This window comes from Halotia branconii CENA392 (genome assembly GCF_029953635.1).
GTDB lineage: Bacteria > Cyanobacteriota > Cyanobacteriia > Cyanobacteriales > Nostocaceae > Halotia > Halotia branconii.
In genome coordinates, this window is sequence record NZ_CP124543.1 from 5,594,137 (window position 1) to 5,824,822 (window position 230,686).

Here is a 230,686-nt window from a genome sequence, read left to right on the forward strand (position 1 = left end):
TACCTAATTGTCCAAAATCCGAAATCTAAAATCTAAAATCCAAAATTAAATTATGGGTCGTTCTCTAAAAAAAGGTCCTTTCGTTGCTGACCATCTGCTTAGCAAAATTGAAAAGCTGAATGCCAAAAATGAAAAACAAGTTATTAAAACTTGGTCGAGAGCCTCGACAATTTTGCCATTGATGGTAGGTCATACGATCGCAGTTCATAATGGACGACAACACGTTCCTGTTTTTGTCAATGAGCAGATGGTAGGACATAAGTTGGGTGAATTTGCCCCAACACGTACTTATAGGGGTCATGGCAAAAGCGACAAAAAATCAGGTAGGTAAGTAGTTAGTGGTCAGTGGTCAGTGGCAACTATGTTTGGTAAGACTACGACATTTGCAAGATTGGGATACTAAACCAGATTAAAAACAACTAACAACTAACAACTGACAACTGACAACTGACAAAAGGAGAAAAATATGGCTGTTGATACGACTGAAGTCAAAGCGATCGCTCGTTACATACGCATGTCTCCCTTTAAAGTACGTCGAGTCCTCGATCAAATTCGCGGGCGATCGTACCGAGAAGCGTTAATTGTTCTGGAATTTATGCCTTATCGCGCCACTGAACCAGTATTAAAACTGCTCAGAAGCGCTGCGGCTAATGCCGAGCATAATGCTGGATTAGATCGCACTCAATTGGTGATTACCCAGGCTTATGCAGACCAAGGGCCAGTCCTAAAACGGTTCCAACCTAGGGCGCAGGGACGAGCTTACCAGATTCGCAAACCGACGTGTCACATTACTTTAGCTGTTGGTGCTGATCCTAATAGCTGAGTAGGTAAATAAACACAAAAAATTGCGTAAAGTAAGAAATTTTAGAGGAAGTATTTGTGGGACAAAAAATACATCCAGTCGGTTTCCGTCTGGGTATTACACAAGAACATCAATCTCGTTGGTTTGCCGTTCCTGAACGCTATCCAGAACTTCTCCAAGAAGATCACAAACTCCGTAAATACATAGAACAAAAGCTCGGTAGACTCGCTCAAAACAACGCCGGAATTTCCGAAGTGCGAATTGAGCGTAAGGCAGATCAAATCGACCTAGAAATCCGCACAGCTCGACCAGGTGTGGTTGTAGGTCGTGGTGGACAAGGCATAGAAGCATTGCGTACCGGACTCCAAGATCTATTGGGCGGCAATCGCCAAATTCGGATTAACGTAGTTGAGGTACAACGAGTTGATGCTGATGCTTACCTAATTGGTGAATATATTGCTCAACAATTAGAACGCCGAGTTTCTTTTAGACGAGTGGTACGCCAAGCAATTCAGCGCGCCCAAAGAGCTGGTATTCAAGGTATTAAAATTCAAGTCAGCGGACGGCTCAACGGTGCAGAAATTGCCCGGACAGAGTGGACTCGTGAAGGTAGAGTGCCTTTACATACCCTCAGGGCAGATATTGATTATGCTTACTGCACAGCCAAAACAGTTTACGGCATTCTGGGTATCAAAGTGTGGGTGTTTAAAGGAGAAGTTATTCCTGGACAAGAAGAAACTCCATCTCAACCAACCACACGCGATCGCGAACCTCGTCGTCGTCAACAACAACAACGCCGTCGCCAGCAATTTGAAGACCGTTCTAATGAAGGATAGGGGCTAGAGGCTAGAGGCTAGAGGCTAGAAAAATACTAGATTCAAGTCCTTAATTCCTAATTCCCAATCTCTAATTCTTAAATCCCTAGTACCTAGTCATGTTAAGTCCTAGAAGAACTAAATTCCGCAAACAACAACGCGGACGGATGGAAGGTTTAGCCAGCCGTGGTAGCACCATTAATTTTGGTGATTTTGCCCTCCAAGCTCAAGAACCCGCTTGGATCACCTCTCGCCAAATCGAGGCTTCACGACGAGCCATGACCCGTTATATTCGTCGGGGTGGACAAATCTGGATTCGGATTTTCCCTGATAAGCCTGTAACCATGCGTCCAGCTGAAACCCGGATGGGTTCTGGTAAAGGTTCGCCAGAATTTTGGGTAGCAGTAGTCAAGCCAGGGCGAATTATGTTTGAAATCGCTGGCGTTTCCGAAGAAGTAGCCCGTGAAGCTATGCGTTTAGCTGCATACAAATTGCCCATAAAAACTAAATTTATTGTGCGCTCTCAACCACAGGAGTAGGAGTAGGTCATGCCTCTTCCCAAAATTTCAGAAGCTAGAGAATTAAGTGACGAGAAACTGGCTCAAGAAATTCTCGCTATTAAAAGACAACTATTTCAGTTGCGCTTGCAAAAAGCCACAAGACAACTCGAAAAACCTCACCAGTTTCGACATGCAAGGCATCGTCTAGCTCAATTGCTAACTGTAGAAACAGAACGCAAACGAGCAGCAAGTCAATCGCCTCAAGAAGAAAAGTAGGAAATTATGGCAATCAAAGAACGAGTTGGCTTGGTAGTGAGCGACAAAATGCAAAAAACGGTGGTAGTTGCTGTAGAAAACCGCGCTCCCCATCCTAAGTACGGCAAGATTGTAGTTCAAACCCGGCGCTATAAAGCTCACGATGAAGACAATAACTGCAAAGTGGGCGATCGCGTGCGGATTCAGGAAACTAGACCTCTGAGCAAAACCAAGCGCTGGCAAGTTAAAGAAGTCCTGAATACTAAAGCTACAACTTAATAGTTGTTATTTAACTAACAACTTAAACAAGGGAGACCTATTGTGATTCAACCCCAAACTTATCTTAATGTCGCAGACAATAGCGGTGCTCGTAAACTAATGTGCATCCGCATCTTAGGTGGAGGCAACCGCCGTTATGGTTTCATCGGCGACAAGATTATTGCTGTTGTCAAAGATGCTATCCCCAACATGGCAGTCAAAAAATCTGATGTCGTAGAAGCAGTGATCGTCCGCACCCGCCATCATATTAGTCGGGACAGCGGCATGACCATTCGCTTTGACGATAACGCCGCAGTCATCATCAACAAAGATGGTAATCCTAGAGGCACACGGGTTTTTGGCCCTGTAGCACGGGAATTACGCGATAAAAGCTTCACCAAAATTGTTTCTCTGGCTCCGGAGGTGCTGTAATGGCAACCAAACACAATAAGCCCAAAGTATTCTACAAAATGCACGTCAAAACTGGTGATACTGTACAAGTAATTGCCGGTAAAGACAAAGGCAAAGTTGGTGAAGTTATTAAAGCACTTCCTCAACTCAGCAAGGTTTTAATCAAAGGCGTAAATATTAAAACCAAGCACGTTAAACCCCAACAAGAAGGTGAATCAGGGCGCATTGTCACCCAAGAATTTCCCATCCATAGCTCCAATGTGATGCTTTATTCTAATAAGCAAAACGTTGCAAGTCGTGTTTGTTACACCTTTACACCAGAAGGTAAAAAGGTGAGAAAACTCAAGAAAACTGGCGAGATTCTAGATAAATAGTTAGGAGTTAAAAGTAAAGAGTTAGGAATTTAATTTAATTCATAACTAAATAACTCATAACTTTATTCCCTGACCAAGCCCAGGGATAATCAGGATAAAAATTATGGCAACAACAAGACTCAAAAACTTATACCAAGAGACAATCGTCCCTAAACTAACTAATCAGTTTCAATACACCAACATACATCAAGTACCCAAATTGGTGAAGGTGACTATTAACAGAGGTTTAGGGGAAGCAGCGCAAAATGCTAAAGCCTTAGAAGCATCTTTAAGCGAAATTGCCTTAATTACTGGTCAAAAGCCAGTAGTAACAAGGGCGAAAAAAGCGATCGCTGGCTTCAAAATTCGTCAAGGGATGCCTGTTGGCATCATGGTGACACTCCGGGGCGAACGGATGTACGCATTTGTCGATCGACTCATCAGCTTGGCATTGCCCAGGATTAGAGACTTTCGCGGCGTTAGTCCTAAAAGTTTTGATGGTCGTGGTAACTATACTCTGGGTGTGAGAGAACAACTCATTTTTCCAGAAGTAGAATATGACAGCATCGATCAAATCCGTGGTATGGATATCTCCATCATCACAAGTGCGAAAAACGACGAAGAGGGCCGCGCCTTACTTAAGGAAATGGGAATGCCCTTTCGCGATCAATAAGTTCATCTAAAGAGGGAACGATGGCGGCTAACGACACAATTGCAGATATGCTGACGCGCATCCGCAATGCCAATATGGCGCGGCATCAAACTACACAAGTGCCAGCGACAAAAATGACCCGGAGTATTGCTAAAGTACTACAGGAGGAAGGATTTATTGGTGAGTTTGCAGAAGCAGAAGAAGGAGTAAAGCGTAATCTGGTGATTTCCTTAAAATACAAGGGTAAGAGTCGCCAGCCGCTAATTACTGCCTTAAAGCGTGTAAGTAAACCAGGTTTGCGTGTTTATTCCAACCAAAAAGACTTACCAAGAGTATTAGGTGGTATTGGCATTGCCATTATTTCTACATCTAGTGGGATCATGACCGACCGGGAAGCACGCCGTCAAAACGTGGGTGGTGAAGTACTTTGCTACATTTGGTAGCTAAAAGTCAAAAGTCAAAAGTCAATGGTCAATTTTCATTGACAACTGACAACTGACCCTTCGGGTGACGCTCCTAACGTCGCTCTAAGCGAAGCCATGCCGTAGGCTTTACGCTAGCGTCAGTTGCTCATGGGAGAAACCCCCATCGCTTTTAGCGTCTCCCCTGGGGAGAAGACCGCACTGACTGACAACTGACAAAGGACAAAAAGCTATGTCTCGTATTGGTAAACGTCCAATTACTATTCCCGCCAAAGTACAAGTAACGATTGATGGCGCAAGGGTTGTAGTTAAAGGCCCGAAAGGGGAACTTTCTCGCGATCTGCCTACCAACGTCATAGTCTCTCAAGAAGGGGAAATTTTACAAGTAACCCGCCGGGACGAATCTCGTACCTCTAGGCAAATGCACGGCTTAAGCCGCACTTTAGTTGCCAACATGGTTGAGGGAGTTTCCCAAGGTTTTCAGCGCCGATTGGAGATCCAAGGTGTTGGTTATCGCGCCCAACTTCAAGGGCGTAACTTAGTTTTGAATATGGGTTACAGCCATCAAGTACAAATTGTTCCGCCAGAAGGAATCCAATTTACAGTCGAAGGTAACACTAACGTCATTGTTAGCGGCTACGACAAAGAGATTGTAGGCAACACAGCAGCTAAAATTCGTGACGTTCGTCCACCGGAACCTTACAAAGGTAAAGGTATTCGTTATGCCGGCGAAGTAGTCAGACGCAAAGCTGGTAAGACTGGTAAGAGTGGTAAGAAGTAAAAATGAAACTTACTCGTAGAGAATCAAAACAACGTCGCCATCGACGTGTCCGTGGTAAAGTGAATGGCTCCTCAGAACGGCCGCGTTTATCTGTGTTTCGTTCCCGTGAGCATATTTACGCCCAGGTAATTGATGATACACAACATCAAACCATCGTAGCAGCCTCAACTGTAGAACCAGAATTAAAATCTAGTTTAGCTTCAGGCTCTAATTGTGAAGCATCAGTGCAAGTCGGCAAATTAATCGCAGCGCGATCGCTAGAAAAAGGCATCACCCAAGTAGTCTTTGATCGTGGTGGCAACCTATATCATGGTCGAATCAAAGCACTAGCTGATGCAGCACGCGAGGCTGGTTTAGATTTCTAAATCGGTCAGTGGTCAATGATCAGTAGCAACTAACAACTGACAACTGACTAAAAGAAAGCATTTGATTATAGCAACTGATCGTCGGTCAATAGTCAGTAGCAACTGACAACTGACAACACTTCGACAAACGGTAGTTGAATCTCGACTTCGCTCGATTACCGCGCAGTCGAAACTCAGTGCATCGCTGACAACTGATACCGTTTCACTTTAAAGTTGATACATTTGGGCAAGCAGGGGAAGCAGGGGAGGCAGGGGGAGTAAGAAAAGTAATTTGATATCAATAATTTCGTGAAATGGTATGACAACTGACTAAAAGAGAGCATTTGATTATGGCAACTGGTCGTCGTAAAGCTAATCGCACAAAGAAAGAAGAAACCAACTGGCAAGAACGAGTTATTCAGATCCGGCGCGTGAGCAAGGTCGTCAAAGGAGGTAAAAAACTTAGCTTCCGAGCGATTGTAGTCGTCGGCAACGAACGTGGCCAAGTTGGTGTAGGAGTAGGCAAAGCCTCAGATGTCATTGGTGCTGTTAAAAAAGGCGTAGCTGATGGTAAAAAACACTTGATTGACATTCCCATCACCAAATCTAACTCGATTCCCCATCCTATTGATGGTGTCGGTGGTGGCGCTAAAGTAATTATGCGCCCAGCTGCACCCGGTACTGGGGTAATTGCTGGTGGTGCTGTCCGGACTGTGCTGGAATTGGCAGGAGTTCGTAACGTGCTAGCTAAGCAACTAGGCTCCAATAATCCACTCAACAACGCTAGAGCCGCAGTTAATGCCTTATCTACACTGCGTACCTTAGCTGAAGTTGCTGAAGATCGGGGCATTGCTATTGAAAAACTCTACATATCGTAGAGCTACCCTGACAAAGTTTTTGTGTAAACAAATACTAATAAAAAATGAGACTCAACGATGCTAAGCCTCAAAAAGGCTCAAAAAAACGCCGCCGCCGCGTAGGTAGAGGTATTTCTGCCGGTCAAGGTGCTAGTGCTGGTCTAGGTATGAGAGGTCAAAAATCTCGATCTGGTAGCAGTACCCGACCAGGTTTTGAAGGAGGTCAACAGCCGTTGTACCGCCGTTTACCGAAGCTAAAAGGCTTTCCGATTGTGAATCGGAAGAATTACACTACGATTAATGTAGAGAAGCTAGCCTCTCTTCCTGCCAATACAGAAGTAACTTTGGATTCCTTAAAAGCCGCAGGTATTATCACTGCTGTTAAAGGCCCATTGAAAATTTTGGGTAATGGGGAATTGGGCGTAGCGCTCAATGTCAAAGCGGCAGCTTTTACAGGTCAAGCTCAAAGCAAAATTGAGGCAGCTGGCGGGAGTTGTGAAATTTTATAGTGAGAGCAACAGCGCACTTAAATAGCACCCCACCCTTTTCCAGTGCCTGATTCACTAAAAAGGTAGCACTCTATGATCAGTCGAGATAAAGCCCCAACGGCTCAAGAAACTTTTATGCAGATGGCGCAAGCAGCCGGACTCAGAGGTAGGCTGCTTGTTACCGTTGGTATTTTAATTTTGGTGCGCCTGGGCATCTTTTTACCCATACCAGGAATTGATAGAGCTAGATTTGGCGAAGCCATTTCGGGTAATAATTCCGTATTCGGTTTATTGGATATATTTTCTGGACGAGGACTTTCGACTTTAGGAATCTTCGCTTTAGGGATTTTACCCTTCATTAATGCGTCTATTATTATCCAATTGCTCACCGCAGCAATTCCATCTTTAGAAAATTTACAAAAAAATGAAGGTGAAGCAGGGCGGCGAAAAATCTCACAAATTACCCGCTATGTGACTGTAGTTTGGGCAATTATTCAAAGTACAGCTTTTTCGGCATTATTTTTACAGCAATTTGCCATAACCCCAGGGCCGATATTTGTAGCTGAAACTGCGATCGCTCTAACTGCTGGTTCCATGTTTGTCATGTGGGCATCAGAACTAATTACAGAACGCGGTATTGGTAACGGTGCATCATTGTTGATTTTTGTCAATATTGTGGCTTCATTACCAAAATCCTTGGGCGATACCATTGACTTGGTACAAGTCGGTGGTAGAGAAATAGTCGGCCGGGTAATTGTGCTGATTTTAGTATTCCTAGCAACTATTGTGGGGATTGTATTTGTTCAAGAAGGAATCCGCCGCATCCCCATTATTTCAGCCCGTCGCCAAGTAGGTAGACGAGTTTTGGCAGAGCAACGTAGCTATTTGCCTTTGCGTTTAAATTCTGGTGGCGTAATGCCGATCATTTTTGCGGCTGCTATTTTGAGTCTGCCACTTTTAATTGCCAACTTTACCAAAAACCCAGACATAGCAAACATTGTCAGTACTTATTTAAGTCCTAGTGGTTCTCAACCTTGGGTCTACGCACTTGTCTACTTAACTTCGATTGTTTTCTTTAGTTACTTCTATTCTTCATTGATTGTTAACCCGGTTGATGTGGCACAGAACTTGAAGAAAATGGGTTCTAGTATTCCCGGTATTCGTCCTGGAAAATCTACAAGTGAGTATATCGAGCGCGTAATCAATCGACTAACTTTTTTAGGTGCGATCTTTTTGGGCTTTGTGGCTATTATCCCCACCGCTGTTGAAAGTGCTTTAGGTGTACCAACTTTTAGGGGTTTAGGTGCTACTTCGCTATTAATTTTAGTGGGTGTGGCGATTGATACAGCAAAACAAGTTCAAACTTATGTCATCTCTCAGCGTTATGAAGGAATGGTGAAACAATAGTGACGCGATTAATTTTCTTGGGACCACCTGGAGCTGGTAAAGGAACTCAAGCTCAAACCTTGGCTGCACACTTAAATATTCCTCATATTTCTACGGGGGAAATATTAAGACAAGCCATGAAAGAGCAAACCCCTTTGGGAATTAAAGCTCAAAGTTATGTCAATAGCGGCGAGTTAGTTCCTGACCAGCTAGTACAGGATTTGGTACAAGAGCGCCTTAATCAATCAGATGCTAAATCCGGTTGGATTCTAGATGGTTTTCCCCGCAAGGTCACACAAGCGGCTTTTCTAGAAGAATTGCTAGAAAAGATCTATCAAAGTGGTGAAAGGGTAGTTAATCTAGATGCGCCTGATGAAGTTGTGGTAGCACGTTTACTAGCTAGAGGACGAAAAGATGATAGTGAAGAAGTAATTCGTCGTCGCCTAGAAGTATACCGGGCTGAAACTGCACCTTTAATTGATTATTACCGCGATCGCCAGAGACTTTTGAATGTCAACGGCAATCAATCCCAAGAAGAAGTCACTAGCGAACTCCACCAAGTAATTGCCTCATAACCTGAGTATAGGGAGTAGAAAATTCACCACTCAGCTACTCCCCTTAACATAATCTAGGCAAGAAACAAGTCAAATTTAGCTAAGATATATTAATAAACTGTTGATATATTTCTCAAAATATGTTCTTTTGCAGGTAAATTGCTGCAACTGGACAGAAAATTATTGAGTTGAGGAAAAAACAAATTGTCTAAGCAAGATCTAATTGAAATGGAAGGAACGGTAACAGAGTCCTTACCTAATGCGATGTTTCGTGTTGACTTGGACAATGGCTTTAACGTCCTAGCACACATTTCTGGTAAGATTCGCCGCAATTACATCAAGATTCTACCTGGCGATCGCGTCAAAGTAGAATTAACACCCTATGACCTCAGCAAAGGCAGAATTACTTATCGGCTCCGGAAAAAGTAAGTCTATGCAGAAAAGTTTACCATAAAAACATTTTTTTGGCTGTTACGTTGGTTAATTAACTGAATTAATTTCCCTAAAAATGCTATAATCTACTATTTGGAGTCAGTTACAAAAGGCATGAAAGTTAGAGCCTCAGTCAAGAAAATTTGTGAAAAATGTAACGTGATCAAACGTCGTGGTCGCGTCATGGTGATTTGTGTAAATCCCAAGCACAAACAACGTCAAGGATAGTACTCTCAAATTTTGAGAGTTGGGTGCAACACACATAACCGCCTAAACAAAGTGTAAACGCGATTAGTCGTGTTTTTCCAAAAGCAACTGCGAGAACAATAGGGAGATATTGATTGTGGCACGTATTTCCGGAGTAGACCTTCCACGCGATAAGCGAATTGAGATTGGTCTAACTTACGTCTACGGAATTGGAGTATCCAGATCGCTAGAAATTTTAGCGACCACAGGTGTAAACCCAGACACCCGCGTTAAAGACTTGAGTGATGCTGATGTCGCCGCCCTCAGAGCAGAAATAGAAAGTAACTATCAAGTCGAAGGAGACTTGCGGCGCTGGGAGGCAATGAATATCAAGCGTTTGGTGGACATTGGAGCCTACAGAGGTCGTCGTCATCGTATGGGCTTGCCAGTTAGAGGTCAAAGAACTCGTACCAATGCTAGAACCCGTCGTGGGAGAAGGCAGACAGTTGCTGGGAAGAAAAAGGCTCCAGGTAAATAAATTTCATTGCTTGTTCATCAGAACAAGTTTCACCTTTAGATTAACCAAACAAACATGGCGAGACAACCAACAAAAAAAGGCGGGAGCAAAAAGCAAAAACGGAACGTTCCCAACGGAATGGCCTACATCCAGTCTACTTTCAACAATAGCATCGTCACCATTACCGATCAAAACGGAGATGTTATTTCCTGGGCTAGTGCTGGTTCTAGCGGTTTTAAAGGTGCAAAAAAAGGAACTCCTTTTGCTGCCCAAACCGCCGCTGAAAGCGCAGCACGCCGAGCTATAGACCAAGGAATGCGCCAAATTGAGGTGATGGTCAGTGGCCCAGGAGCAGGTAGAGAAACTGCTATCCGCGCCCTTCAAGGTGCAGGACTGGAAATTACACTTATTCGGGATATTACCCCAATTCCTCACAATGGTTGCCGTCCGCCCAAGCGCCGCCGAGTTTAAATTCAACTTAATTAGGCGGTTTGAGGGCGAAAGGTTTAAGCAAAGAGAAGTCACCTGCAATGACTGCTTAAAGATTTGGTATCAAACTTACTAAGCAGGGTGAGTGCTAAAGAACTTCTGACGGCTTGGGCGATTAGAAGCATAGCAGATCTTTACTTTATGAAAGGCTACTAAACTTCGAGATCACCCAAATTATGATAATTGTCTACAGGCTGAAAAAGGCTTCAAACTCTATTGCTACAACATGTTGGCAGTTTGATACAGCTAAATTAAGTTTCAGGACAATAAAGTAAATTTTGAGAGGCAATAGATTTGCCTGCTAGCAGCACCTCAAAGCAAGGGAGGCTACTCCGTGGCGCAATTTCAAATTGAATGTGTAGAGTCTAATACAGAAGAAAGTCGGAGCCATTACAGTAAATTTGTTCTGGAACCTCTAGAGCGTGGTCAAGGGACAACAGTTGGCAACGCGCTACGGCGGGTATTACTGTCTAATCTAGAGGGGACAGCAGTTACAGCAGTAAGGATTGCAGGCGTTTCACACGAGTTTGCTACAGTTCCGGGTGTGCGAGAAGATGTACTAGAAATCCTCATGAAAATGAAGGAAGTCATCCTCAAAAGTTATTCTTCGCAAGCCCAGATTGGTAGATTACTCGTAAATGGCCCAGCAACAGTTACTGTGGCCCACTTTGATTTACCAAGTGAAGTCGAAGTCATAGATCCCACCCAGTATGTAGCTACCCTAGCCGAAGGGGGCAAACTGGAAATGGAATTTCGCATCGAAAAAGGTAAAGGATATCGCACCGTAGAAAGAGGGCGTGAAGAAGCTACCTCTTTGGACTTTCTCCAAATTGACTCGGTATTTATGCCGGTGCGGAAGGTCAACTATAGTGTTGAAGAAGCCCGTGGGGAAGGCTCGATTACCAAAGACAGACTACTTTTGGAAGTTTGGACAAATGGCAGTGTTTCACCCCAAGAAGCACTATCCTCAGCCGCTGCGATTCTAGTAGATTTATTCAACCCCTTGAAAGATATCTCACTAGAACCAACAGATACAGGGGCTGATATCCCAGATGATCCCACAGCTCAGATTCCCATTGAGGAATTACAACTTTCGGTGCGGGCTTATAACTGTCTCAAACGAGCGCAAGTGAACTCTGTAGCCGACTTGTTGGACTATACCCAAGAAGACCTATTAGAAATTAAAAATTTCGGTCAAAAGTCAGCGGAAGAGGTAGTTGAAGCTTTACAGCGACGCTTAGGCATTACCCTACCGCAAGAAAGAGGATCTAAACACGCCTAAGCTAAAACTTTTAATAATACATAGTTGATTATTATGCGTCACCGTTGTCGAGTTAAAAAACTCAGTAAACCAGCTGACCAGCGCCGCGCCCTGTTGCGATCGCTTGCGACCGAATTGATCCGTCATGGTCGAATCACCACCACTTTAATCCGTGCAAAAGTAGTACGAAGTGAAGTAGACAAAATGATTACCCTAGCTAAAGACGGCTCCTTGGCAGCACGTCGTGAAGCTTTAGGCTACATCTTTGACAAACAACTAGTTCACGCTTTGTTTGAGCAAGCTCCTACGCGGTATGGTAATCGTCAAGGAGGTTACACCCGCATCCTGCATACTGTGCCTCGTCGGGGTGACAATGCTCAAATGGCCATAATTGAACTGGTTTAAAAAGGATGAAGTTTTCGGACTTCAGCCTTGATTGAGATTCTATGTTAGAAAGCCACCAGCCTACACCAACTGATCGAGTAGCCCTAGTAATTCAATACTTGGGTACTCATTTTCATGGCTGGCAACGGCAAAAACAACACCGTACAGTCCAAGAAGAGATAGAAATAGCGATCGCTAAAATTCTTGGCCATCATGTGACCTTACATGGTGCTGGGCGAACCGATGCCGGGGTTCACGCTGCTGCTCAAGTAGCCCATTTCGAGGCTACAAGTTTAATTCCGGCTCACAAATGGGCAACAGTTCTTAACAGCTATCTGCCACCAGATATATTAATAAGAGCTTCAGCTAGTGTAGATAAACGTTGGCACGCTCGTTTTAGTGCAGCCTATCGACGTTATCGCTACACAATATACACTGAAGATCGGCCGAACTTGTTCGTGAAATCCTTCAGTTGGCATTATTATTATGCACCCCTAGACGAATCCTTAATCGCAGCTGCTCTGAAACCTTTGTTGGGAAAGCATCATTTAGCTGCATTTCACCGTGCAGGATCAAAGCGATCGCATTCCTGGGTAGAGGTACAGGCAGTAGAGTGTATTCGTAGTGGGTCATTTCTCCATATTGAAATACAAGCAGATGGATTTTTATATGGCATGGTAAGGCTGTTGGTAGGGATGTTGGCACAAGTTGGTTCTGGGCAGCGGACACTTGCTAGCTTCACCGAACTCTGGAAAGAAGAACGTCGGCAAGAAGTGAAACACGCCGCACCTCCACAAGGTTTGTGCTTGTTGAGAGTCGGATATCCAGATTTTCCTTTTCCTAACGAGATTTGGTACGACACCCTACCAAAGCTAGTTCTAAATCAGTAGTCATGGGTTAGACCCAAACAACTGAACTGACAACACTTCGACTACGCTCAGTGCATCGCTGACAACTAACAACTGACAAAAATGACTAAAACATACCTTCCTCCTCAAAAAACTATGGAGCGTGATTGGTACGTAGTAGATGCTACTAACCAACGCCTTGGTCGCCTTGCCAGTGAAGTCGCTCAAATCCTCAGAGGCAAAAACAAAGCTATATTCACTCCTCACTTAGACACAGGTGACTTTGTAATCATCGTTAATGCTGAGAAAGTAGCAGTTACAGGCAAAAAACGCACCCAAAAAGTTTACCATCGTCATTCCGGTCGTCCTGGCGGGATGAAAACTGAAACTTTTGCCAAGCTACAACAACGCTTACCAGAACGAATTATAGAAAAGGCTGTTAAAGGTATGCTGCCTAAAAATAGCTTGGGTAAGCAATTGTTTACTAAACTAAAAGTCTACGCTGGGCCTACTCATCCCCATGATGCTCAAAAACCTCAAGAACTAAAAATTAGTACAATTCCTGGAGAAGAAAATTAATGCAAGCAGTAGATACTAATAGCGGTCGCGCTGTGTACTGGGGTACTGGCCGCCGTAAGTCCGCAGTAGCACGGGTACGTCTAGTTCCTGGTGAAGGTAAGCTAATTGTGAATGGCAAGCCTGGAGACTTGTACTTTCAATTTAATGCCAATTACTTGGGAGTTATTAAAGGGCCTCTAGAAACTCTAGGACTAGAAAACGAATATGACATTTTAGTGAAAGCAGAAGGCGGCGGCTTAACCGGACAAGCTGATTCTGTTCGGTTGGGTGTTGCTCGTGCTTTGTGTCAATTAGACCCAGACAATCGCCCACCTTTAAAAACTGAAGGTTATCTAACACGCGATCCCCGTGCAAAAGAACGGAAAAAATATGGCTTGCACAAAGCTCGCAAAGCGCCTCAGTATTCTAAGCGTTAGGAAATGGGGCATTGAGCATTGAGCATGGGGGAGGCAGTGCGGTCTTGGGGTTTTTCAAAGTGGAGTAACTGCCGTCATAGGGCATGGCTAATAACCAATAGTTATTCTTTTCTTCTCTTAATCCCTAGTCTCTAGCCCCTAATCCCTAGTCTCTCTTGGCATCTGCAAAGTTATAATTGATATAGATTCACTACACAAAGAACAATGGCTAAAGCTGATATTCATCCTCAGTGGTATCCAGACGCTAAAGTTTACTGTAACGGTCAAGTAGTAATGACTGTTGGCTCTACCAAGCCAGAATTACACGTAGATGTTTGGTCGGGAAATCACCCTTTTTACACAGGTACTCAGAAAATTATTGACACCGAAGGTCGAGTTGAGCGCTTCCTCCGCAAATATGGTATGTCCAGCACTCAAGCCTCTGGCGACGACCAAAACAAAAAGTAGCGGGTTGGCTCTGCTGTTAACGACGACCCTGCGTCTGCTGGGTCGATTGTCATTTTTTGCCGAGCCAATTTGTTATTTTAAGGAGCGATCGCATTTGTCATGGCTGAATCATACCTGTTAGAAAAACTCAAATCCGTTGAACAAACTTTTAATGAATTAACTCGTCGCTTGGCTGACCCTGATACTGCTAACAATCCTGATGAGTATCAAGAAATTGCCAAGTCGCGTTCTTCCTTGGAAGAAGTAGTAACTACTTATGATACTTGGAAAGTAGCCCAAGAAGACTTAACAGGAGCGCGTCAGGTTTATAAAGAATCTGCGAGTGACCCAGAGTTGCAAGAAATGGCAGCACTGGAAGTAAAAGAATTAGAAGAAAAAATAGAATATTTAGAAGATCGCTTGAAAGTCTTACTGCTACCCCGCGACCCCAACGATGAGAAAAATATCATGTTGGAAATTCGCGCTGGTACTGGTGGCGATGAAGCGAGTATTTGGGCTGGCGATTTGATGCGGATGTATACGCGTTATGCTCAAACTCAAGGCTGGAAAGTTTCGTTGGTGAGCGAATCTCTCGGTGAAATGGGCGGCTGGAAAGAAGTCATTTTAGAAATTAAAGGTGACAACGTTTACAGTCAGCTGAAGTTTGAAGCTGGGGTGCATCGTGTGCAGCGTGTGCCAACAACTGAAGCTGGGGGAAGGGTTCACACCTCTACTGCGACAGTAGCGATTATGCCAGAAGTGGATGACGTAGAAATCCACATTGACCCGAAAGATATTGAAATGAGTACGGCTCGTTCTGGTGGTGCTGGTGGACAAAACGTCAACAAAGTAGAAACAGCTGCTGACTTGTTCCACAAACCAACAGGAATACGGATTTTCTGTACAGAAGAACGTAGCCAGTTGCAAAACAAAGAACGGGCGATGCAAATTCTGCGGGCAAAACTGTACGAAATGAAGTTACACGAACAACAAGAAGAGGTAACTTCGATGCGGCGATCGCAGGTTGGGACAGGATCGCGATCGGAAAAAATTCGCACCTACAACTATAAAGATAACCGCGTTACCGACCACCGTTTAGGTCAAAACTATTCTCTTAATCCTGTTCTGGAAGGCGATTTAGAGACGGTTGTTCAATCTTGTATCTCTCAAGACCAGCAGGAACGTTTAGCAGAATTGGCAGCTTCTAGTAGTAACTAATATTTAGCTATTCAATAATGTAGAAAACCGCTTATGCTGTTATTTTTAAAGCATACAGGCGGTTTTTTAGTCTACTTAGATTGGGCTGATGTTAGGACAATCAACGTTTTGGAGGCACTGCGAGATCCCCGACTTTTTCAAGAAGTCGGGGATCTGACCGCCATTATTTATGTGCGTTAATTTGCTTGATGTTTTTCACCATTTTTGTTAATTAATTCATAACATAGGAATTGCTAAAAGTACTTAGGCTAATTCCCAATTCAAAATGCCAGCAACACCTGAAAGTCTCAATAAGTTTGTTAGTTTTTGTCAGCAGCACATTAATGGACACGAAAAGAGAGAAGCACAAACGTTTTTAGACCGCTTTTTTCAGGCTTTTGGGCATGAAGGGGCGCTAGAAGTTGGAGCAAGTTTCGAGGAAGCGATAAAAAAAGGCAGTAAGACGGGTAAGACTGGTTTTGCTGATTTGGTATGGAAACCCCGCGTTTTAATTGAGATGAAAAAACGTGGTGAGGATTTAAGCAAGCATTATTCTCAGGCGTTTGATTATTGGACGAGGTTAGTACCAGATCGTCCGCGTTATGTTTTGCTGTGCAATTTTGACGAATTTTGGATTTTTGACTTTGATATTCAATTAGATACACCCGTTGATAAAATATCTCTGGAGCAACTGCCAGAAAGGGCGGGAGCCTTTGCGTTTATGGAGTTTGGCAACAAAACTCCTGTTTTCAATAATAATCAGGTGGAAGTTACAGAACGGGCTGCCCGTCGTATGGGTGAGTTGCTGCTGGAACTGGAGAAGCGCGGGATTGAGAAGTTGACAGCGCAGCGTTTTATTTTGCAGTGTGTCTTAGCAATGTTTGCGGAAGATAGGCAACTTTTACCCCGTGATATGTTTATTTCCTGTGTTCAGGATTGCATGAGTGGAGGAAGTTCTTATGATGTTTTGGGTGGATTATTTCGGGAAATGAATTTGCCGGGAATTACGCCAGCGGGACGTTATAAAGGCGTAGATTATTTCAATGGTGGGTTGTTTTCCCAGATTCACGCGATTGAATTGACAAGGGAAGAATTGAATTTTTTGGATGTATCAGCGAAGGAGAATTGGAGTAAGGTACGTCCTGCTATTTTTGGTAATTTGTTTGAAGGAACGGTAGATAAAAAAGAGCGTCATGCACGGGGTATTCACTTTACCTCAGAAGCGGACATTATGAAAATTGTGCGCCCGACGATTAGCCGCTACTGGGAAGAAAGAATTGAATCAGCTAATACAATTGGTGAATTATCGACGTTGCAATTAGAATTACAAAGTTATCGCGTACTTGATCCAGCTTGTGGTTCGGGTAATTTTCTCTATATAGCGTATCAAGAACTTAAAAGAATCGAAATTTTACTATTAGAGAAGATGCAACAGCGCCGTAGATCAGAAGATAAACAAATGCAAATGGGTTTTGTCACACCATTAAATTTTTTTGGTATGGATACTAACCCTTTTGCTGTAGAATTGGCTAGAGTTACGCTGATGATTGCGCGGAAGATTGCAATTGATAATTTGCAATTAACTGAGCCGGCGTTACCTCTAGATTCTTTGGATAATAATATTGTTTGTCAGGATGCGTTATTTAGTGAATGGCCAAAGGCTAATGCAATTATTGGTAATCCGCCATTTTTAGGTGGCAAGCATATCAGAATAGCTTTAGGTGACGAATATATAGATAAAGTTTTTAAATGTTTTCCTAATGTCAAAGATTCAGTAGATTTTTGTGCTTATTGGTTTAGGTTAGCTCATGAACATATTGATGAAAAAGGTAGAGCAGGATTAGTTGCTACTAACTCTATTAGTCAAGGTAAAAGTAGAGTTGCAGCATTAGATTACATTAATCAAAATGGTGGTTATATTCATGAAGCGGTTTCTACTCAAACGTGGTCAGGTGAAGCTAAGGTTCATGTAAGCATTGTTAATTGGAGTAAAACTAACCCACATAAGTATTATTTGGATAACCAAATAGTTTCACAAATAAATTCTTCTTTAGCATCAACAATTGATGTTTCTCAGGCTGTCCGCTTGAAAGTCAACCTTAATAAATGCTTTCAGGGTATAACTCCTCGTGGTGCAGGTTTTATTGTTACTGAAAAGCAAATCATAGAGTGGCTTGCTTTTGATTCAAAATATCACAATATTTTTAAGAAATTTTCAGATGCTACAAGTTTAACTAAGAGTATTAACTGTATTCCTAAACGCTGGATTATTGATTTTAATAATATGAGTATCGAGGAAGCAAATATTTATGTTTCTATTATTGAATACGTTAAGATTAATGTAAAACCACAACGTGAGTATACACAAGATATTGAAGCTATTAAATACTGGTGGAAATTTTGGCGATTACGGCCAGAACTGAGAGAAGCAATTGAACCTTTATCATATTACTTTAATATTCCCAGACATTCCAAATGGTTTATTTTTGTTCCTGCTCAATCTGATTGGCTTCCTGGTGACTCAACCACTGTTGTTGCATCAGACGACTTTTACATTTTGGGAATCCTCACATCTAAAGTTCATCGCGTTTGGGTTAAAGCTCAAAGTTCAACTTTAAAGAGTGATACTCGCTACACTCATAACAGCTGCTTTGAAACCTTCCCTTTTCCCCAAACCCCCGACACTAAATTAGTGCGACAAATTCGCGCCAAGGCCGAAGAACTCCATGAATACCGGACACAACAAATGGAGTCTAAATATTGAGGAATTACCACCCTATACAACAAACTTTTTAACGAACCCACCAGCCAACTTTATAAATTGCATGAACAGTTAGATAAATTGGTAATGCAAGCCTATAACTTTCAACCTAACGACGATATTTTAGAAAAGCTGTTGATATTGAATTTAGAATTAGCAGATAAAGAGAAACAGGGTAAACCCGTCATTGGACCTTGGTCGCCAATTTAAAATATGAATGAGTATCACGCAAAGGCGCAAAGTATAAGATTTAGTATTTTTAACTAAATTTAGCAACGCCTAAATTTAGTTATCACCTCTGAGATACTCTGCGCTTACCTTAGCGCCCCTCTGCGTTAAAATCTCTAATAGTATCAGTATCTTTTATCGCCTATTTCAAGACTTCCCTAACATCTTTTTTGAACTCATTGGCAATTATCCTGAACAAGCGAATATATACCAATTTTCATCAGTCGAAGTTAAACAAACAGCCTTCAGAATTGATGGTGTATTTTTACCTATACAAACTACTGAAAACCCAATTTACTTTGTCGAAGTACAATTTCAACCAGATAACGAAATTTACTCACGATTGTTTGCAGAAATATGTTTATATCTCCGGCAAAATAAACCTCAAAATGACTGGAATGCTGTAGTTTTATACCCTACTAGGAGTATAGATACAGGAAATATCAAACATTATCGTGAGTTCTTCACTAGTCAGCGAGTTAGACGAATTTATCTAGACGAATTAGGTGAATCTTAATCTCTACCAATTGGTATCGCCACCATTAAATTAATAATTGCCACTGAAGATACTGCGGATAAACAGAACCAAACAAGAAATCAACTCACAACTGCAACAGCAGCAATTACTACAATTAATAGAGACAATCTTGGTTTATAAATTGCCCCAAATGGGTAGAAAGGAGATAGAGGCAATGTTTGGATTAAGCGAGTTAAAGCAAACGCGAGTTTATCAAGAAGCCTTTCAGGAAGGACAAGAAGAAGGCGAACGTCTAGGTAAATTAAAAGCAGTCCTACCAATGTTATCAGCTGGGTTGAGCGTAGAGCAGATAGCGGAATCTTTAGATTTGAGTGTAGAGCAAGTAAGACAAGCTGCACAACACCTGCCTTCTAGTGAAGGGTAATAGTGCAAAAAAGCAGAATCTTGAGTTAATTTTTGTTAATATTGGAAGCGGTGTTAGTATTTCGTCTTTAACTACCCATCCCTACCTGAGAGAAACTTGATGCTGCGACTCGAACATATCAGTAAAATTTATCCTACAGGCGAGGTTCTCAAAGATATCAACTGGGAAGTCAAACCAGGCGATCGCATTGGCTTAGTCGGTGTTAATGGTGCGGGAAAATCTACTCAGTTAAAGATTATCACTGGAGAAATTGAACCCACAGCCGGCGAAATCATTCGTCCCGCCAGTTTGCACATAGCCTACCTCAACCAAGAGTTTGAAGTTGATCCCAGTCGCACTGTTAGAGAAGAATTTTGGACAGTTTTTAAAGAAGCTAACCAAGTACAAATGTCTCTAACCCAGGTGCAGCGCGAGATGGAAACAGCTACACCAGAACAACTAGATAAACTAATTGATAAATTAGATCGCTTGCAGCGTCAGTTTGAAGCTTTGGATGGCTATGGTTTAGACGCACGTATTGGAAAAATCTTACCAGAAATGGGGTTTGACCCTGAAGATGGCGATCGCCTCGTCAGTGCTTTCTCTGGTGGTTGGCAAATGCGGATGAGTTTGGGTAAAATCCTTCTGCAAAAGCCCGATGTTTTGCTGCTGGATGAACCAACAAACCACCTGGACTTAGAAACCATTGAGTGGTTAGAAAATTACCTCAAAGGGTTGACTACGCCAATGGTTATAGTCTCCCATGACCGAGAATTTCTTGACCGCCTCTGCACCCAAATTGTAGAAACTGAACGTGGGGTTTCTACTACTTACCTTGGTAACTACTCGGCGTACTTACAACAAAAAGCTGAAAGTCAAGCAGCACAACTTAGCGCCTACGAACGCCAGCAAAAAGAGTTAGATAAACAACAAGCATTTGTCGATAGATTCCGCGCCAGTGCGACTCGCAGCACCCAAGCAAAAAGCCGGGAAAAGCAGCTAGATAAAGTTGAGCGCATTGAAGCACCGATTGCTGGAGTTAAAACTCTGCACTTTCGTTTTCCTCCTGCACCTCGTAGTGGTAGGGAAGTAGTAGATATTAAGGATTTAACTCATATCTACGATGATAAAATTTTATTTTTGGGAACGAGCCTTTTAATTGAAAGAGGCGATCGCATTGCTTTTCTAGGCCCCAACGGTGCTGGAAAATCTACGCTTTTGCGTGTGATTATGGGTATGGAACCACCCACAGAAGGCAGCGTGCAATTAGGCGATCACAACGTCATTCCTGGCTATTTTGAGCAAAATCAAGCCGAAGCTTTGGATTTGAAGAAAACAGTTATGGAAACAATCCATGACGAAGTTCCAGATTGGGATAATCAAGAAGTCCGCACGCTTTTAGGACGATTTTTATTTACTGGCGACACTGTATTTAAATCGGTGGGAGCATTGAGTGGTGGAGAAAAAGCCCGTCTGGCATTAGCTAAAATGCTTTTACGTCCAGCAAATTTGCTGATTTTGGATGAGCCGACAAATCATCTAGATATTCCGGCAAAAGAAATGTTGGAAGAATCTCTGCAAAATTATGATGGTACAGCGATCGTCGTTTCTCACGACCGATATTTTATTTCTCAAGTAGCCAACAAAATTGTCGAAATTCGTGATGGTGAATTTCGTGTCTATTTAGGCGATTATCATTACTATCAAGAAAAGATTGCTGAAGAAAAAGAACAAGCTAAATTAGCAGCGATCGCTGCTGAAAAAGCCGCTAAAAAGGCTGCTAAAGCTGCCAAATCTTCTGCAAAAAAAAAGTAACCAACTTAGTTAGTAGTAGTGTTTTAGAGCTACTACTAATAAATCAATAATTCAAATATCATATAAATACACATAAAAATTTACTAAGATTAAGAAAAGACTAAGAAAACTATAAAGTAATTAATAAAATTAAGTTAACAGGCATAAATTCACTTGCAGCGGTGATTAGCAGTGGTATCATTCGGGTATTACAAAAAGTAAAGGGCAATTTTACTATGACCAAAGCACCTGTTGCTCCTGTGGTGCTAGTCATTTTAGACGGATGGGGCTACTGCGAGGACAAGCGAGGAAACGCCATTATTGCTGCTAAGACTCCAATCATGGAGAGCTTATGGGCAGCTTATCCTCATACTCTCATCCGCACATCAGGAAAAGCCGTAGGGTTGCCAGAGGGTCAGATGGGTAACTCAGAAGTTGGTCATTTGAACATTGGCGCTGGGCGAGTAGTACCGCAAGAATTAGTCCGCATTTCAGATGCAGTTGAAGATGGTTCTATTTTGCAAAACCCAGCACTGGTCAAAATTTGCCAGGAAGTACGCTCTCGAAATAGCAAGTTACATCTTGTAGGGCTTTGTTCTCAAGGAGGCGTACACTCGCATATTACCCATCTATTCGGATTACTGGACTTAGCCAAAGAACAGCAAATTTCAGAAGTTTGTATCCATGCGATTACCGATGGTCGCGACACCGCACCCACTGAGGGCATAAAAGCTATTCAATTCCTGCAAAACCATATAGATAAGATCGGAATTGGACGTATTGCCACTCTCAGTGGCCGTTACTACGCGATGGATCGCGATCGCCGCTGGGATCGGATCAAACGTGCTTATGACGTGATTACACAAGATGGGGCAGTCGATCATCGCCAAGCTGTAGAAATCTTAGAAGCGTCTTACGCCGAAGGAGTGAAAGATGAATTTATTCCCCCAGTCCGAATTGCTCCTGGTGCGGTAGAACCAGGTGATGGGGTAATATTTTTCAACTTCCGCCCAGATCGCGCAAGACAGCTAACTCAAGCTTTTGTGAGTTCTAACTTTACAGGCTTTGAAAGACAGCAAATTACTCCGCTATCGTTTGCTACCTTTACTCAATATGATCCAGACTTACCTGTAGCTGTAGCTTTTGAACCACAGAATTTGAATAATATTCTGGGACAAGTAATTGCTAATCACGGTCTGAAGCAGTTTCGCACCGCCGAAACCGAAAAATATGCCCACGTTACCTATTTTTTTAACGGTGGTCTGGAAGAACCTTTTGCTGGAGAAGATCGAGAACTCGTAAGTAGTCCAATGGTAGCGACTTACGATAAAGCTCCAGCCATGTCAGCAGAAGCAGTCACAGATGTAGCGATCGCAGCTATTCAAAAAGGCATCTATTCTCTGGTAGTAATTAACTATGCTAATCCAGATATGGTAGGGCATACTGGTCAAATAGAAGCCACTGTTACAGGAATTGAAACAGTTGATCGCTGTTTAGGTCGCCTACTTACCAGCATTACCAAAGCCGGAGGTACAACAATAATTACTGCCGATCACGGCAACGCTGAGTATATGCTAGATAAAGAGGGTAATCCCTGGACGGCACATACTACTAATCCAGTTCCCTTGATTTTAGTGGAAGGAGAAAAACTAAAAATTCCCGGACATGGTACAAATGTCGAACTACGAAGCGATGGTAAGCTAGCTGATATTGCTCCCACGCTTTTGGATATTTTACAATTGCCCAAACCGCCAGAAATGACCGGGCGATCGCTCCTCAATTCAGCAGCTTATGATGTGCAACGCACTCGGACTCCAGTGCAAGCTGGGATGTAAATGAAAAACTCCATCCCAAGAAGATGAAGTTTTAGGGCATAGGGAACTTGTACTGAGCGTAGCCGAAGTATGGGGAATAGGGCATGGGGAAAAATTACCAATGTCCATTTCCCCTTCTTGATCAAAAATTTAGGAGTTAAAAAATTAAAAGTTTTCTAACTTCTATACAAACGCTTTGTTTTGAAACTTTTTATAAATGAGATTGCTACCATGACAGTTACTAATATTGTGCAAGCTACTTGGGCACTTTCCGCCGTTGGTTTGATTATCTTAGTGTTGCTACATAGTCCTAAAGGTGACGGTATTGGAGCCATTGGGGGACAAGCCCAGTTATTTAGCAGCACCAAGAGCGCAGAAAATACCTTAAATCGAGTCACCTGGGCGCTGACAGTCATTTTTATGGGTTTAACAGTAGTTTTGAGTGCCGATTGGCTACCTAAGTAAGAATAGGAAATTAGGAAGATGGGGAACAAAATTCGATACCCAAAACCTAACACCCGCAGAAATTTAAATATACGACAGTTATTAGCAGTTCTGACCTTAATTATTAGTACAGGACTGCTAATTGCTTTTACTAACTTCCAATCAATTGCTATTTTCACTAATAAGCCAGAACATAATCTAGACCTCAACAAGTCCCTAGCTTCCCCAAAACCTCACCCTCTACCACCAAAATTAGTGCATTGGCAAGACAGCACAAACGATGGTGATTACTTTTCTCAAATCGCAACTACCAAAGTTGGTTATTTAGTCTGGTCGCAATTTCCTATTCGAGTATACGTAGAAACACCACAAGCATTTAATAATAAACAAGCTCAAGGTTGGATTAACAGCGTTTTACAAGCTGTACAGGAATGGAATGTTTACTTGCCCTTAATAATAGTCGAACAGCCAGAGGTTGCTGATATTACAATTGTGCGGAAAGCGCCACCTTTACAGACTATCCCAGGTAGCAAAATCACCCGCGCCCGTTCTGCACTAACCACTTACGAGTTATATACCAACAGCAATCAAATTTTATGCCACAGATTTATAATTTTGCTGAGTCCTAGTCAAACCAATGCATATCTACAAGCAGCCGCCCGCCACGAACTCGGTCATGCTTTGGGAATTTGGGGTCATAGTCCACTAAAAACCGATGCTTTATATTTTTCCCAGGTTCGCAATTCGCCACCTATTTCTCCTAGAGATATAAATACTCTCAAGCGAGTTTATCAACAGCCAACCAGTTTAGGGTGGTCTTTATATTTAAATTGATATATCAAGACCATAAAAGTTGTGATTTATATAAATAGACTGGGGTCAACTCGAAAAAATTCTCCCAAAGCCTTAGCTTGAGCTTTGCTTATTTTTCGTTTGCCATTCACCACCTCTGAAACAACCCCTTTAGAACCGATAATACCCACTAAATCTAATTGTTTAATATCCCTTTGTTTCATTAGAAAAAGCAGTGTAGAATGAGGCTCAGAGGATTTCCCTGGTGAATAATATTCTTGTTCAAACTTTTCAATTAAAATAATTAGTAACTCATAAAGTTCATTTTGTTCAAGGCTGCGGTTATGGAGATGCATCAATTCTTCTACAATAGCTAAAGCTTTTACATTTTCTTCCTCATTTCTAATTCGTTTTGGCTGATACTGTAATAATAATTCCTTGTATTTATCTGAATTAAAAGTAAGGGTCATTTTTACAATCCTCCTTGTCATATTCAGCGTGGGTAAGTATATATTTGATATAAATCAATTGCTTTTCATAATCTATACTCACAATTAAACGATATTTATTACCCCTAACATTAAAGACAGTAAAGTTCCCAACTGCTTCTGCTTTTGGAAAAACTGATTGCACAGCAACCAAATTAGACCAATTAGCCTTGCTGGCAACTTTGTACCAATTATCAATAGAATTACGGCAATCAGCGTGGTTTTCAGCGTATTCTTTTAAACTTCGGTAGCTGATGACGTGCATTGATCATAATTTATCTGCAATTGATTTAGTTCTCATTACGAGAACTAAACTCCAAAAAATAATATCACGAGAAAGGCTGATAAGGTTGTTGAGCGATCGCATTCGTTAGCGCCTATTTCTCCCAGAGATATAAAAACTATTGGTGTTTTTTTGTACCTATCTAGTTCTACGATCTTATAAATTTAGCGCCTTGCTCTAGCAGTTTTGACTCTAAAAGAAATGCTACAACCTGATATAAATGCTAAAATCCCCATATTCTCGATAGAGAATATGATGTTTTGTGTTTGTAACTAAAATACTTGCAACTATCCAGTAATATAAATACATATCACTGTATTCCCATCAACTAACCGTGGATTTAGAGGAGGAAAAGTATGGCTTTGTGGCAACGCTTACTGAGAAGATTACAAGCAAAGCGATTCAGCGTAAATTCGCTTCAAGGCTTCGTATCACTATTTTTAATAGGAACCGCCTTGAGTGTAGCCTTAGCTGCTTGCTCTGGTGGGAATGTGAGTAATTCTAATTCTGCCGCCCAAACCCCAGGAGCTAGTCCTGTGTCGGCTAACAAGCAGAATGTGGAATTAACCTTAGTTTCTTTTGCCGTTACCAAAGCAGCCCACGAAGCCATAATTCCCAAGTTTGTAGAAAAGTGGAAGCAAGAACACAACCAAACCGTCACCTTTAACCCAAGCTATGGTGGTTCTGGTTCTCAAACTCGTGCTGTCATTGATGGCTTGGAAGCAGACGTTGTTCACTTGGCACTAGCATTAGACACCCAAAAAATTGAAAAAGCTGGACTGATTCAGCCAGGATGGCAGAAAGAAGTACCTAACGATGGCATCGTTTCCAAGTCGGTTGCAGCAATAGTTACACGACCAGGAAATCCCAAAGGTGTAAAAACCTGGGCAGACTTAGAAAAAGATCAAGTAAAACTGATTACCGCCGACCCCAAAACATCAGGCATTGCTCGTTGGAATTTCTTAGCTCTCTGGAACTCCGTGATTAAAACTGGAGGTAATGAGGCTAAAGCTACCGAATTTGTCACTAAAATCTATAACAATGTACCTCTTTTAACAAAAGATGCTCGTGAAGCAACTGATGCGTTTTTCAAACAGGGTCAAGGGGATGTCTTGATTAACTATGAAAACGAAATTATCTTTGCTCAACAAAAAGGCCAGAAAATTGATTATGTTATTCCTGATGTCAACATCTCTATCGATAACCCAATCGCAGTAGTAGATAAGAATGTTGATAAGCATGGTACACGCGAAGTTGCTGAAGCTTTTGTGAAATACCTCTACACTCCAGAAGCACAACAAGAATTTGTCAAGTGGGGATTCCGCCCAGTAAATGAGACAGTAATCCAAACAAAAGAAGTTGCCGATAAATATCCCAAAGTTAAAACCTTAAGCACCGTTCAAAACTACGGTGGATGGGATGCAGTTCAAAATAAATTCTTCGCTGATGGCGCTCTTTTTGACCAAATTCAAGCTCAAAAGCAACGGTAATCAGTCAACAGTAAATGGTGAGCCAGAGTGCAGTATTCTCACACGACTGGCTCCTAAATTTGGGCATTAATTTTGAATTTTAAATCGGAGCGAAGCGACGTGACTTTATCATCTCCTGTAGAAGTTAACAATAAAACTCCTGCCTGGAAGACTTTTCTCAATCAATTACGGCGGATTCCTTGGACGTGGCGAATTACCTGGGGATATCTGACAGTAATGTTATTTCTTCCTATTGCTGCTATGTTCTTGAAAGCCAGTACAGAACCCCCGGCAAGGTTTTGGGAAATTGCCACCAGTGATATTGCTCTGGCAACATACAATGTCACTTTTTTAACATCGTTGGGTGCTGCCTTTCTCAACGGTATTTTTGGGACTCTAATTGCTTGGGTTTTAGTTCGCTACGACTTTCCACTGAAACGCTTGATTGATGCCACCGTAGATTTACCTTTCGCGCTACCAACTTCAGTTGCAGGGTTAACATTGGCAACAGTTTACAGTAATAACGGCTGGATTGGTTCGTTATTAGAGCCACTGGGAATTAAAGTATCTTTTACTCGTTTGGGGGTAGGGGTGGCAATGATATTTATTTCACTACCTTTTGTGGTGAGAACTGTACAACCCGTGCTGCAAGAAATGGAACATGAAATAGAAGAAGCAGCTTGGAGTTTGGGTGCTTCCCAATGGCAGACCTTTTGGAAGGTGATTTTGCCGCCTTTATTTCCCACAATTTTGACTGGTGTGGCTTTGGGCTTTTCTCGTGCAGTGGGTGAATATGGCTCAACTGTAATTATCTCTTCTAATACACCTTTTCAAGATTTGATCGCACCTGTATTAATTTTTCAACGCTTAGAGCAGTATGACTACTCTGGTGCAACTGTAATCGGCATAGTTCTACTGACAATTTCGTTAGTGTTACTTCTCGCTATTAATTTCTTACAAGCATGGGCTAGAAGATATGACAGTCAATGAGCCAAAATTTCATTCATCTGGATCTAATACAGGTAAAGCCAGCCCAAAACAGCAAAAAAGCTGGGTTCCCACAGTTTTAATTGGTATAGCGATCGCTTATTTAGTTCTGGTTCAATATATACCTGCACTCAATGTTTTTTTTCAAGCTTTCAGCAGAGGAATTGGCCCGTTTTTTTCCAACCTCAGCCGCCCCGCTTTTCTTCATGCAGCTTGGTTGACACTGTTACTAGCATTGATTGCTGTGCCTTTAAATACAGTATTTGGCTTATGTGCAGCTTGGGCGATCGCTCGTCATAAATTTCCTGGACGCGCAGTAGTTCTGAGTATTATTGATTTACCTTTTTCTATTTCACCCGTAGTTGCAGGATTAATGCTGGTATTGCTCTACGGTAGGCAAGGATGGTTTGGCCCTTGGCTGCAAGCATACGACATCGAGGTGATCTTTGCCTTTCCGGGTATGGTACTGGCTACAGCATTTGTCAGTATGCCCTTTGTCGCGCGAGAAGTGATTCCAGTTTTAGAAGAATTTGGCAAAGATCAAGAAGAAGCGGCTAGAACCCTAGGTGCTAACGATTGGCAAATATTTTGGCGCGTCACTTTACCCAGTATCCGCTGGGGCTTGCTTTATGGCTTAATTTTGACTAACGCCAGAGCAATGGGTGAATTTGGGGCAGTTTCAGTAGTAGCAGGTAATATTGCTGGCAAAACCCAGAGTTTACCACTGTTCGTAGAGGATGCTTACAAACAATATGAAACTGAAGCCGCCTTTTCTGCGGCTGTACTCTTGGCAATGCTAGCAGTAGTTACATTAGTGTTGAAGGAGATTCTGGAACGGAAAACCCGTATTAAAGATGTTGAATAAATTAGGGCATGGGGCATAAGAAGCAGAGGGGCAGGGTGCAGGGCGCAGAGGTGAATTAATAAAATGCCTTGAATTTGTTGTAGTTGTACTTAATATTTAATCTTTCTCCCTGCCCTTCTGCTCCCTTGCTAGCCCCTAGTTCCTAGCTCCTTTTCCTTAACTTAGAAGCGCTATATTTAACTATCCGTTTCAAAGCGTTGTTAATTCGTATTACAATTCAACGCCATAGACACCTATTTTTTTGTTAGTATGCAAAAAAACCCATGTATACAGTTACGGTTCAATTGTTGTTTGTCAGTAACTGTAAAAAACTGTAACAAAAGGGATAAAGCACCTGAGGTTGAATGTCTGATTTTTTCCAAGGAAATTTCCCATTAAAATCTGTCTCAGTGATTAAGAGTGCGCTCAAAAGCCCAGAGGCTGAAACCGAGGTGAGTGGAAATTTAGCTATAACCATAGCCGAAGCTGCATCAGACCGCAAAGCAGGCGAAATTCTAGTGCTAAAGGTAGCTGACGTATCTTACCTTGCAGATTACTTTGTAATGATGACTGGCTATTCTAAAGCGCAAATCAGGGCGATCGCTGAAGCAATTGAAGCAAAAGTAGAGAATGAGTGGCATCGTCGTCCTTTACGAATAGAAGGAAAGTCCGAAGGGAGTTGGGTGCTACAAGACTATGGCGACGTGATCGTTCACATCATGATGCCAAAAGAACGGGAGTTCTATAATTTAGAAGCGTTCTGGATTCATGCAGAACGTATTTCCCTTCCAGAACCTGATGAGGGTGGGGGTAAACCAACATGATTAGGTCTTCGGTTTCTAATTGCCCAGTTCCCATAGACCAACAACCACTTAATGAATATGAAGAATTAAAAGCCTCCTGGCTGTTTCGTGATTGCACCTTAAATTTGCAGGAGTATATCACAACAATAGCTTGGATTTGGGGTTTGTCATGGCTGGTGGCTGGTCCAGTAGCAGCAGCAAGTTTTCCCCCAAATAAATATCTAGCTCATTTTATTCTCTGCGGTGCAGCGGGAGCGAGTGTAGGGGTGGTACTGGGTCTGACACGGTTGTATTTAGGCTGGCATTATGTACGCGATCGCCTTTACAGTACAACTGTATTTTATGAAGAATCAGGCTGGTACGACGGTCAAACCTGGATGAAACCGCCAGAAATATTAACCCGCGATCGCTTAATTGTGACATACGATATCAAACCAATTTTACAGCGACTACAATTGACCTTTGCTAGCTTGGCTGGATTGTTGGTTATTGGTACTATAGTTTGGCATTTGTTTTAAATAGTTAGTCGTCAGTTGCCAGTTGCCAGTAGTACAAACGACTGACCACTGACCACTGACCACACTTCGACTACGCTCAGTGCATTACTGACAACTGACAATTCATAAATAAAGAGATAAATATTAACCCATGACAATGGGAAAACGAACTCAAGCCACAGCACTGGAAGTCCGGTTGCTGCGAGAAGGGATTATTGAATCGAGGCATATAGTCCACGCTGTTGTATGCGACGAACGAGGGCGGGTGCTTACCGTTGCCGGTAACTCTGAAACTGCTGCATTTGCCCGTTCTGCACTCAAACCATTTCAGGCACTCGCAGTTACTACTACAGGTACTCTAGAACGCTACAACCTCAGCGATCGCGATTTAGCAATTATCACAGGTTCCCATAAAGCTACAATCGAGCAAGTACGACAAGTCTTTAACATCCTTTGGCGCGCCGACCTTGACCCGACTGTACTTCAATGTCCCATTCCTGAAGAAAAGCGGAGTCCTTTAGAATACAATTGCTCTGGTAAACACGCAGGGATGTTAGCTGTTTGTCAACAGCGTCGTTGGCCTTTAAATAACTACTTAGATCGCAAGCATCCAATTCAGCAATTGATTTTGGGGAAAGTAGCAGAACTGCTGCGAATGCCAGCAGAAGAATTTATCAGCGCTCATGACGACTGCGGTGCGCCCACTTATTTGATGCAAATTGGGCAGATGGCTTCTTTATATGCCCTCTTAGCCTCTAGCACTAACTTAGATATGGAGCGCATTGTCCGGGCAATGACTCATCACCCGGCTATGGTAGCAGGAGAAGGAGAATTTGATACAGAACTAATGCGCTTAACTCCAGGGGAACTGGTAAGCAAAGCTGGTGCTGAAGGAGTGCAATGTATTGGCAGACTCGGCGAAGGTATGGGATTAGCTATTAAAGTCATGGATGGGGCAAAAAGAGCAAAGTATGCCGTAGCGATTCACTTGCTTCAGCAGATGGGTTGGATTAGTCCCAGCACCGCAGAAAGCTTATCAGAAAAGTTTATGGCTTTGGGTAAATACAAGCGTCTAGAAGTAGTTGGAGAATTATCGTTTTTATAGTTGCCAAACTTATAAACTTGGGCTATACTTGAAAAGTCAAGAACGACGCGGGATAGAGCAGCCTGGTAGCTCGTCGGGCTCATAACCCGAAGGTCAGTGGTTCAAATCCACTTCCCGCCACCAAATAGATAAAACAGACCCCCGCAATCCTTAAAGATAGTGGGGTTTGTTTTATTTTGATCTATTCTGGAATAGAAACCTTCCAAAAAGTGCGGAGAATCATGGTTGTGAAGTTGCAGCGACCGATTTTGGTGGGAGGATTGGGACTATCCTTTTCCCTGTGGATCTTACAAAGTTGGCATCATTCAATAGTGCAGGTAAGTGAATTTGGTTTATTTAGTGCTTTAGCTGTTGGTGGTGGTTTGTGGTTATTTCGGCAAAATCGCCCCAAAAATCATCTAGAGCAGCTAGATGGTATGGTTGTAGATCGGGTAACAGCAGAAACTGCGATCGCTAAAACTGAAGCCGTAATTAACCAATTAGCACAAGAAACCGAAAATCATCCAGCCTTAGAAAATTTGCGATCGCAAGTTGCCCAACTGCTATTAGAATTAGACAGACAAGAAATTAAAATCGGTGTTACTGGTGGTAAATCTGTTGGTAAAAGCACCTTAATTCAAGTCTTAAAGTCTAGCTGTGACAAAGAAATACTGCAAAAAGTTAGTTTTCAAGAAACAGCACCTCTATTTAGAGAAGCGGGTGAGAAGTCAGATGCAGCTACTTTGGCAGAAGTAAACAAAACTGATTTTGTCTTGTTTCTTACCAACGGCGATTTAACAGACTCAGAATTTCAAACTTTACAGCAGCTAAAGGCAGTAAATCAGCCGACAACTTTGGTTTTCAACAAACACGATCAATATTTAGCAGATGAACGTGCTAGTGTTTTGCTGTCCTTAAAACAGCGGATGTCAGGAAATGTAGTTGCAACTGCGGCTTCTCCCATTCCGATGAAAGTGCGGAAGCATGAAGCTGATGGTGCAGTGCAAGAATGGATGGAACAGCCAGCGCCAGATATCCAGCAATTGACTCAGCAATTAAGTACAGTTTTGGCACAGCAAGAAAAGCAGCTAGTTTGGACGACTACAATGAGGAAGACCCTAGCGCTAAAAGCTGAAGCAAAAAACTGGCTAAATGGCATTAGACGCGATCGCGCCACCCCAGTTATAGAACAATATCAATGGATAGCTGCGGCTGCTGCCTTTGCTAACCCAGTACCAGCACTTGATATTTTGGCGACTGCGGCAATTAACGCTCAAATGGTGATGGATTTAGGTAATGTTTATCAGCAGAAGTTTTCCTGGGAACAGGCGCAAACCGTAGCCGGGACAATGGGAAGTCTGATGCTAAAGTTGGGTTTAGTCGAACTTTCCACAAAAGCTGTTAGTACTGTCTTAAAAAGTAACGCCATTACCTTTGTTGCTGGTGGTGTTGTGCAGGGAGTTAGTGCTGCTTATCTCACCAGAGTTGCAGGGTTGAGTTTAGTCGAGTATTTTGAACAGCAAGAAGTAGCCATAGATTCTGGTACTAATTTGAATTTGGACAAGTTGCGCCAAACTTTGCAAAATGTCTTTCAGCAAAATCAGCAGATGGCTTTTCTGCAAGGTTTTGTTAAGCAAAGTGTGAAGCGCTTATTGCCAGAAACACAGCAGGTGGAAGTTGTAAAATAATTTCGCGCAAAGGCGCAAAGGCGCTAAGAAAAACTTTGCGTCTTTGCATCAAAAATGAGTTTGCTAGAAAACTATGGTGATGACTATAACTCCTGCGGAACAGCGGGTGATTCTTCACAATATTAGTTGGGAAACTTTCAACACTATTCTTCAAGAATTAGGTGAAAATCGATCTGAACGTCTGGCATATAACGAAGGCTATTTAGAAATTATGACTCCCCTGGGGGAACATGAGAACACTAACAGATTTATTGATGATTTGATGCGGATTTTGGCAGATGAATTAAACCTAAATCTGAAAAAGTTTGGTTCTCTAACTCTCAAGCGAGATGATATACGGCGGGGTATAGAACCGGATTCTTGTTATTACATTCAAAATGAGCCTGTTGTCAGAGGAAAAAAAGATATAGATTTAAAATATGATCCACCACCAGACTTAGTTGTTGAAATTGATATCACCAATAGTTCTTTAAACAAGCGCTCAATTTATGCAGCCTTGGGTGTGCCAGAAATTTGGCTGTACGATGGGCAAAATTTAAAATTTTTTGTTTTATCTGAGCAGGTTCAGACTTACAAACAAGTAAAGCAAAGCCCAACATTTCCTGTTTTAACGAAAAATGTTGTTCTTCAGTTGATTGAACAAAGTTTAACTGATGGAGAAACTGCAACTTTGCGCTCTTTTCGAGCTTGGCTGAAACAGAGGTTAGAACATTAAAATAGTTGAAATATCAAAATATTTGTTTGATAAATTCATCACAGCTTTAAAGCCTACATTAAACCGAACAGCTTGTTAACCAATCAAACGCAAAATGAGGTATTTCCGAGTTTGGGGAGTTGTTCCCAAGACAGTGATCGCCTGTTATGCAAACAGCGGTGCGATCGCTTCACAGGAAAGGTGAAAATTCAATGGAACCAACACCAAAGCAGTTAAAAGCACTTTATCAAAGATGCGTAAGAGCAAGTAATTTGCTTCAACCAATCAAAATAGTAAGGCTTGATAATCGCACCAACCGAATAGTTATGCTGATTGGAGAGACAATACAAATAGAAATTCTTCCAAATGGGGAGGTACTAATCGAGTGACTAAGCCAAATTATGAATCAATGACAGAACCAGAATTGCGTGACTATATTAGACGCAATCCTCAAGATGAAGATGCTTTTCAGCACTACCTAAGCATTATTCGCTCTCGCCCTGGCGTGCTTCGCACTACAGATGAAGAAGCAGATGCAGAAATGGAAAAGAGGGTCAATCAAGGTCAGAGATAGCGATAAACTTCCTGAACAATTTTTCATTGTTCTTAGTTATTGAGTTAGAATATATAATTTGTTTAAATTCAGTCTTGAAACACTATTATAAATGAGCGATCGCCCTTGTATTTTTTCTTTTTTTGCTGGTTCTGGTTTTTTAGATTTAGGTTTTGAAACTAGCGGTTTTAACATTGTTTATGTCAATGAAATCTTCTCTCCATTCCTGGCAGCATACCGCTATTCGCGGCATATTCTCAACTTACCATTAACAGAATATGGATATTGTGATAGAGAAACAGCAGATATTACTCAACTTATCGATGGAAAACAAGCACAACGCTTAAAAGAATTAGTTAAAGATTGTCGTAAATCTCATAATATTGTGGGCTTTATTGGCGGGCCTCCCTGTCCTGATTTTTCTATTGGGGGCAAAAATAAAGGACGATTGGGAGATCACGGTAAACTTTCGGCTTCTTATGTGGAATTAATTTGCCGTAATTTACCAGATTTTTTTGTATTTGAGAATGTAAAAGGTTTATACAAAACAATAAAACATCGTTTATTTTTTGAAAATCTGAAACAACAATTACAACAAACAGGATATACATTAACAAAACGATTAATTAATTCTATTGAATACGGTGTGCCACAGGATAGAGAAAGAATCATTCTGATAGGTTTCAGAAATAATTTTTTAAAAGAAATAGGAATCAACCATCAATTTAGTTTTCCTTGGAAAAAACATGTTTTATATCCTCAAGAGAAAGTGTTTGCTTTTCCTTGGCGTAAGTGTGAACCGTTTAAAGAAGAATCTATAACTATTTGTCCTGACGATATACCTCAAGAACTAACAGTTGAATATTGGTTTAGAAAAAATAATGTGTTGAAACATCCTAATGCTGAACATTGTTTTCAACCAAGAGCAGGTATCACCAGATTTGCTACTGTTGATGAAGGAGATGATTCTAAAAAATCTTTCAAACGTCTGCATAGATGGCGTTACTCTCCGACAGCTTGCTACGGAAATAATGAAGTGCATTTACACCCTTATAAAGTTCGCCGAATATCTGTAGCGGAAGCTTTAGCTATACAATCTTTACCTGCAAATTTTATACTTCCAGAAAATATGTCACTCACCAATATGTTTAAAACTATTGGTAATGGCGTACCATATTTAGCATCAAAGGCATTAGCTGAGACTATTGTTGACTTTTTAAGAATTAACGTTCATCTTTCTCATGTCACAACAGCCTAATGTCAACTTAAATACCTAAAAAATTCTGGTATGCTTGCAAGCTTGATGTGTAATACCAGTTCAGCGGCTTGTTTTCAGGATAAACTCGTAATAAATATGCTTTAATATATATATAAGAAATGTTTTGATTTTTTATAAAGATTAATAATCAACTTACTGGCAAAGGCACGATGGCAGCAGACTATCCAGACATTGATATTGCGCCATTCATTGATCACGCCCTGTTAACACCCACAGCTACCCCAGAGCAGGTTGAGCAATGGTGTGAAGAAGCAGACAGATTTCATTTTGCAGCGGTTTGTCTTCATCCTGTTTATGTCAAACAAGCAACGGAACTCCTCCACGGCAAAAACCCAAAAGTTTGTACGGTGATTGGCTTTCCGACTGGTGCGACAACTTCGGCCGTCAAACTTTATGAGGCTCAAGAAGCAGTAGAAAATGGTGCTACTGAGTTAGATGTTGTGATCAACTTGGGTTGGTTGAAAGCTGGCAAAACTGAAGAAGTGCATCGGGAAATTGCCGAAATTTGTGAAGAGACTGGGCAAACTGTCAAGGTAATTTTGGAAACAAACTTACTGACAGATGCTGAGAAAAATCTGGCGGCAGAAATATGTATGGAAGCCGGAGCAGCATTTTTAAAAACCAGTACAGGCTGGAATGGTGGTGCTACGGTGGCAGATGTGCAACTTTTGAAAGAAGTAGCTAAAGAAAGAGTAGGAATTAAGGCTTCAGGGGGTATTCGTACTGTAAATCAAGCCCTAGACTTAATTCTAGCGGGTGCTACTAGATTAGGCACATCTGGCGGTGTCGATTTGATCCGCCAGCGCGATAACCTGGAAAAGGGTCGATAGTCATTCGTTTTTTGATATTTGTCATTTGTCCAATGATTAATGAGTAGAACCTATAAAGTAACTGGGATTAATCTTAAAACCCAGGCACTGGGAGAATCTGACAGAATAGTGACAATTTTGACACGGGAATTTGGTTTGATTCGAGCAGTTGCCCCTGGCGCACGCAAGCACAACTCTAGCCTTGGTGGCAGGAGTGGAATGTTTGTAGTGAATGAACTATTAATTGCTAAAGGGCGATCGCTCGATAAAATTACTCAAGCACAAACGTTAAAAACTTATCCTGGTCTGGCTCAAGATCTGGGAAAATTATCTGCTAGTCAATATTTAGCAGAAATAGTCTTATGTCAAGCTTTAAGCGAGCAACCCCAAGAAGAAATTTATGAATTATTTAATGAACATCTTCAGCGGTTAGAAGCTTTACCAAAGTCAGAAGCAACTGCTGTTGTTGCACATCTAGCTCAAGGAGTATTTCATCTTTTAGCTTTGGGAGGACTGACACCCCAGGTACAAGTATGTTGTTTAACTCAACGTCCCTTAACACCAGACTTTACAAATCCCAATTGGCAAGTAGGATTTAGCATTACTGCGGGGGGAACAGTTTGCTTAGAGGCTTGGGAAGGCTTGCGATCGCAAAGTAAAAAACAAGCTCCCCTCCTACCATCGCCCCATTTTACCTCCATAGCATCTTCCCCAAAATCTAGTTATCAAACTGTTGCCCATCGGCAAGAAATACCAGTAATTTCCAGTCGCCTAAATGCTACAGAACTGGCCATGTTTCAACAGTTGTCACAACCAGAGATAATGCAAGTAAACCCAGTCAAAGATTATGGCTGGTTATCTGTTGAGCAAATTTTGCGCCAGTATGCTCAATATCATTTAGGTCGCCCGATTCGCTCTGCTTCTTTGATTGACTCTTATTTTGCTGCAAACTCATGATGCAACCGTCTGATTTGGATTCAAAAATCCTACCCCTATCACCAAGCTACGCCAAAAAACAGAACAAGGCATCAGTTCCTAAAGTTCCGAATCATCTGAGTGCAGTTCCTAAATCTACACCCAGTCACATGAATCGCGAAGAAATGTCCTCACAAGACATTTCCATAAATAATAAACATGAAACATCGGAAATACCAAAAAACGATATTTCTCAGCAATCTGAAAAACCAACTCAAGCATTAAATACAGACCAGACAGATAAAAATAGCGATCGCAATGGACAAAACTCACCAGTAGCTAATGTCCCACAAACAGAATTAAATGACTCTGGTTCAGGTAATTTACCCCAGCAGGGATTTTTACCAGTATTAAAAAATCCTAATTTTCTCGCCCTTTGGGGTGGTCAAGTTTTTTGCCAATTGGCAGATAAAGTGTATTTAGTATTAATGATTGCTTTGATTAATACTCAGTTTCAATCAAGTGATCAAAGCATTAGTGGCTGGGTGTCTGCTTTAATGATGGCTTTTACCATTCCAGCGGTACTGTTTGGTTCAATCGCTGGTGTGTTTGTGGATCGCTGGTCTAAAAAGGCCGTGCTAGTGTCCACAAATGTTTGGCGTGGCATTCTGGTTTTAGCAATACCCGTGCTGCTGTGGTTAACTCATGATTGGCAACCTATAGGAGTGATACCAGTAGGTTTTGCAATTATTTTGGGCGTAACTTTTTTAGTTTCCACACTGACACAGTTTTTTGCCCCAGCAGAACAAGCTGCAATTCCTTTAGTTGTGGAAGAACAGCACTTACTTTCGGCTAATTCCCTATATACAACAACCATGATGGCATCGGTAATTGTCGGGTTTGCCATTGGAGAACCATTATTAGCGATCGCTGATGCTATTTGGCTAAAACTTGGTGGTGGTGAAGAACTCGGCAAAGAACTGTTGGTAGGTGGTAGTTATGCGATCGCTGGGATAATTTTGTTTCTGTTAGCGACTAAAGAAAAACCCCACGCACCCGAAACCGCATTTCCTCATGTTTTCTCTGACTTACGTGATGGTTTTAGCTACCTTAATGCTAATTATCGCGTCCGCAATGCCTTACTACAATTGATTATTTTATTTTCTGTCTTTGCGGCATTAACTGTTTTAGCTGTGCGGATGGCAGAAATAATTCCTAACTTAAAAGCTTCCCAGTTTGGCTTTTTACTAGCATCTGGGGGTGTGGGGATTGCGATCGGGGCAACACTCCTGGGTCAGTTTGGTCAACGTTTCTCTTATCCTCAATTGAGTTTTTGCGGTTGTGCCGGGATGGCAGCATCTTTAATTGGTCTTTCAATATTCACAACCCAACTATGGATAGTTCTATTGTTAGTGGCTCTATTGGGTATCTTTGGGGCGCTAGTAGGTATCCCAATGCAAACAGCAATCCAGACAGAAACCCCGGCAGAAATGCGGGGCAAAGTATTCGGCTTACAAAATAATGTGATTAATATTGCCCTTTCTTTACCTCTAGCGTTGGCAGGTGTAGCAGAAACCTTTGTCGGATTACATGCAGTTTTTTTGGGATTAGCTGCGATCGTCTTTTCAGGAGCTATCTTAACTTGGTATAACTCCCATGAATAATTATCGAAATCATCACTTTGATAATTTATAGCAGTTCCCAATTACATGAGGTACAGTCTAGCTTCTAATTACTAGCCCCTAGCCCCTAGTCTCTAGTCCCTAATCTTAACGAAATATACCTCACTAAAACGAGAAATGCTATATAACTTTGATGTCATTATTAACTTCATGAAAATTTAGCTTTCATGCTAAACTAAGTCCAGTGAAAATTTATCAAAGATTTGCTGGGTATCATTTGGATATTAACCAGAGAAAGTTGTCATCAATATATGTTGATAAACAACTTATAAGTTAAAGTCAATAAGCGATAAATACACTAAATTTAATAATTGTCAAAATTGGGTTAGGTGGAGTTTTATGGTCAACAAAAAGCCAGGAACTGCAACGGGATAAAAGGCAGATTATCAAGGATAACAAATTAATATATTAAACCCGTTTTTCTGATAGTTAAATAAAGAATGCGTATAGCCTGGATTGGAAAAAAATCACCCTTTTGTGGCAACGTCACCTACAGCCGGGAAATTACAAATGCCTTGTTAGACCGGGGACACCAAGTTAGCTTTCTTCACTTTGCCCAAGAAGAATCTGAACCTGATAATTGGCCAAACTGTCAAGATGTGCCTTTACCCTTCATTTATAAGTCTCAGGTTTACACAATTCCTACTTTCAAAGCGACCAAGGTTTTAACTCAGTCGCTACGTCGTATTAAGCCCGACGTAGTTCATGCTTCTTTGACTTTATCTCCCCTTGATTTTGTTTTACCAGAGATCTGTGAAGAACTAAATTTGCCTCTGGTTGCCACTTTTCACACACCATTTGCAGGTAAAGGAGCAAAACTCATATCGGGAACACAGCTTTTAGCTTATCAACTCTACGCGCCTTTTTTGGGTAACTATAATCGCGTCATTGTATTTTCTCAAATTCAGCGAGAGTTGCTGGCGAAGATGGGTGTACGGGAAGAAAATATTGCTGTGATTCCCAACGGTGTCGATACTACAAAATACTCTCCTGGATCTTCTACAATTAAAGCAGAGTTCAAAGCCGAACGCTTATTTGTATACCAAGGTCGGATAGCCCCAGAAAAAAATGTTGAACCCCTCCTCCGCGCTTGGAAACAGTCGGAAATGGGAACTGATAGCAAGTTACTAATTGTCGGCGATGGCCCTTTAAAGTCTTCTTTAGAACCTTTTTATAATTGGGAATACGGGATTACTTGGTTAGGTTTTGTAGCTGATGAAAACCGCCGCATCGAAATTTTACGGGGTGCAGATGTATTTATTTTGCCTTCATTAGTAGAGGGTTTATCTCTATCGTTATTAGAAGCTATGGCTTGTGGATTGGCTTGTTTAGCTACTGATGTCGGTGCAGATGGAGAAGTGATGGAGAAAGGGGCAGGGGTAGTTTTGAATACAAAGACAGTGCGATCGCAACTAAGAACGCTTTTACCTCTATTCCAAGATCATCCTGAATTGACAACTCTACTAGGGCAAAAAGCCAGACAGCGTATATTAGACCGCTATACCCTCAGCAAGAATATTAGTTTATTGGAAGAATTATATCAGGAAGTTTTAGTACAACGACCTGTACCTCTTAGCAGGGGAGCATAGGTTTTTAGTAGTTCTGAATGTATCTGGTAATTATCTCAGCGATAAGTGGCGATCGCTGAGAAATTTTGCTTTTTTAACGTGAGTCTCCAAGGAAGGCGCACCAGTAAGAAGGGCAAAGAACCTCTTCCCAATCCTTATTTGACGCAAAACTAATGACAAGTGTTTAGTTAGACATGATATAAGACAATACGGTTCAGTTAAGAACAGAACGTACCCAAAAGTAAGAAAAAACGTAGACCGAAGGGCTTGCCGTAGGCTACCACAAAGGCAAGGCAGCGCGGTCTTGGGGAGCCAGTCCGTTGGGCGGGTTTCCCGACTTGAAGGAACTGGCGTGGTTTCCCCCATGAGCGACTGCCGTACAAAGAACACGTAGACACGAAGTGGCTTCCCGAAGGGTAGTAATAAGAGTTTTAGAGAATCTTTCGCAAGTCCTGACAGGTTTTTGGCACTAACTGAACTGTATTGTGATATAAGAAGAGAAAGCGTAGGCGTAGGCATCGCCTCGCACTGTTAATGCATCGCCTCGTATTGTTAATGTATCGTCCCGCATTGCTAATGCATCGCCTCGTATTGTTAATGTATCGCCTCGCATTGTGAATGCATCGTCCCGCATTGTGAATGCATCGTTTCGTATTGTTAATGTATCGACTGGTACTGTTGATGCATCGCCTCGCATTGTTAATACATCGCTTTGTAAAAATTAATTCGCCTGAGTGCGTGGTTACTCTCAAAGACTTATGTGTACACGCTAGCCTTGAAGGAGAAGGGTTTGGGGTGAGGTCAAAACATGACTATCGAACTCACCTAATTTTACTATTGTGACTTGAGAGAGTCGCGCAAAGATGCTAAATTTTTACGACAAGTCACAGTATGAGGATGATTTGCTCCTAATTGTCGCTCTAAAATATCTAATGCTTGGAAATACAAAGGTTCGGCTTGGTCGTAGCGTCCTTGGGAATCATAAAGTAATGCCAAGTTGTTGAGGCTGGTGGCGACATCGGGATGATTGTCTCCCAGTAGGCGTTGTCTTAGTTCTAAAGCTTGGAGATACAAAGGTTCGGCTTGGTCGTAGCGTCCTTGGGATTTGTAGAGTAATGCCAAGTTGTTGAGGCTGTTGGCGATATCGGGATGATTGTCTCCCAGCAGGCGTTTTCTTAGTTCTAAAGCTTGGAGATACAAAGGTTCGGCTTGGTCGTAGCGTCCTTGGGAGTAGTACAGATTTGCCAAGTTGTTAAGGCTGGAGGCGACATCGGGATGATTGTCTCCCAGCAGGCGTTTCAAGAGTTCTAAAGCTTGGAGATACAAAGGTTCGGCTTGGTCGTAGCGTCCTTGGGAACGGTAGAGTCCAGCCAAGTTGTTGAGGCTGTTGGCGACAGCAGGATGATTGTCTCCCAGCAGGCGTTTTCTTAGTTCTAAAGCTTGGAGATACAAAAGTTCGGCTTGGTCGTAGCGTCCTTGGGAATAGTATAGTAATGCCAAGTTGTTGAGGCTGGTGGCGACATCGGGATGATTGTCTCCCAGTAGGCGTTGTCTTAGTTCTAAAGCTTGGAGATACAAAGGTTCGGCTTGGTCGTAGCGTCCTTGGGAATAGTATAGTAATGCCAAGTTGTTGAGGCTGGTGGCGACATCGGGATGATTGTCTCCCAGTAGGCGTTGTCTTAGTTCTAAAGCTTGGAGATACAAAGGTTCGGCTTGGTCGTAGCGTCCTTGGGAATAGTATAGTAATGCCAAGTTGTTGAGGCTGGTGGCGACATCGGGATGATTGTCTCCCAGTAGGCGTTGTCTTAGTTCTAAAGCTTGGAGATACAAAGGTTCGGCTTGGTCGTAGCGTCCTTGGGATTTGTAGAGTAATGCCAAGTTGTTGAGGCTTTGGGCGACATCGGGATGATTATCTCCCAGCAGGCGTTGTCTTAGTTCTAAAGCTTGGAGATACAAAGGTTCGGCTTGGTCGTAGCGTCCTTGGGATTTGTAGAGTAATGCCAAGTTGTTGAGGTTATTAGCTAAGTCAGTTTCTAAACCCAATTGTGTTTGCAAATTAATTGCTTGCAAATAATATTTAATTGCTAGATTCTCTTCTTGTTGATAATGTTGTGTTTCTCCTTTTTCTACTCGTCTACTATAAATATTTCCTAACTGCGAATACAAGCTACTTAGTAATTTTGGGTCTTGGTGATTATCTTTAGTTTCTATCTGTTCAACCAATCTCTCTAAATCTGCTATTGGTAATCCCGAATATCTACTATCATTTAAATTTACTAATTCATCATTGTTTAATATATTTCTAATTGGTTCAATATCTTGAATAGGAACAATATTTTTGGGTTTGCAGGCAAAATGAAATACCCCATTGCGCCAACTCCAAAAATCGGGAGCTTTTTTGATTAAATTAACTAAAACTTGATTTGTCACCCACAACACGATCGCAAAAGGAAATTCTCGTAGTGCTTCCCTTGTCCATTGCAAATAACCAAAAAACTTTTCTTGTTCAGATTGTGATTCGACTAGCTTCAAAAAATAAAGCTGTTCTACACCTGTAACTGTAATCATTGCGGCTTGATGTTGCTGTAAATATGCTTCGCTTTCAACTAATTGTTGAATCGCAGCTTTCAAGCTTGGTTCTGCTTTCGCTAAAGCGACATGATAACAACGGATATCTGGTTGCAGTTCTGCTTGATAACGAGCAATAATTTCTTGGCGAAAATTTTCATAATCACAAACTGCAATTAGTAAATTTAAACGCCCAATTCCTGCTTCAATGGAAACAATTAAATCATCGTAAGCATCTTGATTTTGTTCATCTAAATTATTTGATGCTGGATTCGTCATCATATCAAATCCTCATCGCGCAACAGTTCCACTACTATAGGATGTACATCGTACCAATTTTTATTATTGCGATATTCTAGAACATACAACCCGTGTAATAAATCCAGAAATTCTTGTGCTTTAGGATCTTCGGGTTTAAAGTTTTGGTAAGTGGTTTGTAAGATTTTATATTCTGCACTGCCCAAAGGTAGAGCAAAATCGTTACGGATGTGATTAATCGCTTGGTCTAAAATATCTGCATTAATCATCACAGCTTCATCTGGTTGGCGGCGAATTAACCGCAAACAAATTCGACAGCATTCGTTAGCAATCCGAATTAATTCCCGCAGCACTCCACCGCTATTTAAAGCAATCTTTTGAGCTGTTTGCGGTTCTATTAACTCTTGTTGAATGCGTTTTTGCAGAATTTCACAGAGAATATCAAACGTTTCTTGACGTGGTTGGGCATTTGGCTGGCGACTCTCACCTTTAGGAAATAACTTCAAAACAGGCATAACCACAACTTGGTCATTAGTTTCGTTTTCGATAATTGGCTTGAGTGCAGTTTCTCGCAGTGCCGCAATCGGAATTGTGTAAATAATCCGAAATCCTGGTAAGCACAGGGCTTTAATATTATCTTTATAAATAGTATTAACAACACTCAAATCAAGCTTATCTAAATCATCAATAATCACCAAGACATCTTTTTTATATGCTATTTGAATCGCTGCGGCAATAATATTTAATTGGGCAACTAATTCTGATACTTTACGTTCAAACTCCTGTTTAATTTCGTAGCGAATTGTCGAATCTACTTTTAATTTAGTGCTAATTGATTTAAATATACTATTTTCGTTAGTTGCTTCAGCTTGAATACTTTTTTCTTCAGTGCGAGTGCGGGTAGCAAACCATTTTTCTAAAGCATCTTTTGTAGATTGGGGAATATTGACTTGGCGTGCTTCTGCCTCCAGCATTAAATTAAGCCCAATGGCAAACAAAATATTGATGTGATTAACATCAGACATTTCGATAGTTTCGGCAATGGAGAAAAACACCACAAAATATCTATCGTGAATGTTGCGGCTAAATTCTGCTAGCAAGGTTGACTTACCACAGCCACGATGTCCGGTAAAAATAATTTTGCCATCATTGCTAGGACTATCTTCCACGAGTTGTTCTAATTCATCAATCGTATCCCCGCCATACTCAACTCGGAACTGCTTTAAGTCTTTTTCTTGTGACAAAGGCAGTAATTCTAAGTTGCGGTAGGCTTCTTGAAAGGACTTTAACAAATCTTTAGACATCGAGATACATCTGCTAAAATGGCGAACTCTATCATATTATGAAAGATTGAACTATCATTTTTACACTTGTAAGTAAATATTGTATTAGTTCTAACTAAATTATCTTCTGGCAAATTGACTCATTTTATTTGTAATTAAAATATAGTTTGTATTTAATGTAACTTCTAATTTAGGAAGTTGATTATTTTGGCTTTAATTAATTTTTTCACAAATATTTTAATACTTAATATAGTAGTAAAAGTTTCTCTGTAAATCTATAAACAGGCTCTAGATTTTACAACCTTATTCCCTATGACGGCAGTTGCTCCACTTGCCCTGAGCGAAGCCGAAGGGATGCCCCATGCCCCATACCCCAAAATCTATTTAACACTGAAGACAAACAAATAAACTTACACAACCAACTAGTGACTTATCCTGTTATTTGGTATGATTTTTATCAATTAATAATTGTTAAATAAATTAAGAAAAAATTAGGCAAATTATTCAAATAATTATCGCTGTTCAGAGAAAATTAAGTTAACCTGGGAATTTAGTAATTGTGAAGAACATATTGTTGTTACTGGGTGGCAACATTAGAGATTCGCTTTAATCTCTATGTAATCGAACCAGCAAGTAAAATGATTAACATAGAATATGCAAGAAGGAAGCTTTATTTGGAGTCATCTAGAAAAACAGCATCGCGCAGTTGACAAATGGGTTGATTGGGTGTGGCTGATAGGGTTGCTGTTGGCGGCAGTTTTACTATTTAGTATTAACCTTGGGGGGCTACCGCTGCGAGATTGGGATGAAGGGACTATGGCACATGTCGCCAGAGAAATTTGGAGTGCGCCCTCAGGTTCTATGCATTGGCTTTACCCAACTCTAGGAGGCAAACCATATCACAACAAGCCGCCTTTGATGCACTTGCTGATTGCCTGGGCTTATTCCTTGGGAGGCGTAAACGAGTGGACAACACGCTTACCAGGGGCGATTTTAACAGCATTTTCCGTACCTTTGCTGTATTGCATTGGTCGAGAAATATTTCGCCAACGTTGGGCAGCGATTTATAGCGCCTTGATTTATCTGACAATGCTACCCGTTGTGCGTCATGGCAGATTAGCAATGTTAGATGGCGCGGTAGTCAGTTTTTTGATGGTGATGATGTTGTGCGTGTTGCGATCGCGCCGAGATTTACGTTACTGTCTGGGTGTTGGCTTGGGTTTTGGGTTGATTTGTTTGACTCAAGGCTTGTTAGGTGCGTTATTAGGTGCGATCGCGATCGTATTTTTATTTTGGGATACACCGAGATTACTCACCAGTTACTATTTTTGGACAGCTATTTTACTTGGCAGTTTACCTGTAGCTTGTTGGTATAGCGCTCAACTATGGCATTATGGTTATACTTTTGCTCAAGTTGGGTTATTCAATCAATCCCTCAGCCGAATTGGTGCAGTTGGTAAAGCAGATACTGAACCAGTTTGGTACTATGTTATCGAACTTTTGAAATGGACATGGCCTTGGTTAATATTTTTACCACAAGCAGCCCGCTTAGTTTGGGAAAATCGTAACCTGAGTTGGGCAAAACTGATACTGGTATGGAGTGGTGTTTTTCTGCTGATAATTTCCCTACTAGGGACAAAACTGCCTTGGTATGTATTCCCTATTTATCCTAGTTTAGCTTTAGCTTTAGGTTCCCAGTTGGCTGAAACAGAAAACTCCCCCTTACTTGAGTCTTATCCTCGTAGCTGGGTAACTGGTTTTTCGATTTTGGCTGTGGTGGCTTCTGCTAGTAGTATTTATTTTAGTGGAGGTACAACGCCAAAAACCGACCTCCAGTTAATTTTTGCAGCAGTAGCGGTGACTATGACTTTGGCAGCGATTTTGGCAGAACGAGGCGATGGGCAATTTCTGAAGATTTTGTTTTGGGGAAGTTATATTTCCCTGCTGCTATTGATGAAATCTAACTACTGGGTTTGGGAATTATGGCAAGCTTATCCAGTCAAACCAGTGGCAGCGATGATAGCACAGGCAAACCCATCTGTAAGTCAGATTTATACATCTTTTCCCCGTCATCGTCCCTCCTTGGATTTTTATAGTGATCGCACCATTATTCCCGCTTCAATTGGTGAATTGCAATATTATTGGCACTACAACGGCCAACCCTATTTTCTCCTGAACGCATCTGCTTTAAACGAGCTAAAACTCGAATCAATGAAGAAAGTTGGCCAAGCAGAAGGTTGGATACTAATTACAAAAGATGCTGATCGTTTATAGGGCATGGGGTATTTGTACTGAGCGTAGTCGAAGTATGGGACATGGTATGTATCATTACGAACTATGAATTAGGTTGCCGAGCGGAGTCGAGGTACGAATTACCAAACACTCGTTTTGCACCTTAGTCAGCATATCTTTGAAAGCGGGAGTATATTCACCATTTTCATCTACAATCCTACGAAGTGTATACTCGCCAATCCGTGGAACTCCGCCAAACCAGACATTCTTGCGTTTCCAAGTATCTCCATTGTCAGAGTTTTCGCCTCGGCACATTGTGGCATCTATAATCCACCTGGGAACCGATATGCCAAATGCTAAAGGTGTAATTTGTGCTTGTTGTAATGTTGCATCTTCAAACTCAATTTTGTATGCAAACTGAGCTAATTTAGCACCAATAAGTAATAACCATCCCAGAATTGAATTATGAAATGTCCATTGCACTGGTGCAAAAACAGGTAGTACCAAGCTATTGTTTTGCGTGTCCCATTCTAGGTTGTACATTGTAATACAATCATCTGGAAGCGGATTGCCATCCATAAAAAACACGCCCTTAAGGACAGATGGTAATTTAGTTTGGGCGATCGGGATCATCCAGGTGGCAATATTGTCAAGTTGCTTGTTCTCGATTGATTCAGCCATATTAATTATTTGTTGATTGTTGAGCAAAGCCTTGTAAGACTAAATCGTTAGGAGTAACAGCAGTTACTTTAGCAAAATCCCACTTGACTTCTGTAAATGAGTTCCATTGATAATTCTTAAACAAATACAAACAGAACATCTTGATTAAGCCAATCGATAAGGTTCTGCCGGGACAGGCTCGTTCGTGTCCTTCACCGTTCCAAGATAAAATATCTGTAAAATCCCGTGTCGCATCAAAATTATCGGGATTTTGGTATCTGTTCGAGTCACGGTTAGCCGTAAATATAGAACCAAGTAAACGAGTACCTTTTTGGAATGGACATTTTTGTCCTCCAATTTCAACCTCACCCGAATCAGTCGCAAGTTGGCTAACAAAGCGCACAGGTGGATAAAGACGAGCTGTTTCTAAAATCACTTGATTGATGAGTGTTGACTGTTCTAGAGCATATTTATTTACAGGTTCGTTGCCACTCCAGACAGTATTAATTTCTGAAATTACGTCATTTCTTAAAGCATTATCGAGACATAAAACTCCAATCACAGATCCCAAAAGGGCGCTTGTCCCGGCAGTTCCGGCGATATGGATCATATCGAACACGCTGTTAGCAATCTGGTGTTCGTTTAATTGATACTGAGCAGCCGTTTCCATGTAAGATGCCCACCGAGGAGATTGTTTGTAGCGCTCAATTAAATGCTGGCGATGTCGAGTACTTGGTGCTGTTTTAATCGCGAGTAGATATTTACTAATAAAATTTGGCAAAGATGCGAGGGGCAAACCTTTGATGTAAGTACTCGATGCAACGATTTCTGATTCAGATAATGAAATCTGCCAAATCAGTTGATGCAAAATCCCCAGCATCATTTTTGGTAAATCTTTGCCGATATGTAATTGTCCTTGTTTGGCAGCTGCTGATAAACTTTGATCAACTAACTTAGCGATCGCCCCAGCGTGTTCATAAGGATCTGGTAATGCTTGCAAGAATACAGCCAGAACCCCTGTATGTTCATTACCATTCATCCCCAAACTCAATGGATTGTTGAGCAGATAACTAGGAGCTAATATTCTAATGATGCCTAAATCATTTCCCCGTACTTGTGGCTCAGTCTGCATTAGTTCCTTGACTTGAGAATGATTGACGTGCATAATTGCTTGGTCTACCGCAAAAAATTTGTCTCCGATATATTGCTTGCGAATATAGAGAAAATCTCTCCACGCCCTCAACATCACTAAAGCTTCGGTGTAATAAAGACGTAAGCGCAAAAGCTTACCAATTGCCGTGTCATAACCAACTTTAGCCAAACGATAAGAAAGCTGAATTTGGCGATCGTGACTTTTAAGGACTTTATCTTTAAGTTCCATAATATTCACCTATGATTACAACTTGGATAGTTCGTATTAAGACTCTTACTCTCTGCGCCTTTGCTTACTGAGCGCAGTCGAAGTATGCGTCTGTGCGTGTTAGCGTAAAGCCTACGGCATAGCTTCGCTTAACGCGTAGCGTCTCGTAGAGAAGCGGGGCGTAGCCCGATAAAAGCAACACCTTTGAAATTAGATATTAATGCTTTGAGGAATTTTAGAAGGTAACAAATACTCATATAGTGGACGGTGCAAATTACGCTTATTTATGGTATCCTCTACCTTTTGCAGATTGTTTTGGAATGTCTGCAATAAAGGTTTTACCAGTGGATCTTTGAAATATCCCTGCGGATAATCACCGAGCCTGTTGTAATATACAGATCCCAGTAAACTCAGCAAATTGTATTGCCGTTGTGCCTGATTTAAGGGTGAAAGCAAATTGAAGTAGTCTTGTTCAGTAACTTCTGTTCCCAAAATTGAAGCTGGCAAATAACCCGCTAATGGTAAGGCTGCGGCATAACCCATTAAATCTTTTTGGGGAAAATTCACCGCCGCATGTTGAGCGCTGGCTGTGAAAATAATCAGCGTCGCGGCATCAATTAAGTAGTTCCGCGTCTGGATGCCGCCATCTTCACCAAAATCGGGCATCCGACCACCATCGTATGCTTGAATTTCGGCTGCCCAAGCTTGGAGGGCTGCATCTTTTTGGATGTCTGCATCTGTAGTGTAGTAAAGTTTCAGGTAGTCTGTAACCCATTGATGAATAGCATCCCAGACCAACAAAGCATCATCCCGGTAGGGATACACAGGTAGCAAGTTGGCATCGTCTACACCACGTTGCTGGAATTGCTTTGGTAACATGGCATTCTTGAAGCCATAGCTTTGCAATCCGTAGACTGCTAAAACACGAGAGTTATCAATCGTTGATGCGAGTAATCTATCGACTCCACCGCCAGGGGTAATTAAGCTACGTTGAGCAGCATCGTTAATTGCTAATGTACCCTCAAAATGCGGGTGTAGTAGCAGTCTTAGAGGATGGCTGAGTGGTAATTGTCGATAAGTTGCTATGACAAAGACACCAACAAATAGATGTGTTCTACTAAGGTGGGTAACGGCTTCTTGAATATTGGCATCTGCAATCTGAACAACTGTTTTGGCAAATAGCCAAGCGTATTTACCAGATTTAGGAGTAACTATGGGATAATCTGGACTTGGAGTTTGCCCACATTGAATAGCAACTGGCCGCAGTAGACGGTTAGGGTCTGAACCTCTAGGTAACGCAAACAGGGCTAAGGGAGCATAAATATATTTTTGCTCACCTGGGTATGTACCATTGATAGCATTCTCTAAAATTTTATAGTCTGCTAGGTATAGTCTGCCTTCTGCTTGAGCTGCTGCTAAGGAATCGTCACTTCCCATTACTGCTTGGTAATGCTCATCTGTGACTGGAAAGCGATCGCCCAGATTAATTACCCGTTCGATCATCACAGGATTGTAACCAGCTACTCGCATGTAGGCAAATACTTGATCTTCTTGGAAATTTTGGGCGATCGCTGGCAATTCGATCATCGGGAACAACTTTTCGTAGTCTTTTAGATTGCTGACATGGCCTGTGGGCTGTCCTTCATATAAAAGAGCAATTACTCGATTTAAAGCATCTCTGAGAATCAATACTCCGTTGTCTCTTAGAAGAGAAAACAACAAATCATCTAGTTCTCGAAAATCTTTGGATATTCCTTTAATCAGAAACTGGGGAATAATTTGTAAAAGCCTAGCAACAATGCTGATTCGGGCTGGTATCGCTCCCTTAATCAATGCTTCAAGGATAAACATTTGGATATCATCGCGGATAGACTGAGAACCGCGATTACCCCGATTGGTGATTAGGGTATTAACGAAAATAGCTCGTAACTGTTCGGCTAATAAACAATACCAATTGGTAGAAAAGCGTTCCGCAGCCGGAACCTCATCCACCATCGCGATCGGCGGAATATGAGTGTAGTTGTATTGATATTCTTGCCTAGCTAAGTCTAGGCTATTAGTGATCGGATTATCTGATGATGCAGCAGTCATGGACACTCCTCGCGTATAGTGGCTCGAAGAGAACTTCAAAAGTTAACTGAAAAAATACCTCATAGAATTTTTTGTTGATTAAGCTGATAGTCTAAAAACTTTTACGACTTCAACAGTCTATAGCTACACTAGTTTGGGTGAGCTAAAAGCATTATCGCAACCAAATTTAAAATTGTGGTTTTTTGAAAAGAAATTTTATAAGATTAGGACTTACGCAAAACTAACGCAATTTCGTCATTACGAGCGATAGCGACGTAATCGCAAAAATCCTGCGATTGCTTCCCTACACTTCGTTTCGGTCGCAATGACGATTTGGGCTTGCGTAAGTCCTGAAGTTCTGAAAAAAGGCAGCTGGGCTGCCTTTTTTTAATGGATATTATTCTTAATTTATTTACTTTAGTAAGCTAATCGTCATTTAAATTGCATCATGTTAATGGTAATAAAAACTGCAAACCCTCTCCCTTGCCCCCTGCTCCCTGCCCCCCTGCGGCCTCAATGTGCAAATTAAATGTTTAACAGCTTAAGTATGCTGTTTTGACTTTTTTTGTGGAGCGATCGCAACCATACTTACAAAGTATCTTCTCAAGCTAATACAGTAGCTACTTGAGGCCAACGTCCTACTGCCTTACCAATCACGGCTAATTCTTGCATCAAGTAATCGAAACGCTCTGGTGTTAGAGACTGGGGGCCATCAGATAAAGCTTTAGTGGGGTTGGGGTGAACCTCAATCATTAAAGAATCAGTTCCAGCGGCGATCGCGGCCATGGCCATTGCAGGCACAAATTCAGACCAACCTGTACCGTGGCTGGGGTCAATCATAATTGGCAAGTGAGTCAGCTTTCGCAATACTGGTACGACCGATAGATCCAGGGTATTGCGGGTGTGCTGGCGGTCAAAGGTGCGAATGCCTCGCTCACATAAAATTACATTGGGATTTCCTGCTGCCAAAATATACTCAGCTGCCATCAACCAATCTTCAATTGTTGCTGCCATTCCCCGCTTCAAGAGAACTGGTTTCGACTGCGCCCCTACTTTTTTCAGCAAGGAGAAATTCTGCATATTCCTTGCTCCTACCTGAATCACATCAGCAATTTCAGCAATTTTATCTAGTTCAGCAGCATCCATTACTTCTGTAATAATGCCCAGTCCGCTAACTTCCCGCGCTTTTGCCAATAATTCTAAGGCACTCTCGCCATGTCCTTGAAAGGCATAAGGTGAAGTCCGGGGTTTATATGCTCCACCACGCAAAAACTTTGCTCCTGCGGCTTTGACACGCTGGGCTGTTTCTACAATCATGGCTTCGTTCTCGACAGAGCAAGGGCCAGCAACAACTACCAAAGGATGATGTTCCCCAAATACAACTTGCCCATCGGGAATATTGACCACAACCTCAGAAGCTTCACCATGACGGTACTGACGGCTAACTCGTTTGTAGGGCAGTTCTACTCGCAATACTTGCTCAATCCAAGGGCTAATTTCTTGAATTTGTAATGGATCTAAATTTGCAGTTTCACCGACTAAACCAATTACTACTTTGTGTTGACCAACAATTTTTTCTGGTGTTAGCCCCCAGCCCATTAATTCCTTGCTAATCCGGTTGATTTCTGCTTCTGGGGAACCAGTTTTCATAACTACGATCATATTTAATTCCCTGATTAGGTTAAGAGTAAATGTGTTTTTTATGTAATTTAATTTAGTGCAATTTATTAAACGCGACAATCTACAGCTAGGCTAAATATCTAGCACTCAGTGGCATTATTACTAAATATTGGGTTTAATAACTGACCATAAATTTTTATTTAGCAATGTTGAAGTTTAAAATGCCAACTTCAACATTTACTTTGGAATTTACCCAACACCGCAGCTACACCCTAGCTGAATGCCAAATCATCATACGTTCTTTTGCCGAGTTTCGCGCCAAACCTCTACCATTCGTCCCCAGTTGGTGCTAAATTCACCTAAACCTAGAAGACTGCCGACTCTTTCTTCATCCCAAGAGGCAGAGAGAACACCATAAGTTATCCCCAATACCCCTAAACCAAATAATCCCATATTCACCAGTAATACAGCGATGGGAGGTAGTTTGATGTCAGAGTAAGTGGCAAGTAGATAGCTCACCACTAAGGAGGCAATACCCAAAACTGTGGGTATACCACAGAACCCGGCCACGCGCCGGATCATCCTCTGGCTGACCACTTTTGGAATAGCCATCTCTTCTTTAGTGTAAGATGGCTGTTTAGTAGCCTGCTTTTCAGAGTTTTTGGGCTGCGCTGGTGGCTTACTTGCAGCTTTTACAGGTTTTTGGCGCTTTTTTTTCGGTTCAAAGGGTAAGCGACCTTCTGAAGGAGGAGTTTCGCTGACGCGATCAGATTCTTCAGCAGACATAAGCGGTAGTTCCTATCCACGAATACCAAGACGAGCAATCAAAGCTTGATACTTTTCCCGATTTTCCTGTTGAACATAAGCTAGAAGACGTTTGCGTTGACCAATGATCTTTAACAATCCCCGGCGGGAAGAGTGGTCTTTTTTGTTTGCTTGCAGATGCAAGGTAAGACGCTGAATGCGCTCAGTCAGCATTGCAATTTGAACATCGGCAGAGCCAGTGTCAGTCTCGTGAACTTGGTAGTTGGAAATTAATTCTTGTTTGCGCTGTTGCGTCAGAGCCATGATCGATTCAAGTAAGATTTTTTCTAAATGTGTGCAGCAGTCTCTCATGATATCACAGCAGCTATTGAGGTGTATGTGGTATTAACCTTGCTATTAAGTTAATGGCAGTTAGGAGCCAGGAATCAAGAGAATTAAGCAAAAATCTTCCTTCACACGCATTCGTGGAGCGTTCCGTAAGAAAGCTTTGAAGATGAAAGTGTCAATGGGATATGAATATCTTGGCTGCGTGGCTGGGCAAGTTGGTAATCATACCACTGTTTCCGATTTCTACTTCAGAGTTGGTAAACCAATCTCTCCAAGAATGAATAGTGGGAAATTCCGGAATATGATATTTGGTTAAATGCTGATTAGAAAAATTGGCTACAACTACAATCTGAGAACCCCACTCATGCCAGCGGACGTATCCTAGGACTTTAGCGTCTGCATTTTCGTGAAAAAATTTGATGTTGTCACTTTGTATGGCTGGAGTTTGCCGACGTAAGATAATGAGTTTTTTGTAATATTCCCATAAGTCCTGATTTTGCTTGTTTGCCAATAAAGACCATGTAATCTTCTGCGGCTGAGTTACGCTTTCACTTTTTTCTTGATATTCACCAAACTCTTCTCCCATCCACAACATGGGTATACCTTTGGCGGTCATTAATAGAACTGCTGCTAATTTAGCTATTTCAAATGCAGTTGTATTAAAAATACCGCGATCGCCTAATTCTCGCAACAGGCGATCGCGATCGTGAGTTGCCAGATAATTGATTACATTGGTAGCAGTGGCGTAACCTTGTTGTTGAGGATCTAAAACTTGCTTAAGATTGTTTAACTCAAATGACTCTCCACAAATATGTGGAATCATGAAGTAGTGAAAACTTTCATGCCAGCAAGCATCTAATGGTCCATCTGGTTTTACTACAGTGTTGGTATCGGGAATATGTTCGGCAATGTTATAAAACTGCTTAGGTTCAGCACTATTTTTCGCTTGTTTAGCTAGCCAGTCGAGAAATTCAAAGTTAGCTAATTGACGAACTGCATCAAAACGAATGCCATCAATGTGATACTCTTCAATCCAAAATCGTACAACATCACCGATATATTTCCATGCAGGCTTAATATCTAGCTTCTCGTCGTAATGATTATAGTTAAATTCTGGCCCCCAATAATTATCAGGGTCTTCTGGATAATGCTGATGCTCGTAGTACCAATAATTACGATCAATTAGCATTAATGGACATTCTTCATCTGTATGGTTGTAAATTCCATCCATGAAAACCCGAATGCCTCTACCATGACATTTGTCAATTAAGTTTTTTAAGTCTTCTGTCAAGCCATAACTGGATTCTGTTGCAAAGAAGTGTCGTACTTTATAGCCCCAGCTATAATCGCCTGGATATTCATTGACTGGCATTAATTCAATTGCATTAATTCCTAATTCACAGAAATAATCTAATTTTTCAATTACACCTTTATATTTGCCTTTTTTATCTGAGCCGACATCGTCATTTGTAAAGTCAGCAACATGTAGTTCATAAATGACTAATTCATGAATATCACTCAATGGTGTGTCATCGTGCTGCCAAACATAAGTATCAACAATACGTTGACCATCTTTAATCCTGACTACACCTTGTTTTTCTTTTTCATTAATATCTGTTGCGTAGGGATCAATCACATCTACCCATTGATCTGGTGCAAAATTGGGGCTTTTCGTTTGCACACGAAATTTATATTGATAAATACCGTCTTCTAGTTCTACTTCAGTTCTGAAATAACCATTTTCATCTTTTGACATTAGCATCTCTTTTCCATCAGAAAAAGAGCCAACTAAGGCAGCTCCTTTGTTACGAGGAGCAAACAAAACAAATTCAATTAAGCTTGCCATATTCAACTGTTATAGAGATTCATTGATTTTTAATATTTTAAAAATATTTTGTAATAAATATTTCTAGCTTGTTTCTCAAGTCATCATAATTAATATCATGTTCGTTCAAATAATCGTCATTTTGATCAAAGATCAGCAATCCAAAAAACCTTGTGATTGCGTCGTTTCATTCGCAGCGGACATATTAAGGGTGATTTGCTAAACATCATATAACTACCTCTTTTATCTCCCTGAAAAAAGGGAAGTACCTTCCTTTTTTTTTCAGGGAGTTAAGAAGAATATGCAAAAAATAAATATCAATGCTCAACCAATTATTGATGGACGACTTGATTTGAATGCATCTCCTAAAAGTTAGCTGCTGATGGAAGCAACTGGTACAGAGACATCTGCATTTGGTATGGAGTTGTCATTGAGAATAGGCTGGCGGGTATTGAGGTCAAATTTATAACCGTGTGGTAAAATATGCAGCTTGGCTCCACAAATTGCTAAAGGTTCATCCTTTAAGATTTCGCCCATGTTGTTATATGTAGCATCTGACTCATCTACTATTGTTACTGAACCTTCTCCAATTACTTCGATTTGGCTATCAGTCACTACCATAGCTGTATTTTCGTCGATACCAAATCCTAAAACCGCAGGTTCTTGAATTAAAGCTGAAATTAAGCGTCCTAAACGTCCACGCTGGGAAAAATGTTGGTCAATTACCACTCCTGGTAAAAAACCAAGACCTGGCCCCATTTCCACAATTTCTATGCGAGGGTTTGTTTGGGAGTCACCTTCCATAATCATTTTATCTGGCATTACAGCAGCACCAGCGCTTGTACCTGCAACAACTACACCTTCTGAGAAGCGTTTGTGAATTGCAGTATCGATTTCAGTACCTTTTAGGATACTAGTAATACGAGCTTGATCTCCCCCAGTAAAAAATATACCAGTTGCTTTAGCGATCGCTCCTAAAGCTGTTGAGGAAGATGCATCATCGCGGGTTTCAGTGTCAATAATGCGTACATCCTCGGCTCCCAATCGCTCAAATATTCTAATATAGTTCTCTCCTACCTCTCTTGGTAGTTCTGTCGCCGCTGTCATAATCACAATATTTGCCTTTGTACTGCCTGAACGTCGCACAAACTCACGTAAAATATGGCAATCATCTTCTTTATCTTCAGCTCCACCAATAATTACTAACTGCCGTTTTGTTGTATTTTCCGTCATAGTAACTCCTGATACAAATTAACTAGTTAATATCAATAAAGCATGACAATTGAATTTAGAGAATCATCCGTTTGACTGATTACGATACAATAAGTCTTTTTCAGCATAAAGATACATGTTTTTGGCATCCTAAATCATTAAATAATGCCTCTAGCTTGGTTTTCTAGAGGCATTATTTAACATTTAACAAATGTATTTCTGCTGTTTTCAGTTTGGGACAATAGTTTTGTTAAGTAATAGCTATTGTTTATTGATGGCAAAGTTATCTATTAATTAATGCCTAAATAGATTGCATTTTAATAGAAACAACCTTTACAGACAGTTAAATTTATAAAGTTTTATTTTTCAACGGAAATGTCTAATGAATCCCACTCCTATAAAGCAAGTTGGTTAAGAAAAAACGTGCTTGTTCGAGTGAAATATGCCTAGGTTTACCCTGGTAGACAATTTGATACTCGTCAATATCTTCCCCATCTCCATGGCCAGATATTAGCTTGCAGCGAAACGCTTCCTCGGCAAGTTGTCTAACTTCATCTCTAAGAGCAGCTTGGGTGCTATTCATTTTTTTTGCTGTCTCCTTCAATGCCTGATTCTTATAAATATATAAATTTTTACCAAGTCTTGCACCTTTCAAAGGTTAGATATTTCATATTCTCTGGGCATAAAAGATTAAAAATTCTTGACTACTGACAAACAGGGATATGATTATGCCTTGAGATAGTTGAAAATGCCTAGCAGTAGGTTAAGCTGAGGCCAAATGAAACGGCAAATCAATCTCTTTCTAGTTTTTGAAGCAATCTACAACCAAAAAATCTCAGTAAGTAAAAATTAGAGTCTAGATTTCAGGGTGTTTAGCTAAAGGTTTATCATCAATGATTCAAGAAAAAAGCACTAGTTTAGCCCGCATTAATGCTAGAAAAACTGATGTGTTCGATATTTTCAATCTCAGGCATTATATTGGGTCTAACCCTTATTTGGATAAAGGGGCGCTAGTATTTGATTTTTCTCTAGTCGAAAATAGAGAACCTCTGCCTATTGAAGATTATATTTCTCAAATTGGCGATCGCTATCCACATTTAGGCGAGCAAACCTACGAATCTTACGCTCATCTGTTTGCCAGAGTAGCGTCAGAAGTGGGAAAACTCGATATGGGTTTGCACCTCAACCACTGGGATATCAAGGTATGTCCCAAATTTGTGCGGATTTGCATCCAATCACTACATGAACGCACCAGCAGAGAAGTAGTTTACTTTGTTTGGGATTGGTTTGAAGCGATTACCCAAGACGAACGTTTCCTTTTTGACGAACGACTTGTAAAGCTACAAAGTCGATTCCGGCAATCTGTCTATGGTGGTCCTACAGTTTACGCTTTATTGCGAACAGCCTCCCAAAAAGGTATTCCCACTTTTTATTTGTGGGAAGAAGGATTGATGCAATATGGATTAGGGAAAAACCATGTCCGGGGTGTAGCGACGACATTTGACTGTGATAGTCATATAGATTCGGACTTCACCACCCGTAAAGATGACTGTAAAGCATTTTTACAAACCTTGGGTTTCCCCGTACCTGGGGGTGATATTGTCCTTTTTGAAAAGGAAGCTTTAGCATTAGCTAGAGAAATTGGCTACCCAGTAGCTGTCAAACCCGTAGTAGGTCATAAAGGAATTGGTGTTACCGCTGGTGTACAAGATGCAAAAGAACTTAAATCCGCCTACGATAGAGCATTAGCAGCAATTCCTGAAGACCAGCCAACACGGATAATTGTCGAAAAAAGTATTTCCGGAACAGACTTTCGTTTACTGTGTGTCAATGGTAGATTCGTCGCTGCTACAGAACGTCGTCCCGCATCAGTTGTTGGTGATGGCTACTTAACGATTGCAGAGTTGATTCGCCAAGAGAACCGCAAACCTGAACGTTTAGACTCACCGACTTCACCAATGAGTAAAATTCAGGTCGATGAGGCAATGGAACTCTGCCTAGAAGAACAAGATTTATCGTTGAATAGTGTAATCAAAAAAGACCGTACTGTTTTTCTTCGCAAAGTTGCTAATCTTTCTGCTGGAGGTATGAGCATTGATGCCACATCTACAGTTCACCACGATAATATTATCTTGGCACAAGATATTGCTCAACACTTCCGACTCACATGCTTAGGCATAGATGTAATTGCCAAAAATCTTTCGGAATCTTGGAAGTCTAATAACTTTGCCATCATAGAAATCAACGCAGCACCAGGTATTTTGATGCATCTTAATCCTGCGGTCGGTGAAAGTGTTGATGTACCCTCTCATATCCTCGAAACCTTTTTTGAGTCGGGTACAGATTCTAGGATACCGATTATGACATTTAATAAAATCTCCGTTGAGGAACTACAAGAAACAATTGACCATATTCTTTTACAGCATCCTGACTGGGTAGTAGGTGCTGTTTGTCATGATGCTGTTTTTGTAAATCGCTCAAAGAAAGTATTGCGTAGAGATTACAATAGCAATGTCCAAAGTTTGCTGCGTAATCCTAAACTGGATTTATTAATTGCCGAATATCCAGAAGATGTCATAGAGGAAGAAGGCATCCTTTACCCAGGAAGTAATATGGTAGTTTTGAATAATCCTACCGAAACAGAGATGGTTTTAGTGCGCGATGTCTTTGATGGTTCTACTGTGGTGATTAAGAAAGAAAACGATGTTTCAATCCGTCGCAAGGGACTAATTGAAGACTATAGTTTGGGAGAAGATGAACCGTTTACACGAGTTTATTTAAAAGAAATCGGCACGATTTTGTAATTTTTTTGCTGTCAAGGCAGTCCCGATTAATTTTTTAATTGGGACTACTTTCTTGAAATAAGAATTTATACCGATTCTGTATGAAGATGCGTCAAACTATATGAGGAACGAACCGCCAAGAGCGCAAAGGACACAAAGAAAGAAAATTTGGCGCAGCCTCACAAAGAAATGGTATTACAACTTTTTGTGGGCAGCTAAAATTATTTTTTCTGTTTCTTCCCAGTTGATACATTTGTCAGTTACAGAAACACCATATTTTAAGTCTTCTCGTTTACCAGTAATTGATTGACTGCCTTCGTATAAATTTGATTCCAACATCATGCCAACTATTGATGTATTGCCATCTATTATTTGTTCAACAACATTTTCTAAGACATTAGCTTGTAATTTGTAGTCTTTATTAGTATTACCGTGACTACAGTCAATGACAATTCTAGGGGGTAAATTAGCCTCTTTTAATTTTTCTTCTATTAGTTTGACATTTTCTACATCAAAGTTAGGTTGATTGCCACCGCGTAAAATTACATGACCGTAGACATTGCCTCTAGTTTGAAAGACGCTTACTTGCCCTTTATGATTAATGCCTAGAAAGTTATGAGAGCTTTTGGCTGAATGTAACGCATTTAAAGCTACTTGAATATTACCATCAGTACCATTTTTAAAACCCACAGGCATCGAAAGTCCACTAGCCATTTCTCGATGAGTTTGCGATTCAGTTGTACGTGCGCCAATGGCTGACCATGTAATTAATTCACTAATATATTGGGGTATGATTGGATCTAGTGCTTCTGTACCAGCAGGTAATCCCAATTCGATAATTTTTAACAGTAAGCTACGGGCAATTAATAAACCATTTTCGACATGAAAAGAATCATCCATATCGGGATCGTTAATTAATCCTTTCCACCCTACAGTTGTTCTGGGTTTTTCAAAATAAACCCGCATGATTAACAATAATTTATCTTGAACTTGTTCAGACAAAGCCTTTAGTTTTTCAGCATATTCTAGCGCTGCTTTTGGGTCATGAATTGAACATGGGCCAACTACTATGAATTTTCTCCTATCTTGAAAATCTAGGATGTGTTCTAATTCTTTCCTGTAGTTTAAAACTAATTTTTCAGACGATTTTGTTAAAGGCAGTTTTGATTTTACTTCATTAGGTGTTAATAAAACGTGAGAATTTTTGATGTTAGTGTTAAATAATTGATTGTGCATGGAGCAGTTCCTGCGTTCTTTGCTATTTCACTTGAGAGCGAAAAATCATACACACATTTTAAATTAAAAGCACAACATCAACTTACAGAATTTTAGACAAAAAAGTTGCGTACCTGACAAATAGATACTTATTTTTAAGTATTTATGTCATTGAATGTTGATAATTACTCATAAATAAAACTAGGGAAAATACTTTTTCTGTTGTGTTTGTTATTAGACTGTTGTCATGTGCGAGTATTTGATAGCACTTCTCGGTTATGTATATTACACTCTAGGCAGAGATTGGGCAAATGCAAAATCTCATTAACTCTTTTTGCGTACTCAGCAAAGGATTTGGGGGTTAGACCTGTATTGCGATCGCAACTAAAACCGCTATAATCTGACAGTCTCAACTTTTGAGTCCCGGAAAATATTAAATTTAGCAGAAGTTTTAATTATTTGAGAGGGTTGTACGCTACCTAGATGGGAATGCGTCATCAAAGGAACTAACCAATGGGATATATAATTTCTACTGCAAATATGAAAGGCGGCGTAGGCAAAACTACTCTCACCGTCAATTTAGCTACTTGTTTGGCCAAAAATCATGGTAAACGAGTACTTGTACTTGACTTGGATAGTCAAATCAGCGCTACACTGAGTCTGATGTCGCCTGTAGATTTTGCCAAGCGTCGCAAGCAAAGTAAGACATTTAGATATTTAATAGACGAAGTTGTCAATCCAGGGTCACAAGCTGAGCTGACTATTCAAGATATCATCCAATCGGAAGTCTGTAATCTCCCAGGACTGAATTTATTACCAGGAGATATCGATTTGTATGATGAATTTGTGGTGTCAGAAATGCTGCACCAACAAGCAACGGCTTTAGGTGAACAGGATTTTGAAACAGTTTGGAATCGCTTTGAAAGAGTGTTGATCAATAATATTTTAAAACCAGTGCGTCAAGAGTATGATTTCATTCTTTTAGATTGTGCGCCTGGCTATAATTTATTGACTCGTAGTGCTTTAGCTGCCAGTGATTTCTACATTCTTCCCGCTAAACCCGAACCTTTATCTGTGGTGGGTATTCAATTGTTAGAAAGGCGTATTTCTCAGTTAAAAGATAGTCATGAACAAGAAGCTAAAATAAATATTCAAATGCTGGGAATTGTTTTTAGTATGGCTACTGTCAACTTATTAACTGGCAGATATTATAAACAAGTTATGCACCGTGTGGTTGAAGATTTTGGTGTAGAAAAAATTTGTAAGTCACAAATACCAGTTGATGTGAATGTTGCTAAGGCTGTTGATAGTTTTATGCCAGTAGTTTTGAATGCGCCTCAATCGGCTGGTTCTAAAGCATTTTCTCAGTTAACTCAGGAGTTATTACAAAAGTTGTAAGTTTGTGTCTTTGTGTCTTTGTGGTAAAAATATAAACCACAAAGGCACAAAGACACAAAGAAATTTATTTGCTGCGATCGCCTGACTTTATGGGAAACTGATAGTATATGCGATCGCTGAAATTAACCTGATGTATGACAATCATTTTTGTGGATAGATCACAGTATGAATGACACACTTCTACAACGTATCACTCTAAATCCTCATATTTGTCACGGAAAACCTTGTATTAGAGGACTTCGTTATCCAGTTGAATTTATTTTAGAACTGCTCAGCTCTGGCATGACTACTGAGCAAATATTGGCAGATTATGACGATTTAGAATATGAAGATGTTCTAGCTGTCTTGTTATTTGCAGCTCGACTTAGCCAAGTCAAAAGTATTCACAAAATCGCTTCATGAAATTTCTTGTTGATGCCCAGTTACCAGTCCGACTTGCAAATTTTCTTAGAGCCTCAAATTACGACACAATCCATACCAGAGATTTGCCAGACAAAAATGCTACATCAGATATTGATATTAATACTATATCAATTCAACAATATAGAATTTTAATCACTAAAGATTATGATTTTGTCAACTCTTTTTTAACAGTTAAGCAACCTTATAAGCTACTTTTAATCACAACGGGTAATATCAGTAATTCAGAATTAGAAACTCTTTTCTCCACTAATATTCTATCTATAATTGAACTATTTAAACACCATTCCTACATTGAAATAAGTCGAGAAACTGTTATTGTACATCAATAGAACTATCATAACTTGATACCATTTCATGAAATTACTGATACAAAGTACTTTTCTTACTCCCCCTGCTTCTTCTGCTTGCCTAAATGTATCAACTTTAAAGTAAAACGGTATGACTCTATGGAAAATTGATGGTATGTGCGATCGCTGAAATTAATCTGATACATAATTGTTGCTGTTTGTTGTATTAGAGGAACTGTTAAACTGAGGATCATAAGTATAATTTCGCAAGATGATTGCTAACTTATGGAACCAGTAACCTTGACGGCTGTAGCAACTGCGATCGCAACTCTCATTTTCTCAGAAGCTTTGAAGGAAGGCGGAAAAACTTTAGGACAAGGGATTTCACAACAAGTTACTCAACTGTTAACTGCGATTCGGCAGAAATTCCAAACGGCGGGAACTGAAGGAATACTCAAAAGAGCCGAAGAAAATCCGACAGAGAAGAATCAAGCCAAGTTCCAGGATGAACTGGAAACGCAAATGGAGGAAGACGAAGCCTTTGCCAAGCAATTGCAAGCACTGATGGCGCAGTTGCAAGCAAACGATACTGTTAAGCAAATCGTGGTTAAAGGTGTAACAGTAAAAGGTAAAGCAACAGTGGGCGATATCAACCTGGAAGCCGCAAGAGAAGGCGCAGTAAATCAAGAAGCAGTAGTTGATTCTGAATTTGGTGACGATCTCAACCTGGGTGATGTGAATCTGAAGGCTTAAACCATGAGTGAAAATCGCAGCCCAGAAGAAATTTTACAGAGCATTCTGCGGAATGTCCAAGTAGGTGGCAATCTGACGACAGGCGATATCACCCAAATCTTGAATTTACTGGTGATTATTCAACAGCCAGAGGTTTTCAAGCCAAAGGAAACGCCGCAAAATATTCCCCGTGGTAACGTAGTCAAGTTTGTTGGACGTGCTGAGGCTTTAGTTAGTCTCCATGACAAGCTACAAAACGGTAATCAAGTGGTGGTTGCGGCGATTGAGGGTATGGGAGGAGTGGGGAAAACAGAGTTAGCAACTCAGTACGCGCTAATTCACCTGCTACTCAACACTTATCCTGGTGGTATCTGTTGGTTACGCGCTAGAGATGAAGATATTGGACTTCAAATCTTGCAGTTTGCTATAGCTAAGTTAGGCTTAAAACCGCCAGAAGATTGGGATGTACTACAGCAAGTTGATTTCTGTTGGTCACGCTGGCATGATGGCGATGTGTTGGTGGTGTTGGATGATGTCACCGACTACGCCAAGGTAGAAGACTATTTACCACCACAATCACCCAGGTTTAAACTGCTAATTACCACCAGATTACAGTTAGATTTTCCCCAATCATTCACTCTGGATGTGTTAAGTGAGTCCGCAGCAGTGGAACTTTTACAAGAGTGGGTGGGAGGAGAAAAAGTCGCGCAGGAATTAGGTGAGGCGAAGGAAATTTGTGAACGTTTAGGTTATTTACCTTTGGCGTTGAACTTGGTGGGTAGGTATGTAAAGAAGCGGAAAATCTCTTTAGCGGAAATGTTGCGGAGGTTAGAAGCAAAAAAGTTAGTTCATGAGTCTTTAGCACGGGATGAAAAAGACAAAACTTGGACGCTAAATGTCAAATGGGGTGTGATTGCTGCTTTTGAGTTAAGTTGGGATGATTTAAGTGATGATGCTCAGGAATTAGCTGTTTTACTGAGTTTATTTGCTTTAGCTCCGATTCCCTGGAGTTTGGTAGAAAGTGTAGAAACTGGGAAAGATGCTGAAGAGTTGGAAGATAGTAGAGTTGAGTTAGAGAGTTTGCATCTGCTTCAAGATAAGGAAGGCTACAAACTACATCAACTGATTCGGGAATTTTTTCAACTCAAGCAGGGTGACTTTAATCAGGTGGAGGAATTTAAGCGATCGCTTTGCGGGGTAATGGTAGGGGTTGCTAAAAATATTCCTTCATATCCCACAGTTGAACAAATTCAGAATGTCACTCCAGCAATCCCTCATTTAGCTGAGGTAGCGAATAATCTCATTCAGTACGTCAGCGATGATCGTTTAATTTGGGCATTTATTGGCAACGCTAGATTTTATTATGGTCAAGGACTGTATGACAAAGTTGCGCTTTGGTATGAGCAGTGTCTAGAAATCACTAAAAAACGTTTGGGAGAAGAACATCCAGATGTCGCTATTAGCCTCAGCAACATAGCTAATCTCTACCGTGACCAAGGTAGATACAGCGAAGCCGAAACCCGATTCATCGAAGCTTTGGCTCTCATGCACAAACTGTTAGGATCAGAACATATCGATGTCGCCATTAGCCTCAACAACTTGGGGTTACTTTACTCTAACCAAGGCAGATACAGCGAAGCCGAAACCCGATTCATCGAAGCTTTGGCTCTCGCACGCAAGCTGGTGGGCGAAGAAAATTTTCATGTCGCCACTGGTCTCAACAACTTAGCACAACTCTACTGCGACCAAGGCAAATATAGCGAAGCTGAACCCCTTCACATCGAAGCTTTGGCTCTCAGGCGCAAGCTGGTGGGCGAAGAACATCCCGATGTTGCACAAAGCCTCAATAACCTGGCGTTTCTCTACAACTTTCAAGGTAGATACAGCGAAGCTGAAACCCGATTCATTGAAGCTTTGGCTCTGATGCACAAACTGTTAGGAGCAGAACATCTCGATGTCGCTGCTGGACTCAATAACTTAGCAGCATTCTACAACTCTCAAGGCAGATACAGCGAAGCCGAACCTCTTCTGCTCGAAGCATTGGCAATTATACGCAACTTGTTAGGAGAAGAACATCCCAAGGTTGCCACTAGCCTTAATAACTTAGCGTATCTCTACACTTACCAAGGCAGATACAGCGAAGCTGAACCCCTTCATATCCAAGTTGTGGCACTAAGGCGCAAAGTTTTGGGCGAAGAACATCCAGAACTCGCCATTAGCCTCAACAACTTAGCTGGACTTTATTCCTTCCAAGGTAAATACAGCGAAGCTGAATCCTTTCTTATCGAAGCTTTGGCACTGTACCGCAAGCTGCTGGGAGAAGAACACCCATATTTCGCCACTATCCTCAATAACCTAGCAGAACTTTACTGTAACCAAGGTAAATACAGCGAAGCTGAATCCCTTCATATTCAAGCTTTGGTACTCAGGCTTAAACTGCTGGGTGGAGAACATATTGATGTCGCTACTAGTTTCAATAATCTAGCCAATCTCTACCGTTACCAAGGTAAATATAGCGAAGCCGAACCCCTATATGTCCAAACTTTGGCACTTTGGCGCAAACTGCTGGGCGAAGAACACCCATATTTCGCCACTATCCTCAACAACCTTGCGGGACTCTACCGTGTCCAAGGTAGATACAGCGAAGCTGAACCCCTATACATCAAAGCTTTAGCACTTAGCTGCAAGCTGCTAGGCGAAGAAAATCCTGATGTCGCCACTGGCCTCAACAACCTTGCAGTATTGTACGACTCCCAAGGCAGATACAACGAAGCTGAACCTCTATACGTCAAAACTTTGGCACTTTGGCGCAAACTGCTGGGCGAAGAACATCCCGATGTCGCCACTAGCCTCAACAATCTTGCGGGACTCTACCATTCCCAGGGCAGATACAGCGAAGCCGAATCTTTATGCATCCAGGCTTTAGATATTTTTGAGCAACAGTTAGGAGTGAATCATCCTGATGCTGTTACTACTCGTAGAAATTTAGCATTTTTGCGCGATCGCCTCAACTCACAACAGTAAAATTCAAGTTCCCAACCTCATCATTCAAGCTTTTATCTCCAAATTTCTCGTTCGGAACTCGAACTGTCGTGTTCCGAACTCAAAGTTTCGTGTTCCGAACGAGAACTTTCATCTTCTGAAGTGAAATGATGGTGTTGTGAGGGCGATCGCTTTTGTTCTGAAGTGGAATGATGGTGTTATGAAGGCGATCGCTCGACTTAAATTAGAGAATGAAGTGCGATCGCCTTTGATAGTAGAGAGATGATTGCGATCGCCATCGCTTTTTGAGCCACAATGGATGAACGATAGGGAGTCCATAGAACAAACAATAGCTAAAAAGAAACCAAATCAGGAGAAGGCTTGATGCAATCAGCATTACGCATAGAAACTAAAGTGTTACCAGGCAACAAAATTGAAATCACCTTGCCTGACGATACACTCTCAACCTCAGTAGGACAAACTATTGAGGTAATTGTCCTAATACCAGAGCAAAAAACGACAATAGAAGAACAATCAATTATCCACCTGCTTGAAGAAATCCACAAACAGCGTCCTGTTGGCAGAAGTTTAGAAGAAATCAATCGAGACCTCCAAGCAGAGCGAGATGCATGGGACAATTAATTCTGCCAAATGCTGCTCGTATATACGTCGATACCGTAACAGTTATTTACGCCGTCGAACAGACTCCAACTTATGGGGTGTTGCTAAATCCCCTATGGCATAGTCTTCAGGCGAGAACCCTTGAAGTCTTTAGCAGCGAACTAACTCTGATGGAAACCTTAGTTGTGCCACTGAGAAACTCGGATACATTTCTGGTTGATGCTTATGAGAGATTACTGCGATCGCCTCAAATGCAGTTGATTCCCATTAGTCAGACTATCTTGCGTGAAGCAGCAAGACTACGGGCAAGTACGCCTTCTTTGAGAACACCTGATGCCATTCATATTGCGACTGCTACAACATCTGGCTGCACTCAGTTTCTCACCAACGATCGCCAACTGAGGACAGCAACAAATTTATTCGTTGTGATTCTAGATGAGGTGCTGACATCATGAGCGATCGCTTTTGTTCTGAAGGGGAATGATGGTGTTCTGGGGGCGATGTCTGACGACAAGCCGCAAGCGTTTACGCTCGGCTTAAATTATAGAATGAAGTGCGATTGCTTGTGAGAGTTGACAGATGAGTGTGAGAGCGATCGGCTTTGCCGTTGCCGTTGGCGTTCGCGTAGCGTGTCGTAGACAAGCCTCTCGAAGAGAAGGCATCGCTTTATACATCCTGATTCTCGTGAAAAATATCTTCTAAATCTCGATATCCACTCAAAACCCTCTCTACTTGGATACCATTTTTAATCGGGCGGTAAAAAATGACTTGATTATCCACTGGCAAACTACGTAAATTAGGTGCTAGTTCCTCACGGTTACGCCCAAGTTCAGGAAAATCTGCTAATAAAAGACACTTTTCCTCAAAAGCATCAAGAAAACGACTAGCTGCACCTAAATTAAGTCTGCTTATATAGTTTTTTATATCTTTTAAATCTTGCTTGGCAGCAGCACTTAAAATATATCTACTCATACTTAACTTTGCTGCGCTTGTTGAATTTCTTCTCGTAATTCTCTTAATACTTCTTCCCCATCAAAAACATCACCGCGATCTGATTGCTCAATTCCAATAGCAATTTCTTTGCGGAGTTCTTCTAATTGCACCAAACGTTTCATTTCCCATTCTTCTAACAGCTGCAAGGCAGCACAAACTACCTCCGAAGCAGATGAGTATCTACCTTGTTTTACTGTTGCTTGAATAAACAGCTCTAATTCTGGTGTCAAAGATATATTCATCGGATGTAAGATGATATTTTAATTAACATAATAGCTACATTTTACGGAGAGCGATCGCTCTACATTTTGACTCTAAGTTTCCTGTTCTGAAGTGAAATGATGGTGTTCTGAGGGCGATGTCTGACGACAAGCCGCAAGCGTCTACGCTCGACTTAAATTGTAGAATGATGTGCGGACTCAAAGATTATTCCATTCTTCCAATGTGATTTCCCTCTCTATAATCACCTCAATTTCCCGAATCATCATCCGCAATTGCGGTACAGAATACTCGTCATTAGAGGGAATAGTTAGGCGATGTTGCCCATAAACCATAAACTGATGTCTTGTACCGGAAAAAGCCCCTTCAAAGCCAAGTTGCCGTAATTTTTTGACAAAATCTCGACGTTTACAAGGCATCCATCGGCTCAAGGGTTGGCTCCTGATTTAGATCAATATTATCAATGACTGGTAGAGAATGTCCCAGCTTTAAGCCCAGCAGAATCCACTCTTCCAGTGTGGAACGTAACTCATCTTCGCACTCGCGCAAAGTTACACCAAAAGCAATAACTCCCTGACAAGCCGGAATCTTACCTGCAAAAGTACCATCTTCCAGTTTGTCATAAACCGCCTGTGCGATCGCTTCCTCAACATAATCACTAAGAATAAAGCGTGTGGTCATTCTAATTGCATTGCTTGTGATGGGCGATGTTATTCAAGCTTTTGTTTTACCTGAAGATTATTGTACTACAGCGATCGCTTTCCCTTTTTACTTCAAGTTTCGTGTTTTGAAGTGCAATGATGGAGTTCTGAAGGCGATGCCTGGGTTGGGCTACGCCTACGCTTTACCTTTTTGCTCGAAGTTTCTTGTTAGCAGGTGAAATGATGGTGTTTTGGGGGCGATTCTTTCACCTAAATTATAGAATGAAGTGCGTAGACGCTTTGCGGCTTGTCGTTAGACATCGCTCTCTAAAAGTTTGGAAATAAATCGCTCATTTTACTCATATCGGCAATCGCCTCACGCGGAAAGTTTCATTATTCACAGAAATAATTGCACCAAGTTCTAAATCTTCCTGACATTCATTCAAAACTTGCGTCAACCGTTCATTAATTACATCGTAATTTTCATTTCCTAATCTAAACAAGATGACACTGGGTAAATTATCTCCACTGATGGCTAACAGTTGGGCAAAATCTAAATCTACAGTTAATAAAATTCTCTCTTCTACACGAGCTTTAATTAAAATCTCGTTATCTGGTAGCCTTTGCAAATCTTCATTACGCAAATGCACTACATCATAACCACCACTACGCAACCAAAATACAGTTCGTAGCGAAATTCCCATATCTGCCAAGAACTTCATTATGACTTATTACGCGCTTTTGAAAGGATAAACTCGCTCTTGAGTTAACCACGCCGCGTAAAGTAGAGATTGACGAATATCCTCTGATTCTAAATCAGGATATTCTTCTAAAATTTCCTCTACAGGTTTGCCATTAGCCACTAAATTAACGACAAGAGAAACCGGTATTCGCATCCCACGAATGCAGGCTTGTCCACCCATAATGATAGGGTCAAATGTAATTCTATCTAGACCTAACATAAAAATTATTTCTCTAAATGACTGCATTGTACTACAGCAACGCTCGCCAGTCGCTACAACGGGGGAAACCCCCGCAACGCGCTGGCTCACAAATTTCTGATGTTGTTGCTGGGGAAATCCTCAATTCTGAATTTCAGTGGATTAGTAGAGAAAGCGATGTACTCATCCGTGTTGAAAGTCCAGAGTATGGCAAATTTCTCGTCCTCAATCAATTGCAATTGCGCTACAATCCCGAAATGCCAAGACGGATGCGCGCCTATACAGGGTTAGCAGAAGAAAAATTTGAATTAGTTCTCCCTGGATTGATTCGATGCGATCGCCTTCTTTTAAAAATCCGAGTTCAATCAACTAATGATGTTCATCAATGGTGAATCACTTCGGTGTGACAACGCTCGTAATACATTTATTACACGATAAAAAAATCTTTACTATTTAATTTTAGTACTTACTACATTTAAATTTAGAATAATTGAAACCCAGCACTGCAATAGGAAATGCTGGGTTTTATTCGAGTAAATGCCCCGAAGCCTGCCACAACACAAAGTTCTCTTGGCAGACTAATAGGTACACCTAAAAGAACCTTGTTTCCTGTTGTGTATTAAGAGTTCTCTACCTACGCAAGTAATTTCTCCAAATCAAACCGGATTCCTATATTTATTTATACTTTGGTACTGAGATAGCGGTTAAAAATAGGTAAACTTCCGTTAGATAGATATTGTTTTATTATGTGGAAAATAAATTTTCATCTAGTAGAGTAAGACAGAGATCACTGCTGTTGACCATTACAAGAAAAGCTAGTTGCAGCTTCTAGCTATAGGAAACCAACTTTAATACTTAAGAGTCTGGTTTCAAAATGGGTAACAGCAACATCCCCTATCAGCCTGATCACCTATGCTAAAAGTTATGCACTTGGCCGCCAATTCAACTACATCAAATTCCCAGTGGGAGGATTTAACCCAGCTTCCAGCTCCAAACACAGTTCAATGGGACAATATCAAAACCCAATTAGACTTGGTGCTGTTAGCCGTAGAAACTTTAACTGGCATTGGTTCCGAGGCCATGCTCTCGGCGGCAACTCATCTAAATTTAGAATCAAAAGTGCCAGATCGAGTAGCCTTATGGCGATTACGTCAATCAAATCCCATACGTAAAGGTCAAGGAGGACGAAAAAAGCTAGATGTCGAAGAAGCGCGATCGCTTGTTTTAATTATTTGCTATCTTGCCAAACAGCACCAAGAATTGATTCGCCGTGCTGTTGGTTTACTAGAACAGATGGCCCAAGACAACCGAGAACCTCATCAGGCTGCTTTACTTGGAGATTATATTGATGCTTTTTGCAATGTCTACCAAGAACGCATGGAAGAGGACGAGCAAATCTCAACAGATTTACTTACTCGCCTAGCACTAAAACTGCTTGTAGATTTACTGTTTTACAGTGCCTCTGGTGGACATCGCCGTCTCTGGCTAGCACTTATAGACCGTTCTGCAAAATAAATTTTTAGATAATCTTTTTCCTTCGCAGTTCCTGCCATGCCAACATTAAATTCTGTCATTCGTCGCTACACACCCCCTACTTGTACCCTAGAAATCTTGGCGCAAAGTTCACCCTTATCTCAATGGATGGGAAGAACTGTACTTAAACAACTAAGTTTTGAGTTGCGCTTTGATGATCCGCGAATACCTGAAGAACGTAGAGTACCAATTCGGGGCGATCGCGATCAACTAGAAGCTTTGTGTGATGCAGTAACCAGCTACGTACAAGAAATTCTCCAACAGTCTTCAGAAAACTTTTGGATCAATTTTTCAGGCAACGAAGATTCTAGTAAAGTACCTCAAGACTCAGAATTAACCGATTTTCAGCAACCTTCATCGCCAACTCAAACATTCCAATCTTTTAGTTCCCTAACACCAGGGACAAAAATACATTTAGAACCGGGTAAATATTTAACTCATAATCTCTTTCTCGGTTCCCTTGCGAACCAAGTATCTGGCCCAGTAATTCAACTTAGTCTGCTGCAACTGTTTGATTTAGCAACTGCCTTAGATGAATACTCGGCTGATGTCATGGCGTTACCAAGTCTCAATAAAACTAGTCCGATTCGGCGATTACCTGCTTGGACACCTGTTGCCGCAGTGCTAGTGTTAAGCGTGGGTTTATTACCCATAACGTTGCAATATGCCAACAATACTCGGCAAAAGCAGCCATCGACAGCTAAAAAGACAACTTCAGCAGATGAACAAGTTGCTTTAGCACCTTCACTTGATTTTTCGACACCGCAACCCGGACTTACTCCCCCGGATAATTTATCATCACTACCACCTTTAGGCTCTACGCAGCCACTCCCTACAGATAGTTTGCCTCAAAAGCCTTTGACGGCTCCTAATTCGAGTTTACCCTCAACTTTGCCCCCAGTATCCCAACTACCTCCACAAGATACATCGACCATACCTCAGGGAACGATTCCAACCCTAAATAGCAGTCAGCAAAATCCAACATCCGCTACAGGAAATCCGCAGATATCCATTCAACCAAATATCAAACAAAACTCTACTGGCTCAATTTCTCAAAATGAAATTGGTCTTCCTAAAAAACGAGATTTGCTACCCAATCTTTCTTCAACTACAGGTAGCTTGTCTCCCAATATTTCACCTGTTCCCTCTTCTATTCCCACTCTTCCCCAAAACTACAAACCTTTTGACCCCAGGCAATTAGAGGAAAAAACCAATTCCTCAGGGACAGTTGCTTCCAGCAAACAACCATCGTCGGAATTATCTCCTACAAGTAGTACATCCTCTGCTGTTGCTGATAGTGATTCATTAGTGACTCGACTGAGGGGTGAATCTCCAAACACATCATCTACAAAGGCTCCCACCGATAGTACTTTATTTGATACACCTCAGATAGCAGAAGCTAGAGACCTCTTGAAAGACCGCTGGCAGCCACCCGCGGGATTAACGCAAACATTAGAGTATAGTTTGATGGTGGGCGTTGATGGCACAATTGAGCGCATTTTCCCTTTAAATAAGCCAGCAAGAGAATATGTAGACAGTACTGGAATGCCTGACATTGGCAAACCTTTTGTTTCCGCCAATCGATATGGAAAAAATCTCAGAATAAGAGTGATTCTTAGTCCTAACGGTAAGGTACAGACATTGCCAGAAACGGATTAACTAAAAGGTTTGTAGTGAGGACTTTAGTCCTCATTACGAACTTATTTAACTTTTAATTTATCTAATTTGCTGAGAAGACTCCATACACAGCGATAGCGGAGTGTGGGGATGAAAAGCAAAATAGTTAACGTGAGTTCGACGGTTAGAAAAAGGCAAAAAGCTTGCCATAATTGTGGCTTTGCCCAGCGTTGTGAAATGGTGTCGTAACAAGCAACAAGCTTTTATGTCATAGCCACAACTAGCGATTAAAGTTGAAACGCCCAGTTGCTTGTTCGCCTTTAATATCTGCCGTAATTTTCACTTGATACTGACCAGATGCTTTTTCATTCAGTAGACCAGTATAGTGTTTGTCTTTAGCATCATAATTAAAAGGAATCGTCTTTTGTTGTCCATCAGGTAGCTGAACTTGAGCCGTTACTTTTGCATTAGGAACTGTTTCGTGGTTATCACCTGTTTGCAAATATAAATCCATGTGAGTTGCATTTGCTTCTTTTTCAGGAACAAATTCTAAATGATAGCTTCCTGTTTCTACAACTTGGCCTCCATGAGAGGCACCATGTTCGTTATTTGTTTTAGCAACAGGTGAAGCAGAAGCAGTTGGCGATCCAGAACTGGGGTTGGAGGTGACTGAAGTATTGTTATTTGTATTAGCAGTTTGATTGCTATTACTACAAGCGCCTAAAAAAATTAGTCCGGCACTTATTAAAAGTACAAAACTGAAATTCAAGTATTGTATTGAATTATTCTTCATTTGAACAATGTAATTTTAATTTAACTCGGCTTCAAGACAGTTTTGAGCGAAAAAATCTGGAAAAATATATAGTAATCCGGTTTGATTTCCGAATTTATTTGTGTAGGTAGGGAACAGGAAACAGGAAACAGGCAACAGTTAAGAAGGGATAGATATGTACTGAATCGTGTTCAAAAATTAAATAGGAGTCCTATACTGGTTGTCTATTGTTCGATAAAATTCATATATTAATAATTCAATTTAACTAGCAAGAAAAGTTTTATACAAAATACTTACCTTTTGTTTCAGCAAATATAGTGCTAATAATCAGTATTGCAAATAGAAATGAAATTAAGATGAAATTTGCAAAACAGTGATGAATGCTTGGTTTTGGTACAATCAAGCATGAAAATCAGCTATTTGACATACGGGAGCTTTTGAAAAAATTAATTACTCTTGAATTGCCAGTGTCCCCATCATCCCCAAATCTTCATGGTCAAGAATATGACAATGATAAACAGTGTTACCTGCAAAATCTCGAAAAGGAATGCGAATGCGGACTGTTTCACCTCTGGGTACTAAAACTGTATCTTTCCAAGCGGGGTAGGGTTCAGGTTGACCATTGCGACTAATGACTTGAAAATGATTGACGTGGAGATGGAAAGGATGATCCATAACGCCTGTATTGATAATTTCCCAGTCTTCTACTGTGTTTAATTTGACTTGGGTATCAATGCGATCATTTTCATAGGCTTGACTGTTAATTAAAAAGACCATACCCATACCAGGAGCCATACCATGATTAAGTTCAAAGCGACGCACTTGCTTTGGTTTGGGTAAAGCTGGTATTTTCAATAGTTTTTTGGGTAAGGAAGCGGATTTTACAGCAGTACCGTAATTAATAGTTGCTAAAACTGTAGATGTGTCATTATTTCTGCCCATCATACCTCTGCCGCCCATCATACCCATTCCCATCGCACCGCGATTATAAGGTAGATTGAGCAAGCGGTATTTTCCTGGCTTTTGATCTGCTTTAATCAAAACTTCTGCTCGTTGTCCTGGTGTTAGCAGCAATTCGCTAATTTCTACAGGTGCGGTTAATGCACCTCCTTCAGTCGCAATCAGGTAAAAAGGATGAGTTTCCAAGGACAAGCGATAAAAGCGGGAGGTAGAAGCATTGAGGATTCGCCATCGTACCATTCCTTTATCGGGAAGTGAAAAAGTGGGGTTGCGATCGCCGTTAATAGTAATCACATCTCCTTCTCGTCCCGTCATAATTGACATATGTGCTGAAGACATTAGCCTTCCTTCACCATCAACAGTAAAATCTTGCAGCACCAAAAATTCTTCTTTAGCGGCTTTAATTTCGGGAATTTCGTCTAATTCTCCCCGCACTATCAATAAACCAGCTAATCCCCCAAACAATTGTTCCGCCACAAAGCCGTGGCGATGGGGATGATACCAGAAAGTACCAGCCGAGTGATTAGAAGGAATAGTAAACTCGTAGTTAAAACTTTCTCCTGGCTCAATGCTTAAAAAGACATTATCAGCCTTACCTGTAGGTGGAATGTGTAATCCGTGGTAGTGCAGGTTTGTTGGTTGAGAAAGGTTGTTAGTAAAATGAATGCGGACGGTATCTCCTGGTTTGGCTTCTAGACGTGGCGCGGGGATTTGTCCGTTGTAAGTTAATAAATATGCTTGTTTGTCACCCAATTTTACAGCACGGTTACTAGCTTCGAGGTTAATTTCTAATAAACCGTTATTACTTTTATGTAACTTAGGCAAGTCAATTGCTGGTTTTGCTGATAACTGAGAAGAACTAACTCTTTCCCACATCCAACTAGCAGCCACAGCCGTTCCAGCACCAGCCGCAGCCAGAGTAATAAACTGACGGCGATTTATCTTTTTCATAACTCATGATTTGTAATGATTTTAGATGTTTACTCCTGACTTTTTTCTCAAACTTAGTAATTTTGATACTCTTGAAAAACTTCCACTTCACCTTTTTTATCAAACGCTAAAATTGCAAATGGCTGTTTTCTATTGCCTGATTCCATTCCTGGCGTTCCTAAAGGCATTCCCGCTACAGATAAACCTGCAAACTTGGGCTTTTGTTTAAGGAAACGTTTAATATCATCGGCAGGTATGTGTCCTTCCATTACATATCCGTCAATAATTGCTGTGTGACATGATGCTAAATCTTGAGGCAAGTTGTACTTTTGCTTAATTGCCTCCATCCCATCTGTTTTGATATCGTCTTTGATTGTAAATCCGTGCTTTTGCATATGTTTGATCCACTCTCCACAGCAGCCACAAGACGGGCTGCGATACACTGTGATTTCTCGGTTTCCTGAGTAAGATTCTGTTTCTTTATCCCAGATGCTTGTGGTGGAAATTAGTTGAGCATTGCTGACTAATGTTTGTGGATTATTGTTTAAATCAGTATCTCCTTTGCTTAACATAGCTACTGTTGCATAAGTAGTAGCTATTACTCCAGTAGTAATAATGATCGCTATGAATGGGCGAGAGAGTTTATTCATCCAGTCAAATAAATGTTTTTTCATAGTCGAAATTTCACGCTAATTATTTATTAATAATGATGATTTGATTTTGCTCATGGTTCCAAATCATTTCTTCTAGTTTAGACTCTCCGGTTAGGTGGGAAGTCAACTAAAATTATTGCTAATTATTTTAATGCCTGTCACTGTATATATCAGGCATAATTTTACAATCGTTTTAAATTTTAAAATATTGCTTTACAATTTTTTGAGCAAGCATATCAAAATGAAATTAGGATGAAATTTAACATATATACAAGTATGAAAATTTCTAATTTTATTTTACTCCCTTAGTTAGAAGCAATATTTTTAACTATTTTTATATTCTTCCACTTAAGAAGGTGTAAATAACAAAAACAAGGGTGACTATGCTTTTAGTTCATGAAGAATATCAATCTAGCTTTGATGTGGCAATGCGCTGTGCAGTGGAATGCGAACACTGTGCAGAAGCCTGTATGGGTATGTCCGAGATGATGCAGTGCGCTCGTAGTTGCCTTGATTGTGCAGAAATCTGTCGCACTGTAGCTACTTATATGGTTCGCGGTTCGCGCTATATTCCTCACTTGGCGCGTGCTTGTGCGGAAATTTGCGAAGCTTGCGCCAAAGAATGTGAGAAGCACAACGCAGAACACTGTAAGAAATGTGCAAAAGCTTGTCGAGACAGTGTAGAAGAATACCGGAAAATTGCTAGCGTTACAGCTGTATAAGTCTAAATTTTGGCAAAAGTGAGGCAAGTAATTTTTTACTACCTCACTTTATATTTTACCGCCTTCACTGTAATTCCTCATGGCACATCGCAACCATAGAACACCTGTTGACTCTGTTACAAAACATCAGCAACATCACCACCATAGCGAATATCAACCAGGACATTTGGAACTAGAAGTGATGCGGGGAGTTGAGCCAAAGCACTATTTTGAGATGGAGAAGCAAGATGAATCAACACAAACAAATGTCAGGAATGAGCTGGAACCGATTCGCGGCGATGATCGCGACCTCAACTTTCATCATGTTCTTCTTGATGTATCAGCTCATATACTCATTCGATCACGCAATGTTTAGTGTAAACCGACTGATCGCCTCATTGGTGATGGGGTGCGTGATGACCGTTGTGATGCTTTCCTTTATGTGGTCGATGTACCAAGGAGTAGGAATCAAGATCGCAGTTCTCGGTTTGGCTACCGCGCTCGGCTTGATTTTGCTCTCCGTGAATAGAAGCCAAGCGCTGATCGGAGATGTCACCTTCATGAAGTCGATGATTCCCCACCACTCAATTGCCATTAACAGTTCGCGGAAGGCAAGCATTAGCGATCCGCGCGTTCGCGAACTTGCGGATGAGATAATTGCGTCGCAGGTTCGTGAAATAGCTGTGATGCAGTCGCTCCTCGATGATGTTGCGCGGAACGGAGAACGAGGGGCGGCAGAGCTTCCCGCTCGCTCAACCGAAATAACCCCCGATATGGAGCGCCAGATTAGAGAAGCAGTGCAGTAAATAAGCAGGTTTTCGTTGTAGTGATTATTGTAAAGTTGCGATCGCTCACATATCTACAATTCTTCGCTTTTCAACCTCATGGGTGAATCAAAACAGGAAACTCTACTCAAGTTAGTCGTGGAGAGTGAATCAGAACGAGTTGTGGGCATTTATATGTTAGGAAATTACGCTGCACAAATAATTCAAATGATTGCTTTAGCAATGAAAGCAGGTGTCACTAAGAAAAATTTCGACTCAACTATCAGTATTAATCCCACAGTAGCAGAATAATTTTTTACCATGCACTGAATTTGTTTAATTATGGTATTACCACTCCAAGACTGCTCCAACTCCCTTTTCTTGTTCAAGACTAGACATTTGTTTTGGCATTAACAACTTGCCGAACTTAGCGTATAAAGCAGGTAACACTATTAATGTTAAGGCAGTAGAGGTAAACAATCCCCCCAATACCACCACCGCCAAAGGTTGCAAAATTTCTTTACCCGCACCCGTACCAATGACTAAAGGAACCATTCCCAAAGCAGAGGTCAAAGCTGTCATTAAAATAGCTACCAAACGTTCCATCGATCCTTCAAAAATGACTTCCTTTAAAGTCATTCCCTGTGCCAGCTTATTGTTGTAATTATCTACCAGTAGTAAGCCGTTGCGTGTCGCTACGCCAAATAAGGTAATAAAGCCTACCAAGGAAGCTACAGAGATGATACCGCCCCCTAAAGCAATGGAAAATATTCCGCCAACCACTGCCAAAGGTAAGTTAATCATAATCATCAACATTGCGGCGACAGATTTAACGGCAAAGTACATTAATATACTAATAAAAACAATTGCCAATCCTCCAAATACTAGGAAACTTTGAGTAGCGCGTTGTTCTGACTCAAACTGACCGCCGTATTGAATAAAGTAACCTGTGGGCAATTGTACTGAATTTTTGACTTGAGCTTGAATTTCCTCTACTACAGAACCTAAATCTCGTCCTGATACGTTTGCAGATACAACAATGAGGCGAGAAACATTTTCACGGTTAATTGTATTGGGGCCAGTGCCATAATCTATACTGGCGACTTGAGCGAGAGGAATTTTTTGACCTGTGGGAGTATCTACTAGTAAATTACGAATAATATCTAAATTATTCCGAGCATCTTTTTTTAACCACACTACCAAGTCAAACAGTTGTTGGTCTTTGAGAATCTGAGATACTACTCGTCCATTGAAAGCAGTTTCTACTATCTCACTTAGATTACCCACAGTTAAGCCATAACGAGCTGCTGCTTCGCGGTTAAATTGAATTTGTAATTGTTTAATTGGGACTTGGGGTTCGAGTTGTAAGTCTACGAGTCCGGGAATATTACTCACCGTCGCCTCAATTTGGGAACCCAAACGGCGTAATTCCTCTAAATCGGGGCCGAAAATTTTGATGGCGATCGCACTTCTTACCCCGGATAATACTTCATCCATGCGGTGAGAAATAAACCCACCAATATTAGGCGCAGCACCGGGTATTTTGGCAAATTCCGCTCGCAGTTTTTCAATACTTCCTTGCCTATCTTTCAATCCCTCTGCACTCAGTTCTACATCCAAATGTCCTAAGTTAACTCCGCCTGCATCTGCATCCCCAGGGGCGCGTCCAGCCCGTAACTGCACTGATTTAAATCGTTGATCGTTTTTAAGCGCATCCTGCATAGCAAATCCAACTTGATTTGTCGCTTCTAGAGAACTTCCTGGATAAAGCAGCACTGCGTTGACTAAAGATGGTTCTTGGAACTCCGGTAAAAACACCCGCCCTAAATTTGGGAGAATAACCAAAGATGCTACTAAAGATGCTGCTGCGATCACTAAAATAATTGTCGGGAACCGCATCGAAAAATTCAGAATCGGTCGATAAAGTCGCTGTGAGAAAGCACTCACCCACGTATCATCGGCAGGTAATTGTCTGTTCGCCAACAAAATCGCACATAAAGCAGGAGAAAGGGTCATTGCTACAAAAGTAGAAGCAAAAATTGACACCAAGTAAGCAACTCCCATCGGTGCAAATATCCTTCCTTCCACGCCTGTCAATGAGAAAATTGGGGCAAAGACAACAGCAATAATTACGGTAGAAAAAATCACACTAACTCTGACTTCGACAGAGGTATCATATACAACTTTAAAAGGATTTACAGGAGTTCCCGCTAGCTGATTCTTTCGCAAACCCCGGTAGGCGTTTTCCATATCAACGATCGAATCGTCCACTACCGAACCTATTGCGACAGCTAATCCTCCTAATGTCATAGTATTGATACCCTGACCAAACCAGCCCAAAATCATCATCCCAATCAGAACTGATAAAGGAATGGCGCTCAGGGTAATTACGGCGGTACGCCAGTTCATCAAAAACATCAGCAGGATAATCGAAACAATGATGATACCGTCGCGTAGAGAACTGGTAACATTTGCGATCGCAGCATCGATAAAATTATTTTGGCGGAAGGTTTCTATCACTTTCACATCTTTAGGCAAACCAGCTTTAACTTCCTCCATTGCTCTTTCAATGGCTCTGGTGACAGTCGGAGTATCATATTGGGGTTGCTTGTTAACCATCACCGCGATCGCTCTTTGACCGTTTAAACTGCCATCTCCACGTTTGAGGGCTGCACCAATTCGCACATCTGCTATATCTTTAAGTAAAATTGGCGTACCATTGCGATCTGTAATTGCCGAATTTCCCAATTGCTCAACTGATTCGATACGTCCTACGCCCCGAATTACTATTTCTTGGTCGGGATTAATTAAAAAGCCACCCGCAGCATTGACATTTGCGCCTTTGGCTGCTACCGTTACTTCTTCTAAAGTGACATTAAAAGCCTTGAGCTTGGCGGGATCGACTAAAACCTGATACTGGCGGACATCACCGCCATAAGCAATTACCTGAGAAACACCTGGTACAGCTAGCAGTCGATTGGTAATATCTCGGTCTACCAACCGCCGCACTTCCATCATGGGAGTTGTTTCGGTAGTTAAAGCATATTCCAGAACTGTACCAATAGGTGAAGAAATCGGAGAAATTTGCGGATTTTCCACACCCTCTGGTAATTTCTGTACAGCTTGTTGCAATCGTTCTGTGACTAATTGCCGTGCTTGATAAACATTAGTACCCCACTTAAAAATTACCTTCACCACAGAAATACCAACTGCTGAAGAAGAACGTACCGTTTCTACTCCCGGCGTACCATTAACTGCGCTTTCAATTGGCAAGGTAATGAGAGATTCGACTTCTTCAGGAGCGAGTCCTGGAGCTTCAGTTTGAATTTCTACCTGGGGTGGGGCAAAATCGGGAAAAACATCTAAGGGCATTTGAGTGAGGTTATACACACCCAAAAAAGTCACAACAATTGCCCCTAGCACTACTATCCAGCGTTGGACAATCGACCACTTGAGAATAGCATTTAACATATTTTGTTTAATTTACAGCGATTTTCTTGTAAATGAACCACATCTTTATATCTCACGCAAAGGCGCAAAGGCGCAAAGAAACAAAGAAATCCAGATATCAGCTTGTGGTCTAAATACATGAAAACTGCTTTAATATCGTGCGTGCTGTTTTAAAGTATGGGTAATTGGGCGCTGCATAGTTGTGGGATGAATTGGTATTTTTAACCAAGGCAAAAAGCCGATTCTTTGCGCCTTTGCGCCTTTGCGTGTTAGCGTTCGCGGAGCGTCTCGTAGAGAAGCAGGGCGTAGCCCGACAAAAATCATCCCATTGTTCAGCAACGCCGATAATTAATTTAGTTAAGATTTGGGAAAATGAGGATCTTCATGCTCATTGATATCTGTGGTCGAAGCAGATAAAGCTGGCGATTTAGAATTATTGTGATAATTTTCTGTTTGTTCGACAGGTGTATCTAACTCTGAGGAATTACCTACTAGTAATAGCTGTTGTGACTTGTTATGACGACCATTCCAGAAAGCACCAGCCATAAAAGCTAAAGCAGCAGTTACAGCTACTCCCCCCACTCCCAACAACCATAGCAAGTACGGTGTTTTATTCTCTGTTGTCTGTGCAGGAGTTTCTCTGGCTTCGTCTTGTTCTGGTTTGCTACCCCCTCGCAGAGATTGAGCATACAATTGAGGCGCGCGCTGGGTAACAATCAAATCTCCTTCAAATAAACCAGTCTTAACTGCAACCATGTCGCCAGAAGTTTGCCCTAAAGTAACTTCAACAGGTTGATAAGCATTGCCATTCTGCACGTAAACTTGTTTTTTATCATTTACATCAACTATAGCTGAGTTGGGAATAGCCAAACTAGGTGCGGAGGTTTGGTCTGTCAAGACTTCTAGTTCTGCAAACATCCCTGGTTTAAGGATTCCGCCAAAGTTATTTATTTGAGCTTTTACAGGTATTATCTGCGTTTCACCTTCTATTACAGACCCGATTACGGTAATTTTTCCAGTAAAAGTGCGGTTAGGTACAGAAGCAACTTTAACACTTACCCGTTGACCTGTTCTTACCTGGACTAAATCTTTTTCATAAATATTAGCTGTAGCAAAAACTTGACTATCATTGATAATCGTCATTAGCTTGCCACCTGCATCCTCAAATGTTTGACCGATTGTCACTTCCCTGTCTGCAACTTTACCTGTGATAGGCGCAGTCACCGTGACTAGTCCCTTAGCATTACCTCTGTTACCCAGTTGTTGCAGCCTAGTTTGATAAGTAGTATTGCTGAGTTGAATACGTCTTTTAGCAACGTCAACTGCGGCTTGAGCGCGTTTGAGTTGATTTTCAGCCTCAATTACATCTCGACGGCTATTAGCTTTGGTGAGTTCGGCTTTAGCTCCTGCCAGTTGGGTTTGCGATTCTAGGGAATTGCGTCGGGGTAAAGCACCTGTATCAGCTAATTGCTTATCTTTGTCGTATTTTTCTTGAGCAAAGTCAACTTGACTCTGTGCTTGGGCGATTTCAGAAGCAGCTATTTGTTGATATCTTTGGTAGTTTTGTTGAGCTAGTCGTAAGTCAGCTTGTGCTTGCTGTAAATCAGCTTGAGCTTGTGCTAATTTTTCTTGAGATTCAACGCGCAATGTTACCAAATCAGGGCTAGTAACAACGGCAACAGGTTGTCCTTTTGTTACATTTGCACCTGGTTCCACCAACAACTCAACTACTTTCGCCCCAGAAATGGGGGTAGTCACTTCCACTTTTTGGCTAGGTAGAGTTTCAATTTGTCCTGTGGCTTTAATCCCTACTGCTAGCTGCTGACGCTTGACTGGCTCGACTTTAATCCCCAACCGTTGAGCAGTTTGAGTATCAACTTGAATTGAGTCAGTAGTATTAGTAGTTTGATTTCCTTGATGAAATTCGTCTCCGTGTCCAGCGTGTGCTAGGACAACTGCGGGAGTTGTCAGTAATATTAAGCCAAGGAGTGTCCCAGAAACACTACCAATTGCTGTAGGTGGCTTGAGATAGGAGTTGGACATGGTGCTTTAAGTCCTTAAAGACCAGGGGAAATTGTGTATCGGTTTTGTATTATTAGTACGTATCGCGTTAGATATACACATTTTTTAGTCTTTCATATAGAAATGAAATAAGGATGAAATCGCACTCACATTACTCCTGAAATCAAGCAATACACAGCTAAAAGTTTCAAGAATCTTGCCTATTAGTAATCCACAATTGGTAAAAAGCAATAAATAATTAACTTACTTGTTGTACCAAGTTTGTCGCCATTGCTTCATTTGGTTAATCTCTGTTTGTTGGGAAGCAATAATCTCTCGCGCCAATTGCTTGATTTCTGGACGTTGAGATTTATTCAAAGCATCTTTTGCCATTGTTAAGGCTCCTTCATGATGACCAATCATGGCATTCATAAACCGCAAATCAAACTCAGCATCAGCAGTTCCCAGATCCTCAACCATAGCCATACTTTTTTGCTGTTCTGTAGACATCGGTACTACTGGTTTATCCTTACCACCATAGGCAACAAGTAAATCACTTGCTTGGGGATACCAAGATTGTCGCCACTTCCGTAATAGTTCGTTTTCTTCTTTACTTTGAGTGACAATAATATTACGTGCTAGGCTCTTAATCTCCGGTCTTTGAGATTTTTGTTCAGCTTCTTTAGCCATTTGGATTGCTCCTTGATGATGCAATCTCATTGCATCAATAAACCGTAAATCATAGTTAGTATCAGCAAGGCCTAAACCCATTGCCATGCTGTGGTTCATGCCATCACCGTGTTGCATCTGTTGGTTTTCGCTGGCTTGAGTAACGATGGGATTTGGCGTTTGGGTTTGGGAAGTTGTTGTAGAACAAGCAGTTAGTACACTACTCACAGATGCGATCGCTACAAAGGTAAACGCAATAAATCCGGTTTTTTCAGTTAGAAATTGCATAACTTTTAAATCTATCTTTGACTTATTCACAACTCAATTGCTTTATTTGGGAATTTTAATTACACCAAAAATTGTTGTAATCTGCTGTATTTTCTGTACCTATTTATTAACCATCATGATGTCAACAGATGAAATTTGGATGAAATTTACTCATTTCCAATTGCCAAATTATTTAGAAATTTGGGCTTTTGAACCATAGGGCTGTTAAGCACACAAGAATGAAATCAGGATCTTCCATAAGTAGTAAATTACTTTTACCTTAGTAGCAGGAGCAAGTTTTTAAGGTAATTGCAGCAAAAGGCAAAACTACTACAGCGTTTTGATTCAGTAACTTTTAGAGTACCAACTCATAAAGTATTGGCACGTCGTAATGAAAAAGTGATTATTTATACACTAGTTTCTTTTAATACTAATACACTCTCTCAATTCGGCACAGTCAGAAATATCGCTGCAAATAATGATATTGGGGCAGCGATCGCAATGGCACAATACATTGACGAATCCATTAATGTTGGTTGGGGATTTGATACTAATAAATTTGGCTGGCGCGTCAATATTTTATAAATTTTGCCAACCTATTAATAGGGGTATCCCTATGGCGAACTATGCTAAAATCACAAATTTGCAATGAACTTTTAAATATCCAGTTTGATATGAGGGTGTTACTAGTTGAAGATGAGCCGGATTTGGGGGCTGCTATTAAGCGTACTTTAAATCAACAAAAGTATTTAGTTGACTGGGTTATGGATGGTAATGAAGCATGGGCTTACTTAGAAAATATTTCAGCGCAATATACAGTAGCGATTTTTGATTGGATGCTTCCAGGAATTAGCGGTTTAGAATTATGTAAAAGACTGCGTTATAAAGGTAATCCTCTTCCTATCCTGATGCTAACTGCTAAAGATAAAATGGAAGATAAAGTTGCCGGACTGGATGCAGGTGCTGATGACTATTTAGTAAAACCCTTCGGCATGGTAGAACTACTGGCACGATTGCGAGCTTTGCAACGTCGTTCTCCACACCTACAACCCCAACAATTAACTGTTGGTAAATTGACTCTAGATTATGGCAAAAGTACAGTTGTCAGAAAAAATACAACAGGTGAACAGCAAAGCATACTATTAACTAATAAAGAGTTCCAATTATTGGAATATTTTATGAACCATCCTAACCAGATTGTTACGACTGAGCAAATTCGTAATCAAATTTGGGAAGTTAATGCGGAATCTAGTAGCAATGTAGTGGCAGCGCAAATACGTTTGTTACGTCGTAAACTTACAAGTAACGACTGTCCTAACCCAATTGAAACTTTGCACGGTATGGGGTATCGTCTTAATTTTTCAGATGAATCAAAATAAACTGTTTCGGCTTACCCGCATTCGATTAGCTCTGTATTACGCTATTGTTATGGGTTTAATTTTAAGCCTATTTGCTTTTGGCTTTTACAGATCAGTGTTTCATGCACATGTGGTAGCTTTAGACAGTGAAATTGAGTCTGTAGCTGGGACACTGCACGACAGTATCGAACTAAAATTGCAAGAACCTGGACGTTTGGAACCTTTAGCGCTCAAGTTATTTTCAAATATAGATAAATGTAGAGTTGAAAATAGTAAATGTATTCAAAAACAACCGCATCCTAAACGTCATCTTCTGGGTATTGTTACTAAGTCCAGTTACTATATACGTTTTTTTGATACTTCAGGAAAATTAATTGCTAATGCTGGTTATTATCCAGAGGGATTACCTGATGTTTTTAATCCAAAAACTTGGCAATTTCTCAAAAATAGCAGAGGCAACGAATATCATCAAATTACTCTATCTCTGCATACCCAAAATTATCAAGATTGGGGATATATGCAAGTAGGCCGAAGTTTAGAAGAGTTTAATCATTACTTAGATAGTGTAAAACTAATTTTGATATTAGGGTTGCTAATGGCGATGGGTATGATTGCTGGTGCTAGTTGGTGGCTATCAGGATTAGCTATGCAACCAATTTATCAATCCTACCGACAAATTCAACAGTTTACAGCCGATGTCGCACATGAATTAAGAACGCCTTTAGCTGCAACGATCGCAACGGTAGAATCAGCACTATTAATGTCAAAAATAGATGAAGAAACACGGGACATACTGCAAACAATACAGCGTCAAAATCAAAGGCTAACAACTTTAGTTGTTGATATGTTGATGCTAGCACGTTTAGATAGGCAAGCTCAAAAGTTACAGCATGAAGTTTGTTGCCTAGATGATATTGTTAGCGATTTAATTGAAGAGTTTGAGGCAATGGCAACTGCCGCAGAAGTAAAGCTGACATCTATAATCCGAGTTAAGCAAAATCTGAATATTATAGGGAATGCTGATCAGCTTTATCGATTGGTTGCTAACTTAATTGTCAATGCAATTCAATACACACCAAAAAAAGGGGAAGTAAAAGTTATATTGGAACGCAGTGATAATTATGCTGTAATTAAAGTTCAAGATACAGGTATTGGTATTCCACAACATGAACTGATGCGAGTTTTTGATCGTTTTTATCGCTTAAGTAACGATCGCTCTCGTAACACTGGTGGTTCTGGATTAGGATTAGCCATTGCTCAAGCAATTATTCAGGCACATCAAGGCAAATTAAATGTACAAAGTGAATTTGGTAAAGGTAGCACTTTTACAGTTCAATTGTGGCTTCATTGATAATATTAATCATCCCCAGCGATCGCTCAAACAGTTTGCTGGGGATTTTTATAGAAAGCGGTGGGAAACTCCAGCCCTTCATGGGTGAACAGGGATACGCCCCGTCGCTTGGGGCATTACGATATTGTTCTACTTTTGCCAAATGAACAGACAATCGAACGTGGCGCAACCAACAGAAAACGCGAAGAAAGGGAGCATCGAATTACTACAGTGATGTGGCGATGTCTGATATCATGTCCGGCTTATTAGTACAACTAGGGTTAATTTACAGCTTCCAGATTACTGAAAAATTCAATTAAATTACCATCAGGATCTCGGAAATGCACTGTTCTCAATCCCCATGCTGGGCGATTTTGAGGTTGAGTGACAATTGTCACATTCTTTTCTTTAAGATACTGATACAGTTCATCCACGTTATCTACTGCAAAAACTAAGGCTACTTTGTTATGACATTCAACACCTGAAGGTTGATAAGCGCTGGGAACTGCTTCAGCCATTAACTCTTTTCTAAATAAAGCTAGCTTGATACTATCTCCGGTGTGCAACTCGGCATACCAGCTATTTTCGTCGCCCCAATCAATACCAAATCCCAGCACATCGCGGTAAAACAGAAAACAATCTTTAAAGTTGGAGACTAGCAGCCTGATGTGTGTTAACTGAAGTATCATATCTCTTGCGTAATTCTACTAACTATGGATTCTCGGCTCTGAATACAAATTTACCAGCAACTCACTTTCGACTGTAGCCAATTCATCGAGTCGTTGGATGACAACTTCTCTGTCAAAGTAAGTATCTGCTAAAACCCAGTATGTACCAAAGTGACGCGCTTCTGATGCCATCAAACCCCGATAAAATTTGGTTAATTCTGGCTCAGGACAGTGTGTAGCTAATAGTCCTAAGCGTTCGTGACTACGAGCTTCAATTAAACCAGTCACTAGTAAGGAATCTAAAAAGCGATGGGGTTCTTGAGGACGCACAGCAGCTCTTAAACCAGCGCCGTAGGGAGGCGGTGGTAAAGGTGCAAGAGGGATATTGCGGCGTTCTAGCCACTGATTAACTAGTTCAAAGTGTTCTAGTTCTTCGCGAGCGATCGCAGTTAACTCCCGAACCATCTTAGTATTGGAAGGATAGCGAAACATCAAATTTAACGCCACACCTGCGGCTTTGCGTTCACAGTGAGAATGGTCAAGTAAGATGATATCTAAATTTGCGATCGCCTGTTTTACCCAAGCATCGCTAGTAGGTTGTTTCAGGGCGTTAATTGTGGGTAATACAGAAGTAAGCACAGGGTGACAAAACTCCAGAAATTTTAGTAATGCTGAATATCCCAGCAAATTGATTTTAATGGCAGATGAGGCGATCGGCTATGTTATGACAAAATTATTAGACTACTAGTACGAATAGAAACTTTATGGATTCCAGATCGCTTCTTCTCTTTAATAAATATATTAAGGTAAGTAGAATGATGTGGAAAAACAAAACTATGTCAACTTTGAATTGAAAAATAAGCCAAACAGCAAACATGACGCGAAAACATCTGAGCTAAAATAAACGCATAAATAATAGATGCCGTATTGATTCTATGACCGTTGCTAGAGAGTTAGATACTCAAGAAAGCATCTGCCAAGATGTTATATTTCCCCCTGGTGACTTATATAGTGATGAGCCTCCATTGGAAACAGAACTGCATCTAGAGCAAATCATGCTCTTACTCAAATGCTTAAAATGGTTGTGGCGAGATAGAAATGATTTCTATGCAGCTGGGAACCTGACTATTTACTATAGTCCACGCCAACTCAAATCAGAATACTTCCGGGGACCAGACTTTTTTGTAGTGTTAGGAACTCAACGCAAAACCCGCAAAAGTTGGGTAGTCTGGGAAGAAGATGGCAAATATCCCAACTTCATTTTAGAAATTCTCTCCCAATCAACAGCAAATACAGACAAAGATTTAAAAAAACAAATTTATCAAGATACTTTCCGTACTCCTGATTATTTTTGGTTTGACCCTTTCACACAAGAGTTTGCAGGATTTCATTTAGTAGATGGAGAATATCAACCTCTGCAAATGAATGAACAAGGACATTTGTGGAGTCATCAGTTAGGGTTACATCTAGGAATTTATGATGGACTATTGAGGTTTTTTACAGCAGATGGGCAATTAGTACCCACACCTGAAGAAACGGCAGAACGTTTAGCAGCCAAACTGCGAGAATTAAATATCGACCCAGATACAGTTTAAATTTATTAACAAGAATCTCTAAGGAGCGATCGCAATCTATCAAACCGCTAAAATAAACGTATAAATAATAGATGCTGTATTGATTCTATGACTATTACTCAAGAATTAGATGATCAAAAAAGCATCTGCCAAGATGTTATATTTCCCCCTGGTGATTTATATAGTAACGAGCCTCCCTTGGAAACAGAACTACATCTACGACAAATAATTCTACTTTTACAATGCTTAGAATCGTTGTGGAAAAAGAAAAATGATTTCTATGCGGCGGGAAACTTGACGATTTACTATAGTCCGCGCCAACTCAAATCAGAATACTTCCGCGGCCCAGACTTTTTTGTAGTGTTAGGAACTCAACGCAAAACCCGCAAAAGCTGGGTAGTCTGGGAAGAAGACGGCAAATATCCTCATGTAATTGTAGAAATTCTTTCCCAATCAACAGCGAAGACAGACAAAGATTTAAAAAAACAAATTTATCAAGAGACTTTCCGCACCCCGGATTATTTTTGGTTTGACCCTTTCACACAAGAGTTTGCAGGATTTCATTTAGTAGATGGAGAATATCAACCTCTGCAAATGAATGAACAAGGACATTTGTGGAGTCATCAGTTAGGATTACATCTGGGAATTTATGATGGATTATTGAGGTTTTTTACAGCAGATGGGCAATTAGTACCCACACCTGAAGAAACGGCAGAACAAGCAGAACAAAAAGTAGAACAAGCAGAACAAAAAGCAGAACGTTTGGCAGCCAAATTGCGCGAATTAAATATTGACCCAGATACAGTTTAGAGTACTGCGATCGCACTCAGCATTGAAAAAATATCAATATACATTAACCAAAAAAACACTATGGAACTATACAGACAGCCCCAATAATGCAATCATTTTCGCTCGATTCAAGTCTGCATCGCAGGATAATCCGCAAAGCAGAAATTCGGCGGATTTGGGAATATCTATGCAATAGTCCACCAAGCAAAACACGATTGTTGTAGCTTTGAGCTTTTTTCAAAGCTGTCACAGCCGAGAAACGCTAAAATCAAGTCAGCCTTTGTATTGTCGCGGTTGTGTCCCACATCACACAGAGTGCTGTTCACTGCATAAATCCTGATTGTCAACGTCCTTATCCTCAACCTTGGGGAAACAAATTTTGCAACAGCTGTGGCGCGGTGCTACAGTTGCTAGATCGCTATATCCCAATCCAGCCTTTGGGTTCGGGAGGATTTGCCCAAATTTATACAGTTTGGGATCAAAAGACTCAGACACAGAAAGTGCTAAAAGTTTTGGTAGACAATTCACCAAAGGCACTAGAATTATTCGCGCAAGAAGCAGCAGTTTTAATTAATTTGCGGCATCCTGGTGTCCCTAAAGTCGATGCTGATGGATATTTTCAAGTAAATTTGATTAGTCCCAAACCACGCCAATTACCTTGCTTGGTGATGGAAAAAATTAATGGACAGACTCTTCAGGAGATACTAGAAAATTATCCTCAAGGATGTCCAGAGGAGTTGGTATTAAGCTGGTTCACCCAGGCGGTAAAGATTTTACAGGAATTACATAAACGTCAAATTATTCACCGCGACATTAAACCTTCAAATTTGATGCTGCGGACTCCTTCACCTAATGTACCTACTGTAAATCAAGGGGGAACTGGTTGGGAACAACTAGTATTAATTGATTTTGGTGGGGCAAAACAATTTAATACAGCCATGCTACGGCGAGAATCTAGTTCAACTCGGTTATTTTCTTCTGGCTATAGTCCACCAGAACAGGTAGTTGGGGGGAATGTAGGGCCTGCGGTTGATTTTTATGCCCTCGGTCGGACGATGATTGAATTACTCACAGGTAAGTATCCGCCAAATTTAGAAGATCCCCAAAGTGGAAAATTACGCTGGCGTACCAGGGTAAATGTAAATCGGGATCTGGCAGATTTATTAGATGAAATGGTGCAAGAGGATGTAAAGTCGCGTCCGGCAAATGCCGCTATAATTCTAAAACGCTTGGCGAAAATTACCACAGGAGGATCACAACCAGGGTTATTTGCTCAAATTCAGGATTCTGTTCGGCAAGTTTTAACCCAAACTTCTAGCCAACTGACACTACTAACTCAAACTTTTGATCAAGTTTTAGCAAGTTTTAGCCAAGCTGTAGGCACAACAGTTTTTTTGATCGCTAAAACGGTTATAAAAATATTACAAGCCTGTCTAGCGACAATTTGGGCGATGCTACTAACTGGTATGGGAGCTGGTACAGGTGCGATCGCTGGCTGGATTTTAGGGCGTAACACAATTTTAGGCGATCGCGTTGCTGAATATATTTTTCATCAGATACCTGAATTATTTCCAAATGCTCAAACTGCTGTAGGAACACAAATTATTATGTTTGCCGCCGCAGGTTTGGGTACAGCATTGGGACTAACGATATCGGGGTGTTTTGGTCAACGGCGGCGGTTTTTGATAGCTTCACTGATGGGTTTAATTAGCTATGCATTCGGCTGGTTATTTTTACAGCTAATTATGTCAGCCGAAAGCAGTGGAGGTGTGGTGGGAGTTGTTTTAGTCGCTGTTTTTTTATTCACCCTCAGTTTAGGTTTTCGCAGTCACCACATTGTTTATGCTGTAATAACTGCAATTGGTACTGCCAGCATTTTGACAAGTTTAACCATTTTATTTCCCAACACTGGCTGGCAATTTTCCAGTCAGTCCCTCTCTTCAGGCTTACTCGTGCCTATTGCTTTTTTCAGTTTTGTGGGTGTTTTAATCAGCTTTTGGTTAGGAGTGAGTTATTACCTAATTGTGCCAGGACTACGCTTTTTAGGCTGGCGTTAATCATACACCCAAAAACAAGATCCCCCTAGCCGCTTTGTTCATTCAGCTAGGGGGATCATATATTTGGTAGTCTATAAATGGTTCGGTATAGTTGCTCACAATTTGATTCTAAAGCCTAGATAGAGCTTTGAGTAGTCTAATCACCAGAATTTATAGTATTTTTATAGCTCCTTTACCACCACTTCATCTCTGGGTTATCTATGTTAAGTATTATACTTAAATAACATGTAATTTCTCATCCATAACAATATCCGTAAAAAATATGAAATTCAAGATTGTAGCTACCGTTGCCCTGTTAGCTTGTTTCGGGTTTACAGAGCAAGCTTTGGCATTTAATCCGCAGGACGTGGAGCAGTTGAAGGTGACTAATGACTGTCCTAGGTGCGATTTGAGTGGTGCTGACCTTACTCAACTAAATCTGGGTGGAGCAAATTTGCGTGGGGCTAATTTAAATAGAGCAATCTTATCTCAAACAAATCTGACAAATGCAGATCTTACGAGTGCCACTCTAGAAGGTGCGTTGCTCAATTTTGCTAATTTAACTGGTGCTTCCTTAACAGGCACAAATTTAAAATCAGCTTCCCTAGAAAATGCCGACCTGTCTTTTGCCGGTTTTATCAGTGCCAATTTAGAAGCAGCTAACTTAAAAAATGCCACATTGCAGTTCACTAATTTCCGGGGAGCTAACTTTCGGTTGACAACTCAAACTAACGGCACAGTCACTTCCAATAAACCTTATGACTGGTCGTTAGAGCGTGTAACTCTGCGAGAGTGTAATAAGTTCAAAACTGGAGAGGTTCCAGGCACAACTTGCTACACTAAATAAAAAAATGGGCATTGGGCATGGGGCATTGGGCATGGGGGAAAAGGAGACAGTTCTTTGCAAAATTCTCTAATTCCCTTCTGCTCCTCTGCTCCTCTGCCCCGGTTGTTGAGCGTAGTCGAAACACTGCTCCCTGCCCCTCTGCCTCTTCTCCTGCTGTGGAATAAAAGTATTTTGTTTAACACTTCTTTATCATGGAGACAAAGGCTGTAAACTAAAATTGAGCAATGCTGACCCGTATTAAAGACTTAGCCACAAAACTAGCGCCCCGATTAATTGAGATTCGTCGCCATATTCACTCTCATCCAGAACTCAGCGGTCAAGAGTATCAAACAGCTGCGTTTGTTGCTGGTGTTTTATCTTCTAGTGGTCTCCATGTACAAGAAGGAATTGGCAAAACTGGTGTGATCGGAGAACTGCAAGGTACTGGCAAAGATCAGCGCTTATTGGCAATTCGTACTGATATGGATGCTTTACCCATTCAAGAACGTACAGGTTTAGAATATGCCTCTCGTACAGAAGGCGTAATGCACGCTTGTGGTCATGATATTCACACTACTGTCGGGTTGGGAACAGCAATGGTGCTATCTCAAATGGCTGAGGAATTGGGTGGTAAAGTACGGTTTTTATTTCAGGCAGCAGAAGAAATTGCCCAAGGAGCAAGCTGGATGGTAAAAGATGGGGCAATGGAAAAAGTCTCTGCGGTCTTAGGGATTCATGTTTTTCCTTCCATCCCAGCAGGTTCTATTGGCGTGCGTTACGGGGCATTAACAGCAGCTGCTGATGATTTAGAGATTATTATTATTGGAGAATCAGGGCATGGAGCGCGTCCTCATGAAGCGGTTGATGCCATTTGGATTGCCTCACAAGTAATTACTGCATTACAGCAAGCAATTAGCCGGACACAGAATCCTTTACGTCCTGTAGTATTGACCATAGGCAAGATTAGTGGTGGTCGAGCGCCAAATGTGATTGCCGATCAAGTACAGTTGTTAGGGACTGTGCGATCGCTCCATCCTGAAACCCGCGCCCAACTGCCAAACTGGATTGAAAATATTGTTGCTAATGTCTGTCATGCCTACGGGGCGCGTTATCAAGTCAATTATCGCCAAGGCGTGCCTAGCGTGCAAAATGATTACACCCTCACGCAATTATTACAATCATCCGCCGAAGAAGCTTGGAGTAGCGATCGCGTCCAAGTTTTACCTGAACCTTCTCTGGGCGCTGAAGATTTCTCTGTTTATTTGGAACATGCCCCAGGCTCGATGTTTCGCTTGGGTGTAGGCTATAAAGATAGAATTATTAACTACCCATTACATCATCCCGAATTTGAAGTTGATGAATCTGCAATTATCACTGGGGTTGTAACAATGGCGTATACGGCTTATAAATTTTGGTTGCAAGAATAAATATTGACTGATTTTGTCGTAAGTGTCCCACTATGGCGTTTCTCGTTCTAGTGAGGTACATCTGTGTGAGATCAGGGACTAGGGGCTAGGGATTATGTACCTCGTGTAATTGGGAACTGCTATATAACGGGAATTTATTTTGAAAGAAAAACCAGCTTTCAATTAACTTTGAAGAATTGGTTGAATTGTAGAAATCTCTGATAAATTCAGACGTTTCATAACTTCATGAATTGGTTCTTGCCAATGGTCTTCAAAGCGGTATCCTAATAAAAAGTCGGCTTTTTTACCTAATTCTCGTCCTTTTTGCAGGTTGATAAAAATCGCTTTGATTTGCCAGGGAGCCAAAATTGGATAAAGTAATCTAGCCAACCATAAGCTGATTTGAAGTGATTTACTGTAGTTTTGCTCAACAGCAAAAGCCAGAACACCTATTTCACCTGCATAACTGGTATCAAAGCCTAGCAAGACATGAAAAATATCGTGAGTAATAGTGTATCGCAGAGCAAATACATTACGTCGGGCAACATCCTCCAGTTCAGGACTGACATTCAGCGGTTTTAGATGGTTTGCCAGCATGTGGTCGGCATATTCTCGCCCAAAAGTGCTTGGCGGATATTGGCTTAATTTTTCCAAATCAATTGCAGGATGATAGCCTACCACCTGTTGTAATTTAGAGGCGATTTCTGAAGAGACTTTTGCACCCAAAAAATCAGATTTAAGAATGGCAAAATCACCTATATTTTCCGAACTTTTTGCTGCCAAAATTGCTTTGAATTGTTTAAATTTATTAATCATCAGCAATTTTCTATATTGTGACTAAAATTTTAACAAACTCAATTGCTGCTACCATATCAACTTATGGCAGCAGTGTCAGATAGAATCAGGTTTTCGGTGTTTACTCTCAAGGTATATTACTTATCATGCCGAGGGTTCAGGTTAACGGAATTGACTTGTTCTACGATATTAAAGGAACAGGTGAACCTTTACTATTAATTGCTGGTTTCTTCTGTGATCATTCTTATTGGTCGCTAATCATGCCATCACTCGTATCCCAATATCAAGTGATTCGTGTCGATAACCGAGGGATGGGGCGAAGTTCTGCTATTGATATTTCCTATACTATTGAGCAAATGGCAAATGATATTGCACTTTTACTTGATCGCATTGGTATCGACAAAGTGCATGTAGCAGGTCATTCAATGGGTGGTTATATTGCTCAAGAGCTAGTCTTGGCAAATCCTGAAAAAGTACAAAGTCTGATACTACTGTCATCTTTGGCAAAGGGTGATCAACTATTCAACAGTATTATCCAAACCTGGGGCGACCTTCCTGATTATGTAGACCTAAAGCTGTATGAAAAAATCATATTACCCTGGATATTTACGGATGAGTTCTACTCTATTCCTGGAATGGTCGACCAACTAATTGAATGGGCAATCCAATATCCTTATGCGCCAACAAATTATACACTCTATCATCATAGCCGAGCTATTCTTGGCTTTGACACAAGCGATCGCCTTAAGTATATTAATTGTCCTACTTTAGTTCTGGTTGGCAAACAAGATATCCTAACTCCAGTCAAGTTTTCCCAGGAACTTGCTCAAGGTATTCCTAACGCCAAACTTGTAGTCCTTGAGCGTGGAGGTCATGGTTTTTTGGTCGAATCACCTGAAACTGTGGCTTCAGCTATGTTATACGCATTATCTCAAGTATCCAAAAATGGATAAAGAAAATGGAGAGCGTAAAATTACTTACAACTCTCCATTAGATGGTTATAGATAATCTAAAACTCATTGTATAGCAAACGTATAGCAAATAACATCCTGTTAACATGAGTTCGATGCACCTTTTCCTAACCCCTCTTGGACGCGGCTACGGTGTACACACAAGTCTTTTATAGTTGTTTCACAGACTTTTGATCCCCCCAACCTCTCTTAAAAAAGGGGGCAAAAACCTCACAAAGTCCTCCTTTTTAAGGAGGATTTAGGAGGATCTACAACGATTTTGGTTTTGTACACAGATGTGTGTACACGCTGGCTTGAACGCAAAGAGGGGCAGAAAATTCACTAGTTTTGAACGACGAAAAAATCAAGGTTTCCAAGTTTCTTGAGTTTGGACTAATCTGCATTTAGCAGGAATGAAGAGAAGGCAAAAGAAAGTTACCCAGCTTTGTTAGAGGCTGAGTTAAGTGGAATCGTTAAAAAAGAAGCAGAAACTAAGCAGCAGTTAGATTAGCGTTCTTAAGTGATTCTTCGGTTTTAGGTTTTTTAGATGCGTGTTTTTTGACAGTGAGATAACGGGGACGTTGAGGTGGCTGATGCCCTTGGGCACGCCCAGGTGATAACCCTTGAGTTTTCGGGGGTTGAGCAGGAGTGCCAATAGTGGCTAAAATTAGAGGAAAGGCTTGTGCTACACGTCCTGGAGACAGTTTATCCTGAGTCGATTGCCAGGGCAAGGGGGAATCAATACAGGCAACTCTTGCGAACCAGAGTTGCCAAGTTAGCAGGGGCATCAAGTCACTCCATCGCTCTGCGGCCCGAGTAGAACTCAATTGAGGCTGTGTCCAATATAACCTCTGCTTGGCAAATCGATACCAATGCTCTAAAGCAAAGCGGCATAGGTATTTTTGCCAGAGATTCTCTAATGGAGGCATTGTCTGACCCAACCAAGCTAGCCATAAAGGTTGAAACTTCCGATTACGTCCTACTGGTTGGAGTACCTCGACGCGAATGATTTCCATTGCCCGGTTTGGGGACTGAAGGAAATGAAATCCACTCCAACGCATTACTTTCACTCGACCAACTTTCGGGTCTTCAACTTCCAGAGTTTCAGTTGCCTCTGGCCAAGTTTGGGGGTCATTGAGCTTAAACTTGTGACCATGTTTACATGGTGCGCCTCGTCCTTTATAAGTACCGGGTGTACCCCATACACATCGGTTAGATGCTAAACGCAACAATAGGTCTGCGTTAATCTCCTCCGTGGCTTGGACAAATTTGGCGTTGCCGTAGCCTCGGTCATAAGCTGCAAGTGGTCTAGTGCCTAACTCACGGGTGACAAGTTTTAGTTGGAATGCGGCTTTACTCGTTGGCGTTTCAAAGGTGGTTATCCGTTCATGTTTCAACGGTAATGCCCAACTCCCATCCGCCTCTGGTATCCACGCTAACGTACTGTAACTTTGTCCGATGCCTATGCTCCCCCCTCTATCCCCATGAAAAGTTCTTTCTTTTAGTGTCTTCGCTTCTGGTCTTGCCCAAAAGCTATGATCTCCTGCTAGAAATGGCTGTTCATCCGTCTCTACCTCCTGTACCAGTAGCTTCATCAGCAACATTTTCGGTGGACGACTATCATGTAGTGCTGCATAAATGCTCGACCATTGCCGTCGAAATACTGGGCTTTGTGACAAGCTTACAAATGATGGGATACTCGGACTTGTCAATACTGCATCCATCAATTCAAATACTGCATCTTTGGCCTTCCCCAAACTATCGTAGATACCTTGGCGGAATTTTTCTAGTTGTGTCAGGATCATCACGTCAATGATTTATTGATTACTTTCATTGACTTTACGGCAGTCAGTGTTACTGCTGACTGCTTTTCTCTAGCTTTTTAGTCCAAACTCCAGAAGTTTGTCCCATCGTGGGGCAAACAAGAATTGGCTAATCTTAACCCATTGCTTGCACTGCATTGAGCATGAAATTAATCCGTTGTTCAAATTCTAGTTTTTGAATCATTGCTGTAAACTTATCGGTTTCAGCAGGTAACTTATAATCAGACGGTACTTGGATAACAGTTCCCTTTTCCATTCCCTGTGCCAACAGCAGCCAAACCTCTAATTTGGCATTAGGACTTAGAGCATTATAACCACGACTGATTTCAGTAGCTGCACCGTTAATAATGTCACGCTGTGCTTGCAGTTGTTCTTGGGAAGACAAGTTTTCAATTCGCTCAAATACTGCTTTACCAGGAGCTTCTACGCTTTGAGGAGGTGCTGGCGTTAGCTTGTCCTTAAGATCTAAGTAACCGAACCAAAGTAAAGCCAGTTGAGTATCCACGTCAAAACGTTGAAAAGTTTCTAAAGCTGGTTTTGCAGTTTCATCAATTGTATAAGTCATAAAATTCCTATGTTCTAATTTTCTAGAGCTACTGAGAAAATGTGTTTTCAGTAACTTTACACAAGTTAACGAATGCATCGAGATAGATACACCTACTAAGGTAGGAATAAAAATCCTTGCATCAGACAGATGCAAATAACTCAAGCTGTTATACCCTGTTAGATTTTGTACACTTTAACTAAAGACAGTTTCTTGGTCAGTATTTATGCGTAAATTATCAAGTAAATTGTGTTGCAAAAAAAGTTAGTCTCTTAACAACACCTTCGCCATTTTTGTGTAGATTGGATTGAGGCACGAAACCTAACAAAAACGTTGGGTTGCGCTATGCTTAACCCAACCTACGAATCAAGGCTTTTTTCACTTTGGCGAATGTATTGTCTTAAAAATCAATGTTAAAAGTGAAAAACAGTATTTTTACTGAAAACATTTGCATTCAGTTATGAGTAATATACGTAAGTCCGTCTCTATAACTTTGAGAAAAAATTATTTATTTGTTTTGTACAGATATTTTATTGTGGACTGACTAAGCTAATGAGGATTTAAGTTGCATAAAAGCAGGACTAAAGTCCTGACTACAAGCGAAGTATTCGGGAAAAATGAATGACTATTAGCTTATTCCTTAGTATTTATTAAGTGTTTTACTAAGAATGATCGCTGTTAGCTTCTTTACAAGCTTATGATTACAGCCTATATCTAAATTCATTACATTTTAAGCTTAACTGTTAAAGATGTATTTATTAACCAAATGTGAAAAAGTTACAGCATTCAATAGGTGATATTAAGTATATTATCTTAAGTGTTTATCTTTAGGAAAAGTTGTGATATTTTGGTTGTCAATATTATTTTTCAGTACTACTGAATCAGAAATTTAACAAGTTTTGGCACAAAATCAGATTATACAAGGCTAATGTGCAACATATCAAAAAATAAATCGCTGTGCAAAATCCCTAAAATCGTGACAGCTTAACCCAGTGATAAACTATCGTCAATCTTTTTACAGTATCGTCACTTTGATTTAAGACAGGCCATAAAGAGTGTCAAATCTAATGAAAAGTAATATGATGCCAGTTTTGCTACCAAGCATCAACGATCGCCCAACCCATAGATAAACTGATTGACCGAACTAAGAATGACTTATATTAAGAGCGAATTTCAAGAATTTATCACGACCCTAGAGGGGTTTGACCAATTACCATCTGAGGCGATCGCTACTATATCAGAACGACTGCAAGCTTGGCGATATCGCATTGGTCAAAAAATTGTTGGCAAAGAAAAAATCCCCGATCAAGTCATAATTCTTTATGAGGGTCAAGTACGTCTATTAGGATATGACCCCCAAACACAAATACCAACTACCCTCAAATTGCTACAACCAGGAGCAATGATTGGCGAAGTAGATTTGTTGCGTGGAGTGGCTTGTGAGACAGCGATCGCCTCTACCGAAGTGATATGTTTAACCTTGAGCGCTACTGAATATTTCCGTCTTCTCTCTACCTACCCAGCCTTTGCCAAGGCGCGGCAAAACCACACTCATCTAGTAGAAGTTTTCGATATCCTGGGTTCGCAACTAGAAAAACAAGCCAACGCCACAATCAATCTTAAAGAACTCATACAACAAGTTCTACCAAAAGCAAAAGTACATTACCTACCTCCAGGGAAAACCTCCTTCAATGAACTAGATAGCGAAAGCATCTGGTTTGTGAGTGGCGGTGGTACAGTCACAGATTTTCCCCCAGGTTCTCGTTTAGAACCTACTGACGGCAAACAAGCAATTGAGGTTAAGGGAACTAATCCGGCTCGTTTGATTAGTTTATCTCCAGCGGATTTATCATTTCTTGATCATCATAGTTATCAGTCGCAGCCTGTACAACTAACTGTCAAAGAGACTAAACCAAATCTTAAAGATGACATAGAGATTCCTTATGCATCTGATCAAGAGGTTCCTCAGTCGGCATCTTATTCTTCAACAGAGTCACAAAAAAACCAGAAATACCCATTTATTGGCGGAAAAGGAGAATTAAATACAACCTCTGCCTGTTTCCAAATGCTCTCGAAACACCTGCAAATTCCCTTTCGTCGGGAGGTGGTGCGCCGCATCTTAAATGAGCAAATTAAACGCCAAGGTAGTATATCGTTTCAAGCTTGTGCATATCTGGCAGAATTAATTGGATTGAAGGCGCAATTAGTAGACATACCATCAGCCGCAGTCACACGCATCCCTACACCAGCACTGATTCGCTATGGCGATAGTTTTGCTGTTTTATACGCAGCAGATGTCAACAATGTTGTCATGGGTGTGCCATCCCAAGGAATTGTGCGCTGCAAACCCGCGCAACTAGTAGAACACTTAGAGGTTGATGAAGGCAATTTTCCACCTCAAATCAGAATATTGCTGTTGGCGACTACCAAAGAAACACCCCAAGAACGCTTCGGTTTGCGGTGGTTTCTCCCTTATATGTCGCGCTACCGCCGAGTTTTAACAGAAGTTTTTATTGCTTCTTTCTTTGTACAATTGGCGCAATTAGCTAACCCCCTAGTTATTCAGCTAATCATCGATAAAGTTATCGTTCAAAATAGCATTAGTACTCTGAATGTTTTGGGTCTATTGTTATTAGTTGTAGGCATATTTGAAGCAGTTCTGACGACGTTACGGACTTATTTGTTTGTCGATACTACCAACCGTATTGATATGGGTTTGGGGTCACAAATTATCGACCATTTATTACGCCTACCCTTACGCTACTTTGAACGCCGACCTGTAGGTGAATTAGCTACCCGCATCAACGAACTAGAAAATATCCGTCAGTTTCTCACTGGGACGGCTTTAACAGTAGGGTTAGATGCTTTGTTCTCGGTGGTGTATATTATCGTCATGCTGTTCTACAGTTGGCAATTGACTTTGGTTGGTTTGGGTACTATTCCTGTATTTGTAATTATTACTTTAATTGCTTCTCCGACTGTGAGTAGACAGTTACGTTCTAAAGCCGAACGCAACGCCGAAACTCAATCTTATTTAGTTGAGGTGATGTCAGGGATTCAAACAGTAAAAGCGCAAAATATCGAATTGCGATCGCGCTTTTCTTGGCAAGAGCGTTATGCTCGATATGTAGCTGCTGGTTTTAAAACCGTTGTCACATCCACCCTGGCTAACTCTACTAGTAACTTTCTCAATAAACTTAGTAGCTTGCTAGTTTTATGGGTAGGTGCTTATTTGGTACTCCAAGGCGAACTAACCTTAGGAGAATTAATCGCTTTTAGAATTATTTCCGGTTACGTTACTGGCCCAATATTACGTTTAGCTCAACTCTGGCAAAGCTTCCAAGAAACTGCACTATCTCTAGAACGTTTAAGCGACATTGTTGATACACCACAAGAAGCAGAAATAGACCGTCAAAATATTCCTTTACCCGCCATTGTCGGTGCAGTGAAATATGAGAATGTTTCTTTCCGGTTTGCGCCCAGTGGCCCTATGCAACTTTCTAATGTCAATTTAGATTTTCCAGCAGGGAAATTTGTCGGCGTTGTCGGACAAAGTGGTTCTGGTAAAAGTACGATGATGAAATTACTGCTGAGACTATACGAAGTGGAATCTGGCAGAATTTTGATTGATGGTTATGATATTTCTAAAGTAGAACTTTACTCATTGCGGCGACAAGTTGGTGTAGTTCCTCAAGACCCATTGTTATTTGATGGCACAGTTCAAGAAAACATTGCTTTAACTAATCCTGATGCCACAACAGACGAAATTATCGAAGCTGCTCGTGTTGCAGCTGCTCATGAGTTTATTATGAACTTGCCCAATGGTTACAACACACGAGTTGGAGAAAGAGGTTCTGGACTTTCTGGTGGACAACGACAAAGAATTGCGATCGCTCGTTCTATTTTACAACGACCAGAATTATTAGTCTTAGATGAAGCCACAAGTGCTTTAGACTATCCTACAGAACGACAAGTTTGTTTAAATCTCGCCAAAGCATTCCAAGGTAATACCGTATTCTTTATTACCCACCGTCTCAACACCGTCAGCCACGCAGATGTTATTGTCGTCATGGATGGTGGCAGAGTCATAGAACAAGGAAGCCATCAAGAACTAATGACTGCTAAAGGTCATTATTTTTACCTATATCAGCAACAAGAAGTTAACTTGTGATAGTTCTCAATGGTCAATAGTTGAAATTATTGACCATAATTAAGACTTTTCCCGCCAAAATCTACCATTTAAAACATAAAATTACGATGACTCAACTTAATAATGGAAATCGCTTGAATGGCCATAATGGCAACGGCAACAAAGTTAAAGCAGATTCATTGGTAAGTACAAATCAAAAAAAGTTAGCCAAAAAACCTTTAATTAGTCCATACGAAGGTAATTTTGAGCAATCCGTTGTACTGCGCCAATCTCCAGTTTGGTCACGCACAATTATGATCACTCTGGTAGGATTAGCATGTGTTGGTATTGCTTGGGCTTATTTCGCTAAAATTGAGCAAGTCGTACCTGCTACTGGTCAGTTAAAGCCTGAAGGTACAGTTAAAGAAGTTCAGGCTCCTGTTAATGGAGTAGTAAAAGAGGTTTATGTCAAAGATGGACAAAAGGTCAAAAAAGGACATTTATTATTAACATTTGAGACCGTTGCCACTCTTGCTCAATTAGATTCTTTAAAAAAGATTCACACCGCATTAACCCAAGAAAATCAAATTTATCGCCAATTAATGAGCGCAAGTGGTGCAATCGCATCAGAATCACAATTCTTACGCAGTAAATTACCCAGAGACGCTGCCTTTTTATTAAAAAGTCGGGCAGCCTTAGTTGCAGAAAATGAATTGTTACGTACTGAATTAAACAACTCTACTGCGAGTGTAGGGCTGGGAATTGATGAACAACAACGTCTGCAAATTTCTAGAAGAGAATTACAATCTCGCGCTGCTGCGGCACAGTTAGAGGTTGAAAAAACTAAAAAACAACTTGCTCAAACAGTAAGTAAGTTGGCTGATACCAAAGCAGGTTTAGCCATCCAAAAAGAGATTTTAGATAAACTGAAAATATTATCTGAAGAAGGCGGAATTTCTCAACTTCAATATCTTAATCAGAAACAACAAGTGCAAACTTTAATTGCAGAAGTAGCACAACTAGGTGAAGAACAGCAACGTCTCCAGTTTGATATTGAGAAAGGCAGGCAGGATTTAAACAATACTGTTGCTATTTCTTATAAAACCATTTTGGAAAAAATTGCTGATAACAAAAAGCGCATTGCTGACATTGATAGCCAGTTTATGAAAATCGTGTTAGATAATGAGCAAAATTTGGCAGATATCAATAGTAAAATTTCTCAAGCTCAACTTAATCATAAATATCAAGAACTCCACGCCCCTGTATCAGGAACAATTTTTGATTTACAAGCTAAAAATCCTGGCTATGTAGCGAATCCCACCCAAAAACTTCTGCAAATTGTGCCTAACGATAAGTATGTAGGTGAAGTGTTTATCACCAACAGAGATATTGGTTTTGTCAAAAAAGGTATGAAAGTTGATGTAAGAATTGATTCATTTCCTTTCAGTGAATTTGGTGACATTAAAGGAGAACTAACTAGCATAGCATCAGACGCATTACCACCAGATGAAACACACAAATTTTATCGATTTCCGGCAACAGTTAGTTTAGATAAACAATCCATAGATATTAAAGGTAGAAATATCTCTTTGCAGTCAGGTATGTCGATTAGTGCCAATATTAAAGTCCGCGAAGAACGGACTGTGATGAGTTTGTTTACAGAGATGTTTACTAACCAAGTTGAAAGCTTGAAAGAAGTGCGGTAAAAGTTAGTTGTAAGTTGTCAGTGGTCAGTGGTGTTTTTTCTTCCTGCTCCCCTGCCCCCTGCTCCCCTGCACCCTTGCCCCATGCCCTACTATGCAACGTATTAACCCTGCTCCTGGACAAGAATCAGTTTGGGATTATCCCCGTCCTCCTCGCTTGGAGGATACAGACAAACATATCCAGATTATTTTTAATGGAGTAACAATTGCAGATACCCACAGCGCTAAGCGTGTTTTAGAAACTAGTCATCCACCCGGTTATTACATCCCTCCTACTGATATCAAAATGGAGTACCTGCTGCTGACACCACAATCTAGTTTTTGTGAGTGGAAAGGAAACGCAGGTTATTACAACATTCGTGTTGGTGATAAAGAAGTCAAAAATGCTGCTTGGTTTTACCCCAACCCCACACCAAACTTTTCATCTATTAAAGATTATGTAGCGTTTTATGCTCATCTCATGGATGCTTGTTATGTCAATGAAGAAAGGGTACAACCGCAACCGGGTAACTTTTATGGCGGTTGGATTACCAGTGATGTTGTTGGGCCTTTCAAAGGTGACCCTGGTACTTGGGGATGGTGAAGTTTAATCTACAGAGCTGCCGCTATGATGAAATCAGAACCAAGTCGGAATTACACAGAACAATTGTTTAAACCTGACTTTTAATTTTTAACTTTTGACTTTTGCAAAGCGGTTGACCTTGGTGAAGCTCAGCAATGGTAATGATAGTTGTCGTCATTAACACCCTCATCTCGTTAATACTATTTTATGTCGCTTGGCGAGTATGGAAACTTAAGCAAATCATAGGACGAATAGCCGATAAACTAACAATCTATGAACGTAATACTTATGCGGCACTGTATAAAACACCAGAAAATATTTATATTGGACAGCGAAATATTCATAACTTGCGCCAAGGAAACCAAGGGCTACAAGTAAAAATCCAACAAGTGCGGCAAATTGTTGGCTTGCTGTTTTTGGGACGGCGAGTCTGGGGGCGATCGCTTCGCAGGACAGGGACTACACTAAGAAAAAGAGCGATCGCTAAATAAAAACTCTATTGTTTTGTGGGTAGAGTTTTGTTAGTGGTCAGTAGTTAGTAGCCCATATCAAAAACACTGACAACTGACCCACTTAGCATGAATCACAGCAACATTTCTAGCAAGTATATTGTCAAGATACATTAATTAGATAAAATCATTGGGGTCTTGCAAGAGGAGGAAACCCACCTAAAATGATTGTAAGGAGATAAATAATAACATGTCTAATAACCGTTCTGGAGTATTTTTTGGTGGTTTGATGCTCGGAGCTACTATCGGTACTTTGACTGGTTTGCTAGTTGCTCCACGCACAGGGCGCGAAACACGTAAACTTTTAAAAAAATCTGCCGATGCCTTACCAGAATTGGCAGAAGATTTATCAACGAGTGTACAAATTCAGGCAGACCGTTTTTCTGTCAGCGCACTGCGAAACTGGGATGAAACTTTAGATAGACTACGAGAAGCGATCGCCGCTGGCGTAGATGCTAGCCAACGTGAAAGTCAAGTCTTGAAACGTCAAAAAGCTCAAGAAGACTCAGATCCTCTTCCTCAACAACTAGAACACTCATAAATGGCATAACCGTGATTGATCCCCTGTTTTGGCTGGGACTATCTCTACTTTTAGTCGCTATTAGTCTGACTGCTGTTTTGGTAGCGGCCATACCAGCTTTACAGGAGTTGGCACGCGCTGCTCGTAGTGCAGAAAAGTTCTTTGATACCCTTGCACGAGATTTACCGCCAACACTTAACGCCATCCGCACAACTGGCTTGGAAATTACTGAGTTAACCGACGATGTCAGTGAAGGTGTCAGAAGCGCCAGTCAAGTTGCTAAACAAGTTGATCAAAGCTTAGATGGTGCGAGAAAACAAGCTCAAAATGTTCAAGCAAGTACACGCAGCATTTTTGTTGGTGTAAAAACTGCTTGGAAAACTTTTACGCGCCAAAAACCTGCACGGCGATCTGTTGAACGTCTACCCATTAATGAAATACCATCATTGACGTTGCGAGAACGTGAAGCACTCAGACAGGAAGAACGCCGGACAAAAGCAGAAGCATACCGTATTAATACTGCTTATAATCAATCTCCTAGCACAGAAGATGATAATGAGAATTTTCTCTCTAAACCGACAGTCTCCGATGATTGGTACAACCAAGATTAAATTTTGAAAGTGATTAAGTACTTTGTTGTATTAAATATTACTTGTTTCAAGAGAGACAGCTATCTTATACCAATTTCTCCCCCTGCTCCCTGCCCCCTGCCTCCTTATTACAACAGTTAAGCGCAGCGCAACCCAACATGGATGAAGATGTTGGGTTTCCTTACGTCAACCCAACCTACGTATCTGTCGCATTCTTTTTTGAAATTGGTATAAGTCGATGCAATCAAACCAAACTATGTAAAGAAAAGTAAATAAGCCTCAAACGCTTTCTCCCCCTGCCCCCTGCCTCCTTATTACAATAATAATTATTTACACCAACCTACTTAGGGTTCTTTCTTCTGCCACCGTTCGGCTGATGCTCACGGCGAAGCCTACTCCTTGTCTTTTGTCCTCTTCGCTGATCGTTAACAGTCAACAGTAGTGCGACAATCCATCTGATCCCAAAAATTAAAAAAGCAAGACAGAGGCTTTGCTTAGATCCCTAAGATTAGAGTAAAGTAAACAAGTGTAAAGAAGTATCACTTTTCCCGTACTCTTTTAAAACAACTTGTTCACTTTTAACGTTAGATATTTATATACAAACGTCCATGCAGTTTTGTTTTTGGCGACGATTTCTAGTATCCATTGCAGCATTTTTATTGGCTGGGTCAATTTGGGCGATGCATTCTTCCCCAGCATTGGCTTATGAAAATCCTGACTTATTACCCGATACTTTTACTCCAGTTGTAGATTTAGCTAGATCTCTTCCTGATCTACAAGAAGAGAGGCTTGTCCAAGATTTAGAGCAATTTGAAGCTGATACTGGCTGGAAACTGCGAGTCTTAACCCAGTACGATCGCACCCCAGGTCGAGCAGTGATCAATTATTGGGGTTTAGATGACAAAAGTATTCTGCTGGTAGCTGATTCTCGTGGTGGTAACATCCTCAGCTTTAGCGTTGGTGATGCTGTTTATGAATTTTTACCCCGAACTTTCTGGATAGAACTACAAACCCGCTTTGGTAATTTATATTTTGTTCGAGAACAAGGCGAAGACCAAGCCATCTTGCAAGCCTTAGATTCAGTTAAAGGCTGTTTACTTAAAGGTGGTTGTAATGTTGTTCCCGGACTACCAAAAGAGCAATGGATTCTCACCTTGATTACTTCAGTCATTGGTGGGTTTATTTGTGGATTTGCAGCTCAACCCCGCACTCAAGGACAAGTTTTCGCTTGGCAATGGGCTTTAATTTTTTCGCCTTTGTGGGGAATTTTGTTTATTGCTTTTGGTATTGGGCCAGTAGTAACACGCACCAGCGATTGGGTGCCTTTAGTTCGTAATATTTCCGGTTTTCTCATTGGTGTTCTGGTTGCTTACTTGTCTCCTGGGTTTAGTCGCCCTTCTTCTGATGCCAGTTAAAAGTTAAGAGTGAGGAGTTGATTAAAAACTTATTTAACTACTGACTCCTCACTTTCTGAAGCTGATAAGCTGAAAGCTGGTATCTCAGAGCGCAATAGCAATGGAATGGCACGTAACTGATGCTCAAAGTTTAGCAATCATTGATAGTGAAATCGGCGATCATGTCTTTTCACCCGCAGAGTACGAAATTGTCCGGCGGGTGATATATGCTACAGCTGATTTTGAGTATAAGTCTTTAATTCACTTTTCTGAGCGTGCCTTACAAGCAGGTGCAGCAGCATTAGCGGCGCGTACAACTATTGTCGTAGATATCCCAATGGTACAAGTAGGTATCGCTTACGATATTCAAAATACTTTTGCCAATCCAGTCTATTGCAGCATGGAAGCCCTAACACGCCCTCAGAAAGAAAAAACTCGTGCAGCTTGGGGAATTGAAACTCTAGCCAAGCGTTATCCAGAAGGTATTTTTATAGTGGGTCAAGCCCAAACAGCATTGATAGCATTAGTTGATTTAATTGAAGCCGAAGAAATTCAACCTGCTTTAATCGTTGCGACTCCAGTAGGGTTTGTGAATGTAGATACTGCAAAAAGTCGCTTGCAAGACTCTTTAGTTCCTCACATTATTATTGACAGTCGCAAAGGTAATGCAGTTGTGGCAGCTGCGATCGTTGATGGACTGGTAGACTTGGCTTGGCAAGCCTATGGGCAAGAAAGGAATGGAGGGAATTAGGAACTTTCTTCCAGCTATATAACCGAAACAAATGAGTAAACAGATGATGAATAAAATCTAGTACTCTGTCACAGCAACTTTGCAGAGTTAATGTGAAAAAGTCCAGTTCTTTTCTCCCCCTGCTTCCCCTGCTTCCCCTGCCTGCCTCCACCTGTCATTTTTGGGTTGACAGACCACTAGGTTATGCGGCGATCTGCTATAGGATGAATTTTTTCAAGTATATTGTCTTTGGTCATAATAAAGCGGTTATCTAACTTCAGCTAAACTTCCTTTGTACAAATAAACTATCCAAAACTCGGTTTTCGGCAGCCGCTGAACAAGAAAGTTATGCCAACATTTGAAGAGTCAAAATTATATTGATGATTGAAATTATTGAAGCAGATCTTAGTATACCTGCTCATGCGGACGCTATGATTCAATTAATGGATGAGTATGCGCTTGATCCGATGGGTGGTGGAAAAGGTCTGTCTGACTATGTTAAAGCAAATCTCTCAGCAGAGCTTGCAAAAAGAAAAACGGCTCACGTAATTCTCGCATTTGTTGATGCCGAACCCGCAGGGCTTGTTGTCTGCTTAGAAGGATTCTCTACGTTTGCGTGCAAGCCACTATTAAACATCCATGATGTCATTGTTACTTTATCTCACCGCAAGAGAGGCTTATCCAAACTGCTACTACAGAAAGCAGAAGAGATTGCGCTCGGTTTGGAATGCTGCAAACTTACGCTAGAGGTATTGGAAGGAAACTATGTTGCCCAGTCAGCATACAAGGCGTTTGGATTCAGTGGCTATGAGCTAAATCCCCAGATGGGCAAGGCATTATTCTGGGAGAAGAAATTAGCAGAGGTGACTAATGGCTCAAAAAGCCCAAACAGATAAAAAAATGCAAAGTTCAAAACAATAAATTTGAATTTTGCATTTTTAATTACGCCCAGTTGTTACTCTCCACTTCCTGAATGCACCGTTTTTACCCACTTTAAGCGCTTTGGCCTGACGGAGACGCGGGCAGTAGTACTGCTCATCACTACTAACCAGTGCAACATATATAAAGTGCCGCGTATTGTCTGAAGCAGTAACAGAAAAGTTGTAGAAATATTGAATTTCTGATCTTGACGTATCCGCTTCAGTCCGGCAAACATACCCACTACGGACATAGTGACTGATAAACTCGTGACTGGGCTAAGAATTGGTAAACGATGCCGGGCGATCGCCATTAATAAATCTGGGATGGCTGCTGTCGGTAAGATATACATAGTCACCATAAATATCAGCAAATCCCAAGTCTTACGCGTACCCATGCGGTTTTTGAGAATAAGATGCCAATAATCTAAATAACGCTGATAGCCGCCTTCTGCCCAACGGTTGCGCTGATGCCAAAGGGCGATCACATTTGTCACGCCTTCTTCTTGCACCGCTGGATAGGACGTACACTCAATATCCCAGTTATTTAGATGCAGGCGCAAAGTCATATCCAAATCATCGGTGATGGTTTCTTCATTCCATCCACCACAACTTTCTAAAGCCGTCCGCCGCACAAATTGACCATTACCCCGCAGTTCACCAATTCCACCAATGGCAGTACGTTGTTGCTGGAACCAAGTATCCAAAGCCATTTCAGACATCTGACCTTTAGTCCAAAAATTTTCTTTGGCGTTGGCGATCGCTTTTCGTACTTGTACTGCCCCCACCTTTTCGTGCTGAAATAAAGGTATTACCTGTAGCAGCAAGTCTGGTGCTACCTGAGCATCAGCGTCAAACACTGCCACAAATTCGCCTTTAGTCAGTGGCAAAACCTGATTCAACGCTCCCGATTTGCCGCCTGTAGCTTGTGCAGAACGCCTTAGAACCTTCAGTTGTTTGTATTCTTGTGCCAGTTCTGCTAATAACTGTGGTGTTTTATCGGTGCTGTGATCATCAATTATCCAGACTTCGTACTGACCATTAGGATATTCTAGGCTACAAAGATTTTTGACTAATTTGCCAATAACTGATTCTTCATTTTTTGCTGCTACCACAATAGATACAGAGGGCAAATTCCCTTGCATTTCTTTGGCATAGCAACGGGGTCTAGCAAACACGACCACCAAGGCGTGAAGTCCTAAGATTGTAGTAAATCCCAGTACAAACATAGAACCCCAAGAAACTAAATGCAGAGCGATCGTGCCACTCCAAACTATGGTTAATACTAGAGCAGCTTTGCGTCTACGTCCTTGAAACCGGGATGGTAGAGACATATCCTGCGTCTCTACCACTGACTCTTCGTCTACCGATAGGTCGGATAATAAAGAGTTAAGTGGGTCAAGCTCGTCGTAATAATCGTTTTCGGGCCAGGAGTTGGCTGGCATAGGTACTTGATTTTAAAACCAGTATTGTTATACACCCTAAACAAGCTGAGAACTAGGTAACACTAAAATTGTGAAACCTTGATAAACTTTCCAGCACCCACTCCTTGTAAACCTACGATCAAGATCGTTAAATCCTTTTTGAGGTTGGACAAAGTTATCACAAGGTAAGGGCAGCTAGTCATTGGGATAAATTACAATAACACCATTTACAGCCTAATAGCAGCAATTTTTGATGTTATTGACCCAGCTTCGATAAAAAGCCAATGCAGCCCTATTGTAACCGACATTTTAATATTTCTTAGCAGTAACTTCTACTAACGCGATCATTTTTTTGGCTGGAATTGGCTGTGAAAGCCAAAGTTACAAGTAACAGTAGCCAACAGTACAACTTATAAATTCTTTACATTTATTTATATTTTTACTCTTACTTTTGGCTGATACTAATTACCCTAATTACGGCTACTACTCTGTCAACCCAAAAATGACAGGTGGAGGCAGGGGAAGTAGGGGAAGCAGGGGAAGTAGGGGGAGAAAAGAACTGGACTTTTTCACATTAACCCAGCAAAGTTGCTGTGACAGAGTACTACTGATTATTCTCTTACTTTTGTGCTGTGTGGAACGTATGTTTTTTGGGAACAATATTGATGTCAACTAATATCCCCAGTTTTCAAGTAACTTGAGGAATATTCAACGATGTCTATTGAGCAACTACAACCTGCTACTCAACAACAAGCAAGCGTTTACCTACCTTACATTCAAGGTACAAAGCGCAATTTCTTACCTTTAGCTATTAGTCTCTATCAAAAAGGCGTTTTAGAGGGACACCGCAAAATAGAAGCAAGTAACAATATTCCTTTTGTCGCCTCTTGGAATGTTGCAACCTTACCTTCAGACTTAACTCGTTGCCGGATGCAGTTTGACGGTAATGCTGACCTCAGTTACGAAATAATGATGGCAAGTTTTGAATTTATGAGTTTTTTAATTGAACTTATGGAAAACTATAAGCGCTATCGTGCAGCCGATTTTTCACAGGCTTTTTATCGCAAACTACTACGTATAGACGAATAAACGAGTTGACTAAAGATGTAGGATATACAAGGTGTAAGGATTTAGGGATACAAGAATTGAGGCGTAAATTCTTCCCCTATAGCCTTACATTCCTGTTTAATAGACTTTTCAAGACATATCATTCCACATAAAAATATCAAAAGCAATATTTGAGATACCGAAAAAATACTTAAGATTCAAAATAAAAATATTACCTTAAAAAAGTACATCATCGGAAAAACCCACTTTCTGAGAGCGCAAGGCTTCTGCTAGAACAAACTAGAATTAGGAAACACCTAGCTGGGTTTTACTTCCTTTTGAAATTAGGAGTGCATGTGTGCCAAAATCTGCTAAATATTTGCTGATTGGCTCAACCGAGACATACAGTGGTAAATCTGCAACTGTTCTGGGTTTATATCACCAACTACAGCAAAAAGGACTAGATATTGGCTACGGCAAACCACTAGGCACTTGTTTTAGTGCATCTGGCGGTTCCGTGGTTGAAGAAGATGTCCAGTTCGTTACTGTTAGTCTCAACCTGTCGGCAAACCGTGTTGCCCCTACTTTGCTGGCTTTGAATGATATTAGTGTGCAGAAACGCTTACGCGGTGAAGATAAAGTTGATTATCGTCAATCATTAGTAGAGCAATATTTGCAAATTCCACGAGGAGATTTAGTATTGCTAGAAGGATCTGGTGATTTAGCGGAAGGAAATCTATTTGATTTGTCTTTGCTGCAAATAGCTGAAGTGCTAGATGCTGCTGTGTTGTTGGTAGCTCGTTACAATTCGTTGCTTTCAGTTGAGGCACTATTATCTGCAAAACAGCGCGTGGACGATCGCTTGGTAGGAGTTGTAATTAACGATATTCCTGCCGAACAAATAGAAGTTGTTGATAGTGTTTTACGCCCATATTTGGAACAACAAGGTATTGCTGTATTGGCAACGCTGCCCAAAAGTGACTTGCTTCGCAGTGTCAGTGTTGGCGAATTGGTAAACCAATTAAACGCCGAAGTTCTCTGTCGGAGCGATCGCTTAGATTTGATGGTAGAAAGTTTGGCCATTGGGGCAATGAATGTCAATGCGGCTGTAAAATATTTCCGCAAACGCCGGAATATGGCAGTGGTGACAGGAGGCGATCGCGTAGAAATTCAGCAAGCTGCTTTAGAAACTTCTACCCAATGCCTCATCCTCACTGGACAGCTACCACCTCCCCCGTTCATCCTCAGTCGCGCTGAAGAACTAGAAATACCCATATTGTCGGTTGACTTGGATACTCTCACAACTGTAGAGATTGTTGACCGCACTTTTGGTCAAGTACGCGTTCATGAGCCGATTAAAGTTGAATGCATTCGCCAATTAATGACAGAGCATTTTGATATTGACCGCTTGCTATCTAAACTAGGCTTAACTCCAGTAAACGCTTTATCCTAGCAAGTTTGAGAGCATGATGGAAGTACAAGCCTCTTGTTGATCTGCTCTGCTTTGTGTTGAAGCCATCCCAAACTACTGACTAAAACAATCGAAAAATGTCACAAGATCTAACTTAGGTTGGCTTCGCACTTACACTCTGTTTGGTAAAATAGCTGGGTTGTTTAATCTGATTACGTCCATCTTTGAGCCAGTCAACAGACCTTATCAACCTCGATACATTAGCGCAGGAACTGGCGACAATCCAGCAAACAGGTTCTAAACGAATCGCCTTGCTGGGTTCGCGTCATGTACCAATTACGCATCAAAATCTGATTGAAATGATGACTTATGCCCTGGTTCTATCAGGTAATCGGGTCATCACCTCCGGTGCTACAGGAACCAATTCTGCTGCCATCAAGGGAGCAATGCGGGCTGATCCTAACTTGTTGACGGTAATTCTACCCCAAAGTTTAGAACGTCAACCCAACGAATCACGCCAGCAATTAGAGCAAGTAATGCATCTGGTAGAAAATTCCGGTAACGATAGTCTGTCCCTCGCCGAAGCTAGTTATTTGTGTAATAAGGAGATTGTCTCCCGTTGTCAGCAACTAATTTGCTTTGCGTTTCATGACAGTCGTACTCTGCTACAAACTTGCCAAGATGCTGAAGAACAAAGAAAAGTGCTGACGCTTTTCTATTTTGACTAAAGTGAGTATAGTCCTCGCCCAGGTAATGATTGATATAGGGAAATGCAAATTAGTAATGGGTAGTTGGGTTTGCCAAATTACCTATTACTGATTGACGATGACCAACTAAAAACTACTACTATTGTATTGATTAGTTTGATGACGCTATCGCAACTGCCTGTGGCTAATATTTTTTTGTACTCGATTGCGGCTGCTACCGTACTAATTTATCTGCCGTTTTTATTGGTAGCTTATGCTCGTACTAAAATTGGTTATGAGGCATTTGCTACTCCCCGCGCCCAGTTTGATAAATTACCTGCCTACGCTCAACGAGCAGCCTGGGCGCACCAGAACTCGTTTGAAACATTTATAGTGTTTGCTAGCGCCGCATTAATGGCTTATGTCACTGGGGTAGATTCTACTATAGCAGCAGTTGCAGCGATCGCTTTTGTTGTGGCTCGGTTGCTATACTCAATTTTTTATATTGTGAATATACCGCTTTTGCGATCGCTGATGTTTGCTATTAGCTCCTTTAGTAGTGCTACTTTGATTATTTTGAGCATTATCCAAGCTAATAATTAATGTGAAACTAGGAACTAGGGAATAGGAAAAAAGACGCAGGCCAACAAGCAACAACATAAGTCTTTCTCCTTTACTTTCTGCTCTCACAATACCTAATCAAAACCTAACATTGTTTATGGCTTCTACTTATTCCTTTGACATCGTAAGTGACTTTGATCGACAAGAATTGGTTAATACTGTTGATCAAGTTGTACGAGACATTAAAGGTCGTTATGACCTCAAAGATACTCAGACCACTGTTGAGTTAGGCGAACAAGCAATTACTATTAACACCGACAGTGAGTTTACCTTAGATTCTGTACACAACATTTTGCGAGAAAAAGCTGCTAAACGTAACCTTTCTCAAAAAATCTTTGAATTTGGCAAAGTTGAATCAGCTAGCGGTAACCGCGTACGTCAAGAAGTTACACTCAAAAAAGGCATCAGTCAGGAAATTGCTAAACAAATTTCCAAATTGATTCGGGACGAGTTCAAAAAGATCCAAGCCTCGATTCAAGGGGATGCTGTAAGGGTTTCGGCTAAAGATAAAGATGAATTACAAAATGTTATCCAGCGTCTAAAGCAAGAAGATTATCCTGTGGCTTTGCAATTTACAAATTATCGTTAAGGTACTTCCATCTCCAAAAATATCCAACTTGAAGATTGGCAAATTTCATAGAAAGCGGTGGAAAACTCTATCCTTTCATGGGTGGTTAAATCAGTTAACAGTGATAGTTGATAACTTCTTCCCCATTTTCCATACTGAAAGGTGTAGATTCAATACTGTTCTGTTAAGCATTTTTAACTTGAAGTTGCACTTTGGGAAAGGGTAAGGGTTAAAGGCTTTTGTTTTCCCTTTTACCCTTCCCTTTCCCCCTTTGCGCTCCTCTGCCTCTTATGCCCCATGCCTTACTCTTGAGTCGGCTTTGGTCGTTTAATTATGGGTTTAGGAGTAGGCGCTTTTGGTACAGGCTTTGACACCGTAGAGGAATCGCCGACTGTTTTTTTGATAGGACGTGGAGTTTCTCCATTGCGTCTGGGAGGAAATGGTTTCCTGCCACCAAAACCACCGCCACGAGGGCTACCACCACCTTTGAATGGGGGTCGGCGTTTTTTGGGCAAATCAGCGATCGCTTCAGCTTTTTCTACGACTAATACATCAGCTTCTCGCTTGGCTTGGAAGTCCCAAAATTTACCTACGGCTTTGGTAGTCAGCACACCGCGCAGTTTCAACTTAAAATATTTGGGCTTATCAGTTGGCTTGCGAGGAGCTTGCTTAATTTTGACAACTAAGCTCTTAGCGTCAAAAGACTGGAAGACCACTTCACCACGAACGGAAAAACCACCATCGGGAATATCTGATGAGGGTGCAACATCACTTGCAGTATCTTCAAGATTCTTGGTTACATCATCATCGGCTGTCTGTAATTCTTGTGAATCCGCATCTTGTTCGTCCTCATCTGTCGGCTGTTTAGCCAGATTTTCTGGCTCCCAAACGCCAACAATTTGGATGTGCAAGGTGTCGTTTTCTTGTCTTGTACGTGGATAAACTACCCACAGATGATCTTTTTCTAGGTCTAAATGATTCTTGACTAAACTCATGATCCGACCGAGAAGGACGGCGTTGAGTTCTACACCATCTGCGGTCAACAATATACCTTGAGTAAATTGTTCGCTGCTAGCACGGTAGCGACCACGAACTAACCCAATAGCTCGATACTGCATCGGTTCGCTGGGAGGCGGAATCGGTTGTTGCCGATTCGCTAAGTTCCCATCAAAGGCAGCATCACTGGGATTAGTCTCAGGTTTAGAGGACTGAGCTGCTACTGGATGAACATTAGCAGCAGTTTCGGCATTAATTTTAGGCTGGTCGGAGGCAGAAGAATTGGAAGATTCAGGCGAAGGCATCAGGTCGGAATTCATAAAAACTCCTTGCGGCGGAGACACATCCCATTGTGGGATTTTACAAAGGCAATTGAAAAGAGCGTTAGTGCAGAGTAAAGAGGGTACATTAGCTGTTTACAAAGTCGCACCAGAGCGCCCTACATAATCTTAAAAGACGCTAAATTTGGATTTGTACAAAAAGTATGCACATTTAGCGCCTCATAAAGTAGTTTTCGGAAGCATATCATAGGTACAATTCTGACGGCTCCTCCTAAAGTCATCACTTACTTTAGCAGTGTGAATAGTTATTTGTTATAAAATTCACAGACACTTGGCGGTATTCCGCAAAGTTTTGGAAATTTTTAGCTTTCCAATTTGAGTAAATGATAATCTCATTAGAGTTCTGGAGAAGTACAAAACTGTGTCTCAACCACGCAACCGCTGGATAGTTCAGCTCATCTTGGCGCTGGCAGTTCTTGTTTTTGTGGGTATTTCGGTGCTTCCCATCATAGGAGCATTTAACAATACGCCTTCCACAAACCAGAATAATGCTAGCACTACAGGAAGCTTAGCTTCCGCTGACCAAAAATCGAAATTGCAAGACGAAGTCCGGGGTTATGAACTGGTTTTGCAACGAGAACCAGAAAATCAAACGGCTTTGAAAGGTTTATTACAAGCACGGCTACAATTATTGAGTTTAAAACAAGGAGATATTCAAGGGGTAATTGAACCTCTAGAAAAGCTAGCTAAGTTGAATCCCGACAGGACAGAGTACGGGGTACTATTAGCTCAAGCGAAACAACAAATTGGCGACAAGGAAGGAGCCGCCCAAGCTTATCGCTCTATTCTAGACACTAAACCTGGTGACTTGAAAGCTCTACAGGGAATGGTGGCTCTGCTAATAGATCAAAAACGCCCAGAAGCAGCTATTGGCTTGCTGCAAGAAACCCTCTCGAATGCAGGCCAAGCTAATACAATCCAGCCAGGAAGTGTAGATACAGTGGCTGTACAAGTACTGTTGGGAACTGTTCAAGCTTCCCAAAAACGCTATCCTCAAGCTATTTCTGTATACGACCAAGCAATTAAACAAGCTCCCAAGGATTTCCGCCCTGTTTTGGCAAAAGCTATGCTCTTAAAGGAACAAGGCAAAATTGATCAAGCAAAACCTTTGTTTGATAGTGCCTCAGCTTTAGCTCCTGCTCAGTATAAAGACGAAATTAACAAAGCAGCAGCTGCCTCTTCCACTCCTAGTCCTGCTGCACCCTCTGCACCTTCAATTGAAAGTACTCCCAAGTAAATGACAAGCTTTAGTAGGCGTAGGTTGGGTTAAGCGCAGCGCAACCCAACATGGATGAAGATGTTGGGTTTCCTTACGTCAACCCAACCTACACCTAACTGAGGGGATGATTAAGTTTCTAATCAAGACTTTAGTCCTGAGTTTTAAGCATTAAAGTGCTTACTACGAACTAATCAAAATTAATGGAATAGACCGCTAGAATGGTGTTTACATGAAGCTAAGGAATATTCATACCGCGCTGCACTGCTGGACGTTTTTGTACTGTCTCAACCCAGCGTTTGAGATTTGAGTGATTGTTTAGGGTCAAACCTTGCATTTCATAAATTGCCACCCAAGGATAAGTCGCAACGTCAGCTATGGAATATTCACCGCAGATAAATTCATTGTCTGCTAGTTGTTTATCTAACACGCCATAAATCCGTAGAGTTTCCTTTTCGTAACGTTCAATAGCGTAGGGAATTATTTCGGATGCAAACTTTTTAAAGTGGTTGAGTTGTCCAAACATTGGCCCTACGCCTCCTATTTGGAACATTAGCCATTCCAGTACTTGAAAACGCTTTTTTTGGGCAGTGGGTAATAGTTTACCTGTTTTTTCCGCCAAGTAAATCAGAATTGCACCAGATTCAAAAATTGTAATTCCAGTTTCTTGATCGGCGATCGCCGGAATTTTACTATTGGGGTTAATAGCGATGTATTCGGGTGAAAATTGCTCTTGCTTGGTAATATCGATTTTATGGACGTTGTAAGGCAGTTCGACTTCTTCCAACATGATGGAAGCCTTGCGTCCGTTGGGTGTAGTGAAGGTGTAGAGGTCAATCATCTGCTCATACCTGGGAATATTTTGTTTTCCGAGGGTAGTTTAGCTTGAATTGGGATTTTTTAAATACTTGGCAAATGAAGTTCAGGTAGTCTTATCTGTTCTTTCATTCTTTCCTCTTAAGCACTACCCGCAAGATGAACGCCAGGAGTATTTAATTAAAGACAATGCACAAAAATGAAGTTTAGTTTGAACAATTCCCTTGAGGATGATTCGCTGAAGTGAAGTTTGCTTAACTAACATGATGGCTTTAGTAAAATCTAGCCATTGGCGCTGTCTTTGACCAGCTTCTGGATATTCTTCACATACCATTTCTACAGGCATCAAATATATCTGCACTCGGTAAATTTTGCCTCGTTTGCGATATTTATAAGTACCTAATTTATTGACATCTACTCGCCCAATTACCCCAGCTTCTTCCCATGCTTCTTTTGCTGCTGAAGCTGGTGGACTCATGCCACTAGCAATCCCTCCTTTGGGAATTACCCATTTTTGACGATCGCGGCTTGTAATCAGCAAGATTTCAATTTTTCCGTTTTGAACTCGATAAGGAATTACCCCGGACTGCTTAAAAGTTTTGCTGACTTTTCGACTCATAGAACATATATCCTTTGTAATTCAGTTTTATGTACAGTTTTCACTCCAGAAATTAGGCAGTTGATGCCGGATAAGTTTTGCAAAAAACAGAAGATCTAACTTAGGAAAGTGTCAATGTTGCAGCCTTTATTAGCCAACTACTTTAAGGTAGAGATCTCATCTCCTATGTAGGCTTGTGATCTAAATGTGTTGCTTGCTCTAGTGCTGCTTTTTCTCTAGCTCTTTTGGCATAAGGTTGTAATTGAGTGCGATCGCAGCCTGTCAAAATACTCAAATTTTCTATACTCATGCCTCGCATTAACATTTCTACACACCAAGTATTTTGTGTCTGAGCGATCGCTGGTGGTTGTCCTTGAGGTGTTAACAGTCCCTGAGTCCACGCTTCCCAACGTCCCAAAATCTCTAATTTGGAGATTGGTGTACCTGCTTCGTTGAGAAACATGGCGGGGTGAGCGTCTTTACGACTTTTGAGCCATTTAATTAAAGGATTATTGGTGTATGAACCATAATGTTTACTCAAAATCCATTGATTTACAGGCACTTGGCGGATCAATCCTGGGGTGGTAATTTGCAGGAAATGTCCTTGAGGATCATATATTTGATGCGATCGCTCCAAGTTAACTATTTCTGAGGCAGATAATCCAGCTGCAAATAATATATAAGCTAAAGCATAATCTTGTGTTCCTAACTTCTTGGCTTGTCGGAGAATTTCGTGGACTAAAACAGCAGGTAAATCCATTACTTCCGTAGCAATCAGGCTTCCTGGTAGGTTATCCGTTGCTGATTTTTCTGGGTGGGACATTGCTCCATGTAAAAACAATTCCACTAAATTTTCTAAGAAATCATCTCGACTTTCCCACAATTCATGAAATTCACTGGTAAATTCAATAACGGCATATCCCAAAATCATGCCATTCAGCAAACTAGCTAATTTTTCTGCGGGTAGATAGGTATTTAAGTCTCCCTGCTGAATCACAGTAGCTAAATACTGCGCTACATAACGGTTTGCTTCGGTTAACCCTCGTCCTAGAGCCCGGCGATTTTCGGCGGGAAATTGATCGGCTTCACCGACAACAGAGCGCACAAATTCTGGTACTCGTTCTAGTGCATGTAAGGTTTCACTTGCATAATCTTTAAGCGCTTGGTAAACGTTACCAGGAGGAGTTGCCCGCTGTACAAGGGATTCACCTAAATTTTTGAAGGCGGCAGATTCTTCTAATACTGCCAAAAGCAATCCATGTTTATTACCAAAATTTCGGAAGAGAGTAACTTCGTTAACTTCAGCTTTTTCGGCAATTTGGCGCGTTGTAGTGGCACTAACTCCTTGAGCAGTAAACAACTCAAGTGCTGAGCGAATTAGACGTTGGCGAGCTGAAAGAGGTTGAGAAGACATAAGAATCATGCAAGTGGCACTTGCATACAATCATAAAAGTTGTTAACATACCAAATGTAAGTGATACTTGCTCTTCTTTACTGTAACGAACTACTGTGCAGAACGGGTAAATACCTCATAGAGTTGCACCTAAGGAAAAACCAAAGGAAAAGCAAGTGACTTTATCATCCATCAACAGGAATTTCTATGACCGCACAACTTCCGGCGATCGCGACTGAAAGAGGAAATTTACCTCAACTCAAGTGGACAAATGTAGCATTTTTTGCGGCATTTCATGCCTTAGCACTCTTAGCTCCTTGGTTTTTTTCTTGGTCAGCATTAGGTTTGCTAGTGTTTCTCCACTGGCTTTTTGGGAGCATTGGCATTTGTCTGGGATATCATCGATTACTTAGTCATAAGAGTTTTCAAGTACCTAAGTGGTTGGAATATGCGATCGCCATTATTGGAGCCTTAGCTCTCCAGGGAGGGCCAATTTTCTGGGTTGGGGGACACCGTCAGCATCATGCCCACACTGAAGATATCGACTTAGATCCCTACTCTGCTCAGCGAGGCTTTTGGTGGAGTCACATGCTGTGGATTTTTTACCCGCGTCCTGAGTTTTTTGATTATGAAGTCTATCAAAAATATGCGCCTGATTTAGCGCGACAACCATTTTATCGTTGGCTTGATCGCTACTTTTTGCTGTTGCAAATTCCCTTGGGACTACTGCTGTATGCCTTAGGAGGATGGTCTTTTGTGATTTACGGCATGTTTGTCAGATCAGTCTTACTTTGGCACTCCACTTGGTTTGTCAACTCTGCATCACACCTATGGGGCTATCGCAGCTTTGAGGCCAATGATGGCGCTCGTAATCTTTGGTGGGTATCCCTTGTAACTTATGGCGAAGGATGGCACAACAACCATCATACTTATCCCCAGATGGCGAAATCTGGATTGTCTTGGTGGGAGATTGATATTACTTGGTGGAGCATCCAAGTATTAAAAACTTTGGGATTAGCTAAAAAGGTCGTCTCCCATCCCCCTCAAGGTGCAAGACATTAATGCAATCAACACTTGCATATAAATCAGAGGGAAAAGGGAAAAGGCGTGAACAGGTCGCGCCACTTGCGGGCGTAAAGCCTACAGCATAGCTTCTCTAATGAACGCTACGCGTAGCTTACTTCCCCGCAGGGGTACGCTTAGAGCGTAGCGGGACGAAGTACAGTTTTTACCTTTCCCCCTTCCCCTTCTTGATAAAAATCAGAATGTATTCACAGGAGCAATTACCAAGACCTAACTTTGTTGCATACGAGTTGCATATAAGTTGCCGTTGAGTATCCCATCAGCATAATATAAATACAAATTAAAACGCTATCTAGACATCAGATTATGAACTAGCAATATCAAAACCTTTATTACCATCTAGAAAAGTTTGCACCATCAAACATGGTTAAAAAGTCTATACACTTAAACTGCCTATCAATAGAGGGAAAGCTGCATATTTTGGCTCCGCTAGCTAAATATAACTGCAAGATATCAGGAATCTCAACATTGCATGAATCAGGATAATCTTGAGATAGTTCTAAAGAATATTGAGATTTTGGCTCAACTAAAATACTTGGGTGCATAAAGCCGTTATTCTGAAAATAATTATAAGCACAACAAGCCTTGTAATGACTTTGTGTTGGTAATGTTGCACACCCCAAAAAATATTGATTTCCACTCCAAGCCAGATAATTAGCCAAACCTTTGAAAAGTAATGAAAGCGCCTGAATAGTACGATATTCTTTTGCTATACATGCGCGTCCAATTTCTACAGTTACCTGAAGCAAAGAATCATTAATCTTAGTAAGATTAAAATATTGAGCAGCATAAAAACCTAATGTTTGAGAAGCCATACTATAAGTTTGCATTCGATAACTTCCAACTATTTGACCAGTCTCTTTATAAATAAGTATTAAATGATGCCAAACTGCATCAAATTCATCTTGATCCATTTGGGTAAGATTACTAGTAAGATATCCTAAACCTAGCTCAAGATTGAAAACTTGAAAGCGTAACCGGAAAATAGATTCTAATTCTTTTTGGTTGAAAGCTAGTCGGATGATATAACTTTCAGTCTCAATGACTGGAAAAGTTTGAAGACTATTAAATGAATGATCAATATTAATCATAGAAGTCTGCATTTGTTCTCTTTCGTAAATTTATGAACAATTAATGCTGCATGAAACTTTAATGATTCACATTAAATAAAATACTTACTCAATAAAGTTTTAAACTTTGTTAGTATATTATTAAAATGCAATTTACTTAAAAATGTTTAACTCAAATTCATAACATTATATAGGCTAATTGCTAACAAAATCTGCAAAAACTCGTGTTAGCTTAAGTCGTTATAGCTATCTGAATACTATATCAATATCAAATATAATAACAACCTATATGCAACACTTTTTTTAAGAGTTGCATATAAGTTGTTTTCTACTATCTTGCTGACATAAGATTGCTGTGAAAAATCAAATATTTATATCCAACAGCCTAAAATTAACCTACTTATGTTGTTGTTGGATTTTTTCGTCGTTATATATCTCTATGGAAATATCAACTTTAAAATGTAAGGATTTAGGTAACAACTAGTAAATCATTAATTTAATATCTATGAAACAATTATAGTATAAAATTTATAATTTTCAGATAACAATAATAGCTATTAAAAAATAAAAATCATTACAATTTTTATTTTTCAAGTAGTTTTATCAATTTTCAAAATTTAACAACACAACTAACTAACAATTTTTCAATGAATCTGATTCGTCTTCTTCTCCGCACTTCTACAATTTACCTTATCATTGCTGTATTGGCTGGAATCCTTAGTGGTGCTGCTGCTGCTGGTTTAATTGCTCTAATTAATACCACATTGAATCAAAATCAACGATTAGGAACAACACTGTTTTGGAGCTTTGTAGGTCTTTGTCTAGTAAGGCTGATTGCTAATTTTGTTTCTCAAGTTTTATTAATTCATCTTTCACAAAAAGCCGTCTTAGATTTGCGAATACTTTTAAGCCATCGCATTCTTGCCTCTCCTTTACGTCAATTAGAAAAAATTGGTAATCATGGTCTTTTAGCTATTCTCACTGAAGATATTCAAGCAATTTCTAGCACAGCTTTTACTATTCCTTTTTTATGTATCAATATTGCTATTGTAGTAGCTTGCCTAGTTTATCTCAGTTATTTATCTAAGATCATTTTTATGATAGGTATTAGCTTTATGTTTTTAGGAATATTGAGCTATTCAATGCCAATGAAAAAAGCTATGTCTTTTCTTAAATTTGCTCGTGAACAAGAAGATAAATTATTTAAGCATTTCCGCACCGTAATTCAAGGTACAAAGGAACTTAAGCTTCATCGTCAACGACGCAAAGCATTTATTAGTGAAGATCTTTATAGCACGGTCTTAACATATCGTCGTCATAACGTTATAGGGATGAGTATCTTTGCTGCCACTGCTAGTTGGGGACAAATCTTATTTTTTATAAGTATTGGTTTACTTTTATTCATCATACCAATGGTCTACAAAATTCCTTCTACAACTTTAGCTGCTTATACTCTCACTACTATTTATTTAATTTCGCCTTTAGAATATATTATGAGTATGATGCCTACTTTAACTAAAGCTTTAATTGCTTTAAATAAAGTTGAATCTTTGGGACTTTCATTGACAGATGAATTAGATGAGTTAGGTTCTGATTACTCGATTGATTCAAATCAAGACTGGAAATGTTTAGAATTAGAGAATGTCACACATACTTATTACCAAGAACGGGAGGAAAGTAACTTCATACTTGGGCCTATTAACTTAAAGTTTCATCCAGGAGAAATTATTTTTATAGTAGGAGGCAATGGTAGTGGTAAGTCTACACTTGCTAAATTATTTACTGGGCTTTATCTACCTGAAGCAGGAAAAATATATTTAGATAATAAGCTTATTTCTCATAAAAATATAGAATGGTATCGTCAACAATTCTCGGCAGTATTTTCTGATTTTTATCTTTTCGAGCGTTTTTTGGGACTAGATCAGAGTGATTTAGATATTCAAGCTCAAAAATATCTTGTCCAATTGCAACTCGACCATAAAGTTACAGTTAATAATGGCGTTATTTCTACAATTGAACTTTCCCAGGGACAGCGTAAGCGTCTTGCCCTAATCACTACTTACTTAGAAGATCGACCCATTTATTTGTTTGATGAATGGGCATCAGATCAAGATCCTATATTTAAAGAAATTTTCTATACTCAACTGTTACCAGAGTTAAAAAATAGAGGTAAAACTATACTAGTTATAAGTCATGACGACAAATATTTTTATTTAGCAGATTGGATTATTAAGATGGATTATGGTAAGGTAAATGCTGAATATTGATTTTGTAAAAAAACGTAAACAAATTAGTCTTTGATAGTTAATAACTAATACCTATACTATATCTTTCGAGTGCAGTATTAGCGCCAATGACACGATTATAGAAAAGAGCTTAAACAGACGCGCAGCTATAAAACTCATATTTGATTTTTGAAACAACTCAGTACACCTCAAAGAGCCTTGTTTCCTATCTACGTAAGTAATTTCACCAAATCAAACCGGATTCCTATATTTGTCGATAGATATTACGGTAAGTTTAAACAGATTGCCAAGCCAACAGCTTATCATGCTGTTGGCTTGGCAATTTTTACAGATCTAATACGATGTGAGTTAAGTGGTTCGATTTGTGGAAACCCCAAAATTCAAAGACATTGGTCGTAGAATATTGTTGCATACGAGTTGCATATGAGTTGCGGTTGAGTATCTCACTGCCATAGTATAAATACAAATCACAACGCCATAATTATTTTAATGGCATTCTAAAATAGCATCTTAGTTTTTAGCTAAATGAATGCAGTTTAACCTGCGTTTCTCATTCCTACTGATATCTGCAAACAATGATGACGGCAGTAGAAGATTGTACCTTGAAAGAAAATATAAGTTCTTTTTGAAGTGAAATTTCAATCGGCAGTCTTCTCACAACTCTAAATAAGTTATCAGACTACACACTAATAATAATGAACAAGCAACCTCTTCGCATTGCTATTTTTACAGCATTGTATGCTCCGTTCTTGTCGGGAATTTCTATCGCAGTACACCAACGGGTTCGCTGGTTATTACAGCAAGGTCATGAAGTTTTTTTAATCCACCCTCAAATCAACGACCATTATCCCAAAGAAGTGGGCGATCGCCCCATGTTGGGACTAGATGAACTGCAATCTTTTCCTAAATTTTCTGCTTATGCATACCCAACAAAACCATTGTTTTACTATAAGTCTGCTCCTGAACCATTACATCATAGGCATTGGAGCGATACTAAGTTGCTACAAGACTTCCAGCCTGATGTTGTAGTAGTTGAAGAAGCAACACAAATGAGAGGTTTTTACTCCTTTTTTTGGGGAGGCTATGGCCGTCCTCTTGGAACCGAATACGCACATAAAACAGGCACACCAATAGTATCACTCTTCCATACTGATACCGTTGCTTATATCCAATATTTCTTAGGAAATTCATTGTCCAGTTTAATTCGTCCTATTATTCCCTTGATAATCAAACGGTTCAGTGAAGCTTATGACATAAATTTCTTTTGTTCTAAAGAACAGCTGGCTAAGTATAAAAAAATGAAAGTTCAACGTGGTGTCTATCTACCTTACCAAGGGGTAGATTGCCAAAAATTTCATCCTAGAAATATCTGCCACAATCCCATTCCCGACGATCACAGACCAACAATGCTATTTGTTGGACGAATTACTCCAGAAAAGAATGTCACTCAACTTTTGGATATATATCCTATTATTGCTGCTAAAATCCCTGACATTCATTTAGTAATAGTTGGTAGTGGTTCCCAAGATGAAGAAATTCGTCGACGTGCCAAAAAATTTAAATCTGGAGTTACTGTGTGGGGTGAGTCTCATGGAACAGAACTTTTGGGTTGGTTTGCTCGTGCAGATATATTTGTCAATCCTTCAGTCACCGAAAATTTTTGCACTACTAACAATGAAGCACTAGCTTCTGGAACTCCTGTAGTTACTACTTTTGCACCCTCCACATCGGAGCAGATATTTCCTAGTGTTAATGGCTTTTTAGCAGAACCTAATAACCCAACCGATTTTGCTAACAAGGTAATAACAATTCTGGCAAATCCTGACCTGAAAGAAGAAATGTCTCGACAGACTCGTCTCTCAATTTTAGAGTTTGATTGGTCGACATGTATGGAAAAGTTAGAGGAAAAACTTTATCAGCTTGTTCAAGCATCAAAACCTTTGGAAGTATTACCTATTTCATCATTAGATAGCGAAAAAAAGCCTGTAGTTTCAAACATTCTTTGGTGACAGTAAAAATTGGCTGAATAAATGTGTGAAAGCTAAAGCTACTAATTTCTAGAAATAATGCTGTGCTAAACATCCAATTTCTCCCTAATTCTATTTAGCAGGTAGGGAGGTAAAAATGTAGTCTTTTCTTAATTAAAAATCATAGGTATTTATATTGTGAAAACACTTCGCAATAAAGTAGCGATCGTGACTGGTGCTAGTTCAGGAATTGGGCGGGTTACTGCTCGCTTTTTAGCTCGACGTGGAGTCCGAGTTATATTAGCAGCCCGTCGTGCAGAAGAACTTGCAATTCTCCAGCGTGAAATTGAATTGGAAAAAGGTGTTGCTCTGGCGATTCCTACGGATATTACTGATGTCAATCAAATTATACAACTAGAACAAGAGGTAATTGCGACTTACGGTCGTGTAGATATGCTAGTTAACAATGCTGGCGTTAACTGCAATACATTGGTAGCTGACACTCCGCTGGCAGAAATCACCCACTTAGTGCAGGTGAATCTACTTGGGGCAATGTTAGCAACGCGTGTGGTATTGCCGGGGATGCTTAAGCGTAGGCAAGGCAGTATTATCTCCATCGCTTCTGTGGGAGGCTCAATTGCCGTGGAACCACTTTACTCTGCTACCAAGTTTGGACTGCGTGGTTTTTCCCTAGCGTTGCGACGACAATTGCAAGGTACAGGTATCACTATTTCAGTAATATCACCTGGATTTATTCGGACTCCGATGAATGCATATTACAAATTACCTATGCCAGGGCCTGAGTTAATTGCCCGAACTGTAGTTAAACTTGCTACGCATCCGTGCCGAGAGATCATTGTTCCCTTTAGTTATGTTGTTCCCATTTGGATTGAGCAGAACATACCTTGGATTATTGATCGCTTCACTGATGGACTTGGTATTAAACTACCCTATTTTAGCAAGGTAACTAATGAAACCCGAACACAACTTTCTTGCAAATCAATCAGTCATGAGTAACTCTATTCCTACTTTAGTCGAAACCTCAGAGATTCTTCCTTTAACCTGGGAGCGTCTTGTTCCCAATCAGACAGCAAATGATTCGGCAAGTCAAAAATTTCTTGATTTACATTTTGGGCGTTACAAAACTGCTGCAAACTATGTTGGCGGTAAAAAAGTTCTAGACATCGCCTGTGGTAGTGGATACGGTAGTCGAATACTTCGGCTTGCAGGAGCAACCTCTGTAGTTGGGGTAGATGTGTCTTTACAGACAATAGAATATGCCAAGAAAAATTATCAAGAAAACGATCTAGAGTTTATTTGTGCTGATGCAGAGCAGTTTAATTGGCCAGAACGTTTTGATCTTATAACATCGTTTGAAACTATAGAACACCTCTATCATCCTGAGAAGTTTCTTGAACGCATTCATCATCTTCTGATTCCTGATGGAGTATTTCTGCTCTCTGTACCATTAGGAGAGACACGTCACATGGATCCGTATCACCTTCATGCGTTTAATCAAGAGGAGGTATTCACTCTACTTAAAAAGACAGGATTCTCAGTCGATTGGCATCGTTTGGATGAGTGTTTTTTGACTCGTTCTGAACTGCTCCGTTGGGGACAGTTATATCCAGAATCTAACCCATCAATAAATGAACTGTTGTTTAGTCGTAGAGGATGGCGGATCATATCCGACTTTGTTTTTCGGGGCGGTTTTGACATCCCTCAACTGTTAGTTTCTGCTCGAAGTATAAAATAAACAAAGTTGAGTGAGCTTAACTTTATTTTATTCACTTAGTCCTTCATGATTTAACAACCAACGTTTGCGTTCTAGTCCCCCTGCGTATCCGGTGAGTGTAGCATTTGCACCAATGACCCGATGACAGGGAAGGACGATCGCTACTGGATTTAATGAATTTGCCAAGCCGACAGCACGATAAGCAGTTGGCTTGGCAATTTTTGCAGCCAATTCGCCATAAGAAATTGTGGTTCCCCAAGGGATAGTTCGCAGTGCTAGCCAAACTTGTTGCTGAAAGGCAGTACCACCAGTACTCACAGGAATATGATCTAAGCTATGGCGATCGCCTTTAAGGTAAGCTTGAATCCGGCTACTATAACCCTGTGGATCTTTTACTTGTTGAAAACAAAAGTTACCGTAGCGCTTTTGCAGGAGTTTTACCATGCGTTGCTCATAATCAGCAAAGTCCACAGCGCAAAGTTTTTCGCCATTACAGACAATGAGAATTGTTCCCAGTTCTGAATTTATTTTGTCAATTAATAATTTCACAGTGTTCGGTGTAAATTTCAGAAAGGTCAATATCAGCTTAAGTACTTAGCGTTAAAAAAGCGACCTATATTCACAAAGTTTAGTGATAAAAAATATGACTGTTGCCAAACCTTTTTGTACTTAATATAAGACTCATAAAGGGCGCAGTGGCTCCCCATGAGCAACTGGCGTTGGAAACCCTCCGACGCTTGCAGACTCGCTACCGCTACGCTATGACAACTGTTCGCTGTGTCTTTGTGGTTAGTTTTTCCATGACCCATGTGTAAGGCCTGGTTATTAACCAACGGCGATCCCCGAATATTTAAAAACTATGAATATTTTATGAAAATCCGTGGAAGATCACATCCTAACTAGTCAGTCTAGAGTCAGTATAAATATTCAGTAATTAAACGTCATGCTGATATATGCTTAATTACCCTAGCTCGGAACTATTTCGGAATTGGGACAATCTAAGAAAGAGCGATCGCCAGTAAATGCACTAAGGTAAAATGACTATCTATGATTCACGAGCGCTGATTGGTGCTGAAGCATAACTACAAAACTCATACCGATTTAATGTTTAAATAATGCTGTACTGTCCATAGATGCTTTTGATCCCCATTTCGATAGAATGACAAGGCATAACCTAAAAACTTCAAACCGCTTTTGACTGCGAGGCCAATGAATCAACTGAACAATGGTTTCACGATATTTCTGAGTCTGCTAGTCGAGGCGATGCCGTTTTTGCTTCTAGGGGTTTTATTCTCTAGTGTGCTGCTGCTTTTTGTGGATGAGCGCAAATTAGTAGAAAGAATGCCTAGAAATCCGTTGTTGGGTGCTTTAGTCGGTAGTATGATCGGCTTTGTCTTCCCGGTGTGCGAGTGTGGTAACGTGCCGGTAGCGCGGCGGTTACTGATGCAGGGAGTACCTACGCCTGTGGCAATTGGTTTTTTGCTAGCAGCACCAACAATCAACCCCATCGTCATTTGGGCAACTTGGTCGGCATTTCGAGATCAACCAGAAATAGTAGTTTTAAGAGTGGTATTTTCCCTATCAATCGCCACAATTCTCGGTTTTGTTTTCAGTTCTCAAAAAGACTTGAGTCCCATCGTTCAACCTGCGATCGCTCGTTATCTCAAGTTTAATCCACCAGCGAAACCTGCAAGCAAAAAACGCGGCAACCGTTATCAAATAGAACAACAAGCAACTGCACCCAGTTTATTGCAATCTGGGACTTATATTTTGGGAGGAAAAGCAGGTTTTTCGACACGAATAGAGACTAACTTAATTGAGGCAAATACTCCCAATTCCAGCACTCGTAAACCGCTTGCAGATAAACTGCGTTTATTAGTAGATAACAGCATCCAAGAATTACGAGAATTGGGAGCAGTGATGATTATAGGAAGTGCGATCGCTGCTGCTATTCAAGTGCTAGCTCCCCGTGATTTAATCCTCAGTCTCGGTGCTGGCCCCATTAGCTCAATCGTAACCATGCTGATATTAGCTGTAGTAGTATCAATTTGCTCTACAGTCGATTCATTTTTTGCCTTATCTTTTGCCTCAACGTTTAGCACTGGTTCTCTGTTGGCATTTTTGGTATTCGGCCCAATGATTGACATCAAAAGTGTTGGTTTGATGTTATCGATTTTTAAACCTAGAACTATCTTTTACTTGTTTGTTATAGCAGCCCAATTGACATTTTTGTTCACCCTTTTCATCAACTTACACGTTCTTTAGAAAACTAGTCCGAAGTCCAAATCTAAACAGCAGTTTTCACTTCGATAAAGTATATCTTTCTAGCCCCTAGCCCCTAACCCCTTTTATCTCCAGAATGTATTAACTCTTGACTAATGACTAATCCAAAGCCCAAATCTATCATTCCAAATCGGTTAATTTCTTGGCTGGATGTGTTAGCAATTACAGCTTGGGGAATTTTGCTGTTGAGATATTGGTTAACTGGCAAGCTAAACTTACTAATTCACCCAAATTACTTTGGGTTGGTGATAGTTACTGGCATCATCTTAATATTTGTTGGTTGCTTGAAAGCGCAAGAACTTTGGCGAAGACGGCAGCGTGACATTGTGCCAAATACTCAGCATATTAGTTTATTTGCCCCTGGCTGGGGTAGTTGTTTGCTTTTAACCGCAGCGATTTTGGGTTTTATCATTACACCACAAGTTTTTGCCAGCGACAAGGCACTGCAACGGGGTGTGACTACTGATTTATTAGGAACTAGCCGTATTAAACCTCAAGCCTTTCGGGCTACTGTTCGTCCAGAGGAGCGATCGCTTGTAGACTGGGTACGCACACTTAACGTCTATCCAGAACCAGATTCATACACAGGACAAAAAGTCAAAGTACAGGGATTCGTCATTCATCCACCAGATTTAGGCAAAAAATATTTGTTCTTAGCGCGATTTGTTTTATCTTGCTGTGCCGCAGATGCCTACCCTGTGGGATTACCTGTCAAACTAGAAAAAAATCAAGATCGTTATTCTCCAGATACTTGGCTAGAAGTAGAAGGACAAATGATAACAGAAGAAGTGGGAGGTAAACGCCAACTCACCATTGCTGCTAACTCCCTCAAAAAAATTCCTCAACCGCAAAATCCTTATAGCTATTAGTTAGTAGTCAATGGTTAATGCCCCATGCCCAATGCCCAATGCCCAATAATCAATGACTAATAAAACACTTATCCAACCATTAGATCGTATAGCGATCGCCCTAATGCTGCTGCTAAGTCTGCTGATTGGATTTATGATCTTGCAAGGCGATGTAGTAGCGGCTCGTGTCCGGGATTTTACTTGGCAAAATCAACAAATTGGTTCAGAAGATATTTCTTTTAGCCTCAACTTTAGCCGTCCAATGGATACAAAAAGTGTAGAGGATAATTTGAAAATTGAGCCACCTTTAGCAGGTAAATTCAGTTGGGCAGGGCGGCGAATGGTTTATACATTATTAACACCAGCACCTTATGGTACAAACTATAAAATACAGTTGCAGAAAGCAAAAGATAAGTTTTCTCAACAAGAAGGCAAAAATAGGGTGATGCAGCCCTTTACAGGTACTTTCCACACACGCGATCGCGTTATTAGTTATATAGGAGCCGACCCAGAAAATCAAGGACAGTTAATTGTCTACAATTTGACTGAAGAACAAAAAAGAATACTTACCCCCAAAGACTTGGTTGTGATGGATTTTAAGCCATTTCCAGATGGGGAAAAAATCTTATTTTCGGCTCGTGCCGCTAATAACCAAGACCCGCTTTCAGCCCAGTTGTACACAGTGACAACAGGTATTCCTAGAGGATCAGAAAAACCAGTCGAATCAGCCGGAAAAGTTGATTTGATTTTAGATAATAAAAAGTACCAAAACCTGAAATTTGACTTATCTCCAGATGGTGAAACTATCGTAGTTCAGCGAGGGAGTAAAGCTAATCCCGGTGACTTTGGACTTTGGTTTATGCCAGCAGCTAACGATGAATCGGTACAGAAACCCACTCCTCAACGTCTGCAAAGTCAGCCTGGGGGAGATTTTATGATTACACCCGATAGTAAAGCTGTAGCAGTCGCCCAAGGGCAAGGAGCAGCCATATTACCACTCCAAAGCGATGCCAACAAACCTTTAGATTTTTTACCACAGTTTGGACTAGTAGAAGCTTTCTCTAAAGATGGCTCCCAAGCAGCGATGGTGAAATTTAACACCGATTACACGCGAGATTTGTTTTTGGTGACAAACCAAGGCATCCAAAAACCACTATTAAAAACCACAGGTTCAATTATCGACTGTCAATTTGATCCTGCTTCACCTACTCTTTACTGCTTGCTAACTCAGCTAGTATCAAAGGCAGAATATGTAGAACAGCCTTATTTAGTGGCAATCGACCTCAAAACTGGAGATCAGAAACCTTTACTGGTATTACCTATTGAACAGCGAAATATACAAATGAGCTTATCACCTGATGGTTTGGGCTTGTTATTTGACCAGGTAATGCCGCAAACAGATTCTACTACTTCATCTGCCAGGGTTTTGCAAACTGATGATGGAGAAGCGATCGCTAGCAGTAGCTTATGGTTAATGCCTCTATTGCCCATCGCTGACGCTGCTATAACTACAATCAGACCAGAAAAATTACCTTTAGTAGGATTTCATCCCCGTTGGTTGCCTTGATGGAGGCAGGGGAGCAAGGGAGCAGAGGGGCAGGGGAGATGGAAAAAGAACTAATTAAAAGTCATAAATACTTGAAAGTTTATCAAACTGCCTTGGATTTTTGCGATTACGTCGCTATCGCTCGTAATGACGAAATTGCGTTAGTTTTGCGTAAGTCCTACTAAATTTTAGGTAGTTTAGTGAACATGATTACTAACCCTTCACCTTGGTTAATGAAACGTTGATACTCTCTCTCTGCTGCTCCCCTGCCCCCCTGCCCCCCTGCCTCATTTTCCCCTGCGCTTTATTGTCAAATTTAGTATCAAATTAGTTTCTTCTCTCAGCCAAGTGTTTGCTAAATTATATACAGTGCTAATCTTGATCTAGCGTGTGAATTTCTGCCAGAAAGCTACTACCAAACAAGTGTTTATCAAAGTTAAGCAAAATAAAACCTTAGCTCAGCATTTGTACTGAAGCCGATACATTGGTAGCATTTAAACTCAAAAACTCCGTTATTCTCAAGGTTGACGGACTATAAGCTCATAATGTTATAACGGCATCAGTTATGGATGCAAAATAGGGAATACTAACTAATGACTAATTCTTCATGGTCAGAGAAAGTCTAACTTGGCTTCTAGATTAAACCCTAATTGAACGTATTCAGTAATGCCCAAGGTTAGCACTGCTAAATACTTTGATGTAGGCGAGTCAAGAGTGATGAATTGAAGCTGACACCTCAAACAACAGAGCTGTGATGGAATCCCCAAATTCTGCTAATTCGCTACAACCACAGCAGGCAAGCTGTCCCTTTTACTCAGTGATGCCTTCTGAAAATACGGCAATGACAAATTTGCCACTCCTAAAACCGGCAGAAGAAGCACAGCATGAGGTGCGAACTAACCAATCCCCACCAGATGCAAGCCAGAAGGACTGGGTTGCAGAGCCAGACAACGAACAGCAAATCTTGATGAATGCTGAATTTCAAAAACTGCTGGCGTTGAATGAGGAACTACGTGCTGCTAATAATGATTTATATGAGCAAGTAGAACATCTTAAAGATGACTTAGCTGAGTCAGAAAAAGCTTTACAGTGGCAAAAAAGACGTTCCAACGTCACTGAGTCAATGCTCAATCAACAAACTCAAGAACTTGCCGCTGCCCAAGAACAACTTAAATCTTTATTTCAACAGTTAGAAACTGCTGTACAAACTGCACAACGTCAAGAAATCTTTATTGAAAGTCATAAAGCACAATTACAAATTAGCCAACAACGTCTTGCCCAGCTAGAAAGAGAATGTGCGCTATTGCAAACAAACTATAGTGAACAGTCTCAGCAGGTGTTGCAATCAGAAAATGCTTGTCGGGAGCTACGTACTAGGTTAATGCGGCAACAACGCCAAACCCTGCAATTCAAAGCGGCTCTAGAAAAATGTTTGGAAACAACAGTCCCTAGCGATGAATCTTTAGACGAAACAGTAAACAATTCCCAGCACATAGCCAGCCACCAAACGAGATTCTCTAAAAAAGCTCGGTCTTTGTTTCCCAATGTACAACCAATCAGACCGTGGTCATCAGAACCAGAATCTTTAACTAATAATCAGGATCATCCTTGGACTCAGTCTTCCGCAATACCCCCAAGAAGCGATAATTCTGCTCCTCACCCTTCATCTCCTTGGAACTGGCCAATTAAAGAAGAGACATCTATCCCTTTTCAACCAGACATTTCTTCAGAGAAAGAAATTGATGATTCTTCTGCACCAGAAACAAGTTCATCTGTGGGTTCATCAAAACTAGATGAGCAGTTGGATAGTTTGATTCAAATGTTTTTCAACTCTGAGTCTGCATCGTCATCATCAACTGTTGAGGCAACTGTAGAAATCAGTCAGCCCGATACATCTGTTTGGGAAACTTTGGCAACTACTCTTGAGGAAGATGAAGAACCAGAAGTTTCATCACAAGAGCCATTGGAAGTATCAGCAGAAGAAATACATCCTTCTACAACTATCTCCACTCCTTTCGATGGGGAAGATGCTATAGTTTCATCCGCAAATTACTCACCAGTCTCATTCACCTTACCTCTAAGCAATACAACTGCTGAAGAACCAGAAAATGATCACTTAGAAACCTCACCATCAAATGATGTAGAACCGTCAAAGACTGATTTACCTCCAGAGTCTTTTGAGGATTTGACTAGTGAAATACAATCACTATCACCAGTAGTTTATCCTGAGCGTCCACCCAAGGGACGCAAGTCCTTAGCATGGGTAGAACTGCCAAATTTTCGTCCCAATAGTGAATAGTCAATTATCAAATACAGGAGGCGAGTCAATACGGTTTGGATCAGCTCTTGAAGCATGGAGAAGAGGAAGTTATTGTCTAGTATTCTTCTTTCTCTGCTCAAGAACAGCTTGCCTCAACGGTTCAGTTTGTTAACCGAACAGTATTGGGAGGCGATTTAGGGACTTGCGGTCAAATAGTGTACCAAAAGATCGGGCTTTTCTACGATAGGCTACGCCTTATACCGTTTCACTTTAAAGTTGATACATTTGGGCAAGCAGGGGAAGCAGCACTTCGGCTACTTCGGCTACGCTCAGCACAAGTACGCTCAGTGACCGGAAGCAGGGGGAGTAAGAAAAGTAATTTGTATCAATAATTTCGTGAAATGGTATTAAGCGTAGCTATGCCGCAGGCTTTACGACTACGCTCAGCCCTCGACTCTTAGCCAGTGGTTGAGCGCAGTCGAAACCCAGTATATTTGCAGAGGAAAGCTCAAATTAGCACTTAACTGACTGCTTTTGACTTTGCTTGAGCTTGGTAGTTACGCCGAAAACGCCCAAACCTAGTAAGCCAATTAAAGGAGTTGGTTCAGGAACTCCTTGAGGAACTTCTGGAGGATTACTAACCTCTATCCTAATTTTCTGTTCAACTGTATTGGCAAAATCTTCAAAGCTATTGGCTGACAAAACAAACGCATCAGTACCGCCCTTCACGTTGTTGTCATAGAAATTGAAGAGTCCAGTTCCGCCACCAATGACTAAACCGTTGATTGCATTAATACCCGATGCTAAAGCATTATCTCTTGCAGCTGCTGTATTAGCACCCACATTTTGAACACCATCACCAGACACATCCATGACTAAGCGTGTGCCATCAAAGTCATTATCGAAGAAGCGAGGTGTAGCAAAATTAATTGCAGAACCAGGAGCAGTACTACCGCTAAAGGGACGAGTGGTTGCATTAATAGCGTCAGAAAAGCTCTGTAATGACGCTACACTATCGATTAAAGTCCAACCTACAGCTTCTTGTTGCTGGTTTCTGGAGTTTGGACTAAAAAGCTAGAGAAAAGCAGTCAGCAGTAACACTGACTGCCGTAAAGTCAATGAAAGTAATCAATAAATCATTGACGTGATGATCCTGACACAACTAGAAAAATTCCGCCAAGGTATCTACGATAGTTTGGGGAAGGCCAAAGATGCAGTATTTGAATTGATGGATGCAGTATTGACAAGTCCGAGTATCCCATCATTTGTAAGCTTGTCACAAAGCCCAGTATTTCGACGGCAATGGTCGAGCATTTATGCAGCACTACATGATAGTCGTCCACCGAAAATGTTGCTGATGAAGCTACTGGTACAGGAGGTAGAGACGGATGAACAGCCATTTCTAGCAGGAGATCATAGCTTTTGGGCAAGACCAGAAGCGAAGACACTAAAAGAAAGAACTTTTCATGGGGATAGAGGGGGGAGCATAGGCATCGGACAAAGTTACAGTACGTTAGCGTGGATACCAGAGGCGGATGGGAGTTGGGCATTACCGTTGAAACATGAACGGATAACCACCTTTGAAACGCCAACGAGTAAAGCCGCATTCCAACTAAAACTTGTCACCCGTGAGTTAGGCACTAGACCACTTGCAGCTTATGACCGAGGCTACGGCAACGCCAAATTTGTCCAAGCCACGGAGGAGATTAACGCAGACCTATTGTTGCGTTTAGCATCTAACCGATGTGTATGGGGTACACCCGGTACTTATAAAGGACGAGGCGCACCATGTAAACATGGTCACAAGTTTAAGCTCAATGACCCCCAAACTTGGCCAGAGGCAACTGAAACTCTGGAAGTTGAAGACCCGAAAGTTGGTCGAGTGAAAGTAATGCGTTGGAGTGGATTTCATTTCCTTCAGTCCCCAAACCGGGCAATGGAAATCATTCGCGTCGAGGTACTCCAACCAGTAGGACGTAATCGGAAGTTTCAACCTTTATGGCTAGCTTGGTTGGGTCAGACAATGCCTCCATTAGAGAATCTCTGGCAAAAATACCTATGCCGCTTTGCTTTAGAGCATTGGTATCGATTTGCCAAGCAGAGGTTATATTGGACACAGCCTCAATTGAGTTCTACTCGGGCCGCAGAGCGATGGAGTGACTTGATGCCCCTGCTAACTTGGCAACTCTGGTTCGCAAGAGTTGCCTGTATTGATTCCCCCTTGCCCTGGCAATCGACTCAGGATAAACTGTCTCCAGGACGTGTAGCACAAGCCTTTCCTCTAATTTTAGCCACTATTGGCACTCCTGCTCAACCCCCGAAAACTCAAGGGTTATCACCTGGGCGTGCCCAAGGGCATCAGCCACCTCAACGTCCCCGTTATCTCACTGTCAAAAAACACGCATCTAAAAAACCTAAAACCGAAGAATCACTTAAGAACGCTAATCTAACTGCTGCTTAGTTTCTGCTTCTTTTTTAACGATTCCACTTAACTCAGCCTCTAACAAAGCTGGGTAACTTTCTTTTGCCTTCTCTTCATTCCTGCTAAATGCAGATTAGTCCAAACTCAAGTGGTTTGTGCCAGCCCAGTAAATTAAATTAGCAGCAATCTTTCCAGTATTCCCTTTGGAAATGAAATCATTAAAAAGACTAGCGTTGGCGAAAGCATCTACATAACCTTGCTTTTGCAGGTTGAACTCGGTAGTACTGATACTTCCAGATACGTCAACCAATAAAGAGAGTTCCAAATCGACAAGGGTTGCAGCTTTGGCAGTTGTGGATACAGCTAGAGCTGATACTATACCAGCTACTGCTGTGAATGTTGCCTGAAAAATGTAAGAAGTTTTCATTAATTAATTTGGTTACACTAAAAAACGTGGATTTCGACTGTGAAACTATTTATGCAGTAAATAGCTCAATAGAATATTCAGGATAAAGTTGTTCATAGGTATCAATCTCTGCAATAGCCTTTAATGACAATCTTTGCAGCGATCGCACTCAACATAAGATAAAAACTAAAAACTTTTCGTATGCTTGAGTTGTGATATGAACGAATTATTATCCTGTGTTTTTCTCAGCTTAAACAGTTAACAGATTACAGTGAAATTACTGATTTTTTGTAGTAATAGTTCGATACTTTAATCAAAAAAAATATTGTAAAACTCTCAAAATAATAGCCAAAAGCTTTAATTAGCAAGAATTTTGGACTAATTTCCAACTTAAAATTAAAACTAAACAAATAAAATTTTTATATAGTTATAACTTACGTGTTGACAAATCAGATAACAAATATTTTGAGGATTATAACAGTGTAATTGTTGGTTTTAATCAAGTTATTTGCTTGTTATTAACAATAACAGTTTTGTGATCATTTCTACTTAATCATTTTCTTAATTTATGTGGCTGAAGTCGTAGAATATTAAGTAGTAAAAATTTTCTTTGTATTGCCTTCTGCCATATCATCGAATCAACTGCGCGGCAGAATTAAAAAACTGGCGACACAAACCTTTAGTAACTAAAACTGTTGTTAACAAGTTGGCAACAGCAACCATGAAAATAATCAAAATTTCGTAAGAGATGGCATCAAGGGGTGTTACTCCTGCTAATAACTGTCCGGTGGTGATTCCTGGTAGTGCTACCATACCTATCAACATCATTTGATTGAGAGTAGGGAGTAATGCAGCTCTAATGGCATCTTTGCGGTACTGGCTAACTGCTTGCCCAGGAGTTGCGCCTAAACTTAAGTGAGTTTCTATTTCTAAAGAAAAGGTGTTAATAGTGCTTACAAGACGTTCACCAGCGATCGCTGCTGCATTCATGGCATTACCAATGATCATTCCCGCCAAAGGAATTACGTATTGCGGGTCGTACCATCGATCTGGTTGAATAATCAAGATGTTGGTGTAAAGCAATGTTAAGACAGTACTAATTAAAATTGCACCCCATACCAAAGGCAAGAGATAGGGGATTTTTTGGCTGATGCGATTTCGTGCGACAATCGCCGTTATTGTCAGCATTATTGCTAATATTGCCAAAACCGCCCAAGGATTGTCTAAAGCAAAAATGAAATCTAAAACGTATCCCAATACAAGTAGTTGTAGGATGGTTCTGCCTGTAGCGATCGCTATGCTTAACTCTAGTCCTAATTTTTCCCAAGCAGATAAACCAATAGCGATCGCCATTAGTCCTACAGCAAAAACCAAATCAACTAAGTCCAACTTGATTAAATCTGGCATGAGTTCTTTTCCTCCTGGGGTTTTGTGATCAGAACAGCATACACACCTGGAACTTTAATTCCAAGTGTTAGATCTTGGTTGATATGTCTCATCTGTTTTACCAACCAATGGTATCCTTTACCATAAAATAATTTCAGTAAAAACCCTTCTTTGATGCGTATCAGGGGCGACAGTCTTTTACAGCTTTTTGAATACTTCAATTAGCAAAAATTGACCGTCGAAGAGCATCCTTTGTATCTTCAGATAAAATTAAACTCATGATCCAAAGCATAAATTCTATTCCTGCCTTTGATATCAAGCAACAATACGCCACTATCGAAGCAGAAGTGAGTGCAACCGTGTTAGAGGTTTTATCTTCTGGGCGTTATATTGGAGGCCCTTTAGTAGAAGCTTTTGAACAACAGTTTGCCGCATATCATAATGTTACTAATTGTATAGCTTGTAACTCTGGCACTGATGCGCTTTTTTTAGCATTGCGCGCTTTGGAAATTGGCGCAGGCGATGAAGTCATCACCACACCTTTCACCTTTGTAGCTACGGCTGAGGTGATTAGTGCTGTCGGTGCAAAGCCGATTTTTGTTGATATAGACACTACTACATTTAATTTAGATTTACAGCAAGTTGCTGGGGCGATTACACCTAAAACCAAAGCTATTATCCCAGTGCATTTATTTGGCCAACCTGTGGATATGACAACATTAATGGCGATCGCTTCTTCTCACAATTTAGCTGTAGTTGAAGACTGCGCTCAATCTACAGGTGCAAGTTGGGATAATCAAAAGGTTGGCAGTATTGGCCATTTGGGTTGCTTTAGTTTTTACCCTACCAAAAATTTAGGCGGTTGTGGTGATGGTGGAGCAATTACGACTAACGATCCTGAACTGGCTGCGAAGTTGAGAGTACTGAAAGAGCATGGACAGAAAAATCGCTACTATTATGAAGAAATTGGTGTAAATAGTCGCTTGGATACTATGCAAGCGGCTATTCTGCAAATTAAGCTGCGTTATCTCGATCAATGGAATCATCAACGACAGGCGATCGCTGCTTATTATCAACAGTTTTTAACTCAACTTCCTGGCATCGTTGCACCCCAGGAATTAGCTAAAGGCGTTAGCGTGTGGAATCAATACACCATTCGCATCTCCAGCGAAGGGCGAAACGGTTCCAGCACCACATATCGAGATTCAGTACGTACTCAGTTACAAGAACGGGGGGTAAGTTCAATGGTTTACTATCCCTATCCTTTACATTTGCAACCAGTTTATCAATATTTGGGTTATCAGCCAGGGCAATTGCCAGTTGCAGAGTTAGCTTGTCATGAAGTTTTATCTTTGCCCATGTTCCCAGAACTGACCCATGAACAACAAGATCAAGTGATTTATGCACTGAAAGATTGTTTAGTTTAAGTTAGGAATTACGCAAGCAAAATTTGTCATTGCGACCAGATTGCGACGCTTTGCTCGCAATGACATTATGTAATTTATTCTGCTTGACTACTTAAATCGAGCTTTAGCTTACCAAGCACTCCAAAAAGAACAAAAAACCAAAGCTGATTTTAATATTGCTATTCAGCCTGCTCAACAAAAATATCAAAAAGATTCTCAAGACTGGCGCAATACTTTCAATCTTGCCCTATACCTTTTGACTGCTGGAGATATTGAACAAGCTGAAAGAATATATAAATATACTTTATCAGTAGGGCTTACTGCTGATATTATTCGTGAGGCTATCCGTGATATAGATATTTTTCTAACTGTTTTTCCAAATTACAAGTCAGCTATATCTATGCGCCAGTTATTACAATCTTCCTTGAAATGAATATTTAGTAATTGTTCTCAGCATTTGTACAAAACGCGCTTCAGTAAAATATTGATATTACGGAAAAATTTTATAAATATCTTTACGATGTGCGACTCGTTGACAAATTAATGTTTGTGTTTCTTTGTCAACAGTAATACCTATTCTGTAATTACCTACGCAGATCTTATATTTATTATCGTAACCCTTCATTTTTTGCAAATAGCCTAATTCAAAGGGATTTTCTGACTCTAATTCTTGAAAGACAATGGGTTCTATCCGGCTTTGAACATCTTCTGGTAAATCTGCCAGTTCTTTTAAAAACCTTTTAGTATATTCAGCTTTCTACATGCTTATTCTTCAAATGTTGGTAATATTTCCAAGCTTCATCTTTAGAGAGGCGTTCTTCATTTTCCGATTCTTTCATAATCTGTACCAAGCCATAGTTTTCTAATATTTCTTCAATTTTTTCAAAGTCAGCTATAGAAATTTGTACAGCAATAGGTTGTTGATTTTCATCCATGACGTAATTTTTGGTGATTTCTAGCATTTTTATGAAATCTGATTAATTGTTTGCAAGTTCTAATTACTATTTTGGCGCTATTATTGAAAGATTAGCTGCGATCGCCAAATTTTGATATTCCGCAATAATCTCCAGCAGCAAGCCAACGCCCATAGGGGCTAAAGGCAACGGAATCAACTGAGCCGAAATGAGTGAAGGTGAGAGTTGTGTTCACTTTTAATTTTTAATTGTTAATTCTGCCTTGCGCTAGTAGTGGTCTGGCAAGGTATATTTTCGGCAATTTTGATAGAGCCTACAATAAGCAGTATATTCAATCTCAATAAACTTATGACATCAGCATTAGTTAAACCCTCATCCTGGCTAGAGAATGGTATTCAAATTGAAAAAGTCAATAATCTGAATCTATTTAAATTGACAGACGAATTGCAAGCTAGAATGCAAAAGCTTGTAGATAAAAAAACCGCTGATTCTCTGACATCAGAAGAAGCGGTTGAGATAGAAGCTATTGGGGAATTAGTGATAATTGTTAGCTACATCAATGGGATGATTGCTTCTGAAGCGCAAAAATCTCAGGGAACCGAAAACTGGGAACGGGAAACAGACAAAAACTAATAAATAGCTTTCCAGATCCCCGACTTTTTAAAAAAGTCGGGGATCTAACTAACTATTACATCAAAATTTGACGGATTAAAATACTCATCACTTCATCTGAGTTATTGGTTGGTAGCAGTGGACTCCAATCTCTAACGTTGGCGTAGCCAATCACCTGCAAATAGTGAATTGTACTGGTAACAGCTTTGGGTGAACCAATCAGTAAATGCTTGATCGGTTCTCTGTTGGAAAATGGATTTTCAGTTGATTGATTGGGAGTGGGAGTATCTAAATTTTCACCCAAGAACTGTTCTAATTTTGACTGGGCGGAATTTTCTAATTGTGCCATGATGATAATTGTCTCTGATAAAGGGGCCAGATAAGGGCGATCGCATTCATCTTTGCGGGATTGGGCGATCGCCTTTATCATGTCTTAATGTTAAAGTATAATTTTATACTTGTCAACTATAAATAACAAAATTATTGTTAACAATTCCCAAGTTTGAACGGCAGTTAACTAATAGTAATTCGTCTTGATATTAACGGTTATCATTTTTTTAATTTGATATTTCTCAAAAAAAATTGCTAGATATAGCTAATTTTTAGCCAATCTAGCAAAACTGTAATTATTTACAGACAGTCTAATCTTGTGGTTCAATACCTGCTGCTCGCAATTGTGCAGCCAGGCGTTCAGCACGTTGCTTTTCTTGTTCAGCACGTTGACGTTCTTGTTCGACTAATTCAGAACCCCACAGTAATAGTCTGCTTTCATCCCACCAGCGCAACCAGTTTCCTGTGCGATTTTCACGCGTACCTTGCCACACCCCAAGGTAAAGATTCATTTCGGCTATCCAATAATGTTGATTGTTATTAGGAGTTTGTAAGCTATATCTACCTGTATTTTGATCTAAGCGATAAACTTCTAAATTGCCGCTAACTGGTTCAAAAATGGCGTAATTTGGTACTTGTAAGATGCACTCATAAAAAAACCATTTGCCAGGGGGATAAGTCGGTTTGCTGGAATATTCCCCACCATCTTTATCAGAAAGAAATTCTATGACAATTACGGGGATGTCTCCTTCTAATTGGGGAGTGTAACTGCGGATTACTTCTTCTCTATTGACGGTAATTTTGGGAATGTATGCCCAGTCTGGGGCTTTAACAACTGTTTTGCCGTTTAAGTTAGCGCAGATGCCGTAATTTGTTGGTGTAAGTGCATCAGATGGGAGTTTTCCAGCTAGTTCTAGGCTTTCTGTGAGGGCTGCGGCTAAGGCTGGTTGGTTGATGTTGTCCACTGGATCATCTGGCAGTTTGTAATCATCGGGTAGTTTTTCCCAAGTGATTTGATAGTCTTGGGTGAGGGCTGTCATGGCAGTTTTTCCTATAGGTGTTCTACATAAGCATCTCTCATTAAAGGAGAAGGGTTTTAAAGTTAGGTTTTATATTAGGTTTGCTTGATTAGTTATTATTCTGAGCATCTATACAAAAATATTGAAAACCTCTTTCTCCCTGCTCCCTGCCCCCGGTCACTGAGCGTAGCCGAAGTGCTGCTCCCTGCGGTCTTAATGATAAGTATTTTACCGAACATGATATTACTCCTCATCTTCATCCATCTCTAAATCGCTATCTTCTAGCGTTTGGTGTGGTATTGCTGCAATAATTGCATCTATTACTTTGGCAACTGGTAAAATCTCGATATCAAGATCGGGGAACTTTTGACCTTTAGGGACGATCGCTCGTTTAAATCCTAATTTAGCTGCTTCTTTTAACCGTAGTTCCATTTGAGAAACTGAACGTACCTGTCCGCCTAAACCCACTTCCCCGATTAAAACAGTACCTGGATCGACAATGCGATCGCGGAAACTAGCAACAATGGCAATAGCTATGCCTAAATCTACTGCCGGTTCTTCTACATTTAGCCCACCCGCAGAAGCGACGTAAGAATCTAACTTAGACATGGGAATCCCCACGCGTTTTTCTAAGACTGCTAAAATTTGCACCAAACGGTTATAGTCTATACCAGTACCCGCACGACGAGGAGACGGGTAACTCGTAGGACTAACAAGCGCTTGCAACTCCACAACAATTGGACGAGTACCTTCACAAGCAACTACAATCGCCGTACCTGGGGCTGGATCATCACGATTGCCCAAAAATAGCTCTGAAGGGTTGGCAACTTCTCGTAGTCCTTGGGATACCATTTCAAAGATACCGATTTCGTGAGTTGCGCCAAAGCGGTTTTTTACTGTTCTTAATAACCGATGAGAGGCAAAGCGATCGCCTTCAAAATACAGTACTGTATCTCAATACCTCTGCCAAATTACGAGGGTTCAACGCCCGTAGAAACGGGATGAATGCGTCCTAAAGAAGTAAGCTTGGCAAAAATCTGGTTTAATAAAATAGGCTCAGGGATTTCTGGAAGCATTTTTAAAATTTCATGGATATATCGAAAGCCACGATAATGAGCCTTAAGGTCAATAATGCCGGAGCCGGGATTAATGAGGCGAAAATCAGCGAGAAGATGATGAGATAAATTAACCATAAAAAATGCGAAATTAGCAGCGTTAGTTACCGCAGTTTGCCTCAGATTCATAAAATCTTCCAACCCCCAAAACTGCTTTGCATCACGGAAGTTAAACTCGATTTGAAAGCGGAGTTTGTAATAATCAATTATTTTTTCAAATGATAATTCCAGGTCACTGGAGAATAGAACTACATGGCTACGAACATTAGTCTTAAGATTGGTTTTGACTAAAATCACTACATTTAGAGCTTGGGCAAATTCTTTGTGAAGGAGAGTGGCTTGATAAATATCACTTTGAATCTCATCCTCAATGCTACTTTTAGATAAATATTTGTCAGGTATATTACTATAGTCTAGTTTGTCACCGTATTTACGACGAGAGCGTTTATGATAGTCAGGATTTTCATAAGGGATATATAATGCTGAATCGTGGCGCAACTTGGAAATTATGTGCAAGTTCACTTGTCGTGCCATCTGTAAAGCGTTGTTGTTACCAAAATGACCATCTACTACCAAGTATGTTAGGGGAATAAAATTAGCTACTAACTTGAATAGTGAATTAATCATCTTTTTAATTAGCAATAGTTCAGATGTGAATATCACTTCGGTTTTATTTTTGTTTTTACTCCCTTTTGGTCGTCCACGTCCACGTTTTTCTTTGGTTTTTATTTTTTCGCTTGACAACTGAATATTTGTTTTAGTATTACTCTTGATTACTTGTTCTATTTGAATCGGAAATGACTGTCTTTGCTCAACACTTACTAACGACAAGACAAAGAAAGATAGCCCTGATATAGGTTTGTTTACTAGGCTAGAGAAGAATCTATCCAACCCATAAGTCTGTTTACCCGACTTGCTGACTACAACTTCATCTCCGGCAAGCAAATATACTTCATCCTTTCGCCATAAATGTTTACGAAAAAACAGCCAAAACAATGTTGCCCAAGGTATTACTGTATGAAAAAATCTCAACATTGTCCGATAACTACCACCAATGTCTGTCCAACGAGAAATTCCCAACATGGTGGCTCGGCCGCTCATTGCTAACATGGCCATGATGATCTGGTTCATTCGGCGCATCGTCGTAGCGTTGATCTGCGGTAGCAGGCATTGTAACAGTGATAGGATGTCCAACATGGGCGAATTGTAGCTTTTGAGTTGTCGTTTGGGAAGACAACAACTCTACTACAAAGCGCCCTCTCTCTTCATACTCTTTTTTTGGCGAAGGTATTGGTATCTACTAAATGTTCTAAGACTTTCGGCCCCGCGATCGCTCCTTCTTTGGTGACATGTCCCACAATTAACATGGTGATATCTTCGTGTTTAGCTACCTTCATCAAGGCCGCCGTACATTCTCTTACTTGGGCTACAGAACCGGGCGCAGAGGTGAGTGCTGGAAAAAACACAGTTTGAATACTATCGATAACTGCCAAATTTGGTCGCAGGGATTCTATTTCCCGTAAAATTTCTTCTAAATCTGTTTCTGGCAATATATATAAATCTGCATTTATATTCTCGTCATCAGCTGTTGGGGCTTGGTCATGTTCTTCGGATGTTTCAAAATCAGCAATTTCTAATACTTCACCATCCTCATCGCTTAGTTCATCTTGAGAATGGGAAACTCCCAAACGAGAAGCGCGTAATTTAACTTGTTGTCCTGATTCTTCCCCAGTAACGTAAAGGATACGGTATCTCTGCGCTAGTTGATTTGATACTTGTAACAGTAAAGTAGATTTACCAATTCCTGGATCACCACCAATTAGCACCATCGAACCGGGAACAACCCCACCACCAAGCACCCGATCTAGTTCACCATAACCAGATTCCCAACGAGCAATTTGGCGATCGCTAATTTGATCAAATGTCAGAGAAGCTCTAGGTTTTGCCGGTTTAGCAGCAGGTTTACCATTATTTTGGTTTGCCTGCCAACCACTGACTATTCCCCGACTGGGTATATCCACTGAAGATTGGATGGAAATTTGTTCTTCTAGAGAGTTATAAGTACCACAGGCTGGACACTTACCAAACCACTGAGAAGATTCTGCTCCGCACTCATTACAAGTGAAAAAAGTTTTAGGCTTTGCCATTCTTAAATCTTAAATCTTAAATATTATTAATTAATCTTAATTTTTCCTTAAGGTTTGGTCAAAACTAAAATCCAATTAATAGTAGTAGTTACGGCTTTTTTTCAATCAATTGATGGAATGATATCTTAATATTATGGTATTAAAAATTAATCATGAGAAGTTTTAGTTAAGGAGCATTGTGAAACTTGGAAAGTCATAAAGAAAAAATCCTGGTGGTAGACGACGAAGCCAGCATTCGCCGGATTTTGGAAACGCGCCTTTCCATGATTGGCTACGATGTAGTGACGGCTGGCGACGGGGAAGAAGCTTTGGACACTTTTCGCAAAGCTGAACCTGACTTAGTGGTTTTGGATGTAATGATGCCAAAGCTAGATGGCTATGGCGTGTGTCAAGAATTACGTAAAGAGTCAGATGTCCCAATTATTATGCTAACAGCATTGGGAGACGTAGCCGATCGCATCACCGGTTTAGAATTGGGCGCTGATGACTACGTAGTTAAACCATTTTCCCCCAAAGAGTTAGAAGCGCGGATTCGCTCAGTGCTACGTCGAGTAGACAAAACTGGGGCTTCTGGGATTCCTAGCTCTGGTGTCATCCATGTGGGGAATATTAAAATTGATACGAATAAGCGACAAGTCTACAAAGGCGATGAGCGCATTCGATTGACAGGAATGGAATTTAGCTTATTAGAGTTGCTAGTCAGTCGCTCTGGAGAAGCTTTTTCTCGTTCGGAAATTTTACAAGAGGTATGGGGTTATACACCAGAACGCCATGTTGATACTCGTGTAGTAGATGTGCATATCTCTCGGTTGCGGGCAAAATTGGAAGATGATCCCAGCAACCCAGAATTAATTCTTACAGCAAGAGGTACTGGTTATTTATTTCAGCGAATTATCGAACCAGGGGAAGAGTGAAGTGAGCAGGGGAGGTAGGGGAGCAGGGAGCAGGGAGAAATAGGTAATTTTTTTATCCCCCGATCATTGAGCGTAGCCGAAGTGTGCACCCCGCACCCTGCCCCAATTCCTCTTTATCATGCCCAATGCCCAATGCCTCATGCCCCATTCCCAATAACCAATGACCAAATCTGATCCCAATTTAATTTTGCGGCGCTTACCCATTGTTGTCGGGGGGTTAGGCGCTGTACTTTTGTTGATTAATCGTTTGTTGACAACAGAACTCACTGAGTCGCAATCGCGTGGAGATGTGCTGGGTGTAATTCTAAGTGCAGTGTTGATTTTAACAGGTTTGATTTGGCAACAAGTACAGCCGCGATCGCCTGAATCTGTAGAATTAATTGGGGAACAAGGTTTTGTATTAGCAGCAGATTTGCCAGAAGCCGTGAAAACAGAATTAGCCTGGGCATCTCATTTATTGTTAACTAATACAGTGACGCGATCGCTGGTAGTTTTTTATCAAGGCAAAGTTTTGTTACGTCGCGGTATTCTGGCTACTAAATCTGAACTAGTACCAGGGTCAATTTTAAAACGGGTATTAGAAAAACACCAGCCAGTTTATTTAGTTAACCTAAATATATATCCTGGCAAAATCGAATTTGATTACTTACCAGAAAACACTCAAGGGGTAATTTGTCAACCAATTGGTAATCAGGGTGTATTAATTTTGGGGGCGAATGCTCCTCGTAGTTACACAAAACAAGATGAAAATTGGATTGCAGGTATTGCTGATAAATTAGCAGTTACTCTTCAAGAATTAGAAGTTAGAAGTTAACGATTACGAATTACGAATTACAAATTATGCAAATTATTTATTGGCTATTATTAGCTTTAATGATTGTGGGTGTAATTGGTGCTGTAGTTCCCGCCATTCCCGGTAGCAGTTTAATTTTAATTGGGATAATCATTTGGGGAATAGTTAGTAGTTCTTTTGCAGCGATTAAAATACCACTTATTGTTACAGTTATTGTTTTACTTTTGAGTATTGGCGTAGATTTTTCAGCTAGTTACTTGGGAGCAAGACAAGCAGGGGCGAGTAAATGGGGACAAATAGGTGCGATCGTTGGTTTAATAGTAGGATTTTTAGGATTATTGCCAACTTTACCTTTTGGTGGCCCGTTACTCGGAATTTTATTAGGGCCACTACTAGGAGCAATTATTGGTGAATTTATTTTCCGACGTGATTTATGGTTAGCAACTAAGGCTGGTGTGGGAATTGTGGTAGGCTCGTTGATAGGAAATTTGATTCAGGGTTTATTGGCTGTTGCAGCAGTTGTAGTTTTTGTAGTTACAACTTGGCCACAAGTATTTGGAACATAGCATTAGGAAATATCCCAATTAAAAGATGAATTAAAGCGTCAAAGTGGGAAAAAGTGTGTTCTTTTTACTGGTAGTTAGGAACTCTAACTCTGTTTTAGTGCTGTAGCATAAATCTCCTCGGCTTCGGCAGATAAAACAACCCTATACATCAGACCGAATTGTTCTCCAGTTTTTTACCCGACTCTCAGCAATATCTTTTTTACTCCTTTCAAAAGATTCAATAAATCCAGGGATATCAAGCAACTCTTGGGTAGCATCTTCACTCTCTTTATTTGCAAGATACGCTAAAAAATCAGCAACCAGTTCTAGGCGTTCAGAAGATAATTTATCTAAATATTGATTAATTTGCTGATGAACTTCTGTGTTATTCATAATTTTTCGCTAATCTTTTATTCTTAACTTTGAGAATCTTGCCTTTTTTTATCCGCTTGCTCAACACGCTGCCTAATCGCTTCTTCTGCTATGCGAATATTTTCTTCAATTGGTGTACCATCTTCAGCCACCATTGGGCCGTACCATCTCGCTTCCGAATCGGGAGGATTGCGGCGACCAAACAAGACACGAATAGCCTCATCATCATCTCGGTGTGCCAGTATATAAGCTATCAATTCTTTGTTAGTCATAGCTTCAAACTTAGGTTTCATTCAAAACCTCCAGAGTCCAGTAGGGGGTACGATAATTTCAATATTTTCGCTTGCCAAAATATACACATCTCTAGTTTGGATTTCAAAACGAAACAGGTGTATATCTTTGTAAGTGTTTGATAACATTTGGCAGACATGCACACAGGCTTGTGCTTGATCATTTGTAGGACTTATCGTCTGTTCCTCAATTGTGACATAGATAATAATAAGACCCAGATGTTCACTGCTTAGAACCCCAGATTGCGAAAAAAACAAAGTTTATTGAATATTTTGCGGATTTTGTCAGAAGTAGATTGTGGTTAAGCAATAATAATTGCATTTGCCAATAAAAATATACTTATGACCTGCTGCCTAAATCTAACTTGCCACAATCCACCCAATCCTGATGGCACAATGTTTTGCTCCAGCTGCGGTACAGGATTAGTAGTGTTGAGAAACCGCTATCGCCCGATTAAATCATTAGGTGGTGGGGGATTTGGTAAAACATATTTAGCAGAAGATATCGATAAACTAAATGAGCATTGTGTCATCAAGCAATTTGCACCGCAAGTACAAGGAACAGCATCACTTAACAAAGCCACAGAATTATTTGAGCAAGAAGCAAAGCGACTGCAACAGTTAGGAAAACATCACCAAATTCCCACACTGTTAGCGTATTTTAATGAAGATAGTCGCTTGTATTTGGTGCAAGAGTTTATCGACGGGCAGAATTTATTAGATGAATTACAACAGCAAGGTAATTTCAATGAGCAGAAAGTCAGAAAATTACTGCTGGATTTATTAGATATTCTCAAAATAGTTCATCAACAACAAGTTATTCACCGTGATATCAAGCCAGAAAATATCATTCGCCAAAGTGATGGCAAGTTAGTACTGATTGACTTTGGTGCATCCAAGCAAATGACAGCAACGGTGATGACGAAAGTAGGTACAAGCATTGGTTCTTTTGGTTATGCGCCATTAGAACAGATGCAGGGAGGTGAAGCTTACCCAGCTAGTGATTTATATAGTGTTGGTGCAACTTGCTTTCACCTGTTGAGTGGAACTCACCCTTGGGAACTTTGGCAACGACAAGGTTATGGTTGGGTTGCAAGTTGGAGACAGCATTTACAACAAAGCGTCAGTCAGGATTTAGGGCGTGTATTAGATAAATTGTTGCAAGAAGAACACCAACAGCGTTATCGTTCAGCGACCGAAGTTATACAAGCTTTAGATTCACAGCCAATACCAGTAACTGCGCCTGTTACTCCTCCAGTACAACAGACTCAACCACTTGTCTTTGGTAGTCAGAAAAAACCTATCCCTAAACAGCTTATTATTCTTCCGTTATTAATATTAATTGGTGCTGGTACAGTTTTTTATTCATTGCAAGAATCAACAAATAATAGTGTTGAAAATTATAACAGTCAAGGAACCGAAAAATACAATAATCAAGATTTTCGCGGTGCTATTGAAGATTATAACGAAGCCATCAAGATTAATCCTAATAATGCAAAAGCTTACTTCAACCGGGGTAATGCTCACTATGATTTAGGAGAAAAGCAAGAAGCAATAGAAAACTATAACCAAGCTATCAAACTTAATCCTAAATATGCGGAAGCTTACTATCAGCAAGGGCTTCTAGAACAAGATAACCAGAAAGCTATAGAGAACTTCCGTCAAGCCGCAGAACTATTTGTTGCCCAAGGAAATCAAGGTGATGCCAAACGTAGTCAAGGACAAGTGCGTTCTTTATTAAAAGATTACCAAGGAGCGATCGCTTCTCATACTGAAGCGATTAATTTCAACTCTAGCGATTTCAAAGCTTACCTTAACCGGGGTGTAGCTCGTAGTAATTTAGGAGATCATCAAGCCGCAATTGAAGATTACAACCAAGCCATTAAAATTAATTCTAACTTTGCATTAGCTTACAACAATCGGGGTGCTGCTCGTAGTGATTTAAGAGAAAACCAAGAAGCAATTGAAGATTACAACCAAGCCATTAAACTTAATCCTAACTTGGCATTGGCTTATTATGGCAGGGGTAATGTTCGCTCCAATATAGGAGAAAAGCAAGCAGCGATTGAAGATTACACCCAAGCCATCAAAATTGATCCTAACTATGCAAATGCTTTCTATAGCAGAGGTGTTGTTCGCTCCAATATAGGAGAAAAGCAAGCAGCAATTGAAGACTACACCCAAGCCATCAAAATTGATCCTAACTATGCAAATGCTTACTATGGCAGAGGTGTTGTTCGCTCCGATTTAGGAGAAAAGCAAGCAGCAATTGAAGACTATACTCAAGCCATCAAAATTGATCCTAACTATGCAGATGCTTACTATGGTAGAGGTAATACTCGCTCCAATATAGGAGAAAAGCAAGCAGCAATTGAAGACTATACTCAAGCCATCAAAATTAATCCCAACTATACAAATGCTTACTACAATCGGGGTATTGTTCACTATGATTTAGGAGAAAAGCAAGCAGCAATTGAAGACTACACCCAAGCCATCAAAATTGATCCTAACTATACAGATGCTTACATCAACCGAGGCGTATCTCGCTATAATTTGGGAGAAAAGCAAGCTGCAATTGAAGATTATACTCAAGCCATTAAAATTAATCCCAGCTATGCACTAGCTTACAAAAACCGGGGTAATGCTCGCTATAATTTAGGAAATAAGCAAACTGCAATTGAAGATTTACAAAAGTCAGCCGATTTGTATAAGCAACAAGGAAAAGAAAAGGACTATCAAAATGTTCTAACCCGCATTAAAACACTTGAACTGACAATAGTACCCTAATTATCCACTGCTAGAAATTTTATTAAGACCATTACTAGTAGATTGCGGCGTAAATTTTTTACTACCTCATTTCCTCAAATTCTTACTAAATCTCTTCTTCACTCCTCTTGTCACCCGTTAAGCACAAAGACAGAATAACACTTTAAGGCTGAAATACACTACTTGTTCCATAAGGATAAAAAACTTGATTATTCTCAAAAGATAGAGTAGGTAATGGAGAAAAGCTCAGATTTTTGGTTAAATAAAATCCTATATATTCCCAAATATCTATATCACTACCACCAGCCAGAGGATCAGTAAAATTTTTAATAATTAGAAAGCTAAAAGTGAAAGCTATGAATGAAAATAATAGTATTTGTAACACTAAAAACTTGGAAATTAAACGCATATTTATGTTTTTAATTAGTTGATTTAGGTTGATTAAAATTTTAATAAATCAGACTGTAAAGGGTTACTCTATATCTACATGATTATTAAAAATTACTCGTTGTAAACAACCAATATTTGCCAGCTTAGTATTTTATCATTCTATATGTCAATGTTGTAAAATATCTATTGAATGAATAATGGAACGTGTTTTAAAAAGTGGATTGGGTTGGCGGATTGGCTGGAATCCGAATGCACAAGAATTTAAAGGTTTAGTAGGTACAGATGATTGGGCAGTTGAGTTAACCGCAGCCGAGTTAAATGAATTTTGTCGTCTCTTAACACAGCTAGCAGACACGATGAAACAACTCACAGCTGAATTAATGGCTGAAGAGAAAATTGCCTGTGAAGCTGAAAGCAATTTATTATGGATGGAAGTAGAAGGCTATCCTCATATTTACAGTCTGCGCTTGATAATTAATACAGGGCGCTGTGTAGAAGGCAAATGGGATGCTGATGCCGTGCCGGGTTTATTGCAAGCAGCTGAGATGCTTAAGGTTTTTTAAAGTTGCCTATTGATTATCTTAGAGATTTGCAATATAATCGAAATTCTGACCGGGGCGTAGCGCAGCTTGGTAGCGCGCCACTTTGGGGTAGTGGAGGTCGTGGGTTCGAATCCCGCCGCTCCGATTGACAAAAGACCCTACCTGCTAGTCTTTAACAAAAGATTGGCAGGTTTTTTAGTTTCTGTAGCTTTGGGACGAAGATACAATAATTAAATTTCAAATTAGTCAACACAGATCAATGATCAATTCTTTAAGGCGCAACTCACAACTTAAAATTGTGGTTAGATATGGAGTTTTAGCAGCGATCGCACTTATCACTCTGTTTCCTTTATTATGGCTTGTCAGTACAGCCTTAAAATCTCCTACAGAAAATATCTTGCAGTCGCCACCACAGCTATTGCCTAGTCAACCGACACTAGAAAATTTCTCTCGTGTGTGGCAATCTCTGCCTTTTGGACAATACTTGTATAACAGTACTCTAGTAGCAGTGCTGACCGTAGGCTTAAATCTCATATTTTGTGCTTTAGCTGCCTATCCACTGGCAAGATTATCATTTCCGGGAAGAGACTGGATTTTTATTGCGATCGTCTCTACAATTATGATTCCCTTTCAGATTGTGATGATTCCTCTGTTCGTTTTGACAGTCCAACTAGGCTTAGTCAACACTTATTGGGGAATAATTTTTCCTAGTTTAGCTTCTGCCTTTGGTATTTTTCTGTTGCGACAAGCATTTATAGGTGTCCCCAAAGAAATAGAAGAAGCTGCTCGTATGGACGGCAGCTCAGAGTTAGGCTTATGGTGGCATATTATGTTACCAGCTATTCGACCAGCACTTGTCACCCTAGCTATTTTCGTCTTCATCGGTTCTTGGAGTGACTTTCTTTGGCCATTAATTGTCATCCAAGATGAAAATTTGTATACACTTCCCTTGGGTGTAGCAAAGTTAGCGGGTACATTTTCTTTAGACTGGCGGTTAGTAGCGGCTGGCTCAATAATTTCTATAGCTCCAGTACTGTTATTGTTTTTATTTTTACAGCGTTATATCGTACCCACAGAAACTGGTAGTGGCGTTAAAGGTTGAACTATATTTAACAAGCGCCACTTTTTTTGAATACTACCCAGATAGTTTTTAAAATTAAACTCAGGTCATAGGCTACCGACCATTTACGCTGATATTTTAGATCCATGCTGACGATGGTTTCAAAGTCTTCGATGCTAGAACGACCGTTAGCTTGCCATTCTCCAGTCATACCTGGTTTGACGCGCAATCTCTGCCAATGATGTGGTTCATAATGTATGACTTCATCAGGAGTAGGTGGACGAGTACCAACTAAACTCATATCTCCAACTAGAACATTCCAAAACTGAGGTAATTCATCTAAACTAGTGCATCGCAAAAATCTACCCACAGGAGTAATGCGAGGATCGTTAGCAGCTTTAAAGATGTGACCTTTGGCTTGATTTTTGACTAAATGTTTAAGTTTATCAGCACCAACCACCATCGAACGAAACTTCCAAATGCGGAAAGGCCGTCCATTCAAACCACAACGAACTTGGGAATAAAATATCGGCCCTGGATTGTTAGCAATTGTAGCAACTGCTACAGGAATTGCTACCAAGGATGTAATTGTCAGACCAATAATTGCTCCTAAAATGTCGATTGCTCGTTTTGTAATACTTGTAGTTGAGGGATGTAAAGGTTGTTGTGAGCAATTAACTGAATCAAGATGGGTAAAAATAGCTAAATTATTCACAGCACAATCTCTTTTATTAGAGGTAGAAGTAGGTATGGACATAAGTTGAGTTGAATATTTATTGATTTCCTGGTTAGTACTGAGTTTTTATTAAGTATTCATACAAACAAAATTTTAACCAGTAAAAAAACGGAAAGTTCAAAGTTTACATAATCTTTGTGGTTAAACTCAGTATTTTAAATTTTGCGTGTTTTTTCTCAAATAGAAATACAACAGCTGATCAGGAATTACGCAATTTGATGTCAAAGTAGGGGTAATTAGTGAATTATCGCTACGGAATAATGTGATATGTCAAAGAACAGATAACAGTATTATGCCGGAGGCGATCGCAACTTGAATTATTGACAATGCGTTACGCTGCGCGACAAGACAACGGTAATATTGGGAAGGAGAATCCACACCAAAATTTGCCTTTCCCACATTAAAATTTTTGATATTAGAGCTGACTTACCTTTAGTAAGAGTTTCAGCCTTATTCTGATGTAAATTCGCTGTAAGATAGCAATTAAATATACTTTAGACAATTAACCTTAAATAAAATAATCATCGCCCAGCCAAGACCTATGACAATTAAACAAATTGAGAAACTTAAAACTCCTAAATTTATCCAACAAATCGAGTCAACTCTAAAACCATTGGAGTTTTTGGAGCGTTGTGCCAAAAATTATGGAGAGCTGTTTTTTACTAATTCCTTTGGCAGTCTAGAAACTTTAGTTGTCAGTCATCCCCAGGATCTTCAAAAGTTATTTAACCCCACAAACAAAATTCTTAATGCTCCAGGTGCTGCTAATGAAATTTTCAAACCTCAACTTGGAGAAAACTCATTGATTGTACAAGATGGAGAACGTCATCAAAAACAGCGAAAGTTAATCATGCCTCCTTTTCATGGGGAACAGATGGTCAATTATGGGCAACAAATTTGTGAGATTACCCAACAAGTAATACAACACCTCAACCCAGGTGAAACCTTTATTGCTCGTCATCTCAGTGAAGAGATTACCATGACGATTATCTTAAAAGTAGTCTTTGGTATTGATGAAGGATTAAAATTTGAAAAACTGAAAAATTTAATGACAACTTGGCTGGGTTTGACTAGTTCACCACTCAGCGCCAGTATTTTATTACTTCCGTCTTTACAGAAAGATTTAGGTGTTTGGAGTCCTTGGGGAAAATATCTCCGTTTGCGACAACAGATTGATCAAATATTGATGACGGAAATATTGGAGCGTCGCCAACAAGTGCAATCGAGTCGTTTTGATATTCTGAGTTTGCTGATAGAAGCCAGATATGAAAATGGAGAGACTATGAGTAATGACGAATTAAGAGATAACCTTTTAACTTTACTCAATGCTGGTCACGAAACCACTGCTACGGCGATCGCTTGGGCTTTGTACTGGATTCACCAACAACCAAAAGTCTATCAGAAATTGTTGCATGAGTTACAAAATTTAAATACTCCCGACCCGATCAAAATTGCCCAACTTCCTTATCTGACAGCAATTTGTCAAGAAACTTTGCGGATTTATCCTGTAGTTCTTTTCACTTTTCCAAGAATTACTCTACGCTCTGTTAATTTAAGAGGATATGAAGTTGCTTCTGGGACATACGTGACACCTTGTATTTACCTAACTCATCGTCGAGAAGATTTATATCCCCAACCAGACAAATTTCAACCAGAAAGGTTTATTAATCGTAAATACTCATCTTATGAATTTTGGCCTTTTGGAGGAGGTTCTCGGCAATGTCTGGGTCAAACATTTGCTTTGTTTGAAATGAAATTAATTCTGGCGACGATTCTCTTAAATCATCAGTTGAAATTAGAGGAAAAAGTCCCTGTGACTCCAGCACGTCGAGGTTTTTTAATGGCTCCTCAAGGTGGAGTAAAAATGAGTCTTGTGAGTTGAGTGGTTTAATTTACAAGGTGAATTTCATTAATGAATTTACCGCAGTCGTTGGTTTCGACTACTTCGACTACGCTCAGTACAAGTTCGCTTAACCAACGAAAGAGTCGAGAGTTGAGCAAAGTCAAAACTCGTCAGCATTGGTGTTTTCTTCGCTAGAAATCATCCAAGACTGCGCCTAAAGATTAATGAGTAACAGAGGCAAAATTCACTGTGTATGGTTCCTCTAGTGACTGCTGAATACTAGCTTTAATAGCATTCAGATAGCGATGCAAAGCCAACATCTGTAGTAAATTAGGACGATAAGTGAGATTTCCTTGTTTTTCAAACAATGGTGCTGCTGCGATCGCTTGGTAGTCAGAATTTTCATGAGATTTCTGGGTCAGCCAAGTAGTATCCGAACTTGCAGGTATTAAACCAGGAGGTAATTCACCTTCTAAGAAAGCTAACAGGCGTTGTTGACAGATACTAGTATTAATGCCACGACCCTCGAACAACTGAAGAACTTCACCGAAAGATAAGGTTCTGTCTGGCAAAAGCCGCAGCAATTCGGTAAACAGAAAATAGTCAGTATACTGTTGTCTGGATTCTTCTAAAACCTGAGGATGTAGAGGTAGCATAGCGAGACCGTAGGCAACCCGACTACAATTAGGAGCGCCATTATCACCTAGATATAAATCCTGAATAATTTTAGCGTTAGGAAGTTTTTGCCGCAGCCAACTGTTGACAACTCCCAAGGAAGCCACCCCACCAGTCAAAATAGCTTGATTGATTGCTTCTGTAGGAATGCCACGAGCTACCAACAACTTGTTAAGTTCTCGGTTCAAGCGACGCACAAAGGGAATAAATACTTGACTTTCCAAGTCTCGCCGCTGGAATATCCACCGTTGATCAGCCAGTTCAAGGGTAAAAGATTCTTGGTGCTGCAAAATTAGCTTCAAAGCTAGAGCTGCATCTAGTACAGCTTGTCCTAGTAAGGAACTTTCTAGACGCTGCTGGAGGCGAATCCGAGCGTCAATATCTGGTTCTCCGACTCTGGGTAAATCTAATTCTTCTAAACCCAGACTCTGCCAATACATTTGGTCTATACCAGGAAAGGCAGTTTGCCATTGCCAAGGATTACTCATTGTTTTGTCATTTCCCTGGCTGGTAAAACGTGATTGTCGATACTTGGGTGGAACCAGTAACTGGCAAATTATATCTTGCTCAATGCCTTTACTAGCGTATGCAAAACCGTGTAGCATGAAGTCTTGGTGTGCTAATGGCAGCAGATTTTCTGGCAAATCGACTAGCGCCATTTCGGTTGCACTTGCTCCAATATTAATGGCAAGGGTGTTACCAACCTGGGGGTGATCGCTAGTTTTGGCTGGACGTAAACCTTGGCGATCGCTTAGTTGGACTGTTTCGCCATTTTCACCATCAAGTGCGCCCAGTAGACTGGCGATCGCTTCTTCTATAAAAAATACTTGTTGGGGATGTTGAACGAGTTTGCTAGTTAGTAAAGCTTCCCGCACATTGAAGCGATATTGTTCTGACCAGTTAGATGGACAAGTGCAGATAATACCAGCAATATTACTAATAATACTGTGGAAAGTTGGGGCATTAAAACCAACAGCCGTAGCAGTTAAACCCTGAGTGGTGCTATGGCGATCTGATTTGAGAGTTAATAATAATTTTGAGAGCGATCGCACTACCCAAATTAAAGGCCCTGCCGAAAATTCATTAAATTGCAATACAGGTTCCCATCTTTGTTGCCTACTCTTGTAGGGAATAGCTATCTGTAAATATGGCTTTAATTGCGCTGAATAGAGATTTTTTTGAGGAGCGATCGCTGATTCGGAACTAGTAAGATTTTCAGCTACTTGATCTTGTGCGCTTTCAGTCTCTCCATGAGGCACAGAAGCAGTAGGTAAATAAACCTCAGCTGGTAAACGAAATGATTGTTGAAATGAAGTAGTTCCTACTTGGTTTTCTGCTGACCAATAAATAGGATAAACAACACAACTAGAGCGATTCAACAAAGCCGCAGAAATTCCAGTTGTACCTAAATCAATTCCTAAATACCATACTGAGTCAAGAACACCGATTGCAATTTCTGAATTATTTGGAGAGTTGGAATTTGCAACTATAGACTGATCTGACTCAGAATTTGTAACTTCATTTTTTTTTTCAACTGTAGGGCTAAAGTCTAAATCAGCTTCTGTTTGAGGCAAAGATATAGGCGTAATCTTTTGCACTTCTGCATGAGGAAAAGCAACATCAGGTGTATTTTCTGTGGTTTGTTGCGGTTGGTTACTGTCTTCAACCCAACTTTCGGCACTATCCCAAACATTCATTGCCGGATTTAACTGTTCATCAAAATTTGCCAAATCTTGATGCAATTGCTGCAATTGCTGTTCGTCTAAAGAAATATCCTGTACGTTGGCAGGTTGGTTGATTTCTGGTGAGAGTAAATTCTCTTGGGGTGAAGCTGGAATGTAGTTATCTAAAAACTCTTCTTGCTGTTCATCTTCATTAATTACTACTTCTAAATTTTGAGTAACAGTTTGCTCTATTGGTGTTTCTGTCGGTAACTGCTCTTCAATATCAGCGAAGAGGTCACTTAAGTCACTTAAGGTTGTAATTGTGTCAATTCTTCTAGGCTGAATACTGTCCGCATCTAAAACTTCTTCTTCTAGTGAGATTGACAAATCCGTAGGTTTAGCTAAGTCAGTATCTTCATCAAAAAACAATGCTTGCCATGATTCTAGTGATAAGTCTATAGATTGCGTTGCATCATTTAGCGTTTCTGGCAGATTAGTTTGGCTTTGCTCCAAAAAACTTGGGTCTGATTTGTCGAGCCAAGGATCTGGCAATCCTGAGGTAGAATCTTCAGGGGAAGTAGGCGCGGTGTCAGGGATACTCGATGGTGATTCCTGATTACTGGGAACTGTAGGTGTAGTATCTGCAATATCCGACGGCGATAAATCTGTTGTTTCTGGGTTGACTTCAACACTAGGTTTATTAAAGCTACTATTGCCAAACAAACTAGCGTAAAGTTGATCTACTTCATCTGCATCACCCATTAACGTCGCATTATCTGACTGCAAACCCAATGGTTTAGCCTCATCTACACCCAACTCCAAAAGCATTGCATCTATATCTTCTGCTTCTGGATCAATAGCCGATACAGCCTCTGGTTCTATAAATTCTAAAGGCTGACTTTCGATCTCTGGTTCTATAAATTCTAAAGGCTGACTTTCGATCTCAGCATTTGTATAATCTGACTGTATTGTTTCTGAAGCAATAGTATTAAGTGATGGCAGCGGTTTATTTTCTTTACCTAGAGAAGTCGCAGATTGCGGCTGCAAATACTGTGTCAAATTGTTGAGGAAAATCTCCATCAACTGTTCGCCTTGCACTCCCGTACTGTGCATTCTAGCTAGAGATTGAGACAAAGACTCGTGATAAGTATTAATGTTGCGTTGTAAGGCATCAAATACAACATTTACAGTGCCATCTAGTGATAATAAGCGTTGATCTAAATCTCTAGCCAGTTGGGTTAACCTTTCGGTTTGATCTGAGGATTCTAAGAATGGCGTAGTTGTAGGAGGTGTTAGCTCTATGTTTTCGTCTTGATAGTTGGTTTGCAAAGAACTAGCAGAATTTACCAAATTCTCGGCCAGCTGCGGCGTTAAATTTGGGATGAGGCGAGTCATGAGTACTTGTAAAAACTCGGAGATCATCTGCTCTTGATTTTCCCACTGCTGGCTTAAAGAGTAGTGGTGCAGTCGCTTTTGTTCTAGCTGTCTAATTTCTTGTACAAGAGTAGCTCGCTCTTGCAACATCGCTGTCAATTCTGCTTGCAGAGGCTGTATAAGTGCCGAAAATTCGTTTTTTAACTGTTGGGATATAAAATTATTTTGTTCTTGGTCTGGTTGATTTTGTCCTGTTGAAGATTGGTCAACAAATTTTGCCAACAAAGGCGATCGCAGCGGTTGTTCTGTAGACTTGTTTAGGCGATCGTTTTCTTCTATCTGCACTAGGAAGTTGCGAACTCGCTCTAAAACCTCTTTTGGCTCTGGTGTCTGATTAGACAAAAGCCTAGGTAAGCGTTTACCACTGCTAGTCAGCAAGTTATCAATATCTGCAATCAGTTTTTTAATTTCATCTTCGCGGGAAGTCACTTTGAATTACCTTAGCTAGAACTGTACGTCAACTGGGATGGGAATTACTTAGCAATTACTGAAAGTACCGAGGTGAGAAACTGTTCTTGAGACTCCAATGACTAGGAATCGTAGCGATCGCGCTCAGCGCTTGTCTGAGAAAATTAGCTTGACAGCTAATTGAAGTCTAAGGATACAAAAGGTATTCCGAAGTTGTCAGCAGTTGTCAGCACAAGGTAGTTTACAAGGCGCTGTGCCCTCTCACCATACAGGCGATGTTACAGCCTCTCGGCTTCATATTATAAAAAACATAGAAAAATGCAACACCTAAGTAGATAGTTTGGGTTAGACGAACTCTTGACCACAGATACCAGATTTACAAGACAAATATCCTCCACTTTGCACCCACACGAGCAATCAATGTAACTAACGAGTGACTAAATGGCAAGATGGCATTTTTTTACTTGATTCTCGATTGCTGTAATTTTAAGTTAGCAAAAATTAACTTTATTCAGTATTATTGATGTTGGTTCTCAGTGTTTTTCAGTATTTATTAAGTAAATGGACAAAAATCTTTACAGCTATTGCAAAGTAGATAAAGCTCATCTCACCCTTGGAAGAGGCGGTATTTGGTGTTAGTGGTCAGTTGTTTTTGCTACTCATCACACTTCGGCTAGTGGTAGTTGAATCTCGACTTCGCTCGATTACCGCGCAGTCGAAACTCAACTGCCGCGCACTTGTACTGAAGCTATAAACTACTGTGTATAAAAGAATTTACTTAGTTTTGAAGCATAGGTGAAGATTATTGATCAACAACGCTCTTGTCATTTTCTGGTTTTACATGGTTTGTGCAGTACTGAGATGGTTTAGGCTGAAGGTAGGGCTTTTGTCTGTTGTGTATGTAGCCGCTGGAATAAAGATGCCGTAATGGAAGACTCGATCAATCCCTGGATATTCTCAACTCCCTTTTTTCAAGGGTTGCCAGAAGTTGCTGTGGAAATAGCCCTCACCCATCTTGTTACCCGCACACACCCAGCTAATCAAGTAATTTTGCTAGAAAATGACTGGGGCGGCTCAGTTTATTTTATCCTCGAAGGATGGGTAAAAATTCGTACTTACAATTTAGAAGGGAAAGAAGTAACACTAAATATTATTGGCAATGGGGAATTATTTGGTGAAATGGCGGCGCTAGATGAAGTACCTCGATCAACGGATGTGATTACCCTGACTCCTACAATTATTGGCAGTATACCATCTCAAGATTTTGTTAAGTTACTTTACACAGAGCCATTAGCAGGAGTCCGGTTGTCACAGCTAATGGCTAGACGCTTGCGACAAGTAAATCGGCGACTGCGCTTGCGGGAATCTGATAGTCAGTCACGGGTAGCAGACACCTTGTTATTTTTGGCAGATGGACAAGGCAAACAGAGACAGACAGGAACCGAAATTCCTAATTTACCTCATCGAGAGTTGAGTAGTTTAAGCGGACTAGCGCGGGAAACTGTTACAAGAGTATTGACAAGATTAGAAAAAAAAGGGTTGATTAAACGGGATCAAGACTCTATTTGTATTCCTGATTTGTTAGCACTGGAAAGAACGATCATTTAACAACTTCTCTAAGATGAGCATTTTAGATTCTTCACCAGACGAGCCAGAATCAGATCCATCGCCTGAATCTCCCAGCCCTCTCAATGGATGGTTAGATCAACACGAGCAATTAAAGCCACCTCAATTGAAAGTTGATGCGCCCTTGAGGATGGTGGAAACAGCGTTTTTAGCTAGTACTGCTAGCCTAATTTGGTTCATTAATTTTTATTTTCCCTTAGGGCCAATTTTACGGATATTTTTTCCTGTGCCGATCGCTTTAGTTTATCTGCGTTGGGGCAAACGTGCAGCCTGGATGTCAGCACTTACCTCTGGGTTATTACTATCGGTACTAATGGGGCCAATTCGCAGTTTACTATTTGTTATGCCCTACGCTTTTATGGGAGTACTTTTGGGAGCAACGTGGTATCGGCGTGTACCCTGGATTGCTTCTATCATTTTAGGTACATTATTGGGTACTTTGGGAGTCTTTTTTAGGCTGTGGTTGTTATCTGTTTTATCAGGTGAGGATCTGTGGATTTATTTAATTAATCAGGTAACAGAACTAACTGAGTGGATCTTTTTAAAGCTGCAACTATTAGCTATTCCTAATGTATTTTTGATTCAATTAGGGGCGATCGCTTTAATTATATTCAATAACTTGATTTATTTATTTATAGTCCATTTAGCAGCATGGCTGTTGTTAGATCGGCTGGGAAATCCTATCCCCCGTCCGCCGCGTTGGGTGCAAGTCTTGATGGATTATGAGTGACTTGATTCATGTTTACACCCAAATAGAACAGGGTAAGGCATGGACTGCTAAATATCGCGGTTGTTTGCCGATTTTTGCTTGTGTTTTAGGTTTTACAGAAACAGGATTAATTCCAGGAATTTCGGCAGCAGGTAGCACTCCCGCAGATCGCCAATATACTGCTTGTGCTGATGCTGAGTTTTTATATTCTGGCCCAGAACACCAGCCCCAATATTCTCTACCACCGTTAGCCGATGGAGCGTCACCTGTGCTGATTTCTCGCGCTGTAGTTGAGGCGCTGAAAATTCCTGTGTATTTGTTTAATGCTGGCTTACCTCAGTTCCCTGCTATACCAATCATTGATTTGGGGGGGGCGATCGCTCAGTGTGTAAGCAAAGGCGAAGCTATGGAATTGGCGATCGTCCATCACCTATTTCAGCAAGGATTACTTTGGGGTGAGCGTCTGGCGGCTGAAACTCCCCAAAGATATCTCATTTTAAGTGAGTGCGTTGTTGGAGGAACCACAACTGCTTTAGCGGTTTTAACAGGCTTAGGAATCAATGCTGTGGGAAAAGTTAACAGTAGTCATCCTGTTTGTAACCATGAGCAAAAATGGGCAGTAGTGCAAGCAGGACTAAAACGAGCATTTTCCCACAGAAAACTGATAATTGACCCTTTAGAACTCGTAGCGGCAGTAGGCGATCCCATGCAAGTGGTAGTAGCTGGGATGGCGATCGCTGCTAGTCGTAGTTGTGGTGTTTTATTGGGGGGTGGTACACAAATGCTGGCAGTTTATGCTTTGATTTGGGCGATCGCTCAAGCTTATAATTTATTTTGGCAACCTCACGAAGTAGTCGTGGGTACAACCCGTTGGGTAGCAGAAGATCCAACTGGTAGTACTATTGAGTTAGCCACCAATTTAAATCAAAAAAATCCTCCCCTACTGGTGACTCAGTTGAATTTGGCTAATTCTCGTTACCCCCAACTTCAAGCTTATGAACGAGGCTTTGTCAAAGAAGGTGTCGGCGCTGGTGCAGCTTGTATTGCCGCCCATCTTTACCAAGATTGGCAGCAAAATCAGCTTTTGGCAGCTATTGAAGACCAATTTCAGCGCCTGAGCCGATTCAATAGTCAATAATAAAAAGACCGGACTCATAGAGCTAACGGCAAATTCTGGGAATATTGACTACTGAATAGTTAATGAATTTTAGTGGATTCTATCTCTAAGTAATTGTTCTTCTAAAGCCGCAATGCGGTTATATGCGGCTGTTAACTGGGCGGTCAGTCGTTGTATTTGAATTTCGGGTGTTAAAATTTTGTCTTTGTCTTGAGGATTCATATCTAGATAAATACTATCTGTCAATACATCCTTGTGTTCCATTTCTGGATTTAAATTGGTTTTTCCTTTTAATTGGTAGTGTTTACCATCGCTATGTTCTAAATTATGATCTTTTGCTTGAGAGTTTGCTAAAGAACACTCTGAAAAAGTTTGAGCAACTTTAATGTCAAGCTGCTCAATTATCTGGCAGAGAGCATCTAGTTTATGGCTCAAAGTCAGAATCTGCTTTTGTAATGGCTCCATTTAATACTCTTATACGTAAATTTTCTCTATGTTATTCAATTTAGTGACAATCTTAACATTACTTATGAATTATTTAATTTTTTCAAATATTTCTGTCAGGATGCGATCGCTAAGTAGGGCTTGCTGAGGCGACAGCTATTGAAAAAATTATAACCGCCGAAAGCTACGATGGAGAAGTATCAGTAACTTAGGGCGGTTATTAAATATGCAATCGTTTTAGAAAACAGAAGAAAATAACTCAAATAAGGTGGACACTATTTGCAATCATCATCTTTAGCATTGAGCATCTTTAAAATTCCAATAGGCAGGCATATCTGGCTGTACGTTCAAAAACCTCCAAAAATCAAATAAACTTTAAGATCAAAACACTTTCACAAAGATGCAGCAATGAGATAGAGATTGCGAGGACACTAGAGCAGGAGGTACAGGCTCTAATTTCAAGGCTTTAGGTTTAATGAAGCTTTAACCTTCTTGTACCTTGTCCTTAATGTAGCATTCTCTTTTTTAAACTGATTCCTGTGTTTACTAAACTTGACTAGCATTAATTTGTCGCAACAATTCGGAAATTTTTCTTAAGAATTGTCTTAATTGGTACGCACTTCTACAGCGTATTTCACGTAAATAAAAGGGAACAGGGAACGGGCAACAGGCAACAGAAAAGCCAAGCCGCTCACAAGGGGAAGCCAGTCTCGTGGGCGGGTTTCCCGACTTGAGAGAACTGGTGAGGCAGTCGCTCAGAGGGGGTTTCCCCCATGAGGAACTGCCGTTAGCGTAGCGGTAGCGAGCTTGCGAGTGTCACCCGAAGGGCGTTGGAGTTTTACCTGACCCAAATGCAAGGATTTTTTCGCCCACTAAGACAGAAGTTGCTCCCCAAGAGGAGCAACTTCGGGGCTACTTGGCGCGCAGCCCCTCGTAGAGAAGGGGCTTAATTAAAATTTCAGAAATTGTTACTGAGCAGAGCCTCCTGTACTACTATCGTCAGTGGTAGAAGAACCACTATTAGATGTACCATTGGACTGGTCTGTACCTTGGGGCGAAGTGGTTGTAGAGGTATCACTGTTTGCGCCTGGACTAGAAGTGTTACTATCTGGACTACTTGAACTTGGTATTCTTCCAGGAATTGTCTGAGTTGCAGCAGGCGGTGTTTCTGTCCTAGGCTGTTGGGGTGGAACAGTAATATTAATATCTGGTGAAGAAGATGTAGCTGGAGGCGAAACCTGCTGTTGTGGAACTGGAACAGGTACTTCTCTAGTTCTTTCAATGATTGTAGTTTGTGGTTGAGGAGACGCGCTGGGGGCAGGACTACTATTACTGGGTACAGGAACCAAAACTGGTGTGGTGTTATCAACAGCTTCGTTGTTGCGTTGGTTGACATACCAAATAGCACCTGCAACTAAACTAACCAAAGAAGTCAGGATAATACCTAACAGTAGACCCCGTGAAGCATTGTTATTATCACGCTCAGCTAAATTAGCTTGCTGGTAATTACGCTCACTGTTGCGGCCATTTACGTAACCATTCTGGTAAGAGTTGGGATTAACAGTGCTGTTTTTGACTGTTTCAGTTGTTCGCGTTACATGAGCGCGGGTATTACCGTCTCTATCTGTATAAGTTTCTTGCTTGATCTCTCTATTTTCTTGATTATTAGGAATAGTCATAACTTTTGATTTCACTCCTCAATTTAATTTTTGAAAAATACAAAAGGTTTTAATTGGTTGAAAACGTTTTATGTATCTAAAGTTTTATTTGTTAGTTAACTTTAGATATGCTCAAGAATAACCTCTTTCATTAATCATCTGTATCTATCGTCAGGATGGATTATTAAATCCATCAAAAGAATGATTGTTGAAGCTTGTTTTTTAGCTTATTGGGTTAAGAGATAACTGATTGACAGGTTTTTAATATGGATTTTTGTCTCAGTAATTTCAATTATCAAGATTCATCCGAATAAATACTTATTTTATGAAGATTAGGCTAATTTTGGTTGAAGTAAATGTTAGTAATTCATGAAGCAAAAGTGAATTAACTGTATACGGTAGTGCATTAAAAGTAAGCTATAACGTACTTTAATTGAGATTTGTCGATAAATCAAAAATTTGCATATTACCGCCAACGCCGATTTAGCCGCAATAAATTTTTAATTTTTTGACATAACTTTTCTACAAGATATCTAGACTTTGATGAATATCTTTTTCTTGAATATCGTGATGTGGAAGCAGTTGTTTGAATGTTAAAACCTCCTTCTAGTTCTGCGGCTTTATTTAAATCTGAAGCGGCTCGATATTCATATCCTAGTTGAGAGCAAACTAACCCACGGTATTTATATGCTTCAATATAATGAGGGTTCAAACTAATCGCTTTTGTAAAGTCTGCGATCGCTTCTGAATATTTACCTTGAGTTGCATTCTCTACTCCCCAGTTATAAAAAGTTTCCGCATCCCAACGATTGACAGAGATTTTGATGGGATTTTTTGGATTTGTTGGTGAAGACTGATTTTCAGTAGATGCAGGTTGGGATGCAGATGGAAGTTCAGATTTGAGCGTATTGTAAGCTGCGTTGATTTTTTTGATTTTTGACTCAGCTTCTTGTTTTTGCTTTTGGTCAAAAAAGCGATCAGGATGCCAAGTTTTAACTAGCTGACGATAGGCCTGCTTGATCTGTGCCTGGGATGCACCAGGTGTTAACCCTAGAATTTCATAAGCATGATTGATGTCAAGGCGATCGCGCATACTGGAAATAGGCAACTATGTAAATCCATGTTAACTATTCCTGTACTTCCTCTTGGGTCAAACCAAACGCCTCATAGCGGCTACCACTGGGATGGTAGTAGCCGCCGCTTTTTTGAAGGTTGGTATTATCGCGTAACTTTACCTGATATTAGGCAAACCTTCGCCTTTATGTATTCCATTGAAGATCCCATTGGCGATAAACCCTATAGCGGTGGTGCAGCTCAAGTTCTCGGCCCTAATGATGAATATCTGTGTCGTACCTTTCCTGATGTGAAAAAATTTTGGGGTACTCAAGATGTTCTCGGTTTGGGTCATTGGGGTCAAACCAACCTCAATAGTCAAGCACTGTACCTATTACCACCAGAGTTTGAGCGTCATATTCAAGAAGGCTATCAAGCTACAGCGACCTTAAATCAGGGGATAATTTGCGATCGCGCTACTAATAATTATTGCCGTTGGTTATATGAAATTCAACCTGTATACTTTTGGGGAGACCAAAACAACATTCAGCAATCAACCGCTGGCTGGCTGTCATTTTTGCAAATTTTTGAGCCTGGATGGCAAATTTTGATGGCTCACGGCTTAGCTACTGGTTGGATTGATTGGAATGGCAAAATTTATGAATTTATTAATGCCCCAGCATATAGTGAGAAAAATTGGGGTGGTGCTTTTCCTCAAAAATGGTTTTGGCTTAACTGTAATAGCTTTGATAGCGAACCAGATTTAGCATTAACTGCTGGTGGTGGACGGCGCGGCGTGTTGTGGTGGATGGAATCGGTAGCCATGATTGGCTTGCATTATCAAGGCAAATTTTATGAATTTGTTCCCTGGAACTCAACAGTCAAGTGGAATATTCAGCCTTGGGGTAGATGGCAAATGCAAGCACGTTCTTTAGAGTATGAAATTGAGTTAACAGGAACTACACATCTACCTGGAACACCTCTGCGTGCGCCGACGGCAAATGGTCTTTTATTTTGTTGTCGGGATACCATGCAAGGACAGCTAGATTTAGAGCTAAGAAAAATTAGTGGTAAGAAATCTCAAACAATCCTCAAAGCCCAAAGTTCTCTTTGTGGACTAGAAATAGGTGGCGATTCTTGGGATGATTCTTGGCAATCTAACTAAAACTACTGCTATTATTATATTGCTTCGTAGTTGGGGCTGTAGCTCAGCTGGATAGAGCGAGCGCCTCCTAAGCGCTAGGTCGTGCGTTCAAGTCGCACCAGTCCCGTCTTCAAAACATAACATTAAAAATTAGTCAGGATTTTTGAGGAATTATCTGAATTTAATATAGGATAATCCATCAGAGCAGAGCTGATAACATTAATGCGCGATTACACTTGCATTAACAAAAAATCCGAATTAACACTTGGGTAAATTTGACAAAAATCTGCTACCCTACAATAGTTGTTTATATTTTTTCAGAGAAAATTTTGTCATAGCGATGAAGTCGTAGAGCCTTGAAAAATAATCTATTGTTTACAGGTAAATCATTTCGGTTTATGGTTCTTGCCTTACCGCTGTTAATGTGGTTAGGAGCAAAAGAAATACAAAACGAGTACAAGCAACCGCAAGCAGTAGTAGTGTTAGGCGGTTCAACAAAAAATCTAGAACGAGAAAGGTTTACAGCCCAGTTTGCCCGACAGCATCCAAATTTACCAATTTGGATTTCTGGTGGTAGTCCACCTAGATCTACTCAAAAGGTGTTCACTAAAGCTGGTATTGATTCCAAGCGTTTACATCTGGATTATGAAGCTGTAGATACTGTTACAAATTTTACTACTTTAGTGGATGATTTGCAAGTTCGCGGTATTAAGAGTGTTTATTTGATTACTTCAGATTTCCACATGCGGAGAGCTTGTGTCATTGGTGAGATAGTTTTAGGTAGTCGGGGTATTAGATTTCAATCGGTAGCAGTTCCTTCAGCAACTCGGTCTGAACCTGTAGAAAAGTCTGTCCGTGATGGTGCTAGGGCTTTACTTTGGGTAGCTACTGGTTATACTGGTGCAAATGAAGGTAAAAATAGGCACTAAATTGAAATAAAGAAATACCACCTCAAGTGAGTCAAAATAGTTTTGAGAATTTGTGATAAAAACTTGAGTCCTTTTCTTCTCAGCAATAAAGTTCTGACTATGAACTTATTTATGTTTTTATCTTTTACCCATCTTGTTTTGCTATTTCTTGTATCAAAACATAAGGCTGTAAGATAAGAGTATGAAATCGTTTACTATCTTCGTTTAACCCGCTGAGGGCATCGCCATTCCATTCTCCTATCTGTACTTCTGAAGGTTTGGCAATTAATTGTTGATCAATCCACTGTTGCACTAAGGCAATATTATCACTAGCGATCGCTACTCCTACATCTAGCAAATCCAAATTCCGCCCTACTACAATTACTGCATCCCTTTGTACATGAGGAATTAACCAATCCCATTCTGCCTCATCAAGGATTTCTGTTAATTCTGCTCTTAAATCTGACATAACTCCCCGTTTTTTTTGTTATCTACGACTAAATTTTACTAAACCTCTGCTTTCATCTCGTCAATTTCAAACAAAGATACAAGTACTCCAGCAATAGGAATAGAGATAAAAACACCCAGCAAACCTGCGACTTTAGCACCTATTAACAAAGCAAAAAATACTACTACAGGATTCAGATTAAGCGCATCTTGCATAACTCGTGGTGCAATTAAGTTGTCTTGTATTTGTTGAAGTACAATACAAGCTGCTAACACTTTTAATGCCAGCCAGACATTTTGAGATAACACTACTAAAGTGATTGTACTAACTCCTAATGTCGCTCCTATGCCTGGAATTATATCTAGTATGCCAACGATTAAAGACAATATTAAAGCAAAAGGTACTTTTAATAAAAAGAAAACTAAGAAAGTCGAAGTTGTTAAAAATAAGGTAAGTAACAATTGACCACGGAAAAAACCTAAAAAACTACGTCTAAGTATACGAGTAAATCTAGCGCGGCGCTGCGTTGGCACTATTTGGAGGATGAAGCCCCAAAGTTTTTCTCCATCCAATAACATAAAAAACGCCACAACTGAAATTAAAATAAACGTAACAAAGTTAGTCAAAAATTGTTGCAAAATAGCTAAACCAGTCACTAAAGAAGATATAGCCTGATTTCGCAATTGTTCTTCAATTACACTTAAGTCTATCTGAAGATTACGTTTTTGAAAAATTTGTTCTAATTGCTCTAATAAAGGTGCTAAAGAGCTTAAAAAAGTAGATATACTATCAATTAATTGTTGTCCTTGAGACAAAACTCCTAAACCCACAGTAATAATTAGGCTCCCGATAATGATGACGCTAGTCAAAAAAACCACAATTACTGCTATGCTTCGGGGCAAAAAACGCCGCAACCACTGTACAGGATAACTGAGTAAAAAAGCCAAAATTGTGGCAAATGTAAAAATAACTATGACCGTTTCAAAGTAAGCCAAAAGCTGAACAATAGCCCAGCCAGAAGCAACTAATAGTAAAAAGCGGACTAGTGCCAAATTATTCAACCGATTCCAAATATTCTTGGCTTTGAAGCCGCTCATATTACATTTCAAAAAGGTAGATAAGTACTATGTGATTTTTAGGCACAAAGTTTTACTGAATTGCTAAAGTAAGTTGATCTTCAACTTTATAGAAGGCAAGTGGCGATCGCTACCCCCCTAAAGCATATTTCCTTATCGCCCTAAGTCGTGCATATCATTAATTACTGTTGTACATTTTTGTGTTACCGCTTCCAGTTCCTCTTTATTTGTCGAACTAGGAGTAGTAATCACATTGCCAATTCTGATAGTAAGAGGAACTGCACGGGGTATTGCCGAACCTTTTGCTAAAATTTTCTCAGTTCCCCATACACTCACTGGTAACAAAGGTGCTTGTGCCTTAGCTGCCAACAATGCTGCGCCTCTTTTAGGGTCTGTAACTCTACCATCTGGGGTACGAGTACCTTGTAAGAAAACACCTACAGCCCAACCATTATGGAGATATTCTAGAGCTGAACGAATGGCAGTGCGATCGGCGCTTCCCCTACTGACTGGGTAAGCGCCATATAGTTTAATTGCTTGTGCTAAAACTGGGATTTCAAATAACTCTTCTTTGGCCATGTATGCCACTGGCCGCCCTACACAATTAGAGACAATCGGTGGGTCAAAGTAACTAGCATGATTACTCACTACTACTAGTGGTTGAGATTGGGGTACATTTTCCACCCCATAAATCTTTCCCCGGAAGTAAGCATGAAGCGTAGGGCTGACAACCGACCATTTAAAGGCGTGGTAAAGTGCCAGACTAATAAACGGTTCGCGGTTTCTACTCACAGAAAATAATTTAATAAAACTGAATTTAGCATAAGCGATCGCCAGCACTTTTAATCAAATAAGCTCTCTACTGTATATGAATCAAAAGAAGCCTCAATGAGGCTCCTTTTTCAAAAACTGGGAATGAAGTTTTACCTACTTCACAGTTACTTTACCACCAGCTTCTTCGATGCGTTTCTTCGCATCTTCAGCGGCATCCTTGGGAAGAGCTTCTTTAACTGACTTGGGTGCAGCTTCCACCAAATCTTTTGCTTCTTTGAGACCTAAACCAGTGATTTCCCGGACAATCTTCAGTACAGCAATCTTTTTATCAGCAGGAACTGATTCTAAAATCACATCAAATTCGGTCTTTTCTTCTACTGGTTCAGCAGCCGCAGCACCGCCACCACCAGGAGCCATCATCATCATGCCACCAGCAGGTGCAGCAGCACTCACGCCAAAAGCTTCTTCAATTTGTTTAACTAATTCAGATGCTTCCAACAAAGACAAAGTTTTCAATTGTTCTAAAATTTGATCGGTTGCAGCAGACATTGATATAACTCCTGTAATGTGATTTTTTTTGTCAATTTATGGTCAGTTTCACTTCAAGATAAAATCTTGGCTTGGCAAATTTATTCAGCAACAGTTTCAGTAGCACTTTCAGCACTACCATCTTGTTCTTTGTCAGCCTTAGCCTGTAAGGCACGAGCCAGCGAACCGGGAACTTCGTTGATACCCACAGCAATCTTCGTAGCCAAAGCATTGATAGCTCCGGCAATTTGAGCGATGAGCTGTTCCTTGGATGGCAAATCTCCTAGAGCTTTGACATCTGTTTCTTTGAGCAGTCGGCCTTCCATAACGCCGCCGCGAAGTTCTGTCTTCTTGGTGGCTTTCTGGAAATCTTGGTAAGCCTTAATTGCAGACGAGAAATCCTCTTTAACTAACAAAAAGGCAGAAGCACCTTGCAGCAATTCCGACATCGGCTGCCATTTTTCCTCACCTTCAATAGCAATGCCCATTAAGGTGTTTTTAGTCACTTTGCAAACAGCACCACTAGGACGCAGTCGCTGCCTTAAGTCAGTGATTTGAGAAACTGTTAGCCCCTGATAGTCAATGACCAGTGCCAAAGTTGACTCATTCAAAGTTTCTTTGAGGTCAGCAACTATCTCTTTTTTACTTTCTAACGTTCTACCCATATTCGTTTCACCTCCAAGGGCAAAATCATCGATTTTCCCTACTTAATACGTTTTGTTCTGACCACCTTAAAACAACAAACCCCAGCTATTTTAGCCGGGGTTTAGCAGCAATACTCTTTACTGACTCACATTTATACCTTAAAGGTAGTAGGCAATTAGAGCGTTAACCTAGGCAGGAAATTAAGCTAATAATTAGCACCTGCTGTCTCCGGCTTTATTTATTTTGTTTTGTTAGTTGTCAGTTGTCAGTTGTCAGTTGTTTTTTATTTGCCACTGACCATTGACAACTGACTAGTGACTAAAGTTAAGCTGCTTCGGTCAGTTTCAAATCCCGTAGGGCGCTGACATCGATACTAATCGATGGTCCCATAGTGGCAGACACATATACTGTGCGCCAATAACGACCTTTAGCTCCTGAAGGACGGTTACGGTCAATTGTTTCTTGCAACGCCTTCAAGTTGATTAACAAATCTTCAGGCGAGAAGGATACTTTCCCAAACATAACATGGACAATACCAGTCCGATCAGCTCGAAATTCTAATTTACCAGCTTTAAATTCTGCGATCGCACTTGCTACGTCAAATGTTACCGTTCCACCTTTGGGCGATGGCATCAAACCACGAGGACCTAATAACTTACCGAGCTTCGCTACCTGCGGCATGACATCCGGTGTGGCAATCAACTTATCGAAATCCATCATCCCTTGTTGAATTTCGTTAATCAATTCTTCTGAACCAGCTAAATCCGCACCAGCATTGCTTGCTTCTGTAACTTTTTCACCCCTAGCGATTACCGCTACCCGGACGGCTTGTCCTGTACCTTTGGGCAGCGCTACCGTTGTCCGTAACTGTTGGTCTGTATATTTAGGATCAATCCCTAGCCGGATATGTGCTTCAGCGGCTTCGGGAAATTTGGCTGTTGCAGTCTCTTTGAGAAGGTTTAAAGCTTCTAAAGGTGCATAATCCCTGTCTTCTATTTTTTCTTGCAGCGCTTGCAAACGGCGCGATATTTTTTTTGCCATTTTTTCTCCTGGGGTAATTCCGAAGCTTGGCCTCTCCCCCGATAAATTTTTTTTGTCAGTGGTCAGTTGTCAGTTGTCAGTTGTCAGTTGTTTCTTTACAACTGAACTAATTACCAATAACTAATAACTAATCTGTGATTGTGACACCCATATTCTTAGCAGTCCCGCCCACAATTTTCATCGCCGCCTCTATGTCGTTGGCGTTGAGGTCAGGCATTTTTGTTTGGGCGATTTCTTGCAGTTGGGCTTTGGTGATTGTCCCAACTTTCTTTTTGTTGGGTTCATTTGAGCCTCTTTCGATTTTCGCTGCCTTGCGAATCAGTACTGATGCTGGTGGTGTTTTTAGTACAAATGTAAAACTCCGGTCTTCAAAAACCGAAATTTCTACAGGTATTACCATTCCAGCTTGGTCTGCTGTTTTGGCGTTGTACTCTTTGCAGAACATCATGATGTTCACACCATGTTGACCCAATGCCGGGCCTACTGGCGGTGCTGGGTTGGCTTTCCCAGCATTTAAGGCCAATTTAATGACCGCTACTATTTTCTTCGCCATCTGTGTTTAACTTTGTTTCTCAACCTGATTAAATTCTAATTCTACGGGTGTGTCCCGCCCAAAAATCGAAAGCAGGGCTTTCAGCTTACTGCGCTCTGGACTGACTTCAATCACCTCGCCTTCAAAGTCTTTAAATGGACCAGAAAGCACGATAATCTTGTCACCAGTAGCCATGTCAATTTTGACAATCGGCTCTTGTTCTGTAGTCTGTTTGAATATCCGTTCTACTTCGGAGTGACCCAAAGGTACAGGTTTAACGTGACCACGACCCCTAGCGCTACCACGTTTTTGTTCTGCTCCCACAAAGTTAATTACATGGGAAGTATTTCGCACTACTTGCCAGGAATCATCATCCATTACCATCCGTACTAGCACGTAGCCAGGAAAAACTTTTTCTTCTGTGTGCTGCCGGCTGCCATCTTTGCGGATTTTTACCGCTGGCGTATGGGGAATTTCTACCTGAACAATTTTTTCAGCGACATCAAACGTTTGGATGCGTTGTTCTAAGTTTGTCTTGACACGTTTTTCACAGCCTGAGGCTACTTGCACTGCATACCAGCGTGCTTCGTTGAGCGCTGTTTCTGCTGTTTCCTCAGACTGCAAACCTGAGTTAAGTGGTTCGTCTGTTGCGGAAGTCATCAAAACACCTGTTTTGCAGCCCAACCAAAAAATCCATCGACCAAATAGATTAAAGAAGCGGAGAGTGTCACCATGAGCAATACAGCCGCTGATTCGCTCACCAACTGCTTGCGACTAGGCCAAACTACTTTCTCCAGTTCTTCTCTAGTTCCCTGAAAGAAGTTGACAAAACTAAACCCATTTGTGGTTTCTGGCATTTCTGCTTCATTTTTTTTGGCCACAGTCGTTAATCTCCCCGTTTCTTATACAGCTATATCCTGCTTGCTAATTTGCGCTCAGGTTTACAGCTTCAAATCCATCCTACTTACCTAAAAGCAAAAAAGCTGTAAATTATTATTTAAATAATTATACCCGAAATCATTAGCACTAACTGCTATGTTAGCAGCTGTGCTATTGTTCCGGGCTGTATTTCTTGCTTTTGAGCGCGCCCTGGAGGACTTGAACCCCCGACATCAGGTTTTGGAGACCTGCGTTCTACCAACTGAACTAAGAGCGCACAAGCTGGATTGGATTCAGTTATTGCGCTGAACTTTTAGTTTAACGCAACGCGATTCTTATCTTACCCTATTTTTGTCTAGAGAACAAATCAGCGGCAAACGCCGCTTCTTGTTTCGTAGAGATTTTTCCCACACCCTGATATAACATCATAAAGAACGGTCAAACCGTTGCTTGATGCGGGTAGCTTTACCGACGCGATCGCGCAGATAATATAGCTTAGCACGCCGTACTTTACCACGACGCACGACTTTGATATTGTCAATCCGGGGAGAATGCAACAGAAAGACCCGTTCTACACCTACGCCTTGGAATACGCGGCGAACTGTAATAGTTTCATTAATGCCGCCGTTACGTTTGGCAATTACAACTCCTTCATAAGGTTGTACACGGTATTTTTCGCCTTCTTTGATTTTCACCCCGACTTTTATAGTATCACCTACATAAATTGTAGGAAGATCAGATTTTAGTTGTTCCGCTTCAATAGAACGGATAATCTCTTGAGCGCTCATGGTCTGTATGCTTTAAAAACTCACAATCATTAATCATAAATCGATCATCCTGTTTCAGTCTACTGAATTTCAAGATTGAGATTTTTACCGATACAGCAGCATAGTCAGGGAAGCTATATTGCAGAAGATTGAGATGCAAGTGTGATATTTATGAAATTTAGCGTCGTCATTACTACTTATAACCGTTTAGATTTGCTTTGCCGAGCGATTGATTCTGCACTTAACCAGACAATTCCTTGCGAGGTAGTTGTTGCTGATGACTGTTCTAGTGAAGATACTGAAACATATATCAGAAGTTTGGGTGAGTCGGTTGTCTACCACCGTAATGAGGTTAACAAAGGTCATGCAGCAACGGTCAATGCTGGAGTGCAAAAAGCCAGCGGCGACTGGATTAAATTTTTGGATGATGATGACTATTTAGATAGTAAGTGTATAGAACAAATGGCAAAAGCGATCGCACTTTGCCCTGAGGCTGTCATTTGCTCTTGTATTGCGGCTCAAGTAAATGCTGATGAAGTTGAATTAAGTCGTACCCCGCAAGTAGGGTCTGGTTTAGCTTGTTATATCCCTCAAGCAGATATTCATTATGGAATGCTCTTAGAAGTTGTGCCTTTTGGTACACCTGTACAAGTCGCCTGTCAAAGGGAAGCTTTTTGTAAAACTGGCGGTTGGGATTCCCAGCTTGATGCTAACTGTGATGATATTGATTCTTGGATTCGCATTGCTCAATTTGGTGAAGCTATTTTTATTAATCAATGCCTTGCCTACCGGACTATTTGGCCTGGTGCTTATAATCAAAAGTTTTCTTTATCTCAAAGGCTAGAGACAAATATTTTAATGAAAGAAAAAATATATGCCTTAATTGCCGAAAAACATCGCTCCCATGTTCCTGCATTTGAGGATATTAAAAATTACCTCAAACTACATTGGATTTTGGTAGCACTGAAGCAAAAAAACCTGCAAAGCTTTGTATCAATGTTAGATAAATCTTTATTTTCTCCTTTTGCTTGGCGACTTTTAGTAACTGCTATCTTTTCCCGTCAATCTCACACCTCCAACTCTCCAATTCGTAAATGTGTATTGATTGAGTCAGGACTTACGGATGGTTGACTGAATAACGTAGACACAGGCTTACCGTTTGCGGATCTACGTTACAAAAATTTACTTTGACAAAGGGTTTTAGCCTTAACTGATACAAATTTACTTATCTCCAAAAAATAGATCTTTTGCTAATTTTTAGCAAAAGATCTATACACTTTTCACGAGAATAAAAATACTTATTATTAACTTTTCTCATTAATACAGTAGGAACTTAGTTACCAGTCCCAGCGAATCTTGCTACGGGTATTGCTATTTCCCGCAGATTCTCTGAATCTTGATGTCTATCTTGATTAGCAAAATGCTTGTCCATAACTGCGGGAACTTGTGCAGCTTGAATCCGGCTATAGCGAGTTTTATCTGGCATTACTATGTTGGGGCCAGCCTTGCAGTTTTTCATGCAGCCAGTACCTTTGATATTTACTTGGTCTTCTAAACCGCGATCGCTTAGACTTGCTTCTAGTGCCTGACAAACTCCTTTAGCACCGCGTTTCATACAGTCAGACTTTTGACACACTAAAATCGTAGCTTTAGTTTTAGCTGGTTTGGTTTTGGCGTGATGATCTTCTGGGGGTTGCTGTCCTGGTGTGAGAGTCGGAACTTTCCCCATATCACTTTGCGCTGCCATTACCTGTTCAGCCTTCAGTGTCACTATGTCACTTTTTTTATCATATTTTTTTTCACCAACAACTTGTAACCAAGTGCCTGGAGGTAATCTCCAGTCAAAATTAGCTCTTAAATGTTTTGCAAGTTTTACATAGCACTCACCTTCAGAAGTTGCTAATGTCAAGCCTTTGAGTTTATAGCCATCTTTAATAACAAAATCAATAAATCTTCCTTCTAGGCGAAATTCTGAAATTTTCTGATTGTGAGATGCACTCATGTTGTTTGACCTATTTTTTACTAAAGTGAGCCTAAGACATTTAAGTGAGCTGCTTTGAACCGCCGCCAATTATTACAAGTGTTGGTCACGACTATGCCAACTATGTTCAAGAGTCCAAATTAAGTCTTGACGAGAAGCTGTAAATCGTCGCATCACACACCAAAGTTGAAAAGCTGCCGTAGGATTGCCAATTTCGACTTTCAATGGTTGGTTGGCCTCACACCAACAAGGAATATCTAGCTCTTGTAAGCGTTGATAGATTTGCCAGCGGTCTGCCCAACTAACCTCAACAACGTGCTTATTTTCTACTTCTGAACTAAACGATTTCAAAAGACTAGCCCCCAAAGTGCAACTAAATTGCAGTAACTACTATGCTTTTACTCGCCGACGTTTAGCATTCCTGGGAATACAACTTCTTTTCTAAGCATAACTTAAGTGCAAACAATTCTCAATTAGTTTAGCAAAAAAATATAAAAAATTCGTAATAATTCCCTGTTGCAAGCGAGAAAAGCAGAATAGGGGATAGGGCATCCCTTCGGGAATTAAAAATTAAAAATTAAAAATTGATTCGATTTCATTCCCCCTGCCCCTCTGCTCCTCTGCTTCCCCTGCTTCCCCTGCCTCTTCCCCTGCTCTGTTTCTGTGTTCATTTCACTAATAAGTAAAATTTGCACTTTTAAAGACAGATAATCCGAAACTTTATGATATTGAATAGTCTTGCTTTTGTTTTTAAAATGTTAAGATGTAAAGGCTAAACAGTTGGCATCCATAACTGCTAAAAAGAGGGAGAACAATGTCTGATACGCAAACTATGTTACAAAATTTTGGTCAGGTATATGACAATCCTGTTTTGCTGGATCGCAGTATAACTGCTCCGGTAACCGAAGGATTTAATGTCGTATTAGCTAGTTTTCAGGCACTTTATTTACAGTACCAAAAACATCATTTTGTAGTTGAAGGTGCAGAATTTTACTCACTGCATGAATTTTTCAACGAAAGTTATGACGAAGTTCAAGACCATGTCCATGAAATTGGTGAGCGCTTAAATGGACTGGGTGGTGTGCCAGCCGCTAGTTTCAGCAAACTAGCAGAATTAACCTGCTTTGAGCCAGAAGCCGATGGCGTATTTTCTTCTCGCAAGATGGTAGAAAATGATCTAGCGGCAGAACAAGCCATCATCAATGTGATTCGCCGCCAAGCGGCTCAGGCAGAGAGCTTAGGCGATCGCGGCACACGCTATTTGTACGAAAAAATTCTCTTAAAAACTGAAGAAAGAGCTTATCATCTGGCTCACTTCCTTGCTAAAGACAGTTTAACCTTGGGGTTTGTTCAACCTGCTCAAAACTAATAGCCTCATCATCTAGATTGGTTGACTCTAGACTGAAGAAAATGTTGGCGAACCAAGGTCTTAAAAAAATATAAAGAATGGCAGAGAAATGATACATATCTCTGCCATTTTTAATTTAAATCAATAAAACAACACAAGATATAGTTTTAATCAGGGATAGATATTAAAAATTATTGGCAATAAGCTAGCTAGGAAATTTTCTTATTCAAGTTGATTATATAAAAATAACTGTTAGAAGTAAGTGTAGAAAATAAATATTGAATTATTGCAAAAATTATTAGTTTAAATCAAAACTATTAGCAAGCAGCTAGGAAATTATTTCTTGGGAATTAACTAAAATTAGACATATACAAAAATAGAGATAATGGAAAATATGAGGTAGATCAAAGAGAGTAACTGTATAAAAACCTCCTCATCATATTTCTCTAGTGTCTGTTATCAAACCTGGAAAACTTGATAATAAATAATATGAGTGAGGGTAAAGACCCTTAAAATAATCAGGATTTGTATTCTCGTACTCCAACCCAACAACTATGCCCCGCCGTCAAGACCTCCGGAAAATACTGCTGTTAGGCTCTGGCCCAATTGTGATTGGACAAGCCTGTGAGTTTGACTACTCTGGTACTCAAGCCTGTAAAGCGTTGCGAGAAGAAGGCTATGAGGTGGTGTTAGTTAACTCTAACCCTGCCACAATTATGACTGATCCAGAAACGGCCGATCGCACCTACATTGAGCCGTTGACACCAGAAATTGTCGAAAAAGTCATCGCCAAAGAACGCCCAGATGCTTTACTACCGACAATGGGAGGACAAACTGCCCTGAATATCGCAGTCGCTCTAGCGAAAAATGGGGTATTAGAAAGGTACAATGTTGAATTAATTGGCGCTAAACTACCAGCCATCGAAAAAGCCGAAGACCGAAAACTTTTTGGTGAGGCAATGGCCAGGATTGGGGTAGCTGTGTGTCCCAGTGGTACAGCCGAATCTTTAGAAGAATCAAAAGCGATCGCCCGCCAAATTGGTACTTATCCGCTAATTATTCGCCCTGCCTTTACAATGGGTGGTAGTGGCGGTGGTATAGCCTACAACCAAGAAGAATTTGAAGAAATGGCACAGGTAGGTATAGATGCCAGCCCCGTTTCGCAAATTCTGATCGACCAGTCTCTACTCGGCTGGAAAGAATACGAGTTGGAAGTAATGCGCGATTTAGCAGATAACGTCGTGATTATCTGTTCCATCGAAAACCTTGACCCGATGGGTATTCATACTGGAGACTCAATTACCGTCGCTCCTGCTCAAACCCTCACCGATAAAGAATACCAACGGTTGCGGGATATGGCAATTAAAATCATCCGCGAGATTGGTGTAGAAACTGGTGGTTCTAATATCCAGTTTGCCATCAATCCCGTAACTGGAGATGTAGTTGTGATTGAAATGAATCCCCGTGTATCTCGTAGTTCCGCTTTGGCTTCTAAAGCTACAGGTTTCCCCATTGCCAAGATGGCGGCAAAGCTAGCTGTGGGTTATACCCTAGATGAAATTAAAAATGACATCACCAAGAAAACTCCCGCATCTTTTGAGCCGACAATTGACTATGTAGTTACCAAAATTCCTCGCTTTGCTTTTGAAAAGTTCCCAGGTTCAGACTCAGTGCTGACAACCCAAATGAAGTCAGTGGGTGAAGCAATGGCAATTGGGCGGACATTCAATGAATCCTTCCAAAAGGCGCTGCGTTCCTTAGAAACTGGACGCGCTGGTTGGGGTTGCGACCAACCAGAAAAATTACCCAGTGGCGAACAAATTCGCGCCCTTTTACGAACACCTAACCCCGATCGCATCTTTGCTGTGCGTCATGCTTTACAATTGGGACTAAGTAGCGAGGAAATCTACGAACTCACAGGTATTGACCCGTGGTTTCTAGATAAAATACAGCAACTGTTGGATGTAGAGAAATTCCTCAAGCGGACACCATTAAAGCAGTTGACAAAAGCTCAATTGTATGGAGTTAAGCGGGATGGATATAGCGATCGCCAGATTGCTTTTGCTACTAAAACAACCGAAGATCAAGTCCGCGCCTACCGCCAACAATTAGGAGTTATCCCTGTTTACAAAACTGTAGACACTTGTGCTGCTGAATTTGAAGCGTTTACTCCTTACTACTATTCTACCTACGAAGAAGAAACGGAAGTATTAGCCGCAACAAAGCCGAAGGTAATGATTTTAGGCGGTGGCCCTAACCGCATTGGCCAGGGAATTGAGTTTGACTATTGTTGTTGTCATGCTGCTTATGCTCTGAAAAAAGCAGGGTTTGAGACAATTATGGTCAACTCAAACCCAGAGACAGTCTCTACAGATTATGACACCAGCGATCGCCTTTACTTTGAGCCGTTGACAAAAGAAGATGTCCTTAACATCATCGAAGCTGAAAATCCTGTGGGTGTGATTATTCAGTTTGGCGGACAAACACCATTGAAGTTAGCTGTTCCCCTCCAACAAGTACTTAATAGCGATCAATCAACGCTCAGCACCAAAATCTGGGGTACATCACCAGATTCTATCGACATGGCAGAAAACCGGGAGCGATTTGAGCAGATTCTCAATCAGTTAAAGATTGCTCAACCGCCGAACGGTATTGCCCGGAGTTATGAAGATGCGCTGATTGTTGCTAAACGTATTGGTTATCCGGTAGTGGTGCGGCCTAGCTATGTATTAGGAGGACGGGCAATGGAAATTGTCTATTCTGATACAGAATTGGAACGCTACATGAGTTTTGCAGTGCAGGTGGAACCAGAACATCCAATTTTAATTGATAAATTTTTAGAAAATGCCATCGAAGTCGATGTCGATGCGATCGCCGATCACACAGGACAAGTAGTAATTGGCGGTATTATGGAACACATTGAACAAGCCGGGATTCATTCTGGAGATTCCGCTTGCACTTTACCCTCGATTTCTTTACCACCAGCGGTACTTAATCAAATTCGCACTTGGACAGTGCAACTAGCACAAGCACTATCAGTTGTCGGGTTGATGAATATTCAGTTTGCTGTTGTTGGCGCTCAAGGCTATTCTCCTCAAGTTTACATTCTTGAAGCTAATCCCCGCGCCTCGCGTACAGTGCCGTTTGTTTCTAAGGCTACGGGTGTGCCATTAGCAAAACTTGCATCTTTAATTATGTCTGGTCAAACTTTAGAGGAACTAGGTTTTACCCAGGAAGTCATTCCATCTCATATTGCCGTTAAAGAAGCAGTTTTACCCTTTAATAAATTCCCCGGAACTGATACTATATTGGGACCAGAGATGCGCTCTACTGGTGAGGTGATGGGGATTGATAGTGATTTTGGACGCGCCTATGCTAAAGCAGAATTAGGCGCAGGTGAGCGTTTACCTCTGCAAGGAACTGTATTTGTGTCGATGAGCGATCGCGACAAAACAGCTGCGGTTCCTGTAGTTAGGGAATTTATTGACTTAGGCTTCACCGTTATGGCTACCATTGGTACAGGCCAAGTACTCCAAGAACAAGGATTAGACGTTGAGCTAATACTGAAACTTCACGAAGGCCGTCCTCATGTCCTAGATGCCATCAAAAATCAGAAAATCCAACTTATCATCAATACACCCTCAGGCGAAGAAGCTCAGACTGATGCTAGATTAATCCGTCGTACAGCCTTAGCTTATAAAATTCCCATCATTACTACCATCGCTGGAGCCAAAGCTACTGTCGCTGCGATCCGTTCTTTACAAACTACGACTTTAGACGTAAAAGTCATCCAAGAATACTGCACGATACCTTTGTGATGCCCTGACCTTAGTGGTCTGTCAACCTAAAAATTACGGGTGGAGGCAGGCAAAAAAAGAAGGGGAAGCAGGCGCTACTATTCGGTTAAGCATTTTTAACTTGAAATTGCGTTTTGGGAAAAGGTTAAAGGCTTTTCTTTTCCTTTTTACCCTTTTCCTTTCTCCCTTAACCAAAAGGTATTGGGGAAGCAGGGGGAAAAAAGAACTAGACTTTTATCCCATCAACCTAGCAAACTTATCTTGGCAGACCACTAGAAAGCAAGGGTAATTTATTTTACTAAAGAATTGGGAAACTACGGGGAAAATTTGTAGTTGTTCCCCTTTCCTATTCCAAAATCTGCATTAAGCCATATTTACAAGAAAAATTAAGCAATTATTATAGAAGAATAATTATTGTTCTCATTGAGATATTTTAACAAATATGAGGAATTTATTTTTCTCTAGTGAAACATTTATATAAATTGGCTTCCAAATCATGGCAAAATTAGACTTCTGACAAAAGTTATTTTTACTGAAGAACAAGACGCTTTCAACCGAAAATAAATGAATAAAAAGCCTTGTTTGCAAGGAACACGGTTTTTAGACCAGGACAGTAGATAATGGAGCATCAAGAAGAATTATCAAGTGCATAGACTAGAATATATGGAAAATTCTAGGTTGTCAGGTATTCCAAATTTTCTCATAAATGTTACAATTATTAATCATGATTAAATACAAAAAATGTCAATCTTATTACCTTTTATCTAACCAAAGACACTTGTAAAAGCTAATAAAAAACTGTAACGTCTTGCAGTTAAGAGTCTAAATGTGATTAATTACGAGCCACCGAGACTCTCGGACGCACAACTTGCTAACCATCATGGGTTCCCAGTTCAACTGGGTAGCGCCCTCCAAGAGCATCTATCAATTAATGACCCTACCTAACAATCCATCATTACCAAAGAGTAGCGCCATGAAGACCGCTCAAACAGCCACAGACCTCGTGCGGACTTACCTGCGGGAGATTGGCCGTGTGCCACTCTTAACCCACGAGGAAGAAATTTTTTATGGCAAACAAGTGCAGCGTTCTAGCACGTTGCACGAAGTGAGGGAAAATCTTGCTACCCAGTTGGATCGTCAACCAACTATAGAAGAGTGGGCAACGGCGGCAAAACTAGAAACAGTAGAGTTGAACGAGGCGATCGCTGAAGGCGAAATTGCCAAGCGTAAAATGGTAGAAGCCAATTTGCGCCTAGTTGTATCTGTTGCCAAAAAATATATTAAGCGCAACGTCGATTTACTCGACTTAATCCAAGAAGGTAGTATAGGAATGCAGCGAGGTGTAGAAAAATTTGACCCCACGAAAGGTTACAGATTTTCTACTTATGCTTATTGGTGGATTCGTCAAGCCATTACGCGGGCGATCGCCGAAAAAGCTCGCACTATTCGCCTACCGATTCATATTACTGAGAAGTTAAACAAGATTAAAAAGGCACAGCGTCATTTATCTCAACGATTGGGAAGAGCGCCTTCTGCCTCTGAACTAGCTCAAGAATTAGAATTGACACCCAAGCAGGTACGCGAGTACCTAGAGAAAGCTCGATTGCCCTTGTCGTTAGATTTACGGCTGGGAGATAACTATGATACTGAACTCGGAGAAATGCTGGAAGATCCAGGAGCTTCTCCAGAAGAATTTGTCATGCAATCTTCCCTATCCTATGACTTAGAGCGTTTAATGGAAGAACTTACTCCTCAGCAGCGGCAAGTAATCACATTGCGCTTTGGATTAGCAGATGGACAAGCCCTAACTTTGGCTAGAATAGGCGAAATCTTGAATATTAGCCGTGAACGAGTCAGGCAAATTGAGCGCGAAGCTCTCACCAAACTTCGCAAATCTAAAGCTAGCATGGATGAATATTTAGCAAGTTAGTCAATGGTCAATGGTCAACAATAAATTTTTGACTATTGACCCTTTGATTGCGCTCAGGATCAAGGCTGAGTGCGGCGCTGTGCGAAGTCGAAGCTTTGGCTTTTGACTAAATAAGGCGAGAAAACACGCTGTTTTTGGTACGGTTACACCGACTCCTATGTGAGACTTAGCTTGTTACATTATTTGATAGGAACACTCCATAAGAAGCCAAGTCAAATAAAACACAGGCGTTTATTTATTATTAAAATCACAAACACTGTAGCTAGCAGTGGTAATATTAGGAGGTATAAAGTGAGTAACCCATCCAATAAAGTTTCAGAATTTTTTAATAGCGAATCAGAGACTGGGAATTTACTGTGGCAATACGTTAAATCAATGAGTCCAGATACAGTTACCCAGTTATCTAAACCCACCTCTTCCGAAGTCTTGCAAGTAATGGAGCGCAACATTATAGGACTTCTAGGAAATATGCCCTCAGAACAATTTGGCGTAACTGTAACTACAAGTCGAGAAAGTCTTGGTAGATTGCTGGCTTCTGCGATGATGAGTGGATATTTCTTGCGTAATGCTGAGCAGAGACTGAACTTTGAAACGGCTTTGCAAGGAACCGAAAATAATAGTGAAATTGATTAGCAAGTTTAAATTTTCACTAATAAAGTTTAATTCTATTTTGGACTTATGTTTTTTCTCAGTTATGGAGAAACAAACCACCAAAAGTTAGCATCATCTAGAATCCTCACAGTCTACCTTCCTTGAATCCCAAATCCCCAGCGATACGTTAGCAATATCCTCAAAAGAAATCTCAAATGCTAGCATTGTTGGGGTTTTATTATGTGTAAGTTTTAATTAAGATTAGGCGTATGCACAAGACCAAAGCAGTTGATTTCCTGCGTTTTTTTACATAAACCATGCCACCAAAGACGAGTGAAACTAGTTCTTTACCACCTCATAAAATTATTGGTGTTGGTGTAATTTGGAACGAACGGGAGCAAATTTTAATTGATCGCCGTCGTCAAGAAGGTGCAATGGGCGGTTTATGGGAATTTCCTGGTGGCAAGATCGAACCCGGTGAAACCGTTGAAGAATGTATTCAAAGGGAAATTTATGAAGAGTTAGGAATAGGGATTGAAGTCAAAGACCATCTGATTACCATCGACCATACCTATACCCACTTAAGAGTTACCCTAACGGTACATCACTGCCGTCTGCTTTCAGGTATTCCCCAACCCCTAGAATGTGATGAAATCCGCTGGGTAAGTTTGGATGACTTGGAAAAATTTACTTTTCCCCAAGCAAATAGTCAAATTATTGCAGCCTTAAAACAGGAATTAGGAGCTAGGGGCTAGAAGAAAAGTAGAGGAGTAGCACTTCGGCTTACTTCGGCTTCGCTCAGTACAAGACGCTCAGTGACCGGGGGCAGGGAGCAGGGGAAGACAGGGAGACAAGGAGACATTTGTTTCCCCAATTCTCCAATTCTCCTTGTCCCCAATTCCTTTTTCTCATGCCCCATGCCCTATTCCCAATTCAGTAACAATGTATTAACCGAATCAGGTTAAGTCCCGCAATTTTCTACAATAATCCCAGAGACTTTGATTGAGAGTGTCAGTAAGCAAATGCCTAAAACCGTTGCCGATGTGATGAGCCATAGCCCAATTGTTGTCCGGGCTGAAACTCCACTAAAGGAAGCCGTCCAAATTATTGCAGAACGACGTATCAGTGGGCTACCTGTTGTGGATGATGTCGGTAAATTGCTGGGCATTATCTCAGAAACAGATTTGATGTGGCAAGAAACTGGTGTTACGCCTCCGGCTTACATCATGTTTCTAGATAGTGTCATTTATTTACAAAATCCTGCTACTTACGAACGTGACGTGCATAAAGCACTAGGACAAACTGTTGGGGAAGTGATGAGCAAAAACCCTGTCACTATTACCCCTGACAAAACCATTAAAGAAGCAGCACAACTTATGCATGATCGCAGTATTCACCGCTTACCAGTACTTGATGGCGAGGGTCAAGTAGTTGGTATCCTCACTCGTGGCGATATTATTCGAGCGATGGCAGCCAGTTAAGATTAGTTAATGGTCAATAGTCAACGGTTAATGGTCAAACATCTGTTGACTATTAACTCTTTTTTTAGCACTTTTATAAATATTAAGGATACATAAATGAGTATTACTCCTGAATCCGTGCGGCAATTGCTCAGTTCTGAAGACTTGGGCGATCGCTTGCGGGGTGTGAATCAAGCCCGTGAACTAGAACCAGCGATCGCTTTTGAACTGATTCAAGTTGCCATTGGTGATAGTAATTCCAGAGTACGATATTCAGCAGTCAGTCTAATGGATACTCTCGGAACCCAGGATTTAGATTTATCTTTGGATATATTACGCGATCGCTTGCTCAATGATCCTGAACCTGATGTGCAAGCAGCCGCCGCAGATTGTTTGGGTGCTTTAAAGCTACATACTGCTTTTGAGGACTTAGAGCATTTATATCATACAAGCCCAGAGTGGCTGGTACAGTTTAGCATCATCGCCACATTAGGAGAGTTAGGCGATCCGCGAGGTTTTCAATTACTAAAAGAAGCGCTTTCTTCAGAAAACGAATTAGTACAAACTGCTGCTATTAGTTCCCTTGGCGATTTAGGAGACTTACAAGCCGTTCCGCTTTTAGTTCCTTACGCCACAAATTCAGATTGGCAAATCCGTTACAGAGTTGTCCAAGCCTTGACTCGTTTGGGTGGTGCAGATGCCAAATCTGTATTAGAAACCCTGGCGAACGATGAAGTAGAAGCCATATCAAATGAAGCCAAAAAATCTTTGCAGTCAGTTTAAATTTGTGTTTAGTTAACTTTTGCAGAGATCAATCAAGCCATAAAGAAGAGGCAAGGAAGATGGGGAAGGAGAGAATAATAATCCCCATGCCCCATACTTCGGCTTGCTTCGACTGCGCTCAGCAACTAACGCTCAGTATAAGTACCCTATGCCCTATGCCCCCTTCGGGTTCGCAGTCGCCTGCGGAGGGAAACCCTCCCGCAGCGCTGTCTCACCATGCCCTAAACTAATCATCAGATACCTTTAATTTTGCGGCGGCGAGAGATAGCCATTGCTGCGCCAACTATCCCTAAACCCAGCACTGTAGTTGGTTCAGGAACAGTAGCAAACAAACCACCAGAAAAAGACATATTTTTAAGCGAACCGCCGCTATTGAGAGTTGAATTGACACTATCAACTGTTGTATTGTTTGCTTGAAAAGTTAAGTTGCCTGAACCCTTAGATATTTCCCCAAGGGCACTAGTGAAGAAACCATTAAGTGCAACATTTATACTAACGTTGCTACCGCTTTGTGCGACCGAATAACTAGCAGATTGCAAAGTAAAAGTATTGATTTTATCAACTAGCGAGGCAGTATTATCTCCAGCTTGAATCACCCCAGGTATGGTCAATTGACCAAAGTCAATAAAGGGATTATCCGCAGACAAAGCAGAAAACTGGATAATATTACCTATATTGCCTGAATTGAAAGATGTAAAACTTCCTGTGGTGTGAGCAAGTCCAATAGGTGTTATTGGCTGAGGAGTGAAAGTTAGAGATGTTTTTGATAATTCAACAAGGCTAAAGCTAAAAGGACTAGTAGTTAAGCCACCAATTAACTGAAAATCGCCTTTTAATGCAGCCGCTTCGGCAGAATTAGCAAAGGTAAATGTTCCAGCAGCAGCTAAAGGAATTGCAACAGTGACTGCAAAAGCTGCATTTAAGACTTTAGATCTAAAAGTAGTCATTATCATTTAAGGCTCCTATAAATAATTACGAGACCGAGGGGATTATTGTGTTTTTCTGTATTGTTTAATTAGTTATGAACATAGAGATCAATTAGTAAGTAAACTCTAAAAAGCATTTTGTTCATAAACTAAATAGATTGGTTATATTAACCAATTTGGTAGAAGACTCTTACTGTCAGTATTCAGTAGATACCGTGTTCTTTACTTCTACAGAATTACATAGCCTTCTAGAAGTATGCAAGATCTACTGAGTGGTCTTCATCACATTTTTATGTCAATAGTAGACTTCATAAATTTTTTATTGTCTATATAGCTGGTCTTCGTATATTTTGTATTTCATCAAATTATTATAAAAAGCAACCGGAGATTAGGATATCTTCTAATCTCTAGTTAAATTAGCAAGGAATTGTAGATTAAACAAAATATTTTTTAGATATAAAGACTGGAATTATAATCAGACGACATTTGCACCTGAATATTTCAAAAATTAGCAATTTTAGCCCAAGAATAGAGTGTAACTCTGTCTCTGCTTTATTCGATTTTGGATGAAAGCGATCGCGGACATCATATTTTGACCCGAAAAAATGAAGTGTGAAGCCTTTTATCTATACTTCACACTTCATCCTAACTATGGTGTTCCTACCGCCCCAGAGTAAACTAAACCCCGTTGCAGATCGAGCGTTAAAATCGCCCCATCTCGAATTACTTCAGTTGCTGTTTTCACACCCACAATTACTGGTACACCAAGACGCAAGCCAATTACCGCGGCATGACTTGTCAAACTCTCATCTTCAGTAATAATTCCGGCAGCTTTGCGAATTGCCTCAACAAAATCAGCACTAGTGCGGGGTGCAACTAAAATATCTCCAGGATTAAAGTTACTCACTTCCATTCCAGTATGAGCTACTCTAGCGCGACCACTTACTAAACCTTGTCCTAATCCAATTCCCTGACCTAGCACCGCTGTCACCACTTCAACCTTAATCAAATCTGTTGAACCGGAAATGCCTTGGAGTGTGCCAGCAGTCATCACTACCAAATCGCCCTCAGATAACAATTGATTTTCCTGAGCGACATTAATTGCAGCTTGAAATGTTTGACCAGTAGAAGGTAGTCCTAGTACTAATAATGGCTTGACTCCCCATACCATCTGTAACTGTCGTGCCACATTTACATGAGGTGTAATTGCCAAAACTGGTGTTTGAGGACGAAACTTAGAGACATTACGAGCTGTTGCCCCAGTTTGGGTTAAGGTCATAATTGCCGCTGCTCCCAGTTGTTCGGCAATTTGACTCACAGCTTGGCTAATAGCATTGGGAATAGAACGCCTAGCATCTCTGAGTTGACGTGTTGCTGAGTGTGCTTCTTCTTGCTCAATGCGCTCGGCAATTCGTGCCATTGTGGCTACAGCTTCTACTGGATAATTGCCAACAGCAGTTTCATTAGAAAGCATCACTGCATCCGTACCATCTAAAATTGCGTTGGCGACATCCGACACTTCAGCACGAGTAGGACGGGGATTACTCACCATGCTGTCTAACATCTGGGTAGCTGTAATGATGGGAATCCCTAAACGATTTGCGGTTGCAATCAACTGTTTTTGCAGTACAGGCACATCCTCCGCTGGTAGTTCTACCCCTAAGTCGCCTCTGGCAACCATCACGCCATCACATAAAGCTAAAATTGCTTCCATTTGTTCAATAGCTTCATGTTTTTCAATTTTGGCAACCACTGGTACTTGCTTGCCTGTACTGAAAATTAGCTCTTTAATTTCGATAATATCTTGAGGATTGCGGACAAAGGAAAGTGCTACCCAATCTACACCTTGGTCTAAACCAAACATCAGATCTTCACGATCTTTGTCGGTCATGGCTTTAATCGATAGGTAAACTCCAGGAAAGTTCACGCCTTTATTATTAGATAGCTTGCCAGCTACAGTAACACGACAATGTAAATCACCTTTGTCACGGTTAATCTCCTCTACAAGCATTTCTACTCGTCCATCATCGAGGAGAATTTTTGCTCCTACGGGAACTTCTTCTGCCAAATAATCGTAGGTGACGCAACTAATATCTTGTGTTCCAATAACTGGACGATTTGTCAAGGTGAAGCGATCGCCTTTTGCCAAAATTATAGAACCATTTTCAAACCGTCCCAAACGAATTTTTGGCCCTTGCAAGTCTTGGAGAATTGCCACTGGCTGATTTAGTTCAAAAGCAGTTTGCCGAATTAAGCGAATACTACGCTGATGGTCAGCATGAGTACCGTGGGAGAAGTTTAGCCGCAGCGTCGTTGCACCTGCCTCAATAATCGCCTTGAGCATTTCGGGGCTGCTGGTGGCGGGGCCAATCGTAGCGACAATTTTTGTCCGGCGTAGATAATCTCTTAATTGCATAAGGGCTGATTCTAGGGAGCTATCTGGGAAGTCTACTAAATTAAAGATTTAGTATTCAGTCAATGCTATGTCAATGACTTAAGCAGTTACAAAAAAATGGGATTTTGAAAACTAAATTTTGGATTGGGAGTTATTTGTTTTTCCTCATCATTCTCCCTAAGAGTTGTGGGATAGAGTAGTTATCGTACACCAATCTTGGCTCCATCCTCCCTCAGAGAGATTTTGTCACATCATTTCTTTTTTACTTGGCTGACACACCCTAATCAGCAACAAAAACTTGGGTTTCGTCTGGAATCATAGCGTTATTCGTCTGCTTATAAGTAAAGATGTAGATAAATCTTGCTAGACAAAAGTTAACGAAAGTTTATTATTCCCTCATATTTATCGTATATTCTTAATATTTGATTAAAAAGGAGTTACAAATGCTCACGTTGGAGGCACAAAAATCATTAAAAGTCCCACCCAAGCAATTCTTAGCGCCTCCTGGTGATTTAAATCCAACACTGTTGCTGTTTTTAGCAGCAGTGGCAATGCTGGTGTTATCTAATTTTGGTTATTGGCTGTGGCTATGGCCACACTGGCTATGCTTTAGCATTAACACTCTAGCTTTGCATTGTTCTGGGACAGTGATTCATGATGCTTGCCATCAATCTGCCCATCGCAACCGGGTGATTAACGCAATGTTAGGTCATGGCAGCGCCCTGATATTAGCTTTTGCCTTTCCAGTCTTTACGCGGGTGCATTTACAGCACCATGCCCATGTTAACCATCCTCAAGACGACCCAGATCATTACGTTTCTACAGGTGGGCCATTATGGTTGATTGCGGTACGGTTTTTGTACCACGAAGTATTTTTCTTTCAACGGCAACTATGGCGTAAATATGAGCTATTGGAATGGTTTATTAGCCGCTTAATTGTGGGTGTGATTGTTTATATTGCAGTTCAGTATCATTTTTTGGGATACTTGCTCAATTTTTGGTTCATTCCAGCGTTCTTGGTGGGTATAGCACTGGGATTATTCTTTGATTATCTACCCCATCGTCCTTTTGTTGAACGCGATCGCTGGAAAAATGCCCGCGTTTACCCTAACCCCATCTTGAATATTTTGATTATGGGACAAAATTATCACTTAATTCATCATTTATGGCCTTCTATCCCCTGGTATAATTACCAGCCTGCATACTATGTGATGAAGCCACTTTTAGATGAAAAAGGATGTTATCAAACTTCAGGTTTATTGCAAAAAAAGGATTTTTTTGAGTTTGTTTATGATGTTTTTCTAGGAATTAGATTCCATCACAATCAACCATCTAAAAACTAGCAAAGCATACGTGACAGTATGAATAATGAGTGACAAATTATTAATGACAATAATTTATCACTGTACAATTAGAAAATGTTGATCTTTATTGTTATTTAAAATATCAAAGCTTGATTATGAAACCAGTAGAATCCCAACTAAACCAGCCGAAATCAAAACCAGGAAGTGATAACATATTGATTAAGCGCTTTAGTGCTGGGGCGGCAATTGGACTAATAATCGGTGTAATACAATGGTGCAGCTATACCTATTTTTTTAATTCGATTCCGTTAGCGAAAGGTATCATGTTCTGTATAGGACTGACAATCATCTGCGGATTGATGACGCTCAAATGGGGTTACAAAATATTAGAATCTTTGTTGCAGCTATTAGATTAATCTCTCTTCACGACTGTATCATTCATTTGCGTAAGTATCTTATTCTTCGTTTGAGAGTAGCTTAACGGAATTTCTTGAGTAGTTGAATTTGCCAATTTTCTAGGTGAGGATTGGGAGAAATGACCTGCATAGACCAATAACTCAAAAGCATCAGAAATAATCCCGATATAGTACCTACCATTAAACCAATTAGCAAAGCCGATTTACGTGGAAAAGCAGTAATCGTAGTCATGGTACTTTGTTGCTCTGATATTAATGATACTTTTTCTCTTAGAACTTCGTTAGTATCGTTTTCTGATGAAGGAAATTGAGGAACTGTCGTTACATTTACTGGTAGAGAGTTAGAAGGTAATTCTTGTTTTAGTGGGTAGAGATTTCTGGGTGGTAACAACTCCTCTGGTAGAGTAATATCATTGTTTTGATTGTCTAACTGCTGTGACGATGTCTTACTTCCTAAAACTTCCTTAGTATCTTGCCCAGGTGAAAGAAGCTGAGACCATAAAATAGTAGGGTCATTAGGGTCTAACTCTTGTCTTGGTGGGTAAAGATTAGTAAGGGGCAATAACGCCTCTAGAACTTCTTTCGCTGATTGATATCGGTTTTGAAAATGATATTGCACCATTTTATTGAGTACCGCAGCTAGACCATCGCTTACTTGGGCGCGGTCTTGCCAGATAATTTCGCCTGTATTAGCATCTTCTGGTAATTGTGTCGGGTGTAGTCCTGTTAGGGCTTGAATGCCAATTATGCCCAAAGCATAAATATCACTGCTAGGGCGTGGTTTGCCTCGTTGTTGTTCACTAGGCATATAACCGGGTGTACCAATAGCGATCGTAGTATGTTGTTCAAGAGGTAGAAAAATTGAAGTATTTCCTTGACCTCTGACCAATTCATCGCAAGGCTTGACAGCTCCAAAGTCAATCAGTACTAACCGATTATCTTGCTTTCGTCTAATAATATTATTCGGCTTAACATCTCGATGGATCAGTCCTTGAGCGTGAATGAAATTCAAGATACCCAAAACCTCTTGCAGTAGTTGAAAAACCTTACCTTCAGACCAGCAGTAACCAGCCGATAGTTCCACACTCAGGGGATATCCTTCAATGAACTCTTGCACTAAATAAAACTCAAGATTATCTTCAAAAGAATCTAAAATACGGGGCACAAGGTCATAATTGGTCAATTTTTTGAGCGCTTCTACTTCTCGCGTAAATAGCCGTCTGCGTACTTCTACCGAAATAGAGTATCTACTACTAGGTAAGAAATGTTTGACTACACGAGTGGGATAAAAAGGGAGGTCAGTGTCTTGAACCATGTATGTTTGACAAAATGCGCCTTGACCCAAAACTTGAATAATTTGGTAGCGATCCCCCAGTAACTTGCTGCTTAACATGTTACACTGTCCCTAACAACTGTATTAAGTAATTTTACTTAAAAATATTTATCTATAAAATAATCAATTTAATATTATGTTCTTTACTAAGAGAACTAATCGTAGATTTCTAGAAGCCTTAACTAAACTTCATAAAAACTTCATTTAGTACTTTGAGAAGTTTGGACATAATTAAGAAATAATTTAGTAAACCGTAAGTTTACTGTAAGTAATTTTTTCATCTTAATTATAAGACGAAATAAACCACTGGAAGATATAACAAATGGCTAACGATAGCAAAAAAAGCATACCACTGAGTCATGATGCCATGCAACTGATCAGAGGTGTAATAATTGGTAAATTAGTTACATTAGTAGTCATGGGTGGGCTGTTGTGGTTATGGTTGAAACCTCGCCTCCAAGTAGCTCAAAATACTCCTTCGCCTACTGTAAGTGTAACAAACACCTCTAACAATCGGGCAATGTCTACCTTTCAAGATGTGACAGATGTGCCTAGTGGTTATTTTAATTATGGTGGAAGTACGTCCTGGGCACCCATTAGACAACTCGTAGATTCTCAGATTCAGCTGACTCGTCCAGAGTTTCAGCTGCAATACGTGAATCCCGCTGATAGTAGCCCTGGTAATGGCTCAGGTATTCGCATGTTGCTTGACGGGAAATTAGATTTTGCTCAGTCTTCTCGCCCCCTGACAGCCGCAGAAAGAAATATAGCTCGGCAGAGAGGCTTTACTTTAGAGCAACGTCAGGTTGGTATTGATGCCATAGCAGTAGTAGTTAACCCAGCACTAAAAGTAACTGGTTTAACTGTTGAACAGTTGCAGCAGATTTATTTAGGTAAAATAACCAACTGGAAACAAGTGGGCGGGCCAGACCTTGCTATTACCCCCTTTTCTCAGCATCCAGAAAATGCAGATTTGCTATTAGTTTCTGGCAAGGAAGTTTTAGACAAGCAAATTCTTGGGTCTAATGTGCAGTATGTATACTCCACGACTGAGGCTCTGCGTCGTGTTAACCAAACTCCTGGCGGTCTTTATTATGGTTCTGCTCGTGGAGTAGTGTATCAATGTATGGTCAAGCCTCTACGTTTGGGTATTACTTCCGCACAGTTAGTTCCCCCCTACCAAGAACCTTTAGTACCTTCAAATCAGTGTCCGCAAAATCGCAATCAGCTGAATACGGAAGTAATCAAGAATGGTAGTTATCCTATCACCACTAGACTGTTTGTGATTATTAAGCAAAACCAAAGACAGGAGCAGCAAGCAGGAGAAGCTTATGCCAGACTTTTGGAGACTGACCAGGGTCAAAGGGTAATCAAGCAAGTTGGGTTTGTTGCAGAAACAAGTGAAAATTCAGTAGCTTCGTCGAGCCAAGGAAAGTAAATAAGCTACTTTTGGGTGTGGCTCTTTATCAAAAGACAAAGTACTACATTAGTTTCTGTTTTCTAACCTAAAAAGGTAAAATTAAGCGATCGCAAAAGATCAAATACAAAAACTGTCTTCTAGGTTATACAATTTGCCAGAAGGAGTTTATAAAACTTTGCTCTATTATTATATGAGATAATAATAGAGCAAAAAGTTTATGAGTTTTAAAATATTAATAATTAGTAATGATTTTTTAATAACTATCTTCAATCTTTTAATTATCTGTTTAACAGTGTTAACTGTCTTTTAAATTTAATTTTTTTGTCTTAAATGTCTTAGTTTTCTTTTAATTATTTAATTCAATTTTCGGCTGTTTTATTAACTGCTTTTATCTACATCTTGCTTTTTTTATAACTATGAAAACTTAGAAAAACAGGATAAATATCTAAAAATTCATCTACCATAATCAAAAATGAAGTTCCGCAGCTGTCCTAGTTTCTGACGCACTTGGCATTCTTGAAGATGTGCAAGTAGGACTCTGAGGATTTGTGAGAGTTTAAAATAAATGGCTTTTGTCAATGAGAATTTTTTTAAACGCACAGAGGCGCGGAGGTTTACACAGAGGTTTTATGATTCAACCTCAGGACTGACGCAAAATTATGAAAAAACGTAGACCAAAAGGCTTGCCGCAAGTTACCACATAGACGCATCAGTGGTTACTCTTACGAGAATAGCTGTGTTTGACTGTTATTCTGTCGAGCTTTTTTACACCCTTTTTGACTTTTCAAACATTCTCTTAACTGTCTTAACTGTCTACTTAAATATCTTAACTGTCTTAACTGTTATTGTATTTTTATAATTAACATGAGAATATCTAAGAGCAAAATTTAATTAATCAAAAAATGTTTTAAATCTGATTACAGTAAGTTGGAAGACGTATTATATAGCAACCCGATTTGATTAATCAATATATTTGCATAAGGAGTAAACGGAGAACACTTCGGCTACTTCGACTGCGCTCAGCACAAGTACGCTCAGTGCATCGCAGGGAACAAGAGATTTCAGGGTGTACTAAGTTTTTTCTCTAAATCAAATATGAGTCTTATAGAGTATTGTTTTTTTAATTACCTTATATGTAGTGTCTAAACTTGATTTTTCAGGCTTTAATTTGAGGTTTAATTTTTAGCGGAGAAATGAGGTCTTTAAATAATCCGTATTATCGTATTGTTGCTATTCCTGGAGAAGGAATTGGCACAGAGGTTGTAGCAGCTTCCTTAAAAGTTTTACAACAAGTAGCTAAACTAGAAGAATTTATTTTGCAGGTAGATTATGGTTGGTTAGGCGCAACAGCATTAGAAAAATTTGGTAGTGATTTTCCTCAAGCCACGGTTGAGCTATGTAATGGATCTGATGGGATTCTATTTGGTGCGGTTACTCAGGGTGGACTGCTAGAACTGCGAAAGCACTATGATTTTTTTTGCAATCTCCGTCCAATTCGGATGGTTAAAAGTTTGGTGCATAAATCAAGCCTGAAACCAGAGAAAGTACAAGGACTCGATATACTGATAATTCGTGAATTGGTCAGTGGGATATATTTTGGCCTAGCTGGACGTGCGACAGATGAAAAGGGAGCTTATGGCTACCATACTATGCTTTATTACGATGAAGAGATTCGGCGTATAGCTCGTCAAGCTTTGCAAAAAGCCCAACAACGCCGAGGATTACTCACCATCGCCCACAAAGAAAATGCCTTACCTAATTTACCTTGGACGCAGCTAGTACAAGCAGAAGCCATCAATTTTCCAGAGGTTGTTGTCGAATCAATGTTAGTGGATAACTTAGCCATGCAAATGGTGATGAATCCCCAGAGATTTGATGTAATTTTGGCAGGTAATTTATTTGGAGATATTCTCAGCGATATTGGTGGTGCTTTAGTTGGCTCTGTTGGCTTGTTAGGATCAGCTAGCTTAAATGCTGATGGATTTGGACTATACGAAGCAATTCACGGTACAGCTCCAGACATTGCTGGTAAAGGAATTGCTAATCCTCTAGGAACTTTGGGAGCTTGTGTTTTAATGCTCCAGCAGTGGGGTGAAGTAAGAGCTGCACAACGAATTATGGCAGCACAAGAGCGAGTTTTAGCCAAAGGATATCGGACAGCAGATTTGTATACCCAAGGTTCAGAAATATTGGTCAATACTGAAGAATTAATTGACCTTTTATTAGCAGAAATTGATAGCAAACAAAATTCTGAAATGGGGGTATTTCATGAGTCATTTAGATAAAGTTTTACAGTTAGGAGATGATATTAATACCGATGATATTATTCCTGCCAATCGAGCCACGGCAGACGATCCTGACTCGTTAAAATATTATGCTTTAGAACACGTGGTGGGAGTAGGAGAATTACTCAAATACAATGCGATCGCAGCTGGAGAAAATTTTGGTTGTGGCTCTAGTCGAGAAATTGCCCCCATTGCCCTCAAAGCTGCTGGTATTCAAAAGATTCAGGCAAAATCATTTGCAGAAATTTTTTATCGCAACAGCATCAATATTGGGCTACCCCTAGAAATTTTAGGAGCAAAACCAGAAAATCCGGTAGTAGATGCGATCGCCAAAGCTGGAGGACTAATCCCTTTTAATCAGATGCGTCGTCAAGGAAAAATTACCATTCCTGGGAGCGTTACATCCAAAAGACCGATGACTTTAGTCGAAAAACTCCTCGCTCAAGCCTCCGGTAATCCCTACGTCCAACCAGGAGAAGTGGTCTTTGCCAAGGTTGATTTAGCTTTATCTCATGATGCTGTAGCTGCGCCTGTAGCCAGGACATTTTATCAGCACTATGGAGCAGAGGCAAAATTATGGGATGCTCAAAGGGTGGTTTTGGTAGCAGATCACTTTATTCAAGTTAATGACATCCGTAATGACCGCAAAGCCAATCTCATGTATCAACAGATGGTTGATTTTGCCAAAGACCAAGGATGTTATTTATTTGACCTAGTTTCCCCAGGTGAAGCAGCAGGTATCTGTCATGTTTTACTCCCAGAAAAAGGATTTGTACGTCCAGGAATGATCATTGCTGGTACAGATTCCCATACTTGCACCTATGGAGCATTAGGAGCCTTTTCTACTGGGGTTGGAACTACAGATATGGCTAATATCTTTGCAATGGGGGATATATGGATTCGCGTTCCGCCAACATTAGTATTTGAGTTGTCTGGAACTTTACCACCCCATATCAGTGCTAAAGATATTATCCTGTTTATTCTGGGACAAATCAGCTGTGCTGGCGCTACTGGTAAAGTGATGGAATTTAGCGGGTCAATCCTAGAACAGCTACCCTTTGATGAACGCTTAACTTTAGCGAATATGGCTGTTGAATGTGGCGCTATCTGTGGCTTAATTGTGCCTGATGACATGATGCGGGATTACGTCAAGAGTCGCTCTAGCCAAGAATTTGCAGAAGTTATGGCCGATGCTGAAGCTGAGTACGAAAAAGTATATCAATTTGACCTCACTCATCTAGAACCACAAGTAGCCCTTCCTCCAAAACCAGATCGAGTAGTTGCGATTAGCCAATTACAAGAAACTCCGATTACTAAAGCTTTTATTGGCTCTTGTACAGGAGGCAAACTTTACGATTTAGCTGAAGCTGCGGCAGTTTTGCAAGGTCGTCAACTCGCAGATGGAGTTGACTTATTTATTGTTCCTGCTTCTGTAGAAATTCGCAAGCAAGCTGAAACATTAGGCTATCTCGATATTTTTGCTCAAGCAGGCGCAAAGATTTTGAAGACAGGTTGTGGCGCTTGTATCAATTCTGGAATTGGGGTTTTGAACAAAGAAGAAACGGGAGTTTATGCAACCAATCGCAACTTTAAAGGACGCAGTGGCGATCCTACAGGCAAAAACTATTTGGCTTCTCCAAGAACAGTGGCGATATCAGCCGTAAAAGGTAAAATTAGCCACTTTCTAGATTAAAAATGCAGATATAACCAGGAGAAAAATGTTAAAAATTTAGCTTTATTTAAGCGCGAGTGTCTTTTATTTAATTTAGTGTAGATTTTGAAATCGGTTGCTTTATCTATATCCATAAAGATGCCAATTTCATACAACTAGAAAAGTTTTAACCAACAATACAAGGACATAGGGTAATTCACATGGACGAACTCGTAAAAAAACTAGCTGGTCTAGGTCTTCCTGGCATAATTCTTGTAGTTTTGGCAGCTTCATCAGCAGGTAGCAATGCTGCTATTGTTGCTGCTCTCACAGCAGTAGGAGGCCCGTTAGGTATTATTGGCGGGATAGGTTTACTTGGTTTGGCTGGAGTGTTAGGAGATGCTATCTCTGGATTCGGGGTTGAAGCTATTTTGAAAGCTGTTTATTCAGAACGGAGCAAAAACGAATCTGTAAGAGTTCTCCTCAAAGAAATTAATGATTTACCAATTTCTGACGAGCTAAAACTCAAACTGAAAAACCATCTTAGTCCAGAACATACTACTTATGCCGAAACTGTTGAAGGGCCACGGACAGTCGAAATCGTCGAAGAATAAATAGTTTCACTGCTAGTTTTGGTGGCATTATCAAAATTACGATAAGAATAGAAAATGGCCTATGAGTCCGATTTCAACGGATTATTCTCTCAAAGGCCTTTTCTATACTATGAAAGCACTTTGCACTTGCATTTTTTTGAGCAAAAATTAAATCAATGACAGGTTGATAATTTTTACCTGTAATATGTAAAAATCATCAAATACTAAATTGGAAGTTAATATTAGTTAGTCATATACATTGGTAATTAGTATTGATTAAATAAAGCATCGATTTATATAAGAAGTTGTGGAAGAAATGGTGATTAACTCAAATCGTGCTGTCGAAAAAAATCCAGGTTTAACTGAGCAGGAATTGCATAAAATATTAGTGGAATGGAATGATACAAAGGTAGATTATCATCAAGATTTGTGCGTGCATGAATTATTTGCATCACAAGTAGAAAAAACACCAGATAATATTGCAGTCGTCTTTGATGGACAGCAAATTACTTATCAAGAGTTAAATCACCGAGCTAATCAAGTTGCTCATTATTTGCAATCTTTGGATGTTAAACCAGAAGTTCTGGTAGGGATTTGTGTAGAACGTTCCCTAGATGCGATCGCTGGCTTATTGGGGATTCTCAAGGCTGGTGGTGCATATCTTCCCTTAGATCCAACCTATCCCCAAGAACGTTTATCGTTTATGGTGGCGGATGCACAATTGCAAGTGTTATTAACTCAGCAGAAGTTTGTCACAGAGTTCTCTGCAAGCAAAGTACAGACGATTTGTCTAGATACGGATTGGGAATTAATTGATCGGCAAAGCCAAGATAATCCTAATAGCTATGTAACGGCAGAAAATTTAGCTTATGTAATTTACACATCTGGCTCTACAGGTACGCCCAAGGGAGTTGCTGTACCGCATCGAGCTGTAAATCGGCTAGTATGCAACACTAATTACGTACAATTAGCAGCAAGCGATCGCATAGCTCAAGCTTCAAATACTTCATTCGATGCATCCACATTTGAGATTTGGGGAGCGCTGCTACATGGAGCTACTTTGGTAGTAGTTCCTCAGAATGTTGTACTTTCACTCCAGCATTTTGCAGAGTACATCCGCGAACAAGGAATCAGCGTTTTATTTTTAACCACAGCCTTATTTAATCAGTTTGCTAGGGTTGTACCGCAAGCATTTCAAAGCCTGCGCTACTTGCTGTTTGGCGGCGAGGCGGTAGATCCCAAATCAGTGAAAGCAGTTCTGAGGAATGGCGCACCACAGCACTTACTGCACGTTTACGGCCCGACGGAAAATACAACATTCTCTTGTTGGTATCTAGTTAAGGATGTTGCAAAAGGAGTAACAAATATACCCATTGGTTGCCCAATATCTAATACACAAATATATCTACTAGACTCTGAACTCCAACCAGTTCCCGTTGGTACTCCTGGCGAAATCTATCTTGGCGGTGACGGCTTGGCAAAAGGTTACTTAAACCGTCCAGAGTTAACGAAGGAAAGGTTTATTAAATTGGGCATGGGGCATGGGGCATGGGGCATTGATGATTCTTGTTTGTCTCCTTGTTCCCAGTCTCTAACTTTATATAAAACGGGAGATTTAGCGCGGTATTTACCAGACGGTAATATTGAGTTTTTGGGGCGAGTTGATCATCAGGTAAAGATTCGCGGTTTTCGGATTGAATTAGGCGAAATTGAGACACTTTTGAGCCAACATCCGGATGTACAGCAGGCAGTGGTAATTGTCCGCGAAGATATTCCTGGTGACAAACGGCTAGTTGCTTATATTGTTCCTCATCAAAAATTGGCAACAAACACCATTACCTTAAAACGCTTTCTGGAAGAAAAGTTGCCGAGTTACATGGTTCCAGCTGCCTTGATGATTCTCGACTCTTTGCCCCTGACGGTTAATGGCAAAGTTGATCGTCGTAATCTCCCCGCACCTGCGCGCACGCGCCCCGATTTAGCAGAAACCTTTGTTGCACCTCGTAACCCGATTGAAGAAAAGTTAGCGGCTATCTGGACTGAGTTACTGGGACTCGATGTCATTGGAGTCAACGATAATTTTTTCCATCTGGGCGGTCATTCCCTAATTGCTACTCAAATGCTGGCGCGTGTCCGGGAAGTTTTTGCAGTTGAATTATTCTTTCCACAGATATTTACTCACCCGACGATCGCAACTCTGGCTCAACTGATTGCAAGTGAAGAACAACAACGTCAACGTCCAGTCATCCAGCAAATTCCCCATGAAGGACTCTTGCCAGTTGCCTTTTCTCAAGAGCGAATCTACTTTATCCAACAATTAGCACCAGAAAATAGCGCCTACCAATTCCAGGCGACAATGCGATTTAAAGGTCGCCTGGATGTCTCTGTATTACAACGCTCTCTTGATGAGATTGTGCGACGACATGAAATTTTCCGCACGACTTATCAAGAGGTAAATGGGAGGCTATATCAGGTAATTAACCCACACGAACCCATCAGTTTTGCTGTCATTGACCTCCAACCACTCCCCGAATCTGAACGGGAAACAGCTGCACAAAAATTGGTAGATGCAGAAGTGCAAACGCACTTGGATATGACGCAACTACCGATAATTAAGTGGGTTGTTTTCAAGTTAAACGACCAAGACTATATATTGACCCATGTTGAACATCATATAGCTCATGATGGTTGGTCTTTTAACGTCTTTTTGAGTGAGTTGGTGGAACTTTATCACGCCTTCTGTGCTGGTCAACCCTCCCCATTACCAGAACTCAGTTTGCAGTTTGCAGACTATGCTCATTGGCAGCGTGAATGGGCGAAAACCGCCGCAGCTCAAGCCCAATTAAGATATTGGCAACAAAAGTTATCAGGTATTCCGCCTTTGTTGGAATTACCCTGCGATCGCCCGCGACCCAAAGAGCAAACTTACAATGGCGATCATATCAGGATGGAGCTTCCGGTCGATTTGTGCGAATCTCTGAGAGTTTTCAGCCATCAAGAAGGTGTCACCTTATTTATGACGATGTTGGCAGCTTTTAAAGTGCTGTTGCATCGATATACTGGGCAAGACGATATTTTTGTCGGTTCTGCGGTTGCTAATCGCCGGATGCAGGAAGTTGAGAAGTTAATTGGCATGATTGTCAATAACTTGGTGTTACGCACTGATGTTTCAGGTAATCCCACAGTGCGGGAATTACTCGAACGTGTACGCCAAGTGACAATGGAAGCTTACGCCAACGAAGATGTACCATTCGATAAAGTGGTCGAAGCGATTAGACCAGTTCGCAACCTAAGCCACAATCCCCTGTTTCAGGTGATGTTCAGCTTCCATAATTCCGCCAAGCCGCATTTAAATTTCCCTGGCTTGGACATCACCTTGCAGGAACCAGCTAGTAACAAATCGGCAAAATTTGATCTTGATTTCCTAGTTATCCCCAGGTTTGAACAAAGCGTACAGCATGGCGCGAAAACAGGCGCAAAAGGAATTACCCTAGTTTTGGAATATAACAGCGACCTGTTCGATGCTGAAACCATTCAAGCGATGCTAGAGCAGTATGAACAGGTACTCATTGAGATGGTAGCTAACCCAGAACAACAAATTGCTCAAATACCTCTGGTTACTCCATCTCAACAAAAATTGCTAGGAGAATGGAATCAGACTGATAGGGAATATACCGAGAAAAACTGTATCCATAAATTGTTTGAAGCACAGGTAGAGTTAACACCGGATGCTGTAGCTGTGGAACAAGATGGGCAAAAATTGACTTACCGCGAATTGAGCGATCGCGCTAACAAAATAGCTCACTATTTGCAAAGTTTGGGAGTTAAACCAGAAACCCTGGTTGGTATCTGCGTTGAGCGTTCCCTAGAGATGATTGCTGGCTTATTGGGGATTCTCAAAGCTGGTGGTGCTTATGTTCCTCTCGATCCAGCTTATCCTCAAGAGCGCATCGCGGAGATTCTTGCAGATACTCAACTGCGCTTTTTGCTAACCCAAGATAAATTCAGTGATCAATTGCTAGTTTATAGCGGTAAAACCATTTGTTTAGATACGGATTGGCGATTAATTGCGCCACAAAGTACAGCCAATCCAATTAGCGAAGTTCAACTTGATAACTTGGCTTACATTATCTACACCTCTGGTTCTACAGGTAAACCCAAGGGGGTAACGATTGAACATTGCTCATTGATGAATTTTGTGAACACCGCCATTGAGGAATATGGCATCAAAGCTAGCGATCAGGTACTGCAATTTGCCTCAATCTGCTTTGATACATCCATTGAAGAAATCCTTCCTTGTTTGTGCGTCGGTGCAACCTTAGTTTTACGCACCGAAGAAATGCTCAACTCTAGTGAGGATTTTTGGCGGTGTTGTCAAAAATGGCAGTTAACTGTTTTGGATTTACCTACTGCATATTGGCATCAGTTAGTCGCGGAACTGAACCCCCAAGATTCCCGTATTCCTGCAAATTTAAGAACTGTAATTATTGGTGGTGAAGCCGTTCAACTAGAAAAAGTCCAGCATTGGCATAGTTGTGTGGCTCATCTTTCCCCAGCACCGCAATTATTCAACACTTACGGGCCGACAGAAGCAACGGTTGTCACCACATTAGAACGCTTAACCCCAGCAGCTACCTCTGTGAGTATTGGACGAGCGATTAGTAATGCTCAGGTGTATGTTTTGGATCGATATCTGCAACCAGCACCGATAGGCGTTCCCGGAGAATTGCATATTGGGGGAGCAGGATTAGCGAGAGGATATTGGCAACGTCCAGAATTAACCAATGAGAAATTTATTGAGAAGGCGGAAGGATGTAGATTATATAAGACTGGGGATTTAGTCAGATTCCGTACCGATGGCAAGCTGGAATACCTGGGTAGAGTTGATAATCAGGTGAAGATTCGCGGCTTCCGTATCGAGTTGGGGGAAATTGAAGCGGTATTGCGACAACATCCACAAGTTTTACAAACAGTTGCGATACCTACGGCACGCCTAGCGGCGATCGCACATGAGGAAATCCCCGGACAAACTTGTACTGAGCAAAGCCGAAGTAAGCGGCTGGTGGCTTATGTAGTACCGCAAGCAGTGCCACCAACTATTGATGAACTGCGCGATTTTCTCAAGCAGAAACTACCAAATTACATGATTCCGGCGGCGTTTATGCTGCTGGAAAGCATACCGATGACTGCTAACCAAAAGGTAGACTATCGTGCGCTACCAATACCCGATTTTTCTCGGAGTACGGAAGATAAATTTATTGCTCCACGCACACTGATAGAAGAGAAACTAGTGGCGATTTGGTCGGCAGTTTTAAGAGTAGAAAATGTTGGCATTCACGATAACTTTTTTGAATTGGGTGGCGATTCGATTCTCAGCATTCAGTTAATTTCTAAAGCTAATCAGGCGGGTATTCAAATTGCAGCTAAACAGCTATTTAAATATCAAACCATTGCTGAGTTAGCGACTGTAGCAGGTATGACTCGTCAAATTAACGCTGAACAAGGGTTAGTTACTGGTTCTGTTGCATTGACACCGATTCAACATTGGTTTTTCGAGCAGAAGTTACCCGAAGCTGATTACTTTAACCAGTCAGCACTGCTAGAAGTTCCCTCAGATTTGCAACCTGAATTATTGCAGCAAGTAGTACAACAGTTGTTAGCACATCACGATGCTTTGCGCTTGCGGTTTGTAAAAGAAGGGGAAAACTGGCTACAAATTAACGCTTCTGTTCAGGAATCTGTACCATTGAGCGTCTTTGATTTGTCGCACCTTTCGCCAGCAGAACAGCAAACAGCGATCGCAACTACGGATGCTGAACTACAGATTAGTTTGGATTTGGCTACGGGAAAAATTGCACAATTTGCCTTATTCCAATTAGGTAGCGATCGCCCTAATTATTTACTCTTCATCATCCATCACTTAGCAGTTGATGGGGTTTCCTGGCGGATTTTATTGGAAGACTTAGCGACTGCTTACCAACAAATTATTCGGGGTGAGGTGATTAAATTACCAGCGAAAACAACTTCTTGGCAATATTGGAGCGATCGCTTAACAGAATATACTCAATCACAAGCTGTCACGCAGTTAGATTACTGGTTAAGTCAATCTAATATTCCGGTTACAGCTTTACCATTAGACTATGCATTAAGTGACGAAAATAACATCGTATCTGCAACTGCGTCTGTATCCCTGGCTTTAACTGAAGCACAGACACGCGCTTTATTACAGGATGTACCTTCTGCATACAACACGCAAATTAATGATGTACTTTTGACTGCTTTGGTACAAAGTTTTACACAGTGGACAGGTGAAAGTTCTTTACTAATTGATTTAGAAGGACATGGACGGGAAGACTTATTTGAGGATGTAGATTTGTCGCGGACTGTTGGTTGGTTTACAACATTATTCCCTGTTGGGTTACAGCTACAAGAAATTAACCATCCAGGAGAAGCTTTAAAGTCCATTAAAGAACAACTGCGACGCATTCCCAACCGAGGAATTGGTTATGGTGGATTGCGATATTTAAGCGAAAATCCGACAATTCGTGAACAATTACAGTCGCTACCTTCAGCACAAGTTAGTTTTAATTACCTGGGACAATTTGACCAAGTTTTGGGTGTAGCTAAACAATTCAAATCAGAGCAAAGCTTACTAAATAGACGTAGTCACTTATTAGGAATTAGTGGCTTTATTCGTGCGGGAAAACTGCAAATGACTTGGGCTTATAGCGATAAAATTCACAAGCGAGAAACTATTGAAAAGTTAGCGTCAGGATTTATGGCGGCGTTAAAAACTCTCATTAATCACTGTCAATCAAAAGATTCTCAAAGCTATACTCCATCAGACTTTTCAGCAGCAAAAATCAATCAAACACAGCTAGATAAATTCCTGGCGAAAATTAACAAGAACTAGTCAGAATTTACAGAGACGCGATGAATTGCGTCTGTACAAAAATTCCCAAGTAAGAGGTAAAAATGCAAAACATCGAAGACTTATATGAACTTTCACCTATGCAACAGGGGATGTTGTTTCATACCCTTTATGCACCTGAATCGGAAGTTTATTTTGAGCAGTTGCTTTGCATTCTCTGTGGGGATTTGAATTTTCCGGCTTTCCAACAAGCTTGGGAACAGGTTGTAGCGCGACATTCTGTGTTACGCAGTTCGTTTTATTGGGAGGAGATAGAAAAGCCTTTACAAATGGTGAGTAAGCGCGTGGTTCTTCCTTGGGTGAAGCTAGACTGGCAAAATTTCACACCTGATCAACAACAGCAGCAGCTAGAGGAGTGGTTAAAAAGCGATCGCCAAAAGGGATTCGATCTAGCTCAAGCTCCTCTGATGCGCTTTACAATCATTCAGTTAGGGGAGCAAACCTACCAATTTATTTGGAGTCACCATCATATTCTTTTTGATGGTTGGTCAATGCAGATTATCCTCAAAGAAGTTCTCGCTTTGTATGAAGCAAATCATCGATGTGAAAATTTACGCCTCCAACCTGTTCGCCCTTATCGAGAATATATTGAGTGGTTACAGCAACAGGATAGTGAGCAAGCGAAGGACTTTTGGCGAAAAACTCTTCAGGGGTTAGAAAATTCTACTTTATTGGCAGGTAATCAGGGAAAAGGAATATATAACGAGCAACGTTTTCAATTATCTCAAACGTTAACTGAAAAATTACAATCTATAGCGCGACAGTATCATTTAACCTTGAATAATTTGGTACAGGGTGCATGGGCGTTACTAATTTCCCGTTATAGTGGCGAAAGCGATGTAGTTTTTGGTGCAACTGTGTCAGGTCGTCCTGCTACCCTTGAGCAAGTAGACTCAATGGTGGGACTATTAATTAATACTCTTCCCATCCGTGCAAAAGTTACAGCCAAAACAGAATTATTAGCTTGGCTTAAGCAGTTACAAACCCAAGCTTTGGAACAAGAACAGTATGTTTATTGTTCCTTAGCAGATATTCAACAAATGAGTGATATTCCTACAGGAATGTCACTATTTGACAGTATTTTAGTATTTGAAAATTATCCGTTAGATTCTCATAAACAAGAAATCAAGAAAACCTTAAAAATTAGTAATATTAGTTGTTTTGAACGCACAAATTATCCTCTAACTGTGGTAATTAATCCTGGTTTAGAATTAGCTGGCAGAATCGTTTATGATACTAGCTGCTTTGATCGGCAGTCAATTACCCGAATGATTGGGCATTTCCAAACATTGCTCATAGGAATTACAGCTAATATCCAACAAGATATTTCCCAGCTATCTTTACTCAGCGCAGAGGAAGAAGCGGAATTAATTTCGCTGGAAAATCATCAATCAAAAGACTCTATTAATTATCAATGTATTAATGTTTTATTTGAATCACAGGTAGAGAAAACCCCTAATAATATAGCAGTTGTATATAAAGAACAATCTTTAACTTATCAAGAATTAAATCACCGTGCTAATCAATTAGCTCATTATTTAAAATCCTTGGGAGTGAAACCAGAAGTTCGTGTAGGAATTTGTGTTGAGCGTTCCTTAGAAATGGTGATTGGGATACTCGCTATTCTTAAAGCTGGCGGGGCTTATGTACCACTAGATCCCGCTTATCCGGCTGAAAGATTAGCTTTTATGCTGGAAGATACACAAACACTTATATTACTCACCCAAACTCATTTACAAAATAGGCTTCCACTCAATAATCAAACTGTAGTAAATCTTGATCAAAATTGGGAAGTTATAACTCAATATCAAGAAGATAATTTATCAATTGACGTTACTCCAGAAAATTTAGCTTATATCATTTATACTTCTGGCTCTACCGGAACACCAAAAGGTACAGAAGTTACCCATCGTAGCATTCTTGGTTTTATGTTTGGGGTTGATTATATTCAACTTGATGCAAACCAGATTTGGCTACAACATTCATCTATTTCTTGGGATGGACTCACGCTAGAAATGTGGACACCATTGCTGTATGGTGGACGCTGTGTACTTTATCCTGACAAAATTCCGACACCAGAAGGTTTAAGCCAAATTATTCAAGAACAAAGAGTTAACATCCTATGGCTAACTTCTGCATTTTTCAATTTAATCATTGATCAAATACCCCAAAGTTTATTGTGTGTTAAACAACTGCTCATTGGTGGAGAATCTCTATCTATAAATCATGTTCGTCGTGCCTTAGAATTACTACCAGCAACTCAAATAATCAATGGTTATGGGCCTTCAGAGTGTACCGTATTTATTTGTTGTTATCCTATTCCTCAAAAACTTTCTGAAAATGCCAATTCCATTCCCATTGGTCAACCCATTGGCGATAGAATAGCTTACATACTAGATGAAAATTTACATAGAGTTCCAGTTGGTGTTCCTGGCGAACTATATGTGGGTGGTGCGAGTATTGCTAGAGGTTATTTAAACCAGCGACAATTAACTCAAGAAAAATTTATTCCTAATCCTTTTATTGCAGGAGATACCCTTTACAAAACCGGAGATTTAGTCTGTCGTCTCAATGATGGGAATCTAGAATTTATTGGACGAATTGATACACAAGTAAAAATTCGTGGTTTTCGTATTGAATTAGCAGAGATTGAAAAAAGTTTAATTCAACATCCTCATATTCAACAGGTGGTAGCGATTGCGCGAGAAGATGAACCAGGAAAGAAATTATTAACAGCCTATGTAGTCGCAAAAGATAACACGCTAACTAGCAGCAACTTACGCAACTTTCTGAAAAAAAAGCTCCCAGATTACATGATTCCTGCTGCTTTTGTAGTTATCTTTGCTTTACCCCTAACTACTAACGGTAAAGTAAATTGGCGTGCTTTACCTATTCCCGATATTACGCAAAGAAATCTAGAGGTTGATTTTATTGCTCCTAGCACACCAATTGAAAAAGAACTAGCCACAATTTGGACTGAAGTTTTGAAGTTAACACAGGTGGGAGTTCACGATAACTTTTTTGAGTTAGGAGGACATTCTTTACTGGCTACTCAAGCGATTTCTCGATTAAGAGAGGTTTTTGCTCTAGATTTCTCTTTGCGTTATTTGTTTGAAAATCCAACTATTGCTGAACTGGCTCAAAAAGTGATGGAACAACAAATTGAGCAAGCAGAAAATGACGATTTAGCGAGAATTTTGGCAGAGGTGGATCAGTTATCAGAAGAGGAGGTGACACAGCAATTACTGTTTTGATAATTCGTCATAGCAATATGAAGTAGATGAATGCAAAATTCCCAGGAGTAAAAATATGTCAACAACCATTACTTTATCTAATCTTACTGACAAAAAGCAATTAATTGTCACCTTCTTTGCTGCTGTTGATTCTTCTGATTGGAATTTACTCAAAAATTGCTTTGATGAAAATATTATCTATGAACGTCCCGGTTACCAGCCTTTTATTGGGCTTGATAAACTCCTAAGATTTTATCAGTATGAGAGAATTATTGCCTCTGGTCAACATTACATTGAATATATTGTGATTGACAATAATTATGGTGCTTGCTGGGGGAGTTTTATTGGTATACATAAAAATGGCTCTCAACTTAATGAGCGTTTCGTGGATGTTTATTCTTTTAAAAATGGTAAATTCAAAACTCGACGTAGCTATTTTTTTAGACCAGCAGTATAAAATATAAAATATTTTAGTCTTCATGATTAAAGTCTAAAAATATTTTTACTTTGTGTTTCCTATACATTTATTCTTTATTTAAAAACCGATTTTTTCCAATAGATATTATGAGTGATTTGCTAAAGCGTCTTGAAAACCTGTCTCCAGAAAAGCGAGAATTAGTTCTACAAAAATTAAAGCAGCAACAGAAATCGCCTCTCCTCAAACCTGTATCGCGGGAACAAGCGCTTCCTCTATCTTTTGCTCAACAAAGACTATGGTTTATTGACCAGTTAGAGGGCGAAAATTGTGTTTATAATGTCCCTTTTTTCTGGCGAATTGACGGGTTACTGAATGTCAGTGCTTTGGAAAGAGCTATTAGAGAAATTATCCAACGTCATGAGGTGTTAAGGACTAGTTTCTCTGTTGTTGATGAGTCGCTAATACAGGTGATTCACGCTCATTCCCAACTGCAAATCCAGGTGCTAGACTGGCGAGAAGTTCCAGAAGCAGAACAGTTAAGTAAGGCGCAGGATTTAGCGATCGCACAATTACAACAGCCTTTTGATTTATCAAATCCGCCTTTGCTGCGAGTTAAGCTGTTACAAGTGGGAGAAAAATCCCATCTGTTGCTGTTGGTTATCCATCATATTATTTGTGATGGCTGGTCAATGGATATCTTACGCCGGGAATTGTTCGCTCTTTACAAGGCTTGCTGTGCTGGAGAATCGTCACCTTTACCCGCATTATCTCTACAATACGCCGATTTCGCTCACTGGCAAAGGCAATGGTTGCAGGGAGAGGTACTACAAAATCAACTTCATTACTGGCAAAAACAATTAGCCGATGTTCCGCCACTGTTAGAGTTACCGACAGATAAACCACGCCCATCAATGCAAAGTTTCCAAGGGCGGAGTGAGTTTTTGGAAATTAATGCAGATTTAACGCAGAAGTTGAAGCGTTTGAGTCAGGAGTCTGGAACTACTTTGTTTATGACAATGCTGGCGGTATTTGCGCTGTTATTGTCGCGCTACAGTAGACAAGAAGATATTGTAGTTGGTTCTGCGATCGCTAACCGCAACCGTCGGGAGATAGAAGCATTAATTGGCTTTTTTGTCAATACTTTGGCTTTGCGGATAAACCTCCAAGATAATCCCAGTTTCACAGAATTACTGCAAACAGTCAAGCAAGTCACCCTGGATGCTTACGATCATCAAGATTTACCTTTTGAGAAGTTGGTTGATGAATTGGGATTAGAGCGATCGCTTGCTCATCATCCTTTATTTCAAGTTGCTTTTGGCTTGCAAGGTGGAACGCCAGAGAAAATAGAAATTCCTGGCTTAACTCTCACCCGTTTTGAGTGGGAAAATACCATAACGCTGTTTGATTTATCGTTGATTTTCCGCGAAACGCCTCAAGGGTTAATTGGAGAGTGGGAATATGCGACTGATTTATTTGAGGCTGAAACTATCGAAAGCATGGCGGGACATTTTGAAGTTCTGCTGAAGCAAGTTATTGATAATCCAAAGCAATCAATTAATACTCTATCTTTGCTGACAGAGGATGAACGTCAGAAATTACAAATCTGGAATCAAACTCAAACAGCATACCCCCACAATAAAACTTTAGTTGATTTATTTGTAGAACAAGTTCAGAAAAATCCCCATAATCAGGCTGTATTTTTTGAATCTCAAAGTTTAACTTATCAAGAACTCAATCAAAAAGCCGATCAATTAGCTGACTATTTAATTCATAATTACCAAATTCACCCAGATACCTTAATTGGTATTTCTGTGGAACGTTCTTTACAAATGATTATTGGTGTACTCGGTATTTTAAAAGCTGGTGGTGCATACCTACCGATTGACCCCAATTATCCCCCAGAACGGATTCGCTTCATGTTAGAAGATTCGGGGGTATCAATATTATTAACACAAAGTTTTTTATTAGATAAATTACATTTAAATAATTTAGATAAGCCTTGTCACGTTATTTATTTAGATAATGCCTCATCTATAAAAACAAAAGTACAAAGAAATATTATTCCGAAAATTACGCCGGATAATTTAGCGTATGTTATCTACACTTCTGGTTCAACAGGAAGGCCAAAGGGGGTGATGATTGAGCATCAAGCAATTGTCAATTTAGCTTTAGCTTGGGCTGAAAAATTTCAAGTTAAATCTGAAAGCCGATTGCTGCAATTTGGTTCTTTTAGTTTTGATTTGTCTATTGGTGAAATTGCGACGGCTTTATCTACAGGTGCTTGTTTATATTTAGGAAATCAAGATACTTTATTACCTAGTCAAAGCTTAGTTAACTTTTTAATTCAACATAAAATTACTCACAGTTTTTTATCACCTTCAGCTTTATCTGTCTTACCAAAAGCGAGTTTTACTGATTTGCAATGTATTACTGTTGGCGGTGAGGCTTGTACTGCTGAATTAGTTAGTCAATGTGGAATAGAACAACATTTATATAATTGCTACGGGCCGACAGAATCGACTGTGAATGCGGCTATTTATCTTTGTCAACCTAATGGTAAAAAACCACCGATAGGTCAACCAATATCTAATCTTCGTATCTATATTTTAGATGCAAATAATCAACCTTTGCCCCCAGGTATACCAGGAGAATTATGTATTGCGGGCGTTGGTTTAGCGAGAGGTTATCTCAACCGTCCCGAAATTACTGCTGAGAAATTTATTGAAATTGATTTATGCGGTAAAACTGAGCGAATTTATAGAACTGGTGATTTAGCAAAATGGTGTACTGATGGCAATTTAGAATATTTAGGTCGGATTGACGAGCAGGTAAAATTACGCGGCTTTAGAATTGAAATAGGTGAAATTACATCCCTATTATTACAACATCCATTAGTTAAAGAAGCTGTAGTCATTTTATATAATGCTGATAGCAATCATAGATTAATAGCTTATATTATTGAGGCTGGAAAATCTGTAAATTTAGCAGTTGAAGTTAAGGAATACTTAAAAAATAGTCTGCCTAATTATATGATTCCTAGCCAAATTATGGTTTTGAATCGGTTTCCCTTAACTGCTAACGGTAAACTAGATAAGAAAGCATTACCAGCACCAACTACAGCTGCTTATACAGATTTAGAAATCCCCGTCACTCCCACAGAAGAACTACTAGCTAGTTTATGGCAAGGTTTATTAAAAATTACTTTTGTTGGTCGCTTTGATAACTTTTTTGAATTAGGTGGACATTCGCTCTTAGCCACTCAATTAGTTGCCCGGATACGTGATAGTTTTGGGGTAGAATTATCGGTTCGCAAGGTATTTGAGCAAAGTATTTTATCTGAATTAGCGCGAGAAATTGATCAAGCATCTTTGAGTGTTGCTTTACCTGCTATTACACCCCAGTCAGAAAATGAGCCGAAAACTTTATCTTTTGCCCAATCAAGACTTTGGTTTTTAGCTCAACTTGAAGGTAAAGGAACTTCCGCTACCTATAATATGCCGATCGCACTTCAACTTGATGGCGAACTCAATGTAGAAGCATTACGGCAGAGTTTAACTTATTTGCTGCAACGTCATACAACTTTACGCACTTATTTCCCAGCTTTGGCGGGAGAACCGCAAGTTGTAGTTAAAGATGTAGAAGGTATAGAAGTACTAGAAATTGTCAATTTACAAGTACTCGATTTCAAGACGCAAACGGAAGCAGTAAAACGGTTAGCTGATATCGATGCTCAAGAACCCTTTGACTTAAATACTGGCCCTTTGTTTAGAGCGAAACTCTTACAATTGAGCGATCGCAAAAATATCCTACTGATGAATATGCACCACATTATCAGTGATGGCTGGTCAATGGGTGTATTTAAGCGGGAATGGGAACAAGCTTATGCGGCGTTTGCTGTCGGATCAATTCCCAATTTATCACCCTTACCAATTCAATATAGTGATTATGCAGCTTGGCAACGCAATTGGTTACAAGGGGAGATTTTAGCAACTCAAGAAAATTATTGGCAACAACAACTAAGCAATGCGCCTCGGTTACTAGAGTTACCTACCGATTATCCCCGTCCAGCGCAGCAAAGTTACCAAGGTGAACGGGAAGAATATTGTTTGAGTAAAGAACTGACTCAAAAACTAAAAGCGATTAGTCAACAACAAGGCGTAAGTTTATTTATGACTCTGTTGACTGCTTTCAATATTTTACTATCGCGTTACAGCCGCCAAGAAGATTTATGTGTGGGTTCTGCGATCGCTAACCGTACCCATAGCTATACAGAAGGGTTAATTGGCTTTTTTGTCAACACCTTAGTATTGCGGAGCAAAATCAAGCCAGAGCTAGGATTTATCGAATTACTCCAACAAACCCGCCAAACTTGCTTAGATGCTTATGCTCATCAAGATATTCCCTTTGAATATTTGGTAGAACAACTACAACCGCAACGCAGTCTCAGCCATAATCCCTTATTTCAAGTGATGATGGTGCTGCAAAACGCATCTGGGGCGGGGGTGAATGTTAGTTTACCAGGGCTGGATATTCAATACTTAGAACAAAGCTTTCCCTTCGCCAAATTTGATTTGTTGCTGGATTTGTGCGAAAGAAACGAGCAATTACATTGTATGTGGGAATATGCCACAGATTTATTTACCGCATCAACAATTAAGCGCATGGCGGAACATTTTGCAGTTTTGCTGACAGCAATTAGCCAAAATCCCCAACAGCCAATTTATCAGCTACCCATCATCACCCCAGCAGAAAGCCAACAACTGCAAATCTGGAATCAAACAGACGCAGATGATCCTCAGCATCAGACTTTGGTGACGCTGTTTGAACAACAAGCAGCAAAAACACCCAATAAAATTGCGGTGGTATTTGCAAATCAAAGTCTGAGTTATCAAGAACTCAATCAAAAAGCTAATCAGCTAGCGCATCATCTATTACAACTTCCAAACCTCTCTGATAAACCATTGATGGCGATTTGTATGGATCGTTCCTGGGAAATGCTAATTGGTATCTTAGCTATCCTCAAAGCTGGTGGTGCTTATGTACCAATCGATCCGAGTTATCCCCCAGAACGCATTCATTTAATGCTGGAAGATAGTAATGCGGCGGTATTATTAACAACTAAAGCGCTGACAAAGCAACTGCCTTTAGAAAAGCTCCCAAATACTGCTCACTTAGTCTTTATAAATGACCAAACATGGACTAAACAGCCGATAGATAACCCCAATATTTTCAGTAATTATCATGATTTAGCTTATGTAATTTATACTTCTGGTTCTACAGGAAAACCCAAAGGAGTTGCGATCGCCCATGCTAATTCTGTAGCCTTTGTCAAATGGGCGCATTCAGTCTTTAGCGCAGAACAACTTGCAGGTGTTTTAGCATCCACCTCTATTTGTTTCGACCTCTCGATTTTTGAAATTTTCGTTCCCTTGACTCAAGGTGGTAGTGTCATTGTAGTAGAAAATGCACTCTACATTGAGCAAGCAAATCAAAGTCCTGTACCAATAACTTTAATTAATACTGTACCGAGTGCGGCGACGGAACTGCTGAATATGAATGCGATTCCCAGCACTGTACAGGTAATTAATTTAGCTGGCGAACCATTAAAAAATAGTTTGGTACAGGCTTTATATCAAAATACATCTGTCAAAGAAGTTTATAACCTCTACGGCCCTTCTGAGGATACAACTTATTCGACATTTACCAAAGTTGCCAAAAATGCTGAGAATGAACCAAGTATAGGAAAAGCGATCGCCAATACTCGCATCTATATTTTAGATAACTACAATCAACCCCTTCCCCCAGGAATACCAGGACAACTCTGCATTGCTGGCGCGGGTTTAGCACAGAGTTATTTGCATCGTCCCGATTTAACTGCTGAAAAATTCCGAGAATTAGAATTATTTGGTAAAACTGAGCGAATTTATCAAACTGGCGATTTAGCACGGTGGTTACCTGATGGAAATCTGCAATATCTAGGAAGGATTGATCATCAAGTCAAATTGCGAGGTTTCCGCATAGAATTAGGCGAAATCGAAGCATCTTTACTCAAGCATCCCCAAATTCAAGAAGCGGTGGTGTTAGTTCGGGAAGAAAGCAATCAACATTTAGTCGCTTATGTCGTCCCTATCGCCACAGATACTATTAGCCAAAGCGAACAAGTAGAATTGTGGGAGCAAGTTTTTAATAATAGCTACTCTCAACAAACAACCCCAACCGACGATCCAACGCTAAATCTTGCAGGTTGGAAAGATAGCTACACAGGAGAACCAATTCCCTCATTAGCGATGCAAGAATGGCGGGATACAACTGTTAACCAAATTCTCGAACTTGCACCCCAAAGAGTCTGGGAAATTGGCTGTGGTACAGGGATGTTATTATTTAAAATTGCCCCCCAATGTCAAAGTTATTTCGGTACAGATTTGGCATCGAGTGGATTGCAATATATTAAACAGCATTTAAAACAGCAGTCTCTCAAAGAGAAAGTTACCTTAAAAGCTAGGGCGGCTCATGAGTTTGAAGATATTGAAACTAACGCTTATGATTTGGTAATTTTAAACTCTGTAATTCAGTATTTTCCTTCTTTAGATTACCTGTTATCAGTAATTGCAGGGGTAATTAAAAATGTCAGCCATCAAGGAAAAATATTGATTGGAGATGTGCGTAATCTCCAATTATTAGCCGCTTTCCACACCGCCGTTGCATTTTATCGGTCTCCTGATAAATTATCAATTCAAGATTTACGCCAACAAATTCAAAAAAGCATCAGTACCGAAGGCGAATTGCTAATTGATCCAAATTTCTTTATCGCCCTCAAACAAAAGTTTCCTCGGATTAGTCACGTACAAATTCAATTGAAACGAGGTTACAGTCATACGGAAATGAGCCGTTTTCGTTATGATGTGGTTTTATATTTAGATAAAAAAGATAATTCTGTTACCGAACCACAATACTTAGATTGGCAAGACCAAAATTTAAATTTGGTAAAAATCAAGGAAATTTTAACAACTCAGCAACCTGATGTATTCAGCATTCAAAATATTCCCAATGCCCGTCTTACTTCAGAAATGGCGTTGTTAGATAAAATTACGCAAATAGATAGTAATGTTGCAGATTTAAAAGCAGCAATATCACAAGTGAAATCAGGCATAGAACCAGAAACATTCCGAACTTTAACCCAAGATTTACCTTATACAGCTTTTATTGAATATAGTTCTACAAGCTTTGCTAATTACGATGTTATTTTACAAAAAAATATCCCCGGACAAGAAACAATATCAAGATTTAATCAACGCCCAAATTTCCGACAGAAACCTTGGCAATATTACGCCAATCAACCGTTACAATATCGTCCCAATCAAGTTGATGCAGCATTATTAGCAGAATGGCGAAATTTTCTCGCTAAAAATCTGCCTGAATATATGATTCCAAGCCATTTTATTGTTTTAGAAACATTACCACTCACACCAAATGGCAAAATAGACCGCAAAGCCTTACCTAATGTAGATAAAGCAGTTGTCAATAAAGACATTGAATTACCGATAACAGCAACCGAAAAATCATTAGCTCAACTATGGGTAAAGCTGCTGAAATATGAAGCTATTTCCCGCCAAGATAACTTTTTTAATTTGGGGGGACATTCTTTATTAGCCACTCAACTTTGCTACCGCATCCGCGACATTTTCAATGTAGAAATACCACTGCGCCAAGTTTTTGAATCTCCTATCCTCAGCGAATTAGCAAATTATATAGATAGCTGTATTTGGGTTAATGCCAATAGCGCAGATATGCAACCTTTAAACTCAGACGAAGAGGAAATAGAACTATGACACAAAATCAGCAAGTAGTTTCTTTAATGCTTCGTTTGCAGAACGTGGGCTGCAAAATTTGGGCTGAAGATGATAAATTACGGCTACGTACTAGCAAAAATGCCTTAACTGCGGAACTCAAGCAAGAAATTCAAAACCACAAAGCAGATATTCTCGCTTTTTTGAAAGCTGCTAAAACACAAGCTATCACCATAGCAGAAATTCCGCTTTTAAGTGCTGATTCTCTCAAGCCGCTTTCTTTTGCTCAACAACGCCTCTGGCTATTAGCACAACTCCAAGGCTCATCTGCTATTTATAATATGCCGATCGCTCTCCAACTTAACGGCAATTTAAATATTAATGCCCTACGCTCTAGTTTGGCTTATCTAGTAAACCGCCACGAAAGTCTGAGGATGTATTTCCCCATCGTTGCTGGAGAACCGCAAGTTGCTTTGGGGACTGGGGATTGGGAAGAAGTAGTGGAGAAATCCCTATTACCCATTCCCCAAAATTTAATCGATGCTTATGCTCAAGAACCATTTGACTTAAATACTGGCCCTTTGTTTAAAGCCAAGCTGCTGCAATTGCAGAAACAGAAATATGTATTGCTGATCAATATGCACCACATTATCAGTGATGGCTGGTCAATGGGGGTATTTGTGCGTGAGTTAAGACAAGCTTATACTGCTTATTCTCAAGGTGAAACTCCAAATCTTCCGCCTTTACCCATTCAATACAGCGATTATGCAGCTTGGCAACGCAATTGGTTACAAGGCGAAGTATTAGAAAACCAGATTAATTACTGGAAACAGCAACTGAACGGTGCTTCGCCATTACTAGAACTACCTACCGATTATCCTCGTTCAGCACAGCAAAGTTACAGAGGCGATCGCTTTATTTATTCTCTCACGCCAGAATTAACTGCTGCTGTTAAAAATTTCAGTCAACAACAAGGTGTAAGTCTATTTATGACCTTGTTAGCAGCTTTTAGTATTTTGCTGGCTCGTTACAGTCGCCAAAACGATTTATGTATTGGTTCTCCCATTGCTAACCGCACCCATAGCCAAACAGAAGCATTAATTGGCTTTTTTGTCAATACTTTGGTACTGCGTCAGCAAATCAATCTTGAGCAAAGTTTTATCGAGTTCTTACAACAAACGCGCTCCTCTTGTTTAGATGCTTATGCTCATCAAGACGTTCCCTTTGAACTGCTGGTAGAAAAGCTACAACCAGAACGCAGCATGAGTTATAACCCATTATTTCAAGTGATGTTTGCCCTGGAAAATAATCAAAGTCCAGACTTGAGTTTACCAGGATTAGATATTGAATGGCTGGGAGTCAAAGGTGCGATCGCTAAATTTGACTTAACCCTAATGATGATGGAATATGACAACCGCTTAAATTGCACTTGGGAATATACTACAGACTTGTTTGAGAAAGATACTATCCAACGGATGGCGGAACAATTTGCAGTTCTGCTCAAGGGAATTATTGATCACCCGCAACAACCAATTTATACTCTACCTTTGATGACAGCAGCCGAACTGCTACAACTTCAAAAATGGAATCAAACTCAAACCGAATATCCGCAAGATAAAACTTTAGTTGATTTATTTGAACAACAAGTAGAAAAACATCCTCATAATCTTGCTTTATTTTTTGCATCTCAACAGCTAACTTATCAACAACTAAATCAAAAAGCCAACCAGTTAGCACATTATTTAATTCAAAATCATCAAATTAAACCAGATACATTAATTGGTATCTGCGTTGAGCGTTCCTTGGAAATGATTATTGGTGTACTCGGTATTCTGAAAGCTGGCGCAGCTTATGTACCGATTGACCCTAATTATCCCCAAGAACGGATTAAGTTCATGTTAGAAGATTCGGGGATATCGGTATTGCTGACCCAAAGTTTCCTGCTAGATAAATTACCACTAAATAATCGAGAAAATTCTCAAATAATTTGTTTAGATGAGGAAAATCTGACTGAAGAATTAACAACAAATCTCAATCCCCAAAGTAAACCTGATAATTTAGCATATATCATTTACACCTCTGGTTCTACAGGAAAACCCAAGGGGGTAATGATTGAGCATCGAGGACTGCTAAATCTAACTTTGGTAGTTGAGCGACTTTTGCAAATTCAACCCCAAAGTCGCGTGCTGCAATTTGCTTCTTTGAGCTTTGATGCTTCTATTTGGGAAATTGCTTCTACCCTGGGTGCAGGTGCTTGTTTATATCTAGCTAAGAAAGAAACCTTGTTACCAAGCCAAGACTTGGTGAACTTTTTAACTGAACACAAAATTTCCCATTTCAGTTCATCTCCTTCAATATTATCTCTCTTACCTCAAGCCACCTTACCTGATTGGCAAATCTTAGTTACTGGTGGTGAAGCTTGTGCTACAGAATTAGTAACAAAATGGGCAAAAGAACGGCGTTTTTTTAATTGCTACGGCCCAACAGAATCTACAGTTTGTGCCAGCATAGCTCTTTGTCAACCCAATGGTGAAAAACCACTAATTGGTAAACCAATATCTAATATTCGCATCTATATTTTAGATGCACATAATCAACCATTACCCCCAGGAATACCAGGCGAATTATGTATTGCTGGAGTTGGTTTAGCCAGAGGTTATTTGAATCGTCCAGAATTAACTGCCCAAAAATTTATTGAAATTAATTTATGCGGTAAAACAGAGCGAATTTACAAAACTGGTGACTTAGCCAGATGGGATAAAAATGGCAACTTAGAATATTTGGGTCGGATTGACGAGCAAGTGAAATTAAGAGGATTGAGAATTGAACTTGCAGAAATTGAATCTTTATTACTACAACATTCATCAGTTAAAGAAGCTGTTGTTACTTTATATAAAACCGAGAGTAACCAAAGTTTAATTGCATACGTAACAGGAATCACCAATGAATTAGGTAGAGACTTGAAAAATTACCTCAAATCTTGCTTACCCGATTACATGATTCCTGCTCAAATCATTATCTTAGATGAGTTACCTTTAACACCCAACGGTAAAATTAACCGCAAAGCCTTACCTACTCCTAATATTGAAATTGCAGGTTTATATACAGCACCACGCAATGAAATTGAACAAAAGCTAGCACAATTATGGTCTGCTGTTCTTGAACGTCCAGAAATTGGCATTCATCATAACTTTTTTGACTTAGGAGGTCATTCTTTATTGGCGATAAAATTACTTAATCATATTCAACAGGAGTTTAGACAACAACTTTCTTTAAGTAGTTTATTTCAGAATCCTACGATTGCTCAACTAGCAGAACAACTTTGTCATACTGAATTACAACAGTCCCATCCAGATTTACTGTTACTCCAACCTCAAGGAAATGCAACCCCTATATTTTGTATTCCTGGTGCAAACGGACATGGGTTTTATTTTCAAGATTTAGCTAACAATTTAGGAAATGATTATCCTGTTTATGGGTTAGAAACTCCAGGGAGAGATGAATTAAGCAACCTACCAAACTCTGTAGAACTTCACGCAAGTCAACTAATTGAGATATTACGCCAAAAACAACCCCAAAGTCCATACATTCTCGTCGGATACTCATCAGGTTGTGCGGTGGCTTTTGAAATGACTTCCCAACTAGAACAGCAAGGCGAAAAGGTTAGTTTACTAGCTATTTTTGATGCTGGATTAGTTTTCCAATCGGAACATTTAACTAATAGAACAGAACTAGACTGGATTTGGCAATTACTCCAAAGAATCGAAGCTTTAAAGGAAGTTGATTTAGGTTTGAAATATGCTGATTTAGCTGCTCAAATAAACGATTTAGCACGTTGGAATTTAGCAGCCGAATATTTATATAAACATAAAGTACTACCAGAACACTCAAGTCTTGAGTTATTAAAAAACAATATGCAGGTGATGAAAGTGCTAACGCTTAATTACGCCAATTATCAGCCTCATTATCAAATTTTTGCACCGATTATTTTATTCCGCGCTCAAGAAGTACATGAAATTGTTTTGCAAGAACTTCAAGCTATTTCTGATTACAATTTACCTGATTGGGGATGGCAAACTTACAGTCAAAACCCTGTCAAAGTGATATCTATTCCTGGCAATCATGGACGAATGCTTTATGAACCCAATGTCAAAATATTAGCCTCTCAATTACGGTTGGTTATGTCTTAGTAGTAAGAGCAGAAGTTATGGAAAATTAAACCACAGAGGACGCAGAGGACACAGAAAAATAATAGTTTCAGAATAACAATAAAAATCCATCTTCCCATGCCCTATGCCCTATGCCCATTTTTAAATATGTATAAAAAAATGAAAACTCTGCCAATTAAAATTTCTGATGAAACTCTACGGGATGGAGAACAACAAGTAGGCATTTTCTTTTCTTATCAAACTAAACGAAAACTCGCCCATCTAATTGCTCAAACAGGAGTTGATGGACTGGCGATTATGCCTTGTGTTTGTGAGCAAGAAGCAGAGCTTGTCACATCCTTAATATCAGAGGGATGGGATAGTTTAATTAATGCCTCGACGATGATGGGAAAACAGCACATTGATCAAGCGAAAAGCTATGGAGTGAAGCGGATTATTCTCTTCCATGCTGTTTCCGATCGCCTGCTGTTTTTACGAGATTCTCACATTCGTTTTATGCAAGAGTTACAAGGAAAAACTATTGATGACGATATCCCATCTCAGGTAATCAATAGAATTAGGCAAAATGCGATTGATGTGATTGTCGAAAATCTGCACTATGCTACAAAAGTTGCGGGACTCAAAGTGATTTTTGCGGCGGAGGATGCTTCTAGATCTGATTTTGACTTTTTAGTTGAATGTATTCGCTCATGCAGTCCTTATATTGAACATTTCCTACTGTGTGATACGGTGGGGGTTCTCAGTCCAGAAAAGAGTTATATCTGGGTTAACGATTTGCTGCAATCCACTACAGATGTACCATTGGGGGTACATTACCACAATGATATGGGATTGGGTCTAGAAAATACGCTTCAATCTCTGATGGCGGGAGCAACGTTAGTATCAGGGACATTTTGTGGTTTAGGGGAACGAGCCGGAAATGTAGCTCTAGAACAAGTTTTAAATGGGTTACGAGTCCGTTTTGGAATTGAAGTTGAGGGAATCGACTATAATGCGATCGCAGCTGTGACTAATTACATTGAAGAAATGGGGATTCGTCCCGCGCCTCCCTATTCTCAAACAGCACAACGCCACGAATCAGGTATTCATGTTAATTCCTTATTTCGTGATCCTAAAAGCTATGCTATCTTTACCCACAACAAGATAGATGTTGTATTTGGTAAATGGAGTGGAGTTAGTAATTTTCAATATCTCTTTGAAAAGCAACTGCAAAATCCTCAACCCAGAAAGCAGTACGAAAAAATGCGTTCTGTCATCAAATCTCTGGCTGCTGAACAAGAACGCTATTTTACTGCTAACGAAGTATTAGAGTTATGGAAAAATGGTATCTTTGAATAATTGATTGTGAAAATTTACAAATCATAATTCATCATATTTAAAGACTTAGGAAAATATTGACGCATTATTAGATTGCTGCTCAATTCTGGTTTTTCCTCCTGAGTTTTGAAGTTTGACAAGTAATTAGCCTCAAGAGACTAAAATAATTATTCAACAGATGCAAGCTACTACTTATCTTGGTAAATCATCAAAACATGACGCTGCTCCATCTGCTAACCAATTTTGGCAAAATATTAAAGCAATATTTGGGCTTTATTGGTATCCTACATCAGCAAACGGTAGACCATTTGCTGATGTCATTAAGACATGGGGAATGCTGATTCTACTAATATTATTAATTGTCGCACTGGTAGGCGTAACTGCTTTTAATAGCTTCGTTAGCCGCTATTTACTTGATGTGATTACTGAAGAAAAAGATTTAAAAAAATTTACAGATACTTTATTAGTTTATGGTGCTGCTCTAGTTTTAGTAACACTCTTGGTTGGATTGTCTAAATATGTCAGAAAACAAATTGCCCTTGATTGGTATCAATGGTTAAATAATCATATTTTATCTAAATATTTAAGCAATCGTGCTTATTATAAAATCAATTTTAAATCTGAGGTTGCCAATCCCGATCAACAAATATCTCAAGAAATTGAACCTCTAACCAAAAATGCCCTCTCGTTTTCAGCTACATTCCTAGAAAAAGTTTTGGAGATGACAACTTTTGTCATAATTCTCTGGACTCTTTCCCAATGGGTTGCAATTGCATTAGTGGCTTATACCGTAATTGGCAATTTAATTGCTGTTTATTTAGCTCAAGAATTAAATAATATTAAACAAGAAGAACTCGAATTTACAGGAGACTATACTTATAGCCTCACTCATGTTCGCAATCATGCTGAATCAATAGCATTTTTCCAGGGAGAAGACAAAGAATTAAATATCATTCAGCGCCGATTTCATAAAATTGTGCAAAATGCTAAAAGTAGAATTAATTGGGAAAGAAGCCAAGATATTTTTAATAGAGGATATCAAGCTATTATCCAAATATTTCCCTTTATAGTATTTGGCCCTTTACAAATTAATGGTCAAATTGATTTTGGCGAAATCGCTCAAGCTAGTTTAGCTTGTAATCTCTTTGCTAATGCAATGGCAGAATTAATTAGAGAATTTGCCACTTCTGGACGCTTTTCTAGTTACGTAGAACGTTTAGTTGAACTATCTGATGCGTTAGAAGCTATTAATAAAGTACCAGAAAATGTCAGTACGATTCAGACAATAGAAGAAAAGCGACTGGCTTTTGAAAATTTCACGTTACAAACACCTAATTATGAACAGGTAATTGTTGAAGAATTATCTTTATCTGTTCAGCCGGGAGAGGGTTTATTAATAGTCGGCCCCAGTGGTCGAGGGAAGAGTTCTTTGTTAAGAGCGATCGCAGGTTTATGGAACGCCGGAACCGGTCGCTTGGTACGTCCTGCTCTCGAAGAAGTGTTATTTTTACCCCAACGACCTTACATCATCTTAGGCACTTTGCGCGAACAATTACTCTATCCGCATACAGACCGGAAAATGAGCGATCGCGAACTCGAAGCAGTTTTAAAACAAGTTAATCTGCAAAACTTATTAAGTCGCATAGATGGTTTTGATACGGAAGTACCTTGGGAAAATATTCTCTCCTTGGGAGAACAACAACGTCTTGCATTTGCACGTTTAATAGTTACTCAACCTAGCTTCACTATTTTAGATGAAGCCACCAGTGCTTTAGATTTGAATAACGAAGCCCATTTATATCAACAATTACAAGAGACAAACACAACATTTATCAGTGTGGGACATCGAGAAAGCCTGTTTAATTATCATCAATGGGTTTTGGAATTATCACAAGATTCTAGTTGGCAACTTGTAACTGTACAAGATTATCGTCTGCAAAAAGCGAAAGAAATTGTAAATGATTCATCCGATAGTTCAGCAATCACAATTGATATTTCACCTAATAATCAAGCTCCCAGCCAACCGGAAACTACAATTAATCCTCCTCAAATTGGAGAAATAACTATAGATTCTTCGCCCAATGATGAAGCTCCCAGCCAACCGGAAACTACAATTAATCCTCCTCAAACTGAAGAAATAACCATAGATTTTTCATCCAATGATGAATCTCCTAGCCAACCGGAAACAGCAACAGAAATAGATACAATTGAAGGGCTGTCTCACCATGAGATGCAGAGATTAACAAATTATTCATTGGGTACTGTAAGAAGTAAAGCCAGTAAAGGTCAATCTATTACTGCTAAGGATAGTTTTACCTACCGCTATGACAAAAATCCCAAGGTGTTGAAATGGGTAATAACTTAACCAAAATTTATATTTGTTACCAATCAAGGTTATGCTAACAAGACAGCCAAGACAACTAATTACTCATGAAAATATTGCAATTTATGAACGAAATTACCAAGTACCAGTTATCAAAAATAAAGCGGTAAAAATAGTTCAAAAGAAAATTCAAGAACGTCAAAAAGTAATTAAGGAAGGTGTTCGTTATGAGTACAAATTTGCTGGCATAATTAAGCGAAAAAAAGCAATTAATCAGGGAGAAATCCTGAATGAGATTCAATTATTTATTAATGATTATATTTATGTTATTGAGTTTTTGGAAAAATATAAGAGTAATTATCATAATTTTTTATTAAATCTGACGGTAGATTTAAAAGAAATATTTCAGCAAAAATATCTAGAAATTAAACATTTAGAAGATGAAAGAAGTAGATTAGAGCTAAAAAATCATCAGCATCCGCAAATATTAGATGAACTAACAAGAGAAAAGCAAGAAAACTTGAAAGCTGCTTTAATATTAAGCAACGCTTATTTTTTAATTTTAGAGAAAATCAGCTTAATTAGTGAAGGAATTATCAAACTCGCAGAAGATACCCAAAAACAAAAAGACTTAGTTGAAAAAATAATCAAAGATTTAAAAGTCTATCAAGAAATTTACGAATATCAAAGTAAAGCTCGTAAGGTTCGTCAAGAAATTGCTAAAATTGCTCATGGTGCTGTCAATTTTGAGGATTCTTTACAAGCATACTTTAATCCTTTTCAATCTTTAATCGATGAAGTTGTGAAAGTAGATGAATATTTTTACACAACCGTCGAGGATATCAAAAATCTCGGTGATCAGATTTTAAACTATCAATCAAATTTATTTAACTTTGAAGCAGATGGGGCAATTTCCGATACTTTTCTCGATTTTATGGTAACAGGCTATGAGAAAAAAGCTAGATTAAAAGATGCCTTGATTAAATCTCAATTATTAAATTTACAAATCGATAATTTTGATTTGAATGAAAATGGTTTTTTGTTAGAACAGGGTATTGATATAATATCAAATTATCTCTGCCAGCAGTTTACGGAGCAAAGAAAGTTACTTGGTACAGCAGCAGTAAATTGTATCTCTACAGAGTCTCTAGCTGCTACTGAAAAAACAGGTTTGATGGGACTGGCTAATAATAATTTTACCTTCACAAAAGAGTTTCTTGTTAATCAAGATATTGACTATAGCCAATTGCAGAATCTCCTGGCACAAAATCAATGGAAACGGGCTGATATTGAAACCAGTAAATTGATGTTGACAGTGCTAAAAAAGAACTATTGGCATGAAGTTTATCAAGCAGATATTGATAACTTTCCTTGTCACGATATTCACATCATTGATCAACTGTGGGAACATTATAGTTACGGTTATTTTGGCTTCAGTATTCAACAAACTATCTGGAGCGAAATGGGCGGTCAAGTTGACTATGAAACAGAAAAAAGATTAGGCGATCGCCTGGGCTGGCGTAAACAGGGAAACTGGTTAAATTATGAGCAACTAACGTTTGAATTATCCCCAATGACACCAATGGGACACCTACCAGCCAAATGGTTACATTATGACCAAAATATTGTTGAATTATCCGCAAAATCTACAGCACACCTTTCAATGGCGGCTTGGCGAGTCAAGTCTTGGTTAATTTGGCAAATGCACTTATTTTTCTCTCGCGTCAAAACTTGTCAAGCAACTGGATTATGTGTCAATTGCACATCTATTAATAATAGAAAAAAGTAGAATAAAATTCATTCAAGGATAGATATGGATAATAGCAAACATTCTGATGTAGATATAGAAATTTTACTTCTAGGAAAATGGCGGTTTAATACTTCCTCAGAAAGAATCACTATCGAATTTAAAGATGATATGACTTATGAACAAACTAAGGTGCAAACATTGCTGTTATCTAGGACTAAAGAACTGATCACCGGAAATAAATTTACTGGTGTATGGTACGTAAGTCAAAAAAAATTATATTTAAATGTTAGAAATATGCCTAAATCATTTTTTAACTTTAGAATCCCACTAGCTTTAAAAATTTCTCTCGCCGATATTTTAGCTACTATCAATTCTGTGTTTATGCCAGAAATTTTTGAGGTCATGAGAATTAATGATTCTCAATTCCTGATTAGAGATAAAGAGGAATTAGTTATAGGGACAAAAATCATTATGAAGATGCATTGATATAAGCAAAAATGCACCTTCAGTATTTGGATCTGTTTTTCTACCAAATTTTATTAGCTAAACTTTCATCCACCTTAATACTTTTGAGTCTTTATTATAGCGGTAGGTAGAGCCTTCTTTGGTAGTAATCGTTTGCCCTTTGCTGCCTTTACTTCTCACAGTACCGAGTGAATAGTTTGTTAATTTCTGCATCTCTTGGTGAGATAGCCCTTCAATTGTATCTATTTCTGTTGATGCTTCTGGTTGGCTGGGAGATTCATGATTGGGTGCAGTTTGTTCAGGAGGGCTAGTAACAATTGGATTTAATTTTTGGCGTTGGTAATTCTCTACCGTCAAAAGTTGCCAACTAGAATCTTGTGATAATTCCAGCACCCATTGATGATAATTAAACAGACTTTCTCGATGTCCCACGCTGATAAATGTTGTGTTTGTTTCTTGTAATTGTTGATATAAATGGGCTTCGTTATTCAAATCTAAAGCACTAGTGGCTTCATCTAAGATAGTGAAACTAGGTTGAGTAACTATTAAACGTGCAAATGCAAGACGTTGTTGTTCTCCTAAGGAGAGAATATTTTCCCAAGGGACTTCCGTATCAAAACCCTCGACTCGATTTAATAGGTTTTGGAGATTAACTTGTTGCAAAATTTCCTTGAGTTCGCGATCGCTCATTTTCCGGTCTGTATGCGGATAGAGTAATTGTTCGCGCAAAGTACCTAAAATGATGTAAGGTCGTTGGGGTAAAAATAACACTTCTTCTAAGGGAGGTCTGACTAGACGACCGGTTCCGGCGTTCCATAACCCTGCGATCGCTCTCAACAAAGAACTCTTCCCTCGACCACTGGGGCCGACTATTAATAAACCCTCTCCCAGCTGAACAGATAAAGATAATTCTTCAACAATTACCTGCTCATAATTAGGAGTTTGTAAGGTGACATTTTCAAAAGCTAGGCGCTTTTCTTCTATTGTTTTAATCGTACTAACATTTTCAGGCTGTTTATTGACTGCTTCTAAAGCATCTGAAAATTCAGATAAACGCTCAACATAACTGGAAAATTTACCGGAAGTTCCAAATTCATTAATTAATTCTCCTAGCGCAGTTGCAAATAAACTACAAGCTAAAGCAGCTTGGCTAATTTCGCCAAATTCAATTTCACCTTTAATATCTAAAGGGCCAAATACTATAAATGGAAATATTTGGATCGCCGCTTGATAGCCTCTGCTGAAAATATCTTTATTTCTCTCCCAATCAATTTTACTTTTTGCATTTTTAATCAAAAGCAAAAATCTTTTTTGGATAATGTTTAATTCTTGATTTTCTCCTTGAAAGAAAGCTATTGATTCTGCGTGATCGCGTACATGAGTTAGTGAATAACTGTAGTCAGCTTTTGATTCTAGTTCTTCTTGATTAATTTTATTTAATTCTTGATTTAAGTAAACGGCAATCAAATTACCTATTACCGTATAAAACACTAAAATCACAGCAACTTGCTGAGAAATTGACCAAAGAATGA

General features: G+C 40.3%; 208 protein-coding genes, 4 tRNA genes, 7 pseudogenes and 1 other annotated feature (1 of these 220 cut by a window edge). Of the genes and pseudogenes, 141 read left to right on the plus strand and 78 right to left on the minus strand.

The window, feature by feature from the left end:
• The first annotated feature begins 52 nt into the window (after window positions 1-52).
• The 34 genes and pseudogenes from rpsS (at window position 53) to QI031_RS24750 (ending at window position 24,369) form a co-directional block, all read left to right on the plus strand.
• On the plus strand, window positions 53-331 hold the full coding sequence (rpsS, locus tag QI031_RS24580) for a 30S ribosomal protein S19 (protein ID WP_045870370.1): 279 nt from the start codon (window positions 53-55) through the stop codon (window positions 329-331).
• A 135-nt stretch (window positions 332-466) separates the two neighbouring features.
• Window positions 467-823, plus strand: coding sequence for a 50S ribosomal protein L22 (gene rplV / locus QI031_RS24585; RefSeq protein WP_281482221.1), 357 nt, complete (start codon window positions 467-469; stop codon window positions 821-823).
• 56 nt (window positions 824-879) lie between these two features.
• Entirely contained in the window at window positions 880-1,638 is a 759-nt protein-coding gene (gene rpsC / locus QI031_RS24590) for a 30S ribosomal protein S3 (protein ID WP_281482222.1), read from the plus strand.
• Window positions 1,639-1,736: 98 nt separating this feature from the next.
• Window positions 1,737-2,156 carry a 50S ribosomal protein L16 gene (rplP, locus tag QI031_RS24595; RefSeq protein ID WP_281482223.1) on the plus strand — a complete coding sequence of 140 codons (420 nt, stop codon included), beginning with the start codon at window positions 1,737-1,739 and terminating at the stop codon, window positions 2,154-2,156.
• Window positions 2,157-2,165: 9 nt separating this feature from the next.
• Entirely contained in the window at window positions 2,166-2,393 is a 228-nt protein-coding gene (rpmC, locus tag QI031_RS24600; protein WP_281482224.1) for a 50S ribosomal protein L29, read from the plus strand.
• A gap of 6 nt (window positions 2,394-2,399) precedes the next feature.
• Window positions 2,400-2,651 carry a 30S ribosomal protein S17 gene (gene rpsQ / locus QI031_RS24605; protein ID WP_281482225.1) on the plus strand — a complete coding sequence of 84 codons (252 nt, stop codon included), beginning with the start codon at window positions 2,400-2,402 and terminating at the stop codon, window positions 2,649-2,651.
• Window positions 2,652-2,693: 42 nt separating this feature from the next.
• Complete coding sequence (gene rplN, locus QI031_RS24610) at window positions 2,694-3,062, plus strand: 50S ribosomal protein L14 (RefSeq protein ID WP_281482226.1); 369 nt, start codon at window positions 2,694-2,696, stop codon at window positions 3,060-3,062.
• On the plus strand, window positions 3,062-3,415 hold the full coding sequence (rplX, locus tag QI031_RS24615; protein ID WP_281482227.1) for a 50S ribosomal protein L24: 354 nt from the start codon (window positions 3,062-3,064) through the stop codon (window positions 3,413-3,415). The genes rplN and rplX overlap by 1 nt, the downstream gene beginning before the upstream one ends.
• Window positions 3,416-3,518: 103 nt before the next feature.
• Window positions 3,519-4,067, plus strand: coding sequence for a 50S ribosomal protein L5 (gene rplE, locus QI031_RS24620; protein WP_281482228.1), 549 nt, complete (start codon window positions 3,519-3,521; stop codon window positions 4,065-4,067).
• Between the two features lie 20 nt (window positions 4,068-4,087).
• Window positions 4,088-4,489 carry a 30S ribosomal protein S8 gene (gene rpsH / locus QI031_RS24625; protein WP_281482229.1) on the plus strand — a complete coding sequence of 134 codons (402 nt, stop codon included), beginning with the start codon at window positions 4,088-4,090 and terminating at the stop codon, window positions 4,487-4,489.
• A gap of 211 nt (window positions 4,490-4,700) precedes the next feature.
• Window positions 4,701-5,249 carry a 50S ribosomal protein L6 gene (gene rplF / locus QI031_RS24630; protein WP_281482230.1) on the plus strand — a complete coding sequence of 183 codons (549 nt, stop codon included), beginning with the start codon at window positions 4,701-4,703 and terminating at the stop codon, window positions 5,247-5,249.
• Window positions 5,250-5,251: 2 nt separating this feature from the next.
• Complete coding sequence (rplR, locus tag QI031_RS24635) at window positions 5,252-5,614, plus strand: 50S ribosomal protein L18 (RefSeq protein ID WP_281482231.1); 363 nt, start codon at window positions 5,252-5,254, stop codon at window positions 5,612-5,614.
• Window positions 5,615-5,943: 329 nt separating this feature from the next.
• Entirely contained in the window at window positions 5,944-6,471 is a 528-nt protein-coding gene (rpsE, locus tag QI031_RS24640; protein WP_281482232.1) for a 30S ribosomal protein S5, read from the plus strand.
• Between the two features lie 44 nt (window positions 6,472-6,515).
• A complete protein-coding gene (rplO, locus tag QI031_RS24645) occupies window positions 6,516-6,959 on the plus strand; it encodes a 50S ribosomal protein L15 (protein ID WP_281482233.1) in 444 nt (147 codons plus the stop codon).
• Window positions 6,960-7,031: 72 nt separating this feature from the next.
• Window positions 7,032-8,345, plus strand: a complete 1,314-nt coding sequence (secY, locus tag QI031_RS24650) for a preprotein translocase subunit SecY (protein WP_281482234.1) — start codon at window positions 7,032-7,034, stop codon at window positions 8,343-8,345.
• Window positions 8,345-8,899, plus strand: a complete 555-nt coding sequence (locus tag QI031_RS24655; protein ID WP_281482235.1) for an adenylate kinase — start codon at window positions 8,345-8,347, stop codon at window positions 8,897-8,899. The genes secY and QI031_RS24655 overlap by 1 nt, the downstream gene beginning before the upstream one ends.
• A 183-nt stretch (window positions 8,900-9,082) precedes the next feature.
• Window positions 9,083-9,307 (plus strand): translation initiation factor IF-1, encoded by a 225-nt coding sequence (gene infA / locus QI031_RS24660; RefSeq protein ID WP_006196724.1) that lies wholly within the window; start codon window positions 9,083-9,085, stop codon window positions 9,305-9,307.
• 117 nt (window positions 9,308-9,424) lie between these two features.
• The gene (gene rpmJ, locus QI031_RS24665; protein ID WP_015129703.1) at window positions 9,425-9,538 is read left to right on the plus strand and encodes a 50S ribosomal protein L36; all 114 of its coding nucleotides are present in this window, start codon (window positions 9,425-9,427) and stop codon (window positions 9,536-9,538) included.
• A gap of 115 nt (window positions 9,539-9,653) precedes the next feature.
• Entirely contained in the window at window positions 9,654-10,034 is a 381-nt protein-coding gene (rpsM, locus tag QI031_RS24670) for a 30S ribosomal protein S13 (RefSeq protein ID WP_281482236.1), read from the plus strand.
• A gap of 54 nt (window positions 10,035-10,088) precedes the next feature.
• Window positions 10,089-10,484, plus strand: a complete 396-nt coding sequence (rpsK, locus tag QI031_RS24675; protein WP_281482237.1) for a 30S ribosomal protein S11 — start codon at window positions 10,089-10,091, stop codon at window positions 10,482-10,484.
• Between the two features lie 352 nt (window positions 10,485-10,836).
• Complete coding sequence (locus QI031_RS24680; RefSeq protein WP_281482238.1) at window positions 10,837-11,784, plus strand: DNA-directed RNA polymerase subunit alpha; 948 nt, start codon at window positions 10,837-10,839, stop codon at window positions 11,782-11,784.
• Window positions 11,785-11,817: 33 nt separating this feature from the next.
• Entirely contained in the window at window positions 11,818-12,168 is a 351-nt protein-coding gene (gene rplQ / locus QI031_RS24685; RefSeq protein WP_281482239.1) for a 50S ribosomal protein L17, read from the plus strand.
• 41 nt (window positions 12,169-12,209) lie between these two features.
• Window positions 12,210-13,037, plus strand: a complete 828-nt coding sequence (gene truA, locus QI031_RS24690; protein ID WP_281482240.1) for a tRNA pseudouridine(38-40) synthase TruA — start codon at window positions 12,210-12,212, stop codon at window positions 13,035-13,037.
• A gap of 81 nt (window positions 13,038-13,118) precedes the next feature.
• Window positions 13,119-13,574 (plus strand): 50S ribosomal protein L13, encoded by a 456-nt coding sequence (gene rplM / locus QI031_RS24695; protein WP_281482241.1) that lies wholly within the window; start codon window positions 13,119-13,121, stop codon window positions 13,572-13,574.
• Window positions 13,574-13,990, plus strand: coding sequence for a 30S ribosomal protein S9 (gene rpsI, locus QI031_RS24700; RefSeq protein WP_214441948.1), 417 nt, complete (start codon window positions 13,574-13,576; stop codon window positions 13,988-13,990). The genes rplM and rpsI overlap by 1 nt, the downstream gene beginning before the upstream one ends.
• 204 nt (window positions 13,991-14,194) lie before the next feature.
• Window positions 14,195-14,437, plus strand: a complete 243-nt coding sequence (gene rpmE, locus QI031_RS24705) for a 50S ribosomal protein L31 (protein WP_281482242.1) — start codon at window positions 14,195-14,197, stop codon at window positions 14,435-14,437.
• A 99-nt stretch (window positions 14,438-14,536) separates the two neighbouring features.
• The gene (gene prfA, locus QI031_RS24710) at window positions 14,537-15,634 is read left to right on the plus strand and encodes a peptide chain release factor 1 (RefSeq protein WP_281482243.1); all 1,098 of its coding nucleotides are present in this window, start codon (window positions 14,537-14,539) and stop codon (window positions 15,632-15,634) included.
• 33 nt (window positions 15,635-15,667) lie between these two features.
• The gene (locus tag QI031_RS24715) at window positions 15,668-15,814 is read left to right on the plus strand and encodes a hypothetical protein (protein WP_281482244.1); all 147 of its coding nucleotides are present in this window, start codon (window positions 15,668-15,670) and stop codon (window positions 15,812-15,814) included.
• 85 nt (window positions 15,815-15,899) lie between these two features.
• A pseudogene (locus tag QI031_RS24720) lies at window positions 15,900-18,584 on the plus strand (DNA methyltransferase).
• A gap of 130 nt (window positions 18,585-18,714) precedes the next feature.
• Window positions 18,715-19,504, plus strand: a pseudogene (locus QI031_RS24730) (Rpn family recombination-promoting nuclease/putative transposase).
• A gap of 99 nt (window positions 19,505-19,603) precedes the next feature.
• On the plus strand, window positions 19,604-21,298 hold the full coding sequence (locus tag QI031_RS24735; RefSeq protein WP_281482247.1) for an ABC-F family ATP-binding cassette domain-containing protein: 1,695 nt from the start codon (window positions 19,604-19,606) through the stop codon (window positions 21,296-21,298).
• Window positions 21,299-21,513: 215 nt separating this feature from the next.
• Entirely contained in the window at window positions 21,514-23,112 is a 1,599-nt protein-coding gene (gene gpmI / locus QI031_RS24740; protein WP_281482248.1) for a 2,3-bisphosphoglycerate-independent phosphoglycerate mutase, read from the plus strand.
• A gap of 210 nt (window positions 23,113-23,322) precedes the next feature.
• Window positions 23,323-23,556: a preprotein translocase subunit SecG gene (secG, locus tag QI031_RS24745; RefSeq protein ID WP_281482249.1), complete on the plus strand. Its 234-nt coding sequence runs from the start codon at window positions 23,323-23,325 to the stop codon at window positions 23,554-23,556.
• Between the two features lie 18 nt (window positions 23,557-23,574).
• Window positions 23,575-24,369, plus strand: a complete 795-nt coding sequence (locus tag QI031_RS24750; RefSeq protein ID WP_281482250.1) for a peptidase — start codon at window positions 23,575-23,577, stop codon at window positions 24,367-24,369.
• A 26-nt stretch (window positions 24,370-24,395) separates the two neighbouring features.
• On the opposite strand, the gene QI031_RS24755 is transcribed toward QI031_RS24750, so the two are convergent.
• Both QI031_RS24755 and QI031_RS24760 read right to left on the minus strand, forming a co-directional pair.
• Complete coding sequence (locus QI031_RS24755) at window positions 24,396-24,797, minus strand: helix-turn-helix domain-containing protein (protein WP_281482251.1); 402 nt, start codon at window positions 24,795-24,797, stop codon at window positions 24,396-24,398.
• Window positions 24,781-25,080, minus strand: a complete 300-nt coding sequence (locus QI031_RS24760; RefSeq protein WP_281482252.1) for a type II toxin-antitoxin system HigB family toxin — start codon at window positions 25,078-25,080, stop codon at window positions 24,781-24,783. Before QI031_RS24760 ends, QI031_RS24755 begins: the two co-directional genes overlap by 17 nt.
• 374 nt (window positions 25,081-25,454) lie before the next feature.
• Between QI031_RS24760 and QI031_RS24765 the strand changes: the two genes are divergently transcribed.
• The 16 genes from QI031_RS24765 to QI031_RS24835 all read left to right on the plus strand — a co-directional run bounded on the left by QI031_RS24765 (window position 25,455) and on the right by QI031_RS24835 (window position 39,991).
• A complete protein-coding gene (locus QI031_RS24765) occupies window positions 25,455-26,588 on the plus strand; it encodes a sulfate ABC transporter substrate-binding protein (protein ID WP_281482253.1) in 1,134 nt (377 codons plus the stop codon).
• A gap of 99 nt (window positions 26,589-26,687) precedes the next feature.
• Window positions 26,688-27,557 carry a sulfate ABC transporter permease subunit CysT gene (gene cysT, locus QI031_RS24770; RefSeq protein ID WP_281482254.1) on the plus strand — a complete coding sequence of 290 codons (870 nt, stop codon included), beginning with the start codon at window positions 26,688-26,690 and terminating at the stop codon, window positions 27,555-27,557.
• Window positions 27,544-28,419 carry a sulfate ABC transporter permease subunit CysW gene (cysW, locus tag QI031_RS24775; RefSeq protein ID WP_281482255.1) on the plus strand — a complete coding sequence of 292 codons (876 nt, stop codon included), beginning with the start codon at window positions 27,544-27,546 and terminating at the stop codon, window positions 28,417-28,419. The genes cysT and cysW overlap by 14 nt, the downstream gene beginning before the upstream one ends.
• A 344-nt stretch (window positions 28,420-28,763) precedes the next feature.
• Window positions 28,764-29,222, plus strand: coding sequence for a ribosome silencing factor (gene rsfS, locus QI031_RS24780; protein WP_281482256.1), 459 nt, complete (start codon window positions 28,764-28,766; stop codon window positions 29,220-29,222).
• Window positions 29,219-29,719, plus strand: coding sequence for a CGLD27 family protein (locus tag QI031_RS24785; protein WP_281482257.1), 501 nt, complete (start codon window positions 29,219-29,221; stop codon window positions 29,717-29,719). Before rsfS ends, QI031_RS24785 begins: the two co-directional genes overlap by 4 nt.
• A gap of 130 nt (window positions 29,720-29,849) precedes the next feature.
• Entirely contained in the window at window positions 29,850-30,803 is a 954-nt protein-coding gene (locus QI031_RS24790; RefSeq protein ID WP_281482258.1) for an asparaginase, read from the plus strand.
• Between the two features lie 46 nt (window positions 30,804-30,849).
• A tRNA-Met gene (locus tag QI031_RS24795) sits at window positions 30,850-30,926 on the plus strand.
• 98 nt (window positions 30,927-31,024) lie between these two features.
• Complete coding sequence (locus tag QI031_RS24800; RefSeq protein ID WP_281482259.1) at window positions 31,025-32,470, plus strand: YcjF family protein; 1,446 nt, start codon at window positions 31,025-31,027, stop codon at window positions 32,468-32,470.
• 79 nt (window positions 32,471-32,549) lie between these two features.
• Window positions 32,550-33,185 (plus strand): Uma2 family endonuclease, encoded by a 636-nt coding sequence (locus QI031_RS24805; RefSeq protein ID WP_343217821.1) that lies wholly within the window; start codon window positions 32,550-32,552, stop codon window positions 33,183-33,185.
• A gap of 191 nt (window positions 33,186-33,376) precedes the next feature.
• Window positions 33,377-33,553 (plus strand): DUF6888 family protein, encoded by a 177-nt coding sequence (locus QI031_RS31785; RefSeq protein ID WP_425525987.1) that lies wholly within the window; start codon window positions 33,377-33,379, stop codon window positions 33,551-33,553.
• Window positions 33,550-33,738 carry a DUF6887 family protein gene (locus QI031_RS24810; RefSeq protein ID WP_281482261.1) on the plus strand — a complete coding sequence of 63 codons (189 nt, stop codon included), beginning with the start codon at window positions 33,550-33,552 and terminating at the stop codon, window positions 33,736-33,738. The genes QI031_RS31785 and QI031_RS24810 overlap by 4 nt, the downstream gene beginning before the upstream one ends.
• A 91-nt stretch (window positions 33,739-33,829) precedes the next feature.
• Window positions 33,830-34,975 carry a DNA cytosine methyltransferase gene (locus tag QI031_RS24815; RefSeq protein ID WP_281482262.1) on the plus strand — a complete coding sequence of 382 codons (1,146 nt, stop codon included), beginning with the start codon at window positions 33,830-33,832 and terminating at the stop codon, window positions 34,973-34,975.
• A gap of 170 nt (window positions 34,976-35,145) precedes the next feature.
• Window positions 35,146-35,826 carry a deoxyribose-phosphate aldolase gene (gene deoC / locus QI031_RS24820; protein ID WP_281482263.1) on the plus strand — a complete coding sequence of 227 codons (681 nt, stop codon included), beginning with the start codon at window positions 35,146-35,148 and terminating at the stop codon, window positions 35,824-35,826.
• A gap of 39 nt (window positions 35,827-35,865) precedes the next feature.
• Window positions 35,866-36,762, plus strand: a complete 897-nt coding sequence (gene recO, locus QI031_RS24825; protein ID WP_425525988.1) for a DNA repair protein RecO — start codon at window positions 35,866-35,868, stop codon at window positions 36,760-36,762.
• Window positions 36,762-38,384, plus strand: coding sequence for an MFS transporter (locus QI031_RS24830; RefSeq protein ID WP_425526043.1), 1,623 nt, complete (start codon window positions 36,762-36,764; stop codon window positions 38,382-38,384). Before recO ends, QI031_RS24830 begins: the two co-directional genes overlap by 1 nt.
• Before the next feature lie 458 nt (window positions 38,385-38,842).
• Window positions 38,843-39,991 carry a glycosyltransferase family 4 protein gene (locus tag QI031_RS24835; protein WP_281482265.1) on the plus strand — a complete coding sequence of 383 codons (1,149 nt, stop codon included), beginning with the start codon at window positions 38,843-38,845 and terminating at the stop codon, window positions 39,989-39,991.
• Window positions 39,992-40,439: 448 nt separating this feature from the next.
• Here QI031_RS24835 and QI031_RS24840 read toward each other — a convergent pair whose 3' ends face one another.
• The 3 genes from QI031_RS24840 to QI031_RS24850 all read right to left on the minus strand — a co-directional run bounded on the left by QI031_RS24840 (window position 40,440) and on the right by QI031_RS24850 (window position 44,100).
• Window positions 40,440-40,667, minus strand: coding sequence for a hypothetical protein (locus tag QI031_RS24840; protein WP_281482266.1), 228 nt, complete (start codon window positions 40,665-40,667; stop codon window positions 40,440-40,442).
• Window positions 40,668-40,804: 137 nt separating this feature from the next.
• Window positions 40,805-42,820, minus strand: a complete 2,016-nt coding sequence (locus QI031_RS24845; RefSeq protein ID WP_281482267.1) for a tetratricopeptide repeat protein — start codon at window positions 42,818-42,820, stop codon at window positions 40,805-40,807.
• Window positions 42,817-44,100 (minus strand): ATP-binding protein, encoded by a 1,284-nt coding sequence (locus QI031_RS24850; protein ID WP_281482268.1) that lies wholly within the window; start codon window positions 44,098-44,100, stop codon window positions 42,817-42,819. The genes QI031_RS24845 and QI031_RS24850 overlap by 4 nt, the downstream gene beginning before the upstream one ends.
• Window positions 44,101-44,733: 633 nt before the next feature.
• Here QI031_RS24850 and QI031_RS24855 point away from each other — a divergent pair.
• Entirely contained in the window at window positions 44,734-46,353 is a 1,620-nt protein-coding gene (locus QI031_RS24855; protein WP_281482269.1) for an ArnT family glycosyltransferase, read from the plus strand.
• A 54-nt stretch (window positions 46,354-46,407) separates the two neighbouring features.
• On the opposite strand, the gene QI031_RS24860 is transcribed toward QI031_RS24855, so the two are convergent.
• The 9 genes from QI031_RS24860 to QI031_RS24900 form a co-directional block, all read right to left on the minus strand.
• Entirely contained in the window at window positions 46,408-46,992 is a 585-nt protein-coding gene (locus QI031_RS24860) for a hypothetical protein (protein ID WP_281482270.1), read from the minus strand.
• Window position 46,993: 1 nt separating this feature from the next.
• Window positions 46,994-48,352 carry a cytochrome P450 gene (locus QI031_RS24865; RefSeq protein WP_281482271.1) on the minus strand — a complete coding sequence of 453 codons (1,359 nt, stop codon included), beginning with the start codon at window positions 48,350-48,352 and terminating at the stop codon, window positions 46,994-46,996.
• Between the two features lie 189 nt (window positions 48,353-48,541).
• Window positions 48,542-50,422 carry a lipoxygenase family protein gene (locus tag QI031_RS24870; RefSeq protein WP_281482272.1) on the minus strand — a complete coding sequence of 627 codons (1,881 nt, stop codon included), beginning with the start codon at window positions 50,420-50,422 and terminating at the stop codon, window positions 48,542-48,544.
• Between the two features lie 582 nt (window positions 50,423-51,004).
• On the minus strand, window positions 51,005-52,063 hold the full coding sequence (aroF, locus tag QI031_RS24875) for a 3-deoxy-7-phosphoheptulonate synthase (protein ID WP_281482273.1): 1,059 nt from the start codon (window positions 52,061-52,063) through the stop codon (window positions 51,005-51,007).
• A gap of 249 nt (window positions 52,064-52,312) precedes the next feature.
• Complete coding sequence (locus QI031_RS24880; protein ID WP_281482274.1) at window positions 52,313-52,807, minus strand: PAM68 family protein; 495 nt, start codon at window positions 52,805-52,807, stop codon at window positions 52,313-52,315.
• 12 nt (window positions 52,808-52,819) lie between these two features.
• Entirely contained in the window at window positions 52,820-53,089 is a 270-nt protein-coding gene (gene rpsO / locus QI031_RS24885) for a 30S ribosomal protein S15 (protein WP_214439858.1), read from the minus strand.
• Between the two features lie 199 nt (window positions 53,090-53,288).
• A complete protein-coding gene (locus QI031_RS24890; RefSeq protein WP_281482275.1) occupies window positions 53,289-54,959 on the minus strand; it encodes an alpha-amylase family glycosyl hydrolase in 1,671 nt (556 codons plus the stop codon).
• A 351-nt stretch (window positions 54,960-55,310) separates the two neighbouring features.
• On the minus strand, window positions 55,311-56,171 hold the full coding sequence (locus QI031_RS24895) for a cyanophycinase (protein ID WP_281482276.1): 861 nt from the start codon (window positions 56,169-56,171) through the stop codon (window positions 55,311-55,313).
• A gap of 358 nt (window positions 56,172-56,529) precedes the next feature.
• Window positions 56,530-56,733: a hypothetical protein gene (locus QI031_RS24900; RefSeq protein ID WP_281486114.1), complete on the minus strand. Its 204-nt coding sequence runs from the start codon at window positions 56,731-56,733 to the stop codon at window positions 56,530-56,532.
• A gap of 310 nt (window positions 56,734-57,043) precedes the next feature.
• Here QI031_RS24900 and QI031_RS24905 point away from each other — a divergent pair, with 310 nt between their 5' ends.
• Window positions 57,044-58,954 (plus strand): ATP-binding protein, encoded by a 1,911-nt coding sequence (locus tag QI031_RS24905; RefSeq protein WP_281482277.1) that lies wholly within the window; start codon window positions 57,044-57,046, stop codon window positions 58,952-58,954.
• A gap of 174 nt (window positions 58,955-59,128) precedes the next feature.
• On the opposite strand, the gene QI031_RS24910 is transcribed toward QI031_RS24905, so the two are convergent.
• Window positions 59,129-60,169 carry a 3-deoxy-7-phosphoheptulonate synthase gene (locus QI031_RS24910; protein WP_281482278.1) on the minus strand — a complete coding sequence of 347 codons (1,041 nt, stop codon included), beginning with the start codon at window positions 60,167-60,169 and terminating at the stop codon, window positions 59,129-59,131.
• 492 nt (window positions 60,170-60,661) lie between these two features.
• Here QI031_RS24910 and QI031_RS24915 point away from each other — a divergent pair, with 492 nt between their 5' ends.
• The 5 genes from QI031_RS24915 (at window position 60,662) to QI031_RS24935 (ending at window position 66,012) form a co-directional block, all read left to right on the plus strand.
• On the plus strand, window positions 60,662-61,546 hold the full coding sequence (locus QI031_RS24915) for a ParA family protein (RefSeq protein ID WP_281482279.1): 885 nt from the start codon (window positions 60,662-60,664) through the stop codon (window positions 61,544-61,546).
• A gap of 165 nt (window positions 61,547-61,711) precedes the next feature.
• Complete coding sequence (locus tag QI031_RS24920) at window positions 61,712-61,948, plus strand: DUF433 domain-containing protein (protein ID WP_281482280.1); 237 nt, start codon at window positions 61,712-61,714, stop codon at window positions 61,946-61,948.
• Window positions 61,945-62,298 (plus strand): DUF5615 family PIN-like protein, encoded by a 354-nt coding sequence (locus QI031_RS24925; RefSeq protein ID WP_281482281.1) that lies wholly within the window; start codon window positions 61,945-61,947, stop codon window positions 62,296-62,298. The genes QI031_RS24920 and QI031_RS24925 overlap by 4 nt, the downstream gene beginning before the upstream one ends.
• A 243-nt stretch (window positions 62,299-62,541) precedes the next feature.
• Complete coding sequence (locus tag QI031_RS24930; protein WP_281482282.1) at window positions 62,542-63,009, plus strand: nucleotidyltransferase family protein; 468 nt, start codon at window positions 62,542-62,544, stop codon at window positions 63,007-63,009.
• A gap of 3 nt (window positions 63,010-63,012) precedes the next feature.
• The gene (locus QI031_RS24935; protein WP_281482283.1) at window positions 63,013-66,012 is read left to right on the plus strand and encodes a tetratricopeptide repeat protein; all 3,000 of its coding nucleotides are present in this window, start codon (window positions 63,013-63,015) and stop codon (window positions 66,010-66,012) included.
• A gap of 108 nt (window positions 66,013-66,120) precedes the next feature.
• On the opposite strand, the gene QI031_RS24940 is transcribed toward QI031_RS24935, so the two are convergent.
• Window positions 66,121-66,309 (minus strand): hypothetical protein, encoded by a 189-nt coding sequence (locus tag QI031_RS24940; protein ID WP_281482284.1) that lies wholly within the window; start codon window positions 66,307-66,309, stop codon window positions 66,121-66,123.
• Between the two features lie 45 nt (window positions 66,310-66,354).
• On the opposite strand from QI031_RS24940, the gene QI031_RS24945 reads away from it, so the two are divergent.
• Window positions 66,355-66,612, plus strand: a complete 258-nt coding sequence (locus QI031_RS24945; protein ID WP_281482285.1) for a hypothetical protein — start codon at window positions 66,355-66,357, stop codon at window positions 66,610-66,612.
• Entirely contained in the window at window positions 66,600-67,046 is a 447-nt protein-coding gene (locus tag QI031_RS24950) for a type II toxin-antitoxin system VapC family toxin (RefSeq protein WP_281482286.1), read from the plus strand. Before QI031_RS24945 ends, QI031_RS24950 begins: the two co-directional genes overlap by 13 nt.
• Before the next feature lie 211 nt (window positions 67,047-67,257).
• On the opposite strand, the gene QI031_RS24955 is transcribed toward QI031_RS24950, so the two are convergent.
• The 4 genes from QI031_RS24955 to QI031_RS24970 all read right to left on the minus strand — a co-directional run bounded on the left by QI031_RS24955 (window position 67,258) and on the right by QI031_RS24970 (window position 68,484).
• The gene (locus QI031_RS24955; RefSeq protein WP_281482287.1) at window positions 67,258-67,563 is read right to left on the minus strand and encodes a type II toxin-antitoxin system RelE/ParE family toxin; all 306 of its coding nucleotides are present in this window, start codon (window positions 67,561-67,563) and stop codon (window positions 67,258-67,260) included.
• A gap of 2 nt (window positions 67,564-67,565) precedes the next feature.
• On the minus strand, window positions 67,566-67,826 hold the full coding sequence (locus QI031_RS24960) for a type II toxin-antitoxin system ParD family antitoxin (protein ID WP_281482288.1): 261 nt from the start codon (window positions 67,824-67,826) through the stop codon (window positions 67,566-67,568).
• Between the two features lie 177 nt (window positions 67,827-68,003).
• Complete coding sequence (locus tag QI031_RS24965) at window positions 68,004-68,222, minus strand: hypothetical protein (protein ID WP_281482289.1); 219 nt, start codon at window positions 68,220-68,222, stop codon at window positions 68,004-68,006.
• On the minus strand, window positions 68,212-68,484 hold the full coding sequence (locus QI031_RS24970) for a type II toxin-antitoxin system HicB family antitoxin (protein ID WP_281482290.1): 273 nt from the start codon (window positions 68,482-68,484) through the stop codon (window positions 68,212-68,214). Before QI031_RS24970 ends, QI031_RS24965 begins: the two co-directional genes overlap by 11 nt.
• On the opposite strand from QI031_RS24970, the gene QI031_RS24975 reads away from it, so the two are divergent.
• On the plus strand, window positions 68,477-68,683 hold the full coding sequence (locus QI031_RS24975; RefSeq protein ID WP_281482291.1) for a hypothetical protein: 207 nt from the start codon (window positions 68,477-68,479) through the stop codon (window positions 68,681-68,683). The two genes, QI031_RS24970 and QI031_RS24975, sit on opposite strands and share 8 nt — an antisense overlap.
• A 120-nt stretch (window positions 68,684-68,803) precedes the next feature.
• Here QI031_RS24975 and QI031_RS24980 read toward each other — a convergent pair whose 3' ends face one another.
• Entirely contained in the window at window positions 68,804-69,166 is a 363-nt protein-coding gene (locus tag QI031_RS24980) for a DUF5615 family PIN-like protein (RefSeq protein ID WP_281482292.1), read from the minus strand.
• 9 nt (window positions 69,167-69,175) lie between these two features.
• The gene (locus QI031_RS24985) at window positions 69,176-69,406 is read right to left on the minus strand and encodes a DUF433 domain-containing protein (RefSeq protein WP_281482293.1); all 231 of its coding nucleotides are present in this window, start codon (window positions 69,404-69,406) and stop codon (window positions 69,176-69,178) included.
• 86 nt (window positions 69,407-69,492) lie between these two features.
• Between QI031_RS24985 and QI031_RS24990 the strand changes: the two are divergent.
• The 3 genes and pseudogenes from QI031_RS24990 to QI031_RS25005 form a co-directional block, all read left to right on the plus strand.
• Window positions 69,493-69,696 (plus strand): annotated as a pseudogene (locus QI031_RS24990) (transposase); the annotation flags it as partial.
• A 601-nt stretch (window positions 69,697-70,297) separates the two neighbouring features.
• A complete protein-coding gene (locus tag QI031_RS25000) occupies window positions 70,298-70,900 on the plus strand; it encodes a DUF3038 domain-containing protein (protein ID WP_281482294.1) in 603 nt (200 codons plus the stop codon).
• Window positions 70,901-70,936: 36 nt separating this feature from the next.
• Window positions 70,937-72,577 (plus strand): DUF4335 domain-containing protein, encoded by a 1,641-nt coding sequence (locus QI031_RS25005; protein WP_281482295.1) that lies wholly within the window; start codon window positions 70,937-70,939, stop codon window positions 72,575-72,577.
• Window positions 72,578-72,815: 238 nt separating this feature from the next.
• Here the strand turns inward: QI031_RS25005 and QI031_RS25010 are convergent, their stop codons facing one another.
• The 3 genes from QI031_RS25010 to QI031_RS25020 form a co-directional block, all read right to left on the minus strand.
• Complete coding sequence (locus QI031_RS25010; RefSeq protein ID WP_281482296.1) at window positions 72,816-73,328, minus strand: hypothetical protein; 513 nt, start codon at window positions 73,326-73,328, stop codon at window positions 72,816-72,818.
• Window positions 73,329-73,757: 429 nt separating this feature from the next.
• Window positions 73,758-75,218, minus strand: a complete 1,461-nt coding sequence (locus tag QI031_RS25015; RefSeq protein ID WP_281482297.1) for a multicopper oxidase family protein — start codon at window positions 75,216-75,218, stop codon at window positions 73,758-73,760.
• 53 nt (window positions 75,219-75,271) lie between these two features.
• Window positions 75,272-75,871: a DUF411 domain-containing protein gene (locus QI031_RS25020; RefSeq protein WP_281482298.1), complete on the minus strand. Its 600-nt coding sequence runs from the start codon at window positions 75,869-75,871 to the stop codon at window positions 75,272-75,274.
• 362 nt (window positions 75,872-76,233) lie between these two features.
• Between QI031_RS25020 and QI031_RS25025 the strand changes: the two genes are divergently transcribed.
• A complete protein-coding gene (locus QI031_RS25025; protein ID WP_281482299.1) occupies window positions 76,234-76,572 on the plus strand; it encodes a four-helix bundle copper-binding protein in 339 nt (112 codons plus the stop codon).
• A gap of 116 nt (window positions 76,573-76,688) precedes the next feature.
• Here QI031_RS25025 and QI031_RS25030 read toward each other — a convergent pair whose 3' ends face one another.
• The gene (locus tag QI031_RS25030; RefSeq protein ID WP_281482300.1) at window positions 76,689-76,811 is read right to left on the minus strand and encodes a hypothetical protein; all 123 of its coding nucleotides are present in this window, start codon (window positions 76,809-76,811) and stop codon (window positions 76,689-76,691) included.
• Here QI031_RS25030 and QI031_RS25035 point away from each other — a divergent pair.
• Window positions 76,800-77,357 (plus strand): DUF305 domain-containing protein, encoded by a 558-nt coding sequence (locus tag QI031_RS25035; RefSeq protein WP_281482301.1) that lies wholly within the window; start codon window positions 76,800-76,802, stop codon window positions 77,355-77,357. The genes QI031_RS25030 and QI031_RS25035 overlap by 12 nt on opposite strands.
• Window positions 77,358-77,435: 78 nt before the next feature.
• Window positions 77,436-77,627, plus strand: a complete 192-nt coding sequence (locus tag QI031_RS25040; protein ID WP_281482302.1) for a hypothetical protein — start codon at window positions 77,436-77,438, stop codon at window positions 77,625-77,627.
• Between the two features lie 36 nt (window positions 77,628-77,663).
• Here the strand turns inward: QI031_RS25040 and QI031_RS25045 are convergent, their stop codons facing one another.
• The 3 genes from QI031_RS25045 to QI031_RS25055 form a co-directional block, all read right to left on the minus strand.
• Window positions 77,664-80,786 carry an efflux RND transporter permease subunit gene (locus QI031_RS25045; RefSeq protein WP_281482303.1) on the minus strand — a complete coding sequence of 1,041 codons (3,123 nt, stop codon included), beginning with the start codon at window positions 80,784-80,786 and terminating at the stop codon, window positions 77,664-77,666.
• Window positions 80,787-81,122: 336 nt separating this feature from the next.
• Window positions 81,123-82,808 (minus strand): efflux RND transporter periplasmic adaptor subunit, encoded by a 1,686-nt coding sequence (locus QI031_RS25050; protein ID WP_281482304.1) that lies wholly within the window; start codon window positions 82,806-82,808, stop codon window positions 81,123-81,125.
• A 222-nt stretch (window positions 82,809-83,030) separates the two neighbouring features.
• Window positions 83,031-83,723, minus strand: a complete 693-nt coding sequence (locus tag QI031_RS25055) for a DUF305 domain-containing protein (protein ID WP_281482305.1) — start codon at window positions 83,721-83,723, stop codon at window positions 83,031-83,033.
• 288 nt (window positions 83,724-84,011) lie between these two features.
• Here QI031_RS25055 and QI031_RS25060 point away from each other — a divergent pair, with 288 nt between their 5' ends.
• From QI031_RS25060 to rppB, 3 genes are read left to right on the plus strand one after another with little or no spacing between them, the layout of a single operon-like run.
• Window positions 84,012-84,287 (plus strand): hypothetical protein, encoded by a 276-nt coding sequence (locus tag QI031_RS25060; protein ID WP_281482306.1) that lies wholly within the window; start codon window positions 84,012-84,014, stop codon window positions 84,285-84,287.
• 41 nt (window positions 84,288-84,328) lie between these two features.
• Entirely contained in the window at window positions 84,329-85,081 is a 753-nt protein-coding gene (rppA, locus tag QI031_RS25065) for a two-component system response regulator RppA (RefSeq protein WP_281482307.1), read from the plus strand.
• Window positions 85,068-86,411 carry a two-component system sensor histidine kinase RppB gene (gene rppB, locus QI031_RS25070; protein WP_281482308.1) on the plus strand — a complete coding sequence of 448 codons (1,344 nt, stop codon included), beginning with the start codon at window positions 85,068-85,070 and terminating at the stop codon, window positions 86,409-86,411. The genes rppA and rppB overlap by 14 nt, the downstream gene beginning before the upstream one ends.
• Here rppB and QI031_RS25075 read toward each other — a convergent pair.
• From QI031_RS25075 to QI031_RS25085, 3 genes are all read right to left on the minus strand, one after another.
• Window positions 86,386-86,565, minus strand: a complete 180-nt coding sequence (locus QI031_RS25075) for a hypothetical protein (protein ID WP_281482309.1) — start codon at window positions 86,563-86,565, stop codon at window positions 86,386-86,388. The genes rppB and QI031_RS25075 overlap by 26 nt on opposite strands.
• Window positions 86,566-86,671: 106 nt before the next feature.
• Window positions 86,672-87,079 carry a VOC family protein gene (locus QI031_RS25080; protein ID WP_281482310.1) on the minus strand — a complete coding sequence of 136 codons (408 nt, stop codon included), beginning with the start codon at window positions 87,077-87,079 and terminating at the stop codon, window positions 86,672-86,674.
• Between the two features lie 18 nt (window positions 87,080-87,097).
• Window positions 87,098-87,697, minus strand: coding sequence for a MiaE family protein (locus QI031_RS25085; protein WP_281482311.1), 600 nt, complete (start codon window positions 87,695-87,697; stop codon window positions 87,098-87,100).
• A gap of 296 nt (window positions 87,698-87,993) precedes the next feature.
• Here QI031_RS25085 and QI031_RS25090 point away from each other — a divergent pair, with 296 nt between their 5' ends.
• From QI031_RS25090 to QI031_RS25110, 5 genes are all read left to right on the plus strand, one after another.
• On the plus strand, window positions 87,994-88,653 hold the full coding sequence (locus tag QI031_RS25090) for a Uma2 family endonuclease (RefSeq protein WP_281482312.1): 660 nt from the start codon (window positions 87,994-87,996) through the stop codon (window positions 88,651-88,653).
• 87 nt (window positions 88,654-88,740) lie between these two features.
• Window positions 88,741-89,442: a Uma2 family endonuclease gene (locus QI031_RS25095; protein ID WP_281482313.1), complete on the plus strand. Its 702-nt coding sequence runs from the start codon at window positions 88,741-88,743 to the stop codon at window positions 89,440-89,442.
• A 275-nt stretch (window positions 89,443-89,717) separates the two neighbouring features.
• Window positions 89,718-91,478, plus strand: coding sequence for a serine/threonine protein kinase (locus QI031_RS25100; RefSeq protein ID WP_281482314.1), 1,761 nt, complete (start codon window positions 89,718-89,720; stop codon window positions 91,476-91,478).
• 262 nt (window positions 91,479-91,740) lie between these two features.
• Window positions 91,741-92,304, plus strand: a complete 564-nt coding sequence (locus tag QI031_RS25105) for a pentapeptide repeat-containing protein (protein ID WP_281482315.1) — start codon at window positions 91,741-91,743, stop codon at window positions 92,302-92,304.
• A gap of 224 nt (window positions 92,305-92,528) precedes the next feature.
• The gene (locus QI031_RS25110) at window positions 92,529-93,710 is read left to right on the plus strand and encodes a M20 family metallopeptidase (RefSeq protein ID WP_281482316.1); all 1,182 of its coding nucleotides are present in this window, start codon (window positions 92,529-92,531) and stop codon (window positions 93,708-93,710) included.
• Window positions 93,711-93,872: 162 nt separating this feature from the next.
• Here the strand turns inward: QI031_RS25110 and QI031_RS25115 are convergent, their stop codons facing one another.
• Window positions 93,873-94,505 (minus strand): Coq4 family protein, encoded by a 633-nt coding sequence (locus QI031_RS25115; protein ID WP_281482317.1) that lies wholly within the window; start codon window positions 94,503-94,505, stop codon window positions 93,873-93,875.
• A 125-nt stretch (window positions 94,506-94,630) separates the two neighbouring features.
• On the opposite strand from QI031_RS25115, the gene QI031_RS25120 reads away from it, so the two are divergent.
• Window positions 94,631-95,437, plus strand: coding sequence for an alpha/beta fold hydrolase (locus QI031_RS25120; protein WP_281482318.1), 807 nt, complete (start codon window positions 94,631-94,633; stop codon window positions 95,435-95,437).
• A gap of 488 nt (window positions 95,438-95,925) precedes the next feature.
• Here the strand turns inward: QI031_RS25120 and QI031_RS25125 are convergent, their stop codons facing one another.
• Window positions 95,926-97,239 carry an NF041680 family putative transposase gene (locus QI031_RS25125; protein ID WP_281481499.1) on the minus strand — a complete coding sequence of 438 codons (1,314 nt, stop codon included), beginning with the start codon at window positions 97,237-97,239 and terminating at the stop codon, window positions 95,926-95,928.
• Window positions 97,240-97,372: 133 nt separating this feature from the next.
• Window positions 97,373-97,822: an orange carotenoid protein N-terminal domain-containing protein gene (locus QI031_RS25130; RefSeq protein ID WP_281482319.1), complete on the minus strand. Its 450-nt coding sequence runs from the start codon at window positions 97,820-97,822 to the stop codon at window positions 97,373-97,375.
• Window positions 97,823-98,951: 1,129 nt separating this feature from the next.
• On the opposite strand from QI031_RS25130, the gene QI031_RS25135 reads away from it, so the two are divergent.
• The 9 genes from QI031_RS25135 (at window position 98,952) to QI031_RS25175 (ending at window position 108,834) form a co-directional block, all read left to right on the plus strand.
• Window positions 98,952-101,972 (plus strand): peptidase domain-containing ABC transporter, encoded by a 3,021-nt coding sequence (locus QI031_RS25135; RefSeq protein ID WP_281482320.1) that lies wholly within the window; start codon window positions 98,952-98,954, stop codon window positions 101,970-101,972.
• Window positions 101,973-102,058: 86 nt separating this feature from the next.
• Window positions 102,059-103,636 carry a beta-barrel domain-containing protein gene (locus tag QI031_RS25140; protein WP_281482321.1) on the plus strand — a complete coding sequence of 526 codons (1,578 nt, stop codon included), beginning with the start codon at window positions 102,059-102,061 and terminating at the stop codon, window positions 103,634-103,636.
• A 91-nt stretch (window positions 103,637-103,727) separates the two neighbouring features.
• Window positions 103,728-104,216, plus strand: a complete 489-nt coding sequence (locus QI031_RS25145; RefSeq protein ID WP_281482322.1) for a DUF427 domain-containing protein — start codon at window positions 103,728-103,730, stop codon at window positions 104,214-104,216.
• A 134-nt stretch (window positions 104,217-104,350) separates the two neighbouring features.
• Window positions 104,351-104,686 (plus strand): hypothetical protein, encoded by a 336-nt coding sequence (locus QI031_RS25150; RefSeq protein WP_281482323.1) that lies wholly within the window; start codon window positions 104,351-104,353, stop codon window positions 104,684-104,686.
• 208 nt (window positions 104,687-104,894) lie between these two features.
• The gene (locus QI031_RS25155) at window positions 104,895-105,245 is read left to right on the plus strand and encodes a YtxH domain-containing protein (protein WP_281482324.1); all 351 of its coding nucleotides are present in this window, start codon (window positions 104,895-104,897) and stop codon (window positions 105,243-105,245) included.
• Window positions 105,246-105,256: 11 nt separating this feature from the next.
• Window positions 105,257-105,835, plus strand: coding sequence for a DUF948 domain-containing protein (locus QI031_RS25160; RefSeq protein WP_281482325.1), 579 nt, complete (start codon window positions 105,257-105,259; stop codon window positions 105,833-105,835).
• 587 nt (window positions 105,836-106,422) lie between these two features.
• Window positions 106,423-107,229: a TPM domain-containing protein gene (locus tag QI031_RS25165; RefSeq protein ID WP_281482326.1), complete on the plus strand. Its 807-nt coding sequence runs from the start codon at window positions 106,423-106,425 to the stop codon at window positions 107,227-107,229.
• Between the two features lie 100 nt (window positions 107,230-107,329).
• Window positions 107,330-107,959: a precorrin-8X methylmutase gene (locus QI031_RS25170; RefSeq protein WP_281482327.1), complete on the plus strand. Its 630-nt coding sequence runs from the start codon at window positions 107,330-107,332 to the stop codon at window positions 107,957-107,959.
• 359 nt (window positions 107,960-108,318) lie between these two features.
• Window positions 108,319-108,834 carry a GNAT family N-acetyltransferase gene (locus QI031_RS25175; RefSeq protein ID WP_281482328.1) on the plus strand — a complete coding sequence of 172 codons (516 nt, stop codon included), beginning with the start codon at window positions 108,319-108,321 and terminating at the stop codon, window positions 108,832-108,834.
• 59 nt (window positions 108,835-108,893) lie between these two features.
• On the opposite strand, the gene QI031_RS25180 is transcribed toward QI031_RS25175, so the two are convergent.
• Window positions 108,894-110,300 (minus strand): glycosyltransferase family 2 protein, encoded by a 1,407-nt coding sequence (locus QI031_RS25180; protein ID WP_281482329.1) that lies wholly within the window; start codon window positions 110,298-110,300, stop codon window positions 108,894-108,896.
• A gap of 693 nt (window positions 110,301-110,993) precedes the next feature.
• Here QI031_RS25180 and ebsA point away from each other — a divergent pair.
• From ebsA to QI031_RS25205, 5 genes are all read left to right on the plus strand, one after another.
• Window positions 110,994-111,368 (plus strand): type IV pilus biogenesis protein EbsA, encoded by a 375-nt coding sequence (ebsA, locus tag QI031_RS25185; protein ID WP_281482330.1) that lies wholly within the window; start codon window positions 110,994-110,996, stop codon window positions 111,366-111,368.
• Between the two features lie 316 nt (window positions 111,369-111,684).
• Window positions 111,685-112,779: a phosphotransacetylase family protein gene (locus QI031_RS25190; protein ID WP_281482331.1), complete on the plus strand. Its 1,095-nt coding sequence runs from the start codon at window positions 111,685-111,687 to the stop codon at window positions 112,777-112,779.
• A gap of 182 nt (window positions 112,780-112,961) precedes the next feature.
• A complete protein-coding gene (locus QI031_RS25195; protein WP_281482332.1) occupies window positions 112,962-113,465 on the plus strand; it encodes a DNA recombination-mediator protein A in 504 nt (167 codons plus the stop codon).
• A gap of 138 nt (window positions 113,466-113,603) precedes the next feature.
• Window positions 113,604-114,026: an MAPEG family protein gene (locus tag QI031_RS25200; RefSeq protein WP_281486115.1), complete on the plus strand. Its 423-nt coding sequence runs from the start codon at window positions 113,604-113,606 to the stop codon at window positions 114,024-114,026.
• Between the two features lie 115 nt (window positions 114,027-114,141).
• A complete protein-coding gene (locus QI031_RS25205; RefSeq protein ID WP_281482333.1) occupies window positions 114,142-114,633 on the plus strand; it encodes a YajQ family cyclic di-GMP-binding protein in 492 nt (163 codons plus the stop codon).
• A 281-nt stretch (window positions 114,634-114,914) separates the two neighbouring features.
• On the opposite strand, the gene QI031_RS25210 is transcribed toward QI031_RS25205, so the two are convergent.
• Window positions 114,915-115,928, minus strand: a complete 1,014-nt coding sequence (locus QI031_RS25210) for a hypothetical protein (RefSeq protein ID WP_281482334.1) — start codon at window positions 115,926-115,928, stop codon at window positions 114,915-114,917.
• 382 nt (window positions 115,929-116,310) lie between these two features.
• On the opposite strand from QI031_RS25210, the gene QI031_RS25215 reads away from it, so the two are divergent.
• Entirely contained in the window at window positions 116,311-117,186 is an 876-nt protein-coding gene (locus QI031_RS25215; RefSeq protein WP_281482335.1) for a tetratricopeptide repeat protein, read from the plus strand.
• 217 nt (window positions 117,187-117,403) lie between these two features.
• On the opposite strand, the gene QI031_RS25220 is transcribed toward QI031_RS25215, so the two are convergent.
• From QI031_RS25220 to QI031_RS25230, 3 genes are all read right to left on the minus strand, one after another.
• A complete protein-coding gene (locus QI031_RS25220; protein ID WP_281482336.1) occupies window positions 117,404-118,006 on the minus strand; it encodes a glutathione S-transferase family protein in 603 nt (200 codons plus the stop codon).
• A 123-nt stretch (window positions 118,007-118,129) separates the two neighbouring features.
• A complete protein-coding gene (locus tag QI031_RS25225; protein ID WP_281482337.1) occupies window positions 118,130-118,600 on the minus strand; it encodes an NUDIX hydrolase in 471 nt (156 codons plus the stop codon).
• 163 nt (window positions 118,601-118,763) lie between these two features.
• Window positions 118,764-119,993, minus strand: coding sequence for a TetR family transcriptional regulator (locus QI031_RS25230; protein WP_281482338.1), 1,230 nt, complete (start codon window positions 119,991-119,993; stop codon window positions 118,764-118,766).
• A 186-nt stretch (window positions 119,994-120,179) separates the two neighbouring features.
• Between QI031_RS25230 and QI031_RS25235 the strand changes: the two genes are divergently transcribed.
• Window positions 120,180-121,034 (plus strand): acyl-CoA desaturase, encoded by an 855-nt coding sequence (locus QI031_RS25235; RefSeq protein WP_281482339.1) that lies wholly within the window; start codon window positions 120,180-120,182, stop codon window positions 121,032-121,034.
• Window positions 121,035-121,387: 353 nt separating this feature from the next.
• On the opposite strand, the gene QI031_RS25240 is transcribed toward QI031_RS25235, so the two are convergent.
• Window positions 121,388-122,158, minus strand: coding sequence for a GNAT family N-acetyltransferase (locus QI031_RS25240; RefSeq protein ID WP_281482340.1), 771 nt, complete (start codon window positions 122,156-122,158; stop codon window positions 121,388-121,390).
• Between the two features lie 614 nt (window positions 122,159-122,772).
• Between QI031_RS25240 and QI031_RS25245 the strand changes: the two genes are divergently transcribed.
• From QI031_RS25245 to QI031_RS25265, 5 genes are all read left to right on the plus strand, one after another.
• Window positions 122,773-124,392 carry a cyclic peptide export ABC transporter gene (locus QI031_RS25245; RefSeq protein WP_281482341.1) on the plus strand — a complete coding sequence of 540 codons (1,620 nt, stop codon included), beginning with the start codon at window positions 122,773-122,775 and terminating at the stop codon, window positions 124,390-124,392.
• A 147-nt stretch (window positions 124,393-124,539) separates the two neighbouring features.
• On the plus strand, window positions 124,540-124,770 hold the full coding sequence (locus tag QI031_RS25250) for a hypothetical protein (protein ID WP_281482342.1): 231 nt from the start codon (window positions 124,540-124,542) through the stop codon (window positions 124,768-124,770).
• A 296-nt stretch (window positions 124,771-125,066) separates the two neighbouring features.
• Window positions 125,067-126,380: a glycosyltransferase family 4 protein gene (locus QI031_RS25255; RefSeq protein WP_281482343.1), complete on the plus strand. Its 1,314-nt coding sequence runs from the start codon at window positions 125,067-125,069 to the stop codon at window positions 126,378-126,380.
• Window positions 126,381-126,536: 156 nt separating this feature from the next.
• A complete protein-coding gene (locus tag QI031_RS25260) occupies window positions 126,537-127,355 on the plus strand; it encodes an SDR family NAD(P)-dependent oxidoreductase (protein ID WP_281482344.1) in 819 nt (272 codons plus the stop codon).
• Window positions 127,348-128,094, plus strand: coding sequence for a class I SAM-dependent methyltransferase (locus QI031_RS25265; protein WP_281482346.1), 747 nt, complete (start codon window positions 127,348-127,350; stop codon window positions 128,092-128,094). The genes QI031_RS25260 and QI031_RS25265 overlap by 8 nt, the downstream gene beginning before the upstream one ends.
• A gap of 27 nt (window positions 128,095-128,121) precedes the next feature.
• On the opposite strand, the gene QI031_RS25270 is transcribed toward QI031_RS25265, so the two are convergent.
• Entirely contained in the window at window positions 128,122-128,622 is a 501-nt protein-coding gene (locus QI031_RS25270) for a methylated-DNA--[protein]-cysteine S-methyltransferase (protein ID WP_281482347.1), read from the minus strand.
• Window positions 128,623-129,282: 660 nt separating this feature from the next.
• Here QI031_RS25270 and QI031_RS25275 point away from each other — a divergent pair.
• The 4 genes from QI031_RS25275 (at window position 129,283) to QI031_RS25290 (ending at window position 135,049) form a co-directional block, all read left to right on the plus strand.
• Window positions 129,283-130,338 (plus strand): permease, encoded by a 1,056-nt coding sequence (locus tag QI031_RS25275; RefSeq protein WP_281482348.1) that lies wholly within the window; start codon window positions 129,283-129,285, stop codon window positions 130,336-130,338.
• Between the two features lie 113 nt (window positions 130,339-130,451).
• Entirely contained in the window at window positions 130,452-131,225 is a 774-nt protein-coding gene (locus QI031_RS25280; protein WP_281482349.1) for a TIGR03943 family putative permease subunit, read from the plus strand.
• Window positions 131,226-131,277: 52 nt separating this feature from the next.
• Complete coding sequence (locus QI031_RS25285; protein ID WP_281482350.1) at window positions 131,278-132,771, plus strand: TolB-like translocation protein; 1,494 nt, start codon at window positions 131,278-131,280, stop codon at window positions 132,769-132,771.
• A gap of 733 nt (window positions 132,772-133,504) precedes the next feature.
• The gene (locus QI031_RS25290) at window positions 133,505-135,049 is read left to right on the plus strand and encodes a hypothetical protein (RefSeq protein WP_281482351.1); all 1,545 of its coding nucleotides are present in this window, start codon (window positions 133,505-133,507) and stop codon (window positions 135,047-135,049) included.
• A gap of 474 nt (window positions 135,050-135,523) precedes the next feature.
• On the opposite strand, the gene QI031_RS25295 is transcribed toward QI031_RS25290, so the two are convergent.
• Window positions 135,524-136,030, minus strand: coding sequence for a DUF1194 domain-containing protein (locus tag QI031_RS25295; protein WP_281486116.1), 507 nt, complete (start codon window positions 136,028-136,030; stop codon window positions 135,524-135,526).
• Between the two features lie 127 nt (window positions 136,031-136,157).
• Between QI031_RS25295 and QI031_RS25300 the strand changes: the two genes are divergently transcribed.
• Complete coding sequence (locus tag QI031_RS25300) at window positions 136,158-137,471, plus strand: NF041680 family putative transposase (protein WP_281481499.1); 1,314 nt, start codon at window positions 136,158-136,160, stop codon at window positions 137,469-137,471.
• 94 nt (window positions 137,472-137,565) lie between these two features.
• Here the strand turns inward: QI031_RS25300 and QI031_RS25305 are convergent, their stop codons facing one another.
• Both QI031_RS25305 and QI031_RS25310 read right to left on the minus strand, forming a co-directional pair.
• Window positions 137,566-137,859, minus strand: coding sequence for a DUF1194 domain-containing protein (locus tag QI031_RS25305; protein WP_281482352.1), 294 nt, complete (start codon window positions 137,857-137,859; stop codon window positions 137,566-137,568).
• Between the two features lie 609 nt (window positions 137,860-138,468).
• Window positions 138,469-139,245, minus strand: a complete 777-nt coding sequence (locus tag QI031_RS25310; RefSeq protein WP_281482353.1) for an ABC transporter permease — start codon at window positions 139,243-139,245, stop codon at window positions 138,469-138,471.
• Between the two features lie 257 nt (window positions 139,246-139,502).
• Between QI031_RS25310 and QI031_RS25315 the strand changes: the two genes are divergently transcribed.
• Window positions 139,503-140,651: a DegT/DnrJ/EryC1/StrS family aminotransferase gene (locus QI031_RS25315; RefSeq protein ID WP_281482354.1), complete on the plus strand. Its 1,149-nt coding sequence runs from the start codon at window positions 139,503-139,505 to the stop codon at window positions 140,649-140,651.
• Window positions 140,652-140,886: 235 nt separating this feature from the next.
• Window positions 140,887-141,063, plus strand: coding sequence for a hypothetical protein (locus tag QI031_RS25320; RefSeq protein ID WP_281482355.1), 177 nt, complete (start codon window positions 140,887-140,889; stop codon window positions 141,061-141,063).
• Between the two features lie 57 nt (window positions 141,064-141,120).
• Here the strand turns inward: QI031_RS25320 and QI031_RS25325 are convergent.
• The 3 genes and pseudogenes from QI031_RS25325 to QI031_RS25335 all read right to left on the minus strand — a co-directional run.
• Window positions 141,121-141,369 (minus strand): annotated as a pseudogene (locus tag QI031_RS25325) (type II toxin-antitoxin system RelE family toxin); the annotation flags it as partial.
• Between the two features lie 10 nt (window positions 141,370-141,379).
• A complete protein-coding gene (locus QI031_RS25330) occupies window positions 141,380-141,592 on the minus strand; it encodes a hypothetical protein (RefSeq protein WP_484832135.1) in 213 nt (70 codons plus the stop codon).
• Between the two features lie 64 nt (window positions 141,593-141,656).
• Window positions 141,657-141,779 (minus strand): hypothetical protein, encoded by a 123-nt coding sequence (locus QI031_RS25335; RefSeq protein ID WP_281482357.1) that lies wholly within the window; start codon window positions 141,777-141,779, stop codon window positions 141,657-141,659.
• A gap of 113 nt (window positions 141,780-141,892) precedes the next feature.
• On the opposite strand from QI031_RS25335, the gene QI031_RS25340 reads away from it, so the two are divergent.
• Window positions 141,893-142,177, plus strand: a complete 285-nt coding sequence (locus QI031_RS25340; protein ID WP_281482358.1) for a hypothetical protein — start codon at window positions 141,893-141,895, stop codon at window positions 142,175-142,177.
• 55 nt (window positions 142,178-142,232) lie between these two features.
• On the opposite strand, the gene QI031_RS25345 is transcribed toward QI031_RS25340, so the two are convergent.
• From QI031_RS25345 to QI031_RS25365, 5 genes and pseudogenes are all read right to left on the minus strand, one after another.
• Entirely contained in the window at window positions 142,233-142,505 is a 273-nt protein-coding gene (locus QI031_RS25345; RefSeq protein WP_281486117.1) for a hypothetical protein, read from the minus strand.
• A 292-nt stretch (window positions 142,506-142,797) separates the two neighbouring features.
• On the minus strand, window positions 142,798-143,526 hold the full coding sequence (locus tag QI031_RS25350) for a Uma2 family endonuclease (protein ID WP_281482359.1): 729 nt from the start codon (window positions 143,524-143,526) through the stop codon (window positions 142,798-142,800).
• Window positions 143,527-143,748: 222 nt separating this feature from the next.
• Window positions 143,749-144,459, minus strand: a pseudogene (locus tag QI031_RS25355) (magnesium chelatase domain-containing protein); the annotation flags it as partial.
• Window positions 144,460-144,476: 17 nt separating this feature from the next.
• Window positions 144,477-145,817 (minus strand): transposase, encoded by a 1,341-nt coding sequence (locus QI031_RS25360; RefSeq protein WP_281481729.1) that lies wholly within the window; start codon window positions 145,815-145,817, stop codon window positions 144,477-144,479.
• A gap of 95 nt (window positions 145,818-145,912) precedes the next feature.
• A pseudogene (locus QI031_RS25365) lies at window positions 145,913-146,767 on the minus strand (ATPase domain-containing protein); the annotation flags it as partial.
• A gap of 185 nt (window positions 146,768-146,952) precedes the next feature.
• On the opposite strand from QI031_RS25365, the gene rpaB reads away from it, so the two are divergent.
• The 3 genes from rpaB (at window position 146,953) to QI031_RS25380 (ending at window position 149,040) form a co-directional block, all read left to right on the plus strand.
• Window positions 146,953-147,681: a response regulator transcription factor RpaB gene (gene rpaB / locus QI031_RS25370; protein WP_280651520.1), complete on the plus strand. Its 729-nt coding sequence runs from the start codon at window positions 146,953-146,955 to the stop codon at window positions 147,679-147,681.
• Between the two features lie 160 nt (window positions 147,682-147,841).
• Window positions 147,842-148,495 carry a cofactor assembly of complex C subunit B gene (locus tag QI031_RS25375; protein ID WP_281482360.1) on the plus strand — a complete coding sequence of 218 codons (654 nt, stop codon included), beginning with the start codon at window positions 147,842-147,844 and terminating at the stop codon, window positions 148,493-148,495.
• Window positions 148,496-148,521: 26 nt separating this feature from the next.
• A complete protein-coding gene (locus QI031_RS25380; protein ID WP_281482361.1) occupies window positions 148,522-149,040 on the plus strand; it encodes a DUF456 domain-containing protein in 519 nt (172 codons plus the stop codon).
• 141 nt (window positions 149,041-149,181) lie between these two features.
• Here QI031_RS25380 and QI031_RS25385 read toward each other — a convergent pair whose 3' ends face one another.
• The 3 genes from QI031_RS25385 to QI031_RS31790 are packed head-to-tail and all read right to left on the minus strand — an operon-like array spanning window position 149,182 to window position 149,939.
• Window positions 149,182-149,412 (minus strand): hypothetical protein, encoded by a 231-nt coding sequence (locus QI031_RS25385; protein WP_281482362.1) that lies wholly within the window; start codon window positions 149,410-149,412, stop codon window positions 149,182-149,184.
• Window positions 149,413-149,435: 23 nt separating this feature from the next.
• The gene (locus QI031_RS25390) at window positions 149,436-149,684 is read right to left on the minus strand and encodes a DUF6887 family protein (RefSeq protein ID WP_281482363.1); all 249 of its coding nucleotides are present in this window, start codon (window positions 149,682-149,684) and stop codon (window positions 149,436-149,438) included.
• Window positions 149,685-149,939, minus strand: coding sequence for a DUF6888 family protein (locus QI031_RS31790; RefSeq protein WP_425525989.1), 255 nt, complete (start codon window positions 149,937-149,939; stop codon window positions 149,685-149,687).
• A gap of 84 nt (window positions 149,940-150,023) precedes the next feature.
• Between QI031_RS31790 and QI031_RS31645 the strand changes: the two genes are divergently transcribed.
• The 4 genes from QI031_RS31645 (at window position 150,024) to QI031_RS25415 (ending at window position 154,481) form a co-directional block, all read left to right on the plus strand.
• Window positions 150,024-152,468 (plus strand): tetratricopeptide repeat protein, encoded by a 2,445-nt coding sequence (locus QI031_RS31645; protein WP_343217822.1) that lies wholly within the window; start codon window positions 150,024-150,026, stop codon window positions 152,466-152,468.
• 566 nt (window positions 152,469-153,034) lie between these two features.
• Entirely contained in the window at window positions 153,035-153,400 is a 366-nt protein-coding gene (locus QI031_RS25405; protein ID WP_281482364.1) for a DUF1818 family protein, read from the plus strand.
• Between the two features lie 50 nt (window positions 153,401-153,450).
• Window positions 153,451-153,524: transfer RNA gene (locus tag QI031_RS25410), tRNA-Pro, on the plus strand.
• A 114-nt stretch (window positions 153,525-153,638) separates the two neighbouring features.
• Complete coding sequence (locus QI031_RS25415) at window positions 153,639-154,481, plus strand: carbohydrate ABC transporter permease (protein WP_281482365.1); 843 nt, start codon at window positions 153,639-153,641, stop codon at window positions 154,479-154,481.
• A gap of 7 nt (window positions 154,482-154,488) precedes the next feature.
• Here QI031_RS25415 and QI031_RS25420 read toward each other — a convergent pair whose 3' ends face one another.
• The gene (locus QI031_RS25420; protein WP_281482366.1) at window positions 154,489-155,196 is read right to left on the minus strand and encodes a sugar transferase; all 708 of its coding nucleotides are present in this window, start codon (window positions 155,194-155,196) and stop codon (window positions 154,489-154,491) included.
• A 520-nt stretch (window positions 155,197-155,716) separates the two neighbouring features.
• Between QI031_RS25420 and QI031_RS25425 the strand changes: the two genes are divergently transcribed.
• Window positions 155,717-157,057, plus strand: coding sequence for a cytochrome P450 (locus QI031_RS25425; RefSeq protein ID WP_281482367.1), 1,341 nt, complete (start codon window positions 155,717-155,719; stop codon window positions 157,055-157,057).
• 182 nt (window positions 157,058-157,239) lie between these two features.
• Here QI031_RS25425 and QI031_RS25430 read toward each other — a convergent pair whose 3' ends face one another.
• A complete protein-coding gene (locus QI031_RS25430; protein WP_281482368.1) occupies window positions 157,240-161,220 on the minus strand; it encodes a hypothetical protein in 3,981 nt (1,326 codons plus the stop codon).
• Window positions 161,221-162,126: 906 nt separating this feature from the next.
• Here QI031_RS25430 and QI031_RS25435 point away from each other — a divergent pair.
• From QI031_RS25435 to cobT, 3 genes are read left to right on the plus strand one after another with little or no spacing between them, the layout of a single operon-like run.
• Window positions 162,127-162,807: a Crp/Fnr family transcriptional regulator gene (locus QI031_RS25435; RefSeq protein WP_281482369.1), complete on the plus strand. Its 681-nt coding sequence runs from the start codon at window positions 162,127-162,129 to the stop codon at window positions 162,805-162,807.
• Window positions 162,808-162,820: 13 nt separating this feature from the next.
• Window positions 162,821-163,555, plus strand: a complete 735-nt coding sequence (locus QI031_RS25440; protein ID WP_281482370.1) for a DUF2232 domain-containing protein — start codon at window positions 162,821-162,823, stop codon at window positions 163,553-163,555.
• Between the two features lies 1 nt (window position 163,556).
• Window positions 163,557-164,672 carry a nicotinate mononucleotide-dependent phosphoribosyltransferase CobT gene (cobT, locus tag QI031_RS25445; protein ID WP_281486119.1) on the plus strand — a complete coding sequence of 372 codons (1,116 nt, stop codon included), beginning with the start codon at window positions 163,557-163,559 and terminating at the stop codon, window positions 164,670-164,672.
• A gap of 69 nt (window positions 164,673-164,741) precedes the next feature.
• Here cobT and QI031_RS25450 read toward each other — a convergent pair whose 3' ends face one another.
• The 3 genes from QI031_RS25450 to QI031_RS25460 all read right to left on the minus strand — a co-directional run bounded on the left by QI031_RS25450 (window position 164,742) and on the right by QI031_RS25460 (window position 167,846).
• A complete protein-coding gene (locus QI031_RS25450; RefSeq protein ID WP_281482371.1) occupies window positions 164,742-165,116 on the minus strand; it encodes a hypothetical protein in 375 nt (124 codons plus the stop codon).
• 947 nt (window positions 165,117-166,063) lie between these two features.
• Complete coding sequence (locus QI031_RS25455; RefSeq protein WP_281482372.1) at window positions 166,064-166,774, minus strand: hypothetical protein; 711 nt, start codon at window positions 166,772-166,774, stop codon at window positions 166,064-166,066.
• Window positions 166,775-167,219: 445 nt separating this feature from the next.
• Window positions 167,220-167,846 (minus strand): J domain-containing protein, encoded by a 627-nt coding sequence (locus QI031_RS25460; protein WP_281482373.1) that lies wholly within the window; start codon window positions 167,844-167,846, stop codon window positions 167,220-167,222.
• A 27-nt stretch (window positions 167,847-167,873) separates the two neighbouring features.
• Between QI031_RS25460 and QI031_RS25465 the strand changes: the two genes are divergently transcribed.
• From QI031_RS25465 to QI031_RS25475, 3 genes are all read left to right on the plus strand, one after another.
• On the plus strand, window positions 167,874-168,971 hold the full coding sequence (locus tag QI031_RS25465; protein WP_281486120.1) for a tocopherol cyclase family protein: 1,098 nt from the start codon (window positions 167,874-167,876) through the stop codon (window positions 168,969-168,971).
• Window positions 168,972-169,003: 32 nt separating this feature from the next.
• A tRNA-Arg gene (locus tag QI031_RS25470) sits at window positions 169,004-169,077 on the plus strand.
• 271 nt (window positions 169,078-169,348) lie between these two features.
• The gene (locus QI031_RS25475; RefSeq protein ID WP_281486121.1) at window positions 169,349-169,879 is read left to right on the plus strand and encodes a YdcF family protein; all 531 of its coding nucleotides are present in this window, start codon (window positions 169,349-169,351) and stop codon (window positions 169,877-169,879) included.
• 124 nt (window positions 169,880-170,003) lie between these two features.
• Here the strand turns inward: QI031_RS25475 and QI031_RS25480 are convergent, their stop codons facing one another.
• The 11 genes from QI031_RS25480 to rplS form a co-directional block, all read right to left on the minus strand.
• A complete protein-coding gene (locus QI031_RS25480) occupies window positions 170,004-170,327 on the minus strand; it encodes a DUF2288 domain-containing protein (RefSeq protein WP_281482374.1) in 324 nt (107 codons plus the stop codon).
• Window positions 170,328-170,365: 38 nt separating this feature from the next.
• Window positions 170,366-171,403, minus strand: coding sequence for an AI-2E family transporter (locus QI031_RS25485; protein ID WP_281482375.1), 1,038 nt, complete (start codon window positions 171,401-171,403; stop codon window positions 170,366-170,368).
• 132 nt (window positions 171,404-171,535) lie between these two features.
• Window positions 171,536-172,174 (minus strand): lysophospholipid acyltransferase family protein, encoded by a 639-nt coding sequence (locus tag QI031_RS25490; protein ID WP_281482376.1) that lies wholly within the window; start codon window positions 172,172-172,174, stop codon window positions 171,536-171,538.
• A gap of 135 nt (window positions 172,175-172,309) precedes the next feature.
• A complete protein-coding gene (gene rplL, locus QI031_RS25495) occupies window positions 172,310-172,705 on the minus strand; it encodes a 50S ribosomal protein L7/L12 (protein ID WP_281482377.1) in 396 nt (131 codons plus the stop codon).
• Between the two features lie 80 nt (window positions 172,706-172,785).
• Window positions 172,786-173,349 carry a 50S ribosomal protein L10 gene (gene rplJ / locus QI031_RS25500; protein WP_281482378.1) on the minus strand — a complete coding sequence of 188 codons (564 nt, stop codon included), beginning with the start codon at window positions 173,347-173,349 and terminating at the stop codon, window positions 172,786-172,788.
• 64 nt (window positions 173,350-173,413) lie between these two features.
• Window positions 173,414-173,579, minus strand: a sequence feature (ribosomal protein L10 leader region).
• Window positions 173,580-173,653: 74 nt separating this feature from the next.
• Window positions 173,654-174,370, minus strand: a complete 717-nt coding sequence (rplA, locus tag QI031_RS25505; protein WP_281482379.1) for a 50S ribosomal protein L1 — start codon at window positions 174,368-174,370, stop codon at window positions 173,654-173,656.
• A 127-nt stretch (window positions 174,371-174,497) separates the two neighbouring features.
• Window positions 174,498-174,923: a 50S ribosomal protein L11 gene (gene rplK / locus QI031_RS25510; RefSeq protein WP_281482380.1), complete on the minus strand. Its 426-nt coding sequence runs from the start codon at window positions 174,921-174,923 to the stop codon at window positions 174,498-174,500.
• A 6-nt stretch (window positions 174,924-174,929) separates the two neighbouring features.
• The gene (gene nusG / locus QI031_RS25515) at window positions 174,930-175,562 is read right to left on the minus strand and encodes a transcription termination/antitermination protein NusG (RefSeq protein WP_281482381.1); all 633 of its coding nucleotides are present in this window, start codon (window positions 175,560-175,562) and stop codon (window positions 174,930-174,932) included.
• The gene (secE, locus tag QI031_RS25520) at window positions 175,562-175,783 is read right to left on the minus strand and encodes a preprotein translocase subunit SecE (protein ID WP_281482382.1); all 222 of its coding nucleotides are present in this window, start codon (window positions 175,781-175,783) and stop codon (window positions 175,562-175,564) included. The genes nusG and secE overlap by 1 nt, the downstream gene beginning before the upstream one ends.
• Before the next feature lie 202 nt (window positions 175,784-175,985).
• Window positions 175,986-176,058, minus strand: a tRNA-Trp gene (locus QI031_RS25525).
• Between the two features lie 148 nt (window positions 176,059-176,206).
• Entirely contained in the window at window positions 176,207-176,569 is a 363-nt protein-coding gene (gene rplS / locus QI031_RS25530; protein ID WP_281482383.1) for a 50S ribosomal protein L19, read from the minus strand.
• Between the two features lie 150 nt (window positions 176,570-176,719).
• Here rplS and QI031_RS25535 point away from each other — a divergent pair, with 150 nt between their 5' ends.
• Window positions 176,720-177,679, plus strand: coding sequence for a glycosyltransferase family 2 protein (locus tag QI031_RS25535; RefSeq protein ID WP_281482384.1), 960 nt, complete (start codon window positions 176,720-176,722; stop codon window positions 177,677-177,679).
• Between the two features lie 202 nt (window positions 177,680-177,881).
• On the opposite strand, the gene QI031_RS25540 is transcribed toward QI031_RS25535, so the two are convergent.
• Window positions 177,882-178,550 carry a (2Fe-2S) ferredoxin domain-containing protein gene (locus QI031_RS25540; RefSeq protein WP_281482385.1) on the minus strand — a complete coding sequence of 223 codons (669 nt, stop codon included), beginning with the start codon at window positions 178,548-178,550 and terminating at the stop codon, window positions 177,882-177,884.
• A 72-nt stretch (window positions 178,551-178,622) separates the two neighbouring features.
• Complete coding sequence (locus QI031_RS25545) at window positions 178,623-178,880, minus strand: Asr1405/Asl0597 family protein (protein ID WP_281482386.1); 258 nt, start codon at window positions 178,878-178,880, stop codon at window positions 178,623-178,625.
• A gap of 463 nt (window positions 178,881-179,343) precedes the next feature.
• Between QI031_RS25545 and dpsA the strand changes: the two genes are divergently transcribed.
• The 7 genes from dpsA (at window position 179,344) to nblB (ending at window position 188,438) form a co-directional block, all read left to right on the plus strand.
• Window positions 179,344-179,898, plus strand: a complete 555-nt coding sequence (dpsA, locus tag QI031_RS25550) for a DNA starvation/stress protection protein DpsA (RefSeq protein WP_281482387.1) — start codon at window positions 179,344-179,346, stop codon at window positions 179,896-179,898.
• A 533-nt stretch (window positions 179,899-180,431) separates the two neighbouring features.
• Entirely contained in the window at window positions 180,432-183,695 is a 3,264-nt protein-coding gene (gene carB, locus QI031_RS25555; protein WP_281482388.1) for a carbamoyl-phosphate synthase large subunit, read from the plus strand.
• 952 nt (window positions 183,696-184,647) lie between these two features.
• Window positions 184,648-185,604, plus strand: coding sequence for an RNA polymerase sigma factor, RpoD/SigA family (locus QI031_RS25560; RefSeq protein WP_281482389.1), 957 nt, complete (start codon window positions 184,648-184,650; stop codon window positions 185,602-185,604).
• A gap of 291 nt (window positions 185,605-185,895) precedes the next feature.
• Complete coding sequence (locus tag QI031_RS25565; protein ID WP_281482390.1) at window positions 185,896-186,237, plus strand: DUF760 domain-containing protein; 342 nt, start codon at window positions 185,896-185,898, stop codon at window positions 186,235-186,237.
• Between the two features lie 275 nt (window positions 186,238-186,512).
• Window positions 186,513-186,950 (plus strand): 8-oxo-dGTP diphosphatase MutT, encoded by a 438-nt coding sequence (gene mutT, locus QI031_RS25570; protein ID WP_281482391.1) that lies wholly within the window; start codon window positions 186,513-186,515, stop codon window positions 186,948-186,950.
• Window positions 186,951-187,217: 267 nt separating this feature from the next.
• Window positions 187,218-187,676 carry a CBS domain-containing protein gene (locus QI031_RS25575; RefSeq protein ID WP_281482392.1) on the plus strand — a complete coding sequence of 153 codons (459 nt, stop codon included), beginning with the start codon at window positions 187,218-187,220 and terminating at the stop codon, window positions 187,674-187,676.
• A gap of 96 nt (window positions 187,677-187,772) precedes the next feature.
• Window positions 187,773-188,438 carry a phycobilisome degradation protein NblB gene (gene nblB, locus QI031_RS25580; protein ID WP_281482393.1) on the plus strand — a complete coding sequence of 222 codons (666 nt, stop codon included), beginning with the start codon at window positions 187,773-187,775 and terminating at the stop codon, window positions 188,436-188,438.
• A gap of 233 nt (window positions 188,439-188,671) precedes the next feature.
• On the opposite strand, the gene QI031_RS25585 is transcribed toward nblB, so the two are convergent.
• The gene (locus QI031_RS25585; RefSeq protein WP_281482394.1) at window positions 188,672-189,385 is read right to left on the minus strand and encodes a PEP-CTERM sorting domain-containing protein; all 714 of its coding nucleotides are present in this window, start codon (window positions 189,383-189,385) and stop codon (window positions 188,672-188,674) included.
• Window positions 189,386-190,013: 628 nt separating this feature from the next.
• A complete protein-coding gene (pyk, locus tag QI031_RS25590; RefSeq protein WP_281482395.1) occupies window positions 190,014-191,780 on the minus strand; it encodes a pyruvate kinase in 1,767 nt (588 codons plus the stop codon).
• A gap of 422 nt (window positions 191,781-192,202) precedes the next feature.
• Here pyk and crtR point away from each other — a divergent pair, with 422 nt between their 5' ends.
• A complete protein-coding gene (crtR, locus tag QI031_RS25595; RefSeq protein WP_281482396.1) occupies window positions 192,203-193,102 on the plus strand; it encodes a beta-carotene hydroxylase in 900 nt (299 codons plus the stop codon).
• A 438-nt stretch (window positions 193,103-193,540) separates the two neighbouring features.
• Here crtR and QI031_RS25600 read toward each other — a convergent pair whose 3' ends face one another.
• Window positions 193,541-194,872 carry a protein kinase domain-containing protein gene (locus QI031_RS25600; protein ID WP_281482397.1) on the minus strand — a complete coding sequence of 444 codons (1,332 nt, stop codon included), beginning with the start codon at window positions 194,870-194,872 and terminating at the stop codon, window positions 193,541-193,543.
• Between the two features lie 262 nt (window positions 194,873-195,134).
• On the opposite strand from QI031_RS25600, the gene QI031_RS25605 reads away from it, so the two are divergent.
• From QI031_RS25605 to QI031_RS25665, 14 genes and pseudogenes are all read left to right on the plus strand, one after another.
• Entirely contained in the window at window positions 195,135-196,250 is a 1,116-nt protein-coding gene (locus QI031_RS25605) for a PstS family phosphate ABC transporter substrate-binding protein (protein WP_281482398.1), read from the plus strand.
• A gap of 1,175 nt (window positions 196,251-197,425) precedes the next feature.
• Window positions 197,426-198,517: an isocitrate/isopropylmalate dehydrogenase family protein gene (locus tag QI031_RS25610; RefSeq protein ID WP_281482399.1), complete on the plus strand. Its 1,092-nt coding sequence runs from the start codon at window positions 197,426-197,428 to the stop codon at window positions 198,515-198,517.
• A 139-nt stretch (window positions 198,518-198,656) separates the two neighbouring features.
• Window positions 198,657-198,800: pseudogene (locus QI031_RS31795) on the plus strand (3-isopropylmalate dehydratase); the annotation flags it as partial.
• Window positions 198,801-198,932: 132 nt separating this feature from the next.
• Window positions 198,933-200,210, plus strand: a complete 1,278-nt coding sequence (locus QI031_RS25615) for a 3-isopropylmalate dehydratase large subunit (protein WP_425526044.1) — start codon at window positions 198,933-198,935, stop codon at window positions 200,208-200,210.
• Between the two features lie 179 nt (window positions 200,211-200,389).
• Window positions 200,390-200,782 carry a hypothetical protein gene (locus QI031_RS25620; protein ID WP_281482401.1) on the plus strand — a complete coding sequence of 131 codons (393 nt, stop codon included), beginning with the start codon at window positions 200,390-200,392 and terminating at the stop codon, window positions 200,780-200,782.
• A 286-nt stretch (window positions 200,783-201,068) separates the two neighbouring features.
• On the plus strand, window positions 201,069-207,674 hold the full coding sequence (locus QI031_RS25625; RefSeq protein ID WP_425525990.1) for an amino acid adenylation domain-containing protein: 6,606 nt from the start codon (window positions 201,069-201,071) through the stop codon (window positions 207,672-207,674).
• 62 nt (window positions 207,675-207,736) lie between these two features.
• Window positions 207,737-210,946, plus strand: coding sequence for an amino acid adenylation domain-containing protein (locus tag QI031_RS25630; protein WP_281482403.1), 3,210 nt, complete (start codon window positions 207,737-207,739; stop codon window positions 210,944-210,946).
• 55 nt (window positions 210,947-211,001) lie between these two features.
• On the plus strand, window positions 211,002-211,382 hold the full coding sequence (locus QI031_RS25635) for a nuclear transport factor 2 family protein (protein ID WP_281482404.1): 381 nt from the start codon (window positions 211,002-211,004) through the stop codon (window positions 211,380-211,382).
• Between the two features lie 107 nt (window positions 211,383-211,489).
• A complete protein-coding gene (locus QI031_RS25640; protein WP_281482405.1) occupies window positions 211,490-219,172 on the plus strand; it encodes a non-ribosomal peptide synthetase in 7,683 nt (2,560 codons plus the stop codon).
• Window positions 219,169-223,320 (plus strand): non-ribosomal peptide synthetase, encoded by a 4,152-nt coding sequence (locus QI031_RS25645; protein WP_281482406.1) that lies wholly within the window; start codon window positions 219,169-219,171, stop codon window positions 223,318-223,320. The genes QI031_RS25640 and QI031_RS25645 overlap by 4 nt, the downstream gene beginning before the upstream one ends.
• 138 nt (window positions 223,321-223,458) lie before the next feature.
• A complete protein-coding gene (locus QI031_RS25650) occupies window positions 223,459-224,637 on the plus strand; it encodes a 2-isopropylmalate synthase (RefSeq protein WP_281482407.1) in 1,179 nt (392 codons plus the stop codon).
• A 157-nt stretch (window positions 224,638-224,794) separates the two neighbouring features.
• Window positions 224,795-226,981, plus strand: a complete 2,187-nt coding sequence (locus tag QI031_RS25655) for an ABC transporter ATP-binding protein/permease (protein WP_281482408.1) — start codon at window positions 224,795-224,797, stop codon at window positions 226,979-226,981.
• Between the two features lie 31 nt (window positions 226,982-227,012).
• Window positions 227,013-228,728: a GUN4 domain-containing protein gene (locus QI031_RS25660; RefSeq protein WP_281482409.1), complete on the plus strand. Its 1,716-nt coding sequence runs from the start codon at window positions 227,013-227,015 to the stop codon at window positions 228,726-228,728.
• Between the two features lie 24 nt (window positions 228,729-228,752).
• The gene (locus QI031_RS25665; protein WP_281482410.1) at window positions 228,753-229,175 is read left to right on the plus strand and encodes a hypothetical protein; all 423 of its coding nucleotides are present in this window, start codon (window positions 228,753-228,755) and stop codon (window positions 229,173-229,175) included.
• Window positions 229,176-229,232: 57 nt separating this feature from the next.
• On the opposite strand, the gene QI031_RS25670 is transcribed toward QI031_RS25665, so the two are convergent.
• Window positions 229,233-230,686, minus strand: partial view of an ABC transporter ATP-binding protein/permease gene (locus tag QI031_RS25670; RefSeq protein WP_281482411.1) — the 3' portion only. It continues 556 nt past the right edge of the window; 1,454 of the gene's 2,010 nt are visible here — the last part of the coding sequence; its start codon lies beyond the right edge, outside the window; its stop codon occupies window positions 229,233-229,235.

What these genes read in the sequence shown, in the direction of transcription:
- rpsS (WP_045870370.1), top strand. Translation starts at nt 53, where the DNA reads ATGGGTCGTTCTCTAAAAAAAGGTCCTTTCGTTGCTGACCATCTGCTT.
- rplV (WP_281482221.1), top strand. Translation starts at nt 467, where the DNA reads ATGGCTGTTGATACGACTGAAGTCAAAGCGATCGCTCGTTACATACGC.
- rplP (WP_281482223.1), top strand. Translation starts at nt 1,737, where the DNA reads ATGTTAAGTCCTAGAAGAACTAAATTCCGCAAACAACAACGCGGACGG.
- rpmC (WP_281482224.1), top strand. Translation starts at nt 2,166, where the DNA reads ATGCCTCTTCCCAAAATTTCAGAAGCTAGAGAATTAAGTGACGAGAAA.
- rpsQ (WP_281482225.1), top strand. Translation starts at nt 2,400, where the DNA reads ATGGCAATCAAAGAACGAGTTGGCTTGGTAGTGAGCGACAAAATGCAA.
- rplX (WP_281482227.1), top strand. Translation starts at nt 3,062, where the DNA reads ATGGCAACCAAACACAATAAGCCCAAAGTATTCTACAAAATGCACGTC.
- rplE (WP_281482228.1), top strand. Translation starts at nt 3,519, where the DNA reads ATGGCAACAACAAGACTCAAAAACTTATACCAAGAGACAATCGTCCCT.
- rpsH (WP_281482229.1), top strand. Translation starts at nt 4,088, where the DNA reads ATGGCGGCTAACGACACAATTGCAGATATGCTGACGCGCATCCGCAAT.
- rplF (WP_281482230.1), top strand. Translation starts at nt 4,701, where the DNA reads ATGTCTCGTATTGGTAAACGTCCAATTACTATTCCCGCCAAAGTACAA.
- rplR (WP_281482231.1), top strand. Translation starts at nt 5,252, where the DNA reads ATGAAACTTACTCGTAGAGAATCAAAACAACGTCGCCATCGACGTGTC.
- rpsE (WP_281482232.1), top strand. Translation starts at nt 5,944, where the DNA reads ATGGCAACTGGTCGTCGTAAAGCTAATCGCACAAAGAAAGAAGAAACC.
- rplO (WP_281482233.1), top strand. Translation starts at nt 6,516, where the DNA reads ATGAGACTCAACGATGCTAAGCCTCAAAAAGGCTCAAAAAAACGCCGC.
- secY (WP_281482234.1), top strand. Translation starts at nt 7,032, where the DNA reads ATGATCAGTCGAGATAAAGCCCCAACGGCTCAAGAAACTTTTATGCAG.
- rpmJ (WP_015129703.1), top strand. Translation starts at nt 9,425, where the DNA reads ATGAAAGTTAGAGCCTCAGTCAAGAAAATTTGTGAAAAATGTAACGTG.
- rpsK (WP_281482237.1), top strand. Translation starts at nt 10,089, where the DNA reads ATGGCGAGACAACCAACAAAAAAAGGCGGGAGCAAAAAGCAAAAACGG.
- rplQ (WP_281482239.1), top strand. Translation starts at nt 11,818, where the DNA reads ATGCGTCACCGTTGTCGAGTTAAAAAACTCAGTAAACCAGCTGACCAG.
- truA (WP_281482240.1), top strand. Translation starts at nt 12,210, where the DNA reads ATGTTAGAAAGCCACCAGCCTACACCAACTGATCGAGTAGCCCTAGTA.
- rplM (WP_281482241.1), top strand. Translation starts at nt 13,119, where the DNA reads ATGACTAAAACATACCTTCCTCCTCAAAAAACTATGGAGCGTGATTGG.
- rpsI (WP_214441948.1), top strand. Translation starts at nt 13,574, where the DNA reads ATGCAAGCAGTAGATACTAATAGCGGTCGCGCTGTGTACTGGGGTACT.
- rpmE (WP_281482242.1), top strand. Translation starts at nt 14,195, where the DNA reads ATGGCTAAAGCTGATATTCATCCTCAGTGGTATCCAGACGCTAAAGTT.
- prfA (WP_281482243.1), top strand. Translation starts at nt 14,537, where the DNA reads ATGGCTGAATCATACCTGTTAGAAAAACTCAAATCCGTTGAACAAACT.
- QI031_RS24715 (WP_281482244.1), top strand. Translation starts at nt 15,668, where the DNA reads ATGCTGTTATTTTTAAAGCATACAGGCGGTTTTTTAGTCTACTTAGAT.
- QI031_RS24735 (WP_281482247.1), top strand. Translation starts at nt 19,604, where the DNA reads ATGCTGCGACTCGAACATATCAGTAAAATTTATCCTACAGGCGAGGTT.
- gpmI (WP_281482248.1), top strand. Translation starts at nt 21,514, where the DNA reads ATGACCAAAGCACCTGTTGCTCCTGTGGTGCTAGTCATTTTAGACGGA.
- secG (WP_281482249.1), top strand. Translation starts at nt 23,323, where the DNA reads ATGACAGTTACTAATATTGTGCAAGCTACTTGGGCACTTTCCGCCGTT.
- QI031_RS24750 (WP_281482250.1), top strand. Translation starts at nt 23,575, where the DNA reads ATGGGGAACAAAATTCGATACCCAAAACCTAACACCCGCAGAAATTTA.
- QI031_RS24755 (WP_281482251.1), bottom strand. Translation starts at nt 24,797, where the DNA reads ATGACCCTTACTTTTAATTCAGATAAATACAAGGAATTATTATTACAG.
- QI031_RS24760 (WP_281482252.1), bottom strand. Translation starts at nt 25,080, where the DNA reads ATGCACGTCATCAGCTACCGAAGTTTAAAAGAATACGCTGAAAACCAC.
- QI031_RS24765 (WP_281482253.1), top strand. Translation starts at nt 25,455, where the DNA reads ATGGCTTTGTGGCAACGCTTACTGAGAAGATTACAAGCAAAGCGATTC.
- cysW (WP_281482255.1), top strand. Translation starts at nt 27,544, where the DNA reads ATGACAGTCAATGAGCCAAAATTTCATTCATCTGGATCTAATACAGGT.
- rsfS (WP_281482256.1), top strand. Translation starts at nt 28,764, where the DNA reads ATGTCTGATTTTTTCCAAGGAAATTTCCCATTAAAATCTGTCTCAGTG.
- QI031_RS24785 (WP_281482257.1), top strand. Translation starts at nt 29,219, where the DNA reads ATGATTAGGTCTTCGGTTTCTAATTGCCCAGTTCCCATAGACCAACAA.
- QI031_RS24790 (WP_281482258.1), top strand. Translation starts at nt 29,850, where the DNA reads ATGACAATGGGAAAACGAACTCAAGCCACAGCACTGGAAGTCCGGTTG.
- QI031_RS24800 (WP_281482259.1), top strand. Translation starts at nt 31,025, where the DNA reads ATGGTTGTGAAGTTGCAGCGACCGATTTTGGTGGGAGGATTGGGACTA.
- QI031_RS24805 (WP_343217821.1), top strand. Translation starts at nt 32,550, where the DNA reads ATGACTATAACTCCTGCGGAACAGCGGGTGATTCTTCACAATATTAGT.
- QI031_RS31785 (WP_425525987.1), top strand. Translation starts at nt 33,377, where the DNA reads ATGGAACCAACACCAAAGCAGTTAAAAGCACTTTATCAAAGATGCGTA.
- QI031_RS24815 (WP_281482262.1), top strand. Translation starts at nt 33,830, where the DNA reads ATGAGCGATCGCCCTTGTATTTTTTCTTTTTTTGCTGGTTCTGGTTTT.
- deoC (WP_281482263.1), top strand. Translation starts at nt 35,146, where the DNA reads ATGGCAGCAGACTATCCAGACATTGATATTGCGCCATTCATTGATCAC.
- recO (WP_425525988.1), top strand. Translation starts at nt 35,866, where the DNA reads ATGAGTAGAACCTATAAAGTAACTGGGATTAATCTTAAAACCCAGGCA.
- QI031_RS24830 (WP_425526043.1), top strand. Translation starts at nt 36,762, where the DNA reads ATGCAACCGTCTGATTTGGATTCAAAAATCCTACCCCTATCACCAAGC.
- QI031_RS24835 (WP_281482265.1), top strand. Translation starts at nt 38,843, where the DNA reads ATGCGTATAGCCTGGATTGGAAAAAAATCACCCTTTTGTGGCAACGTC.
- QI031_RS24840 (WP_281482266.1), bottom strand. Translation starts at nt 40,667, where the DNA reads ATGCGAGGCGATGCATCAACAGTACCAGTCGATACATTAACAATACGA.
- QI031_RS24845 (WP_281482267.1), bottom strand. Translation starts at nt 42,820, where the DNA reads ATGATGACGAATCCAGCATCAAATAATTTAGATGAACAAAATCAAGAT.
- QI031_RS24850 (WP_281482268.1), bottom strand. Translation starts at nt 44,100, where the DNA reads ATGTCTAAAGATTTGTTAAAGTCCTTTCAAGAAGCCTACCGCAACTTA.
- QI031_RS24855 (WP_281482269.1), top strand. Translation starts at nt 44,734, where the DNA reads ATGCAAGAAGGAAGCTTTATTTGGAGTCATCTAGAAAAACAGCATCGC.
- QI031_RS24860 (WP_281482270.1), bottom strand. Translation starts at nt 46,992, where the DNA reads ATGGCTGAATCAATCGAGAACAAGCAACTTGACAATATTGCCACCTGG.
- QI031_RS24865 (WP_281482271.1), bottom strand. Translation starts at nt 48,352, where the DNA reads ATGGAACTTAAAGATAAAGTCCTTAAAAGTCACGATCGCCAAATTCAG.
- QI031_RS24870 (WP_281482272.1), bottom strand. Translation starts at nt 50,422, where the DNA reads ATGACTGCTGCATCATCAGATAATCCGATCACTAATAGCCTAGACTTA.
- aroF (WP_281482273.1), bottom strand. Translation starts at nt 52,063, where the DNA reads ATGATCGTAGTTATGAAAACTGGTTCCCCAGAAGCAGAAATCAACCGG.
- QI031_RS24880 (WP_281482274.1), bottom strand. Translation starts at nt 52,807, where the DNA reads ATGTCTGCTGAAGAATCTGATCGCGTCAGCGAAACTCCTCCTTCAGAA.
- rpsO (WP_214439858.1), bottom strand. Translation starts at nt 53,089, where the DNA reads ATGGCTCTGACGCAACAGCGCAAACAAGAATTAATTTCCAACTACCAA.
- QI031_RS24890 (WP_281482275.1), bottom strand. Translation starts at nt 54,959, where the DNA reads ATGGCAAGCTTAATTGAATTTGTTTTGTTTGCTCCTCGTAACAAAGGA.
- QI031_RS24895 (WP_281482276.1), bottom strand. Translation starts at nt 56,171, where the DNA reads ATGACGGAAAATACAACAAAACGGCAGTTAGTAATTATTGGTGGAGCT.
- QI031_RS24900 (WP_281486114.1), bottom strand. Translation starts at nt 56,733, where the DNA reads ATGAATAGCACCCAAGCTGCTCTTAGAGATGAAGTTAGACAACTTGCC.
- QI031_RS24905 (WP_281482277.1), top strand. Translation starts at nt 57,044, where the DNA reads ATGATTCAAGAAAAAAGCACTAGTTTAGCCCGCATTAATGCTAGAAAA.
- QI031_RS24910 (WP_281482278.1), bottom strand. Translation starts at nt 60,169, where the DNA reads ATGCACAATCAATTATTTAACACTAACATCAAAAATTCTCACGTTTTA.
- QI031_RS24915 (WP_281482279.1), top strand. Translation starts at nt 60,662, where the DNA reads ATGGGATATATAATTTCTACTGCAAATATGAAAGGCGGCGTAGGCAAA.
- QI031_RS24920 (WP_281482280.1), top strand. Translation starts at nt 61,712, where the DNA reads ATGAATGACACACTTCTACAACGTATCACTCTAAATCCTCATATTTGT.
- QI031_RS24925 (WP_281482281.1), top strand. Translation starts at nt 61,945, where the DNA reads ATGAAATTTCTTGTTGATGCCCAGTTACCAGTCCGACTTGCAAATTTT.
- QI031_RS24930 (WP_281482282.1), top strand. Translation starts at nt 62,542, where the DNA reads ATGGAACCAGTAACCTTGACGGCTGTAGCAACTGCGATCGCAACTCTC.
- QI031_RS24935 (WP_281482283.1), top strand. Translation starts at nt 63,013, where the DNA reads ATGAGTGAAAATCGCAGCCCAGAAGAAATTTTACAGAGCATTCTGCGG.
- QI031_RS24940 (WP_281482284.1), bottom strand. Translation starts at nt 66,309, where the DNA reads ATGGACTCCCTATCGTTCATCCATTGTGGCTCAAAAAGCGATGGCGAT.
- QI031_RS24945 (WP_281482285.1), top strand. Translation starts at nt 66,355, where the DNA reads ATGCAATCAGCATTACGCATAGAAACTAAAGTGTTACCAGGCAACAAA.
- QI031_RS24950 (WP_281482286.1), top strand. Translation starts at nt 66,600, where the DNA reads ATGGGACAATTAATTCTGCCAAATGCTGCTCGTATATACGTCGATACC.
- QI031_RS24955 (WP_281482287.1), bottom strand. Translation starts at nt 67,563, where the DNA reads ATGAGTAGATATATTTTAAGTGCTGCTGCCAAGCAAGATTTAAAAGAT.
- QI031_RS24960 (WP_281482288.1), bottom strand. Translation starts at nt 67,826, where the DNA reads ATGAATATATCTTTGACACCAGAATTAGAGCTGTTTATTCAAGCAACA.
- QI031_RS24965 (WP_281482289.1), bottom strand. Translation starts at nt 68,222, where the DNA reads ATGCCTTGTAAACGTCGAGATTTTGTCAAAAAATTACGGCAACTTGGC.
- QI031_RS24970 (WP_281482290.1), bottom strand. Translation starts at nt 68,484, where the DNA reads ATGACCACACGCTTTATTCTTAGTGATTATGTTGAGGAAGCGATCGCA.
- QI031_RS24980 (WP_281482292.1), bottom strand. Translation starts at nt 69,166, where the DNA reads ATGAAGTTCTTGGCAGATATGGGAATTTCGCTACGAACTGTATTTTGG.
- QI031_RS24985 (WP_281482293.1), bottom strand. Translation starts at nt 69,406, where the DNA reads ATGTTAGGTCTAGATAGAATTACATTTGACCCTATCATTATGGGTGGA.
- QI031_RS25000 (WP_281482294.1), top strand. Translation starts at nt 70,298, where the DNA reads ATGCTAAAAGTTATGCACTTGGCCGCCAATTCAACTACATCAAATTCC.
- QI031_RS25005 (WP_281482295.1), top strand. Translation starts at nt 70,937, where the DNA reads ATGCCAACATTAAATTCTGTCATTCGTCGCTACACACCCCCTACTTGT.
- QI031_RS25010 (WP_281482296.1), bottom strand. Translation starts at nt 73,328, where the DNA reads ATGAAGAATAATTCAATACAATACTTGAATTTCAGTTTTGTACTTTTA.
- QI031_RS25015 (WP_281482297.1), bottom strand. Translation starts at nt 75,218, where the DNA reads ATGAAAAAGATAAATCGCCGTCAGTTTATTACTCTGGCTGCGGCTGGT.
- QI031_RS25020 (WP_281482298.1), bottom strand. Translation starts at nt 75,871, where the DNA reads ATGAAAAAACATTTATTTGACTGGATGAATAAACTCTCTCGCCCATTC.
- QI031_RS25025 (WP_281482299.1), top strand. Translation starts at nt 76,234, where the DNA reads ATGCTTTTAGTTCATGAAGAATATCAATCTAGCTTTGATGTGGCAATG.
- QI031_RS25035 (WP_281482301.1), top strand. Translation starts at nt 76,800, where the DNA reads ATGAATCAACACAAACAAATGTCAGGAATGAGCTGGAACCGATTCGCG.
- QI031_RS25040 (WP_281482302.1), top strand. Translation starts at nt 77,436, where the DNA reads ATGGGTGAATCAAAACAGGAAACTCTACTCAAGTTAGTCGTGGAGAGT.
- QI031_RS25045 (WP_281482303.1), bottom strand. Translation starts at nt 80,786, where the DNA reads ATGTTAAATGCTATTCTCAAGTGGTCGATTGTCCAACGCTGGATAGTA.
- QI031_RS25050 (WP_281482304.1), bottom strand. Translation starts at nt 82,808, where the DNA reads ATGTCCAACTCCTATCTCAAGCCACCTACAGCAATTGGTAGTGTTTCT.
- QI031_RS25055 (WP_281482305.1), bottom strand. Translation starts at nt 83,723, where the DNA reads ATGCAATTTCTAACTGAAAAAACCGGATTTATTGCGTTTACCTTTGTA.
- rppA (WP_281482307.1), top strand. Translation starts at nt 84,329, where the DNA reads ATGCTAAAATCACAAATTTGCAATGAACTTTTAAATATCCAGTTTGAT.
- rppB (WP_281482308.1), top strand. Translation starts at nt 85,068, where the DNA reads ATGAATCAAAATAAACTGTTTCGGCTTACCCGCATTCGATTAGCTCTG.
- QI031_RS25080 (WP_281482310.1), bottom strand. Translation starts at nt 87,079, where the DNA reads ATGATACTTCAGTTAACACACATCAGGCTGCTAGTCTCCAACTTTAAA.
- QI031_RS25090 (WP_281482312.1), top strand. Translation starts at nt 87,994, where the DNA reads ATGACCGTTGCTAGAGAGTTAGATACTCAAGAAAGCATCTGCCAAGAT.
- QI031_RS25095 (WP_281482313.1), top strand. Translation starts at nt 88,741, where the DNA reads ATGACTATTACTCAAGAATTAGATGATCAAAAAAGCATCTGCCAAGAT.
- QI031_RS25105 (WP_281482315.1), top strand. Translation starts at nt 91,741, where the DNA reads ATGAAATTCAAGATTGTAGCTACCGTTGCCCTGTTAGCTTGTTTCGGG.
- QI031_RS25110 (WP_281482316.1), top strand. Translation starts at nt 92,529, where the DNA reads ATGCTGACCCGTATTAAAGACTTAGCCACAAAACTAGCGCCCCGATTA.
- QI031_RS25115 (WP_281482317.1), bottom strand. Translation starts at nt 94,505, where the DNA reads ATGATTAATAAATTTAAACAATTCAAAGCAATTTTGGCAGCAAAAAGT.
- QI031_RS25120 (WP_281482318.1), top strand. Translation starts at nt 94,631, where the DNA reads ATGCCGAGGGTTCAGGTTAACGGAATTGACTTGTTCTACGATATTAAA.
- QI031_RS25125 (WP_281481499.1), bottom strand. Translation starts at nt 97,239, where the DNA reads ATGATCCTGACACAACTAGAAAAATTCCGCCAAGGTATCTACGATAGT.
- QI031_RS25130 (WP_281482319.1), bottom strand. Translation starts at nt 97,822, where the DNA reads ATGACTTATACAATTGATGAAACTGCAAAACCAGCTTTAGAAACTTTT.
- QI031_RS25135 (WP_281482320.1), top strand. Translation starts at nt 98,952, where the DNA reads ATGACTTATATTAAGAGCGAATTTCAAGAATTTATCACGACCCTAGAG.
- QI031_RS25140 (WP_281482321.1), top strand. Translation starts at nt 102,059, where the DNA reads ATGACTCAACTTAATAATGGAAATCGCTTGAATGGCCATAATGGCAAC.
- QI031_RS25145 (WP_281482322.1), top strand. Translation starts at nt 103,728, where the DNA reads ATGCAACGTATTAACCCTGCTCCTGGACAAGAATCAGTTTGGGATTAT.
- QI031_RS25150 (WP_281482323.1), top strand. Translation starts at nt 104,351, where the DNA reads ATGGTAATGATAGTTGTCGTCATTAACACCCTCATCTCGTTAATACTA.
- QI031_RS25155 (WP_281482324.1), top strand. Translation starts at nt 104,895, where the DNA reads ATGTCTAATAACCGTTCTGGAGTATTTTTTGGTGGTTTGATGCTCGGA.
- QI031_RS25165 (WP_281482326.1), top strand. Translation starts at nt 106,423, where the DNA reads ATGCAGTTTTGTTTTTGGCGACGATTTCTAGTATCCATTGCAGCATTT.
- QI031_RS25170 (WP_281482327.1), top strand. Translation starts at nt 107,330, where the DNA reads ATGGAATGGCACGTAACTGATGCTCAAAGTTTAGCAATCATTGATAGT.
- QI031_RS25175 (WP_281482328.1), top strand. Translation starts at nt 108,319, where the DNA reads ATGATTGAAATTATTGAAGCAGATCTTAGTATACCTGCTCATGCGGAC.
- QI031_RS25180 (WP_281482329.1), bottom strand. Translation starts at nt 110,300, where the DNA reads ATGCCAGCCAACTCCTGGCCCGAAAACGATTATTACGACGAGCTTGAC.
- ebsA (WP_281482330.1), top strand. Translation starts at nt 110,994, where the DNA reads ATGTCTATTGAGCAACTACAACCTGCTACTCAACAACAAGCAAGCGTT.
- QI031_RS25200 (WP_281486115.1), top strand. Translation starts at nt 113,604, where the DNA reads ATGACGCTATCGCAACTGCCTGTGGCTAATATTTTTTTGTACTCGATT.
- QI031_RS25205 (WP_281482333.1), top strand. Translation starts at nt 114,142, where the DNA reads ATGGCTTCTACTTATTCCTTTGACATCGTAAGTGACTTTGATCGACAA.
- QI031_RS25210 (WP_281482334.1), bottom strand. Translation starts at nt 115,928, where the DNA reads ATGAATTCCGACCTGATGCCTTCGCCTGAATCTTCCAATTCTTCTGCC.
- QI031_RS25220 (WP_281482336.1), bottom strand. Translation starts at nt 118,006, where the DNA reads ATGATTGACCTCTACACCTTCACTACACCCAACGGACGCAAGGCTTCC.
- QI031_RS25225 (WP_281482337.1), bottom strand. Translation starts at nt 118,600, where the DNA reads ATGAGTCGAAAAGTCAGCAAAACTTTTAAGCAGTCCGGGGTAATTCCT.
- QI031_RS25230 (WP_281482338.1), bottom strand. Translation starts at nt 119,993, where the DNA reads ATGTCTTCTCAACCTCTTTCAGCTCGCCAACGTCTAATTCGCTCAGCA.
- QI031_RS25235 (WP_281482339.1), top strand. Translation starts at nt 120,180, where the DNA reads ATGACCGCACAACTTCCGGCGATCGCGACTGAAAGAGGAAATTTACCT.
- QI031_RS25240 (WP_281482340.1), bottom strand. Translation starts at nt 122,158, where the DNA reads ATGCAGACTTCTATGATTAATATTGATCATTCATTTAATAGTCTTCAA.
- QI031_RS25245 (WP_281482341.1), top strand. Translation starts at nt 122,773, where the DNA reads ATGAATCTGATTCGTCTTCTTCTCCGCACTTCTACAATTTACCTTATC.
- QI031_RS25255 (WP_281482343.1), top strand. Translation starts at nt 125,067, where the DNA reads ATGAACAAGCAACCTCTTCGCATTGCTATTTTTACAGCATTGTATGCT.
- QI031_RS25265 (WP_281482346.1), top strand. Translation starts at nt 127,348, where the DNA reads ATGAGTAACTCTATTCCTACTTTAGTCGAAACCTCAGAGATTCTTCCT.
- QI031_RS25275 (WP_281482348.1), top strand. Translation starts at nt 129,283, where the DNA reads ATGAATCAACTGAACAATGGTTTCACGATATTTCTGAGTCTGCTAGTC.
- QI031_RS25280 (WP_281482349.1), top strand. Translation starts at nt 130,452, where the DNA reads ATGACTAATCCAAAGCCCAAATCTATCATTCCAAATCGGTTAATTTCT.
- QI031_RS25285 (WP_281482350.1), top strand. Translation starts at nt 131,278, where the DNA reads ATGACTAATAAAACACTTATCCAACCATTAGATCGTATAGCGATCGCC.
- QI031_RS25290 (WP_281482351.1), top strand. Translation starts at nt 133,505, where the DNA reads ATGGAATCCCCAAATTCTGCTAATTCGCTACAACCACAGCAGGCAAGC.
- QI031_RS25300 (WP_281481499.1), top strand. Translation starts at nt 136,158, where the DNA reads ATGATCCTGACACAACTAGAAAAATTCCGCCAAGGTATCTACGATAGT.
- QI031_RS25305 (WP_281482352.1), bottom strand. Translation starts at nt 137,859, where the DNA reads ATGAAAACTTCTTACATTTTTCAGGCAACATTCACAGCAGTAGCTGGT.
- QI031_RS25310 (WP_281482353.1), bottom strand. Translation starts at nt 139,245, where the DNA reads ATGCCAGATTTAATCAAGTTGGACTTAGTTGATTTGGTTTTTGCTGTA.
- QI031_RS25315 (WP_281482354.1), top strand. Translation starts at nt 139,503, where the DNA reads ATGATCCAAAGCATAAATTCTATTCCTGCCTTTGATATCAAGCAACAA.
- QI031_RS25330 (WP_484832135.1), bottom strand. Translation starts at nt 141,592, where the DNA reads ATGCTAGAAATCACCAAAAATTACGTCATGGATGAAAATCAACAACCT.
- QI031_RS25340 (WP_281482358.1), top strand. Translation starts at nt 141,893, where the DNA reads ATGACATCAGCATTAGTTAAACCCTCATCCTGGCTAGAGAATGGTATT.
- QI031_RS25345 (WP_281486117.1), bottom strand. Translation starts at nt 142,505, where the DNA reads ATGGCACAATTAGAAAATTCCGCCCAGTCAAAATTAGAACAGTTCTTG.
- QI031_RS25350 (WP_281482359.1), bottom strand. Translation starts at nt 143,526, where the DNA reads ATGACAGCCCTCACCCAAGACTATCAAATCACTTGGGAAAAACTACCC.
- QI031_RS25360 (WP_281481729.1), bottom strand. Translation starts at nt 145,817, where the DNA reads ATGTTGGACATCCTATCACTGTTACAATGCCTGCTACCGCAGATCAAC.
- QI031_RS25375 (WP_281482360.1), top strand. Translation starts at nt 147,842, where the DNA reads ATGACCAAATCTGATCCCAATTTAATTTTGCGGCGCTTACCCATTGTT.
- QI031_RS25380 (WP_281482361.1), top strand. Translation starts at nt 148,522, where the DNA reads ATGCAAATTATTTATTGGCTATTATTAGCTTTAATGATTGTGGGTGTA.
- QI031_RS25385 (WP_281482362.1), bottom strand. Translation starts at nt 149,412, where the DNA reads ATGAATAACACAGAAGTTCATCAGCAAATTAATCAATATTTAGATAAA.
- QI031_RS25390 (WP_281482363.1), bottom strand. Translation starts at nt 149,684, where the DNA reads ATGAAACCTAAGTTTGAAGCTATGACTAACAAAGAATTGATAGCTTAT.
- QI031_RS31645 (WP_343217822.1), top strand. Translation starts at nt 150,024, where the DNA reads ATGACCTGCTGCCTAAATCTAACTTGCCACAATCCACCCAATCCTGAT.
- QI031_RS25405 (WP_281482364.1), top strand. Translation starts at nt 153,035, where the DNA reads ATGGAACGTGTTTTAAAAAGTGGATTGGGTTGGCGGATTGGCTGGAAT.
- QI031_RS25415 (WP_281482365.1), top strand. Translation starts at nt 153,639, where the DNA reads ATGATCAATTCTTTAAGGCGCAACTCACAACTTAAAATTGTGGTTAGA.
- QI031_RS25420 (WP_281482366.1), bottom strand. Translation starts at nt 155,196, where the DNA reads ATGTCCATACCTACTTCTACCTCTAATAAAAGAGATTGTGCTGTGAAT.
- QI031_RS25425 (WP_281482367.1), top strand. Translation starts at nt 155,717, where the DNA reads ATGACAATTAAACAAATTGAGAAACTTAAAACTCCTAAATTTATCCAA.
- QI031_RS25435 (WP_281482369.1), top strand. Translation starts at nt 162,127, where the DNA reads ATGGAAGACTCGATCAATCCCTGGATATTCTCAACTCCCTTTTTTCAA.
- QI031_RS25440 (WP_281482370.1), top strand. Translation starts at nt 162,821, where the DNA reads ATGAGCATTTTAGATTCTTCACCAGACGAGCCAGAATCAGATCCATCG.
- QI031_RS25450 (WP_281482371.1), bottom strand. Translation starts at nt 165,116, where the DNA reads ATGGAGCCATTACAAAAGCAGATTCTGACTTTGAGCCATAAACTAGAT.
- QI031_RS25455 (WP_281482372.1), bottom strand. Translation starts at nt 166,774, where the DNA reads ATGACTATTCCTAATAATCAAGAAAATAGAGAGATCAAGCAAGAAACT.
- QI031_RS25460 (WP_281482373.1), bottom strand. Translation starts at nt 167,846, where the DNA reads ATGCGCGATCGCCTTGACATCAATCATGCTTATGAAATTCTAGGGTTA.
- QI031_RS25465 (WP_281486120.1), top strand. Translation starts at nt 167,874, where the DNA reads ATGTTAACTATTCCTGTACTTCCTCTTGGGTCAAACCAAACGCCTCAT.
- QI031_RS25475 (WP_281486121.1), top strand. Translation starts at nt 169,349, where the DNA reads ATGGTTCTTGCCTTACCGCTGTTAATGTGGTTAGGAGCAAAAGAAATA.
- QI031_RS25480 (WP_281482374.1), bottom strand. Translation starts at nt 170,327, where the DNA reads ATGTCAGATTTAAGAGCAGAATTAACAGAAATCCTTGATGAGGCAGAA.
- QI031_RS25485 (WP_281482375.1), bottom strand. Translation starts at nt 171,403, where the DNA reads ATGAGCGGCTTCAAAGCCAAGAATATTTGGAATCGGTTGAATAATTTG.
- rplL (WP_281482377.1), bottom strand. Translation starts at nt 172,705, where the DNA reads ATGTCTGCTGCAACCGATCAAATTTTAGAACAATTGAAAACTTTGTCT.
- rplJ (WP_281482378.1), bottom strand. Translation starts at nt 173,349, where the DNA reads ATGGGTAGAACGTTAGAAAGTAAAAAAGAGATAGTTGCTGACCTCAAA.
- rplA (WP_281482379.1), bottom strand. Translation starts at nt 174,370, where the DNA reads ATGGCAAAAAAAATATCGCGCCGTTTGCAAGCGCTGCAAGAAAAAATA.
- rplK (WP_281482380.1), bottom strand. Translation starts at nt 174,923, where the DNA reads ATGGCGAAGAAAATAGTAGCGGTCATTAAATTGGCCTTAAATGCTGGG.
- nusG (WP_281482381.1), bottom strand. Translation starts at nt 175,562, where the DNA reads ATGACTTCCGCAACAGACGAACCACTTAACTCAGGTTTGCAGTCTGAG.
- rplS (WP_281482383.1), bottom strand. Translation starts at nt 176,569, where the DNA reads ATGAGCGCTCAAGAGATTATCCGTTCTATTGAAGCGGAACAACTAAAA.
- QI031_RS25535 (WP_281482384.1), top strand. Translation starts at nt 176,720, where the DNA reads ATGAAATTTAGCGTCGTCATTACTACTTATAACCGTTTAGATTTGCTT.
- QI031_RS25540 (WP_281482385.1), bottom strand. Translation starts at nt 178,550, where the DNA reads ATGAGTGCATCTCACAATCAGAAAATTTCAGAATTTCGCCTAGAAGGA.
- dpsA (WP_281482387.1), top strand. Translation starts at nt 179,344, where the DNA reads ATGTCTGATACGCAAACTATGTTACAAAATTTTGGTCAGGTATATGAC.
- carB (WP_281482388.1), top strand. Translation starts at nt 180,432, where the DNA reads ATGCCCCGCCGTCAAGACCTCCGGAAAATACTGCTGTTAGGCTCTGGC.
- QI031_RS25560 (WP_281482389.1), top strand. Translation starts at nt 184,648, where the DNA reads ATGAAGACCGCTCAAACAGCCACAGACCTCGTGCGGACTTACCTGCGG.
- mutT (WP_281482391.1), top strand. Translation starts at nt 186,513, where the DNA reads ATGCCACCAAAGACGAGTGAAACTAGTTCTTTACCACCTCATAAAATT.
- QI031_RS25575 (WP_281482392.1), top strand. Translation starts at nt 187,218, where the DNA reads ATGCCTAAAACCGTTGCCGATGTGATGAGCCATAGCCCAATTGTTGTC.
- nblB (WP_281482393.1), top strand. Translation starts at nt 187,773, where the DNA reads ATGAGTATTACTCCTGAATCCGTGCGGCAATTGCTCAGTTCTGAAGAC.
- QI031_RS25585 (WP_281482394.1), bottom strand. Translation starts at nt 189,385, where the DNA reads ATGACTACTTTTAGATCTAAAGTCTTAAATGCAGCTTTTGCAGTCACT.
- pyk (WP_281482395.1), bottom strand. Translation starts at nt 191,780, where the DNA reads ATGCAATTAAGAGATTATCTACGCCGGACAAAAATTGTCGCTACGATT.
- crtR (WP_281482396.1), top strand. Translation starts at nt 192,203, where the DNA reads ATGCTCACGTTGGAGGCACAAAAATCATTAAAAGTCCCACCCAAGCAA.
- QI031_RS25600 (WP_281482397.1), bottom strand. Translation starts at nt 194,872, where the DNA reads ATGTTAAGCAGCAAGTTACTGGGGGATCGCTACCAAATTATTCAAGTT.
- QI031_RS25605 (WP_281482398.1), top strand. Translation starts at nt 195,135, where the DNA reads ATGGCTAACGATAGCAAAAAAAGCATACCACTGAGTCATGATGCCATG.
- QI031_RS25610 (WP_281482399.1), top strand. Translation starts at nt 197,426, where the DNA reads ATGAGGTCTTTAAATAATCCGTATTATCGTATTGTTGCTATTCCTGGA.
- QI031_RS25615 (WP_425526044.1), top strand. Translation starts at nt 198,933, where the DNA reads ATGACTTTAGTCGAAAAACTCCTCGCTCAAGCCTCCGGTAATCCCTAC.
- QI031_RS25620 (WP_281482401.1), top strand. Translation starts at nt 200,390, where the DNA reads ATGGACGAACTCGTAAAAAAACTAGCTGGTCTAGGTCTTCCTGGCATA.
- QI031_RS25630 (WP_281482403.1), top strand. Translation starts at nt 207,737, where the DNA reads ATGCAAAACATCGAAGACTTATATGAACTTTCACCTATGCAACAGGGG.
- QI031_RS25635 (WP_281482404.1), top strand. Translation starts at nt 211,002, where the DNA reads ATGTCAACAACCATTACTTTATCTAATCTTACTGACAAAAAGCAATTA.
- QI031_RS25640 (WP_281482405.1), top strand. Translation starts at nt 211,490, where the DNA reads ATGAGTGATTTGCTAAAGCGTCTTGAAAACCTGTCTCCAGAAAAGCGA.
- QI031_RS25645 (WP_281482406.1), top strand. Translation starts at nt 219,169, where the DNA reads ATGACACAAAATCAGCAAGTAGTTTCTTTAATGCTTCGTTTGCAGAAC.
- QI031_RS25650 (WP_281482407.1), top strand. Translation starts at nt 223,459, where the DNA reads ATGAAAACTCTGCCAATTAAAATTTCTGATGAAACTCTACGGGATGGA.
- QI031_RS25655 (WP_281482408.1), top strand. Translation starts at nt 224,795, where the DNA reads ATGCAAGCTACTACTTATCTTGGTAAATCATCAAAACATGACGCTGCT.
- QI031_RS25660 (WP_281482409.1), top strand. Translation starts at nt 227,013, where the DNA reads ATGCTAACAAGACAGCCAAGACAACTAATTACTCATGAAAATATTGCA.
- QI031_RS25665 (WP_281482410.1), top strand. Translation starts at nt 228,753, where the DNA reads ATGGATAATAGCAAACATTCTGATGTAGATATAGAAATTTTACTTCTA.